Consider the following 223325-nt stretch of genomic DNA (forward strand, 5'->3'; position numbering starts at 1 on the left):
GGCCTGACCGTCGCGCTGAGCCGGTTGCGGCCCGGCGAGGCGCTGGGCCACGCGCTGCACGCGCTGGAGCTGTTCCGTGAGGCCGGCGACGCCGTCGGCGAGGCACGGGCCCTGAACAACACCGGATGGTGGCGGGCCCAGGTCGGCGAGTACGACGAGGCACTGGCCGACTGCCGCAGAGCCCAGCGGATCCTGGCCGACCTCGGGTACGCCCAGGGCGAAGGGCTCGCCTGGGACAGCGTCGGCCACGTGCTGCACCTCAAAGGCGACTTCGCGCAGGCGGTGACGTGCTTCGAGCGGGCGGCGGAGTTGCTGCGCGACTGCGACGACCTGCGCGCCGCCGGCGAGACGCTGGTCCGCCTGGGCGAGACGCACGTGCGGACGGGCGACACCGCGGCCGCGCTCGACGCGTGGAAGCGCGCGGCGGAGCTCTTCGAGGAGCTCGGCGACGCGCAGGCGGCGAAGGTCCGCGACCGCATCGCCTCCTACGACCGGCCGTGAGCTGCGGAGAGCCGGGCCGTTGAGAATTCGTTGAGAATTCGCTCAGAGCCCTGGCGCAGGCTGCGACCGGCGGCGGGACAGCGGCGTGAACCGGCGTGACCGCTGCCGCACGGGCGGGCACACGCCCGCCAGAACAACCGAAAGGAAATGGTTCATGCGCGTCGTGACCAGAATGGCCGACCGGCTCCTCGAGCGGATCGCACCGCACACTGTGGCCCGGGCGGCCGACTGCGGCTACCAGTGCTGCAAATTCCCGGCGTTCACGGCGAAGTACTGCTGCTACTACCCGGACGGCCACTCCTCCTGCGGCGGTTGCAAGTCATACGTCTACTGCTCGTAACCGCTTGTTTATCGGGTGCCCGGCTGGAGAGTCGGCCGGGCCCCTCACATGGAGGTGTCCCATGCCCTATCTGATCGCCGTCGTAGCCCTCGTCGGCGCGCTGTGCCTCGTGGATCTGGTGTTGACGCTCGGCGTGGTCCGGCGGCTACGGGAGCACACCAAGCTGCTGGACGCGCTGTTTGAAGCCGTCGATATGATGGGCGGCCCTCTCGGGGGAGGCAGGCAGCTGTCCCCTGGCGACGTCGCCGGCGATTTCGAGGCGACGACCGTGGACGGGACCCGTCTCACCCGGGACCTCCTGCCGGACGGGACAGTGGTCGCGTTCCTGTCGCCCGATTGCAGCGGCTGCCATGAGAAGTTGCCCGCCTTCGCCTCGTGGTCTGCCGGCCAGGACCGGTCTCGCGTGCTCGCGGTGATCGACAACCGATCGGGTGAGCCCGCCGAGATGGTCACCACGTTGCAGCCCGTGGCACAGGTGATCGTGGACAGTGCTGTGAGCGACGCGTTCGGCGTCCAGTCGTTCCCGACCTTCCTCCAGGTGGCCACGGGCGGCAAGCTGCTCGCGGTGGCACCTGATATCTCCCGGCTGCCGGCCGAGTCGCCCGCGTGAGCGAGCCGGCACCGACACGGCGGGAGCTGGCACGGAACGCGGTACGCGCCGCCGCGATGGTGTGGCGGTCAGCGCCGATCCATGTCCTCGGCTACCTGGCGGTCACCCTGGTGGGCTCCGCCACGCCGGTCGCCGTGGCCTGGCTGACCAAGGCCGTGCTGGACGGGGTGGCGCGCGGGCAGACGAGCGCGCTGCTCAACCTGGCGGTGGCGATCGCCGTCGTCACCGCGGTCGCCACGGCGGTGACGCACGCCGGACATTACCTGCGCGCCGAGGTGGACCGCCGCACCGCGCTGCGCGCCAAGGAGGAGCTGTTCGCGGCGGTGTGCCGCGTCACGGGGCTGGCCCCGTTCGAGAGCCCCGCCTTCCTCGACCGGCTGCGCCTGGCCGAGCAGAGCGCGAGCAACCCGGGCAGGCTGGTGGACACCGCGCTCTCCGTCGCACGCGGCACGGTGACCGTCGCCGGGTTCGTCGGCTCCCTGGCGCTGATCAACCCCGCGTTCACCGTCGTGGTCCTGCTGTCGGCCGTACCTGCTCTGATCATCGAGCTGCGGATGTCGCGGCAGCGGGTGGCGATGCTGTGGCGGATCGGGCCGGCCGAGCGCCGGGAGCTGTTCTACGCGCACCTGATGTCGACCGCGGATGCCGCCAAGGAGATCCGGCTCTTCGACCTCGGCGCCTTCCTGCGTCTTCGCATGCTGGCCGAGCTGCGGACCGCCAACGCCGCCCGCCGCCGGATGGACCAGCGGGAGTTCTCCGTGCAGGCGAGCCTGTCGGGCGCGTCGGCGATCGTGGCCGGCGCGGGACTGGTCTGGACGATCCTCGCGGCCGGCCGCGGGCAGCTCAGCGTCGGCGACGTGTCGATGTTCGTGGCGGCCGTCGCCGGTGTGCAGGCGGCGCTGAACGTCATGGTGTCAGCCGGCGTGATGGTGTACGAGCAGTTGCTGATGTTCCACCACCACGTCACGATCGTGACAGCCGAGCCCGGCCTGCCGGCGTCGTCCCAAGCCCGGTCGCTACCGCCCCTGCGCCGGGGCATCGAGCTACGCGACGTCTGGTTCCGCTACGGGCCGGACCATCCGTGGATCCTGCGCGGCGTCGATCTGTTCGTCCCGAACGGCGAGACGGTCGCGCTGGTCGGCCGCAACGGCGCCGGCAAGAGCACGCTGGTGAAGCTGCTGTGCCGGTTCTACGACCCGACCCGCGGAGCGATCCTGTGGGACGGCGTGGACATCCGCGACGTGCCGCCGGAGACGCTCCGCGCCCGGATCGGCGCCGTCTTCCAGGACTTCGTGTCGTACGAGCTGACGGCGACCGACAACATCGCGGTCGGTGACCTCCCCGCCGCGCAGGACCAGACCCGGATCGAACAGGCAGCGCGGGACGCCGGCGTCCACGACACCGTCGCGGCCCTGCCGTACGGCTATCGCACCCTGCTGAGCCGCGGGTTCCCCGCCGACGAGGAAGAGGAGCAGGAGCAGGGGGTGCTGCTCTCCGGCGGGCAGTGGCAGAGGCTGGCGCTCGCCAGGGCGTTCCTGCGCCGCGACCGCGACCTGATGATCCTCGACGAGCCCAGCGCCGGCCTGGACCCGGAGGCCGAGCACGAGGTGCACAGCCAGCTTGCGAGGCTGCGGTCCGGACGCACCAGCGTGGTCATCTCCCACCGCCTCGGCGCGGTCCGTGACGCCGACCGGATCGTGGTGCTGACCGACGGCGTCGTCGCGGAGGAGGGCACGCATGCCGCGCTGCTGGCCGAGGGCGGCACGTACGCGCAGCTGTTCACCCGGCAGGCGGCCGGCTACCTGGACGACGCGGATACAGCCGCCACTGAAACGGCGGGTGCCCCGCGATGATCGCCGGCCTCGCTCTCATCGCCGTCGCCGGTGTCGTCCTCACCGTCGTCCTGCTGCGCCGCCGGTACCTGGTGGTGACCGTCGAAGGGGAGAGCATGCTGCCGTCGTACCTGCCGGGCGAGCGCGTGCTCGTCCGGCGGACGCCGCCGGACTCACTGCGCGCCGGGCAGGTCGTCGTGCTCAGCGGCTTCGCCCATGCCCCGCCCGGCAAGCGCCCAAAGGACCCGGGCGTATCGGGACGGAGCGCCATCGACCTGAGCCTGAGCCCGCGCTGGATCATCAAGCGCGTCACGGCCGTGCCGGGTGACCCGATCCCGCGCGACACCGTCCCCGCCCTGCGCACCGCGCCGGGCACGCGGGTGCCGGCCGGGCGCCTGGTGGTGCTGGGCGACAATCCGGACCGCTCGCACGACTCCCGCCTCGCCGGGTACATGACGGCGGATCGCCTGTTCGGTGTGGTGCTGCGGAAGCTGGGATAGCCGCCGGCTCACATGCAGTCGTCCTTCAGCAGGCGATCGAGCTTGATGCTCAGGTCGAGCAGCTCGGACCGCACCGACTCGAACTCCTGCCCGATCTCCGAGCGCACGGTCGCGAACTCGTCGGCTATCCGTGTCGGGATGTGGTCGTCCTCGCCGGACGAGGCGACGAAGTGGGCGTTGACCTCCCGCCGGATGGCCGCGACCTCCACGTCGACGGCCGCGAACTGCTCGATCGTCTCGGTGCGCGCCGTCGCCAGCTGCGCCCTCACGGCGGCGATCTCCGCCTCCAGGCGCTTGCCGCGTTCGTTGATCTCGTGAAGGAGGTGCTGCTGACCATCGGCGCCGGTGAGCCGGCCGCACGTCTCGAGACCTTCGACACGGAGCTTCAGATCGAAAATCTCCGCTTGTACGTCCACCCGTGAATACCTTTGCGCTTGCTGGATGGGACGCGGCGAACCTGGCCACCGTCCCCGCTTTCAGTAACCATATGGTTGCAGTCGGTGAGCTACCTTGGGCGCAGCTCGGTGAAATCGGGGTCGATTCTTTGCCTTGGCCGTGCTAGCGGCGGTCCTCGATCTCCCAGAGGTGGTCGATGACGTGCCAGGCCAGGCGGCGCAGCGCGTAGCGCGGCGGCCAGCCGGTGGTCCGGGGCGGCTCCCACGGACGGGACAGGACCTCGGCCAGCTCCGCTCGCATCGCGTCGCGGTCGCCGGGCGACTTGTACGGCTTGTGGCGGACGTCCACTTTCCTGGCGTAGGCGCGCTCGGCGTTCAGCACGTGGTCGACGATGCGCGACAGATCCCGCCCGCCGCCGCGGGGACCCTTGCGGAGGTCCTCCGGCGAGAGGGCGGCGGTCTCGTCGAACAGGGCCCAGGCCGCCCGCAGCAGGGCCACGCCGCGTTCCGCCTCCGCCGCCGGCAGGGGCTCCTCATCCAGGTCGGGGACCGCGTACGGCGCGCCGAAGTCCGTCATGTCGCTGCCGGGGACCCGCGCCACCACCACCGGGTCGCCCGGCGAGAACTCCAGTCCGGCCCGCGCGGCGATCACGCCGTAGCGGGGCTCGTACTCCATGAGCAGGTCCAGAGCGGCCTCCTCGCCCTTGGCGACGCGGCACCAGCCGGGCCAGTCGAGCGAGCAGGCGAACACCTTCTTCGGACCGGTTTCGAGATAAACGCGGGTCATGGCACCCCAGCGTGCCACCCGTACCTGTCAGAACAGGTCAGGTTCAGATGAGGTCGATGAGGTCGGCCACCGAGTCGACCACCAGCGAGGGGCGGTAGGGGAAGCGGTCGATCTCCTCGCGCTGGGTGACGCCGGTGAGGACCAGGATCGTGTACAGGCCCGCCTCCATGCCGGAGACGATGTCGGTGTCCATGCGGTCGCCGATCATGGCGGTCGTCTCGCTGTGGCCCTCGATCTCGTTGAGGGCGCTGCGCATCATGCGGGGGTTGGGCTTGCCGACGAAGTAGGGGGCGACGCCGGTGGCCTTGGTGATGAGGGCGGCCACGGCGCCGCAGGCCGGCAACGAGCCCTCGGTGGAGGGGCCGATGGGGTCGGGGTTGGTGGCGATGAAGCGGGCGCCGCCCTCGATGAGGCGGATGGCCCGGGTGATCTGGGTGAAGCTGTAGGTGCGGGTCTCGCCGAGCACGACGTAGTCGGGGTCGAGGTCGGTGAGCACGTAGCCGACCTGGTGCAGCGCCGTCGTCAGGCCCGCCTCGCCGATCACGTACGCCGAGCCGCCCGAGCGCTGGTCGTCCAGGAACTGGGCGGTGGCCTGCGCGGAGGTCCAGATCGAGTCGGGGGGCACCTCGAGGCCCGCCCCGGCCAGGCGCACCGACAGGTCGCGCGGAGTGTAGATCGAGTTGTTCGTCAGGACCCGGAACCGCTTGCCCGACTCGCTGAGCCGTTTGATGAACTCGTCCGCCCCGGGGACCGGGCGCCCCTCGTGGACGAGGACGCCGTCCATGTCTGACAACCAGGAATCGATCCGCTTGCGCTCAGTCACACGCTCATCGTAGCGAGCGCGCCCTTTCGACTTCCCGGCCCCCACATGAACAATGTTCTTCATGACATTCACTGAAGAAGCGCTTGATATCCGGGACGAGCTCGTCGAGCTCCGTCACTCGTTGCACACCACGCCGGAGCTGGGCCTGCACCTGCCGCGTACGCAGGAGAAGGTCCTGGCCGCGCTGGAGGGCCTGCCGCTGGAGGTCAAGACGGGCACCACGCTCAGCTCCGTCACAGCGGTGCTGAGAGGCGGCAGGCCCGGACCGGCCGTGCTGCTGCGCGGGGACATGGACGCGCTGCCCGTGGCGGAGAAGAACGACCTGTCCTACACCTCGCAGCTCCCCGGCCAGATGCACGCGTGCGGGCACGACCTGCACACCGCGATGCTGGCGGGGGCGGCGCGGCTGCTGAGCGCGCGGCGTGAAGAGCTCGCGGGTGACGTGATCTTCATGTTCCAGCCCGGCGAGGAGGGCTACGAGGGCGCCAAGCACATGATCGGTGAGGGTGTGCTCGATGCGGCGGGCGCGCGGCCCGTGGCGGCGTACGGGATGCACGTCGTGTCCGCGATGCTGCCGCCGGGGCTGTTCGCGTCGCGGCCGGGGCCGATCATGGCGGCGGCGGACACGTTCCTCGTGACGGTCAAGGGGCGCGGCGGGCACGGCTCCAGCCCGCACCGCTCGCTCGACCCGATCCAGGCGGGCTGCGAGATGGTGACGGCGCTGCAGACCATGGTGACCAGGGGGTTCGACGTGTTCGACCCGGTGGTGGTGACGGTGGGCAGCTTCCACGGCGGGTCTGCGGACAACGTGATCCCCGACGAGGCCCGGTTCGAGGCCACCGTGCGCACGTTCAGCAAGGACACCCGGACGAAGGTCAAGCGCCGCCTGGTGGAGGTGGTGCGGGGCATCGCGGCGGCGCATGGGCTGGAGGTCGAGGCGTCGTTCGGGATGGGCTACCCGGTGACGGTGAACAACGAGAGTGAGGCCGCGTTCGTGGGCAGGACGGCCGACGAGCTGTTCGGTCCCGGACGGTATTTCGTGTCGCCGCAGCCGGTCATGGGCTCGGAGGACTTCTCGTACGTGCTGGAGGAGGTGCCCGGCGCGTTCGTGTTCCTGGGCGCGTGCCCGCCTGACCGGGACCCGGCCACCGCCCCCTACAACCACTCCCCCGAGGCGATCTTCGACGACTCCGTGCTGCCCGACGGAGCCGCGCTCTACGCCTCGCTCGCCCACGCCAGGCTGTCGTGACCATGCGGGCGTGGGTGGTGGCCGAGCCGGGCCCGATGGCGACGCGGCCGCTGGAGCTCGTCGAGCGGGACGTGCCCGAGCCGGGACCGGGCGAGGTCCTGGTACGGGTCGAGGCGTGCGGCGTCTGCCGCACGGACCTGCATCTGGCGGAGGGCGACCTCCAGCCGCGGCGGCCGCGGACCACGCCCGGACACCAGGTGGTGGGACGGGTGGAGGGCACCGGCGAACGGGTGGGCGTGGCCTGGCTCCGCTCCACCTGCGGCACGTGCCGCTACTGCCTGCGGGGGACGGAGAACCTCTGCCCGCGCTCCGCTTACACGGGGTGGGACGCCGACGGCGGGTACGCCGGCTACCTCGTCGCGCCCCGCGACTACGTCTATCCCCTGCCCGAGGACGTGCCCGCCGAGCGGCTGGCGCCGCTGCTGTGCGCCGGGATCATCGGCTACCGGGCGCTGCTGCGCTGCGAGCTGCCGCCGGGCGGACGGCTGGGGATCTACGGGTTCGGGGCCTCGGCGCACCTGACCGCGCAGGCCGCCATCGCCCAGGGAGCCGTCGTGCACGCGGTGACCAGATCCGCGGCCTCCAGGGCGCTCGCGCTCGAGCTGGGCGCCGCGTCCGCGGGCGACGTACCGCCCGAACCGCTGGACGCGGCCATCCTGTTTGCACCGGTAGGTACCCTGGTACCACCGGCGCTCGAAGCGCTCGACCGGGGCGGCACGTTGGCCGTCGCAGGAATTCATCTGACCGATGTGCCCGTTCTGAACTACGAGCGGCATCTCTTCCAGGAGCGCACGCTGCGCAGCGTGACGGCCAACACGAGGGCCGACGGGCGGGCCTACCTGGAGCTGGCGCTGGCGCATCCGCCACGCGTGACGACGACGCTCTACCCGTGGGAAGAGGCGGACCGCGCACTCACCGATCTGGCGAACGACCAGGTCAACGGAGCGGCCGTCTTGGTGATGAGCTGACCGATTACTTGACGGAGCTTAGCTCCACTCCGCACACTGATGAAGGAAAGTTACATTAGCCTCACAACCACTGGAGATTATTGACGCGGGTCGGGCGCGATCGTAGTGTCCGGTCAATCCCTACAGATCATCGACAGGTCCCGACATCTCCCCGGAGCGGCAAATGAAACGACTGGCAGCGGTAGTTGCGTTGCTGGGTCTTGCCACCGCGACAGCGGCGTGCAGCGGTGGTTCCACCAACAAATCCAGTGGCTCGGGCGGCGGCGGCGGCGGGCTCTTCACCACGATCGACGTGAACAGGCCCGGCATCGACGCGAGCGGCCCGGCGAACCCGTGGGCGCCGAAGGGCAACTCCTTCATCGGCTACAACGCGATGAAGCTGGGCTGGGTCAAGAACCACCTGACCGACCCGAACCAGTTCTACCCCGGCATCGCCGCCAGTTGGGAGATCGCTCCCGACAACTCCTCGGTCACCATCCACATCCAGCCGAACGCCAAGTGGTCCGACGGCAAGCCGGTGACGGCCGAGGACGTCAAGCTCTCGCTCGGACTGGCCTCGACCACCGGCAGCACCGCGTTCGCGATCACGCCGGGTGCGGCGGGCGTGGCGGCCGACGTCCAGGTAGTGGACGACAAGACGGTCAAGGTCTCCCAGGACATGAAGAACCCGAGCATGAAGTTCGCCCGGGGCGTCATGGACAACTGGGTCGTGCCCGCGCATGTCTGGAGCAGCCTGCTGCCCGCCGACTTCTGGGACAAGCTCAAGGCCTCCAGGAGCACCGGCGCCGAGGCCGACAAGGACCGCGAGGAGATCCTCGCCATCGGCCAGAAGGTGCTCGCCTTCGCCCCGCCGAAGGACGTCTCGGCCGGGCCCTTCACGCTCGAGCGGGTCAACCCCGGCGAGGCGCTGCTGGTCAAGAACAAGAACTTCTACAACGCCGCGCAGGTCGCGCCCGCGCAGGTGAAGTTCCTCAACTACAGCGGCAACGAGCAGATCTGGAACTACCTGAGCGCCGGCAAGCTCGACCACTCCGGCTTCGTCGCCGCTCCGACGGACGTGATGACCCGGATCAAGAACGCTCCCGGCTCCCAGCTGATCAAGGGCTTCTCGCCGGTGGCCGTCGGCCTGGCGTTCAACCAGGCGAAGAAGCCGTACGACAACGTGCACGTGCGGCGCGGCCTGGCCTACCTGATCGACCGCGACCAGGTGACCAAGGTGGCCTCGCCCGAGGGCGGCATCGCCGCCGTGACGACCTCCGGCATCCACCAGAAGCCCGCGCAGGAGTGGCTCGGCTCCGAGCTGTCGACCCTTGAGCCGTACAAGCACGACGTGGCCAAGGCGGAGGCCGAGTTCAAGCAGGCCGGTCTGCAGAAGAAGAACGGCAAGTGGACGCTGGCCGACGGCACGCCGTGGAAGTTCAGCATGCACGCGCCGGCCGGCTTCTCCGACTGGATCTCCGCGCAGGAGAACATCAAGAGCCAGCTCATCGAGAACGGCGTGGACGCCGAGGTCGTGACCGTGGCCGACTACCCGGTCTACCTCGAGGAGATCGCGGCCGGCAAGTACGACGCCGGCTTCTGGCTGATGGCGCTCGGCCCGGCGCCGTACGACATCTTCCAGCGTCTCTACGGCGCCTCCAACGGCTGGACCAACGTCGCCGGCAAGGTCGCGCACAGCGCCCCCGGCAAGGGCGGCAACTGGATGGGCAGCGCCGAGGAGATCGACGTCCAGGGCGTCGGCAAGGTCAACCCCGGTGAGCTCACGGCCAAGCTGAACGCGGCCACCGCCGACCAGGCCAAGCCGATCATGTTGCAGCTTGCCAAGACGGCCAACCAGGACCTGCCGGCCATCCAGCTCTGGGACTACGTGAACACGCAGTTCACCAACACCAGCCGGTTCACCGGCTGGCCGGAGCAGGACAGCGACCTCCTGCGCCTGCCCGCGGGCGTCTGGATCCAACTGGGCCTGATCAAGGCGAAGCAGTAGAGAAAGAACGCATGGTAGCTATCGCACGACGACTCGCGGGCCACCTGGCCCGCGGGATCGTCATGATCCTCGTCGTAGCCACGATCAGCTTCTTCATCGTGAGAAGCATTCCCGGCGACCCCGTCGCCGCGAACGTGCAGAAGCTGATCCAGTCGGGCATGGACCCCCAGGCGGCCGAGCAGGCGACGCGCGTGCTGTACGGGTTCCAGCCGAAGGGCTCGCTCTGGGAGCAGTACACCCAGTACATGGCCGGCCTGCTCCACTTCGACCTGGGCCAGTCGGTCACCCACGCGGGCGCGCCGGTCACCCAGGTCCTGGGTGAGGCGGCCAAGTGGACCGTCATCCCGGTGCTGGCCGGAACGCTGCTGAGCTTCCTGGTGGGCATCGTCATGGGCGTCTACGCGGCCATCAAGCGCTCGGGCAAGCTCGGCGACATCCTGGCCATCTCGGGGTCGCTGCTGCACGGCGTGCCGCAGTACGTGCTGGGCCTGCTGCTCAGCGCGATCTTCGCGACGCTGATCCCGATCCTGCCGGCTGACGGGCCCGTGGACATCCTGTTCGAGCCCGGGTTCAACGCCGGCTACATCGGCTCGCTGGTCGAGCATGCGGTGCTGCCGGTGCTGACGTACGCGCTGGCGGCCTACGGCGGATGGATCCTGGCGATGAAGTCGAGCGTGGTGACCGTGCTCGGCGACGACTTCATCCTGGCGGCGGAGCTGCGCGGGATGAAGCGGTCGATCATCTTCAGGTACATCGCGCGCAACGCGATCCTGCCGCTCTTCACGATCCTGGCGCTCTCGCTCGGCGTGCTGCTCGGCGGTGCGGTGTTCATCGAGCGGATCTTCAACTATCCGGGACTGGGCCTGCTGCTCCTCGACAGCATCACCATGCGTGACTACGCGCTGATGGGCGGGGCGTTCCTGCTGATCACGGTCTCCATCATCGTGGCGAACATCATCGCCGACCTGTTCTACTCCGTGATCGACCCGCGGGTCCGCAGCGGCGAGGAGGTGTCGGGATGAGTGTGCTCCTGGAGAGTTCGTCGACGAGCGCCACGATGCGCCGCAACTTCTGGGCGGGCGTGTGGCGGGTGATGAAGCGCAAGCCCAGCCGCATGGTGGGCGTCGTGCTCATACTCGGGTTCGTGTTCATGGGCGTGTTCGGGCCGATGTTCTACCCCGCCCAGCTGGACCGCGACCCGAACGCGATCACCAGGCCGCCGAGCTGGGAGCACTGGCTCGGCACCGACGACCAGGGCAGGGACGTGATCGCCCTGGTGGTCACCGGGTCGCGGTACGTGCTGCTGGCCGCGCTGGTGACCGCCGTCATCACCGTGGTCGTGGGCGCCGGCATCGGGCTGTTCTCCGGCTTCAAGCGGGGCCGCTGGGACAACGTGCTCATGCGGCTCACCGACATGAAGCTGACCATCCCCGGCCTGCCGCTGCTGCTGGTGCTCTCCACCGTGTGGAAGTTCAGCAGCGCGGTCCAGATGGGCCTGGTGCTGGGACTGCTCAGCTGGGGCGGCGTGGCGCGCGCGGTGCGCTCGCAGACGCTGTCGCTGCGCGAGCGGGGCTTCATCGAGGCGGCGCGCGGGCTCGGCCTGTCCACGACGCACATCGTGAGCAAGGAGCTGCTGCCCAGCATGGCGCCGTACATCGCGATGAACATGCTCATCGCGGTCACCGGCGGCGTCTACGCGCAGGTCGGCCTGTTCTTCCTGGGTGTGCTGCCGTACGAGTCGAACAACTGGGGACAGATGCTCAACACGGCCGTGTTCCGCTCGGGGGCGCTCACGGTACCGAGCGCGCTGGGCTTCCTCATCGGGCCGTTGCTGGCGATCCTGTTGTTGACGCTGGCCATCGTGCTCGTGGTCGACGCCATGGACGAGATCTTCAATCCCCGGCTGCGCGAGGAGTAGGCCGCATGAGCAAGGTTGCGCCGGGAGTGCGCATCGACGGCCTCACGGTCGTCTACAAGACCCCCGCGGGCGAGCTGCCCGCCGTCAGGAACATCAGCCTGGCCCTGGAGCCCGGCTCGATCACCGGCATCGTCGGCGAGTCGGGGTCCGGCAAGTCCACGCTGGCCCTGTCGCTGCTCAACGCCGTCCAGCCCCCGGGCAGGATCGCGGCGGGCAGCGTCGAGATCGACGGGCTCGGCGACGTGGTCGGCCTGCAGGGCGAGGCGCTGCGCAAGGCCAGGGGCAAGCACATCGGGTACGTCTTCCAGGCCGCCCAGAACTCCCTCAACCCGCTCAAGACGGTCGGCAAGCAGCTGCTCGACCTCGGCCGCTCGCACGGCGTGGAGGACCTGCGCGGTCTGGTGCGCGAGGCCAAGGAGCTGCTCGGCCGGATGGGGCTGGACGGGGCCAGGGTGCTCGACTCGCACCAGCATGAGCTGTCCGGCGGCATGCGCCAGCGGGTCGGCATCATGCTGGCGCTGGTGCTCAACGCCCACCTGGTGGTGCTGGACGAGCCCACGACCGCGCTGGACATGATCACCCAGGCGAACATCCTGAAGATCGTCCGCGAGGTCCACGCGGAGCGCGGCCTGACCACGCTCGTCATCACGCACGACATCGGCGTGGTGGCCGAGGTGGCCGACCGGCTGGCCGTCATGTACGGCGGGCGGCTGGTCGAGCAGGGCCCCACCAGGGAGGTGCTCGGCGCGCCCAAGCACCCCTACACCAGGGGCCTGATCAAGGCCATTCCCCGGCTCGTCGGCGATATCGACGAGGCCCGGGCGCTGCCGGGCCGGCCGCCGACGCTGGCGACCGTGCCGAAGGAGGGCTGCGTGTTCAGGGAGCGCTGCCCGCTGCGCATGGACGTGTGCGACACCGTCGATCCCGACGCCGTGGCGGACGGGTCCAGGGTCGTGGCCTGCCACGCCGTGACCGTGAACGTGAAGGAGCACGCATGATCACTGGGACCGGCGTCGTCAAGACGTTCAAGCAGCGCGGCAAGATGCTGGGCGCCCGTGAGGTGCGCGCGCTGCGCGGTGTCGACTTCGCGATCCCGAAGGGCGGCGCGGCCTCGTTCATCGGCGAGTCCGGGTGCGGCAAGACCACGCTGGGCCGGATCATCGCGGGGCTGGAGGACTACGACGAGGGCGAGATCCTGATCGACGGCGTCTCCATGTCGCCGCTCACGCCCAAGCAGCGCCATCCGCACTTCCGCAAGATCCAGATGATCCACCAGGACCCGTACTCGGCCCTGAACCCGACCAGGACCATCCACCAGACGCTGTACGCCCCGCTGAGCCTGCGGGCCAGGCAGACCGGGCGTCCGGGGTCGTGGATCGACGAGCGGGCGGCCGAGGTGCTGTCCCTGGTGGGGCTCGACCCCGGCACGGTGCTGTCGCGCTACCCGCACCAGCTCTCCGGCGGCATGCGGCAGCGCGTGGTCATCGCCCGCGCGCTGACCGTCGACCCGGAGATGCTCGTCGCGGACGAGGCCGTCTCGATGATCGACGTGTCGCTGCGGCTGGGCATCCTGGCGCTGCTGAAGGACCTGCGCGAGCGGCTCGGCGTGAGCGTGCTGTTCATCACGCACGACGTGGCCACGGCCCGCTACGTCGGCGACGACGGCGAGCTGTACGTCATCTACCGCGGCCAGGTCGTCGAGCGCGGACCGGTGGACACGGTCATCGCCGACCCCGTGCACCCGTACACGCAGTCGCTGCTGTCCGCGATCCCGGTGCTGCACGGCCTGGAGGAGCCCGGCGAACAGCCGGTGACGCCGCTGGAGTCGCTGGACGAGAGCCAGTCGGACGAGGGCTGCCTGTTCGCCCGCCGCTGCCCGTTCAGGGGCGAGCGGTGCACGACCGAGCGGCCGCTGCTGCACGTGTTCTCGCCTCGCGAGAACACCAATAGACACAGCACCATTGGTTTGGAGGCCGACGAAGTCGGACTCCGAACCGAGGGGGTGCCGCAGGAGCACGCGTGCTTCTACCCCGCGCGCCGCAACGTGATCGCCCGCCCGATGAGCGAGGTGTGATGTCCCACGCCGTGCGGGCCGCGGATCTCACAGTGGCGGCCGAGGTCGCCACCGCCGCGCTGACGCTGGACGCCGCCGAGGCCGCCGGCCTGGTCGGCTACCTGGCGCGCCCTCCGGCGGAGCGGCGCTGGACGGCGCTGGCCACCGACGGCGGCGTGGTGATGGCGTCGCTGTCGGCCGTGGACCCGGCGGCCGGGCACATCGACCTGCTGGCCGTGCACCCCTCCGTGCAGGGGCAGGGGCGCGGGCGGGCGCTGGTGCGGGCGGCCGAGGAGTGGCTGCGGGACCAGGGCGCGCGGCAGGGGCGCTTCGCCGGCAACCCGCCGTGCTACGCCTGGCCGGGCGTCGACGTACGCTACACCGCCGCCGCCTGCCTCGCCGAGAGCCTCGGCTACGAGCGCTACGACGTGGCCTGGAACATGACGGCCGACCTGAGCGCCGACGCCGACCTGTCCGTCGAGGACGAGGTGCGGCGCCTGGAGGAGTCCGGGGTGCGGGTGCTCGAGGCCGGTGAGGACCGGGAGCGCGTCGCCGCGTTCGTCGGCAAGCACTGGAACGAGCGCTGGGCCTGGGAGGCCACGCACGCGGCCGGGCTGCACTACGCCGAGCGCGACGGGCACGTCCTGGGCTTCGCCGCCTGGGGCGCCCGGCCCGGCTGGTTCGGGCCGATGGGGACCTCGCCGGACGCCCGCGGGCTGGGCGTGGGACGTGTGCTGCTGCGCAGGTGCCTGGCGGACCAGCGGGCCGCCGGGCAGGCCAGCGCGCAGATCGGGTGGGTAGGGCCGCTGCGGTTCTACTCGCACGCCGTCGGCGCGCGAGCGGAACGCGTCTTCTGGCTCTACCGGCGCGACCTGGCGTGATGCCGCTAATAGAGCAGTGGTCCTTCAGGGGTTCCCGGTGGCGGGCAGAGGCCGCGGGGGTCCTCGCCGGTGTCCAGGCCGCGGGTGAGCGTGTCGGAGCCCCACAGGTGGTCCATGAACAGGTCGGGGCCCCACCAGCGCAGGTCGTCCGGATAGAGGGTGCGGGCCACGTACAGCATGGACAGGCCCGTCAGGACGGGCCTGAACGCCTCGCGGTCGTGCACGTGGAGCTGGACGCCGCGCACGGCGACACCCGCGTGCTTGTGGAAGGTGGGCGTGAACCACGTCTCCCTGAACCGCACGCCCGGCAGGTCCAGCCCGGCCAGCGCGGGGGCGAACCTGGCGTCCGCGTACGGGGCGCCGATCAGCTCGAAGGGCCTGGTCGTGCCGCGCCCCTCGGAGAAGTTGGTGCCCTCGAACAGCCCGGTGCCCGGGTAGACCAGCGCGGTGTCCGGGGTCGGCATGTTGACCGACGGCATCACCCACGGCAGCCCCGTCTCGGCGAACGTCATGTCGCGCCGCCAGCCCTCCATCTCGACCACGCGCAGGTCCACGTCGAACCCGAACAGCGTGGCCAGCTCCCCCGCCGTCCTGCCGTGCCGGACCGGCAGCGGGAAGCGGCCCACGAAGCTGGCGAACGCGGGGTCGAGCAGCGGACCCTCCTGAACCGTCCCGCCGAGCGGGTTGGGCCGGTCCAGCACCACGAACCGGAGCCCGAGGCGGGCGGCCGAGGCCAGCAGGTCGTACATCGTCCAGACGTAGGTGTAGAACCGGGTGCCCACGTCGGCGATGTCGAAGACCAGCGTGTCCACGCCGGAGGCCGCGACCACCCGGTCCAGCGCCTCGCCTTCGAGCTTGTGGGTGTCGAACACCGGCAGCCCGGTCTTCTCGTCCACGGTGTCGGCCTCGCTGCCGGCCGCCTGGGCGGTGCCGCGCATGCCGTGCTCGGGCCCGAACAGGGCCGTCAGGTTCAGGCCTGCGGCCAGCAGCGCCTCGGGGGTGGGGGTGAGATCGGGAAGGACTCCGGTGGGGTTGGTGATCAGGCCGAGGCGGGTGCCGCCCGCGAGGGCGGGGTCCGCGGTCAGCCGTTCGGCTCCGGTTCGTACATGTGGCATGAAAGCCATTGTCTGAAAGATATTTACAAGTGTGAAGGAGAGGGTGGAAATTAGCGTCATGACTGATCCGCTACCCGAGCTGTCCACCGAGCAGAGCGATCCTCGCTACAGCCAGATCGACCGGCTGCCGACCGATCAGATCGCCCGGCTCATGAACCAGGCCGACGCCGCCGTGCCCGCCGCCGTCGCGGTGGTCATCCCGGCGATCTCGGCGGCCATCGACGCGATCGCCGCCAGGATGGCCGAGGGCGGCCGGCTGCTGTACGTCGGCGCCGGCACGTCGGGCCGGCTGGCCGTGCTCGACGCCAGCGAGTGCCCACCCACGTTCGGCACCGATCCGTCGCTGGTGCAGGGCGTCATCGCCGGCGGGCCGGATGCGCTCACCCGGTCCGTCGAGGGTGCGGAGGACGACCCCGAGGCGGGCGCCGCCGCGTTGAAGGACCTGGAGGTGGGGCCGCTCGACTCCGTGGTCGGCGTGTCCGCCAGCGGGCGGGCCCCCTTCGTGCTGGGCGCGCTGGCTGAGGCGTCCGCCCGGGGCGCGCTCACCGTGGGCCTTTCGTGCAACGACGGCGCGCCGCTGTCGGCCGCCGCCGAGCACGCGATCGAGGTCGTCGTGGGTCCCGAGGTGGTGACCGGCTCGACCAGGCTCAAGGCGGGCACGGCCCAGAAGCTCGTGCTGAACATGATCTCGACGATCTCGATGGTCAAGCTCGGCCGTACGTACGGGAACAAGATGATCGAGATGTCGGCGATGAACAGCAAGCTGGCCGGGCGCGCGCTGCGCATGGTCAGCGACATCACCGGCGCCGACCGCGCGACGGCCGAGGCGGCGCTGGACGCGTCCGGCGGTCAGGCGAAGATCGCCGTGCTGATGATCCAGCACGGGATCGACGCCGAGGGGGCACGCGCGCTGCTGGAGTCGCACGGGGAGCGCCTCAGCGACGCGCTCAGCGGCTGACCGGTCCGGCGCGGCGAGGGGTCGCGGCGAGGGCGGCCCACCACGCGCCACGGCCGCCCACAGGACGCGCCTCATGCCCGCAGGACGCCTCACTCCCGTAGGAAGCGCCCTGGGACGAGGCGCCCCGCACGACGGACGCTGAGAGCGTCGGGCAGGGGGCCGGATACGAGGGGACGAGGGGGACGGGGATGGGTGATCGGCTGTGTGATCGGCTGGGGGCGATCCTGGCGGACGGGGTGCCACGCGTGTGCTCGGCCGCGGTCGCGCTGATCGCCGTGGACGGCCGCCTGGCCGCCGCGGCCGCGACCGGCGAGCTCGTCCGCTACGCCGACGCCGAGGAGAACCTGGCCCCGGAGCGCCCGCCCGCTCAGCACGACTCGATCTTCGACCTGGCCTCGATCAGCAAGCTGTTCACCACGGCCGTCCTGCTCTCACTGACGGAGGAGGGCAGGCTCGGCCTGGACGAGCCGGTGGCCACGTGGATACCGGGCGCCGACGGCCGGATCACGCCGCGCCGCCTGCTCACCCACACGGCGGGCCTGACCCCGACCCGCCGCATCGACCTGGAGCTGCCCGGCGCCGACGCCTCCGAGCGCATGGCGGCGATGCTGGACACGCCGGTCACCCACCCGTTCGGCGGCCCGTACCTGTACAGCGACGTCGGCATGGTCATGGCGGGCCGGGTCGCGGAGCTGGCGGGCGGAGAAACGCTCGACGCGCTGGTCCGGGCGCGGATCACGGGCGTGCTGGGCCTGGCCGACACGGGCTACCGGCCCGCGGCGCTGCCGCGGATCGCCGCCACCGAGTGGAAGCCGGAACGCCAGGGGCCCGGACCGGGCCCGTCGGGCTGCGTGCGCGGCGAGGTGCACGACGAGACGGCGTACGCGCTGGGCGGCGTGGCGGGGCACGCGGGGGTGTTCGCCACAGCCGGGGACCTGCTGGCCTTCGGCGAGGCGCTCCGGCTCGGCGGCGGCCCCGTGCTGCGCCCGGAGAGCGTGACCGAGATGCGGCGCGACCAGGGCGCCGAGGGCGCGCCCTTCCGCCACGGGCTGGGCGTGCGCATCGGCGACCCGGCCATCGTCGGGCCGCTGACCGGCGCTTTCGGCCACTCCGGCTTCACCGGCACCTCGCTGGTGGTCGATCCCGCGCGCCGCCTCACGGTGGTGCTGCTGACCAACGCCGTCCATCCCGTACGGGGCCGCGACGGCATCCGCGACCTGCGCCACGCGGTGGCCGCCGAAGCACTGCGCCTCCACGACTTCGCGCTTTGACAGGAAGTAATGACAACACCAGGGATTCACGCGCACCATTCGGCTGGCGCTAGCTGTAGCTAGCCCCGCGGCTGAGCCACAGGCGTCGCGGGGCGGATCGGGGTCGAGCGGATCTTCGCGAGCGCCCGGGTGAAGTCCCGGGAGGACAGGTAGAGCTTGAACATGATCGCGGCCTCGAAGATCAGCAGGAGGGCCGCCGTGCCGACGGTCACCGGCACGATCCACCCGGTGAGCGGGCCGACGATGAACACCGCCATCTGGAACTCGATGCCACTGATCAGATGAGCTCGGACGCGGTGGTCGCGCAGCCAATCGCGGATGCGGATGTACCAGGCGAAGTGCGTACGGAAGTTCTGCTGCAGGTCCACCGAGTCGGCGGAGCGGATCTCGCCTGGTTCGAGACCCGGCTCTTCCAGGTTCGGCTTTTCCACGGAAACGGCCGGGACGCCGGTGACCTCCTCGATCGCCTCGTCCAGTTTGCGGCGCATCTGGCGGCGTACCTTCGCGACCTGGAGCGCGTCAACGTACCGGAGCATGTCGAGGAAGACGACGAGCATGCCGAGGACGAGGTAGAACTCCTCACCAGTGCTCTCGAAGCTCCCCCACATGAGCGCCAGGGCGCAGGTGAGGACCCGGATGCGGTCGAAGACGTAGTCGAGCCAGCCGCCCAGTACGGTGCCGGTGCCCTTGAGCCGGGCGATCTTGCCGTCCACGCAGTCCAGCACGAAGCTCAGGTGATACAGGACGGCGCCGGCGACCAGCCACGCCCAACCGTCGGCCATCAGGAAGCAGCCCGCCGAGCCGAGCCCGAGTAAGAAGGCGCCCCAGGTGATCTGGTTCGGCGTGATGGCGGTACGGTTCGCCAGGACGACCACCAGACGGCCGGCGAGCGGATCGACCAGGAACACCGTCCACCAGGCGTCCCGCGCCTTGTAGGTCAGCGTGCGCACGTCGTCCAAAGTGAATGTCGTCACTGTGCGGGCCCTTCGTCCGTCCATCCGATTTGCTGATATGCGATGAAAGAGCCGATTTCGACCTCTCGGCCGTCGGCCATCCGGCTGACGCTCCTCGTCTCCGTGGCCAGCGGCAGCCCGCTCTCCGCGTCGATGACGAGCCGCTCGTCGCTGACCCGGCCGTCCCTCATCACCTGGTAGCTCAGGGCCTGGCCGGCCCGGCCGAGCGGGTCGGTGACCGCGCCCTCCGGCTTCATGCCGGGCATCGACGCCAGGATCTGGTACGCCGAGGCGCGCACCTCGGGCGAGACCGGCAGCCCGGTGATGATCTCCAGGCAGCTCTCGCGCAGTTCGGCCTCCATCTCGCGCCCGACATATGCGCCGTTTTCCCGGGCGATGTGGGTCACGAGGAAGGCGCGGAGCGCCGTGGGGTCACTCGGGATCGTACTCAGGGCCTTCCAGTTGACCAGTTGCTTGGTCAGGATGCCGTCCGCGTTCCGCCAGCCGACGCGGTGCGGTCCGCCCTGCGGCGGACCGGGCGCCGACTCCACCAGCGCCTCCGGGGAGACGCGGCCCAAGCCGGTCACGTCCGCCGGGTACTGCCAGTGGCTCGGCGATCCGGCGGTTCGCCACGCGGCCTCGTCCTGGGGGGGTCGCCGGTTTCGCGCCGAGGTACCGGCCGGTCCAACGATCCCGCTCACCGTTCTTCCTGGTGAGCCACGTCTCACGGGCGGATTGGCGCTTGATGACGTACTGGCGGTCGGGAGAGAGGATCAGCTGCCCGGTCACGACGCCGGTACGCCAGTAGGCGCCGTCGGACGGCGCCGTCGCCATCGCGATCGCCGCGGCGAGCAGGATCTTCCTGGCGGTTGGCGGAGCGGAGGCGGACACGGCGGGTACAGGAGAGAGGTCGATCAGCGAGTTCGAGGGCACGGCCACGGCGAGCGCCACCGCAGCCGCCGACGCCGCCCCGATCAACCCGTTGCGGACCGGCGCCCACCACCACGACCGCGCTCTTCGCGTAACTCGAACCGGTACGCCTTGAGGGGCTTCCGGTGCGCTTTGAGAGGCTTGAGGTGGCGCGGCCAGCGCCGCCAGCAGCCTGGCCCGGCCGGAGTCGACGACCTCGGATGAAGGGCCGGGCATCGAGAGGAGATCGCGTACGGCGGCCAACTCGTCCGGGCGGTCGTTCAGCTCATCCATCGAACCCTCCGATCATTGGATTGACGCCGCCCAGGGCTCTGCGGAGCTTCTTACGCACCCGGTTGAGCCGGGAGCCGACGGTCCCGAACGGAATGTCGAGCGTCTGCGCGACCTCCTCATAGGTGAGGTCGGCGAGCGCGACGAGGAGGAGCACGTCGCGATCGCCGGCGGAGAGACGTCCAAGCGCTGCCGCGAGCCGCCCCTGTGCGTTCGCGGCGGCCACTCTGGCCGTCACTCTGTCCTCGTGCCCGTCATCTGCCACTTCGCCGGCAGGCGCCCGCTGAAAAGCCGCCAGCCTGCGCGTTTCGCTCCTTCCGTACTGAGCGAGCAGGTTGGTGGCGATCCCGTACAGCCAAGGCCGTACGGCACCGCGGGCGGAGTCGAACGTCTGCCGTTTCCTGAACGCCACCAGGAACGTCTCGGCGGCCAGATCATCCGCGATCTGCGTGCCGAGCCGTCCGGAGACGTACCGGTGTATCTCTTCGAAGTAGCGGTCGTAGAGCACGGCGAACGCTTCCGGGTGGTGCCATGACCGCTCGATGAGCGCGGCGTCATCGTCTGTCACGGGCACGTCCGGGGGAGCGGCCATTCGCATGGTGTCCCTTCTGTGGGGTACACCTCTATTCCGCCGAAGGCCCGGCTCCTCTTCGCACTTCTTTCAAAATCAGCACGAAGTTGCCCGAAATATCCCCAATTGTCCCCTTGAATCCCCGTACGACGGACACCCCGCTCCGTTCACCACGTACACGATGGTCTGGTGCATCCAGGGGTTCTCACTGAGCGGGGTCATCGACACGACAGGACAACATCGCGGCCCGAGCTGCGCGCGAGCGTGCGGGCCATCGAGGTGACCGGCCCGGTGACCTGGCTGCCGTCGAACTTCATCAACGGCATCGGCTCACTGCATGTCGCGCTGACATGACGGGAGGGCTGGCATAACGTGAAGGCATGCCCGTTCAGCTGAACCACACCATCGTGCACGCGAGGGACAGGGAGGAGACCGCCGCGTTCCTCGTGGACGTGCTCGGCCTGGAGCCGGCGCCGGTGTTCGGGCCGTTCCGCGTCGTCACGCTCGGCAACGACGTCTCGCTCGACGTCCTCCAGACGGACGGGACCGTGGTGCCGCAGCATTACGCGTTCCTGGTCAGCGAGGAGGAGTTCGACCAGATCTGGGACCGGATCAAGAGCCGCGGCCTGACGTACTGGGCGGATCCGGGCCATGACAAGCCGGGGCGGATCAACACTCATGACGGCGGCCGCGGGCTCTACTGGGACGATCCGAACGGTCACAACCTGGAGATCATCACGGTCCCGTACGGTGGCTGGGGTTAGGGGGCCAGGGCCTCCAGCGCCTCCTCGGCCCGGCGCATCGCCTCCTTGGCGTCGAGCGTGACGAAGTCGGGGTCGAAGCTGGGGTCGTGGAAGACGTCCGTCACACCGGCGGCGGCCAGGTCGTCGACGTCACGCCTGATCTTCTCGTACGAGCCCGACAGCGGCCGGTCGTCGTCCGCCCAGGGCCGCGTGACGCCGCGGACCACATAGCGGAACGCGGCCGCGTCCCGGCCCTTCTCCGCCAGCGTCGCCTTGATCAGCTCCACGCGCCCGGCGATCGCGGCCAGGTCCTCCCTGCTGGAGCTCACCCATCCGTCGGCCAGCCGCCCGGCGCGGCGCAGTGCGACCTCGGCGGTGCCGCCGAGCAGGACCGGCGGCGGGCCGGGCAGCGGCTTGGGGTCGATGTGGGAGGCCGGCACGCGGTAGAACTCACCGCTGTGCTCGACCACGTCGTCGGTCCACGCCTTGCGCAGCACCTCGACGAACTCCTCGGCCCTGGCCCCCCGCCGCTCCATGCCCACGCCCGCGGCCTCGAACTCCTCCGGCAGCCAGCCCAGCCCGAGCCCCGCCGTCAACCGGCCGTCCGAGACCGTCTGCAGGGTCGCCAGCTGCTTGGCCAGCACCACCGGCTGCACGTACGCGTTGATGACCGCCACGCCCAGCCGGATCCGGCTCGTCACGCCCGCGAGGTGGGCCAGCGTGATGAGCGGGTCGTGCACGCTGCGGTACGTCGGCCCCATCGGATGCCCGACCGGGTACATGAGGCGCTGGAACGTCCACAGCTCGTGGTAACCGAGCTCCTCCGCCCGCGTGGCGACGCGGCGCATGTTCTCCGGGGTGGCCCACGGGCCTGACTGGGGCACTGCGAAACCTACTCTCATGCGCCCTAGTCTGACCGACGCGAATTCGTCCCATGAATGCACCTGTCACCTGCGCCTTGTCGATGCGCTGATTGGCAATCTCGCGCCGGCCGTCGATGCACTTGGCGTAGGTCTTCAGGAGTATGGCCACGCTGCGCCCGGCCCGCTCGGCAGCCTCGGGGGCGTGCACGCCTGCGTTGAGTCACAGCGACACCGCCGCGTGCCTCAGGTCGTAGGGACGCCGCGCAAGCGGGGACTCCATCTGCTCAGGAGTGAACGCCAGTTTGCGGGCCTCCCGCCACACGTTGGGATAGCCATCGGTGTGAACGAGCCGCCGCCGCGCGTATAGAAGAGCCTCCCATCGGGAGGAGAGAAAGCCGCCGCAGCCGTTTTAGAGTCGATCGGGCCGCAGTGTAGGTGATGAAAGGGAGAGCGGAATAGACCACGAAACGTGGTTCCCGCGACCGACCGGGGCACAGTCGTATGGGTCCACTTCTCCCTTGCGACGAAGCACCTGTGATGGCAGCAGACCCGAGCCCGTACTCCGGCTGGGCGTATCACGACGATGAGATCGACCAGATGGACATCTGGTTCCGCGAGCATTGACGATGCCGTCGTGGGCGTCCAGGATGTCATTGAAGACGCGCCATCCCTCATACCACCGCACGAGACAACTTCGCATTTCAGTCGGATCCGTAGACCACGAAGGAGTCGATATGGGGCATTCCGTACGAACCATCTCAGAGGCCGTCCGCACGTTCCTGACTTTCGACATGGATGCCTTGACGTTCAAGGCCATACGTCCGGCTCCCGGAGGGCGCGCCAACAGTAGTAGCAGTGGTCAGGAATTCCTGGAAGGGCTGGAATTCCAGCTGGAGGGCGACTGGTACAGCGGCCATATCTCCATTAGCCCAGGTTCCGACGCCAAGGAAGACTTCTACTTCGACAGCGCTCATCTCACCATCCCAACCCACGGGAAATTCCGTGGCAACTGGTTCTTCTCGATCGACGAGACCGAGGCGCAACCGTCAGAACCTCCCGCCAAGTTCAAGGGTAACTATTCACATAACGGCAAGGAACTCCCAGAACAGGTACGAGGAGATATTGTCAAGTTGTTGGAGAAGATCGGCATCTTCCACTGACCTGGTTCTCAGCCACAAGATGCTGCCTGCCGAACGTGTCAAGCTCGAACGGTGTACCCCGATTTGATCTGCCCAAGTGACAGCCGTGAATCACACGGGGTCACTGCTCCGCTCCGGTCGAGGTGGTCGCCTCCGTCGTCGCGCTCTTGGGGCGCTTGTCGCCGCCGCCGTGACGCAGTTCGACGCCGGCCTCCTCGAGGAGCTGGTGGACGAAACCGTACGAGCGGCCGAGGGACAGGGCGAGCGTGCAGCTCGGCTCGCCCGCCTGATAGCGGCTGGCGTTACCCAGGTCTGGTCGGAGGTTTGGCCCGATCCGACGATCGCGTCCGGCGACATGCGCCGCCCATACCGCCAATAGTCTGTACGAGTGGGACTCGAGGACGATCTGGCGGGGGTCGCCGCGGCGTACGGCGGCGCGGGCGAGCCCGTGTTACATCCGACGCGCACGGATGTCGTGGTGGTACGCAGGGGCGAGGTCGTGGTCAAGGCGCACTCCGCGCGTGACGACGTGGAGAGGTTACGGATCCGGCTGCGCGCCGCCGCGTCGGCCGCGGTGAGCGGCGTGATGCTGGCCCCGCTGGAGCCCGAGGTGCTGTCGGTGGCGGGCCGCGCGGTGACGGTGTGGCCGGCGGGCCGCCCGGTCGCGCAGGACGACCCGGACTCAGCGCCGTGGGAGGAGGGGGCCAGGCTGCTGGCCGGACTGCACGCCGTCCCCCTCACGCTGCTGCCCGACCTGCCCGCCGCCGGAGGGCCCGCGCGGGCCGCCAGGGCGGTGGACCGGATGACCGGTGACGGCCCCGTCGAGCAGCTCATCAGGCGGACCTTCAAGGAGCTGCCGGAGCCGGACCCGCTGCCCGCGCTGCTCACGCACGGCGACTGGCACCTGGGCCAGCTCGTCCACCGCGACCGCTGGCTGCTCATCGACGTGGACGACCTCGGCGTCGGCGATCCGGCGTGGGACCTGGCCAGACCGGCCGCCTGGTACGCCGCGGGGCTGCTGGACCCGGCCGTCTGGGAACGGTTCCTGGGGGCGTATCTGGCCTCCGGCGGGCCCGCGCTCGGCGCGGGCGACGACCCGTGGCGGCGGCTCGACCTGCCCGCCCGGGCGCTCACCGTCCAGCTCGCCGCCGTGGCCGTCGTCAACGCCCAGCGCGAGGATCGGGAACTCGACGAGGTGGAGTTCTCGTTGGTCGAATCGTGCAACAGAATCGTCCGAGCGTGACGGGGTTGCGCGCGGTAGGTTTCAACCCTGAGACCTTGAGCCAAGGAGAGCGACCTAGATGCAGTGCCCTAAGTGCCGCGGGAACATGCGGACCTATGAGCGCAACGGCGTCCACATCGAGCAGTGCGACAACTGCCGCGGGATCTTCCTCGACTACGGCGAGCTCGAGACGCTGACCCGGATGGAGTCGCAGTACCACGCGGCTCCCCCGCCTCCCCCGGCCCCCGGTCCCGCCTGGGGCGCCCCGCACGGCGGCCACTACGGCGGCCACCATCACCACCACCAGCGCAGCTGGGTGGGCATGCTGTTCTCGACCTGATCGGAGAAGGCCGCGCACCGGTGGGGTGCGCGGCCTTGCGCCGTCAGGCGGCGTCAGGACGGGAAGTCGTCGGGATCGACGGGCGCGGTGCGGGCGTTGCCGCCCGCGAGCGCGTGCAGCGTGATCCGCCAGTCGTGCCAGCGGATCTGCGTGGCGGTGAACGTCGTCTTGAACTTCGCCGACTTCTCGAACTTCTCGAAGCTGCATTCGCGCGTGAACGCCTTGCGCTTGCCGTCCCAGTCCACGCCGTGCGTGAAGTAGATCTTGTACGTGCCGTCGCGCACACCCTTGACCTTGAACTTCGACTTCTTGCGCACGTACACGCTGAACGTCTTGCTGCCACCCTTCACGAGGGTGACCACGGCGTCGCGGGTGCCGCCGTTGTCGACCTCCAGCGAGCTGCGGCCGTTGAGCGTGCTCCTGCGGACGAACGAGCCGTTGCTCAGCCGCCTGCTCTCCTTCTTCCCGGCCTTCACCTCCACGATGTCGGCCGGGTAGCCGCCGGCGCTCTGCAGGGCCTCGCCCGCCTTGTCGAGCGCGGCCAGCTTGTCGTCGAGGTCGGTGAGCACGGCCGACGACGTGCACAGGTTCCTGGCGCCGACCTTGCCCGCCGTGGAGCCCAGCCCGCTGGCGAAGTCGCGCAGGCTGGTGACGTACGCGTCGTGCTGGGCGCGTACGGCGTCGGGCGGGGCGAGCGCGGCCAGCGCTTCGGCGGCGCCGCTCAGCGCCTCTTCCGCACTGGCCACCCGCTGGTCCAGGGCCTTGACGCTGCGCGCGCCCGCCAGGGCGCCGATCGCGCCCGCCATCGCCTTGTGCCTGCTCTCGAGTGCGCTCTTGTACTGCTCCGCCGTCAGCGCGCTGGGGCTGGGGGTGCCGGCCTCCGTGCCACCGCCGCTGACGGGCCCGCCGCCGTTGCCGCCGGCGACGCCGCTGACCTTCGACTCGCCTTCGGTCGGCGACGGTAAGGACGACGAGCAGGCGCCGAGCGTGAGTGCTGACAAGGCGAGAACGCAGGAGATCAACCGAGGTCCAGCCACCTGTCACACTATCGTCCGGTTGATCCCCAGACGTCAATCACGATTCCGTCAGGCCAGTGTCCCGATCCTGTCGCAGCCGGCGGGTGATCCCGATCGTCTCCAGGAACGGCACGTCGTGGCTGGCCACGATGAGCGCCCCCCGGTACGCGTTCAGCGCCTGGGAGAGCTGGCGGACGCTGGCCATGTCCAGGTTGTTCGTCGGCTCGTCGAGCAGGAGCAGCTGGGGCGGCGGCTCCGCAGACAGGAGCGCGGCGAGGGTCGCACGGAAGCGCTCGCCTCCCGACAGCGTGCCGACGGCCTGGTTGACCCGGTCGCCCCTGAACAGGAAGCGCGCCAGACGGGCTCTGACGTCGTTGACGGAGGCGTTCGGGGCCATGGCCCGTACGTTCTCCACGATGCTCAGGGCGTCGTCCAGGAGGTCGAGGCGCTGCGGCAGGTACCGGACGGGGACGTGGGCGCCGTGCTCGACGATCCGCTTGAGCAACGTGGTCTTGCCGGAGCCGTTGGGACCCAGCAACGCGATCCGCTCAGGACCACGCACCACCAGCGTCTCCAGCACAACACCACGCATGTCACCTTCGTCGAGCGCGCCGTCCACGCCGTCCACGCCGGTGGCCGGATCATGGGCGAGATCGGAAGCGGCGGGTGGGCGAGTGGCGAGGGGTGGCGGGAGCGGCAAGGTGAGGACCGTGCGGCCCACGGGCACCTCCGTGCCGGGCAGCTCGATGCGGATCTCCGCGTCGTCGCGTACCGCCTGCTCGGCCTCCGTCAAGCGCCCACGCGCCTCCTCCAGCTTCTCGATGGCCAGGTTGCGCTGCTTGCCGGCGCTCACCTGGGCCTTCCGCTTCAGCCCGTTGGCGACGATCTTCGGCACCTTCTTGTTCTCGTACGCCTTCCGCCCGTTGCGCAGGTTCCGGTCGATCCGGGTGCGGGCCTCGATGAGCTCCCGCTGCTGCCGCCGTACCTCTCCTTCCGCGGTGCGCACCATCCGCTGGGCGGCGTCCTGCTCGGAGGCGACCTGCTCCTCGTAGGCGCTCAGGTTCCCGCCGTACATGCGTACGACGCCGTCGCGCAGCTCGGCGATCTGGTCCACCAGCTCCAGCAGCGCGCGGTCGTGGCTGACCACCACCAGCACCCCCTGCCAGGCGGCGACCGCGGCGTACAGCCGCTCCCGCGCGTCCAGGTCGAGGTTGTTGGTGGGCTCGTCGAGCAGCAGCACCTCGGGCCGCTTCAGCAGCTGGGCGGCCAGAGCGACCATGATGGTCTCGCCGCCCGACAGCGTGCCGACCGTGCGGTCCAGCCCGATGTGGCCGAGCCCGAGCCGGTCGAGCTCGGCCCCGGCGCGCTCCTCGACGTCCCAGCCGTCGCCGACCGCGGCGAAGTGCTCCTCGGCCACGTCGCCGCTCTCGATGGCGTGCAGCGCCGCCCGCGTCCCGCTGATCTCCAGCAGGTCCGACACGGTACGGCTCGCGCCCAGCGGGACGTTCTGCGGGAGATACCCCACCTCCCCCGCCACGGACACGGCCCCGGACCGAGGGGCGAGCTCCCGCGCGATGATCTTCAGGAGGGTGGACTTGCCCGACCCGTTGACCCCGATGAGTCCGGTACGTCCGGCGGGGAAGGCGGCGTCGAGCCCGTCGAGCACCCCGGTGCCGTCCGGCCAGGCGAAGGACACGTGATCTACAACAATGGAAAAAGACATAAGGCGGTCCCGTCACAAAGGTCGAAATTTCGTGACTTGGCGGGAACACCGCATATGCGCGCAACACAAGGGAAGAGAGAGCGAGGAGATCGCCAGAGGTCCAGGTGTGCGCGCACTGCCCACGACAGGGCGGAACGGCGCGGTGCCCGCGACCTCAGATCCTCACGTCAACGGCCCCCAGGGCTCGGCGATAAGACGCGGGACAGCTTATGCGACGCGAAGATTATCTGGCAAGGCTCCTGGCCCGGTGCGCCGCCACGTTGACCCTGTTGGCGCAGGCCGGCGAGCAGAACCGGCGTCGGCCGTTACGCGAGGTGTCCACGAAGACGATCTCGCACCCTTCGCGGTCGCACCGCCCCAGACGGTGCCTGCCCGCGAAGGACATCGCCATGGCCAGCCCGCCCGCCGTGGTGTCCTTCGCCCTGGCCACGATGTCGGCGTCCGGGGCGAAGAAGTGCAGGTGCGGCTCGCGGCCGTCGTGCGCGCTGACGTACGGCTTGGACGCGGTGATGTCGAGCAGGTCGTTGATCAGCTTGATCTGCGTGTCCTGGTCGGGCTCCCCGAACACGGGGGCGAGCCGCGCCGCCCACCCGCGCAGCTCCTCGGCCTGTTCGGCCGTGACGGCGGCGCGGAGCAGGCGGTGCTCGGTGAGCATCGCCTCGACCGCCTCAGGGCTGAAGTCGGTCGCGTTCACCAGGGCCGCCGCGAGGGCCGCCCCGTTGCCGCCGTAAGCGTTGAAATGCATAAGGGCATTACATCAGATTGGAATCATGCACTCCAGACATCTGCACGATCCCCTGGCCCTGGCCGTCGTCTCCTCCCACCACACCTCCGAGGGCACGGTCTCCTACCTGAGGTGCGCCTGCGGCGCGTGGGAGGTGCGCACCTCGGGGCTCGTCGCCACCGTCCGGCCGCTCGAGCACCGCACGGGCGGGGCGGCATGACACGCCGGCCCGCCTGAGCCCGACCCGGAGGGATCGCACGCCCTGTCCGCCTGTGCTAAATTTTGGCCATGCGGTCAGAAAATGAGCCAGTTGGCCAGAAGCCGCGGTCGTTCATCGAGGAGGCCAGGCGCGCGCAGATCGTGGCGTCGGCCGTGGAGGTCATCGCGGAGGTCGGGTTCGCCCAGGCGTCGCTGGCACGCATCGCCAAGCACGCGGGCATCAGCAAGGGCGTCATCTCCTACCACTTCGCCGGCAAGGACGAGCTGATGGAGGAGGTGGTCACCCGCGTCTACAAACAGGCCGCCGAGCACGTCATCGCCGAGATGCAGCAGGTGGAGGGCGCCCGCGAGCTGTTGCGGACCTATGTCCTCGCCAACGCCGCCCACATGCGCGAGCAGCGCTCACAGATCATGGCGCTCGGCGAGATCTTCAACAACCTGCGCACCGCAGAAGGCAAACCCCGCTACGGCGTCCACACCAGCGAGGAGATCTACCAGGCACTGGAGAACGCCTTCCGCCTCGGGCAGCGCGCCGGCGAGTTCAGGGACTTCGACGTCCGCGTCATGGCCGTCACGCTGTCGGCCGCCATGGACAGCATGTTCGGCTACTGGGCCGCCTATCCGCAGCACGACCTCGAGGCGCACGCACGCGAGCTGGCCGACCTCTTCGAAAGGGCCTGCACCAGATGAAGACCGAGCCGAGAACCAGGCTCCACTCGATCGACAACCTCCGGACCGTGCTCACCGTGCTGGTCGTCGTCCACCACGTGGCGGTCACGTACGGCAACATCCCCCTCTGGTACTACACCGAGCCCGCCAAGGACCCGTCCGGGGTCCTGCTCGACCTGCTGGTGACGTTCAACCAGGCGTTCTTCATGGGGTTCTTCTTCCTCATCTCCGGTTTCTTCACCCCGGGCTCCTACGACCGCAAGGGCGGCCGCGCTTTCGTGCGGGACCGGCTGGTGCGGCTGGGCATCCCGCTGCTGCTCTTCATCCTGCTGCTCCGGCCGCTGGTGAACTTCGGTGATTACGGGCGGGTGGACGGCATGCCGTACTGGGAGTTCTACCTGCGCTCGTGGGACCCGGGGCCGATGTGGTTCGCCGAGGTGCTGATCGTCTTCGCACTGGTGTACGCGGTGTGGCGGTCCCGGCGTGCGCCGCTCGAGTCGCGTCCGGCCCCGCTCCGGCTCCGGTCGGTCGCGCTGTTCGTCGTGGGGCTGGCGGTGGCCACGTTCCTGTGGCGGTTCCCGGTGCCGACCGGCACCTACGTGCCGGTGCTCGGGCTGCCGACGCCCAACTTCCTGCCGCAGTACGCCTCCATGTTCGTCCTCGGGTGCGTGGCCTTCAGGCGCGGCTGGTTCGGGACGCTGCCGGCGCGCGCCGGGCGGCTGGGACTCGTGGCGGCGGGCGTGTCGACCGCCGTGCTGCTGCCTCCCGCGGCCATGACGAGCGGGGCGGTGGCCTCGGCGCTGATGGCGGCCTGGGAGTCGGCCTTCGCGGTGAGCATGGTCATCGGGCTGTCGGTGCTCTTCAGGGAGCGGTTCGCCGGACAGGGGCCGCGCGGCAGGTTCCTGTCCGACCACGCCTTCACCGTCTACATCATCCACCCGCTCGTGCTGGTCGCCGTCGCCTACGCGCTGCGCCCGCTGGAGGCGATCGCGGTCGTCAAGTTCGCGATGGCGCTGGTGGTGGCGCTGCCGCTGTGCTGGGGGCTGGCGTACCTGGTGCGGTCGCTGCCGGGGGCCAAGCGGGTCCTGTGAGCATCGCGGGCAGCGGGCCGGCCCGGCCGTCGCGCACGCACACGTACGTGATCGTGCCGACGGCCACCAGCTCGTCCGCCCGCCGCATCGTGAACGTCATCGTGATCGACGTCGTGCCGACCCTGGCCGGCGAGCTCTCCACGGCCAGCACATCGCCGAGCCGAGCGGGGGCGTGGTGCTCGCACCCGCTCGCCTTGACCACCAGGTCGGCGCCCTCCTCACGAAGCCGGTCGTAGCCGCCCCTGGCGCCGAGCCAGTCGAGGAAGGCGTCCTCGAAGTACTCGTAGTAGCGGGCCGCGTGCATCATGGCCTGCGCGTCGCAGTGCCTCGGGCGCACCGGGAGATGGGAGATCACGCCGGCCACGCTACCCCTCGTAGAAGGCGTCGAGGATCTTGCCGTGGCGCTCCTCGACGGCCTTGCGCTTGATCTTGAGGCTGGCCGTCAGCTCGCCCGTCTCCACCGTGAAGTCCTCGGCCAGGATCGCGAACTTCTTGACCGTGGCGTAGCTCGCCTCGTCCGCGTTGACCTGGTCGATGGCCCTCTGGACCTCCTCGCGCATCCGCGGGTGCTCGCGCAGCCGCTCCGGGTCCTCCGGCAGCGACTCCGCCCGCGCCCACGGCCCGGCAACGTCCATGTCGAGCGTGACCAGCGCGGTGACGTAGTTGCGCCGGTCGCCGTGCACGAACACGTGCGACGCGTACGGGCAGGCCGCCTTGATCCGGCCCTCCAGGTACGTCGGCGCGACGTACTTGCCGCCCGAGGTCTTGATCAGCTCCTTCTTCCGGTCGGTGATGCGCAGCCGGCCGGCCTGGTCGAGCTCGCCGATGTCGCCCGTGTGCAGCCAGCCGTCCTCCAGCGCCTCGGCCGTCTCCTCCGGCAGCCCGTGGTAGCCGCGCATGACGCCGCGACCGCCGATGAGGATCTCGCCGTCGTCGGCGATGCGGACCTCGGCGCCCGGCAGGGGCGGCCCGACCGTCCCGAACTTCACCGACTCCAGCCGGTTGAGGAAGCTGCCAGCCGACGACTCCGTGAGACCGTAGCCCTCGAGGATCGGCAGGCCCGCCGCGTCGAAGAACTCCGCGATGTCCATGGACAGCGGGGCGGCACCGGAGACGAAGAACCGGATCCGGCCGCCGAACCGGTCGCGCAGCTTGGCGAAGACCAGGCGGTCGGCCAGGGCGTACTCGATCCTGGTGGTGAGCGGGATGGGCGCCTCGCGCTGACGGGCGCGGCTGACCCTGATGCCGGTCTCCCGCGCCCAGTTGAAGATGCGCAGCTTGATGCCGCCCTCGCGCCGCACGGTGGCCACGACGGTGTTGTGGATCTTCTCGAAGATGCGCGGCGCGGCGGCCATGAACGTCGGCTTGAGCACGCCGAGGTTCTCGGCGATCTTGTCGAGGCGGCCGTCGATCGCGGTCGGGACGCCGATGTCGATCATGACGATCTCCAGCAGCTTGCCGAACGAGTGCGACAGCGGCAACCACAGGAAGTGCAGGTCGTCCCTGGAGATCAGGTCCATCCGGCGCACGCCGCCCGCCGCGTGGAGCCAGTTGTCGTGGGTCAGCTCCACGCCCTTGGGGCGGCCGGTCGTGCCGGAGGTGTAGATGAGCGTGGCCAGGTCGCCGGCGGCGATGGCATCCACCATGCCCTCGTAGTCGCCGTCTTCCGGGCCCTGGAGGGAGTCGAGCGTGACCACCCAGCCGTCGTCGCTCGCCGTGCCGTCGATGACCACCACGTGGGTGACGCCGGGCAGCTCCTTCTGGACGGACCTGAGCTTGGCGACCTGGTCGTCGTTCTCGGCGATCACGATCGTGCTGCCGGAGTCGGTGATGACGAACGCCGCCTCGGCGGCCGTGTTGGACGGGTAGATCGTGGTCGTGGCCGCGCCCGTGGCCAGCACCGCCAGGTCGGCCAGGATCCATTCGAGCCGGGTCGAGGAGAGGATCGACACACGCTTGCCCGGTCCGCAGCCCAGCCCGGCCAGGCCCAGAGCCAGCCCGCGCACCTGTTCGCCCACCTCGCGCCAGGTCAGCGAGGTCCAGCCGCCGTCCGAGGGAGTTCGGTACGCCTCATCGTCGGGGGTCGCCGCGATCCGGTCGCGCAGCAGGGACGGAATGCTGGACATGCCTGGCCTCCTGGACGGGTGTCGATCCCGACTCTAAAAGCAATCCCATGATTTGGGATAGACCGGCTCGCCCTGCGCCGTCTCAGGAGCGCTTGAAGACCGCCAGGAGGCGGTCGGCCGCGAGGGAGGGGGTCAGCTCGCCCGCGAGGACCTCCCGCTCCACCTCCTCGGTGATCGCCGCCACCTCGGGGTCGTTGCGGAGCTCGGCCAGCAGCCGGTCCCGTACCAGCGTCCACGTCCAGCCCACCTGCTGGCGGCGGCGCTTGGCGGCCAGGTCGAGCGCGTCCTGGTGGGCCAGCACGTGCCGCCAGAGCTGGTCCAGCCCGTCTCCGGTCAGCCCGCTGCACGTGAGCACCGGCGGCGGGACCGAGTCGGAGCGGAGCATGCGCAGCGCGCCCGACAGCTCCCGCGCGGCCTTCCTGGCCGGCAGCTCGTACTCGCCGTCGGCCTTGTTGACCGCGATGACGTCGGCCAGCTCCAGCACGCCCTTCTTGATCCCCTGGAGCTGGTCGCCGGTGCGGGCCAGCGTGAGCAGCAGGAACGTGTCCACCATGTCAGCCACCGCGGTCTCCGACTGGCCGACGCCGACGGTCTCGACCAGGACGACGTCGAAGCCGGCCGCCTCCACCACGACCATGGCCTCCCTGGTCGCCTTGGCGACGCCGCCGAGCGTGCCGGAGGTCGGCGAGGGCCGGATGAAGGCGGCGGGGTCGGCCGACAGCCGGGCCATGCGGGTCTTGTCGCCGAGGATGCTGCCGCCCGTCCTGGTGGACGAGGGGTCCACGGCCAGTACGGCCACCTTGTGGCCGCTCGCGGTCAGCATCGTCCCGAGCGCGTCGATGAACGTGGACTTCCCCACGCCGGGCACGCCGGAGACGCCCACCCTGCGCGCGTGGCCGGAGAGGGGGGTGAGCTCGACGAGCAGCCGCTGCGCCAGCGCGATGTGGTCGGGCCTGGTCGACTCGACCAAAGTGATCGCGCGCGCGATCCACGTACGGGACCCGGCCCGTACACCTTGGGCGTAGTCCTCCAGCGAATGCACCCGACTTACCCCTTTTCTTCCCAGTTGATCAGCCTAAGCTCTGACAAGTCTTGACTTTTGCCAGTAGGGTGCTGGAGTTCTAACCTCAGCCGTCACAGGAGTCACTCCCCTCATGCCCAACGTCGAACCCCTCCGCGAGGGCGACCCGGCAACGGTGGGACCCTACCGGCTGGTCGGTCGTCTCGGAGCGGGCGGCCATGGTGTCGTCTACCTCGGCCAGGCCCGCAACGGCACCCCCGTCGCGGTCAAGGTGCTGCGCGAGGGACTCGCCGGGGACGACCGACTCGCCAGGGAGATCGCCGCCGCGCGCAAGGTCGAGCCGTTCTGCCTCGCGCAGGTGCTCGACGCCTCTACCAGCGGCCGGCCGTACATCGTGTCCGAGTACGTGGACGGGCCCTCGCTCCAGCAGGCAGGCCGGCAGGGCGGGGCGGAGCTGCAGCGGATCGCCGTGTCCACCGCGACCGCGCTGGACGCCATCCACCAGGCCGGCGTCGTCCACGGGGACTTCAAGCCGTCGAACGTCCTGCTCGGGCCCGGCGGGCCGCAGGTCGTGGACTTCGGCATCGCCGGGGCGCTCGCCGGTGGCATGAAGGCGACCGGCACTTTTGTCGGCACGCCCGCGTACATGGCGCCCGAACAGCTCTCCGGGAAGGCGGTCGGAGCGCCGGCCGACGTGTTCGCGTGGGCGTCGGTGATGGTCTTCGCGGCCACGGGGACACCGCCGTTCGGCGACGACTCGCTGCCCACGGTGATCAATCGCATCCTTAACGACGAGCCGCACCTCGGCGAGCTCCGCGGGCTGGTGCGCGAGATCATGCTGGCCTGCCTGGCCAAGGACCCCAGCGCCCGTCCCGTGATGCGTGACGTGCTGCTCCGGCTGACCGCGCCCTCGCGCCAGCCTGCCGCCCCGTCCCAGTCCCCGGCCGGTCAGCAGACCCCGGTCCCGTACCAGACCTCGGACCAGGCTCCGCTGCCGCGGCGGACGCCGGGCGCGTACCAGACGTCCGACCAGAGCGCGGCCGCGCACCAGACGCCGGTCCCGTACCAGACCTCCGACCAGCCCTCGGCTCCGTATCAGGCCGCCGATCCTTCCCCGGCCTCGTACGAGACCGTCGACCAGCCGGCGGCGGCCTGGCAGCAGACCGACCAGCCGGCGGCGGCCTGGCACCAGACGCCTGAGCCGGCTTTCGACCAGGACACGCCGCCGCGCCGGGGCCGCGCCCAGGGTCCCGGCGCCGACGGCGCCGACCACCCGGGGGCCCAGCCGGGAGCCCAGCCAGGAGCTCTGCCGCGGCGCTTCGGTCCGCGCCAGAGCCCGGACCAGCCCGCCGCGCCGCAGCCCGCGCCGGGCGGGCACTTCGGCCAGGAACCGGCCGGACATTATGGTCAGGAGCCGGCCGCGCACTACGGACAGGACCCGGCCGGGCACTACGGCCAGGAGCCGCCCGCGCACTACGGGCAGCAGCCGGCCGGGCACCATGGCCAGGAACCGGCCGCGCACTACGGCCAGGAACCGGCCGCCCATTTCGCCCGAGAACCGGCCGGGCACTACGGCCATGATCCGGGGGCGCACCACGGCCAGGGGCCGGCGGCGTTCCCGCTGGGCGCCCCGGTTGTGACACCGGTTCCTGCGGAGTTCGAGCATCAGGCGGAGTTCGAGCGTGCGGCGGCTCGCGAGCAGCCGGTGCCCGAGCCGGCGATGGCCCAGCACTCGGCGCTGGTCGGCCTCCTCGCGCCGGGAGACACCCCGGCCAGGGCGCCCGCCGGAGCACCAGGTGAGACACCCGCAGGCGCACCCGCGCCGCCGCGACGGTCCGGTCGGCGGCGCATGAAGATCGTGCTCATCGCGGGCGCCTCCGGCGTCTCCGTGCTGGCCCTGGCCGGCGCCATCATGTGGCTCACCCCCACGACCCCCACTGCCAAGAGCGTCTCGGTCGCGAGCAGCACGCCCTCGGCCTCGAAGTCCGCCAAGTCCACGCCGTCGCAGCGGCCGAAGCGGACGCGTACCCCTGGGGCGAGCCCGCAGAGCGAGGGTGATCCGAGCACGGTGCCGACCGACGGCACCACGTCAACCGCGGTGCCCGACGCGAGCGGGCAGCTCAGGCTCGTCTACGTCCGCGCGGGCGGCACCAGGAACGGCGACTGCTGGTCGGGCGGCGAGGTGACCCTCCAGGCGCTGGTGCAGCGCACCGGCGAGCCGCTGAACTTCAGGTACACCTGGTACATCGACCGCACGCCCGTGGGCCGCTCGTCGGCGACCATCTCGGAGAACGGCCAGCGTTACCTCGCCGCGCCGCAGAGCCTCCAGAGCAACGGAGGCGTCCACCGCGTCACGCTCAGGATCACCTCCCCGATCGTGACCCAGCGGACGATCTCCGTCACGATGTGCCAGAGCGGGACCAACTGACGGTCCCGCACCTAGTCACGATGTGCCGGAGCGGGATCTAGTGACGGTCCCGCAGCTGGTCCAGCAGGTCGAGGGCGGCGTCGGCGATCACCGTGCCCGGCGGGAAGATCGCGGCGGCGCCCGCCGCCCGCAGCTCGTCGTGGTCGCCCGGCGGGATGACGCCGCCGACCACGATCATGATGTCGCCGGCGTCGAGGTCGGCCAGCGCCCCGCGCAACGCGGGCACCAGGGTGAGGTGCCCCGCGGCCAGCGACGACACGCCCACGATGTGCACGTCGGCCTCGACCGCCTGCCTGGCGACCTCCTCCGGCGTCTGGAACAGCGGGCCGACGTCCACGTCGAAGCCGAGGTCGGCGAAGGCCGTGGCGATCACCTTCTGGCCGCGGTCGTGGCCGTCCTGGCCCATCTTCGCCACGAGGATGCGCGGGCGGCGCCCCTCGGCCCGTTCGAAGTCGGCGCAGGCCCGGCGGACGCGCTCGATGTTGTCGGAGTGGCCTGACTCGTCGCGGTACACGCCAGAGATGGTACGTACCGGCTCGGCGTGCCTGCCGAACACCCGCTCGAGGGCGTCGGAGATCTCGCCCACCGTGGCCTTGGCCCGGGCGGCGTCCACGGCCAGTTTGAGCAGATTGTGCTCCAGGCCGGGCGCGGGGTTGTCGGCGACCTTCGTGAGCGCGTCGAGCGCCCGCTGCACGGCGTCGGGGTCGCGCTCGGCCCTGAGGCGGGCCAGCTTGTCGAGCTGCTGGGCGCGTACGGCGCTGTTGTCGACCTTGAGCACCTCGATGGTCTCGTCGCCCTCGGCCCGGTACTTGTTGACGCCGATCACGGGCTGGCGCCCGGAGTCGATCCTGGCCTGCGCACGGGCGGCCGCCTCCTCGATGCGGAGCTTGGGCAGGCCCGCTTCGATGGCCCTGGCCATGCCGCCGGCGGCCTCGACCTCCTGGATGTGGGCCCAGGCGCGTTCGGCGAGGTCGTGGGTGAGGCGCTCGACGTAGTAGGAGCCGCCCCCACGGGTCGATCACCTTGGTCGTGCCCGACTCCTGCTGGAGGAGGAGCTGGGTGTTGCGGGCGATGCGGGCGGAGAAGTCGGTGGGCAGCGCGAGGGCCTCGTCCAGCGCGTTGGTGTGCAGCGACTGGGTGTGGCCCTGGGTGGCGGCCATGGCCTCGACGCAGGTGCGGGCGACGTTGTTGAAGACGTCCTGCGCGGTCAGCGACCAGCCGGAGGTCTGGGAGTGGGTACGGAGGCTCAGCGATTTCGGATTTTTCGCATTGAAGCCGGACACCAGCTTGGCCCAGAGCAGCCGGGCGGCCCGCAGCTTGGCGACCTCCATGAAGAAGTTCATGCCGATGCACCAGAAGAACGACAGCCGCGGCGCGAACCGGTCGACGTCCATCCCGGCGGCGACTCCAGCGCGCAGGTATTCGACGCCGTCGGCGAGCGTGTAGGCCAGCTCCAGGTCGCACGTCGCGCCGGCTTCCTGGATGTGGTAGCCCGAAATACTGATGGAGTTGAATTTCGGCATCTTTTCACTCGTATAAGCGAAAATATCCGAAATAATCCGCATAGACGGCGCTGGGGGATAAATGTAGGTGTTGCGGACCATGAACTCTTTGAGGATGTCGTTCTGGATGGTCCCGGCGAGCTCCTCCGGCGCGACGCCCTGCTCCTCGGCCGCCACGATGTACAGCGCGAGAACGGGCAGCACGGCGCCGTTCATGGTCATCGACACCGACATCCTGTCGAGCGGGATGCCGTCGAACAGCTGCCGCATGTCATAGATCGAGTCGATCGCCACCCCGGCCATGCCCACGTCGCCGGCGACCCGGGGGTGGTCGGAGTCGTACCCCCGGTGCGTGGCCAGGTCGAAGGCCACCGACAGGCCCTTCTGCCCGGCGGCGAGGTTGCGCCGGTAGAAGGCGTTGGACTCCTGGGCCGTGGAGAAGCCCGCGTACTGGCGGATGGTCCAGGGTTGGTTGACGTACATGGTGGGGTACGGACCCCGCAGGTAGGGGGCCGCGCCGGGATAGGTGCGCAGGAAGTCGAGCCCCTCGAGGTCGTGGGCGGTGTAGAGCGGCTTGACCCCGATCCCTTCCGGCGTCTCCCACACCTCGCCGCCGTGCTCCGGCTCCCCGGGGACGTCCTCGGGCAGGGCATTGAGCGGGATGCCGGAGAAGTCCGGGATCATCGGGTCACCTCCAGGTGGTCGAAGGTCTCGCGGAGCACGGCCAGCGCGTCGCAGCCCGCGTAGAGGTTTCCGTCCACGCCTTCGTACTCCCCCTTCCCCGCCAGCCACACTTTCCTCGCACCGGCCTTGCGCAGTGCGGCCGCGACGGCGGGGGCGTGCTGGGCGTAGAGCTTGTCGGACGAGCACAGGCACGCGACGGCGGTGCCGCTCATGGCGTACGCGGTGGCGATCTGCCCGGGGTCCGTCCCGGGACCGGCGCTCTCGGTGTCGAGCCCGCCCGCCTGGAAGAGATTGGCGGCGAACGAGGCCCGCGCGGTGTGGGCGGCGACGGGCCCGATGGTGGCGAGGAACACCTTGGGCCGCTCGGGCTGCGCGTCGGCCAGGTCCCGCAGCGCCTCGAACGCCTCGGCATACCGGACCCGCGGCAACCCTCCGCCGGCCTCCGGCGCCCCTGCCCCGGACGCGGGGGACGGCGGGCGGACCGGCTTCTCGTGGACGTTCGGGAACTCGCTCACGCCCGTGATCGGGAAGCGCCGGTGGGCGATGTCGTCGTTGCGGCGGGCACGGGTGGCGGCGATCCGGCCGGACACCAGCTCGTACGCCCGCCCGATACCGCCCGCCGCCTCGATCTCCTGGAACCAGGCCCACGCGCGCTCCGCGAGGTCGGCGGTGCGGCGCTCGACGTACCAGGAGCCCCCTGCTGGGTCGACGACGTGCCCGAGCCCCGACTCCTCCAGCAGGAGCGACTGCGTGTTGCGGGCGATGCGGCGGGAGAAGGCGTCCGGCAGGCCCAGACAGGCGTCGAACGGCTGCACCGTGACCGCGTCGGCCCCGCCGACCCCGGCGGCGAAGCAGGCCAGGGTGGTGCGGAGCATGTTCACCCAGGGGTCGCGGGCGGTCATCATGGCCGAGCTGGTGACCGCGTGCTGCCGCTGCCCGCCGTGCTCCGGGGCTCCGCAGACCTCGGCGACCCGCGCCCACAGCCGGCGGGCCGCGCGCAGCTTGGCGATGGTGGCGAACTGGTCGGCGGTGGCGGCGTACCGGAAGTCGATCTGCCCTAGCGCTTGCTCAACGGAGAGGCCGCCGCCGGTGAGCGCCCGCAGCTCTGTGACGCCCTGGGCGATCGAGCAGCCCAGCTCCTCGGCGTCGCTGCCGCCCGCGTCGTGGTACGGCGTGGCGTCGACGGTCACCGCCCTGAGCCCGGGGAAGCCCTCGACACAGCGCCGGGCCAGCTCCAGCCCCGCGCCCCCGGCACAGGCGGAGGCCCCCAGGTTGCCGCGCACCGCGACGCCGCGCCCGAACAGGACCTCGGCGGCCTCGCCCACGCGCTCCCCCGCCTCCAGCACGACCGGGGCCAGGTCGAGGTAGACGTCCTTGAGCACGGCGCCCAGCGCGTCCACCGGGATCGCGCCGTCACCCACCACCAGCCAGAGCGACGTGACGCCGTTCTCCAGATCCGCCAGCACCGCCTCGGGGTCGGCCAGCGCGTGCCGCTGCCGCACGTCCCAGCCGGCCGCAGCCCGGGTCCCGCGCACGTAAGGCGGCTCGCCGGGCAGCCCGGGATCTCCGGGCAGGTCGTCCTGGTCGTAGAGCGGCGCGACCGTCACCCCGTCATAGGTGAGGCCGGACAGCGCCTCCTCGGGCGAGGCTGCCTCGATCCCGGATTTACGCAGCACCTCGACCGCCAACGCCCGCCAGTCGTCCCGGGAGACGGACGCGAAACCCGCTGCCACTTCCATGGTCGGATACTACGCGTTTGACCCAGGTCGGGCTCAGGCGGCGGGAGCCTCCCACGCCAGCCGCCACGTGACCGGCCCCACGATCCCGTCGTCCGTGACGCCCTGCTGGCGCTGGAATCTGCGGCACACGTCGCGCGACTCCGCGCCGTACGCCCCGTCCACCGTCAGGACCCACCCGCGCCGCTTCATCTGCGCCTGCCAGGCGCGCACGTCGTCGCCCTGCGTCACCGGCGGGTACGTGAGCAGCCGCCCGGGGAACGGCGGCGCGACCGGCCCGGGCTCCGTGCCTCCACCGGGACGGGGCGCGCCCCGGCGGACCCAGGCGTAGAGCGGCTCTCCGGGGCAGTCGGTGGAGTAGCCGTCGCGATGTCCCTTGATCTCCTTGCCGGCGCTGCCCCGGTCGCGCAGGTACTGGATCGCGTCCAGGATCCCGTGGAGCACCCCGTCGGGCGGCAGGACAAGTCCTGAGTTGCCCACAAGCCCTAGCACGGCGTAGTGGCCGGAGTTGAGGCCCGCGCCATTCGCAGCGGGCAGATGGTGCAGGCCGCGCCCCTCGAACACCTTTCTGTGCGGACAAGCGATCATGGTGTTGCCGGTGAAGTACACCGTCCCCTTCCTGCGAGCCAGCCAGCTCTGGTTCTCAGTCCGGGGACACCAGATCTGGCCGTGATACATCTCCTTCTGGATTGTGAAATTGGCATTCCGCCGTTGCGCAGCCGATCGGGGCATGAAGTACTGCTGTCGCCGGATCGTGACCAGCCACATATCCGTCTTGGTAGTGCCCCTTGGCGGTATGCGGCGAAGTGATGCACCCGACCCTGACAGCAGCACGGCGAACATGAACGCCTCCGCAGCCGCCCGGTCTTTCTGCGCGAGCAGATCGAACCCGGCGTTGTCCGCCGCCAGGGAGGTTTCTATGAACAGGGCAAGCTGAGCCTGGGACAGTGACAGGAGGAATTCGAATCCCGGCACCCTGCCGGGCGCCACATCGATCAGCTGCCTGCCCGCGTCAACCGAGAGATGGAACTCAACGAGATCATCGTTGATCGCCTCCCTCCAAAGAGGAGTGCCGTCCGTGGTCCTGCCTCGCCGGGGGAAGCGATCGACGGGAGGGCCGAAGACCTTATGGAGCGCAGTGCGAATGCGCATGAGATATGACTGGTTCCGCAGAGACTGGTAAATCGCGACACCGCTCTGCGCTCCCTGCCGGGTGCGCTTGATGTGCCCCTCAGTCCAGAACCATGCGACCAGTTCCACGAAGGCATCCGACCATTTCAACTCAGTTGGCAGATCGGCACAGGAAGCCGCGATCGGAACACGGTCCCAGTAACCGATCGTCTCGGTGGTCACCCATAGGCGTTCGTAGCTGGTGACCGTACGTTTGGCCTTCCCCGTCGGCAGCCACTTTCCGTTCGGGCCCTTCTGCCGTTCGGTCCCAGTACGCCGACGGTAACGCTCCACGGGCCAGCGGTGATGGGGAGTGGTCAAGGAGGAGTGGCAGACGCCCTCCATCCGGATCATCTCCCGCTCCATGGCGGGGAATACGCATACTTCGAGCACGGGCTGCCACTCGGACATTCCCGTGTCGTGGTTGAGCGTGAGTGCGATGTCCTCAACACGCAGCTCTTGATACGACTTCCACCCTTGCCGAGTGAGGATTTCGGTTTCCTCATCGACGCAGTAGCCGATGTCGATCCAGCCGTTGCCGTCCATGTGGTACGCCTGGATGGAGCGCACCAGCGCGACGCACCCGTTGTGGTCGTGGACGATGCCGGGATCGACGGTGCCGCCCGTGTAGTGGACTTTCACTCCCTTGGTGGAGTCGAGCTGGGTGTAGTCGCCACGCGGCGCGCGGGCGTTCCAGTCGCGCCGTAACACCAGGTCGATTGCCATGGTGAGCTCCGAGGGTCGCGGTCGGGACCACCGAGCGTAACGCGGGGGACGCGGACAGGTCCTGAAGATGTGGGATTTGACCTACGGCCGGATCACCCGCCTGTCCGTCACGATCGCGGTGATGAGGTCGTGCGGCGTCACGTCGAAGGCCGGGTTCAGCGCTCGCGTTCCCTCGGGAGCCACGCGTACACCTCTGACGGTCACGACCTCGTCCGCTCCCCTGTCCTCGATCTCGATGTGCTCGCCGGAGAGGGTGTTCTGGTCGATCGTGGACTCCGGCGCGACCACCACGAACGGCACCCCGGCGCGCTCCGCGCCGAGCGCGAGGGCGTACGAGCCGATCTTGTTGGCGGTGTCGCCGTTGGCGGCGATGCGGTCGGCGCCGATGAGCACCGCGTCCACCTCGCCCCTGGCCAGCAGGTACGGCCCCGCCGAGTCGGCGATGAGCCGGTGCGGCACGCCCATCTTGGCCAGCTCCCAGGTGGTGAGCCTGGCGCCCTGCAGCAGCGGGCGGGTCTCGAGTGCGAGCACCTCGGCCAGCCGGCCGCGTTCGTGGAGCGTCCGCACGACGCCGAGCGCGGTGCCGCGTTCGACGGCGGCCAGCCCGCCGGTGTTGCACACCGTCATGATCCGCAGCCGGTCGCCTTCGAGGAGGTCGGCCCCGCGCTCCCCCATGGCCACGCAGGCGGCGATGTCGTCGTCACGCACGCGCAGCGCGGCCGCGAGCACCGCCTCGCGGCCTGCGTGCAGGTGGGCGACGGCCTGGTCGACGCCCCACGCGAGGTTGACGGCGGTGGGCCTGGCGGCGCGGAGCCTGGCGATCTGCGCGGCGTCGCCGTCGGCCAGCACGACGCCGAGCGCCCCGGCCACACCGAGCGCGGGCGCGCCGCGCACGGCCAGCCGCTGGATGGCGTCCACCAGATCGTCCACAGTGTGGATGCGCAGCATCACGCACTTGTCCGGCAGCAGGGTCTGGTCGACGAGCTCGATGGCGCCGTCCACCCAGTCGATGGTCCTCACAGGGCCAATGTACGGCGGCTCCGCCCGCTTTCCGTGACCTGAACGGCGGGCGAGGTCAGCGTTCCGCCAGGACGATCACCGAGTCCCTCTGGTGGAGCACGATCGGCTCGGACTTGTCCGGGTTGAGGACGATGCCGTAATGCGGCGGGACGTTGCGTGCGTGGGCACTGCGGTAGCCGATGGCGGTCTCGCCCCTGCGCCTGGCGGCCTCCACGACCGTGGAGAACGTCACCCGCGTCCCCGTCGTCACGTACGAGCCGGCGGGGCGGGGGTAGATCTCCGAGCCGCGCGAGTCGAACAGGTAGCCGAACACGTCGGCCAGGTGCCGGTTCTCGGCGAGCTGGGCGAGGAGCAGGCCGATGACGGTGTCACTGATCACGATGTCGTCGGCCTCGGTGACCTCGGCCAGGGCGCGGTTGTTCTCGTCGTGCATCTCGCTGACGATCGAGTAGTGCTCGCCGAGCGCGCTCTGCATGTCGCGGAGCTGGAGCAGCGTCATGAGCGTGCGCGTGTCGGAGTGGTGGGGGTCGAAGCGGTCGTCGGACAGGACGATGACGTGCTGGAAGAGGCCGACGCCGAGCGACTCGAGCGCGTACCTGTCGGTGGTGTCGCAGTCCTTGACGTTCACGGTGAGGTTCCTCAGGCCCGCCAGGCCGGTGCCCGCCTTGGGGTGGTCGGCGGCGACCTCCAGGACGGAGCCGGGGGCGACGTAGCCGTCGAGGTAGCGGACGATCTGCTCGGCCCGGCCGTTCCAGTTGAGCAGCAGCGTGCGCTCGGGCTCGGTGGGCGGCGCCGCCGCCTCGACGATGGCGGCCTCGTCCAGGGACGGCTTGCCGGCGGCCAGGCGGATGTGGGAGTCGTCGTGCGCGATGACGATGACCTGGTCGTCGGCGTTGATGACGGTGTCCGTGGGCGGGTTCAGCACGACGCCGGCCGGTCGGCGCAGGCCGATGACGGAGGCGGTCTGGTACGCGTGCAGCGCCTCGCCGTACGTGACGCCGACGAGCTTCTTGGGGGTGCGCAGGTAGATCTCGCCGCCGTCGAAGTTGAGCAGGTCCATGCAGACGACGGACATGCCGGACTGGCGCGAGGACTGCACGATGAGCCTGGAGGCGGTGTCGTCGGAGTCGACCAGGTGCACGTCCTGGCCGCCGGCCAGGCGGGCGGCGGCGATGTTGCGGCTGGAGGTGAGCCCGGCGACCACCGGCGGATGCATGCCGTCGCGCTTGGCCAGCGCGAGCAGGATCTTGATGACGTGCGCGTCCGGGTCCTTGCGCTCAGGCGAGAGCACGACGACGGAGCGGGCGCTGGCCAGGTTCATCAGCGCGAGGTCGCGCGGCTCGGTGGGCCGCCCCGTGCGGCAGACCAGCCGGGTCCTGCCGAGGTCGCCGACCGCCTCGCGGATGTCCTCCTCCATGGCGAGTTTGTCACGTTCCGCCAGGACGGCGATGACGGAGCCCTTCTCGCTGGCGTGCGCCTTGACCAGCTCGGCCACGATCGTGAACACCTGGTCCGACCAGCCGAGGATCACCGTGTGCCCGGACTCGACGATCCGCGAGCGCCCCCTGCGCAGGCGGTCCACCTTCTGCTTGAGCCCGTTCGACAGCAGGCCCACGAGCATGCTGACGATGAACAGACCGCCGAGCGACCCCGCGAACATCACGGCCATGTACGCCGTAGAACCCTTGTCGCTGGCGACCTTGCTCGGGGTCAGCGCGTGCATGAGCGCGATCCAGAGCACGTGCCCAGGGCCGGCCACGCCGTCCGGCTCGTCGGGGGCGAGCCAGAGCGTGAGCGCCGCCACGATCACGATCAGCGTCAGCGACACCACGGCCAGCCAGCCGATCAGCGAGGCGGTCCCCTTGGACATGGTGTTGTCGAACCAGTAACGCGCCCGCTCACGGAACGTGACCTTCGACACTTTCCCCCATACCTCCGTGCAAGGAGTGATTTATGTGACGACCCAAGGTACCGGTGGATCTTGGGGTAGTACGCCGGAAGACCGGTAACGTATCGCCCATGGCGAGCCCGCTGGCACCAGACGATCCGGCGTCCCTGGGCGGCTACCGCTTGTCCGGCCGGCTCGGCGAGGGCGGGCAGGGCGTGGTCTACCTCGCCCATTCCCCGGAGGGCGAGCCGGTCGCGATCAAGCTGTTGAGCACGGGCGACCGGACGACGCGGGCCAGGCTGGCACGCGAGCTCGAGGCGCTGGAGAGCATCGCCTCCTTCTGCACGGCGCGGGTGCTCGCCGTCTCGGCCGACGGGCCGCGGCCGTTCGTCGTGAGCGAGTACGTGGACGGCCCCTCGCTGGCCGAGCGGGTGCGCGAGCGCGGCCCGCTGCGCGGCGGCGACCTCGAACGCCTGGCGGTCGGCACGGCCACGGCGCTGGCCGCCATCCACGCGGCCGGGATCGTGCACCGCGACTTCAAGCCGGCCAACGTGCTGCTCGGCCCCGACGGGCCCAGGGTGGTGGACTTCGGCATCGCCCGGGCGGAGGGGGCGGCCACGCTGACGTCGGGTCTGATCGGCACTCCCGCTTACCTGGCGCCCGAGCAGATCAGCGGCTCGCCGGCCTCGCCCGCCTCCGACGTGTTCGCCTGGGCCTCGTCGATGCTGTACGCGGCCACGGGCACGAGCCCGTTCGGGGCGGACACCGTGCCCGCCGTGCTGCACCGGGTGCTGCACGCGGAGCCGGACCTGTCCGCGCTGCCGCCACGCCTGCGCGGGCTGATCGCGTCCTGTCTGGCCAAGGACCCCTCCCGCCGCCCCACGGCGCAGCAGCTCATGGTGTCCCTGGTCAACCCCCACGCCCCGGGGCCACGTCCCGGGGCGGCGTACGAGACCGGGCCGCAGCTTGGGGCGGCGCACCAGACCGGGCCGCAGCTTGGGGCGGCGCACCAGACCGGGCCGGGGTCCCGGGCGGCGGACACCCGTGGGACGGGGCGCGCCCGTTCCCGGGGCCTGCTCATCGGCTCCTCGGTGGCGGTGGCAGTGGTCCTGACCGCGACCGTCGCCACGACCCTCTATCTCAACCGCACCCCGACCCGGCCCTCGGGAGACGACGACCGCACCACCTCGGCCACCTCACCTCCATCGGCCTCGACCACCGCGCGCCCCTCAGATCCCCCCTCAGAGCCCTCCTCAGCGTCCCCCTCAGCGTCCGCGTCCGCGTCGGCGTCCGGCCCCCCGACCGCGGCCCCCGGCAAGAACCTCAAGATTCCCGCCGCCTTCGCCGGGACGTGGACGGGCCACACCACCAGCACGAACCCCATGGACGCCGACGGCGCCGAGAACACCGTGGTGCTGAAGCCCGGTGCGTCCACCGCGTCGTGGAGCGAGAAGAACCCGCCGGAGAGCTGCAGCGGGACGATCAAGCTGACCAAGGTGGAGGAGAAGCAGCTGACGTTCTCGCTGGGAGCGAACGAGGGCGGCTGCATCCCGGGCACCATCTGGCTCGTCAAGAACGGCGACGCACTCACCTACACCTGGCGAGACGTCCCCGGCTACGACCTCGTCACTCAGACCGGCGAGCTCCAGAAGGGCCAACCTTAGGGAGTTTTTTCGGCTAAACCCTTCGACATGTGACGGCTCGAGGCTGGATCATTACCGTTATGTCCGTGATCAGGGAGGTGCCGTTCCCCAGCCCGGAGTCCTCTGAACTCCCGATGAACATCTGGATCGACGACGCCGACTCCGCCATCGACGTCATCGACGCCCTGGCCCTGTCGCCGTTCGCGACGGGCGCGCAGCCGTGGTCCCGTCTGGCCAATCTGGAGCGCGTACGCCCCGACGCCCCGCTGAGCCCCGCCGGCGGGCGCGTGCTGCGTACCGCGCGCGTCGAGGACGGGTCGGAGTCGCGGCTCATCTGCGGCGACGGCTGGACCCTGCGCGTCGTACGCCACCGCAACCGCACGGCCACCGTCAGCGTGACGGCCGTGGACGAGGAGCTGGCCAAGAGCGTCCTCGCGGAGAGCATCGAGGGCGCCGAAGAGGCCATGCCGGAGGTCGACCACGTCGAGATGGGCTTCTGGTGGCGCGGCATGCACGGTGGCACCCGCTCCGAGAAGCCGATCACCGCGCAGCCCTGGGACGAGATCAGCAAGAACTACTCGGCCAAGGTCCGCCCGGCACTCGACAGGCTCATGTCGATCACCCCTGCCGACGTGAACGGCCGCCTCATCCTCCTGCACGGCGAGCCGGGCACCGGCAAGACCACGCTGCTGCGGGCGCTGGCCAAGCAGTGGCGCGACTGGTGCCAGGTGGACTGCGTGCTCGACCCCGAGCGCCTGTTCAACGAGCCCGGCTACCTGATGGAGGTGGCCGTCGGCTACGACTCCGACGAGGACACGCAGCGCTGGCGGCTGCTCGTCCTGGAGGACTGCGACGAACTGATCAGCTCGGGCGCCAAGGCCCAGGCAGGTCAGGGGCTCTCGCGGCTGCTCAATCTGACGGACGGCCTGCTCGGCCAGGGCCGCGACGTCCTGGTGGCGATCACCACCAACGAGGACCTCGCCCGCCTCCACCCCGCCGTCGTCCGCCCAGGGCGGTGCCTGGCGCAGGTCGAGGTGGGGGCGCTGACCAAGGAGGAGGCCGTCGCGTGGCTCGGCTCGTCGAAGGGGGTGAGCGCGTCGGGGGCGACGCTGGCGGAGCTGTACGCCCTGCGCGCGGGCCGCGAGATCACCACCCAGCCGGGCGACGAGTCCACCGGCCTGTACCTCTGACCCCGGCCTTTCACGGGGTCAGAGGGTCACGTCCACGGCGACGCGGGCGGCTATCCGGGCGGCCAGCACGTGCTTGCACGGCCCGCGCGACCCCTGGTGGTCGTACCACCATGGGCACGTGCACTCGCCCTCGGCGATGCGCACCCGCCGCACCCCGCCGTCCGTGGTCACCTCGGCGGTCTCCCCCGTCAGCCGCACGGCCCCCGAGTCCACCAGCGCGCGGGCGGCGGTCAGCCGGGGGTTGAGCTGGGCCACCTGCTCCTTGTCGTACGGCAGCTCGCGGTGGAAGTGCGCCGCCTCGTGCAGGTCGTAGCCGACCCGGCCGGCCGTGCCGAGCTGGGTGAGCGCGGCGCGCACACGTTCGACGGAAAGGCCGGAGCGGTCGGCGAGCAGCCCGAGCTCGACCGTGGGCTCGAAGTTGAGCAGCATGCCCACCACGTCGGCGTCGCCGGCGGCCTCGTCGGTGGACAGGTCGGACAGCACGGCGCCCTCGCCGGAGAAGCCGCGCCAGGGCTCCGGTGAGACGGCCAGGGTGTAGCGCATGCCGGGCAGCTCGAGCTCCCACGCGCTCGCGGTGGACGAGCCGCCCTCGATGGTCGCCGGGGGGCCGTACACGCGCAGTGCCTTGGCGAACCTGAGCAGCGGCATCAGCGTGGCCACCCGCCCGGCGCCCGACAGACAGACGCCGCCGCGTGCGGGGCCGCCGGACAGGCGCAGGTCGCGGCCCGAGGGGACGGCCCAGACGGTGGAGCGGGCGCTCTTGGGCAGGGAGCGCAGGAAGCGGACGGCCTGCGGGCCGCCCAGCTCGGCCCGCAGGTCGAACCCGGCGGCGATCACCTGCACCTCCGCGAATCCGCGCAGCCAGCGCGACGGCAGCGGCACCTTCTTCTCCACGACCGCGCCGTCCAGCGTGGTGACCGTCAGCTCGTCGGGGCCGACGCCGAGGTGGAGCGGGTCCCGGCTGCCCACCCTGGCGAGGGACTCGCGCAGCGGGCCGTTGACGTCGACGTTGGTGGTGCCCCGGTCGAGCACGTCGCCGTCGAGCTCCAGCACGTCGAGCCGGGCGTAGACGCCGCCGCACGCCGAGAACGACTCGAACCGCAGCCGCCCGCCGTCGCAGGTCACCACCGGGTCGCGGGTCCAGCCGGGCCTCGGCTGGTGGTAGCGGGCGAGCGCCACGTCGGCGACGGCGAGCAGCCCGGCCGCGGCCGGGGCCGGCTGGGAGAGCAGCCCGCTGAAGAACCGGGGATGCGTGCGCGGCCCGGACAACGCCGTGCCGCCGGAGGTCGAGAGGGCGAGCCTGCCGTCGTCGAGCACGGAGGGGCCCGCGTAGGCGTATGCCTGTATCGCGTGAGTCATGACCCGAACCATAGAGATCATCACCGACACAATCGGGCTGGTACGTAAACCATCCGATGTGCGGCACCGAGCGCGGAAGCAGAATGTCGCTGGTGCTCACCGTCGATCTGGCCCGCGTCGCCTTCGCCCGCTTCGCCGTGTCCGCGGGTGATTCGTGGAGCAGTGATGAGCGCCGGATCGGGTTCTCCGCCACCCAGCTCGTGGCCTCGTGGACCGCGCGCACCCCGCCGGGCTCCTGGATCGAGGTGGCGCTGCGGGCCAGGACCGAGCTGGGCGATCTCACCAAGTGGTACGTCATGGGCCGCTGGTCCGAGCACGGCGAACCGCGGACGTCCGTCCCCGGCCAGGGCGACGAGAACGGCGACGTGGCGGTGGACACGTTCGTGGCCCGGCGGCCGGTGGTGTCGTACCAGGTGCGGGTGACCTCGCACGGCGCGGGCGCGCGCGTGACGGGGCTGGGGGTGATGGCCTCGGCCGTGCCGCAACGTCCTGTGGTGCCCAGCGCGCCCGGCGCGGCGGAGCCGATGGAGCTCGCGGTGCCCCGGCACTCCCAGCACGCGCACGCCGGGCACCACCTGCGGTGGGACGGCGGGGGCGTCAACTGGTGCGGCCCGACCTCGGTGGCCATGGTGCTCGGCTACTGGGGCCGCGGCCCCGGACCCGCCGAGCTGGCCTGGGTGGGGGACGGCGACCCGGCGCCCATGGTGGACCACGCGGCCATGGGCACGTACGACACGAGCTACCTGGGCACCGGCAACTGGCCGTTCAACGTGGCGTACGCGGGGCGGTACGGGCTGGCCGGGTTCGTGACGCGGCTCCGGTCGGCGGTGGAGCTGGCGGCGTTCGTACGCTCCGGGATCCCGGTGATCACCTCGCAGTCGTTCAAGGCGCACGAGCTGCCCGGCTCCTGTTACTCCACCGACGGCCACATCCTGGTCGTCACCGGCTTCACGGCCGCGGGCGACGTCATCGTGAACGACCCCGCCGCGCCCGACGACGCCACGGTTCGGAGGATCTATCCGCGGGCAGCGTTCGAGAACGTGTGGTTGAGGAGCTCGGGCAGCGGGGGCATCGCGTACGTCCTCCACCCGCCAGAGCATCCCCTTCCTCCTTGTACCGACGGCAATTGGTGAGTTGATGAGCATTCGACCGATCGACGTGGCCCGTACCGACGGCGGCCCGCTCTGGGTGGAGGCGGTGGCCACGCCCTCCGGTGTGGAGGTCTGGTGGGACGAGCCGCGCCCGCACGAGGGCGGGCGGCGCTGCGTGGTGCGCCGCCTCCCTGACGGCACCCGCACGGACGCGCTGCCGCAGGGCTGGAACGCGCGCAACCGGGTGATCGAGTACGGCGGCCGCTCCTGGCGCCCGCTGCCCGGCGGCGGCCTGGTCTTCACCAACTGGGCGGACCAGCGCCTCTACCGCCTCGACGCCGCGGCCGCGCAGGAGTCCGGCGTGCCGGTGCCGCTCACCCCGGAGGGGCCGGCACGCTACGCGGACCTGTACCTCCCGCCCGGCCGCGACGAGGTCTGGGCCGTGCGCGAGACGGACGACGTGCGCGACCTGGTGGCGGTGCCCCTCGACGGCGGCCCCGCCAAGGTGATCGTCGAAGCCCAGCACTTCCTCATGAACCCCCGCCTGTCCCCCGACGGCCGCCACGTCGCCTGGATCGGGTGGGACCACCCGAACATGCCCTGGGACGGCACCGAGCTCTGCGTGGCCCCCTTGCGGGAGGACGGCACGGCGGGTGAGTACCGGGTGGTCGCCGGAGGCCCCGAGGAGTCGGTCGCGCAGGCCGAGTGGCGCGACGGCACCAGCCTGTACGCGGTGACCGACCCCACCGGCTGGTGGAACGTCCACCTCGTCCACCTCGACGGCTCCCCCGGCCGGAACCTCACCCCGATGGAGCTGGAGTTCGGCGCGGCGGCGTGGAAGCCCGGCATGACGTACCTGGCCATCGCGGACACGGGTGAACTGGCCGTCGTGTACGGCACCCCGGACCACCGTCGTCTGGGCGTGCTGGACCCGGAGACCGGCGGCCTGCGGGAGATCGGCGGCCCGGCCACCTACTGGTCGTCCACCGTGTCGGTCGCGGGCGGCAAGGTGGCGAGCGTGGGAGCGACCCCGTACACGCCGCTGGAAGTGACCCTCGCCGACCTCGAGGAGGGCGGCGCGTGGGAGGTCGTGTCGGCCCGCAAGCCGCTCCCTGACCGCGACCTGCTCCCCGCTCCCGAGGCCGTGACGATCGAGGGCGTGCACGCGCACCTCTACCCGCCGGCCGGCGCCCAGGGCCCCGGCCCGTACGTGATCTTCGTGCACGGCGGCCCCACCGGCAGCCACCCGGTCGTGCTCGACCTGGAGATCGCGTACTTCACCAGCAGGGGCATCGGCGTGGCCGTGGTCAACTACGGCGGGTCGACGGGGTACGGCCGGGCCTACCGCGAACGGCTGCGCCACCAGTGGGGCGTCGTGGACGTGCAGGACTGCGCCAGGGTGGCCAGGGGCCTGGTCGAGCTGGGCCGCGCCGACGCCGCCAAGCTCGCGATCCGCGGCGGCAGCGCCGGGGGCTGGACCACGGTGGCCGCGCTCGTGCACAGCGACGTGTTCGCGGGCGGGGTCGCGCACTACGCGATCACCGACCCGGAGAGCTGGGCCGCCGAGACGCACGACTTCGAGTCGCGGTACCTGGACGGGCTGGTGGGCCCGCTGCCCGAGACGCGGGACCGCTATACCGAGCGCTCGCCGCTCCTGAACGCCTACCGCACCTCGGGCCCGTGCCTCATGCTGCACGGCTTGGAGGACGCGATCGTGGACGTGAGCCAGGCCGAGCGGTTCACCGCGGAGCTGGACAAACATGGCAAGGAGTGGGCCCTGCTCACCTACCCCGGCGAGCAGCACGGCTGGCGCAGGGAGGAGACTATCGTCGCGGTGCTGGAGGCCGAGCTGGCCTTCTACGGGCTGATCTTCGGGATGGAGACGCCTGAGGTGCCGCCGCTGACACTGAAGGGGAGAGCGTGAAGAGCGTCGCCGAGATCTGCTCGGATCTGATCAGGTTCGACACCACCAACCCGGGCTCGGGCGAGCGCCCGGCCGCCGAGTACGTGGCCACGCTGCTGGCGGACGCCGGCATCGAGCCGGTGGTGTTCGAGTCGGCGCCGGGGCGGACCACCGTCGTGGCCAGGATCGACGGCGACTCCCCCGACGCGCTGCTGGTCCACGGCCACCTGGACGTGGTGCCCGCCGACCCGGCCGAGTGGCGGATGCACCCGTTCTCCGGCGAGATCACCGACGGCTGCGTGTACGGGCGGGGCGCGGTCGACATGAAGGGCTCGTGCGCGATGACGCTCGCGACCGTGCTCGACCTGGCGGCCCGCGGCGTACGTCCGAAGCGCGACCTGGTGCTGGCGTTCCTGGCGGACGAGGAGGCGACGGGCGACTACGGCTCGCGGCACGCGGTCACCGCGCACCGGGGGCTGTTCGACGGCGTCACGGAGGCGATCAGCGAGTCGGGCGGCTTCAGCGTGGCCTCCGGCGGGCACCGGGTCTATCCGATCGCGGTCGGCGAGCGCGGCACCGCCTGGATGAAGCTCACCGCGCACGGCGTGGCGGGCCACGGCTCGCGGCCTCCCGTGGACAACCCGGTCGCCACGCTGGTGCACGCGCTGTCGCGGCTGGCCTCCCACCAGTGGCCGGTACGCCTGACGCCGTCGGTCGCGGCGCTCATCCAGCACCTGTCCGAGATCACCGGCCGGCCGATCGACCTCGACCGCCTGGACGAGGAGGCGGCCCGGCTCGGCCCGCTGGGCAGCCTGTTCAAGAGCCAGATCCGCAACTCGGCGAACCCGACGATGCTGGACGCCGGTTACAAGGTGAACGTGGTGCCCTCGACGGCCGAGGCGCACGTGGACGGGCGCTACATGCCGGGGACGCAGGAGGAGTTCCTGGAGACGATCGACGCGCTGCTCGGCCCGAAGATCACCCGTGAGTTCGTCAACCTGGAGGACGCGCCCGACGCCCCGTACCCCTCGGGGTTCTTCGACACGCTGGCGGGCGCGCTGGTGGCCGAGGACCCGCTCGCCCGGCCGGTGCCGTACGTGATGGCGGGCGGCACCGACGCGAAGTCCTTCGCCAGGATCGGCATCAAGGGGTACGGTTTCGCGCCTCTGATGCTCCGGCCGGACCTCGACTACTTCGGGATGTTCCACGGCAAGGACGAGCGGGTGCCGGTGGAGGGCCTGGAGTTCGGCACGCGCGTCCTCGCCCGTCTCTTCACCTGACCGCCCGCCGCGTCACGCCGCGGGGCCGAACCACGTGGTGGGCGCGTCGCCGAGCCCGTCGCGCCCACCCGCCCAGGCGACGAGCCGTCAGGCCGGACGAGCGGCGCGCCCGCGTTCCCGCCCGCGGCGAGCTCGATGCAGCCCATCGCCGTCCTGAGCTCCCGCCCCCTGGCTCGGGGCTCGGCTCCGCGCCCTCCCTGTTTCCAGCGGGCGCGCGAAATAGTGGAACAAATCATTCCGTTCTGATAGGGTGAGGGCATGACGAAAGGGGGCTCACCGATGAGCGACCACACCACCAGCGGCTGGGACGTACTGGACGCCTCGCACGAGGCGCTGCGCCGGGTCGTCGGCGCCGTTCCCGCCACGGCCTGGCACCTCCCGACGCCCTGCTCGGCCTGGGACGTCACGCAGGTGCTCCAGCACGCGGCAGGCGACCAGATCGGCTTCGCCGCCGCGATCACCGGTGAGCCCGGCCCCGCCTTCAACCCGTTCGAGCCGTCGGGCGAGCTGGAGGGCGACCCCGCGGCGTTCACCGAGGACGCGCTGGCGCGCTCGGCCAGGGCATGGGCCGGCGTCGACCAGGGCGCCGTCGAGGTGCCCACTCCGGTGCCGCCGCACAAGATGTCGCCGTGGTCCGGCTCGGCAGCGTGCGCGCTCGACGCGGCCGTGCACGCCTGGGACATCGCGGTCGCCACGGGTCAGGCGTCGCCGCTGACGCCCGACCTGGCCCGCCCGTTGCTGAAGGTGGCGCAGGAGATCGTCGAGCCGCTCCGCGCCTGGGGCGCGTACGCGGCCGTGCTGGAGCCGGAGCCTGGCGACGACGACGTGGCGGCGCTCCTGCGCTACCTCGGCCGCGACCCCCGCTGGACCCCCTCTGCCTGAGCTCAGGCGAACTTGGACTTCGGGCGCTCCTGGAGCTCGCCGTCCAGGTAGATGTCGAGCTTCTCGTTGTAGAACGCGATCAGCCCGGCGACCTTCTCGCTCTCCGGCAGCGGCGTCCGATAGGACCAGGCGAGGTCCTTTTTGCCGTTGACCGTCCAGTATTCCGCCGTGCCCTTGTACGGGCAGTGCGTCACCGTGTCCGTGTGCTCCAGCAGGTCGAGCCGTACGTCCGTCTTCGGCAGGTAGAAGCGGGCGGGCAGGCCCGTCTCGAAGAGGATGCGCGGGCTGCGGGAGTCGGCCACGGTGACGCCGTCCACCTCTACCCGCACGTGCCGCGAGCTCGCCAGGATGTCGACCCTGGTGTACGGGTCGCGCGGGTGGACGTAGACCTCCTCGTCCTCCTCGAACCAGGCGTCCATGGCGTCCCACTCGAAACGGACGTGGTCGCGGATCTGCTCCAGCGGCGAGTCGCGGTAGACGAGCGCCGCGTCCGCCGCCTCGGCCGTGCCCGAGGTGACGGTGTGCACCAGGCCGTCGCCCCTGCTCGGCGAGTGACTGGTGGCGCCGGTGGCCTTGAGCGCGGACTCGTCCACGTCCGCCAGCGGGAAATAGTAGGTGGGGTAGTACGGGACCTCCCACACCAGGAGAGCGGAGGTGGTGTCGGCCACCACCCGGCCGCCGAGATAAGCCCTCACACGCTTGGCCGTGCGCTCGACGCGCACCCGGCCGCGGTTCGTGACGTCCATGTTCGCGGCAACCCCGGGAATACCACCACTATTCCGGCCCGCCGGGGTGCCTCCGTGTTCCGGCCGGCCGGGGCGCCTCCGGGGCCCGCCGGGGCGCCTCCGGGGTCAGCCCACGCCGAACGCGGCCAGCGTCCCCCCACGTCGTCAGCGTCCCGGCCGCCGCCCCCACGACCACCTGGGGCCAGGTGTGGTGCGTGAGACGTACCCGCGCCCAGCACACCAGCGCCACGACGGCGGCCCCGGCCAGCGCGGTCGGCCAGGAGGGCAGCACGTGGGCGAGCACCACGACCGTGCCCGCGGAGACGGCGGCGTGGAAGGAGATCTTCCAGCGCAGCGTGACGGGAACGGTCACGGCCAGCGCGGCCAGCATCGCCGTCACGGTGGCGACGAGCAGCGTCGGCGCGCCCATCACGACCAGCAGCGCCAGCGCCGCCAGGACGGCAGCCACGGCGGCGAGCAGCGGGCCGGTGCGGCGGGCGCGGTCCACGATGTGGTGCGAGTCGAGGCGGCCCGACCGCACGCCCAGCGCGATCACCGCCGCCGGCACGCCGCCGCAGAACGCCGAGGCCAGCAGGCCCCACGCGGCCCCGCTCCACCCCTGGGCGACGAGGCCGACGACGGGGGGCATGACGATCACCAGCACCTGCGGTGCCAGGAGGTTCGTCACGCGTCTCGCCACCAGATCGGCCGTCATGTCAGGAGAGATTACGCGATCTTGGCCGCCCGTCCGGTCACCGACTCCCGCACAAGGCCCAGGCCGGTCGCTAGCCCTTGCTCACCGCGTTCACGATCCGGGTCGTGGACCGGCCGGGGATGGAGGCCATCTCCCAGCACTCGCTCCCCAGGATGGCCGCCGCGGCGGCGCGGGCGCCCGCGTGCGGGTCGCCCGCCGTGTGGGCGAGCGCCCCCGGACGCATGGGCCCCAGCAGGTCGATGTAGTCCTCCGGCCCGTGCGCCTCGGGCGGCCCCGTCACGATGAACACGCCGCTCACGAACCGGAGCGCGGCCAGCACCTCGGCCCGCTCCTCCGCGGGGTTGAGCGGACGGCTCGGCCCCTTCCACGCCCGCACCCGGGGATCGTCCTCGACGCCGACGACGAGCGGCAGCCCTCGTTCGGCCACAGCCCGCAGGTAGCGCACGTGGCCGACGTGCAGGATGTCGAAGACGCCGGTCACGACCGCGGCCCCCGGCCGGTCGTACGGTTGAACCCACACGGCCTCGAGGCTGCTCACGCGACCTCCCACGCTCTCCCCCACGGTCCGGACGACTCGTCGATCGCAGCGTACTCGGTCGGCATCCCCTGTCGCGCAGGCGGCTGCCAGCAAGGCCTTTCCTACCTTTTCGCGGTAGCCTCCGGCGCGCCGCCGGCGCGTCTCATAACGTCGCTGGATATTGGGGCCGATTTGGGGGAGGTCGCCGTGGCACCGCCGGACTTTCATCGCCTCGACGGGAACGGCTCCGGGGATCTGGTGGCAAGACTGCCGGGCGTTCCGTCACAGGTGTCCAGGGCCAGGGGTCTCGTGACCGCCGCGCTCGGCCGCGACCATCCCCTGTACGACGACGTGGCGCTGCTCACCAGCGAGCTGGCCACCAACGCGATCCTGCACACCAGGTCCGGGTCGGGCGGCTCGTTCACGGTGACCATGACCAGTTCGGAGACGGCGGTGCGGGTGCTCGTGTCGGACGCCGGGTCGGACGGGCCGCCGTGCGTGTGCCGTACGAGCGCGCAGTCCACCAGCGGGCGGGGCCTGCCGCTGATCGAGGCGCTCAGCCACCGCTGGGGCTTCACGCGGGAGGACGGCACGACGACGGTCTGGTTCGAGCTGCTGCACACCCGCGTCCCCGCCGGCGTGGCCGTCTAGCCCGCCATGAGCGCCAGGCGGGTGGGGTGGACCGGCCGCCCAGTGAACGGCCGATCCCTGTGTTCAGTTGGTCAGGGGGTTGCGCGGAAACACCTGCTTGACCTCCCCGTCGACGGTCATCCGGAAGTCGATCCACTCCCATTCGGACGTTCCGGCCTTGACAGATTGCCGGATGTCCATCAGTTCCCACGCGGTTCCAAGGCCGTTGGAGTTGTTCGCCGCCGCCTCCCAATCGTGGAGCAGGTCGTTGTCGTCGGCCCGTTTCAGCAGAATCGACACCGCCTCGTCGGCGTCCGCGGCAGGAATCCCCTTGTTGACGTCACGCATGACGCCGTCCAAGGTCACGGTGACCCGGACCCGTTCATCGCGTATCGCCGACGAGACCCCAGTCATCCAGAGGGGGCGTCCTTGGGGATTGGCGGAGTCCGGGAACTTCAGGGCGGGGTTGTTGAACGTATAAGCCCCGGGGATACTTTTGGCGAGGTTGTCGGAGTGCGGGTTGATGCCCAGAACGACGTGGTCGCCGGGCTTGACGGTGACGAAAGGGGTCACGCAGTCGTTGTGCACCAGGATCGGTGTCGAGCCCGCGTACACGTAGTACGTGTGGTCGGTCTCGACCTCGAAGTTGTACACGTCCACCGGGCCGTCCACCGCCGAGACCGCGACGACTCGCTCGGTCGCGCCGGAGTCCGTCTGGAGCGGGTCGCCCGGGCGGAGGTCCTCCGCGGGGGTCCATCCCCGGCCCCGCACCCAGAAGCGATGACCCTCGGTCGGTGACAGGGTGCCGTCGGCCGTGGTGATCCGTACCAGTGAGCCGGCCGTTCGGTGGAACAGCCGGGTGACCGCGCGCAGACTCCGCTTACCGGTCGCCGGATCGGCCGACCAGACCCGGTCGCCGACCCGGATGTCCTCGATGCGGCGTGGGCCGTGCTCGGTCTCGACGAGCGTTCCGGCGGGGAAGCACTTGCCGGCCGCCAGCGTCTCACCCACCGTGCGCTCCAGGCCGGCCACCGCCTGGGCGGGCAGACCGGACCTGCGGAGCTCGAACAGGGCCTTGGCGATGGAGCCGCCGTCGCGCAGCGCCGCGCGCATGCCCACCGCGTACCTGTATCCAGCCGTGATCATCGGCGGGACGACGATGCCGCCGATGGCCCAGGCGCAGTTGGCGGTCGATCCGCCCGTGCCGGAGACCTTGCGCCAGCAGCCCACGTAGTCGTGGACCAACGCTTTCATGAAGCCCTCGAGGATGGCGCGGCTCAGCTCCTTGCCGTCGATGTGCTCGCGCCTGGTGAAGCGCACGTCGAACGGGGCGCTGCCGAGATAGTCGAGCTCCAGGGCCACCGGGCAGTCGGCGATCTCGTGGCCGGACGAGGGACAGGAGACCAGGAAGTACTCCTGCGTCCCCCACATGTGGTGCTCAAGGTCGATGTCGCAGCCCGAATCGCCCACGCAGTCGCTCTTCGGGTTGGCCTCGTACCAGGGCTCCCACGTGAGGGCGATCACGCCGGGCAGGCCCGTGGGGCCCTGCTCGGAGGCCTGTTCGGACTCGCGTTGCCGATCCGCCTCCTCCTCCGTGCGCCGGGCTGCCTCCTGGGCCTCCTGGGCGGCCTCGCGTGCGCGGGCCGCCGCGGCCTCGGCGGTCGCCGCGTCCTTCTCGGCCTGGGTGGCGACGTCGCGGGCCTTGGCGGCGTCGTTCTCGGCCGCGGTGGCGGCCTCGCGAGCGGAGGCGGCGTCCAGCTCGGCCTCGTCGGCCGAGTTGCGGGCGTCGCCGGCGCACTCCTCCGCCGCGGTGGCGGCGGCGTCGGCGGCGGCCGCGTCCGCGGTGGCCTGGCGGTCGTACTCGACGGTGTTGGCCTCGGCCTTCACCGCCGCCTTGGCCGCCGCTGCCGCCTCGGCCGCCGCGTCCCGCGCCGTGGCGAGGGAGGCCACGGCCCTGGCCGCGGATTCCGCCGCGTCGGCCGCCGCGGTGGCGGCCGCCTTGGCGTCGGCGTCGGCTTGGGCCGCGAGCGCCGCGGCCTCGGCGGCGGCCTTCTTCGCCTGGGCGGCCTTGGCCTGGGCGACGGCAGCCTGCTGGGCGGCCAGTGTCTTGGATGCCTGGGCGGTCAGCACGGCCAGGCCCGCGGAGGCGTCGGTCTCCTTGTACGGTGAGCCGAGCTCGATGGCGTCGTTGGCCGGCTTGATCACCTGAGCGGACGAGTCGCGGGCGGCCAGCGCCGCCTGGGCGGTGGCGTAGGCGAATCCGGCGGTCTTGACCGCGCTGGCGTGCGCGGCGTCGGCCTCCTTGTGCGCGACGGCCGCGTCCACCTTGGCCTGCACCGCCTTGGCCTTGGCAGTCTTCGCGTACTCCTCGGCGTCGCGGACGTTGATGGCCGCGTCCCACGAGGCCTTGATGGCGTCGGCCGCCGCCGCGTGGGCCTTCTTGACCGAGGCCTCGGTGATCGTCACGTCCCGCTGGGCCGCGTCGGAGGCCGCACGCGCGCGGGACGCGGAGGCTTCCGCCTTGGTGGCCGCCTCGCGGGCCGCGGTCGCGGCGGTGGTGGCCTCGTCGGCGGCGCGGCGGGCGTTGACCGCGGCGGTCGTGGCCCGGTCGGCGGCGGAGCGGGCCTGGGTGGCCGCGGCCCTGGCGTCCTCGGCGGCGTCGGTGCCCTCCACGGCCGCGGCGTGCGCCTCCGCGGCCGCGGCCTTGGCCAGCGCGGCGTCCCGCTGGTCCTCGGCCTGCAGGGCGTCGTTGCGTGCCGTGACGGCCTTGCGCTCGGCCTCCAGCGCGGCGTTCTTCTTCCCCGCCGCGACGTTGCCCGCCGCCTGGGCGTCGCCCAGCGCGGTGGCCGCCACCTGCCGCTCGGACTGGGCCCGCTGTTCCGCGGCGGCGGCGTTCTGGCGTTCCCTGGCGGCGATGTCCTTCTGCTGCTCGGCGTTGTCGCGCTCGGCTTCGGCGATCTCCCGCTTGGCGCGGGCGTCGGCGGCGGCGTTCTTGGCCGTCTGCTCGGCGGCCTCCGCCCTGGCCTGGGCGCTCTTGGCCTTGGCCGCGTTCTCCACCGCGAGGGCGGCCTGGACGGCAGCGCCGTCGGCGGCGGCCTTGGCCTGCGCCGCTGCCTCCTCGGCGGCCATCCGCCGGAACTCGGCCTGCGAGGCGTGCGCCTGGGTCTCGGCCAGCGCCATCAGCGTCTTGCTGTCGGCGGCCGAGGCGCGGGTGGCGTTGGAGGCGGTCTCGGTGGCCTTGGCCACGGCCAGCGTGGCGGCGGCCGAGGCCCGGGTGACCTGGACGGCCTGCTGGCCGTAGAGCAGGCCCCGGCCACGCGGAAGATGAGCGGCGTCGGCGATGGCATACGCGGCCTGCTGGGCGGTCACCGCCGCGGCGGCGTGCTGCTGCGCCGACTGCGCGGCACGCGAGGCGACGAACACCCGGCCGAGCGCCATCGCCTGGGCCTTGACGATGTCGTTCTTGACCTTGGCGAACTCCGCCGCGCTCGGGTAGGACAGGTCGTCCGGCGACTGCTTCAGCCAGTACGCCTGCCATTCGGTCAGCCGGCTCCCGATGATCGACTGGCCCAGCGCCTCGCCCAGGGCCTGGGAGGCGATCTGAAGGTCGGCGGCGGCCTGGGCCTCCTCGGAGAGGATGGTGTCACGCTGGGCGCGCTGACCGTCGACCTCCTGCTGCCACTCCGCCGACGCCGTGGCGAACTCGGCACTCAGCACCCCGTGCGGGTCCGCGGGGTTGCCGGTGGTGCAGGAGGCGTAGCGGGCCTTGAGATTCTCGACGTCGACCCGGAACTCCATGCTGTCCGGATCGGGGGCGCCGGTCGGGAAGCCACCGCGCTCCAGGAAGGCCCGCGCGTCGTCGGCGTACATGGGGTGGTCGGCGGTCAGGTCCTTCCACGCCTGCCGCCCCTCCTCGTCGTCGCCACCGGCCGGGTAACGCTCCGCGGCGATCTTGTTGACCGCGTCCACGGACTCCTTGGCGGCCCGCGGGGTCTGGTCGGCGTAGAAGTCGTCCTCTGTCTGCCAGAACTGGTTGGAGATCCAGGAGGACAGACCCACTTTGCTGAACGGGCTGTCCTTGATCGTCTGGAACGCGGCGTCCGTGTACCCCTTCGGGGGCGGGACGGCGAGCGACTCCTCCCACACGTAGTGTCGGTCGTTGAGCTCGTCCAGCTTGGCCCCGGTCCACTCTTCGTCCTGGTCGAAGGCGGTGTGCAGCGGGGTCGGCGGGTCGGCCCAGTAGTCGTCGGCGGCGTTGCGCAGCAGGACGTCGTCGGCGCCGCCCAGCCCGGCGCGGGCGACGGCCTTCATGCCCTGGCCGCCCTTGCGCTGCATGGTGGTGAGCAGGCACTGGGCCGCGCGGACCGACGCGGCGTGCGCGAGGTCGTACTCGGCGGCGTCGGCGAAGGCGGCCGCCGGGCCGATGCCGGGCAGGGGCGCGAGCTGCGCGCCGGAGACGACGACGGCGGCGGAGGTGAGGGCCGCCGCGGTGGCGCGCAGCCGGCCTAACAAAGGGCGCCGGGCACGGCGCGATGAAGAGGCGTGGGTGAGCATGGTCAGCTTTCAGCCGTAGATACAGGGACGGGTGCGCTCAGAAGAAGGCGTTGAAGGCGTTCCAGCCGGCGTTGCCGATCTTCTCCTTGGCGGCAAAAGGAGCCGAGGAGACGCCGGTGCCCTTGAACAGCCACAGCGCCCCGGCAGAGTCGCGGGCGATCAGGTCGGCCTTGCCGTCCCCGTTGTTGTCGCCGGTCGAGACCAGCGCGGTGTAGACGTCCCAGCCGGTGCCCGCGCTGACGCGGGTGCCCAGGATCTGGTTCTCGCTGAGGCCGCCCGTCCCCGGATAGATGTAGAGGGTTCCGGCGGTGGTCCTGGCCAGCAGGTCGTTCTTGCCGTCGCCGGTGTAGTCGCCGTACCCGGCCAGGACGTCCATGCCGTTCCAGCCGGCCTTCCCGGCCTGGACGCGGGCGGCGAGACCTCCGTCGGAGCGTCCCGGGTAGAGCCACAGGGCGCCGGCCGTGTCCCGCGCGATGATCTCGGGCGAGGCGCTGCTGCCCATGTTGCCCGGGGTCATGATCAGGTTGTAGACGTCCATGTTCGAGGCGACCGGCATGGTCGAGGTGCCGCGCTCGGCGGTGTAGTAGAGCTCGCCGCCCAGGCGGAAGAACAGGTCGTTGCGGGTACCGCCCTCCGAGGTGGTGGCGCGCAGGATCGCCGTCGCCGTGGAGAAGCCCCCGCCGAGGTCGACGGGGCTCTGCAGGCCGCCGGCGCCCTTGGGCTCGTAGGCGAGCAGGTGGCCGTCGCTCGCCCGGCGTACGAACAAGGGCAGCATGGGCGCGCCCGCCGTGGCGGCGGACACGGCGGGTGCGGTGAGCAGCGAGCCCAGCACGGTGAGCAGGGCCAGCGCTGCCAGGGTTCTGGTACGGGATAACGCCCGGTGTACGGGTTTGGACATTCGACGAGACCTCGCACGACTAGGAGGAGAAGCGATCTTCCAAGGCGTCCACGATACACAATTATGGAGCACGCGCTCTGTTATTGAGGCAGGCGGGCATCGGGTTCATGATCTGGATCAGCGATCGAAGGGCAAACGCCAGGTCAGACGTCGAGGCGGCACAGGCCCTCGGCGAGGGCCTTGGTGGTGAGGCGGGTACGGCTGTCGCAGCCGAGCTTGGCGAAGATGTGCTCCAGGTGGGTCGTCACCGTGCGGACGCTGAGCACGAGGGCGGCGGCGATCTGCGGGTTGGAGTCGCCAGCGGCCACCCGGGTGAGCACGTCCACCTCTCGCCCCGTGAGGTCGTACGGCAGCAGGCAGGGCCGCTCGGCCACGATGGCGCCCTGCAGCGCCCCCTGGAACCCGACGCCGGCCCTGATCAGCCGTAACTCGTGCCAGCGCCCGCCGCGGTCGGGCCAGAGCCCGTGCCTGTTCAGCTCCCGCGAGTCGATGAACGCCCGCGCGAACGCGGCCATCGCCGGGTCGTCCCACAGCACGGCCGACGTCTCGTGCCCGGGGACCTCGCGCCGGGTCCCCACCCGGTCGAACGCGACCGCCCGGAAGTCGGGCGGCAGCCCCACCGGGTCGATCACACATCTGGTCAGGTCGGTGACGTGCGCGAGCATCGGGCTCACCGCCGCGAGCAGCTCCCCCGTGATCCGCGGGAAGAAGGCGTCCTTCGTGGCCAGGTGCAGCAGCCCCGTGTAGCGGCCCTCGCTCAGGAACAGCGGCGCCGTCAGCCCGGCCTGCCACCCGTAGGGGGCGAGGTGGCGGCGGAAATAGCGTTCGGTGTCCGGCTCGGGCATGCGCACCGGGGCGCGGGTGGCCCGGGCCCTGCGGTACGCGTCGAGACCGGCGTACTCCTCGGCCGCGTCGCGGTCGATGCGCCGGTGGCCGTCGGAGACGACGCTGTGGTGGCGCCCCGTGGCCGGATCGAAGGCGACGAACTCGTACGCGTCGACGGGGACCACCCGGCGCAGCGCCGCCATCGCCGCCTGCGCGCCGCCACCGCCCGCGACCTGGTAGCCCACCTCGGCGAACGCCTGCAGCTGGCAGACGTCCAGGGTGATCTCGGCCACCAGGCTTTTATACCATTTGCCAAACCTTGAGAGCTTCATGAAGCTTTTTTTCATGAGCTCACGGACGTACCCGGATGCTACGGTGAGATCCATGCAGCGCGCCTTCGTCACGACGACGCCGGACACCGTCCCGGCGCGCTGAATCCATGCTTCCCGGGCGGACGCCCGGGAGTCTGGTCGTTCGCCCTTTCCACGAAAAGGACGATCATGAACGACCACCGCAGGCTCGGCCGCGAGCTGGCCATCTTCGACACCGACCCGCTGATCGGCTCCGGCCTCCCCTACTATCTCCCCGCGGGCGCGGCCGTGCGCAAGGCCGTCGAGGACTACGTCCACGAGCTCGAACGCCGCAACGGCTACCGGCACGTCAACTCGCCCGTGCTCGGCAAACGCGAGCTGTACGAGAGATCGGGCCACTGGGCGCACTACGCGGAGGACATGTTCCCGCCCATGAACGTGGGCGGGGAGGAGTTCGTGCTGCGCCCCAGCCTGTGCCCGCACCACGCGCTCATCTACCGCTCACGCGGGCGCAGCCGCCGCGAGCTGCCCCTGCGCCTGGCCGAGCTGGGCGGGCAGTACCGCTCCGAGCTGTCCGGCGTCCTCGGCGGCCTGACCAGGGTGCGGGCCATCCAGCTCAACGACGGCCACGTGTTCTGCGCGCCCGAGCAGGCCGCCGCCGAGGTGGCGAACGCCCTCGACCTGGTCGAGGCCGCGCACGCCCAGCTCGGCATCCGGGCCGCCCGCTACCGGCTGTCGCTGCGCGGCGACGGCGACAAGTACGTGGACGACCCGGGCCTGTGGGCGCGCTCCGAGGCGATCCTGCGCGACGTGCTGAACGAGCGCGGCCGCGACTTCGACGAGGAACGCGGCGAGGGCGCCTTCTACGGCCCCAAGATCGACATCCAGATCGTGGACCCGGCGGGCCGCGAGACCAGCCTGTCGACCGTCCAGGTGGACTTCTTCCAGCCGGAGCGCTTCGACCTGCGCTACGCCGGGGGCGGGCGGCCCGTCATGGTGCACCGCAGTGTCGTCGGCAGCATCGAGCGCCTGCTCGCGCACCTCATCGAGGTCCATGGGGGCGCGTTCCCCGCCTGGCTGGCGCCCGTGCAGGCCGTGGTGCTGCCGCTGTCGGACGCCAAGTTGCCCGCCGCCGAGGACCTGCTGCGCCGCTGCGTGGCCGCCGGGCTGCGGGCTGAGCTGGTGCCCGCCGATCGGGGCAGCCTCGGGGCCAGGATCAGGGCGCACCGGCTGGTGCCGTACCAGCTGGTCGTGGGGGCGCGCGAGGCGGCGAGCGGCGGCGCGTCGGTACGGCTGCGCGACGGCAGCCAGGCGGGTGACGTGCCCGTGGAGCGGCTCGCGGAGGAATCGCGACCTTTGTTCTGAAACTCGGAAATCGAAAAGGTAACGGAGTCTTCCCCCAGCGTCTGAACGACTCGTAAAGTCCGCTGCAACGCCGTGTCGGGGAGGACGATTTGACCGAGCTGAGCGCTCGCGAGGCCGAGCTGGTTTCCGCTCACGAACAGGAACGCCCGGCGCGGGAGCTCAGCGGAGGTCTTCGGCTCGGCGTGTGGATCGTGGGCGGGCTGCTGTCGGTCTATTCGCTGGTGGTGGTGTTCTGGCCGATCGAGGCGATCGAGCACCGGATGACGTTCCTGGCGGCGGCGCTGCCGCTGGTCTTCCTCTGCTACCGGTCGGGCGTGCCGCCGCTGGTGCGGCGCCTGCTCAGGCGCGGCACCGGCGCCGCGGCCGAGCAGCCAGCCGCAGCCGAGCAGCCAGCCGTGGCCGAGCAGCCGACCGCAGCCGAACGGCCGAGCGTGGCCGACTGGGTGCTGGCCGCCGTCGCGCTGGCCGTGCTGGTCTACCCGCTCTTCGACTTCGAGGCGTTCCGCGAGCGGGGCTCCGGCGCGGCGCTCACCAGCGTGGACATCGCGGCCGGCCTCGCGCTGACGGTGCTGCTCCTGGAGGCGGTACGGCGCACCGTCGGCTGGTCCCTGGCCATCATCTGCGTCATTTTTCTGATTTATGCCTATTACGGCTCATATTTGCCAATTAACTGGACGATCGGCCACCGAGGGTTCGACCTCGAGCAGATCGTGTCGCAGCTCTACACCGGCACCGAAGGCTTCTTCGGCGTCCCCATGCAGGTCGCCGCCAGCTACATCATCCTTTTCACGATTTACGGCGCCGTACTCGACTACTCGGGCGCGAGCCGGTTCTTCATCGACCTGAGCTTCGCCGCCTTCCGCAAGTCCCGCGCCGCCCCCGGCCGTACCGTCACCACGGCCGGATTCCTGCTCGGCACCGTGTCGGGATCGGGCGTGGCCACCACGGTCAGCCTGGGCAGCGTCGCCTGGCCGGTGCTGCGCCGGGCGGGCTACCCGAAGGAGCCGGCGGGCGGCATCCTCGCGGCCGGCGGCATCGGCGCCATCCTGTCGCCGCCCACGCTGGGCGCCGCGGCGTTCATCATCGCCGAATACCTCCAGGTCAGCTACCTCGAGGTGCTCCTGTACGCGACGATCCCCACGATCCTGTACTACCTCGGTATCTTCCTGGCCATCGAGATCGACTCGCGCCGCTTCAGCACGCACGCCGTGGAGGTGGACGCCCCCAAGGCGGGCCGCCTGCTGCTGCGCTTCGGCTACCACTTCAGCTCGCTCATCCTCATCATCGTGCTGATGGCGCTGGACAGGTCGGCGTTCCAGGCGGTGGTCATCGCCACCGGCATCGCGTTCGCGCTGTCGTTCCTCGACCCGGAGCACCGGATGGGGCCGAAGCGCGTCGCGCAGGCGCTGGCCAAGGGCGCTCTCGAGGTGCTGCCCGTGACCGCGGTGTGCGCGGCGGCCGGGATCATCGTCGGCATCATCACGCAGACCGGCCTCGGGCTGAACCTCGCCGACATCATCGTGGACCTCGCCGCCGGCAACCTGATCCTGACGACGGTCCTGTCCGGCGTCGCGGTCATGCTGCTGGGCCTGGCCGTGCCGGTGACCGCCAGCTTCATCATCGCCGCGGTGATCATCGGCCCCGCGCTCTTCGCCCTAGGGGTCACGAAGGCCGAGGCGTACATGTTCGTGTTCTATTACGCGGTGCTGTCGGAGGTGAGCCCGCCCACGGCGCTGTCCGCGGTGGCGGCGGCCGCGATCACCGGCGGCAACACGTACCGGACGATGATGATGACCTGGCGGTACACGCTGCCCGCGTTCCTGGTGCCGTTCGCCTTCGTGCTGACGCCGAACGGGCAGGCGCTGCTCGGCCAGGGGCCGATCGGCACCGTGCTGCTGATGACCGCCGTCTCGGCGATCGCGGTGGCGGCCCTCGCCATCGCCACCGGCGGCCTCGCCGGCTGGCCCGAGCGCGTGCTCGCGGCGGTGGCCGCGGTGCTGCTGCTCTTCCTCGAACCCGTCCCCATCATCGCCGGCCTGGCCGTCCTGGCCGTGGCCGCGGCCGTGCACCTCGTCAGAAGAAGGAGAAGGAACCCAGCGTGAAGCGGATCTTCGCGATACTCGCAGCGACCGTGCTGGCCGCGGCGGGCTGCGGCGGCGGTGGCGCGGGCGGCTCGGGCAACCGGCTGTCGATCGCCACGGGCGGCACGACGGGCGTCTACTACGTGTACGGCGGCGGCCTGGCCAAGCAGTTGTCGGCCAACATCGCCAACACCCAGGCCACCGCGTCGGTCACGTCGGCGTCCGTCGAGAACATCAAGCTGCTCGCCTCCGGCAAGGCCGACATCGGCTTCGCCCAGGCCGACACCGCGGCCGACGCGGTCAACGGCAAGGACACGTTCACCTCGAAGCAGCCCGTCAAAGCCATCGCCCGCCTCTACGACAACTACGCGCATCTCGTGGTCGCGCCCGGCGTCAGCGCGAGCAAGGCGGCCGACCTGAAGGGCAAGCGCGTCTCGCTCGGCCCGGCCAACTCCGGGACCCAGGTCGTGGCCAGGCGCATCCTGCAGTCGGCCGGGATCAACCCGGACACCGACATCACCAAGCAGCAGCTGTCGATCACCGAGGCGGTGCAGGCCGTCAAGGACGGCACCATCGACGCGTTCTTCTGGGTCGGCGGCCTGCCCACGGCGGGCATCACCGACCTGGCCACGAGCAAGCCGAACATCAAGATCCTCGACACCGGCGACGTGCTGGCGAAGATGCAGTCCACGTACGGCCAGCAGTACTCCGGGCACGACGTGGACCTGTCGTCCGTCTACAAGCTGTCCGGCACGATCAAGACCGTGGTCATCCCGAACGTGCTGCTGGTGCCCTCCGAGATGAGCGACCAGCTCGCCTACGACATCACCAGGACGCTGTTCGAGAAGAAGGCCGAGCTGTCGGCCGTGCACCCGGAGGCCAAGAAGCTCGACGTCAAGCTGGCCCAGGAGGTCGCGCCGGTCCAGCTGCACCCCGGCGCGGCCCGCTACTACAAGGAAAAGGGCTGACGAAGCTGCTGGCGGCGCTCGCGGCGGTGGCGGCCCTCTGCTCCGGCGCCGGTGCCGGGCGCCTCACCGTGAACGGCCTGCCCGTCGTGTCGGGCGCCTTCTCGATCCTGTACGTGCATTCGATCTACAAGGCGCCCTCCGCGGAGGTGTTCACCGTGGAGGGGCGCCGTTTCACGATGCGGGCGGTCGTGTCGGCCGATGAGAGCGTCCTCGACTACTACGCGCTCGACGGGACGCGCACGCGCACCCCGGACGGCGCGTGGGTGCTGCGGCTGGCCACGCCCGCCACGTATGAGGAGCTGTCGCTGCTCACCACCTCGATCGGCCGTAGGACGCTCGCCTCGGGCGGCCGCTGCCTGCACCTCTATCCCGCTTCCGGCGCGGCGCGGGTGCGGCTGGACGTGGAGACGCGGCTGGACGTCAGGAGCGAGCCCTGCGGGCCTGCCTACAGCCAGTCCTTCTTCTTGAAGACCGTGTAGAGCCAGACGGACGCGGCGGCCGTCAGGATCAGGGACATCCAGAAGCCCCACTGCTGGCCCTCGCCCGGGTAGGGGACGTTCTGCCCGTAGAAGCCGGTGATCGCGGTGGGCACGGCGATGATCGCGGCCCAGCCCGTGAGCCGCTTCATGATCTCGTTCAGCCGGAAGCCCTGCTCGGAGAGGCGGGTCTCGCGGATGTTGGCCAGCATGTCGCGGATGGACTCCACCCATTCGGCCACGCGCAGCACGTGGTCGTAGACGTCCTCGTAGTACGGGACCATCACGGGGTCATGGATGAGGTCCTGGTCGCGGCGGAGCAGGGAGCCGACCACCTCGCGCATCGGCATCGAGACCTTGCGCAGCCTGGCGGTGTCCTTGCGCAGCTCGTACATCTTGCGCTGCAGCGCCCTGGCGTCGCGCACGCCGTCCTCTTCGAACAGCGACTCCTCCAGCGCCTCCGCCTGCGAGTCGAGGTCCTGCACCAGGTCGAACTGGCTGTCCACCACGTAGTCGAGCAGGCCGTGCAGGAGGAACGACACGCCGTGCTCGGCCATGCGGGCGGCGGCGTCCCAGCGTTTGACCACCTCGCCGATGTCGAAGTGCTCGTTCTCGCGCACGGTGACCAGGGCGTTGGCGGTGACGAAGACGTTCACCTCGACCGGGTCGAGCCGGTCGTGGTCGACGTGCACCCCGTAGACCGTGATGAACAAGTGGTTGTCGTAAATATCGACCTTCGGCCGCTGATGGTCGGTAAGCACGTCCTCGAGCGCCAGCTCGTGCAGCCCCAGTTCCTCGCCGATCACGCCGAGATCGGCGGACGACGGGCGGCACAGGTCGAACCAGACCGTGTTGTGGGGGTCGCCCACATAGTCGGAGACCTCCTCGACCGGGAACCCTTCCTTCTCGAGGACGCCGTTCCTGTACAGACGCGTGTGCACCTAGAAGAGTCTGGCAAACCTTCGCGCGTCCCGCACTGCCGCCCCCTCAGGATCGTTGTTGAAATAGACGTACACGTCCTGCCAGTCCGCCTCGTGCAGGCGTCTCGCCCAGGTCTTCAGCGCGGTGTCGCCGTACGACCAGTGGGCCGGTCCCTCGTGCAGGCGCACATAGCCCCACTCGGCGGTGCGCCACAGCGGGTTCTGCGGCCTGCCCAGCCGGTCCGCCCAGCACAGGGCGGCCTCGTGCGCGAGGAGGATCTGCCGGATCTCCTCCGTCCACCAGGACTCGTGCCGCGGCTCCACGGCCACCCGCACGCCCGCGTGAAAGCAGCGCAGGCACCGGTCGAGCCGGTCCGGGTCGGCCTTCAGCGTCGGCGGGAGCTGCAGCAGGATGGGCCCGAGCTTGTCCTTCAGCTCCGACGCGCGGCTCATCAGCCGCTCCACCGGCTCCTCGGGATCGGCCAGCCGCTTGATGTGGGTGAGGAACCTGCTGGCCTTGACCGCCATCACGAACCCGTCGGGCGTGCGGTCCCGCCACGCCGCGAACGTCTCGGGGCTCGGCAGCCGGTAGAACGCGTTGTTGCTCTCGACGGTCGGGAACTCCTCGGCGTACATCTCCAGCCAGAGCCGCTGCGGCACGCTCTCCGGATAGAACATCCCGCGCCAGTGCCTGTACTGCCATCCCGAGGTGCCCACCAGCCACGACATGCCCTACGCCTACCCAGGGGGCGGCCGTGCAGTACAGTCGTCCGCCGAGGAGTCCCCGGAGGAGGACGTTGACTTGGGCGCCGATCACGCGCATCATCCCCCCAGCTCCCGGCGGACAGTGGTGGCCGGCCTCGCCGTGCTGGTGCCGCTGGCGGTCGTCACGCTGGCGGCCCTGCTGTGGCTCTGGCCGGACGGCAGGACGGACACCGGTGCGGCGGCTGACAGCGTGCCGTCCGGCGTGCAGCGCGTCACCGGGACGATCACCGGCGTCCAGCTCGGGCGCTGCCCCGCCGCCACGGAAGGCGCGCCCCAGCCCGACCCCGCCACCTGCGGCAACGCCGTCGTCCGGGCCGACAGCGGCCCAGCAGGGGACGAGGTCGTGACGCTCCGGCTGCCCAGCGGGCCCGGCGCGCAGCGCTTCGCCGCGGGCGACGACGTGATCCTGCTGCGCGACGCGGACGGCAAGTACCAGATCTCCGACCACGACCGGACGGCGCCGCTGTGGGTGTTCGGGGCGGCGTTCGCGCTGGCGGTCATCGCCTTCGGCCGCTGGCGCGGGCTGACGGCGCTGGTCGGGCTGGCGGTCACGTTCGTGCTGCTGCTGACGTTCGTCATCCCCGGCATCCTGGAGGGCGAGCCGCCCCTGCTGGTCGCCATCGTGGGGGCGGCGGCGATCATGCTGACCGTGCTCTACCTCACGCACGGCTTCTCGCCGGCCACGTCCATGGCCGTGCTGGGCACGCTGGCCAGCCTGACGCTCACGGGCCTGCTGTCGTACGGGGCGCTGGGGTTCGCCCGGCTCAACGGCATCACCGACGACAGCGCGCTCATGCTCGACATGAGCCTGAAGATCGACACGCAGGGGCTGCTGCTGGCGAGCATCATCATCGGCGCGCTGGGAGTGCTCGACGACGTCACGGTCACGCAGGCGGTGACGGTGGCCGAGCTGGCCCACGCCAACCCGTCGTACGGCTTCGCCCGCCTCTACCGGGCGGCTGGGCGCATCGGGCGGGCGCACATCGCGTCGGTCATCAACACGATCATCCTGGCGTACGCCGGGGCGTCGCTGCCGCTGCTGCTGCTGTTCAGCATCGGGCAGCAGCCCTTGGGCGAGGTGCTGACGACACCGGTCATCGCCCAGGAGATCGTCCGCAGCATCGTCGGCACGCTGGGCCTCATCGCCGCCGTCCCGATCACCACGGCGCTGGCGGCCCTGACGGCCTCCCGCCACCACCCGGAGAAGCCCGCCGAGGAGACCCACGACGGCTTCTTCCCGCCGCACGAGGACCGGCAGGACCTCTTCACGCCGCGCCAGGGCCCTTCCACTCCCTCGGAGCGTCCTGCCCGGCACCGAAGGCGTGCTCGTTCTTAGGGATCAGTAGGCCTCGATGCTGCCGTCCACCCGCAGCTTGCGGCGGGCCCGCTCGTAGAACGTGGTGCCCAGCCGGACGACCTTCGCCGCCCCCGGCCACGCGGCCACCGTGACCGTGTCACCGGGGCACAGATGCCCCACCACGGCCCCGTCGACCTCCACGGCCAGCCGCCCGCTGGTGGACAGCACCTCCAGCGTCACGTCCTCGTCGGCCGGCAGCACCAGCGCCCGGTTGAACGCCGAATGCGCGGCGGCCGGCACCACCAGCACCGCCTCCACCCGGGGCGAGACGATGGGCCCGCCGGCGGAGAAGCTGTAGGCGGTCGAGCCGGTGGACGTGGCCACGATCACCGCGTCGGCGGCGAAGCGCACGAAGTCGCTGCCTGCCGGGGTAACGGAGATCGCCGCCAGTCCCTCACCCGGGATCCGGACGAGCGCGATGTCGTTGAAGGCGGTCACGTCCTTGCCGTTGATCCGGCTCCTGATCGCCATGCGCGACTCGACCGTGTAGCGGTGGCCGTCGATGGCGGACAGTGTGTCGGCCAGCTCGTCCACGTCGATCTCGGCCAGGAACCCGAGCTTGCCGAGGTTCACCCCGAGGATGGGGGTGGGCCGCCCGGCCAGCAGCCGCATGGTCCGCAGCATCGTCCCGTCGCCCCCGAGCCCGACCAGCAGATCGGCCCGCTCGACGAGGGCCTCGGCGTCGACGGGCACGGCGGTGCAGTCGATGCGCCCGACCTCCTCGGGCAGCCCGAGCACGGTGACCCCTTTCTCACCGGCCCAGCGCAGGATGGTGTCTATCGCCTTCTTGGAGTCGCGCTGAGGATGCAGCACCAGCCCGACCGTCCCGACCATGCCCATGAGGCCAACATTAGGCGAAGTGCCCGAGCGGCCGTCACGGGCGGGACTCGAGGAGCCCCGCCCGGTGCCGGGGTCAGCGGACGAGGCAGGGGCGTTTCGGGTCGAACGTCCAGCCCTCCACCAGGTACTGCATGGCCACGGCGTCGTCGCGGGCGCCGAGGCCGTGGCGGAGGTAGAGCTCGTGGGCCTCGGCCAGCGCCGCCCGGTCGAGCTCGACACCGAGCCCGGGAGTGTCCGGAACGTCGATCGCGCCGTCCGTGATCTGGAACGGCCGGGTCGTGAGCGCCTGACCGTCCTGCCAGATCCAGTGCGTGTCGAGCGCCGTGATCTCCCCAGGGGCGGCCGCTCCGACGTGCGTGAACATGGCCAGCGAGATGTCGAAGTGGTTGTTGGAGTGAGACCCCCACGTCAGCCCGAAGTCGTGGCAGAGCTGGGCGACGCGGACCGAGCCGGCCATGGTCCAGAAGTGCGGGTCCGCGAGCGGGATGTCCACCGCGCCGGCGCGTACGGCATGGGCCATCTCCCGCCAGTCCGTGGCGATCATGTTCGTCGCGGTGGGCAGGCCCGTGGCCCGCCTGAACTCGGCCATGGTCTCCCGGCTCGAGAAGCGGCCCTCGGCGCCGCACGGGTCCTCGGCGTAGGCGAGGACCCCGCCCAGCCCGCGGCAGAGCCGGACGGCGTCGGCGAGCAGCCAGCCGCCGTTGGGGTCGAGGGTGATGCGCGCGTCGGGGAAGCGGCGGGCCAGCGCCTTGACCGCCTCGACCTCCTCCTCGCCGGTCAGCACCCCGCCCTTGAGCTTGAAGTCGCTGAAGCCGTAGCGCTCCTGCGCGGCCTCGGCCAGCGCGACCACCGCGTCAGGGGTGAGCGCCTCCTTGCGCCGCAGCCGGGACCAGGCGTCGTCGCCCGCGTCGTCCACCAGGTAGGGAAGGTCGGTCCTGCCCGGGTCGCCGACGTAGAAGAGGTAGCCCAGCATCGGCACCCGGTCGCGTTGGCGGCCCTCGCCAAGCAGCTCGGCCACGGGCAGCCCGAGGTACTGGCCGTGCAGGTCGAGCAGGGTGGACTCGAGGCCGGTGACCGCGTGGACGGTGGTGCGCAGGTCGAAGGTCTGGGCGCCGCGTCCGCCGGCGTCGCGGTCGGCGAAGCGCGCCGCCACCGACCGCAGCAGGCTGCGGTAGCGCGCCACGGGCTGCCCGGCCAGCAGGTCGGCGGCCTCGGTGATGGTCCGGCGGATCGCCTCGCCGCCGGGCACCTCGCCGAGACCGGTGCGTCCGTCGGAGTCGGTGGTGATGACGACGTTGCGGGTGAAGAACGGGCCGTGGGCGCCGCTGAGGTTGAGCAGCATGCTGTCGTACCCGGCCACCGGGACGACCTCGACGCGCTGGATCGTGGGAGCCATGAGCTAGCTGATCTTGTTGATGAGGGCGGTCAGCTCGGCGAGCTCGCCGTCGGTGAGGTTCTGCAGCGGCGGGCGCACCGGTCCGGCCGGGCGTCCGACGGCGGCCAGGCCGGCCTTGATGATCGACACGGCGTACCCCTTCTGGCGGTCGCGGATGTCCAGGTACGGGATCAGGAACTCCTTGATCCGCCGGTAGACCGCGTCGCGGTCCTGGGCCCGGACGTCGGCGTAGAAGTCGAGCGCGTACTGCGGCACGAAGTTGAAGATCGCCGAGGAGTACGTGCTCATGCCGAGCTGGAGCAGCGGCAGCGCGAACGTCTCGGCCGTGGGCAGGCCGCCGATGTAGGCCAGTCGGTCGCCGACGGAGGCGTAGATGCGCGTGAGGTGCTCGATGTTGCCGACGCCGTCCTTGAACCCGACGAGGTTCGCGTTCCGGTCGGCCAGCGCCGCGACGGCGCGGTCGTTCAGGATCGCGTTGGCCCGGCTGTAGACGATGACGCCGAGGCCGGTGGCGCGGCAGACCGCGGAGACGTGCTCGACCAGACCGTCCTGCCCGGCCTCGGTGAGGTACGGGGGCATGAGCAGCAGCCCGTCGGCGCCGGCGGCCTCGGCGGCCTGGGCCTGCGCCACGGCGCTCGCGGTGCCGCCCGTGGCCGGGGCCACGACCGGGACCCTGCCGTTCACCTCGCCGACCGCCACCCGCACCACCCGGTCGATCTCGGCGGCGGTCAGCGAGAAGCCCTCGCCGGTGCCCCCCGCGGCGAACAGACCGGCCACCGGGTACGTGCTCAGCCAGGACAGGTGCTCACGGTAGGCCGGCTCGTCGAACTGCAGGTCCTCGGTGAAATGGGTGACGGGGAACGAGAGCAGGCCGCTCTTGAGCTGGGCGGCGAGCTCCTGCGGCGCGAAATTCGGCATGAACGTCCTCTGGTTGACACGCGGCCGTGGGATCCCCCCGCGCCGCCGGTAAGGGCTGACGCCGATCAGGCTAAGAAGGAGGGTGGATTCCTGTCCAAGTGCGATTCTGTATCCGACGATACCGGCAGGGCATCATGGCCTGGGATCGGCGAGCAGCTCGAGCACCCGCCACAGGGCCGGGTTGGTCGAGGCACGGTCCCAGATGACGTGCAGCTCGACCGGCTTGCCCGCGACGCCGTCGCCGTCGTCCAGCGGGTCGCCGCCGCCGCGTACCAGATCGCAGAAGGCGATGCCCTCGATGCCGAGCGAACGAGCGCTCGCGGGCACCAGCGCCACACCCCGGCCGGCCGCCACGAGCAGCACGGCGGTGAGGATCTGATGGACCTGCTGCTCGATCCTGGGGTGGGCGTTGGTGAAGAAGCGGACGGTCAGCTCGTGGAAGTAACGCGACTGCACGGGGTTGTAGCTGATGACCGGCAGGCCGTCGAAGTCGTCGGGGGCGAGCGGCCGGTCGAGGCCGGCGAGCCGATGGCCGACGGGGACCACGGCGCACAGCGGCTCGCGGAAGACGACCCGCGAGTGGAGCGTGGCGATGTCGAAGGGCGGCCGCGCGAGGCCCATGTCGAGCTCGCCGCGCAGGATGCCGTCGACCTGCCCGGCGGTCACCCGTTCGTGGAGGATGACGTCGATCTCCGGCAGCTCCTCCGCGAGCCGGCGCAGGAGCACGCCGAGCATGCTGATGGCCGAGACCGCGGTGAAGCCGAGCCGTACGGTGCCCGTGGCGCCCTTCGAGATGCGGCGCGCGCGGTCGCCCGCGGTGTCGACGAGCGTGAGCATGCGCCGGGCGTCCTCCAGGAAGCCGCGGCCCGCGTCGGTGAGCACCACGCGGCGGTTGTCGCGTTCCAGGAGGGTCACGCCGATCGCGCGCTCAAGCTTCTGGATGTGGCGGCTCAGCGGGGGCTGCGTCATACGGAGTCGATCGGCCGCGCGGCCGAAGTGGAGCTCCTCGGCGACAGCCACAAATGCCCGGATTTGATCGAGCGTTAGCATGATGCCCGCAGAGTATCACCTGATACCGAATTAAGCTTGGACAGGCATCGAGGCTGGTACCTAGTCTCCGGAGACTACGAAGCGGAAACAACCACGTAACCTCCATACAGCCGCTCGTCAGAAGGAGTAAGCCTCATGCCGACATCCCGGACGACCTCCCGCCGCCTGCTCACGGGAGTCGTCGGCGCCGCCGCCGCGCTCGCGCTGACCGCGTGCGGCGGTGTCAAGACGACGTCCTCCGGTGGCGGCGACGGCAAATATCCGACGGGCAACATCGAGTTCAGCGTCGGCGCGTCCGCGGGCGGCTCGACCGACCTCATCACCCGGGCGCTGGCCCAGGGCATGAGCAAGGAGCTCGGCGTCTCCGCGCCGGTGCTCAACAAGCCCGGCGCGAACGGCGCGCTCAACGCCAAGGAGTTGCAGGCCGCCAAGCCCGACGGTTACAAGATCGCGCTGCAGAACGCCTCGCTCTTCACCATCACGCCGCTCACGGTGTCGCCCGCCGAAGCCACGAAGATCGACTCGTTCGACGTCATCACCGGCGTCTCCCGCGACGACTACGTCATGGCCACCAACGCCCAGTCCGGCTTCAAGTCCATCGAGGACATGAAGAAGGCGGGCAAGACCATCCGCTACGGCACGACCGGCGTCGGCACGGGCGCGCAGCTCGCCTCCGCGCTGACGTTCAAGACGGCCGGCGTCGAGGCGACGGCCGTGCCCTTCGACGGCGGCGCCCCGGCCCTGACCGCCCTGCTCGGCAACCAGGTCGACGTCTCGACCATGCAGATCGGCGAGGCCGTCGAGAACATCAAGGCCGGCAAGCTCGTCCCGCTCGCGGTCTTCTCCGACAAGCGCATCCCCTACCTGCCGGACGTCAAGACGGCCAAGGAGCAGGGCTTCGACGTGCTGGTCACGCAGTACCGGTTCCTGACCGCGCCCAAGGGCACGCCCGAGGACGTCAAGGCCCGCCTGCTTGAGGCGGCCAAGAAGACGTTCGCCACGCCGGAGTACAAGAAGTTCAACGAGGAGAACTCGCTCACTCCGATGGAGGTCTCCCCGCAGGAGGTGCTCAGCTCCCTGCAGAAGGACACCGCCACGTACAAGGAGCAGCTCAGCAAGTACGGCATCAGCCTGGCCGGATAAGTTCCAAGGAGCGAGCATGTCCATGACCGATCCTCTCGAAGAAGAGGTCGCCGAGGAGACCCGGCCACCGCACGCGGGCCCCCTCTCGCAGGTGGCCGCCGCCCTCGTGGCGCTGGCCGTCGGCGTCGCCGGTGCGATCGGCTCCTTCGCGCTCGGGCTCGGGCGCCTCACCCAGCCGGGCCCCGGCCTGTGGCCGTTCGCCATCAGCGTCGTCATCGTCGTGCTGTCGGCGACGCTCGTCGTGACCGGCCGCGGGCTCGAGGACACCGAGCGGTTCTCCAAGGCGAGCCTGCTCACCGCGGTGGGCGTGGTGACGCTCGTGCTGCTCGCGGTGCTGCTGCCGCTGATCGGCTTCGAGATCCCGTCGCTGCTGCTGGTGTTCGTCTGGCTGCGCTGGCTGGGCAAGGAGTCGTGGCGCTCCTCCATCGTCGTCAGCGTCGTGACCGTGGCCGCGTTCTACCTGCTCTTCGTCGTGCTGCTCCAGGTCCCGCTCCCACGCCTCATCTGAGAAAGCCACATGGACATCTCCCCCATCCTCAACGGCTTCGGCGTCGTCCTGGAGCCGAGCAATCTGCTCTACTGCCTCATCGGCGTCATCATCGGCATGCTCATCGGCGTGCTGCCCGGGCTCGGGCCCGGGGCGACGATCGCCATCCTGCTGCCGATCACGTACGGCATCGGGCCGGTCTCGGCGATCATCATGCTGGCGGGCATCTTCTACGGCGCCCAGTACGGCGGCACCATCACCTCGGTCCTGCTCCGCCTCCCCGGCGAGGCGTCCTCCGTCGTGACCGTCTTCGACGGGTTTGCGCTGGCCAGACAGGGCAAGGCGGGCACCGCGCTGGGCATCGCCGCCATCGGGTCCTTCATCGGCGGGACCGTCTCGATCGTCGGCCTGACGGTCCTGGCCCCGGTCGTGGCCGGTTTCGCGCTCGACTTCGGGCCGCCCGAGTACGCGGCCCTGGGCGTGCTCGGCGTGCTGCTGATCTCCTCGGTGGGCAACGGCAACAAGCTCAAGGCGATCATCGCGGCCTGCGTCGGCCTGCTCATCGCGACCGTGGGCCGCGACACCTTCACCGGCGCCGAGCGCTTCACCTTCGACAGCCTGAACCTGGCCGAGGGCATCGACTTCATCCCGATCGCCATGGGCCTGTTCGGCCTGAGCGAGATCCTCTACAACCTCGAGGAGCGGCACAACCAGGTGCACGCGCCGGCCAAGGTCGGCAACGTGTGGCCGTCGCGCCAGGACCTGCGCCAGTCCGGAGGCGCGATCGGGCGCGGCTCGCTCATCGGCTTCGTCCTGGGCGTCCTGCCCGGCGGCGGCGCCGTGCTGTCGTCCCTGGCGGCGTACGCGTTCGAGAAGCGCCGCGCCAAGCAGCCCGAGCGCTTCGGAAAGGGCGCCGTCGAGGGCGTGGCCGCGCCGGAGACGGCCAACAACGCCGCCGCCACCTCGTCGTTCATCCCGCTGCTGACCCTCGGCATCCCGGCGAACGCGACCATGGCCCTGATGTTCGGGGCGCTGCTCATCCAGGGCATCCAGCCGGGTCCGCAGCTCGTCACCGAGCACCCCGACGTCTTCTGGGGCGTCATCAACTCGATGTACATCGGCAACATCCTGCTGCTCATCATGAGCATCCCGATGGTCGGCGTCTTCGTGAAGATCCTGCGGGTGCGCCCGGCGATCCTGGCCCCGATCACGGTGCTCATCACGCTGCTCGGCGCGTACACCGTGAACAACAACGTCTACGACATCTTCCTGGTCATCGCCTTCGGCCTGCTCGGCTACCTGATGAAGAAGTTCGGCTTCGAGCCGGGGCCGCTGGTGCTGGCCTTCGTGCTGGGCTCGATGATCGAGAACTCCTCACGGCAGGCGCTGCTGATCTTCGGCGGCAACCCGACCGGCTTCTTCACCCGCCCCATCTCGGGAACGGTGCTCGCCCTGGTCGTGATCGTGGCGTTCCTGCCGCTGATCCGGAAAGCCGTGCGCCGCAAGACCCCTGCCCCAGTCGACGTCCCCGTTGACGCTCCAGTTGAGGAGAAGACGTCATGACGATCCTCGTCGGTTACCTGCCCACGCCCGAGGGGGAGGCCGCGGTCGACGCGGGCCTGCGCGAGGGCGCCCTGCGCTCCGAGCGCGTGATCATCGTGAACTCCCCGCGCCGCGGCGCGACCGTCGACGAGCGCAAGATCGACGACGGCGCCTCCACCGCGCTGCTCGACCGCGCGCGGGCCGCCGGCGTGGACGCCGAGGTACGCCAGCCGCTCCACGACGACGACCTGCCCGAGACGTTCGAGGAGCTCGTCAAGGAGACCGGCGGCACGCTCATCGTGATCGGGCTGCGGCACCGGTCGCTGGTGGGCAAGTTCATCCTGGGCAGCGAGGCGCAGCGCATCCTCATGGAGGCCAGCGTCCCGGTCCTGACGGTCAAGGCGGCCCAGTGACCGCACGCGACGCCGGACGCGTCAGCAGGGTGACCGTCACCCCCGTCGCCTTCCGCGACCCTCCCCTGCTGAACGTCGTCGGTGTCCACCAGCCGTTCGTGCTGCGCGCGATCGTCCAGGCGCACACCGACTCCGGGCTGGTGGGGCTCGGCGAGACGTACGCCGACCAGGCCCACCTCGAGCGGCTCGACGCCGTCGCCGCCGCCGTGCCCGGGCTGGACGTGTTCGACGTCCACGGGCTCCGGCGCGTCGTCGTCGAGACGCTCGGCGCGTCCACCGGCGGTGCGGGCGCGAGCTTCGGCGGCATGCTGGAGGTCTCCAGCGCCGTCGACACCGTGGCCGCGCCGTTCGAGGTGGCGCTGCTGGACCTGCAGGGCAAGGTGCTCGGCCGCCCGGTGAGCGACCTGCTCGGCGGGGCCGTACGCGACCGGGTGCCGTTCTCGGCGTACCTCTTCTACAAGTGGGAGGGGCACCCCGGCCAGGACGAGGACTCGTGGGGGCGGGGCATCACGCCCGAGCAGATGGTGGCCCAGGCCCGGCGGATGGTCGACGACTACGGGTTCACCGCCATCAAGCTCAAGGGCGGCGTCTTCGAGCCCACGCACGAGGTCGAGACCGTCGAAGCGCTGGCCGCGACCTTCCCCGGCCACGCCCTGCGCATCGACCCCAACGGCGCCTGGACCGTGGACACCTCCGTCAAGGTGGCCAAGCGGCTGGCCGGCGTCCTGGAGTACCTCGAGGACCCGACGCCCGGCATCGACGGCATGGCGGCGGTCGCCCGGCACACCGAGATCCCGCTGGCCACCAACATGTGCGTCATCGCCTTCGAGCACCTCAAGCCCGCCGTCGCCGCCGACGCCGTACAGGTCGTGCTGTCGGACCATCACCTGTGGGGCGGCCTGCGCCGCTCGGCGCTGCTGGGCGGCATCTGCGAGACGTTCGGCATGGGGCTGTCGATGCACTCGAACTCCCACCTCGGCGTGAGCCTCGCCGCCATGACCCACCTGGCGGCCGCCACCCCCAACCTCACCTACGCCTGCGACACGCACTATCCGTGGAAGACGGAGGAGGTCGTCAAGCCGGGGACACTGGAGTTCCGCGGCGGCAGCGTGGCCGTGCCGACGGGGCCCGGCCTCGGGGTGGAGCTGGACGAGGACGCGCTGGCGGTGCTGCACGAGCAGTACGTACGGTGCGGGCAGCGCGGGCGCGAGGACACGGCCTACATGCGCACGGTGGTGCCGGACTTCACCCCCAACACATCCCGCTGGTAACCCGCCCCACGGGGACGAACGCTACGGCGTCTGGAGGCGGGCCCGGGAGTTGGACAGGTGGAGCCGCATCGCGGCGCGTGCCGCCGCCGCGTCCTGGTCGGCGATGGCCCGGTAGATGTTCTCGTGCTCCAGCGTCACCCGGGTGAGGTGCGTGGCGTTCGACACCGTGTACGGGGGCTCCAGCCGCGTGCGAGGCAGCATGATCACCATCGGCCCGAACGACGCCAGCAGGTCGGAGTAGAACCGGTTGCCCGAGGCGAGCGCGACCTTCAGGTGGAACTGGAAGTCGGCCTCGACGGCGCTGCTGGGTTGCTCGCCGGAGTGCCCGAGATCGACCAGGGCCCGTTGGATGGCCTTGAGCTGCAGGTCGGTACGGCGCTCCGCGGCCAGGCCCGCCGACTCCGACTCGACGCCGATCCGGAAATCGATCATGTCGAGCACGTCGCGGTGTGTGCGGATCTGCGAGGCCTCCACGGAGAAGGCCGTGGAGGCGGGTACGGCCAGCACGAACGAGCCGCGCCCCTGGAAGGTCTCGACGAGGCCCGCCGCCTGGAGCCGCGAGATGGCCTCGCGGACCACCGTACGGCTCACGCCGAACTCCTCGACGAGCGAGGACTCGGTCGGCAGCTTCTGGCCGGGCCCGATCTCGCCGGCGAGGATGCGTCCCTTGAGCCGTTCGACGAGCTCATGCGCGAGCCCGCGCCCGCTGTCGCGATCGAGCCTCTGGTCTGGCGGCACGGCTCACAACCTACCGGGCGCCGGCTCTGAACTCGACGCTGTCGACGGTCCACTTGCGGCACTGCTCGCTGAGCGTGAAGCCGAGCCCCGGCCGGTCGGGGACGATCATGCGGCCGTCGCGGGTCTCGAGCCGCTCGTCGAACAGCGGGTTGAGCCATTCGAAGTGCTCGACCCAGGGCTCGCGCGGGTAGGCCGCGGCCAGGTGGAGGTGGATCTCCATGGCGAAGTGGGGCGCCAGCTGCAGCCCCGCGTGGTCGGCGAGGGCGGCCAGGCGGAGGAAGGGCGTGATGCCGCCGACGCGCGGGGCGTCCGGCTGGATGATGTCGGCCGCGCGCGCCTCGATGAGGCGTACGTGCTCGGCGACGCTGGAGAGCATCTCGCCGGTGGCGATCGGCGTGTCCAGGGCGGCCGCCAGCTGCGCGTGCCCCTCGGCGTCATAGGCGTCCAACGGCTCCTCGATCCACACGAGCCCGAACTCCTCGACCGCCCGCCCGAACCGCAACGCCGTCGCACGATCCCACTGCTGATTGGCATCCACCATCAACGGGACATCGTCCCCGATGTGCTCCCTGACCGCCGCCAGCCGCCGCAGGTCCTCCTTCGTGTCCGGCTGCCCCACCTTGATCTTGATGCCGCCGATGCCGTCCTCGAGCGACTGGCTCGCACGCGCCTTGACCTCCTCGATCGGGGCGTGCAGGAAGCCACCCGAGGTGTTGTACGTCCTGACCGAGTCGCGGTACGACCCCAGCAGCTTCGCCAGCGGCAGCCCGGCGCGCTTGGCCTTCAGGTCCCAGAGCGCGATGTCGATCGCGGCCAGCGCCTGCGTGGCCACCCCGGAACGGCCCACCGACGCGCCCGCCCAGAGCAGCACGTCGTACACCTTGCCGATGTCGGAGGGATCCTGGCCGAGGAGATTCGCCCCGACCTCCTTGGCGTGGGCGTACTGCGCCGGACCGCCTGCCCTCTTGGAGTAGCTGAAACCGGTGCCCTGGCGGCCCTCCTCCGTCGTGATCTCGGCGAAGAGGAAGGCGATCTCGGTCATCGGCTTCTGCCGCCCGGTGAGCACCTTGGCGTCGCTGATGGGGACGTCCAGCGGAAGCGTGACGGAGGAGAGCGAGACGTGACGGATGCGGTCGGCGGCCATGGTCGTCCAAGCGGTCGGCGGTAGGATGTCGTCAGTCATCATACGAAGCTGTAACTCGTATGACAACTTGTCGGAGGTGGATCTCCGATACGGTCGAGCCATGCGGCTTCATGTGGGATGCGCGATGTGGACGCACGCGCGCTGGCCAGGTCGTTTCCTCCCCGACCAACTCCCTCCCGGTGAGCGCCTGCGCTCCTATGCGACCTGGTGCGACGCCGTGGAGGGCAACACGACCTTCTACGCGACCCCGGCGAGGAGCACGGTCGAGTCCTGGGCCCGCCAGACCGCAGCTGACTTCCGGTTCGTCGTCAAGCTCCCCAAGACCATCACGCACGAACGCCGCCTCACCGGCATCGAGGAGGACCTGCACTCCTTCCTGGACGCGATCGAGCCGCTGGGGCCCAGAGCCCACGCCCTCTGGGTGCAGCTTCCCGGCTCGTTCGGGCCGGCCGACGTCGGCGTCCTGGCCGCCTTCCTGCGCCGCCTCCCCCGCTCGCACCGGTACGCCGTCGAGGTGCGCCACCGCGCGTTCTTCGAGGACGAGCGGTCCGAACGGCTCCTCGAGCGCGTCCTGGCGCCCGTGGAGGCCGAGTGGGTCCCGTTCGACACCACGACCCTCTTCCAGAGCCCGCCGACCAGCGACGCCGAACGCGACGCCTGGACCAAGAAACCCCGCGTCCCCCGCCGCACGCGCGCCCTCACGGCCCACCCGATCGTCCGCTACCTGGGGCGGGACGCGGAGTCCCGCACGGTCGAGGGCTGGCAGGCGTGGCTGGACACGGTCGCGGGGTGGCTGAGGGAGGGCCGCTCTCCCACGTTCTTCCTCCACACGCCCGACAACGCCGACGCGCCGAAGCTGGCTCGCGCCTTCCACGAGGCGGTACGCACCCGCCTGCCGGAGCTGGCTCCCCTGCCCGAGCCCCAGCCGATAGACCCGTTGACCCTCTTCTAGCCGCGGAGCCTATGGTGGAGGGAGAGAGCGCCATCAAGCCGAATCGGCGTTGCAGAGGAGGCTGCGATGAGGGAGCACTTCGTCTGGGTGTCGACGCGCCGCATCAAGCCGGGCGCGTTGGACGCATTCGAAAGGGCATGGCGCCCTGACCCGTATCCGGAGGGCCTGCGCCATGCGTACGCGTACTGGTCGGAGGACGGGCTGGAGATCACCGGGGTGTCGTTCTGGGATTCCAGGGAGTCCTGCGACTCCTGGCGGGGCTCCGAGGCCGAGACGCGCCGGCGTGAGGCCATGGCCCCTTATGTCCTGGAGGAACGGGAAGGCTTCTACCGCGGCCGCGAACTCGGCGTTCCCGTACGATAAGCCGCCTCAGGGGGCGTCTCCGACGGGCTTGCGGGCCGCGAAGCGCTCCACCATGCCGATCTTGAATCGGTCGTGCCGCTCGACGGTGAGGCCCTGCTCGCGCGCCTGATCGAGCTGGCGGCGCAGGAAGTGCTCGCCGCCCAGGGGAACGGTGACGAGTTCGAGCAGGCGCTGCACTGCGCGGGCGGGCCATGCCGAGGCGGCGACGTGGTCGGCGAGCAGGAGCAGCCCGCCGGGCCGCAGCACGCGTGCCATCTCGGCGACCGCGCGCCGGTGGTCCGGGATGGCGCACAGGGAGAAGGTGCACACGACGGTGTCGAAGGCGCCGTCAGGGAAGTCGAGCGCCTGGGCGTCGCCCTCGCGCAATTCGGCCTTCAGGCCGAGGCGGGCGGCCCGCTGCCGGGCTTGGTCGAGCATGGCCGAGCTCCACTCGATCCCGGTCAGCCGTACATCCTCTGGGTAGTGCGGGAGGTTGAGCCCGGTGCCGACGGCCACTTCGAGGACGTCGTCGGTGGCCTGGGAGCAGATCCAGGCGCGGGTGTCGCCGAAGAAGTGCCGGTCGAAGAAGCTCATCTGCTGGTCGTACGAGTGCGCGTGCCTGTCCCAGTAGCGGCGCAGGCGGTCGGTGCGCTTGTCGGACGTCATCAGTGACTCCTCCCCAAGGACCGCCCGGACGCCCCGTCCTGACGGGAAAGTCGCATCTACGATCGACGGTAGCATTGCGTCGACCGCAGCAGAGAGGGCGTCAGATGGTGCGTGGCCTGGGAGAGCTCGAGTCCACGATCATGGATCGCATGTGGGCCATCAAGCAGCCCGCCTCGGTCAGGGACGTCCTGGAGCATCTCCAGAAGGAGCGCCCCCTGGCCTACACCACGGTGATGACCGTGATGGACAAGCTCCACACCAAGGGCCTGCTCAAGCGCAAGCCCGTCGGCCGGGCCTACATCTACGAAGCGGTGTCGTCCAAGGAGGCCTACACCGCCGACGTGATGCGCGACTCCCTCGCCAGGAGCGGCAACCGGGCGGCCACCCTGGTGCACTTCCTTGAGCGGCTCACCCCCGAGGAGGCGAGCGCTCTGGAGGCGGCGCTCCAGGTGTACCCGCCGAGCGGGCGCAGATCGTGACGGCGGCGATCCCCGCCCCGGCTGTCCGTCCGCTCACCTCCTACGAACGGGCGTCGTAGCGCTCGGTCCTGCCGGCCGCGCCTCCGCTCCAGAGCAGCTGCCACGAACCGGCTGATGAGCCCGTCGACGTTCTGTACTATGTCGCCTCAAGTTAGAAGATTTACGAGGAGGCATCGTAGTGGCCGTGCCGACGTGGCTCTGGCGGACAGCATCAGCCGCAGCCTTGACACTGGCCGCATCGGTCGCCACCCCGGGCGCCGCCCTCGCCGAGCCGTCGCCCGCCAAGGCCAGGGCCAAGCTGGTGAAGCTCAACGAGCAGGCCGACCAGCTGGTCGAGAAGTACAACCAGGCCGCGGAGACGTACAAGAGCGCCAAGAAGAAGTACGGCGCACTCAACGCCGAGCTCAGCCGCAAGGACGCCCGGGCCGACGCCCTCCGGCGGGACCTCGTCACGGCGGCGGTCAACGACTACCAGTCGGGCCCGTACCCGGCCTGGGGCCGGCTCATCGGCCAGGGCGACCCGGAGGCGCTGCTGGGCAGCATGGCCTCACTCCAGCAGATCGCCGAGGCCAGGGCGGCGAAGATCCGGGCCTACGACGCGGCCACCAAGGAGCTGCGCGATCGCCGCAACGACGCCAAGCTCCTCCTGGCGGAGGCCGACAGCGCGCGCGACCAGGTGGGCGACGAGAAGGCGAAGGTCGACAAGCTGGTCAAGGAGCAGACCAAGCTCCTGCGCCGGCTGGGCGCCTTCAACACCGGCGACCCCAACAGCCCCGGCATCGAGTACACCGGCCCGGCCTCCGGCAACGCCCGCTTAGCGCTGCAGTTCGCCTTCGCCCAGGTGGGCAAGCCGTACCGGTACGGCGGCACCGGGCCGGGCTCGTACGACTGCTCCGGCCTGACCCAGGCCGCCTGGCGCCGGGCGGGCGTCGAGCTGCCCCGCACCACCTGGACGCAGTGGGGCTGGGGAGCCGCCCGCCGCGTCCCGCTCGACCGGCTGCAGCCCGGAGACCTGCTCTTCAGCAAGGGCCTGGGACACATGGGCATGTACGCCGGCAACGGCAAGATGGTCCACGCGCCCCAGACCGGGGACGTCATCAAGGTCGTCGACCTCGACGACTACTGGCGTACCCGCCTCCTCGGCGCGGTCCGCCCCTAGCAGGCCAGGGCGGCCGGGTCCGTCAGGGCTTGTACTGGGGATAGCCGTAGCCCACGACCTGGGACGTGGGCCGGATCCGCACCTCCACCCGGCCGTCGTCCGTGTTGCCCTCGATCGTGGTGATCGTGCCGTTCCTGTTGTCCTGCTTGACCAGGCCCATGTGCTCGATGCCGCTGATGCTCTTCGTCTGCCAGGCGAAGAAGACCACGGCACCGGGCCTGGGGACGGCGCCCCAGCGCCTGTTGGCCTCGAACCACTTGGCCCAGGTGACGGTGTAGGCGTCCCAGCCGACGGTCGGCCGGGCGCCGGCCTTCTCACCGACCCAGGCGACGAACATGGCGCACCACGGCGCGTTGGCGTAGGACTGCGGCGTGCCGCCGTCGCGGGCCACGGTCTCCGCCGCCCGGGGCGATGACATGTACCAGCTCTGGAACGGGGTTCCGCCGCCTGCGGCGTTCTCGGCCACGCCGATCTGGGACTCGGCGATTCTGATCACTTCCTGCGCGGTCACCTGGCCGGGAGACTTCTGAAGGGTGCCCCATTGCGACGTTCGCGTGTCGGGCCGGTGATGGACCGCGAAGGTCGGCGTACCGGCGAGGCCCGCGCCCACGGCGACGCTCATGCACAGGGCGAAGCGGGAAAGGTTTCCGGTCTGCGGGGCACCCGTGAAGATGTTCTTCACCATAGGGCGGATTGCTCCTTGCTTCCATGCCGCCTACCGGGTTAGCTGACGGGTTCGGGCGTGGAAGTGCCCTATGGGCGCCCCGTACGGAAGCGCGCCGATTCACCCCAGAGAAACTGCGGGTCCCCGGTTCCGCGAGCTCGCGGATTCGGCGGCCGCGCCATATCTACGCGACGTCGTTCGCGCAGGTGAAGCGCGGTCTGGGCAATGCGGAAGGCGCCATGCGGCGTCTGGTTCTGCCGCAGATACGCCTAAGTAGCACGAAAGTATTCGAATGGCATGTAAAGGTGCAAGCAGCACCGGCGGATATTCGCGCGAAACCCCCGTAATATGAATGATTGACTACCTGGTCTTTGTCCTTTCTAGACTTTGGGGCCGATCGGGCGTTCCGTGAGCGACTCCGCCAGGCGGTCAGCGAATTCGGCGAGCCAGTCCAGTCGTGGCCCGCTGCGCGCGATGCGGAATCCGTGGCGGCGACCCCAGAACGCAGCCTGGACGGCATGGAACTGGGCCCAGCGCCGGACGCGTTCCCGATCGATCTCCGCCGCCTCGGCGAAGACGTCCAGCATGCGGTGGCAGCGTGCGCGGCAGATCCTCGGCATCCTGGCGTAGCCGCCGCTCCCAGGCGTCCGCCTGCTCCCGCAGCCGGGGCAGGCCGGGTGGCGCGGGGACGGCCAGCCGGAGGTTGATCCGCCCGGCGACCGTCACGCGCCGCCCCGCCGTCGCACCGGGACGACGACCCCGACGCCCCCGTGCATGACCGCACCGTCCGGCACGCATCCCCAGCGCGCCAGCAGCTCCTCCACGATCGCCGGCAACTCGGCGAGCCACGCCGCCCCGGGCTCTCCTTCCCGCTCGACGGTGCTCCGGGCGAACCCCTCCGGTATCTCGATCATTCGGGCACCTTACGCGCCGGAGCCCGTCGGTGGGCGGCCGGCTCGCGGTCAGCCGCTTCTGCCGGCGCGGAGACCCCGCACAGCGGCCATGATCCCGTTCTTGTCGTAGCCGCCGGTGGGCATGGTGGCGCCGTGAGCGTGGCGGATGACGCCCTGGGAATCGATGAGGATGCTGCCCGACTGCTGCAGCGAGCCGAAGACCTTCCTGCTCAGGCCGATCATCTCGTGCGGGGTGCCCCGGCGCCCTGTGAGGACGGGGAGCGGTACCCGGCGCCTGGCCTTCCACGCGGCCGCTTCCTGGCGGTCCTCGGGAACCGCGACGAACACCTGGGCGCCGTCAGCCGCGAGCTCGTCGCGGCACCGGATGAGATCCTGGACGTGCCCGTTGCAGACCGGGCACGACGTCGACCGCATGAAGTAGATGAGCACGGCATGATCGCCGCGATGGTCGGACAGGCGCACAGCCTGGCCGTCGGTGTCCTCCAGCACCACGTCGGGTGCGGGCGATCCGGTTTCGAGCATGGCGGAACTTCCCCTTCAATCTCGGGATCGTGGAAATGCGTCGGCTCAGGTCAGGCGCCGGCGGCTTCGGAGTCATGCGGGCCCCCGGCGGGGCCGGTCATGTCGCCCAGGCTGAGCCGGAGCCGGGTGCGAGCCCGGTGCAGCTGGGATTTCATGGCGGCGTTGCTCAGGCCGAGGACCTCCGCGACCCTCCGGCCCGGGTAGCCGAGCACATCCCGCATGATCAACACTCTGCGCTGAACCTCTGGCAACTCCCTGATCGCCTGCGCGACGAGTTCGGCTTCCAGGCGCCGGATGGCCTCGTCCTCGGCCGAGGTCATCAGACCGGCACCGGCCTCCTCGTCGCGGTCGAACAGCAGCCGCCCGCGGCGCAGGCACTCGTTCCGGACGATTCTGAACATCCACGACGCCAGCGCCCCAGTGGCGCGCAGCGAGCCGATCTTCCGGTAGAGAATGATCAACGCTTCCTGTGCGGCGTCTTCGGCGTCCTGTGGGGACGCGCAGAGATGCTCCGCGAAGCGGCGCACATGCGCATGGGCGCCATGGATGACCGCGGTGATCGACTCGCGATCACCGGCCTGCGCGGCCTCGATGAGCTGCGCGCTCGCCCACGAGCGGTCAGCCACGTCCGCGCCCTTGCCACCGGTGCAAGGTCGTGAAAAGCGCCCGACGCGCAGCCGGGATCACGACGTCACCCATACCCCATCTCCTTGTCAGCGTGGTCATCACTCCATAAGAGGCCCCCACACCGCAAAAGGATTCGCCGGCGAGCCGCCGGGGTGCCGGCTCCTGCCAACCGATCCTCAACAGTTCCTCAATCGTGGCCGCCTACGCTGCGAGCATGAACATCGGTCTCCCCGAAATCATCCAGTACCTGGTCTTCCTGGCGGTGCTCTGGCTCGTCATCTACACCGCCGTACGGGCGGCGATCCGTCCCCGCAAGTGACACCCCGCCCTCAGCCTTGCTGCGCGCGCAGGGCGCGCTGAGCGAGCAGGCCGCGCGGCGATCCGCAGGAGGCGCATCGGGCTCACGCCCCCGCGCCGGAGCCGGGCCGTACGATCATCAGGACCACGACGATCGCCCACGCCAGGTTGTAGAAGCCGGAGACCATGCTCAGCTGGCGCAGCCGTGCGGAGTCGCCGTCGCCGGGGTCGGCGAGCGCCTGACGCTGGCGCGGGTAGATCTGCGTGGCGAGCAGCAGCGCCGCGGCAGCGGTGAGGACCATCGAGACGATGATCCAGATCTCGTCCATCCGCCCCTGGACGCCGGCCATGATCATGCCGACCAGCGGCACGATGAGGCCGAAGACGGCATACCCGCCGGTAATGCGGTGCAGGGCGACGGCGACGTCCCTGCTGCGTCCCTCTCCGTCCAGCGCGGGCGCGTAGCGGGGAAACAGGCTCGTCGCCACGGCCGAGCCCCCGACGAACACGATGCCGCCCAGCACGTGCACGGACAGCAGGACATGTTCGAGCAACATATCTTCCTCCAACCTTCAGGCTACCTGAAGCTTAGAGCATGCTTCAGTCACCCTGAAGGTTGGCTTGCTCGAGAGACCGTCAGCCAGCCGATTCGCCCGTGAAGGCGGCGAGGACCGCCTGGCCGAGCCGGCGCTGGAGGGGATCGGCCGCAGGGCCGAACAGCCGCTCGTCGACCTCGCCCACCACGTCCGTCGCTGCCTGGAGCAGGCGGGAGCCGTCCGGCGTCAGCTCGATCACGGACGCCGAGCCCGCCCGGACGGTGTGGTCGTGCACCAGCCCCGCCGCCACCAGCGCCTTCACTGCCGCGTGCACGCTCTGCACCGTGATGCCCGACATGCGGGCCAGATCGCTGTACGACGCGCCGGGCACACCGGAGATGTGCCCCAGCAGCCCCAGCCGGCTGACCGTCAGGCCCAGCGGCGCGAGAGCGGAGCCGAGCTCGTTCTCGATGCGCCTGGCCATCGTCAGCACCACGATGGAAGGGCTGGTCACTGGCGGGGCGGGGCGACCGTCGTCACTCACCCCACCAGTTTGGCAGCACCCGCTCGGCCTCGAGCCTGGCCCGCACGACGCACCTCAACTGAACCAGGGAACGGCGGGCCGCGTACCCCTCTTCGCGCACGCCGGCCTGATCCGGCAGCGGCGAGAGGTCATCTGATCTCCAGACCTGGGCGACGGTGTGGGAGGATCTGGCCACGATGGGTCCGCTCTCTGTGGTGAGGTGGGTGCGCGCGGCGAGCTTCGCCGTCACGTGCGCCGCTCTCGCCACGCTCGGACACCTGGCCGGCGGAGGCTCCTTCGACCCGGCGGCGGCGTCGGGCGGCTTTCTGCTCCTCCTGCTGCCCGCGCTGGCCCTGACCGGACGCGAACGCACGCTGTCCTCCATCCTCCCCGCGACGGCCGCGTCACAGGTCATCCTGCACACCCTGCTCTCCCAGAGCTCCGCCCGGCAGGCTGCGGCGGCTCATTGTGCGGACATGGCCGGGATGAGCGGGATGGACCACACGGAGGCCACCGGCTTCCCCGGCTTCGGGATGCTGCTCGTGCACGCCACCAGCGTGGTGCTCACCTCCGTCTGGCTGCGGTGGCTGGAGGCGGGCCTGTGCGCCCTGGTCCGGCAGCTGGCCGGATGGGTGCTGCGCCCGCTGCTGGTCCTGTTCTTCATGGCGGCCGGATGGATCTCCACCCGGCCGCGAGCGATCACGCGAGCGCGCGAGCACGAAGGCGCGCGTATCCGGCTCTTCCTGAAGCACGTCCTCGTGCTCCGGGGGCCGCCTGGAGGGCAGGCCGGACCCGCAGTGGTCGTGTGATCCGGAGATCGTGGGCCGGCTGTCCGAGCCGGCTCGTCAGGCTACGCCATCGAGCGTCCCGTAAGAGGCCGCGCCGCTGAGTGCTGCCTGGGCTTCAGCGCGCCGTCGAGCAGTCGTCCGCCCTGCCCGTGCGATCTCGTTCCGCCATCTGTGGGGTCTTCCGGCCACCAGCCCGGCGCCGCCGCGCCGGCCACCTCCGTGGCCTGCTGCGGCGCGCGCCTGTCCAGACTCGACCCCCAGAAAGCGCACACGTGATGAAATCTGGCATCGTCCTGGCCGCACTCGTGGCCCTGACCGCCGCCGCCTGCGGCGCCCCCGGCGGCTCCGACCGCGGATCCATAGAGATCTCCACCACGTCCGCCGGACGTACCGGCTATCCCCTGACCTTCGACAACTGCGGAACGCGGGTCACCTTCGCACGGCCGCCACAGCGCGTCCTGATCCTGAACGGGACCAGCGTGGGTGAGGTGGAGAGCTTCATCCTGCTCGGCCTCGACAAGAGCATCCTCGCCAACGCCCAGAGCTACGGCGTCTCCGACGACCCGTCCATGATCGGCAAGATCAAGGCGCTGCCGACCGGCGGGCTGACGATGAACAAGAACTTCGACGTCCCCGCCGAGCAGGTGCTCAAGCTCAAGCCCGACCTGGTGGTGTCCACCTGGTCCGGCGGGTTCGACGCCAAGAAGGGGTTCGCCACCCGTGAACAGCTCGCCGCCGCCGGGATCACCTCGCTGGTCAACCCGGTCAACTGCGCGATGGGCAAGCCCGAGGCGACCGAGGAGGAGCGGCGCGCCTACCGCAACCAGTCGATCAACTCCTCGCTGGAGTTCATCGCCCTGCTGGGGCGGATCTTCGACGTCCAGGACCGCGCGCTCGACCTGATCGGCAAGCTGCGCGCCCGCGTCGAGGCCGTACGCACCCGCGTCGCGGGCCTGCCGCCCAGGAAGGTGCTCATCACCTATCCCGGCATGTCCATGATGAACGCCAACGGGCTGCCCGCCGTGATGACCGGCGGCATCTACGACGACGTGATCAAGGCCGCCGGCGGCGTCAACGCGTTCGCCGGACAGTCCGCGGACATGACCCGCACCCTCAACAAGGAGCAGCTCGCCACCGCCCAGGTCGACGTGCTCGTGGTCGGACTGTTCACCCCGGACGAGAACGGCGACAAGCAGGCTGCCGAACTGTTCGCCGCCTACCCGCAGTGGGCCGCGTCCAGGTCCAGGACATACGCGGTGGTCTCCGACGGCGTGTACCTCGGCCCGCTCAACGCCTGGGCCGTGGAGAAGATCTCCAAGGTGGTCCACGCCGGTGAGTGACGCCCTGACGTCCCGACGCCCGCATCTCGTCTCCGGGCCGGCGACCGGACTGCTGCTGGCCGCCCTGGCCGCCGGCCTGGTCGCGGCCCTGGTGGCGGGCATCTCCGTCGGCTCGGTCAACCTTCCGCTCGGCCAGGTCTGGGGCGTGGTCTGGGCGCATCTGTCTGGTAGGGGCGCGCAGGCGGACCCGCTGCTCAGCCAGGTCGTCTGGGAGATCCGCACCCCGCGTGCGCTGCTGGCCGCGCTCGCCGGGGCCGGCCTGTCGGTGGCCGGGGTCGCGCTGCAGTCCCTGGTACGCAATCCGCTCGCCGACCCGTACGTGCTGGGCGTCTCCTCGGCGGCCTCCCTCGGGGCCGTGCTGGTCCCCGCGCTCGGCGGCACCGCGCTGGCCGGGGTGCTCGGCGTCACCGGCGCGGCCTTCGCCGCCGCCATGCTGTCGGCCCTGCTGGTGTACGTCCTGGCCCAGCGCGCGGGCCGGCTGCTGGACTCCTGGCTGGTGCTGACCGGCGTCGCCGTCGGCTACCTGTGCACCGCGGCCACCACGTTCGTGCAGCTCCAGCTCAACCCCACCGAGCTGCAGGGCATGATGTTCTGGCTCATGGGCAGCGTCGCGGGCGCCTCGTGGCACGACCTGACCGTGCCCGCCCTGCTCATCGCCGGCTGCCTGCTCTGGCTGGTCGTGCAGGGCCGCGCACTGAACGCGCTGCTGGCCGGCGAGGAAGCGGCCATCGCCATCGGCGTGCCGGTCGCGACGCTCAGGATCGGGCTGCTGGTGGCCGGGTCGCTGCTCACGGCCACCGTGGTCAGCGTCGTCGGCGGCATCGGCTTCATCGGGCTGATGATCCCGCACGCGATCCGGTTCGTCGTCGGCGCCGACCACCGCCGCGTGCTGCCGGTCTCCCTGCTGGCCGGGGCGCTCTTCCTGGTGCTGGTGGACCTGGCCGCCCGCATCGCCGACCGGCCCAACGAGCTGCCGGTCGGCATCTTCACCACCGGGCTCGGCGTGCCGTTCTTCCTCTGGCTGCTGCGCCGCCGATCGACCGGAGGCACCCATGCGACTTGACCTGGCCGGCGTCAGCGCCCACATCGACGCCCGTCCCATCGTCAACGACGTGACCCTGACCGCGGGGCCCGGCGAGTTCGTCGCGCTCGTCGGGCCCAACGGCAGCGGCAAGTCCACGCTGCTGCGTACCGTCTACCGGTCGCTGCGCCCGTCCGGCGGCGTGGTCCGGCTGGACGGGCAGGACCTGTGGCGGATGCGGCCCCGCCAGGCCGCCCGCCATCGCGCCGTGCTCCCTCAGCACAACCAGGTCGCCGACCAGCTGTCCGTCGCCGAGGTCGTCGCCACCGGCCGCCACAGCCACAAACGGCCGCTCGACCGGGACACCGCGGCCGACCGCGCGGTGGTCGTCACCGCGCTGGAACGGGTCGGCATGGACGGGGCCGCCGACCGGCTGATGACCACGCTGTCGGGCGGCGAACGGCAGCGCGTCCTGCTCGCCCGCGCCCTGGCCCAACAGGCGCCGCTGCTGGTCCTCGACGAACCCACCAACCACCTGGACGTCGGCTCCCAGCTCCTCCTGCTGGACCTGATCCGCTCCCTGGGCCTCACGCTGCTGGCCGCCCTGCACGACCTCGACCAGGCCGCCGCCTACGCCGACCAGGTCGTCGTCCTGCGCGACGGCCACGTCGCCGGCCACGGCCCGCCCCTGGAGGTGCTGACGCCGGCCTTCATCGAGGACGTCTTCGGCGTACGCGCCCACGTCGGCCCGCACCCCCTCACCGGACGCCCGCACATCGCCGTCGCCTCACGGGCCCCTGCGAGGACCCCTCAACCGCAACCCACTCACCTATAAGGAGTGACATGAGCACCAGCACGTACGTCGTCCAGGGCATGAACTGCGAGCACTGCGTCAACTCGATCACCACGGCGGTGGGCGAGCTCCCCGGCGTCACGGACGTCCACGTCGATCTGCCCACGGGCAAGGTGGACGTGACAGGTGAGTCGCCGCTGGACGATGACCTGATCCGGCAGGCCGTCGAGGAAGCCGACTTCCAGGTCGCCTGACCGTCGGCGTTCACCTGCGGGCCCGGCCAGCGGCCATGATGTCGTGCCGCTCGCCGGGCCCGTTCTCGTATGACGCCTTTCCTCGATGACACGGGCCTGCGCTTTCCGAGTCCAGCGCTCTGTCGGATCTATCGGATCTGTCGCCGGCGGCTGCCATGATGACGCGCAACTGATCAAGGGGGCGACCATGACACACCGCAGCGGAAATTTCAGCTGGCTCGAGGACACGGAGCCTCTGGGCGACGTCTACTGCGTGTCCTTCGTCCGGCACATCTCGCCGGAGGAGGCGTTACGGCGATTCGGCGTGGACGAGAGCACGATGGAGGAGGTGACGTTCGAGGAGATGGAGGAGCGCTCGGCAGAGAACGCCGAGGACGCGGCCGGTTACATCGGCGCCGCGGAGATCGAGGGCTGGACGCTGGTCATCGAACCGGGAGGATGGCGGATCGCGGCCGACGACGACGTGAGGACACGCGTCTCGCGAGGAGCCGAGGTGGTGTCGGTCTGCCGCCATGACTACGCCGTGGACACCTTCGTCCACGAGATCGACGGCAAGACGATCATCTGCTTCGATCCGATGGCCCCGCAGGACCGGTCGGGCAGCGATCTCGACCGCTTCGCTGACGCCATGCGCGACGTGGGGCTGGACCCTGACCATGCCTTCGACGGCCCGGAGATCGAAAACCCGATCCCCCGTGCGTTCGCCCTGGCAAGCCGGATGACCGGCGTCCCGTTCACGCGCGACATGCTGGCCCTGCGGTTCCTCGGCGCCGAGCCGGCCGACGAATAGTCAGACCACCCCGGCCGCCGACCCACTCATCGCTCACCCTCCATATGACGCTCCTGGACCGGAGTACTGTACTGCTGATCCAGCACGTGGTGGCGATGGCAGGGCGGGGGCGGCGATGAGCGCCGAAGACAGGATCGAACGGGCCAAGACCCTCTATGAACGGGCGGTGTTCAGCGGCGACGCCAGCGGGCTGACCGACGCCGAACGGACCCTGGACGCGGTGGAGGCCGACGCCGCGTTGGCTCGTGGGCGGATCCTGCATGCGCGGTTTCTCAGCGAGCGCGCCGGCGTCGGCTCGTCACCCGTCGAGGACCCGGCTGAACTGCCGTTGTTCGAGCGCGCGATCGAGCTGTACCGGGCGCTGGGCGACGCGCGCGGCGAGGCGGAGGCGTTGTTCTGGATCGGCTGCTTACATCAGGTCATCCGGCGTGACAACGAGACTGCGGTTCCGCAACTGGAGCGGTCCTGCCGGCTCGCGGCTCAGGTCGGCGACAAGCCGACCCAGTCCGAGGCCCTGCGGCACTTGGGCATCGCGGCACACATGGCCGGTCGGCTGGATGAAGCCCGCGAGCGGCTGGAGGAGTCGTCGCGGCTGCGCCGGGAGGTCGGGGCCCTGCCGGGCGTGGCCGCCAACATGGTCGGGCTGGCCTACATCGCCGCCGCCCAGGACCGCCGGGCGGACGCGCTCACGACACTCGACGAGGCGCACGCCATCGCACAGGCGCATGGCGCCCATGCCATCGTGCGGCAAATCGAGCAGGCGAGAACGGAGATCTAGCACAACAGCCGCCAACTCCTAGCTGATGCCGGTAGCAGAGCAGCCATTGCGGTTGGGTGTAGCTCCCCTTGAGGGACCGGTGTGAACCGAATGCCGCATGACCTCATCGCCGGCCTGCCTGACACAATGCTCGCCATGCAGATATCGGATCCGAAAGCGGACCTGCATCACTACTTGAAGGCCGTCCGCACATCCCTCCTGTGGAAGCTCGACGGCCTCTCCGAGTACGACATCCGCCGCCCCCTGACCCCGACCGGCACCAACCTCCTCGGCCTGGTCAAACATCTGGCCAGCGTCGAGCTCGGCTATTTCGGCGACACCTTCGGCCGCCCGTCCGGCGAGCCGTTGCCTTGGTTGGAGGAGGACGCCGAGACGAACGCGGACATGTGGGCGACGCCCGACGAGTCCCGCGAGCACATCATCGCCCTCTACCACCGGGCCTGGGCCCATGCGGACGCCACGATCGAGGAGCTGCCCCTGGACGCGACCGGTCATGTCGCCTGGTGGCCGGCCGAACGCAACACCGTCTCCCTGCACCGCGTCCTCATCCACGTGCTCGCCGAGACCAACCGGCACGCCGGTCACGCCGACATCGTCCGCGAGCTGATCGACGGCGCCGTCGGCCGCCAGGACAACGACATCCTGCCGGGAGACGGCGAGACTTGGTGGACGGACTACCGCGAACGCCTCGAACAGGCCGCCCGGCAGGCCGCTCCCGGGAACTGATGACCGGCTGACACTCCCACAGGAAGCAGCCCTCCTGTTCGTCGAACATCTCGCCGACGAGCCCGATGAACCCCCTCGAACGCTCGTACCGGTGGCAGAGCGGCCACTGCGGCTTCTCGAGCCAGACAGGCTGACCGCCGAGCCGGACCGAACTCCGGTATCTCCAGGATCAGGCGATCAGCGATGTGCTCATACGTCAGCAACCCGGCAATCCCCTCTCAGCTACCCATACAGCCGGTGTCAGTGAGAGCATCCCGCAAGGCGGCGGCCTGGCGAGACGTGTGTTGAGTCAGCAGGGCTGCGACATCGACCAGTTCCTTATGGGCGTGGCGGTTCAGCGTGATGGCGTCGGCGACAATGGGCAGGCTGACTTCGAGTGCCGTCTCCGCGTCTCCCGCCTGGGCGTGGGCCCTGGCCAGGCACGAGCCGTACCACGCGCGATCGCGCTTGTAGGACTCGGGCAGACTCGCAAGTCCTGCCGTCAGCATGTCGATGGCTTTGGGCCAGTTCGACAGGTACAGCTCCGTCATCCCACGCTGGAGGCGGAACCACGTCTCATCGTAGAAGTACATCCACGCGGGCTCGTCGTCGGCGTGCTCGGCGGCTTGGCGGATGAGCGCTTCGGCCTCGTCCAGAAGCGTGCGGGCCGGACGAGCCTCACCCGCGAGCGCGTACCCACGCGCCGCCATCTGGATGGCCATGCCACGCACACCAGGAGTCACCTGTCCGTCGTGCCAGCGCGCAGCTTCAGCCAGCCGGACGGTCCTGCGGGCGTTGCCGGCGCTCCATGCCTGGTGGGCCTTCATGCTGAGCGTGGTGGTAGCCATGTTGACATCGCCGATCTCCAGCGCCCAGTCGTGGGCGCGGTCGTACCAGGCAAGCGCGGCGGCCTGGTCGTCGATGTCGAGGGACATCCACGCGACGAACTGCGCATACTGCGCGGCCAGGTCCACCACGGTATCGGCGATGCTGCCTAGCGCGCTCTGCGCCAGTTCGACCACGATGCCGAGTTGCTGCCGAACGACGCCCAAGAGGGGACGTGAGCCGATGGTGTCTTCAACCTTGCGATGTTCGGCAAGGCACGTGGCAAGCCAGTCCACAGTGCTCTGATCGACACGGCGAGGGTCTTGGATAGTACGGGTGACGCGCTCATAGAGATCCGCGTCAGGGGCGACGCTCTCCAAGGGCAAGGCCGGGACAGGAACGCTGGGCCGCTCGCCCAGGTCGAACAGGTCGGCCTCCGTGCTCTTCAGCGCGCGAGCGTACAGGAGACGGTAGCGCTCGCTGGGATAGTGATCGCCCCGCTCCCACCCTCGGATCATCCGCGTCAAATCCGCCACCGTGGGCAACGGACCCTCCGCCACCGCCTTGAGCCTCCTGGCCATGTCCGCGACGGTACCGACCTCAGTCTTACGCTCGGCCCGAAGCCGTACAGCCCACAGGGGCGGTGTTCCTGGGGTGCCCATCGTTCACCTCCGGATATTCGCGGATACGCCGTGTCCCCGGCTGTCTCCTATTGTCATCGTGCCCGGTGAACGCGGGGTCGCTTTGCTTGACGTGATGAATCCTTCACGAGTTACGACGCACACCGATCCGGCCGAGGAGACCACGCAACGGCTCCACGCCGAACTCCTGCAGCAGGCTCTCGAAGAGCGAGGCATCACCGCAGACGTTCACGACGGCTACGGGCTCGCTTTGGTGTCGGTCTGGGTGGGGCTGATCGTGTGGTGCGACGGCTACCGGTTCTGGTGGCGCACCGGCTGGGACCCCGTTCGCAAGCGCGCTGTCTACGCCTGGCATCCAGCCATCGAACCTGGGCGCGCCGCCCGGCGCGTCGCCTTCCGGTACGCCGATCTACGCGCCAATCACCCGCTCTCCTCGACGGTCAGCGACCTGGCTACCGGCGCCTCGCCAGCGGAAACCCTGCCATGACTATGGCTGAGAGGGCCATCGGCAGTCGAGTCAAGATCGTGGACATGCTCCATAGCCCGGCCACAACGCGAGCCTTCGCATCCTGGCTTATAGGGCAATGCGGCACGGTAGTGAACATCCTGCGTAATAACACGCTGGCGCTCGTGAAACTCGACGATGGGTCGCAGGAACTGCTTGGTGGAGTACGACGCTGGACCATCCACTGGGATGACCTGCTGGTGTTCATGGGGGACGCTGGGCGGGTGACCTTCAAAGACGGCTACCGGCTGGGGCTGTCTCGTCTCGTACGGGACGCCGTGCAGCATGCCGTACAAGACGGCAGCAGAAAGAGTCTCTGCGGGAAGCCAACACAGCCGCTGCCGATCTGCGGCTGGTCAATGCCATTCTCACCCCAGGCGACTCAGGCGTGCCCAGCCTGTGTCCACTTGGCGAAGAGGAAGCCCTCGGTTCCCAGGAGCTGAGGACCGGTTAGCACTGCCACAGGAAGCGGCCCTCCTGCTCGTCGGCGCTGAGGAAGCCGTAGCCCACCCCGCCGTCGCCGAACATCAAGGAGTAGTGCTCCCGCTCGGAGGAGCGGAGCTGGAAGAAGAACGCCCACGGACCGCCGGCCGGATACTCCTCGTACTGCAACCACGTCGGAGTGCCCAGGATGCGAGACCCCCACCAACGAGGGTCCACCTGCTCGGCCTCTTCCAGATCGACGAACGTCTCGCAGACGAGGCGTGGGCCGCACGCGGCATCGGTCGTCTCCACAAAGGACGGCACTCTGCCCGGCTGCACGATGAGCGCGTTCTCGCCGCCCTCAGGCAGGAACGACTCCTCGGATTCCTCGTCCATGAAAAGGTAGGCCATCCGGGTCGACCTGCCAGGCAGCCGGAACTGCCCGATGAACCCCATCGGACGCTCGTGCCGGTGGCAGAGCGGCCATTGCGGTTTCTCGAGCCAGACAGGCTGACCGCCGAGCTTGGTCCAGAATTCGTCGATCGCCTCTTCGGCCTCAGAGAAAATCATCTCGTACGTGTAACCATCGCCGTCGATCACCGAGGCATCCTACGGCGAGGCCGGAACCGGCCATGCCCGCCGCCATCGGCTTCCAGACCGGCCCCGCCGCGTAGTGCGTCAGATGGCCGCGTGGTAGGCGCCGGCGCGCATGCCGGCCGGCAGCCCCGCCGTCCGGCGGGTCCCCTGGCCGGCCTGCCGCTGGTGTGGTGGCGGCACGGCACCTACTGGCCCCTCGCTTCGAAGGGCTCCTGGTGCATCCAGGTCTGCCCGGTCAGGCCATCAGCAGCCAGCGATGATCGTCGTACCCGTCGTTCGCCCAGGACGGGTCGTAACAGCTGAAGACGGTGAGCGGAAGGTTGTCGGCCCGATCGGAACCTGTGCTCGCCCACCCGGCCACGTCCAGGCAGAGTCCGTTCTTGTAGTTGATGACCATCTGGTCGACGTGCGGCTCCACGACGTCACGCAGGTACCACTCCTGATTGTCGTCGGCCGGTGTGGAGGCGCAGTGATAGATGCTCAGCTGGGTCGCCGCCGGGGTGTAGCCGAACCCGGGCAGGTCGAGGCAGAGCGAGCTTTTCACGTTGAGAAACTCGTAGAGTTGCACGCCGTTGACGACCCGGGTCGGCCGCGGGATCCAGAGCTGGTTGTCGCCGTCGGAACTGTTGCACGAGAACTGGGTCACTGGCGTGCCTGCCGGGTTCGCACCCAAGTTCGGGAGGTCGGCGCACTTACCCGTCGATCGGTTGATCATGGCTATCGGGGAACCGGCGGCGTACGAGGCGGGTGTCGAGATGATCGACAGCGCCAGGAGCGTTCCGAGCACGAATCGGCTGAGCACCCTGAACATGGCATCTCCAGGTCGGGGAACGGCGACAGTCGCGCCTGAACCAACGATGTTCGCCACGAATCGTGTCGCCTTCGCGACGTGACCGGCCTGAGTATCCCCCTACTCATTTACCCGGCGTAGGCATCCGGTCCGGAGGCGTGTCGTCCATCAGCTCTGGACGAATCGCCAGGACTCCACTGTCGCCTGGGCAATGATCTCGATACGGCGCCCGTATGCCGGATGCCCATCAGACACGAAGCTGCCATCCCTGACCGGCAACCCGCAGAGCGTAGCGCGGAAGTGCCCGGGAGGTCCGCCCGGTGGAAGCGGCGCGTACTCCGCGAGTGGTGCCATGTCGTAGCTCGACCGCGCCCTGTGCTTGTTCCGCGCCACCTGATGAGCCGCCACGCGAAGCAGCGCGTCAAGGCCCTTGTCCATGAAGAGCTGCAACTGGCGGAACTGGCCGTCAAGGTACTTCTCATGGGCTCTGGAAGGATGCTGCAGGAGATACGCGCAGACCACAGGCGCGTGCCAGCTGTACATCTGAGGATCAGCCTGCTCCTCAGCCAGAATTCCGTGGTAGTAGTCCACGCACAGGCCCAGCGGGCCGGCAGTCGCACCGCAGTCGCACTGAAGCACCGCTCCCCCAAGCTCCCCCACCCGTGCGGTGTGGGTCAGATGGCCGCCTGGTAGGCGCTGGCGCGCATGCCGGCCAGCAGCCCCGCCGTCTGCTCAGGCGTGTAGCGCCGCACCGGGTCGTGGTGGAGCAACCCCTCGATCAGCGGCCGCATCACGCCGGCCCGCCGGGGCGGCGGGTAGGGGCCGCTGCGCGCCATCCCGAGCACCGTCGCCGCGTCCTGTCCGGGGTAGGGCGGCTGGCCCTCGACGGCGCTGTAGAGGGTGGCGCCGAAGGACCACATGTCGGCCTCCTTGCTGGCCGGCCCCCCGTGCAGCCGCTCGGGCGCCATGAAGGCGGGCGTGCCCCGCAGCCGCCGGGACGTCGTCATCCGGATGTCACCCTCGGCGGTCGCTATGCCGAAGTCGGTGAGCACCACCCGGTCGCCGGTCAGCATGACGTTGGCGGGCTTCACGTCGCGATGGAGCACCCCGGCCTTGTGCGCGGTGCGCAGCGCGGCGAGCAGGTGCTGGCCGATCGCGGCCACCGACTGGGCCGGTAATGTGCCCACCTGAGAGAGCAACTGGTGCAACGAGAGCCCGTCGAGGTACTCCATCACGATCCAGAGCTTGCCGCCCTCTTCGATCAGGTCGTGCACCGTGACGATGTTCGGGTGCGTCAGGCCGGCAGCCATCCTCGCCTCACGCAGCACCCGGCGGCGCACCATCTCGGCCTCACCGGCCAAGGTCAGCTCCTTGAGTGCCACCGTACGGTGGAGGAGCTGATCGAACGCACGCCAGACGACGCCCATACCCCCACGACCGGCCTCCTCGTTCAGGAGGTACCGTCCGCCGATCTCCCGCATACCATCCCCTCATGCTCGGGGATAATCATGTCACTTCAGCACCGGCCGTAGGGTGCCTAACGTGATCCGGATATGTCGGAAAGTGCGGGTGCGCTGGTCAACGGCCTAGAAATTCGATCAGACAAAGCGCGCCACACCAGTCCGACACCCACCAAACATACTCCAGTAGCGCCCACGAGGACGGCGCCAAGCCCCGCGAACTCGGCCACAACGCCCCCCAGAGCCGCCCCGAGCGGCATCCCGGCCATGCCGACGAGGCGGTATGCCGAATTGACACGGCCTAGCAGTTCGGCCGGGATCAGCCGCTGCCGGGTCGAGATCACCAGGACGTTGGCCGCCGCGCCCACCACACCCCACAGGACGGCGGTCGGGTAGAGCGTCCACGGCGACGGCACCACCACCGGCACCAGGAGCAGCAGGCTGCTGATCAGCCACGAGCCCACCAGCGTGCGGGCCTCCCCGAAGATCCCCGCGGCCCGCCCCGACAGCAGGGACCCGAGCACCGCCCCGGCGGCGAAGGCGGTCATCATCAGGCCGTACCCGCCGGGCTCCAGCCCGATCTGTGAGCCGTCGCCGACCACCCAGAGCACGAAGACGGCGAAGTAGGCGGCGTTGGCGAGGTTGAGCATCCCGGCTGTGACGGCCAGACTCCGCAGCACCCGGTGCGACCAGAGGTAGCGCAGCGCCTCGCCGATGTCCCGCCGCAGCGGCCTCCGCTCTCCGGCGTCGGGGTTCAGGCGGTACGTGCCGCGCATGCCCAGCAGCAGCAGGCCCGCGGCGCCGTACAGGATGGCCGGGGCGCCGAAGAGCGCGGCGGGGAGCGCCACCACGAGCAGGCCGGCGAGCGGGGCGCCGACGAAGTCGTTGCCGATCATCTGGGCGCTGGAGACGCGGCCGTTCGCCCTGGTGAGGTGGTCATCGGGCACGGTCATGGGCAGGATCGCCTGCGCCGAGGTGTCGGCGAAGACCTCGGCCACCCCGGCCACGAGCACGGCCGCCAGCAGCAGCCACAGGTCGAGCAGGCCCAGGAGCGCCAGCAGGCCCGCGAGCGCCAGGATCGCCGTACGGGCGGCGTTCGCCAGGACCATGATCCGGCGGCGGTCGGCGCGGTCGGCGATCGCCCCCGCGTGCAGCGCGAACAGCAGCCACGGCGCCGTCGCGGCGGCCCCGACCAGTGACACCAGGGTGGGAGAGCGCGTCATGGACACGGCCAGCAGTGGCGCCCCGACCTTCAGCACGCCGTCGGCCAGGTTCGACAGCGCGGTGGATGACCAGAGAAAACCGAACGAACGCCCCACTGCCGCACTCCGATAGTGTGTAAGAGAAAGTGTGCATAGATTCCTTTGCAAAGATAGGCTTGCACAGCATGCAGAGCAAGAGCTTTTCCGCACGGACGCTCGACGCCAACGCCCTGAAGTCCTTCGCCCACCCGCTCAGGCTGCGGATCTACGAGCTGCTGGACGAGCACGGCCCGTCCACGGCCACCGGGCTCGCCGCGCTGCTGGGCCAGAACACCGGCGCGACCAGCTACCACCTCAGAGAGCTGGCCAGGCACGACATGATCGAGGTGGTGCCGGGGATGGGGCGCGGCAAGGAGAAGTACTGGCGCATCGCGCCCGGGGGCTTCTCCTTCGGCGAGCCGGAGGAGGGCGACCCCGAGACGGCGAGCGCGCTGGAGGTCGTACTCGACGACATGGTGCGTCAGCGCGGCGCGGAGCTGGCCCGGTGGCGCGAGGAGGAGGCGACGGCACCCGAGGAGTGGGTGCAGGCGAGCGTCTTCGGGCGGCGGTCACTGCGGCTCACGCCGGAGGAGACGCGCGAGTTGCAGGATGAGGTGTTCGAGGTGCTGGAGAGGTACCGGGCACTGTCGGACCGCAGGGAGCGGGAGCCGGCCGCTCCCCGCGATCCGTCGATCGGGCACGTGGTCATCCACTTCGACGTGCTGCCTGTGGGAGTCGGCCGGGCGACCCCGCCCCCCCGCGAGGAAGCGCCCGGCGAGGCCATTCCCTAGGAGATGAGCTTGAGCGCGAGCTCGGGCAGCCCCTCCGGAGCCGTCTTCGGCGACCCGGAGTTGAACGGCGGGTGCGGGTCGTACTCGATGACCAGCTGCACGGCCTGCGCCGTCGTCGGGTCGGCGGCCTGGGCGAGCAGCGTCAGCGCCATGTCGATCCCCGCCGACACCCCCGCCGCGGTCACGACGTTGCCCTCGGTGACCACGCGCTCGCTCACCGGCTCGGCCCCGTACTGCCGCAGCGCTTCGAGGATGCCCCAGTGACTGGTCGCCTTCAGCCCCTCCAGCAGCCCGGCGGCCGCCAGCACCAAGGAGCCGCTGCACACCGAGGTGGTCCACCGGGCGTGCTCGTGGGCCTGCCGGATCCAGCCCAGCAGCGCCTCGTCGGCCATGGCCTCCATCGTCCCCGGGCCGCCCGGGACGACGATCACGTCAGGGCGGGGCACGTCCTCGTACGAGGCGGTGGCGATGAGGGTGAGCGTCCCCTGGTCGTCGGTCACGGGCCCGGGCTCGGCCGCGACGAACGTGACCGTCCAGCCGGGCGCGAAGGCCAGCACCGTGTACGGCCCGACCGCGTCGAGCGCGGTGAAACGCGGATAGAGCGGGATGGCCACATGCATGTCTATTTCTCCTTCGATCGGAACCTGCGACGGTGGTCGCCGGGTGAGATCCGCCAGTAGCGGCGGAAGACGCGGTAGAGGGTCTCCGGCGTGCCGAGCCCCGACTCTCTGGCCACCCTGTCCAGCGGATGGCCGGTGACCTCCAGGAGCCGCCTGGCGGCCTCGGCCCGGCTGCGCTCGACGTACCGGCCGGGTGACAGGCCCGTCTGCTCGGTGAAGACGCGGGAGAAGTGACGCTCGCTCATCCCGGCCCGCGCGGCGAGCGCGGGCACGCTCAGGTCGGCGGCGGGGTTCGCGTCGATGTACGCCTGGAGCTCCCTCAGCGGCTCGCTGCGCGGCGTCAGCGCCCGCATCGGCGTGCTGAACTGGCTCTGCCCGCCCGGCCTGTGCAGATACACCACGAGGCCCCGGGCGACGTCCCTGGCCAGCGCGTGGCCGTGGTCCCTGGCCACCAGCGCGAGCGCGAGGTCCACGCCGGACAGCACGCCCGCCGAGGTCCAGACGTTGCCGTCCTCGATGTAGAGCGGGTCGGCGTCCACCTCGACGCACTCGTAGCGGGCGTCCAGCTCGCCGGCGGCGAGCCAGTGCGTGGTGACCCGCCGGTGGTCCAGCAGCCCCGCCTCGGCCAGCAGGAAAGCGCCGTTGCAGACGGACGCGACCCGCCGGGCGCCGCCCGCCAGCCCCGCGATGTGCGCGACGAGCTCGCGGTCCGCCAGCCGCTCGGGCACGGACAGCCCGCCCGCCACCAGCAGCGTGTCGATCGGCCCGGCGACGTCGGCGAGCGCCGAGGCCGTGACGGTGACGCCGTTCCCCGCGGGCACGGCGCCGCCGCCCACCGCCGCCACCTCGACCCGGTAGCCGCCCCCGGACACCAGCAGGTCCGCGGTGGCGAACACATCGGCGGGACCGGCCATGTCGAGCAGCTGGAAGCCGGGGAAGACGACGATCAGAACCCGTCGCTGCATGCTTTCATGCTGGTCGCGGACCTTATGTGGCGTCAATGACACGAATATTGCACATTACGCCATCAGTGGTAGGTAGGACGGCTCCGACCGTTAGGCGGCATGATGGGGGCGGTCAAAGAAGATCGTCGAAAGGTGTTACGTGAAGAAGGTCCTGTCGGTCGCCGTCGCGAACTTACTCCTGATCGGCCTCGCCCCTGTCGCTCACGCCGAGTCCGCCCGGTCCGATGTCTACGCCGACTACGCCGACCTGTCCGCCCACGAGGTCGAGGGCAGGGACTACCGCCGCGTCCAGCGCGTCCCCAGCGGCGCGAAGGTGGCGCACATCGCCATCCACGGCGGCGCCATCGAAGCGCCGACGTCGCAGCTCGCCGACGCGGCCGCGGGCAGCAAGTACGCCTTCTACGCGTTTGAAGGCATCAAGGACTCCGGCAACACCGCCCTGCACATCACCGCCACGCACTTCGACGAGCCCAAGGCGCTCAACGTGGTGGCGGGCGTCGACTACACCGTCTCCTGGCACGCCGCGTCGGGCTCCGGGGCCACCACCTACGTCGGCGGACGGGACACGAAGCTGATCAAAAAGGTGAAGTCCGAGCTGCGCGCCGCCGGATTCGCCATCTCGGCGTCCGTGCCCGAGGAGATCGGCGGTGACAGCCCCAGCAACATCGCGAACAAGAACCGCAGGGGCATGGGCGTGCAGTTGGAGATCAGCCGGGGCCAGCGGGAGCGGTTCTTCGACGGAGGGAAGCTGAACCGCGCCTGGATCGAGGACCCGGCCAACCGCACGAAGGCCTTCTACAGGTACGTGGCGGCCGTCAACCGTGCGCTCGGCTGAAAAAGCCGTGAGCCCCCGGGGCAGGACCGGGGGCTCACGGCGCGACATGGGCTGAAATATCAGCCCATGTGCGGGTAACGGTGGTCGGTCGGCGGCACGAACGTCTCCTTGATCGTGCGGGCGTTCACCCAGCGGATCAGGTTGAAGATCGAGCCGGCCTTGTCGTTGGTGCCCGAGGCGCGGGCACCGCCGAACGGCTGCTGGCCCACGACCGCGCCCGTCGGCTTGTCGTTGACGTAGAAGTTGCCCGCCGCGAAGCGCAGCCGGTCGGACGCGGACGCGATGGCGTACCGGTCCTGGGCGATGATCGAGCCGGTCAGCGCGTACGGCGCGATGCCCTCCATCTGGTCGAGCACCGCGTCGAAGTCGCGGTCCTCGTAGACGTGCACGCCCAGGATGGGCCCGAAGTACTCCTTGACGAAGATCTCGTCGGTCGGGTCGGCGCACTCCAGGACGGTCGGCTTCACGAAATATCCGACGCTGTCGTCGTACGAGCCGGTGAGGACGTCGATGTTCGCGGCCGCCCGCGCCCGGTCGATGGCCTCCTTGTGCTTGGCGAACGCCCGGGCGTCGATGACCCCGCCCATGAACGTCGACAGGTCGCCCGACACGTCGCCCACGCTCAGCGACTCGGCCACCGAGACGAAGTCGTCACGCATCCGGCTCCAGACCGAGCGCGGCACGTACGCCCGCGAGGCCGCCGAGCACTTCTGCCCCTGGTACTCGAACGCGCCCCTGATCAGCGCCGTCGAGAGCACGGCGGGGTCGGCGGACGGGTGGGCCAGCACGAAGTCCTTGCCGCCGGTCTCGCCGACGAGGCGCGGGTAGCCGTGGTAGGAGGCGATGTTCCGGCCGACGGTGCTCCACAGGTGCTGGAACGTCGCCGTGGAGCCGGTGAAGTGGATCCCCGCCAGGGCCGGGTGGCCGAGCGCCACCTCGGAGACGGCCTGACCGTTGCCGGTGACCATGTTGATCACGCCGGGCGGCAGCCCGGCCGCCTCCAGCAGCCGCATGGTGAAGTGCGCGGCGAACTGCTGGGTGGGCGACGGCTTCCAGACGACGACATTCCCCATCAAAGCAGCAGAAGTCGGCAAATTTCCGGCGATGGCGGTGAAGTTGAACGGCGTGATGGCCAGCACGAAGCCCTCGAGCGGCCGGTACTCCATCCTGTTCCACACGCCGGGCGACGAGATCGGCTGGTCGGCGTAGAGCTGGCGCGCGTACGCCACGTTGAACCGCAGGAAGTCGATCAGCTCACAGGCCGAGTCGATCTCCGCCTGCTGCGCCGACTTCGACTGCCCCAGGACGGTCGCCGCGTTGAGCGTCGCCCGCCACGGCCCGGCCAGCAGGTCGGCGGCCTTCAGGAAGATCGCCGCCCGCTCGTCGAAGGACAGCGCCCGCCACGCGGGGGCCGCCCGCAGCGCGGCGTCGACGGCGTCCTGCACGTCCTGGGCCGTAGCGTCGTTGGTACGGCCCAGAACGGAGGCATGGTTGTGCGGCTGCACCACATCGATGGGGGTGCCGCCGCCGAGGCGCTGTTCGCCGTCGATGGTCATGGTCAGGTCGAGCGACGACCCGGCCAGTTCCTTGATGCGGTCTTCCAGCGCGGACCGCTCGGCGCTGCCCGGCGCGTACCCGTAGATACGCTCGTTGGCCGGAACGGGGACGTTGCTGATGGCATCCATTACTTACCCCCCAGGGCACGAAGGAAGAAGGCGACGTTGGCGGGCCGCTCGGCCAGGCGGCGCATGAAGTAGCCGTACCAGTCGTCGCCGTAGGGGACGTAGACGCGGACCGTGTGGCCGGCCCCTGCGAGGGACTCCTGCAGGTCGGTCCGGATTCCGTAGAGCATCTGGAACTCGTGGTCGCCGATCGTCCGCCCGAACCGGTCGGCGAGCAGCTCCGTGATCGCGATCATGCGATCGTCGTGCGTCGCCACCATGGGGTACCCCTTCCCCGCCATGAGGATCCGCAGGCATCGCACGTACGCCTTGTCCACGGCGCTCCTGCCCTGGTGGGCCACGGCGGCGGGCTCGCGGTATGCCCCCTTGACCAGGCGCACCCTGGAGCCCTCCGCGGCCAGGTCGCGGCAGTCGTCCTCGCTGCGGAACAGGTACGCCTGGATCGCCACGCCCGTCGACGGGTAGTCCTCGCGCAGCTTGCGCAGGATGCCCAGCGTCGAGTCGACGGTGGTGTGGTCCTCCATGTCGAGCGTGACGGTCGAGCCGTTCATCGCGGCGGCCGCGCAGATCTCGCGGGCGTGCTCCAGCGCCATCGCGTCGTCGAGCCGCTGCCCGACGGCCGACAGCTTCACCGACACCTCGCCCCGGGTCTCGAGCTCGAGCGGCCCCAGGGCCTGGAGCAGCGTGAGGTAGGCGTCCGTGACGGCCTCGGCGGCGCGCGCGTCGCGCGTCTCCTCGCCGAGGTGGTCGACGGTGACGGCCAGCTTCGCATCGCGCAGCCGCTCGATGGCGTCGCGGGCCTCATCGACGGTTTCGCCCGCGACGAACCGGTCGACGACCTTCCTGGTGAGCGGGAAGCCCGACACGGCACGGCGTACGACGCCGCTCCCTGACGCGGCGAGGAGCACTTGACCCAGCATGCTCCAAGTGTAAAAACGCAGCTCAAAGGGGGCCATCGACGTGCGTAACGCCGCGTGTGGGAGGCTGTCATACAAATGCACAACACGGCAGACCTACAAGAGATCGTCGACGAGATCGCCTCCCGGCTGGGGGCCTCCGTGACGCTGGAGGACCGCTCATTCCGGCTGCTGGCCTACGGGGCGCAGCACGGCGACATCGACACCGTCCGCCAGGAGTCGATCCTGCGCAGGCGCGCCACCGGCGAGGTACGCGACTACTTCGAGCGCTACGGCATCGCCAGGGCCACCGGCCCGGTCCGGATCCCCGCGGACGCCGAGCTGGGCGTCCTCGCCAGGGTGTGCTGGCCGCTGCGCCACGGCGACGTCACCTACGGCTACCTGTGGCTGCTCGACTCGGGCTCGCTCACGGCCCTCGACTCGGTCGCGCCGCTGGTGGCCAGGGCCGCCGCCGAGCTCGCCCAGGAGGCCAGGAGCAGGCAGGATCTCGGCCGGGGACTGCTGGCCCTGTTCTCGGCCGACCCGGCGGAGCGCGCGAGCGCGTCCATCGAGGTGCCGGGCCCGGTCGCGGCGGTCGCCGTACGCGAGTCGGCCGAGCGCGTCGCCACCTTGTGGACGCTCCCGCGCGGCGTCCTGGCCCGCACCGGCTCGCCCGTCGCCCTGCTCACCCCGGCCCACCTCGCGGGCGAGGTCGCGCAGACCCTCCAGAGCGCGTACGGCACCGCCGCCGGGATCGGCGCGCCGAGGCCCGACCCGGCCGACGCCTGGCTGAGCTGGCGCGAGGCCCGCCACGCGCTGCGCATCGCCGAGCACTTCCCCCGGTACGCCCCCATCGCCCGCTGGGAGGACCTGGGCGTGCACCGGCTGCTGGCCAGGCTCGCCCGGCAGGACCTGCGCGAGCTGGCGGCCGAGATCGCCGCCCTGGACGCCGAGCTGGCCGAGACCGTGGAGGTCTATCTCGACCACGGCGGCCACGCCCAGAAGGTGGCCGCCGAGCTCGGCATCCACCGCCAGACGCTCTACTACCGGCTGGGCAAGGCCGAGCGCCTCACGCACAGGGACCTGTCGGACGGCGACGACCGGCTGGCCGTGCACCTGGGTCTCAAGGCCGCCCGGCTGCTGTAGGGGCCCCCGTGGGAGCTCGGTAGACCCTGACCCAGTCCACGTACATCGACACGGTCTCCGGCGTGCCGGCGTCGCGGCACCGCGGCTCGCACACGACGTCGTTCTGCAGCGCGAGCCCCATCGCGCGGCCCCGGGGCACCTGCGCGCCCCGGTAGTCCCAGAGCCTCCGGCCGTCCAGCCAGAACGTCAGCCGCCCCGGCAGCCAGTCCATCGCCACCGTGTGCCATCTGGTGAAATCGGCCCGCAGCTGCCGCTGCGCCCGCTCGTGCCCGCCGTGCACGAAGATCCCGCCGCCCTGCCGCTCGGGGTCCACGATCTCGGCGAAGTCCACCTCGGCGTAGTCGTCGCCCGCCCCCTGCTCGGTCGGCCACAGCAGCGCCACGGGGGTGTACCCGGCCCCCGCCTCGGCCCTGAACCTGACCTCCCACCTGCCGTACTGCTGTGCGAGCCGGGTGGCCACCCCGCCCGACAGGTCCTTGCCGCCGTACATGCCGCCCTTGAGGCGCAGCATGCCGTTCGCGACCGTCGCCGCCCTCCCGGTACGGGGGTTCCGCCGGGCCTGCGGGGAGTGGTAGATCATCCACTTGGCGGTGTCGATCGTGACGCCGTCGAAGTTCTCCACGAGGACCGGGGCGCCCCAGCCCGCCGCCTGGGCCCGCGCGGGCTGGGGAAGCACGGCGACACCCAGCAGCGTCACCGTGACCAGGATCTGACTGCGTGTAGTCATGGGGTCAATGGAAGCAAAAATGTCACTCCGGTAACGGGTCTTCGGAGAAAACCTCCACCTGGCCGGACACGCCGAACCAGGTGGCCTCCCCGCGGGCCGCCAGGTAGGCGTCCACGCCGCGCTGGAGGCTGGCGTGCTCCCAGCTCCTGAAGTTCTGGCTGACGCAGACCAGGTCCTTGGTCTCGCGGCCCAGATGCCCGGTCACCCTGGCGACCAGCTCGGGGACGGGTCTGGACTCGTCGATCAAGGAGTGGGCGTCGTTGAGGAGCCGCTGGAGTGCGCGTGACAGTGATCGTGCCTCATCGATCTCCATGGAGCCCAGACCGGCAGACGGAAGAGCGCCCTGGCATGGTGCCGGCAGGCGGCTCCTGCCGCCTGCCGGAAGGGTTGACGTTCTTCAGTCGCGGGTCGGGTGCCGGGCCTCAGGCGCAGGCCGACTCGTAGACCCGGACGAGCTCCTGGCTCACGCGCTCCCAGGAGTAGCGTGAGCGCGCCCGGTCGGCCCCCGCGTAGCCGAGGGCGGTGCGCAGGGTGGGGTCCGTCAGCAGCTCACGGGCCAGCCGGGCGGTGCGGGCCGGGCGGTCCGGCGGCACCAGCAGCCCGGTGACGCCGTCGATGATGGAGTCGAGGTGCGCGCCGACGGCCGAGGCGATCACCGGTACGCCGCAGGCCATCGCCTCCAGCGCGACGATCCCCGTCGCGGCCTCGCGCGGCACCGACACCACGGCGTCCGCGCTGCGCATCAGCTTCGGTACGGAGGTCCGCTTGACCTGGCCGAGCAGCGTCACCTGGCCGGCGACGCCGAGCTGTTCGGCCAGGGCGCGCAGCCGGCGGGCATCCCTGTCGTTCTCGAGATCCTCGGGCTCCGGCCCGCCCGCGATGACCAGCTCGACGTCGCCCAGTCCCTGCAGCGCCCGCACGATGGTGTGCGCGCCGCGGTCCGGCGAGAGGGGGCCGACGTGCAGCAGCCGCTTGCGCGCGCCCCGCGTGGCCACGGCGCCGCGGCGCTGGAAACGCTCGGTGTCGACGCCGTACGGGACGACGGCGATGTTGGAGCGTGGCACGCCGAGCCTGATCAGGGCCGACTCCTCGTCGCCCGAGCCGGCGATGACCGCGTTGGCCCGGCGGCCGAGCGCCCGTTCCAGGTCCATGTGCAAGGGGTCAACGGTGTGGAACGTCTGCGTGACCGGCACTCCCAGGTCCTTGGCGCCCGCCACGGCGGCCAGCCCGCCCGTCCACGAGTGCGCGTGGATCACGTCGGGCCGGTCCTGGCTCCATCGCTTCATCAGGTGTTCGCCGACGTCGTTCAGGAACGGCGCCATCTCGTCGTCCGCCAGCTCCGTCGCGGGGCCCACGTCGATCTGCTCCAGCGTGACCCCCGGGGCCACCCGCGTCTTGGGCTTGCCCTCGGCGTTGTCACGGCGGGAGTAGATGGTGACATGGTGCCCGCGACCCAGCTCGCGTGCGACGGAAAGAATGTGGTGACGCCGGGCGTCTCCGGCAGTGGCGACGATAGCGATATTCATGGCACACCTCAGCGTGAAAAAAGCTTGAAAGGTGTGCCTGCGTCTTAGGCACGTCTATCTACGATTCCGACCATACCCAGGTTTGAGCCGATCGCAAACCCCTGCAGATCAGTAATCGTAACGACGCAGGTCAGACGCCTCGCAGCGCGAGGATCACGATCTCGTCCCACACCTGGCCGCCCGAGAACGCGTGCCGGTCCGCCTCCACGGTCTTGACCACGGTGGCGGGCGACTGCCCCGCGCACCGGCCGAGCACGTCGGCCAGGCGCTCCTCGCCGTACGGCTCGCCGCGCTCGTTCCTGGACGAGATGAGCCCCTCCGAGTACAGCACCAGGGTCTCGCCCGCGGCGAGAATCAGCCGCTCGACGCCGGTCTCCGCCTCGGGCGCGATGCCCAGCGGCACGCCGCCGCCTGCGGCGAAGCGCACGCCGCCGTCGGCCTGCAGCAGCGCGGCGGGGTGGTGCCCGGCCGACGACAGCCTGATCTCGCGCCCCTTCACGAAGCCGGCGACGGCCATCACGAACATGCCGGTGCCCTGCGCGACCAGGGCCTGGTTGACCTTGCGCATGACGAGGTCGGGCTCGGGCTCCCAGACGCTGAGCACCCGCAGCCCGCCGCGCACCATCGCGCTGACCGACGCGGCCTCCTCACCCTTGCCGGCGGCGCCGCCCAGCGCGAACCCCCACCCGGTCGACACGGGGAAGACGTCGTAGAACTCGGCCCCCACGGACGAGCCCGGGTGGTAGACGGCCGCCGCCTCGTAGCCGGGCACGTCGGGCAGCTTGCGCGGCGCCACGCTCGCCGAGAGCGCGTCCGCGGCCCTCGACCGGCTCTGGAAGCTGCTCTGGGCGCGTACCGCCAGGCCGAGCTGCAGCCCGACCTCCTGCATGACGGCCAGATCGGCCAGCGTGAACGGCTGCTTGTCGTGCGCGCGCACCAGCGTGAGCACGCCGTCGGCGGAGCCGATCGGCACGGAGAGCATCGAGCCCGCGCCCATCGCCGTCAGCAGCGGCCCGTCCGCGCAGAACCCGAGCAGCGTCTCGTCGTCCACCATCTCCTGGACCACGCCGGAGCGGCGCTCCAGCACCTGCATCACGGCCTGGCTGCTCGCCGGGTCGGCGGACTCCACCTGTCGTACGAGCTCGCCCAGCGGCTGGTTCTTCGGCGCGACCACGACGGAGCGGTGCGGCATCCCGTCACGGACCATGTCGGCGATCACCCAGTCCGCCCACTGGGCCCCCAGCAGCCGCGTCGCCCTCGGCAGCGCCACCGGGCGCAGCAGCGCCTCCTCGTCGAGGAGCAGGTTGGCCATCTTGACCAGTAGATCCTGCCGCTTGGCCGCCGCCAGCAGCAGCGCGCCGTCGGAATGCTCGACCCGCCGCGCGCCCGCCTCGGGCAGCTGCACCTCGATCGGCAGCGCCACCGCCGCCACCATCTGCTGCGGCTCCCCCGGCATGGTCAGCCGGGTCAGCGCCACCCGTACGACGTGCGTACGCCCCTGGTGCGCCAGCCGGGTCTCGAACGCCGACGGCTGCCCGGTCTGCAGCACCGCCGTCAGATGAGATCTGAACGCCGCCCGACGCGACACGTCCACCAGCAGCGGGAACGACCGGCCCACCAGGTAGCCGTCGGGGCTGCCGAGCACCCGGGAGGTCTCGGGATTGATCCGCCTGACCACGCCGCCGCTGTCGAGCACGATGACGGGCACGGGGAAGGCCCGGAAGACCTGGCGCAGCAGCTTCAGCTCCCGCTGCGTGCCGTCCTTCTTGCCACCCTGCCGTTTGGGCGCCTTCTGCAGTGCCTCCCGGGCCTCCGCCAGCAGTTCGGCGGCAGTGTCGAGCTCGGCGAGGGCAGCGTCGAGCGTGGGCGCGAGGTCGGCGGGGTAGGCCGTCCTCGCCTCACGCAACGACGCCACGCGCCCGGCCAGAGCGTCCAGCGCTTGTTCGAGGTCCGGCATGGTCACCCTCTGACGCTACGTCACATGGGATATCGGTAGCCATATCGGGTAGGGCCTTCTTGCTATGGAATCAATCGCGATGATCACCCCGGGTCTCGCCCGTAACCTTGCCGCGCTGGGCCGGCTGGGCGAGGACAATTCAACAGAAAGCGTGCTGCGCGGCCTCACGGCGGCGCTGGCCGACGGCGTTCCGGGCTGCTCGGGAGCCTCGGCCGAACACTGGCGCGACCACCGGGTGGTGGTTTCCGGCTCGCACAGCGAGCTCATCCTGCTCGTCGAAGGCGAGCGCGTGCTCGGCGAGGGCCCGTCCATCGAGGCCAGGCAGAGCGGCGGGCGCGCCAGCGTCACCGACGTGCTCACCGAGAGCCGCTGGCCCCGCTACGACGCGCTGGCGACCCGGTGCGGCGTACGCTCCGTGCTCGTCGTCCCCATCGACGTGGCGCCCGCACTGCTGCTGGTCGGCCTCTATTCGGTACGCCCCGGGGCGTTCTCCCCGCAGGGCGCCCACTCGCTGGCCGAGATGCTGACCGAACAGGTCGGGGTGGCGATGGCGAACATGTGGGAGTTCGAGGAGGTGCGCACCGACGCCGCCCAGCTCCAGGAGGCCCTCGCCGGGCGGTCGGTGATCGACCAGGCCAAGGGCATCATCATGCAGACCAGCGGATGCACCGCCGAGGCCGCGTTCGAGGAGCTGCGCAGGATCTCCCAGCACCACCAGGTCAAGGTGGCCGACCTGGCCAGGCTCCTGGTCGACGAGCACCAGCGCAAGTCGAAGCGCTCTTAGGCGCTCTGGGCGCTCTTGGGCCTGTTGGGCGGGGTCAGCCGATGGCCGCCAGCGCGTCGTCGAGCGTGTCGTAGAGCGGCAGGCGCTGTGCCAGGCCCGTGATCCACATCACCCTGGACTTGGAGTATTCAACCCCGATGAGCGCGAACCGGGCGCCCGAGGCGAGGCTCGTCTGCCAGTGGTGGACGATGAGCCCGAGCGCCCGCGAGTCCATGAACGTCACGCCGGCCAGGTCAAGAATCAGGTCTGCCCCGGCCATGGACAGGTAATCGGCGAACTGCTCGCGGGTCGTGGCGTCGAGCACGCCGTCGACACGGATCACGGTGATCTCGTCCACCGTCGACGACGTCAGGCTCAGGGCGGCCGTGTGCCCCTCGCCGTTATCCGGCATTGTCACGGGGCAACCCTACTGTCACCGAACATGGGAGGAATACTTCCGGCGATCCGGGGGACACTTGTTGCGGAGTCCAGCAGCGGGCTTTCGTCTCGAGAGTAGAGCGAGGCGTGCCTCTGCATGGGCTTTTTTGCTTGGGGAGGCCGCCTGCGATCCATATGGAGGAGCAGCGATGGCTGTGCAGGAATACGTCCTCGAAGAGATGACAGCCGAAGAACTCCTGGCCGACATGGTCAGGGAAGACACCCCCGACAGCCTCAGGGAGCGCCTGCGCGAGCGCATCGTCGAGATGCACCGGCCACTCGCCATGGAGATCGCCCGGCGATACCGCTACCGCGGCGAGCCGTTGGAGGATCTCCTCCAAGCCGCGTATGTTGGCCTGATGAAAGCCGTCAACGGCTTCGATCCCACCCTCGGGCACGCGTTCAGGGGCTACGCCGTCGTGACGATGACCGGCGAGGTCAAGCGCCACTTCCGGGACCGCACGTGGGCGATCCGGGTGCCACGCCTCTACCAGGAGCGCCGCTCGGAGCTCAACCGGCTGGTCGCCGACCTCAGCCAGGACCTCGGCAGGTCGCCCACCGTGGCCGAGCTGGCCGCCAAGATGAACATCAGCGAAGAGGACGTCCTGCTGACGCTCGACGCCTCCGCCGCGTACAGCACCCTGTCGCTCGACGCGCCGCTCGGCACCGACGACGACGCCGCCTCGCTCGGCGACGTCATCCCCGAGGTCGACGACACGCTGAGCACCATGGTCGACAGGGAGGCCGTCAAGCCGCTCATCGACGCGCTCCCCTCCCGGGAGAAGCACATCCTGCTGCTACGGTTCTTCGGCAACATGACGCAGGCCGAGATCGCGGCCGAGTTCGGGATCTCCCAGATGCACGTCTCACGTATCCTCCGCAAGGTCCTCGACCAGCTGCGCAGCGAGCTGGTCGGCTGAGAAGAGAGTCTGCCGGGTGAACGAGGACACAGAGCCTCAGTCGGGCTACACGAGCCCGCCGCCCGGCGCGCCCGTGAAAGAGCTGCCCTTCGGGCTGCCGGACCTGCCACAGGTCCGGCAGTTCGCCGAGGAGGAGGCCCGCTGCGCCGGCATGCCGGAGGAGGCGGTCGGAGACTTCGTCATCGCGGTCAACGAGGTGGCGACCAACGCCGTCACTCACGGGGCGGACCGGGCTCTGCTGCGTACCTGGCTGGTCAACGGCGACCTGGTCGTGGAGGTGCACGACGACGGCATGTGGAAACCGGGGCCTCTGCCGGGGGCCGTGGGGGGAATGGGGCTCTGGGTGGCCCGTCTGCTGGCGTCCGATCTGACGCTGCGGGTCGGGAACGACGACGGCAGCACCGTCACCATGCGCTTCCCCGGCAAGGAGTGACGCTCAGCCTGCACCTTTTCGCTGCCCGGCCTTTGCCTTTCGGCTTCGCGGGAGACCGCATCACCTGCGACCTCCCGCTCCCGTCCGACCTGTCTGGAGTTATCAGGCTATTGGCTGACTCGTCCGCTTACCGGCGGGCTCGTCCGCGCCAGTTCCCGTATCCGCTGCGGATGCTGGCCGTACCGACGCCTGCCTGATGCAGGGCCAGCAGCGTCAGACCCAGCAGCGCGAACGTCATGCCGGAGAACCCGCCGGGAATCCTCACGTTGACCAGGTCGAGCAGGAATCCCAGTCCGAAGATGATCGCTGCGACTACCGCGAGCATGTCATGTCACCTCCTCCCGGAAAGGGTGAGCAGGCTCTCCAGGACGCTCCTGTACTCGCGCAGCGCCAGGCGTAGCTGCTCGGTGTCGGTGGAGTCGGCGTCCTTCCAGCGGTCACGCAGGGAGTCCGTACGACTGGTGAGGCTGTTGGTGAGGGCCTCCACCACCTCGCCGACCAGGCCGTCGGCACGCCGCACGGCCTCGCCGGGATCGTCGACGAACGCCGTCTGCAGCTCGCGCCAGCGGGCCTGCACCTGGTCGGGGTCCTGGTCGAACAGGACGACCTCCTCGGGGGCGGCGGCGTGCGCGGGGGCTTCCCCGGCCGCCACCGGGTCCGCGTCCGGCATATCGCCGCTGCCGGTTCCCGCGTACGGCTCGCGGTACGGGACGTCGCGCTCGTCCTCGGGGGCGGTCACGGCACCGGGCCCGGCCGCCGCATACTCGTCATCGTCGGCACGCGGATCACGCGCCACCAGCTTGTCATCGTCGGCGCGTGAACCGGCCGCCTCCAACTCGTCGTCGGCCGCGACACGGGGAGTGTCATCGCCGGCGAGAGAGCGCTCGTCGTCCTTCGAACGATCGTGGGGATAATCGTGGCGCGTGTGCTCCTCGCCACCACTGCTGGGAATGGGGGTGCTCATGATCTTCTTCACCGTCCTCGCGCGGTCTCATGCAGCAACTCCTCGAACAGCGCGCGGTAGTGCACCATGGCCTGCCGCAGCTCCTCCGTCGAGGCCTCCTTCCTGGCCGCCCGCCCGCTGACCTCGTGAGCCGTCCTGTAGTGGTCGAGGGTGGCCGCGTGTCCCACCGACAGGGTGGACAGCCGCTCCTCGAAGTCCTGCGTCGGGTAACCCCGTTCCGCCATGACGGACGTGACCAGCTGATCGGCCTCGGTCACCGCGAACCCGGGGGCGTCCACGAAGCGCTCCTGCACCTCGGTCCACCGGTTCGCGTAGGTCTCGCGGGACTCCTCCGTGAGGGGGCGGATGTCGAGCTCGGCATGCCGACGCTCCCTGTCGAGCAGCTCCTCCTCGGCCTCGCGGCGGTTGTCGTGCTCCGCGATCGTGCGCTCGTACTCCGGGCCGAACTGTTCACGGAGGTGGCTGCGCCGCTGCTGCTGCCGCAGCACGAGATATGCGACTGCGGCGAGCGCCACCACCGCGACCACGACGGCCACCCAGATTGAGGTGGTCATGATCTTCGCCTCCGGTCTCTGTGTTGAGACCAGCGACTGCCCTCGAACAGGCATGTCGAAACTTGCCGCCTCAGCGGGTTTCGAGTGCCTTCCTCGCCGCGGCCAGCACCGCCGCAACATGTGAGCCGCCTGGTGGAGCGGGGACCTCACTGAACCCTTCAGTCGCGTCGTACCGCACGTCGAGCCCCGCGTCCACGAGCCGCTGAGCCCACCGCAGAGCCGTGTTCAACCGCTCGTCCGCGGGCGGCTTCCCCTGCGCGGCCGCCGACAGGTTACGCAGATTGGTGGCGGGCCCGGACTGGGCATGCACGCGGGCCAGCTTCCACGGCACGGCGCGGCTGTGGTCGAGCATCGGCTTGGCCAGCCCGGCGGCCCGCTTGGCCTGCAGCACCCCGGACTCGCTCACCCCGAAGTGCGCGGCCAGCTCCTGCACGCTCATCCCCTCGGCAACCAGCCTGGCCAGCTCCCGCCGATCGATGCTCGGCTTCCGCCCCACCCGACCTCCGCTCCCCAGCTCTTCCGTGTACGCGTGTACCTCCGATGTGCGCTAAGGTTATGACGTCCCGCTCCGAAGGGAGCGACGGACACGACCGGGACGTAGCGCAGCTTGGTAGCGCACTTGACTGGGGGTCAAGGGGTCGCAGGTTCAAATCCTGTCGTCCCGACTTGCTAGAAACCGCAGGTTAGAGGCCGTTTCTGAGAAATCAGAAACGGCCTCTTCGCGTACTTCTGGGTTTGCCTGCCGAAGGGCTAATCGCCGAGCGCTACGGCCTGTTCACGATCATTCTGCTCAGTGAGAGCGTCCTGGCTGCGAGCCGAGGCGCTGGAACGGGCGAGATCAGGGCCCCTTCATCGTCGCCGGAGTATCCCCCAGCGCCCGCAGAGCGCCACACGGCCTGGATCCACATCACGGAAACGGAGCCATCGAACAAAGGGCACTCAACTTGGAGGAGTGTGATTCGGGTCAAACTCCCTGGTGTGTATGTCCGCGCCGGTAGCCGCCCGGTGGGACGCCGAACTCGCGCTTGAACGCCTTGCCGAACGCGAACTCGGAGGTGTAGCCGACGCACTCGGCCACGGCCCGGAGTGGGATGTCCGACTCGCGAAGCATGCGGCCCGCGCTGGTCATTCGCCACCAGGTCAGGTAGGCCATCGGCGGTAGTCCCACCAGCGCGGTGAAACGCTGGGCGAACACCGACCGGGACAGGCCGCCGCGCGCCGCCAGTTGCTCGACCGTCCAGGGATGCGCGGGACGGGCATGAATGTCGTGCAGGGCCTGGCCGATCGCCGTGTCGGCGAGCGCCCCCGCCCACCCGGACGGGGCCGCGTCGCTCCGCTCGTCCAGCCAGGCCCGCAGGATGTAGAGAAGCATCGCGTCGACCAGCGGGGGCACGATGCCGTCCCTGCCCGGACGTCGCAGGTCGAGTTCGGTGGCGAGCAGGTCGACCAGATGCCCAAGCTCGGCGCGTCTGGCCGGCCGGGCGGGCAGGTGGACGAGCTCGGGCAGTTCCCGCATCAGCGGATGCGACCGCGTCCGATCGAGCTGGTAGGCGCCGCAGAGAAGGATCGCCTCCGCGCCCGGCCCGTCCACGCGCACATGACCGATGGGCGACGACGGGTCCTCGCGTTCCGGAGCGAAGTCGATCAATGGCGTCTCCGGGGTGTCGGCCAGGCCGTGCTCGCTCCCCTCCCGGAGGAAGACGACGTCCCCCGGCCCCAGTCCGACCGGGTCTCCGCCGTCGGCGGGCAGCAGCCAGCAGGCGCCTTGGAGCACGACGTGAAAGGTCGTCCCGGTCACCGCTGGGAACCGCAGCCCCCACGGTGCCCGCACGCTCGTGCGCACCGAACGGGTCCGCCCAGTGCGCAGCGCGCCCAGCGCGTCCGAAAGCACGTCCATACCCGTACTCTACCTCCGGATATCGCGGATGATGAGACATGAATTCCGGACTTTCGAGCATTCATCATCCGGCCAGTCAGTCGTATCTTCGAGTCATCGGACAAAGGAGAAAGACAATGACCGTTCTGGTGATCGGAGCGACCGGGAAGACCGGCAGACCGGTGGTCGAGGCACTCACGGCGCGCGGCGTCAAGACGCGTGCGGCGAGCCGCAACCCCGGTGCGAACGGGGTCACGTTCGACTGGGCCAACCGCGATACCTGGGCGCCTGCGCTCGAAGGCGTCGAGGGGCTGTACCTGGTCCCGCCATACGCGGTGCCCGACGGGGCCGGGCTCGTTCGCGACCTGCTCGCCGCCGCGCACGACGCCCGCCGGGTGGTGCTGTTGTCGCTGCTGGGCGTTGACCTGCTGCCGGATGTGATCCCGATGGCCGTGTGGGAGGACGAAGTGCGTTCCTCGCGCAAGGAGTGGACCATCCTACGGCCGAACTGGTTCCAGCAGAACTTCGGCGAAGGCTTCGCCCCGGCCCTGCATGAGGGCGGAGTGCTGGAACTCCCCGCCGCCGACGCCGCCGTGGCGTTCGTCGACACCCGCGACATCGCCGACGTCGCCGCTGCCGCGCTCACCGAACAGGGCCATGCCCGAAACGTGTACGTTCTGACCGGTCCCCGCGCCCTGTCTCACGCGGAAGCCCTTCGAGTCCTGGGCGAGGCGGTGGACCGGAAGCTGACCTACACCGCGCTGGAGCCCGGCGCGTTCGCCGACGGCATGCGGAAGGCCGGTGCCGACGACCGTTCGGTGACGTGGCAGCGAGGTCTGTTCGCGCTCATCCGCGATGGTGAGAACGCGGTCGTGACCGACACGGTGGAACGTGTCACGGGCCACCCCGCACGCCCCCTTGAGTCCTACGCCCAGGAGAATGCCTCCATCTGGCGCGATCAATAAGGAGACCACCATGGCCAGCGGCATCTATCCGATCATCGGCTACCAGGACGCTCCCGCCATGATCGAGTGGCTCACCCGTGTCTTCGGATTCCGGCGGCACACCGTGATCGAGGGGGAGAACGGTCTGATCGCGCACGCCGAGCTCACCCTCGGTCCCGACGCGATCGTCATGCTCGGCTCGATCCAGAACGACACGTTCGGCCTGCGCGTTCCACGCGAGATCGGCGCGATGACGGGCGGCGTCTACGTCGCAGTCGGCGACGCGCGGACGCACTACGAGCACGCCAGGTCCGAGGGCGCCGAGATCATTCAGGAGCTCACCGACAACGGCTTCGGCCTCCGCTACACCGCGCTCGACCCCGAAGGCCAGCTTTGGGGGTTCGGCGACTACCGCCCGGCGCCGTAAGTACCTGTGTCACAACCAATGAGTTGTCGTGATCATTCGGTCGGCCAGCCGAAGGTTTTTCGCTGCGCGTTGTCTGGCTGTGCCAAGGATGATGACCCGCGCCCCCGACGGACGCGAATGTCGGGGGCGGAGTCCCTCGTGGGTTCGAAGATGAGGGAGGGCTGGGGCGATCTGCGCGGTGGGTAGCCCGGACCCTCAGCAGTAGCTCAGCGTGCTCGAGCCTCGATCAGATTACGGAGCCGCTGGGTCCCAGGTCGGCCTGGTACGGCGGCAGGCCACCGACTGTACCCTGCGCCCGTCGTCCCCTGCACTGCGCGCCGGAGCGCTGGTGTCGGACGCGCCGGCCCACCGATTACTTCGGCAAACAGCACTCGGCCTCGGCGTGGATGCCTTCTTGGACCTGCAGGCCGATCGCCTTGAAGATGCCGGTCAGGTCGACGTGGTGTTCGACGTGATCGGCGGTGACATCCTGGACCGCTCGGCCGCGCTGGTCCGCGCCGGCGGCACGCTCGTCACCATCGTCTCGCCGCCCACGGTCCGGCCCCGTGACGGGCAGGCGATCTTCTTCGTCGTCGAGTCCGATCGTGCCCGGCTCGCGGACCTGGCACAGCGGGTCCGGGACGGACGGCTCCGCCCGATCGTCGGAGCCGCACGGACGCTCGCCGAGGCGCCCTCCGCGTTCGCGCCCGCCCGGCGCACCCCCGGCAAGACGATCACCCGCGTCGCGGAAGGCTGGTAGCCGGCAGGCCGGCTCAGTCGTCGGCGACGTCGTGTCGGCTCGGCGGCACTTGAGCAGACCATCACCAAGGCTTGAGTTCGCCCGTGGTCAAGCGCGGAAATGCCTTCCTCCTGACCGAGACCCGTCCCCAGGTGAATCACTTCGGCTGTGCGGGGACGTAATCCGGGACCCCTCGCGATCACCCGGTGCGCCTGAAAGGTGCGAGCAGGATAGGAGAGCTGTCATGACCAGCGTACGGTTTGCCAGTGGCCTGCTGGCTGCCGGCATGGTGGCCGCGTCCGTCGCATGCGCGCCCACAGCACAGCGTGCGATCGGCCAGGTGCCGGTGGCCGCCACGGTTTCGCAGCCACCGTCCGAGACGCTGTCGACTCTCTTGGAACAGGCTCTTCCCAATGTCAAGGGCAAGACGTTCACCTCGATGATCGTGAGCTTCCCGCCCGCCGCCCGCGCGGCGCCGCATCGGCATGGCAAGGCTTTCGTCTACGCGTACGTGCTCGAGGGCACTGTGCGCAGCCAACTCAGTGGACAGTCAGTGCGTACGTACCACCAAGGCGAGAACTGGGTCGAGCCGCCGGGCGCCCACCATGTGCTCACGGAGAACACCAGCCGGACGCAACCGGCGAAGCTGCTGGTCATCTTCGTCTCCAACACCGGAGACAAGCTCAAGGTCGATGATCCGCCAAGGTAGGGCTGTCGGCTGGGCGCAACGGCGTGGATTTGATCAGCGCGACCCCCGCATCGGATACCACCGTCGGCATGCGGCCAAGGTCGGACGTCGAGACCTCACGACCAGATGAAAGCCGAAACCATGTTTCCGGAGACTCCCGCCGCCGCGGCGGCGCTGTCGGTGGCCACCCGTTTCTACTCGCCCGCCCTGTTCAACCACTGCGTCCGCTCCTACCTGTGGGGAACGGCGTACGGCACAGCGCACGGGATCGCCTTCGATGACGAGCTTTACTACGTTGCGGCGCTGCTCCACGACATGGGGCTGACGGAGGCTTTCGACAGCCATAGGTTGCCGTTCGAGGCGGCGGGAGGGCAGCTGGCCTGGGTCTTCGGCGTGGCGGCCGGCTGGCCCGCGGAGCGGGCCGCCAGGGTCACTGAGATCATCACGCTGCACATGCGCGACGACGTGTCCCCGGACACCGACCCCGAGTCCCACGTACTGCAGGTCGCCACAAGCTGGGAGGTGGTCGGACGGCGGGCGGAGGAGTTCTCGCCGGACGCCAGGGCGGAGATGCTCGCCCGCTATCCTCGGCTGGGATTCGGCGCGGAGTTCCTGGCGTGCTTCGAGGACCAGGCGAAGCGCAAGCCGGACAGCGCCGCCGCCGCATCGGTCAGGAACGACGTCGCAGGGCGGATCGCCGCCAACCCTCTCGAAGACCGCCCACCCGCGTGACCTCCAAGGCCGCGAACTTCGCCGGTCAGCACTCGGCAGGTCCGCCGAGGCCCGAGGCTGCACACCGCCTTCCTGACCATCGCGAGCTCGGCGCGGCGCGTGGGTGACCCCGTCCGGTCCTGGCTAGGGCTGCTTCTCGGTCAGCAGCAGTACCGCGCCGATCAGCATGACCACGGCGGCGCTGACATGGATGGTGAGGGCCTGCACGAGCGTGCCGCCGTGGGTGACCACCGCGTACGCGTCACCGAGCGGCATCAACGTCGCGATCAAGATGGCGATGCCCAGCGTGCGACGGTGGCCCCGCAGGAGAAGTGTCAGAGCGGTGAGTGCCACCGTCAGGTCACGGACGCCTTTGACGATGAAGTAGCCCTCGGCACCGCCCTCGGGCCACGGGGTGATGCCGAAGCCTGAGGCGGCACCGGGCCCGTTGAACAGGAAGTTGAGTCCGAAGATGAATGGGGCCAGCACGACGAGGAGGGCCATTGCGGTGCCGATGCGCCTTCTGAGCATGAGGGTGCCTCCCAAGAGGGTTAGCATTGCTAGATACACGAGCGACACTATCGCTCTTGCTGGTCATTGTCTAGCGTCGCTAGAATCGCTATCGCGGCTATAACGAGCGGCAGGAACAGGAGCGGGTCGCGCGCCGCCGGCTGATCGTCGACGCCGCTCCTGAGTCGGCCGAGGTGGAGGGCTGAGACCGGCTCGCGTCGGTGGGCATGGAGGGCATCGACAGCTCCAGGTGCGGGCCTGACCGCGCTACCTGCACCCCTAGCAGGCTAAGGTGGTCGAGGCAGTTGGCGACGCCCCGGCTGGACTGCATGGGCAGTTGAGCCGGCCCGGGCGTGCTGTGGGCAGTAGCACTGAGACCGCCGCCCAACTGCTGGTCACCGCTGGGCACAATCCGACCGGCTGCACAACGAGGCGGCCTTCGCCCACATGTACGGCGTCGCACCGATCCCAGCCTCCAGCGGCCAGACCCGCCTCTTCCGCCTGAACCGGGCTGGCGACCGCGACGCCAACCGCGCCCTTACGTGATCGCCCTCAAACGCCTGGCCCATGACGAACGCACTCGCGCTTACGCCGCCCGTCGCACCAGCGACGGCTTGTCGAAGAAAGACATCCTGCGCTGCCTCAAGCGTTACATCGCCCGCGACTTCTATCGCATCCTCACCCGCGGCAACGCACCCGCAACCAAGCCCACCACCGGCTCTTTCAGGACATGAGAGCTTCCTCTTTGCCCCTACGCATGCCATGGCCATCCCGCAACGGGCGCTATCCGTCACGACTGAAGACTCCAGGCATTCAACCTGGGCGACTTCTGTCTATTCGTTACCTCTCAAATATACTTTGACATTGAACCGCAGTTCGTCCCTTGCGGCAGATTGGATGCTCATTGCCGCGATGCGGCCGGTGTTGGTGATCATGCACAAGGTCTTGGCGCGCTGCAACAAGGTGTACTCAAAGCTTGAAGTTCGGTAGCCCTGGAGATGGAAGCAGGTGTTGTAGTCGGCAGCGTCGTTCGACGTCGCCCATCGAGCGCCATAGTTAGGCTCGATCATCCCCTCATTATTATATCCAGGCCTGCCCAGATAGATATCGTATCCACTGCCCTCCCACCGCGGATTGTCAGAGGGGACGTCAAGGTCCGCTGCATTACCCGCAACAAGCAATAACGACCCCTCATGACGGATGCCGGGCTCGGTCGGGCTGGGATTTACCGACCCGCTATCATCGGTGGAGGGCGACGAGCGGGTGGCACCAGACGATCGCTGACTGCCGGGCGAGCTCCCTACGCTATCTCCGCCGGCGCCCTGGCTTGTTGTGGCCAACCTGTCTGGTGGCTTTGGACTGAAGATCTCGCTGCCCACCGCCCCGAGGATGACCGCCAATACCAGGAGAGCAGCACCGCCCGAGATCCAATACGGTCGGGCTGGAGTATCAGGAATCGCTGGTATGGCGACGACCACAGCCGCGATGGCAGCAATGAGCGCTGCCCACTCAGCAAAACTCATTCATACATCGTCTCAGTAAGTCTAGATCGTTCTTGATGCCGTTGCCGAATTGTGCCCATGGTGGTGGAGTCCGGCTTATCCATGGCGCAGGTGTGGCGACTTCCACATCTGACTCGGTCCGCTGGTGCAGCCTCCCCATGACCCTCGTCGCTCAACGCGCCCTCAACCTCAAACGTTCACGATCTTGAGCGGTGGACGACCGATATATCGCCGATCTTCATGGCGGTACTGACGGGGGACCGCAGAGATCACCAATGGTCTGACCTGGTCAGTTGGTTCTTGCCTTGGATCATTCGAGTCGTGCGCCGGCTTCCGATGTCGCCGACCGGCTGGCTGGGGCCTTCGAAGATCATCTCACTCCATCGGTCCGGAAGACGCGCCTCAGGAGAGAGCCCGCTCGATGCGGCAGAACGGCACTCGTGGCCGTCGGGCGTGCAGCCTCACATCCGGGATCTCAGCACGTCGACCTCGCAGCCTGGCGAGAACGCGTCGAAGCCGTGCTCGACCAGCCAGCGGATCGCCAGCAGGCTTCGCAGCGACCACCACGCGCGGATCACGTCGACGTCGACGTCCATGCCGTAGCCGGCGAGGACGTCGCCAAGGCGCTCCTCGTGGCCGAGCGTCAAGATGGCGAGGTCGAACATGGCATCGCCCTGGCTCGCCTCGGACCAGTCGATCACACCGGTGACCTCGTCACCGTCGACGAACACATGGGTGATCTGCAGGTCGCCGTGCGTGAACACCGGTGTCCACGGCCGGAGCGCAGCCTCGGCAACCCGGCGGTTGCGCGTGACCAGGTCGGCGGGAAGGACGCCGTTCGTGACGAGCCACGCGCATTCGCCGTCGAGGCGCGATGCGATCTCGTCGAGGCTCCGACCGGGCCATGGCGGCAGTGGCGCGTTGTGCAGCGTCCGTGCGGCGGCACCCGCCGCGGCCCACGCCGCCGACGACGCGGTCGACGGCTCGCCGAGGCGGCCAAGTGCCGTGCCTGGGAGGGCCGCGAGCGCGAGCACGGGCGGCTTCCGCCACAGGACCTCCGGAGTCGGGATCGGCGCCATAGCCATCGCCTCGACCTCGACGTCGGTGTTCGTCTGATCAGCGTCGATCTTCAGGAACACGTCACCGACGCGCAAGGTGGCGCGCTCGTTATGGGCGACGACGACCTCAACCTCTTCCACGTCGGCCATTGTCGTGGGGTGGTCACCGGCATCGCCACGGGTTTATCGCGTGCGACTGCACGTTCGTCAGGCGCATCCTGGCACTGTCGATACTAGGGAGACCGCTCCGCTCCTCAGCCATCGAAGCCGCAGGCATGGTGGGGGTGTGGCCGTCCAAGGCCCATCCGAACGAGGAAGAGCGGTGATCACGCGATGAAGGCGGTCCGGTTCCACGAGTACGGCGGGATCGATGTCCTACGGGTGGAGGAGGTGGAACGTCCGGCGCCGGGCCCCGGGCAGGTGCTGGTCGAGGTCCGCGCGGCCGGGATCCAGCCCGGCGAGGTGATGATCCGGGAGGGCGCGCGGCATGACCGCTGGCCGGCGACGTTCCCCTCCGGGCAGGGCAGCGATCTGGCCGGCGTCGTGGTGGAGGTCGGTCCGCAGGTGCGCGGCTTCTCGGTGGGCGACGAGGTGCTCGGTTTCACCCACAACAGGGCGAGCCACGCGGAGTTCGTCGTGGTCGACGACGTGAATCTGATCTCGCGTCCGGAGGGGCTGTCCTGGGACGTGGCCGGGTCGTTGTACGTGGCCGGCACGACCGCGTACGCCACCGTGTTCGCGGTCGACCCCGGTCCGGCGGACACTGTCGTCGTATCCGGTGCGGCGGGCGGCGTGGGGTCCCTCGCCGTGCAACTCGCGCGGCGGTGCGGCGCCACGGTGATCGGGCTGGCCAGCGAGCCGAACCACGCCTGGTTGAAGGATCGCGGCGTTGTCCCGGTCGAGTACGGCGAGGGTGTGGCCGAGCGGATCCGGCAGGCCGGCGGCGGGGACGTCGACGCGTTCATCGACACGTTCGGCGACGGCTACGTGGAGCTGGCAGCAGTGGAGCTGGGCGTGCGGCCCGAGCGGATCGACACGATCCGCGACTGGCAGGCCGCGGCCAAGTTCGGTGCGCGGACCTACGGAGAAGGCGCGGCGGCGTGCGCGGTCGTTCTCGGGCAGCTGGCCCGGCTCGCCGCACGCGGGGAGCTCGAGGTGCCGATCGCCCGCACCTACCCGCTGGAGCAGGTGCGGGACGCCTTCCGCGAGCTGGAGCAGGGGCACACCCACGGCAAGATCGTGCTCCGGCCCTAGGCCTGTACGGAGTTGAGCTCGCCTCCGCCGTGTCACTCCTTCTTGGCGCGGGCCTCCGCCTCGGCCGCGTCCATGGCCGCCGCCTCCTCCGGTGTCGGGGCGGTGCCGCCGAGGTGGGCGGGCTGCCACCAGACGCCCGGCGGGATCTCCGGGTAGGTGCGCTGCGCCCGGTCCACCAGCCCCGACAGCCGCGTGTGCAGGTCGGCCGCGTGGTCGTTGACGTTCTCGCCGCGCTTGGGGTGCATGGGCTCCCCCACCAGGATGGTGAGCGGAATGTGCCGTTGCATGAGGTTGCGCGGCCGGCCCTTGGTCCACATGCGCTGGCCGCCCCAGAGCGCGACCGGGATGACGGGCGTGTTCGTGGCCTGGGCCATGCGGATGGCGCCGCTCTTGATCTCCTTGACGGTGAAGGACCGGCTGATGGTGGCCTCCGCGAAGACGCCCACGACCTCCCCCGCCTTGAGCATGCGCAGGGCCGTGGCGTACGAGCCCGCACCCGCGCCGCGGTCGACGGGGATGTGGTGCATGCCGCGCATCAGCGGCCCCGAGATCCGGTGGTCGAACACGTCCTGCTTGGCCATGAACCGCACCAGCCGGCGAGAGGGCAGGGCGGCGAACCCGGCGAAGATGAAGTCGAGGTAGCTGATGTGGTTGCTCACCAGCACCGCTCCCCCGGTCCTCGGCACGTGCTCCGTACCCTCCATGTGGAAGCGGACGTCGAGCACGCGAAACAGGGTCCGCGCAGCGGCGATCACCGGCGGGTACACGATCTCAGCCATGACAGGAAGGTAGCCTACTCAGGCAGGTGTCACGGCCGTCGGGAGCCTGATCACGCCCCTGACGTTGCCGTGCGAGGTGCGCCGGATGCCGTCCTGGTCGATCTCGTACGAAGGGGAGACGGCCTTCGTCAGCTCCTCCAGCGCCACCCTCGCCTCGAGCCTGGCCAGCGGGCCGCCGAGGCAGTAGTGGCGGCCGACGCCGAAGCTGATGGCCTTCGAGGTATCCCTGCGCAGATCGTAGACGTCGGGATCAGGGAAGACCGACTCGTCCCGGTTGGCCGAGCCGATCAGGACCCACACCTTGGCATCGGCGGGGACGAGGACGCCGTACCACTCGGTGGGCTCGGTGAGGCGGCGGGCGAGGCCGTGCGCGGGAGTGTCGTAGCGCAACGACTCCTCCGCCCACTCTCTGATGGCCCCACCGAAGGCGACAGCGCGCTGGTCAGGGTTGCGCCACGCCCAGTACCAGGCAGCGCTGAGCAGGTGGGTGGTGGTCTCCGAGCCCGCCCCGACCAGCAGGAACAGGAACGCCACGATCTCCTCGACGCTCAGCCCGCCGTCGGCGACGAGCGCCGAGACGAGGTCGTCGCGGGGGGTGGCCCGGCGGTCGGCGACGATCGAGGCGTAGTAGTCGCCGAGGGACAGGACGGTCCTGATTCCCTCCTCCGCCATCTTCCCGTCCGGGTCGGAGTGGACCAGCGCGTCGGACCGGTGGCGTACGTCGGCCCGGTGTGACGGCGGCACGCCCAGAAGCTCGGAGATCACGTCGAGGGGCAGCTTGGCCGCGAAGTCGCGGGCGAAGTCGAACGTCCCGCGCTCGAGACCCTCCGCGATGTAGCCGCGGGCGATCTGCCGGATCATGGGCTCGAGCGCGGCCACCCGGCGCGGGGTGAAGGCCCGCGAGACGATGGCCCGCATGCGGGTGTGCTCCGGCGGGTCCATGGCCACGAACGACAGGTACGTACTGGCCTGCGGCCCCCACGCGCCCGGGTCGAGCATCGGGCCGTGGTCGCTGGACAGCAGGGCGCTGTCGCCGAGCGCGGCGGACACGTCAGCGTGCCGCGACAGGGCCCAGAAGCCGAGTTCGGCGTTGTGATAGATCGGCGCCTGCTCGCGCAACCGGGCGTAGACGGGGTACGGGTCGCCGTTGACTGCCGGATCATAGGGGTTGTAGACGACATCCACCCCGACCACGCTACGACGCTTGCGCCCTCGTGAAAATGGGCAGATCTTCTGACCATGAAGAAGCTCATCAACACGGCCGACTCCGTCGTTGACGACGCACTGAACGGCATGGCCGCGGCCCATCCCTCGCTGCGGGTGCGCGACCGGGTGGTCTACCGGGCCGAGGGCCCCCGGGCCGGGAAGGTCGGCCTGGTCTCGGGCGGGGGCTCGGGGCACGAGCCGCTGCACGCCGGTTTCGTCGGGTACGGCATGCTCGACGCCGCCTGCCCGGGTGAGATCTTCACCTCGCCGGTCCCCGACCAGATCATCGACGCGACCCGGGCGGTCGACGGCGGCGCGGGGGTCCTGCACATCGTCAAGAACTACACCGGAGACGTGCTGAACTTCGAGATGGCCGCCGAGCTCGTCGAGGACGTCGAGGTGGTGAGCGTGCTGGTCGACGACGACGTGGCCGTGCAGGACTCCCTCTACACGGCGGGCCGCCGCGGCACCGGGGCGACGGTGTTCGTGGAGAAGATGGCGGGCGCGCTGGCCGAGCAGGGCGCGCCGCTGGCCCAGGTCGCGCTGGTGGCGGGCGAGGTCGACGAGCGCAGCAGGTCGTTCGGCATCGCGCTGACGTCGTGCACGACGCCGCACGCGGGCAAGCCGACGTTCGACCTGCCGGAGACGGACGTGGAGCTGGGCATCGGCATCCACGGCGAGCCGGGCCGGGCCCGGGTGCCGATGGTGTCGGCGCGCGAGCTGGCGGGGATCGCCATGGAGGCGATCCACGGCGACCTGCCGCTCCGCGGCGACCTGCTGGTCATGGTGAACGGCATGGGCTCGACCCCCCTCATGGAGCTGTACGTGGTCTTCGCGGAGGTGGCGGCGTTCGTCAAGGGCAAGGGAGCCCGGGTGACGCGCTCGCTGGTGGGCAACTACGTGACGAGCCTGGACATGCAGGGCTTCTCCGTATCGATCTGCCTGCTCGACGACACCCTGACCCGCCTGTGGGACGCGCCGGTCGAGACGCCGGGGCTGCGCTGGGGGCGCTGATGAACGCCGACGTGTTCGTGGCCTGGTTCGAGGAGGCGGCCAGGCTGGTCCGCAGGGACCGCGAGCGGCTCACGCAGCTGGACGCGGCGATCGGCGACGCCGACCACGGCACGAACCTCGACCGCGGCCTCACCGAGGTCCGCGCCGCGCTGGCCGGGTCGCCGCCCGAGACTCCGGCGCAGGTGCTGGCCCTGGCGGGCGCGACGCTGATCCGCCGTATCGGGGGCGCTTCCGGTCCGCTGTACGGGTCGGTGTTCCGGCAGATGGGCAAGTCGCTGGAGTCGCCGGTGACGCTGGCCGGGTTCGCGGCGGCCTTCGAGTCCGGGGTGGTGGCGCTCGAACGGCTGGGCAAGGCCGCGCTGGGCGACAAGACCATGGTGGACGCGCTGGCTCCGGCCTCGCGGGCGCTCGCCCTGGCCGTACGCGACGGGGTGGGCGTGCGGGAGGCGTTCGAGCAGGCGGCCAAGGCGGCCGAGGAGGGCGCGAAGGCCACGATCCCGATGCAGGCGCGTAAGGGGCGGGCCAGCTACCTGGGCGAGCGCAGCATCGGGCACGAGGATCCGGGGGCGGCGTCGGCGGCCCTGTTCATGGCGGCCCTGGCCGCCGTGGTGACGTGATGGAGGCCCCTCTCGAGGCCCCTGTCGAGGCTGGGCTTGTCGAGGCTGGAGGCGGGTGATGGTGGGCTTGGTGCTCGTGGCGCACAGTGCCGGGCTGGCGGCCGAGGCGGCGGCGCTGGCGCGCGGCATCGCCGGTGCGGACACGCCGGTGGCGGCCGCCGGCGGCACCGAGGACGGCGGGCTCGGCACGAGCGTGGACCTCATCGAGGCGGCGCTGCGCAGCGTCGACCAGGGGGACGGCGTGGTGCTGATCCCCGATCTGGGCAGCTCGGTGCTGACCGCCCGCCTGCTGGAGGAGGACGGGCGGGTGGTGGTGGCGGACGTGCCGTTCGTGGAGGGGGCCATCGCGGCGGCGGTGGCGGCGGGCGCGGGCGTGCCGCTCTCCGACGTGCTGGAGGCGGCCGAGGAGGCCCGCGCCTACCGCAAGCTGTGACCCCACCCCTGGACGGCTCCATGTCCGGCGCGAGCTCCTGAACTGCCCTGGAGCGGCGCCTGAGGTCAGTGGCCCTTGAAGGCCTCCTCGAGCCACCAGGAGCCGTGCTCCCCCGTGACCTTGGCGTGCACCATGAGCGGCCGGTCGCGCGGCCCGTTCAGCCATGCGGCCACGCCCGCCAGGTCGGACGGCTCGGTGACCGTCACGGCGGCGAGGCCGTGGCCCCGGGCGATGGCGGCGAGGTCGGCGGGCGGGAACGTGACCGTGCCGAGCGGGTGCCCGTGCGGCCCGAAATGGTGGACTTCCGCCCCGTACGCCTCGTCGTCGTAGACCACGATCACCATCGGGAGGCCGACCCGGACGACGGTCTCGAGCTCCGCGATGCCCATGAGGGCGCCGCCGTCGCCGAGCGCGGCCACCGGCAGCCGGTCCGGCCGGGCCAGCGCGGCGCCGATCGCCGTCGCCAGCCCCAGCCCGATCGACTGGAACGCCTGGGTGAAGCAGAACCCACCCTCATCCGGGACATCCATCCACATCGACGGATATCCCATGAAATTTCCGGAATCTATGGCGACGATGCGCTCCCGCGGCAGGAGGTCGTCCAGCCCGATGGTGAGTGTCCTGGGGTCGATCCGCCCGCCGCCGCTCTCGTCCTCGTACGGCACGTCCCGCCAGCGCCCCTCGGCCCGGACGCGCCGCGCGATCTCGTCCGACCGGTACCCCCGGCGCGGGGTGAGACGGGCGGCCAGCGCCTCGGCGACGGCGGCCACGTCGCCCTGCACGCCCAGGTCGGCGGGCACATGGGCGTTGAAGGCCGCCGGGTCGAGATCCACCTTGACCACCGTGGCGCCGGGCCCGATCAGCGTGCCGTGGCGGGTGGTCCACATGTTCAGGGCGCATCCCCAGGCGACGACCAGGTCGGCGTCGCGGATCAGCTCGGCGGCGAGAGGCGTCGCGAAGCCGCCGCTCACGTCGAGGTCCCACGGGCTGCCGCGGAACAGGCCCTTCGCGACCGCCGAGGTGGCCAGCAGCGCGCCCGCGCGGCCCGCGAGCTCCTCCAGCTCCCGCCGCGCGTGCCGGGCGCCGCGCCCGGCGATGAACACCGGCCGCCGGGCCTCGCCGAGCAGCCGCGCCAGCTCCGCCGGCCCGCCCTCACCGGCCGACGCCGGAGCGCCTTCGGGCGAGGGCACGGTGCCGGTCGCTCCAGGAAGACGCGACGACGCGTCGAAGGGGGCGGCCTGGACGTCGAGGGGGAGGTTCAGCAGGACCGTACGCCGCTCCTCCACGGCCACCCGGTACGCCTCCGCCGCCCGCGACACCGCCTCCCCCGGCGAGGCGACCCGCATCGGCACCGCCCCCACCGCCGTGGCCAGCGCCGCCTGGTCGATGTGGAAGTTGGACTGCACCTCCGTGGCCTCTCCGGCGAGCACGATCAGCGGCGTGCGGCTCTTGGCGGCCTCGGTGAGCCCGGTCAGGGCATTGGTGAGCCCCGGCCCCTGGTGCACCGACACGACGCCGACCCGGCCGCTCATGCGCGCGTACGCGTCGGCCATCGTGGCGGCCCCGCCCTCGTGGCGGGCGGCGACATAGCGCACGCCGCCGGCCACGAGGGCGTTGGTGACGTGGAAGTTGCCGCTGCCGACCACCCCGAACGCGGTCTCGACGCCGCAGGCGGCCAGGGCCCGGCCCACGGCCTCCGCGACGATCAACGCTCGACCAGGGCCAGCACGCGTACGGGGCTGCCGGAGCCGCCCACGATGGGCAGCGGCGGAGCGACCACGACGGCGCCGGTCGCGGGGAGCAGGTCGAGGTTGCGCAGCTGGGTGAGGCCGTACTTGTCCGCCCCCAGCAGGTAGGAGTGGCACGGGAAGGCCGGGTCGAAGGAGTGGGCGGCGCCCGCGTCGGTGCCGACGGTCTCGACGCCGAGGCCGGCGATGGGCGTGGAGGTAGCCAGCCAGGAGGCGCACTCCACCGAGATGCCGGGCGTGTGGGGGCCGGTGGCGTCGGCGTTCAGGAAGGCGGCCTGGTCGCCGGACCTGGTGTCCCAGCCGGTCCGGTAGAGCAGCCAGCCGCCGTCGGGCAGCGGCCCGTTGGCGCGCTCCCACTCCTTGACGTGGTCGATCTGGAGGAGGAAGTCGGGGTCCTTGGCGGCCTCGGCGGAGAAGTCGAGCACGACGGCGGGCGCGATGAGGCGGCGCGCGGGGACCTGGGAGACGTCCTGGCCGTCGCGGCCGGTGACCCAGTGGATGGGGGCGTCGAAGTGGGTGCCGGTGTGCTCGCCGGTGTGGATGTCGTTCCAGTACCAGGCGGGGCCGCGGTCGTCGTACCGGCTGATCTCCTCCAGTCGGAACGGGATGGTGTTGCCGAACGGCTCGGGCAACTGGAGGACCGGCGTCTCGGACGAGAGGGGCGCGGTGAGGTCGATCACCTCGATCGCTCCGCTGCGCACACTGTCCACGAAACTCTGCAACACCGACATGGCGTCCTCCTTGCTGGGCTGGCTGTGCGCATCCTCCTATCCCGCGGTCAGCCCTTCAAGCCGCTGAAGCTCATCGTGGCCACGAAGTGACGCTGCGCCAGCACGAACGCGGCCACCAGCGGCAGCACGGCGACCACGTTCCCGGCCATCAGCGCCGACCACTCGGTGTGCCGGGCGCCGGCGAACGTGGCGAGCCCGAGCTGGAGCGTGTAGCGCGACTCGGAGGAGATCGCGATGAGCGGCCAGATGAGGTCGTTCCAGGCGCCGAGCAGCGTGAAGACCACCAGCGTGGCCAGCGCGGGCCGGGCCAGCGGGAGCACCACCCGGAAGAACACCCCCAGCCTGGAACAGCCGTCGATGACGGCGGCCTCCTCCAGCTCCTTGGGCAGCGACAGGAAGAACTGCCGCATGAGGAACACCCCGAACGCCGACGCCAGCCACGGCACGATGGCCGCGCCCAGCGTGTCGATCAATTCCATGTTCTTGAACAGCAGGAACGTCGGGATCATCAGCACCTGGGCGGGCACCATGATGGTCGCCATGACGGCGGCGAAGGCGAGCCCGCGGCCGCGGAACTCGATCCGGGCGAAGCCGTAGCCTGCCAGGGAGCAGAGCACCACGTGCCCGAGCACCGCCGATCCGGCCACGACGACCGTGTTGGCCAGCCAGAGCGGGTACTCGTCGTCGGTGAGGATGCGCTCGAACCCCGTCAGCGTGAAGTGCTCGGGCCAGAGCTTGGGCGGGTAGGTGTTGATGTCGGCGTCCGGCATGAAGGCGGTCAGCACCATCCACACCAGCGGCGCCACGAACAGCAGCGCGAGCGGCATCAGGAAGAGATGGGCGAGGCTGCGGCGCTTCATCGCGCACTCCTCCACAGGACGGCGCCCGACACGGCGAGCGTCACGAGGAACAGGACGTAGGCGATGGCCGTGCCGTAGCCGGAGTGGAAGAGCTGGAACGCCTGCCGGTAGAGGTAGAACACGATCGTCGTCGTGGAGTCGAGCGGCTGGCCCTTCGTGGTGGTGTAGACGAGGTCGAACAGCTGCAGCGCGGTGATCGTCTGCCAGATCACCAGGAAGACCGTGGCGGGCCGCAGCTGCGGCAGCACGACGTGGTGCAGGACGTGCCGCCCGGAGCCGCCGTCCACCCTGGCCGCCTCGATCAGCTCGCGCGGGATGTCCTGCAGGGCGGCCAGGTAGACCACGGCGGGCATGCCCACGCCGCCCCAGAGCGAGATCACGACCAGCGTGAGCATCGCCTGGCCGGGGTCCTGCAGGAACGCCATCGGGGGCAGCCCGAGCGCCTTCAGCCCGGCGTTGACGATGCCGGAGTCCGGGTCGAAGACGAAGTTCGCGAGGATGCCCGTGGCCGCGGCCGAGACGACGTACGGGACGAAGAAGCAGGTGCGGTAGAACCCGATGAGGCGGATCTTGAGGTTCAGCGCCAGAGCGAGCGCGAGGCCGAGCACCACCGAGCCGGGCACGAACAGCACGGTGTAGACGAGCGTGTGCCCGGCCGCGGCGGCCAGCGCGGCGTCGCCCAGCATGTCGCGGTAGTTCTGGAGCCCGACGTACTCGCCGCCGGTGAGCAGGTCGCCGTCGCGCAGCGAGAGCAGCAGCGCCCACACCGCGGGGAACAGGCTGAGCCCGACGATCACCAGCGTCGCGGGGAGCACGAATCCCCACCCGGTCAGCTGGGGCACCCACCGGCGCCGCCGCGCCTGATGCGTGCCCACCCGGGCCGCAAGAGCGGTCATCGCGAGCGCCCCAGCACCGTGTCGGCCTCGATGGCCGCCTTGGCGAGGGCATCCCGCGCGGGCGTGCCGCCGACCATGGCCTGGGCGATCGCGTCGCCCACCTTCTCGGAGAACTCCGGGTACGCGGGCAGGTGCGGCCTGGCCTGCTTGGCGTTGTCGAGGTTCGCGGTGAAGACGTCGATGTCGGGGAAGTCCTTGACGAACTTCTGGTACGCCGGCAGCGCGGTCGTAGCCCTGCGGATGGGCAGGTTGCCCAGGCCGAGCGACCACCGGGCGTCCTGCTCCGGCTTGGTGAGCCAGGCGAGGAAGTCGGCGGCGGCCTTGGCCCGGCGCGAACCGTTGTCGAACACGACCCAGTTGTCGGGACCCGCGACCGTCTCGTGGTTGCCGTTGTAGCCGGGCAGCACCTGCACGCCGTAGGGGATCTTGTGGTCGATGAAGTCCAGCAGCGCGTACGGCCCCGCGATGACCATCCCGATCTTGCCGCTCTGGAACAGCGGCAGGAACTTCTCCCCATTCTGATCGAGATATACGGACTTGTCCTGGCGAGCCATGGCGCTCCACAGGTCGAGCGCCTGCACCGCCTGCGGCGTGTTGAACGCCGACTTCTTGCCGTCCGGCGCCGCGATCGAGCCGCCCTGCTGCCAGATCATCGGCCAGAACCGCCACACGGTGTCCTCGGCCCCGGTCACGGGGTACGCGGTGCCGTACACGCCGCCGCCGGTCAGCTTCTTCGCCGCGGCGCGGAAGTCGTCCCAGGTCCAGTCCTTGGCGGGGTACGCCAGCCCGGCCGCGTCGAACAGCTTCTTGTTGTAGATCACGGCCAGGTTGTCGACCAGGGCCGGGACGCCGATGACCTTGCCGTCCACCTCCGACACGGCCCGCTCCGCCGGCCAGAAGTCGTCCCAGCCGAATCCGGGGGCCTTCACGGTGGCGGTCAGGTCGTACACCTTGGGGGTGCGCGCCAGGTGCGGCATCCACGTACCGTACATGTACGCGATGTCGGGCGCCTTGCCGCCGGCCAGGACCGCCTGGACCTTCTGCAGCATCTCGTCCACGTTCGTGGAGCCGACCGCGGGCGTGATCTTCACATCCGGGTGGGCCTTGCCGTATTCGGCGGCCAGCTCCTCGATGACCTTGGCCTGCAGCTCCGTCTGGCCGTGCCACCAGGTGATCTCGACCGGGCCGCCGGCCTCCTCGGACGAGGAGCCGCAGCCCGTCAGCAGCCCGGCGACCAGGACGAGCGCCGCCACGCCCCTCATGACCCACTCCTGAGGGACTCCGGCATCAGGTCGCCGTGGGCCTCGAGGAGCGCGCCGCACAGCGAGTCGATCTGCTCGACGGTGAGCGTGGCGGCCGTGTTCGGGTCCGCCATCATGGCGTGCCGCACGTGCTCGGGCCGCCCCTCGGTGACGGCGCGTACGGTCAGCTCGTTGACGTTGACGTACGCGCGGTTGAGCGCCGCGCACTGCGCGGGCAGGTCGCCGACGGCGACCGGGTGGACGCCGAGCGCGTCGGCCACGCACGGCACCTCCACCACACATCCGCCGGGCAGGTTCCCGACCAGTCCCCTGTTCTGGACGTTCCCGTAGACGACCCGGCTCGTGCCGGTGGCGATGCTGTGGATGATCTGCGGGGCGTACTCCATGGTCCCCTCCGCGGTGATCGGCCGGCCCGCTTTCAGCGCGTCGCGGGTGGCCTCGTACTGGCGCACGTTCTCCTCGCTGATGCCGAGGTACGCGCCCACGGGGATCCGCAGGCGCTCGACCTCGGTCTCGTCGTGCAGGTACCAGGGCACGTACTCGGCCGAGTGCTCGCTGGTCTCGGTCGGGTAGTAGCCGAGCCTGCGGTACATGTCCACGCGGACCCGGCGTAACAGGCCGGGGTCGCGGGCGATGGCCTCGTCCAGCCGCGGGTACAGGTCCTCTCCCCCGCTCTCGAACCGCAGCATCCACGACTGGTGGTTGACGCCCGCCGCCAGGTACGACACCTTCTCGTACGGCACCCCGACGAGCTCCGCCAGGTCGTGGGCGGTCCAGTAGATGGAGTGGCAGAGCCCCACCACGTTGCGCACGGGGGTGGCGGCGGCCAGGTACCACACGTTCATGGCCATCGGGTTGGTGTAGTTGAGCAGCCACGCGTCCGCGCACACCTCGGCCATGGCCCGGCCGATCCTGTCCAGCGCCGGGAAGGTGCGCAGGGCCCGGAAGATGCCGCCCACGCCGATGGTGTCGGCGATGGTCTGGCGCAGCCCGTACCGGGCGGGCAGCTCGAAGTCGACACGGGTGGCGTCGATCATGCCGACCTGGATCATGTTGATCGCGAAGTCGGCCCCTTCGAGCGCCTGCCGCAGGCCGAGGTGCGCGGAGATCTTGACGGGCCGCCCGGCGGCGATGAGGCGCGCGGCGGCCTCCGCGGTCTCGAGCCGCTCGGGGTGGATGTCGTGCAGCGCCACCTCGAACTCCCCCATGTCGGGGAGGGCGACCAGGTCCGCGAGCAGGCCCTGGGTGAACTCGACGCTTCCCGCGCCGAGAAAGACGATCTTCACAGCTCCTCCCAGGTGGGCTGGGCCGCGGTGCCGCCGGCGGCTCGGGTCGAAAGGGAACCGCAGCTCACGGCCGCCTCCAGGCATTTGCGCAGGCTCATCCCGCGCAGCATGGCGGCGATGAACCCGGCGTCGAAGCTGTCACCGGCGCCGACGGTGTCCACCGGCTCGACGGGCACGGCGGCGGCCCGGGCCAGCGCGCCCGACCGCCACACCAGCGCGCCGTCGCCGCCGTCCTTGACGGCCACGGCGGGCCCCAGCGCGCCCAGCCGCGCCGCGGTGGCCTCGAGGCTCTCCTGACCGGTGCCGAACAGCCGGCCGGCGACGGCGCGGGCCTCCGAGGCGTTCGGGAGGAAGACGTCCACCTCGCGCAGCACGTCCTCGAGCCCGTTCCACGTTCCGGCGGGGTCGTCGTTGGTGTCCAGCGAGGTGGTCGCGCCGCCCCGCCGTTCCTCCGCCAGGAAGCCCGGCAACCCGGACGCGAGCCCCGGTTGCAGGAAATATGACGACACGTGGACATGCCTGGCGACGCCGCGCGGCACGTCGTCCACCGTCAGGTACGGCAGGCAGCCCAGCGAGGTGAGGATGGCCCGGTCCGCCCCGTCGGCCAGCACCACGGTCATGGCCGTGGACCGGGAGTCGATCACGCAGTGGGAGACGTCCACCCCGCGGTCGGCCAGGGCGCCCAGCACGAAGCGCCCGGCCGCGTCGTCGCCCACGCGCCCGGCGAACGCGGTCCGCAGGCCCAGCCGGGCCGCCCCGCACGCGGTGATCGCGCCGGACCCGCCGAGCACCAGGTCGCCGCCGGAGACGAGCTGTTCACGCTGGCCGTACGCCAACCCGCGCGGCGCTCCGGAGAGCACCACGTCAGGGTTGGCGTCACCGACGACCAGCAGGTCGAAGTCATACCCCACGACAGGCCACGCGGTAGGCGTCGAGCTCGTACTTCTTCTTCAGCGAGTTGAAGTTCTGGGCGTTGGACTTGGCGCAGAACTTCGAGGTGGCCAGGTTGTACTCGACGTTGAACACGGCCTTGCCCGCCTTGACGAACTGGTCGTAGCCGTAGCCGCCGTTCTGGGCGGTGGTGCACTCGGACTGCTCCCAGCACTCCTCGTTCAGCGCCCAGTCGAAGTACGGCAGCAGCTGCGGGATCTGCTCCACGTCGTTCTTGAGCCCGACCGACATGCCCCGCTTGTGGGCCTCGTTGGCGAACCAGCCGTTGTAGGCGAGCTGGTCGGCCGCCTTGAGCGGGAAGCCGCTGTCGTTGCTGTAGCCGTCGATGTTGTCGGGCTCCACGGCGTCAAACCCGGCCGCCTTGCACATGTCGAGCCGGGCCTTCATGATCTCGCCGAGCTTGCCGGTGTACTTGCGGATGTCGAGCCAGCGCTCGCCCGGCCAGTCCTCCAGCGGCTTGCCGAGCACCTCGGCGGGGAACTGGCCGGCGTCCGGGCGCCAGTCCTCGTACGTGCCCGCGCTGATGTAGCAGACGACGCCGCGGCCCGGCTTGTCGACCTTGAGCGACTTGACGATCGCGCCGTCCTTGGCGGCGAAGCCGTCGATGTCGTACATCTGCACGTTCAGGTACGGCTTCTGCGGCAGGGAGGAGAGCTGCCACTGCCAGGACGTGTTCAGCGCGGGCTTCCAGCAGCCGGCGCAGGACACGGGAGCCGGCAGGGCGGCCGCAGATCGGGCGGCGGCGGACTGGGCGGGGACGAGCACGGTGGCGGCGGCGAGCGCGGCCAGGGAGACGAGCGCGGATGGTCGCATGTCACTCCTCGCGAACGATCATGGTTCGGGATTAGTGGCGATGCGCGCTGTTCCGCACTCTCCGCACCGCGTCCGTGCCAGGGACGCCGGAGTGGCGTGGTCCATAACCGCAGGACTCACGCCAGCACGCCGGAGCGTGTCTCCTTCCTCGTTTGCCGCACAGAATTGCGCATTCCTGCTCTCTTGTCCAGAGTTCAGCGCACAAAAGTGTAAGGGTATGAACCGTTCCTCATATTTGCTAGGAAACCCTCAAGTCCTGACATGATCCCTTGCCGGGCTTGCTGAGGGTTGGCGGCAGTCGAAGGGTGATCCGCAGCGTGGAGTCGCGCGGCCCCGGAGCGGGGCCCCTGTATGTGGTCGGAGTGCAGGTGCGGGCATTCGCCCGCAGTGAGCTGAGGCGAGCGAGCGCTGTCCGGCGGAGTCTTATCGCTCAAACGTTCTATCCCATGGCGCAAACTTTTGGTAGCGTGACGGTCACGCATCGTACGGGAGGCGGGTGGGCGGAGTGCAGCATGTGCGGCGTACGCATCGATGCCGCCTCCTGGCAGGGGGCGGTGCATGAGCACACTGACCGCGACCGCTCCCTGCACCGCGCATGGCGCGATGGTGGAAACGACTGGTGAGATCGTCTCCCAGGAGTTGCTGGCGCGGCGGGTCGGCTGGCTGACTGCTCTGGCGCGGGATCTGACTGCCCGCCTGGTAGCGGCCCGGTGGACTGCGGCGGATCTGGACGCGCTGGCCTGCGGGGCGGGGCTGGACGGGCGGGCGTTGCCGTCCAAGGGCTGGATGGCCCTGCGCAGGCTGGGCTGGGCCATGGCCCCGGAGCCGGGGGTGTACGTGTGTGATCGGGTGCTGCGATGCGCGCAGGAGCAGGCCGCCCGCGCCTTGCGGCTGACGCTGCACCGCCGCACGCTGGTGGCGGCGATCGTGGCCACCTGGCCGCAGAATGCGAGCGCGCGGACCGACGCCGAATGGCAGGCGCTGCGCGCGCTGCTACCGGACGGGGTGAACTCGGCAGAGATCCGTAACCGGACCCGGCAGATCCGCGCCTACAGGGACGAGCATGATGGGTTCCCGGCCGACCTGACCGAACTGGAGGAACCCCCGAACGTTGCGGCGCAGATCGTGCTGGCCGCAGCCGACCGGCAACTGGCCACCCTGGAACGCACCGGCCCCCGCAGCGCCCGCCTGCGGGTACGGCTCCCCCTGGTCGCCTCCCCGGCCTCGCGCAGAGACTGGGCCTGGCACGTGCTGCCGCTCACCCTGCCGCCGACCGTGCCGCCGCAGTCGACACTGTGCACCCCTACCCTGCGCGTGCACCACGGCCGGGTACGCCTCGATCTGCCGTTCCAGACCCTGATCGAGGTCGCGCCCGCCACTGGCCATACGATTGGATGCGGGTTCGACTGGGGCCTCAACACACTCCTGACCGGTGTGGCTGGACGCCTGACCGGCGGGCGGGTCCTGTCGGATGGGCGGCCGCTGACCTACGACGCCAGCGGGGTCTCCGCCAAGCTGCACCGGTTGCGGGCCCAGCGCGAGCGCTTGGCCGCCAAACACCGCCACCAGGAACGGCTCCTGGCCGGGATCACCGCCGCCGATCCCAGATTCGCCAAGCTGAGCACGGCCTATGAGGTCATCGGGGTCGAGCATGAGCGCGTGTGTGCGCGCATCCGCAACCTGAACAAGGCGCTGGCCTGGTCGGCGGCACGCTGGGCGGTCGACCAGGCCATCGCCGCCGGGGCGACGGTGATCTATCTGGAGGACCTGGCCACTCTGGAAGCGCGCGGGCGCCGGGGCAGCGCGAACGCGCGCCTGTCGGGGCAGGTGCGCGGGCAGATCGTCGAGGCGATCCGGCACTTGGCGGCCAAGCACACCATCGCCGTGGTCACCGTCCCCGCCCGCGGCACCTCGAAATACTGTCCCCGCTGCGGGGACGGCACGTCGCTGCTGCGGCACTGCCCGGCCCCCGACCGACTCACCGAGCGGGGCTGGACGTGGGCCTACTGCCCCACCTGCGGTCTTTCCTGTGACCGGGACTGGGCGGCGGCCGAACGGATCGTCGCGCGCGGCCTGCTCGGCCAGAACGCCACCCGCACCCACCGCGCCACCGGCGCCCGCACCATCGCGAAGGTCGTGGAGGGCAACGTCGCCCGCGCCCGCTCGGCCCGCAGACCGACCAGGGCAGCCCGGCGCGCCCGCCGCACCCGAACCGACCTGCACCCCCGCCCGGCAGCACGCGACAGATCCAAGAACCGTCCCACCCCGAAACGACCGGCCCGCACCACAAGGAATGTGACAAATGCGGCGGCCACGTTGATGACCTCCAGCCGTGTGCCCGACCGGCGCACGGTGCCCGCCCCACTCCCCGCAAAGAGTGGACAGCGTCCGGCGGGCCATGCACCCCAGCCGGGACGGCACCAGCCCTCCCGGACAGGGCATGCCAGGAATTCTCACCACCGGACCGGCTTCCACCACGCCCAAGCCACCCCCGTACTCGCACTCACCGAGCACCGAGGCGGCCAAGCTAGGCCACGCCCGTCCGAGTTGCCTGATTCCTTTAGGGAACTACAGCGAATTCAAGACGCTTTGGTCCACTCCGCGCATCCGCCGGACACGAACGCCTTGTCCGTGGCCTCGATGGTGACGCTGGCCGGCCCCTTCGGCATGCCGGTCGCGGCGATGTCGCCGGTCGCGCTCCGCATCCTGGCCCAGTAGCACATGGTGGACCCCGTGATCGGGCCGGTCGTGCGGTAGGTGCCCGGCTGGATGTCCTTGCCCACGATGAGCGTGCGCACAGAGGCGGGGTTGATGGCGGGCCCGCTGCTGGGCCCACTGCTGGGGCCACTGCTGGGGCCGGCGCCGGGCCCGCCCGTCTGCCCCGGCTGAGGCTGACCGGGCTGGCTGTTCTGAGTCGGGCCGGATTGCGTCTGCCCCGGCTGCGGCTGGCCGGACAGTGTCTGGTCGGGCACGGCCTGGCCGGTCTGGGGCGGCGACGACCCGGTGGAGGACGTGGCCCCGGGGTCCACGGGCGGGCTGTCCTCGACGGTGACCGTGACGCGGGCATCGGGCTCCTCGGACGAGGACGACGTCTCAGAAGACGCGCCGAACCCCACGAACACGCCCAGCAGGAACCCGAGCAGCGCGGCGAGCCCGGCGACCAGCACGATGATCGGCGGACTGCTCGTCGCGCGCGGATATTCAGGAGGAGGCCCGTACATCACGGACCAAGCGTGCCATCTCTGTCAACGGTGGAGATAGTCGACGAGCGACGCCTTCTCCGTCTCCAGCTCCTCGATCGCGCTCTTCACCACGTCGCCGATGCTCACGATGCCCACGAGCCGGCCGTTCTCGACCACGGGCATGTGCCTGAACCGGTGCGTGGTCATGGTCTGCCGCAACGAGTCGACGTTCTCGCCGGGCCCCACCGTGCGCACCTCCGCCGTCATGATCGCCGACACCGGGCCGTCCAGGATCGCGGAACCGCGATCGTGGAGGCGACGTACGACGTCGCGCTCGGACACGATGCCCTCGATGGTGGAGCCGTCCGTGGAGACCACCACGGCTCCGATATTGCGCTCCGCAAGCATGGCCAGCAACTCGCGCACCGTGGCACCCGGTGTCACGGTCGCCACGTCACTGCCCTTGGCGCGGAGGATCGTCCCGACCAGCATCTGCACCACCTCTGCCCTCAGTCTTCCAAGCCTGTGTCCAGGCAAACAACCCCGCGGGGGCGGAGTCAAGGGGATACGAGTGTAACGGGTCGGTCACGTTTCGTACTTGGCTGACAAGATGTGACCTGCGTCTCATACCTTTCGCGCAAATTCCCACGAAGTCATCGACTCCCAGATAACCCCTCAGTAGGGTTGCCACTCATCCGTAGGCGGCGGAGGTGGTCATGGCGGTAATGCGCGCGCGGACGGGCGGCCGATGACCCTGTCCGGATACGTCGGACGCCGGGCCGGGTCGGCGCTCGGCCAGATCGGCGAGCTGTTCGTCATCGTCCTGGAGGGGTTACGCAGGACCTGGGACATCAGGCGCTGGTGGTGGGAGTTCGTCGAGCAGTGCTGGTTCCTCGCCCGTGTCACCAGCGTGCCCGTGCTGCTCGTGGCCCTGCCACTGGGCGCCACCGTGGCGCTGCAGGTGGGCGAGCTGGCCAGGCAGCTCGGCGCGAGCTCCGCCACGGGCAGCGCGGTCTTCGTCGGGCTCATCCGTGAGGTGGCGCCGCTGGCCAGCGCGCTGCTGATCTCCGGGGCCGGCGGCAGCGCGATGACCTCCGACATCGGCGCGCGCCACATCCGCGACGAGCTGAGCGCGATGGAGGTCATGTCGGTCAACCCGATCCACCGCCTGGTCACGCCGCGCATGTGGGCGGCCAGCACGATCGCGGTGTGCCTGTGCCCGCTGGTCATCCTGGCCGGCGCGGCCGGCGGCTACTTCTTCAACGTTGTCGTGCAGGGCGTCACCCCGGGCGCGTACTTCGACGGCGCGTTCTCCCTGGTCGTCGCGTCCGACCTGTACGTGACGCTGTTCAAGGCGTGGATCTTCGGGTTCATCGCCGCGGCGGTCGCCTGCTACAAGGGCATGACCTGCGCGACGAGCCCGGTCGGCGTGGGGCGGGCGGTCAACCAGGCAACCGTGGTCACGTTCATGCTGGTGTTCGCGTTCAACTACGTGATCTCGGCCGTCTACTTCCTGGCCTATCCGCCGAGGTCCCTCTGATGGTCACGCGGACGGCCGGTCTCAGGATCGCCCTGCGGGGGCGGGACGTCGCGGAGCGGTTCGCGACGCTGGCCGACTGGCCGCTGTTCGTGTGGAAGGTGCTGTTCTACTGCGTTCGCGACGTCGTCCTGCGGCTCAAGTACGTCAAGGTCGTCCTCAGGCAGGTCAGCGACGTCGTGGTGGGCGTCGGGGCGACCGTCATCGGCGGCGGCATGGTCTTCGTGGTGTTCACGATGGCGTTCGTCGTGGGCGCGACCGTGGGCCTGCAGGGTTACCAGGGGCTGCAGGCGATCGGCGCGGAGTCGTTCATGGGCCTGGTGGGCAGCTTCGCCAACGTCCGGGAGATCACCCCGATCATCGCGGCCACGGCGCTGGCGGCGCAGGTCGGCTCGTCGTTCACGGCGGAGCTGGGCGCGATGCGGATCTCGGAGGAGATCGACGCGCTGGAGGTGATGGGCATCAACGCCTTCACCTACCTGGTCTGCACCCGGGTCGTGGCCGCGCTGCTGGCGCTGGTCCCCATCTACCTGATCGCGCTCTTCGCCAGCTTCTTCGCCACCCGGCTGATGTGCACGGTCCTGTTCGGCCTGGCGCCCGGGGTCTATGACTACTACTTCTACCTGTACCTGCCGGTCACCGACATCGTGTTCAGCGTCTCCAAGGTCGCCGTCTTCGCCTTCGCGGTCATCGTCATCCACTGCTATCACGGCTTCCACGCCACCGGCGGCCCGGTGGGCGTGGGCGTGGCGGCGGGCCGCGCCATCCGCCAGTCGATCGTCACGATCGTGCTGCTCAACCTGCTGCTGTCGTACCTGTTCTGGGGCAGCGGCGGCAACATACCGCTGACGGGGTGAGCCGGTGACCCGATTCCAACTTCCCCTCGCCGCCCGGGTGGGCATCGCTTTCGCCGTGCTCGTGGTCCTGGCCGCGGCCACCCTGTACGTGGTCCGCACCGCCGCCGAGATCAGCGGGACCAGGATCGACGCCGTGTTCGCCCGCGCCGGGCAGGGCATGGACCCCGGCTCCCCCGTCAAGATCCGCGGCATCAGGGTCGGCGAGGTGGCCGGCGTGTCGCTCGACGCCAAGGGCAGGGCCGTGGTCACCATGCACGTCGACCCCGGCGTCAGGGTGCCGCAGTCCACGGTCGCGGCGGTCGAGCCGGCGTCGGTGTTCGGCCCCAAGTTCCTCAACCTGAAGCCCGGCTCCGGCGAGACCACCGGCCCCTACCTGTCCAGCGGCGCCGTCATCACGTCCACCGAGGGCCCGCTGGACCTGTCCGACACCCTCGGCGACGCCTACCGCGGCCTGGACGCCGTCGATCCCAGCGAGGTCACGGTCATCGTGCACACCCTGGCCAAGGGCCTGGACGGCGAGGGCGGGAACCTGCGCGAGCTGATCGGCGACGCCGGCACGCTCGTCGGCGTCGCGCACCGGCAGCGCGGGCGGGCCAGGCAGTTCCTGCACGACGCCGCCCTGCTCGGCACGGCCCTGCAGGACAAGGGCGACGACCTCGTCGCGATCTCCTCCGACGTCAACGTCATCACCCCCGACCTGCTCGCGCGGGCCGACAAGGTACGCGCCCTGCTCCAGGAGGTCACCTCGATCTCCGAGCTCGGCGCGCACGGGCTGGCCAAGCACCGGCAGGACCTGCGGGCCGGCGTCCACTCCGGCGAGCGGGTGGCCGCGCTCATCTACGCCCAGCTCGGCCTGGCCGGCGACGGCGTGCGCGGCCTGAACCGGCTGGTGGGCCTGCTCAACGAGCTGATCGAGGCGCCGGGCCCGGGCAACAGCCGCCAGCTGCAGGTGGAGGCGTTCGTCGCGACCGACCTCTGCGAGCTGGTCGTCGGCGCGTGCGGCCCGACCGACGGGAGGCGCTGATGCGGCGCGCCTGGACGTTCGCCCGGTTCCTGCTCTTCGTCGGCCTGTGCGCGACGCTGATCGTGGTGATCGCCATCCAGATCGCCCGGGTGAACACGGACGGCGGCTACCGCCTGGTCGCCGTGTTCGACGACGTGTCGGGGCTGGTCGAGGGCGACCAGGTGAAGATCGCCGGAGCGCCCGTCGGCCAGGTGGACACGATCAAGGTGGTGGACGGCCGGGCCGAGGTGGCCATGGAGGTGCAGCAGGGGGTCACCGTCCCGGCGGACACCGAGGCCGCCATCCGCTGGCGCAACGCCGTCGGCCAGCGCGTGGTCTACCTGATGCCCGGCACCGCGCCCGCCAAGCTCCTGCCTGGCTCGCGCATCACCCGTACCTCCTCCGTCGTGGACATCGGCCAGCTGGTCAGCGACCTCGGCCCGCTCACCCGCAGCCTCGACCCCGACCAGATCAACCAGCTCCTCACCGCCGCCGCCAAGTCGCTCAAGGGCAACGAGCAGAACATCCCGAGGCTGTTCGACAACGTCAACGCCATCACGACCACGGTCAACGAGCGCAAGAAGACCATCGAGCAGCTGCTGAAGGACTACGCCACCGTCACCGGCGTGGTCGCCCGGCGCGACAAGCAGATCGAGCAGCTCGTCGACAACCTCGTCACGCTCTCCGAGGCGTTCGCCGACAACCGGGAGCTGATCGACCAGGCGCTGGTGGAGCTGTCGACGACCGTCCACACCTCCAACGAGGTGCTCGGCAAGAACGCCGACGAGCTCGGCCGCCTGGTCGACAACCTGTCCGGGCTGACCGGCGGCATCAGGCGGCACGTGGGCGAGATCGACAAGACGGTCAGCACGTTCCAGCCGCTGTTCGCGCGGGCGTACCAGACCGTGGACCGCGGCCACTACTTCGTCACCGCGGTCCCGTGCGTGGCGCTGAACGCCGCGCCCTGCCCGTACGGGATGCAGACGCCGCCGCCGCTGCGCAACACCAGGATCCAGAGCACGAAGGACCTGCAGAAACTCATGGTGGGCGAGTGATGGCGGTCAAATCCTTCCGCGACCGCAACAGGATCGCCGTGGGCCTGGTGTCGCTGGTCACGCTGGCCGCGATCCTCGTCGCCACGTTCCTGGTCGGCAACCTGGGGCTGCTGGAGGGCGGCTACCTCATGTCCGGCGTGTTCGTGGACTCCGGCGGGCTGCGCACGGGCAACGACGTCAGGGTCGCCGGGGTGCGCGTCGGCAAGGTCACCGAGGTGCGCGCCGACTACACGCAGGGGAACGTGATCGTCACCTGGAAGGTGGACGACGGCGTGCGGCTCGGTCGCGGCACCCGGGCCGACATCGCCCTGTCGAACCTGCTGGGCGGCCGGTACGTCAAGCTCACCGGCGCCGTCTCGGCCCCGTACATGGACCAGCTGCCCGAGGGCCAGCGGCGCATCCCCGTGACGCGGACCGGCGTGCCCACCCTCATCAACGACGCCATCAAGGACGCGACCCGGCTGGTCGAGCGCCTGGACACCGACGCCGTGGACGACCTGCTCACCGAGCTCGACAAGGTGGATCTCGGCAAGCGCGGCCGCATCACCCGCCTGCTGCGCAACATCGGCGACCTGTCGGACACGATCAGCAAGAGCCAGCCGCAGCTGCAGCGGCTCGTCGACAACGGCACCCGGATCATGAACGTCCTGGAGAAGAAGGACAGGCAGCTCGGGCGGCTCATCGACGCCATCGAGGTCATGCTGGCCGAGCTGCGCGCGCGCCGCAACGAGCTGCGCACGCTGCTGGGCGACGGCAGCGACCTCGTACGCAGCACGACCCGGCTGATCAACGAGCACGAGAAGACCCTCATCCAGGTGCTCGACGACAACGCGGCCATCACGACGCGGCTGAGCGGCAGCAACAAGCGGCTCAACTCGCTCCTGGCGTGGGCCGGCCCGACGTTCTCCGGGCTGTCCACGATGGGCGGCCAGGGCCCGTGGCTCGAGGCCATAGCCGCGGGCCTCGGCCCCATCAACCCGGAGGTGCTCGGCGTCATCAAGAAGGACAGGAAGAGCGCCAGATGAGACAACCCGTGAGACGACTGATGGCGGTGCTGCTGCTCGGGGCGTTCCTGACGTCGGGGTGCACGGTGCTGGGCGAGGAGCCGTACCGGCTGGTGGCGATCTTCCGCAAGGCGCCCTCCCTGTACGAGCAGGCGCGGGTGAAGGTCATGGGCCTCGACGCCGGATATGTCGACAAAATCAGCATCGATGGGGACAAGGTGCGCGTTGACCTGCTGGTCGATCGGCAGGTGCCGCTTCCGGCCGGCGTGAAGGCCGTGGTCGCGCCCCAGAACACGCTCGGCGAGCGGAACGTCGTCCTCTATCCCCCGTGGAAGCCCGGTGACCAGAAGGTCACCCCCGGGACCACGATCCCGCTGGAGCGCACCGATCTGCCGGTCGAGATCGACGACGCGCTCGACGCGTTCACCAAGCTCACCGACGCGCTCGACGACAAGAAGCTCGGCTCCGTGGCGAGCACCCTGGCCGACGGGGTGAGGGGGCGCGGCAAGACCATCAACAACGCCATCGCCGACACCTCCGAGCTGACCGGCACCCTGGCCAAGCAGGACCAGCAGCTCGTCAATCTGGCCAAGGGGCTGAACCGGCTGGCCACCAGCCTCAACAGGCGGGAGCGCCAGGTGACGGGGGCGATCGACTCCTTCGCCGAGGCCAGCTCGATCCTGGCGGAGGAGCGGCAGCGGCTGCGCACGTTCGTGTCGGGCATGGCGACCTTCGTGCGGCGCGGTGACGTGATCATCGAGCAGTACTCCGAACGGCTCCCGCAGGCCGCGAGCACGCTGGCCGAGCTGGTGCTGACGGTACGGGCCAACAGCGCCTCCATGGCGCGGGCAGTCAAGGGCGCGGCCGACTTCGCCGACGTGCTCATCGACTCCTGGGACAGGAAGCAGCACGTACTGAAGATCCGCGTGGTGCTCAACGCGATGACCCGGGCGTGGCTGACGCCGCTGTTCGACGCGCTGAACCTGGGCGACGTGCCCTGCCTGCCGGCCAAGCTGAGCAACTGCCCCTTCGAGCGGCAGGGGAGGCAGCGATGAGGTCCCGCATCCTGGCCGCCGTCCTGGCCCTCGCGACGTCGCTCTCCGGGACCGCGTCGTGCTCGCTGCAGACGCTCGGCGCGACCACCGGGGACATGACCCTGTACGCGGTCTTCGACGACGTGCAGAGCCTGGTGGCCGGGCACAGCGTGCAGATCTCCGACGTACGGGTGGGCACGGTCACCGGCATCCGCCTGGACGGCTACCGAGCCAGGGTGACGATGTCGGTCCAGTCGGCGCACCGGGTGCCCCAGGGCAGCACCGCCACCGTGGCCAAGACGTCGGTGCTGGGCGAGAACTACGTCCTGCTCACGCCGCCCGCGGGCAAGGACCTGGCCACGGGGCCGTACCTGAAGGACGGCGCCACCATCGCCGAGACGTCGGTCGAGCCGGACATCGAGCAGGTCACCGCTAAGGCGGGGCCGCTCATCGAGGCGCTCGGCGCCCAGGACGTGAACGCGATCCTCGACGCCGCCTCCACCGGGTTCGGCGGGCGGGGCGAGGACGTCAACAAGCTGATCAAGCAGACGGCCGAGGTGACCGACGCCTACGCCGCAGCCCGCAGGGACATCGGCACCAGCATCGACGCGCTGGCCAGGCTGGGCGACGACCTCGCCAAGGGCAGCGGCGAGCTGGACCGGCTGCCGGGGACGCTGGCCTCGGCCACCGCTCGCATCGCGCACGGGCGCAAGCACGTGAAGAAGGCGATCGTCGCGCTGACGAAGCTGGCCAAGGAGGCGAACCTCACCGTCTACCCGCGGCACGCCGCCCGGCTCAGGAAGCTGCTCCTGGAACTGGAGGCCATCTCGTCGGCCATGCAGCGGGGCAAGGAGGACCTGAAGACGCTGGTGGCGAGGCTCCAGAAGTTCATCGACGCGCCGCCGATCACCGTCAACGGGCAGGTGCTGATCTATCTCTGGCTGAAGGGCGTGCTGATGCCCAAGAAATCGTCCGGGAACGACCGGGCGCTGCCGAACCGGGTCGAGGACTTCCGCCTGCTGCTGGAGCCGCTGCGATGAGGAACCGGATTTATCTGAATTTAGGGTTCTTTGTCGCCCTGGGGATCGTCATGACCGTCTGGGCGTTCAGCACGATCATCCGGCTCGACGCCATCGAGCGGCCGTACCGGGTGTCGGCCGAGTTCATCTCGTCGCCCGGCCTCATCCGGGGATTCGACGTCGCGTACCTGGGGGTCCGGGTCGGCAAGATCGGCGACGTGCGGCTGGCGCCCGGCAGGATCGTCGTGGGTCTCGACATCGACAGGGGTGTCCGGCTGCCGAAGGGCGCCACGGCGGAGGTGCGGCGCAAGTCCGCCATCGGGGAGCCGTACGTGGAGCTCTCGCCCCCAGCCACCGGCGTGAACGGGCCCACGCTCGCCGCCGGCGACACGATCCCGCTGGCCAAGACCTCGGTGCCGCTCGACTACAAGAAGCTGTTCGAGGGCGTGGGCAAGCTGCTGAACGCGGTGCCGCCGCGGGACGCCAAGACGATCACCCACGAGCTGGCCGTGGCCCTGGACGGGCGGGCCCCCGCGATCAGGAACATCATCGAGGACGCCCACTCGCTGACCGGCACGCTGGCGGACAACGCCGACACGCTCGACTCCCTGTCGGTGCAGCTCACCCACCTGACCCACACGCTCGCCGGGAAGCGGGGCGAGCTCGCCGCCGGCATCACGGACCTCCGCACGGTCACGGGGACGCTGCGCGACTCCCGAGCCGACCTGAACACCTTCCTCGACCGGGGGCCAGGCGTCTTCGCCCGGCTCGACACGGCGATCAAGAAGTCGCGGCCGGGGTTCTCGTGCCTGCTGACGGCGGCGGGGCTGCCGCACCAGCCGGTGTTCTCGCCGGCGACCGAGCGGAACGTGCACCACCTGCTCAGCATCATGCCCACCGCGCTCAGCCTGGCGAACGACATCAGCGACCAGACCGGCGACACCGTCTACGGGCGGGCGGCGTTCATCTTCAGCGTGCCGGGCGGGCCGACGCCCGCCGAGGAGTACGCCGGCACCGTCGGGCCGCCCTCCGTGCCCGCGCTGCGCTCCTGCCCCGCACCCTCCCGCTCCGGGGACACCGGCGATTCCGAAGACCCGGACGATTCCCGTACGCATGATCGCCAGGATGCCGCCGCACCGGCGGACACTCCCTCTTCCGCCGCCTCCGCCCGCCCGGTGGCGAAGGACACCGAGAAACCGGACAAGAGCCCGGAGGCCACCGCGTCGCCCAGCGGCGTGGCCGCCACCGGCCCCGCATCCCCCGTCCCGCTGAACACCACCCCGCTGATTGCCGGGATATTTCTCGCAGTGGTGGCCATCGGTGGGATTGTGGGCTGGACCGCGACGGGCCGGGCCGCCCGCCGCCGTGAGGAGTCATGATGACCGCCAAGCAGGACCTCGCCGAGGAGACCCGCGCAGAGGAGGCCCAGCCCGAGGAATCCGCCGGCACGGCTCGCGACGAGACCGGCGCCTCCACCACGACGGACGCGCCTTCTGAGGACGAGCGGGCGACCGTGGCGGGTTCGACGTCCGGCGAAGAGGCGTCCGGCGAGCGGGCGTCCGGCGAACGAGCGAGCGGCGAAGGGGCGAGCGGCGTCAAGGGCGGGCGGCGTGTCACGCGGGCCAGGATCCTCGGCATGCTGGCGGCGATGCTGGTGGCCGCGCTCGCCGCCACCGCCGTCCTGCAGTGGATCTCCGCCTCCCAGGCCGAGGACGCGCGGGCTCGGCTCGAGGCCGAGCGGTCGCTGCGGCTGGAGGTGTCCGGAGCGGCGACCGCGTTCAGCAAGGCCCTGCTCAGCTACGACTACCGCAACCTGCAGAGCACCCGGTCCACCCTCGCCGCCCAGGCCACGGGCGACTTCCTGGCCACGTACGACGCGGCGTTCGGCGGCGCGATGGCGCAGGTGATCGTGAAGCTCAAGGCCACCTCGCAGGCCACGGTACGCGAGGTCTACCTGGCCGACGTGGACGAGGCCACCGCGCACGCCATCGTCGTCGTCGACCAGCAGGTGAACACTTCCGAGGCGATCCGCTCCGTCAAGGACTCGCACCTTAAGATCAGCCTTGTGAAGGAGAAGGGGGTCTGGAAGATCCATGACGTGACCGTGCTCGGCGCGGCCTCGGAGGACCAGTACAACCTCACCGGCGACAAGAAGAAGGAATGACCATCGGCCCCTTAGCGATGGGCGGCCGCCCCGACGAGGTGCGCGCCCCGGAGGACTGGCTCACCGAGGTGGAGATGGACCGGGCCGGGCGGTTCCGGTTCGAGGCGGATCGAGCGAGTTACGTCGCCGCCCACCTCCTCGTACGGCTCTGCGCCGCCGCCGCGCTCGGCGCCGAGCCGTACGAGCTGACCCTGCGGCAGCGCTGCGAGCTGCACGGTCCCGGGCACGGCAAGCCGTACATCGAGGAGGCGCCCGAGCTCGGCGTGAGCTTCAGCCACACGCGCGGCTACGTGTGCGCGGGGGCCGGCCCCGGCAAGGTCGGCGTGGACGCCGAGCACGTGCCGCCCGGGCCGCTCGACCTGGCACTCGCCGACCGGGTCTGCACCCCGCGCGAGCGCGCGCTGATCGCCGGCAACGACGAGCTGATCAGGCACTGGACCCGCAAGGAGGCGCTGATCAAGCGCGGCGAGCTGACGCTCGACAACCTCCACGCGGGCGGCGACGACCTGGCGGGCCGCCACCTGCTGGAGTGGAGCGCCGGTCCTGACATCCGGGTGGCCGTGGTCACGGACTCCCCTGCCAGAAGGGTGCCGATCCCCTAGAGGCCCCTAGGTCGTGTTTCATAAGGCATTGAGCCACTGGTTGATCGCAGCGATGATGACGACGGCTTCGTAGCGTACGGCGAGCTTGTCGTAACGGGTCGCCATGCCGCGGTTGCCTTTGAGCAGGTTGATGCCGCACTCCACAGCGTGACGCAGCCGGTAGAACGCGGGGTCGAAGGCGGGCGGGCGACCTCCCTTCGATCCCTTGGCTCGCCGGTGAGCGTCCTGGTCGGCCTTGCTCGGAATGCACGCCTTGATCCCACGCCGGCGCAGATGAGTCCGGTTGGCCTTGCTGGTGTAGGCCTTGTCGGCCAGGACCCGGTCCGGGCGGGTCCTGGGACGGCCACCGCCGAGGCGGGCCACCCGGATCTTGCCGAGCACCGGTATGAACTGCGGGCTGTCGCCCCGCTGCCCGGCGGTCACCACCGCAGCCAGCAGCTTGCGGCCCTGCTCGCAAGCCAGATGGGTCTTGGTGGTCAGCCCGCCGCGCGAGCGCCCCAGGCCATGATCGGCCGGCTCGCTGTGCACCCCGCCGGGTGGTTCCTTTTGCAGGTGACCGTCCCGGCGTGCTCCGGCCGCGTGCTGGTGAGCCCGGGTGATGGTGGAGTCCACGCTCACCGTCCAATCGATCTTCCCGGCGGCGTCCGCACACGCCTGCAAGGCCGCCAGGATCCGCGCCCAGATCCCCTCCCGCTGCCAGCGCCGGAACAAGCCATACACGGTGAACCAGTGGCCGTAGCAGGCAGGAACGTCCCGCCACGGCGCCCCGGTCCGGATCCGCCACCGGATCCCGTCGATCAACTGACGCTTGCTCCACTTCGGCGGACGCCCCTTGCCCGATGCGGCAGGCAGATGCGGCTCCAGCGCCGCCCACTGCGCATCAGTGAGGTCGTGCCGCCTCGTCACCACTACGCTGGTCACGAGGTCTCCGGTATTTCGTTCTTCTTGGTCGTTGAACCACCTACCGGAGACCTCTTCGTTCAACGATCACCGACACGCATGACACGTGATCTTTCGAAACACGGCCTAGAGGCCCCTCGCCCGTGAGCGCCCCGGCCACGAGAACGCCGCCGCCACGAGGTCAGCGGCGGCGGGTCGGGGTGGGGTCGAGGAAGACCTGGCTGACCCCCGGGAAGCGCTCCCGCAGCCGCTGGTCCACCTCGTCGCAGGCGATCTCCACACCCGCCGCACTCGCCTCGTCCCGGAAGTCGATCTTCGCGGCCACCAGGATGGAGCCCGGCCCGATCATCATGGTGAGCAGCTCGACCACGTCCTCCACCTCAGGCTGGGACAGCAGCACGGCCCGGATGCCGTTCTCGATCCTCGCGGGCGCGGCCTGGCCGATGAGCAGCGACAGGTTCGACCTGATCAGGGTGACCGCCACCACCACCAGGAGCAGGCCGATCGCGATCGACGCCGCGCCGTCCCAGAGCGCCGAGCCCGTCATCTGCGACCCGGCCAGCCCCGCGGCCGCGATGATCAGGCCCACCAGGGCGGCCGCGTCCTCGAACAGCACGGCCTTCAACGCGGTGTCCGAGGTCACCCGCACGAGCCGTACCGGATGGACCCGGTAACGCTCGGCCTGACTGCGCAGCTGCGAGTACGCCTTGGCGAACGAGACGGCCTCCATGCCGAACGCGACGGCCAGCACGATGTACGAGGGGAGGAGGTTGGACAGCTCCTCGCCATGGCTGATCTCGTGCAGGCCGTGCGTGATCGAGAACCCGGCCCCGCCCACCAGCGTCGCCACGGCCGCCGTCATCGCCCAGAAGAACCCGGCCTTGCCGTGCCCGAACGGATGCCGCCGGTCGGCGGGCCGCTCGGCGCCGCGCACCGCCACCAGCAGCAGGAGCTCCGTCACGGTGTCGGCGGCCGAGTGGGCCGCCTCCGACAGCATGGCCGCCGAACCGCCGATCAGGCCCGCGACGAGCTTGGCCAGCGCGATCGTCAAGTTGGCCGCGCCCGCGACCAGGACAGTCCTCAGGCTCTCCCCCGACTCCCGCTGTTCCATAGGGGATTACTTTACGTGCGCTACATTGGAGATCATGAGGGCGCCTCGCTGGCTTTCACCCGCCGAACAGCGTGCCTGGCGCACGCATCTGGCGCTGCACAAGCTGCTCATGCACCGGCTCGACCGCGAGCTGCAGGTGCACCACCTCTCGTTGAACGACTACGAGATCCTCGTCAACCTCTCCGAGAGCCAGGACCGGCGCATGCGGATGAGCGACCTGGCGGACGCGACGATCCAGTCGCGCAGCCGGCTGTCGCACCAGATCTCCCGCATGGAGGCCAAGGGCCTGGTGACGAGGGAGGACTGCCGCGACGACCGGCGCGGCACGTTCGCGGTGCTGACCGACGAGGGCTGGGACACGATCCAGAAGGTCGCGCCGGACCACGTGGCGGGCGTGCGCGAGCACTTCGTCGACCGCCTCAGCGACGAGCAGCTCAAAGCGCTCGAGGCGGCCTACGAGCCGATCGTGGAGCATCTGAAGAAGCTGCGCTGACACCCAACCGATATCCGCGACGGCTCACGGACGTTCCCAAGCGCTCGCTACGATCCGCTCATGGTCCGAAAGCTTCTGATCGTGGCGGTTCTCGCGCTGGTCTCGGCATGCTCGTCGGGCGGCGGCGACGCGCTGCCCGCCGGTCCCGACCTGATGAAGAAGGCCGCCGAGGCCATGAAGGGGGTCAAGTCGGCCAGCTTCTCGATCGCGACGGAGGGCAAGCCGAAGGTGCCGGTCAAGAAGGCCGACGGCAGGCTCACGGCCGCCGGTGACGCCGACGGGACGATCACGATCGACGTGCTCGGGTCCCTGCAGGAGATCAGTTTCGCCCTGATCGGGGACACCGTGCACTTCAAGGGGCCGACGGGCGGCTTCCAGAAGATGACGCGGCAGCAGCTCGCGCAGTTCTACGACCCCTCGGTGATCCTCGAGCCGAGCAAGGGCATCGCCCAACTCCTCGCCTCCGCCACGGATCCCAAGGTGGAGGCGTTGGAGGGTGACTCGTACCGGGTGGCCACGACGTTCCCCGGGCAGGTGCTCGGCCAGATCGTCCCCGGCGTCACGCAGGGTGTCAACGGCAAGGTCTGGCTCGACAAGGCCAGCAGCCGGCTCACCAAGGCCAGCCTGCCGTTGCAGGACGGCACGGTGACGGTGTCGTTCAGCGACTACGACGCGCCGGTCACGATCACGCCGCCCGCCGCCGGATGAGAGGCGCCCGCCGGGTCGTGCTCGGCGCCGGGGGCGCGGTGGTGCTGCTGGCCGCGCTCGACGCGTACGTGGTGGTGACGATCCTCGTCGACCTCGCCGAGGACGTGGGCATCCCGCTGAACCACCTGGAGCGGGCCACGCCGATCGTCACGGGGTTCCTGCTCGGGTACGTCGCCGCGATGCCCCTGCTCGGCCAGCTCTCCGACCGGTACGGCCGGCGGCCGCTGATCCACGCCTGCCTGGCCGCCTTCGCGCTCGGCTCGGTGCTGACGGCCCTGGCCGCCGGCGAGGTGATGGTGGTGGCCGGGCGTACCGTCCAGGGGGTGGCCGGCGGGGCGCTGCTGCCGATCACGATGGCCCTCATCGGCGACCTGTGGGACGAGCACGAGCGGCCGGTGGCGCTGGGCGCCGTGGGCGCGGCGCAGGAGCTCGGCAGCGCCCTCGGGCCCCTGTACGGCGGGCTGCTGGCGGGGCTCCCGGCCACCGCGGTGGCGGGGGTGGAGCTGGGCGGCTGGCACGCCATCTTCTGGATCAACGTCCCGCTCGCCGCCCTGGCCGCCGTCGCGGTGCACTTCACGGTCCCGTCCGGTACGGCGGGCCGTACGGACGTCGCGGAGGACCACCCGACCGGCCCCTCGACTGCCACCGCCGCCGCGGAAGGCATCCGCTCCGACGCCGCCACAGGTCAGAGGGCGACCGGCACGGGCGGCGTGGCAGCGCGGACGGCAGGCGCGGTGTCGCCCGTTCCGGCCGACGCCATGAGCGCGTCCAAGCCGCCGGTGGGGCAGGTCGACGTGGTCGGCGGGGCGCTGCTGGCCTTGGCGCTCGGGCTGCTCGTCGTGGGCCTCTACAACCCCGACCCGGCCAGAGCCGTGCTGCCGCCGTGGGGCCTCGCCGCCATCCCGGCCGGGGCGGTGGCGGCCGGGGTGTTCGTGTGGTGGGAGATCCGCTCCCCCGTACGCCTCCTCGATCTCTCCGCCACCCGCAAGCGCCCTCTGCTCGCCACCCTGGCCGTGAGCTTCCTGGCCGGGGCCGCGCTCCTGGTGACCATGGTGTTCGTCCAGCTCACCGCCCAGACCCTGCTCGGGTTGGACGCGCTGGACGCGTCGCTGGTCCTCGCCAGGTTCCTGGCGGCGCTCACCGTCGGAGCCCTGCTGGGCGGCCTCCTGGGCCGCAGGCTGGGCGAGCGGGCCGTGGCCGTGGCGGGCATGGCGCTGGGGGCGGCGGGCTACTGGCTGATGAGCCGGTGGCCGCTCGACCTGGCGAACGCGGGCCTCGTCGTGGACCTCGACCTGGTGGTGGCCGGTCTGGGCCTGGGCCTGGTCATCGCCCCGGTCTCGTCGGCGGTGCTGCGCGTGAGCCCGGCGGCCCAGCACGGCGTGGCGTCGGCGGCGGTCGTGGTGGCCCGGATGATGGGCATGCTGATCGGCATCGCGGCGGTGTCGGCGTGGGGGTTCTACCGGTTCCAGTCGCTCACCGCCCACCTGGACACGCCGCTCCCGTTCGGTGTGGACGCGGTGACGTACCAGCGGCGGCTGGCCGAGTACACCGCGAAGGTGCAGGCGGCGCTGCACACCGAGTACACGGAGATGTTCCTGGTCACGGCGTTCGTCTGCCTGCTCGGCGCGGCCGTCGCGCTGCTGCTGCCCCGCTCCCGGCGCTCCCAGGGTGGTTCTCCCGAACCCGGATAAGCCCGTCTCGATCCGGCCATCAGGCACGCCACCGGCCGAATGGCTGAAGCCAGGGTCCGCGCCCTGAATCTCCGATCGCAGGTGGACGGCGGATTCACGGGCCGGCCGGTCCACCGGCGCGCCGGGTGATCGCCAGGATCGCCATGTCGTCGTCGCGCGGCCCACCGGTCCAGCGCTCGACATCACGTACCAGGGCCTCGACCACCTCGTCCGGCTGCCGGAACGGGCCCCGGCCGCCGAGCCGGCTCGCCGGTTCGTAGAAGGTCCCGGTGCGGTCCCGGGCCTCCGTCACACCGTCGGTGACCAGCAGGAGCGTGCTCCCGGCCGGGAACGGCCAGCTCTCGGGCCCTGCCTGCGGCCCGCCCAGACTGCCCATGCCCAGGGGAAGGCCAGGCTCGCCCGGATCGAGCGGGGACACCGCGTCGCCCTCGAGGAGATACGGCGAGGGATGGCCGCGGTTCAGCAGCCGCACGCGGTCCGCGCCCGGTGTGATCTCACCGAGCACCGCCGTGACGAACCCCTCCATCCGGATGTCCTCCTCGCGCGACGAGGCCGCTTTGACCAGGGCGCGCTCCATCCGGTCGGCCAGCACCGCAAGGTCGGGCGTCTGGTCGGCCGCCTCCCGGAATGCTCCCAGCAGCACCGACACCGTGCCGACCGCGCCCAGGCCCTTGCCCCGCACGTCTGCGATGAGCAGCCTGGTGCCGTACGGCGTGTCCTGCACGGCGTACGCGTCTCCGCCGATCAACGCCTCGATCTGCGCGGTCCTGTAGACGGCGGCGATGGCCAGCGGGCCGACACAGGCCGGCGGTGCGGGCAGCACGGCCTGCTGGGCCGCCTCCGCGACGGAACGCGCCGCTTCCAGCCGGCGCCCATGGCGGGCGACCACGCGGTTCACCCCGAGGCCGACGAGCGCGGTGAACACCGCGTTGATCAGTGAGAACGTGCCGGGAGCATGACCGAAGTACCCGTCCTTGATCAACAGTGCCAGCTCGGCCAGGACGAGGGCCGCGGCGACCGCGATCGTGTGCCGTAGCGAGAGCAGTGCTCCGGCCAGCACGACCGCGGCCCCCAGCTGGTAGTCGCCCCAATAGTCCCGCGGAGACAGGAGGTTCACGAAGATCCCGCTGGCGATCAGGGCGGCCGGGATGAACGAGCCGTACCAGGGCCACCGTGTGGAGAGTCGGTTCATCCGCGCCCCGATTCCACGTCATCCCGTCAGGTCCTGGCTCTGCTCCTTTCTATTGAATGGGGGAATTGCGTGTCGAGGCGACACTCCCAGGGCCTAGGGCGAAAGGCGGTGCAGGTCGCGCGGGAAGGCGGTGGTCTGGCGGATGTTGGCGGCGCCCGTCAGCCGGGCCGTCCACCGTTCCAGCCCCAGCGCGAACCCACCGTGCGGCGGCATCCCGTACCGGAAGGCCTGCAAGTACCCTTCATACGCCTCCGGCCCTTCCCCCCGGGCGGCCAGCGCCGCCAGGTAGTCCGCGTGGAGGTGCAGCCGCTGACCGCCCGTCACCAGCTCCAGCCCCCGGAACAGCAGGTCGAACCCGTTGGAGTAGCCGGGCCGCGCCGGGTCGGGGTGGGTGTAGAAGGGCCGCTTGGACATCGGGTAGCCGGTGACGAACAGGAACTCCGACCCGTGCTCCCGCACCGCCCACTCACACAGCCACCGCTCCTGCGCGGGCGACAGGTCCGGCTCCGCCGAGCCCGTCAGCTCCTGCGCCTCGGTGAAGTGGATGGCCGGGATCTCGGCGGGCACCTCGGGCAGCACGGCCCCGAGGAGCTCGACGGCGGCGGAGGCGCGGAGCCGTACCGACTCCAGCATGCCGGCCACCGCCTCCCGCAGCACCGCCATCACGTCCCGGTGGTCCCGGATGAAGGCCAGTTCGGCGTCGAGGCTGGTGTACTGGGCGAGGTGGCGTACGGTGTCGTGCGGCTCGGCGCGGAAGACGGGGCCGACCTCGTACACCCGCTCGAACACCCCTGCCATCGCCTGCTTGTAGAACTGCGGCGACTGCGCGAGGTAGGCGGGCCTGCCGAAGTAGTCGATGCCGAAGACGTTCGCGCCCGACTCGGTGGCCGAGGCGACGATCTTCGGGGTGTGGACCTCGGTGAACCCGAGCCCGTCGAGCGCCTCCCGGAAGCCTGCCACGCTCGCCGCCGAGATCTCCAGCGGCGCCCTGAGCAGCGGGTGCCGCAGCGCGACGGGCGCGTGGTCGAGGACCGTCGCCAGCCCGGCGGAGACGACGGGCCGGTACAGGTCGAACGGCGGCGCCGCGCACGGCTCCGACACCACCGTGATCTCCGGCTCCACCAGCTCGACGCCGCCGGGCGCCTGCGGGCTGGCCTGGACGGTGCCGGTGACCTCGACGACGCTCTCCTCGCCAGGGAGCTCGCGCGCGGCCACCACCTGGGAGAGGCCGGTACGGTCCCTGACGACGAGGAAGGACACGGATTTCAGCTGCCGGCGGCGATGGACCCAGCCGGCGATCGTCACTCGTTGACCGGCGTGCTCAGCGAGCTCCGCCGACATGACACGAGAGATCATTACAGCTCCTCATGAGGAAGTGCATGACCCCTTGGGAGTGCGGGGGAGAAGGGAGCTCCCGGTGCCACCGCACTTTCGCCGCCTCGAGAGGAGACGGCCTCGACGACCCGATGACGGGGGTCAGACCGGCGGGGCATTTCCTCCCCGCACTCAGGAGTGTCTTCGCCAGCGGGGCACGGGACCGCCTTCGCAGCTACCGGCGGCTCTCTGGACCCCTGCGGGCCCGCTGGTTACTCGTCTCCGTCAACGCGTTGCCGTAGATCCTACGATCCCGCCCGGGCGACCGGCAAAGCCATTACTTCTCCTTCTTGGCCCGCTTTTCCCGAATCTTCATCGTGACCTCGATCGGCGACCCCGCGAACCCGAACTCCTCGCGGATCCGCCGCTCGATGAAGCGCCGATATGTGTCCTCGAGCCACCCGGAGGTGAACAGCACGAACTTCGGCGGCTCGATCGAGGCCTGCGTGGCGAAGAGGATCTTGGGCTGCTTCCCGCCCCGCACCGGCGGCGGCGTCTGCTGCACCAGCTCCGTCAGGAACGCGTTGAGCCGCGCCGTCGGGACCCGGGTGGACCACGAGTCGAGCGCCTTCTCCAGAGCGGGCACCAGCCGGTCGACGTGCCGCCCGGTCTTGGCGGAGATGTTGACCCGCAGCGCCCACGGGGTGCGGACGAGCTGCCGGTCGATCTCCTTCTCCAGGTAGTAGCGGCGGTCCCCGTCGACGAGGTCCCACTTGTTGAACGCCACCACCATCGCCCGCCCCGACTCGATGACCAGGCCGATGATGCGCAGGTCCTGCTCGGTGAGCTGCTCGCTGGCGTCGATCAGCACGATGGCCACCTCGGTGCGCTCCAGCGCCGCCCGGGTGCGCATGGCCGCGTAGTAGTCGGCCCCCTGCAGCTCGCGGTCGCGCCGCCGGATGCCGGCCGTGTCGACGAAGCGCCAGGTGCGCCCGCCCAGCTCGATCAGCTCGTCCACGGGGTCGCGGGTGGTGCCGGCCATGGGGTCGACCAGCACCCGCTCCTCCCCGGCGAGCTTGTTGAGCAGCGAGGACTTGCCGACGTTGGGCTTGCCGAGCAGCGCGACGCGGGCCGGGCCGCGCTCGCCCCCGAAGGTGACGGCGGGCGTCTCGGGCAACGCGTCGAGCACCACGTCGAGCAGGTCGCCGCTGGAGCGCCCGTGCAGGGCCGAGACGGGGTACGGCTCGCCGAGCCCGAGCGACCACAGCGCGGCGGCCTCCAGCTCGAGCTGCTGGTTGTCGACCTTGTTGGCGGTCAGGATGACCGGCTTGCCGGACTGCCGCAGCACCGAGCCCACGATCTCGTCGGCGTCGGTCGCGCCCACGGTGGCGTCCACGACGAACACGATCACGTCGGCCAGCTCGACGGCGACCTGGGCCTGCTCGGCGATGCGCAGGTTCATCCCGGTGGCGTCCGGGTCCCATCCGCCGGTGTCGACGACGGTGAAGCGGCGGCCGCGCCAGTTGGCGTCGTAGGTGACCCGGTCGCGGGTGACGCCGGGCACGTCCTCCACGACGGCCTCGCGGCGGCCGATGATGCGGTTGACGAGCGTGGACTTGCCGACGTTCGGCCGCCCCACGATGGCGACGACCGGCAGCGGCGCTGTGTCACCGTGCTCGGTGATCTCAAGAGCGTCGAGGTCGGCCTCGACCCAGTCCCCCGTTGTCACGATGGAATTCCTTAATGTGAGTACCGCACCTGAAATCCTCAGGTGCGCTCTTTGACCAGCCTCAACACCTCGCCGATCACCTCTTCGAGAGAGAGCGGGGTGGTGTCGAGCTCGACGGCGCCATCCGCCATCGAGAGTGGGTCCGTCTTACGTGTCGAGTCCAGGGTGTCACGCCTGGCCATGGCCTCCTGCTGCGCCTCCACCGTCGAGCCGGCCAGCTCGGCGCTGCGCCGCCTGGCACGGGCCTCGGGGCTGGCCGTCAGGTAGACCTTGACGGCTGCTTCGGGCCAGACGGCCGTGCCGATGTCGCGGCCCTCGACCACGATGTCACCGGCGCCGATGATCTCCCGCTGGAGCGCGACCAGGCGCGCCCGCACCTCGGGAACGGCGGCCACGACGGAGACGGAGCCCGTGACCTCGGCCTCCCTGATCGGCCCCGCCACGTCGAGGCCGTCGACGTGGATCGTGGGACCGTCGGGATCGGTGCCGACGTCGATGCGCGGCCCGCCGCAACGGGCCGCCACGGCGGCGGGGTCGGCGAGGTCGACCTCCTGCTGGAGCATCCACCAGGTCATCGCGCGGTACATCGCCCCGGTGTCGAGATAGCGCAGGCCCAGCGCCCTGGCGACGCCGCGCGACACGCTCGACTTACCCGACCCCGAAGGGCCGTCCATGGCGACGACCAGACCGGTCACGGCCTCTCCCTCTTCACGAGCCTGCCAGCGGACACCAGGTCCTCGCCGTACGGATGGACCAGGCCGGATGCGTCGATCCCGTCAGCGCACCACCAAGAGAGAGTACCGTGTCCCGCTCAATGTCCGGCTCAATCGGCGTCCGGCTCAATCGGCGATCCAGCTGCCGTGGAAGCCGAGCGGCACCCTGGCGGGCAGGTGGACGGTCGCGACCGGCTCGCCGGTGAAGTCCTGCGCCGACAGGATCACCAGGTCGGCCGCTCCCCTGGCCTCGTTGTTGACGTAGGCGAGCACGTATCCGTCGTCCTCGGCCTCCCCCGAGGCCACGAACACCGGCTCGCCCACGTACGCGCCGCGCCCGAACTGGCGCGACTGCGCCGTCCCCCGCTCCAGGTCGTGCTTGATGAGCGTGTTGTCGAACGCCTCGTCGGGCAGGTCCTCCAGCTCGGTGTCGGTCCGCCTGAGCACGTCGTCGAGATCGACGGCGGCCGCGGTGTAGCCGTAGCGGTACGGCCGGCCGGTGCGGCGCTCGTCCATGCGCGGGAACTCCTGCGACCGGTCGTCCAGCCGCGTCTCGCGGACCTTGCCGGCGGCCGGGTCGATCCGCCACCGGTCGAGCGTCGGCAGGCCACCCTGATCGAGCCGGGCGTCCACGAACCGCTTGGGGTAGCGGACCACGTCCACCACCACCTCGTCGCCGTCGTCGTAGGCGTTCAGCGTGTGGAAGACCCAGCACGGATCGATGTCCACCCACCGCACGTCGCCGCTCTCGCGCGACATGAGCCCGAGCCGGGCGCCATGGGCGTCGTTCCAGGCGTACGGCAGCTGCCGGCCCTGCTCCGCGTGGCCCATGCTGAACGTGACCGGCAGGTCGTAGATCACCACGTACCGCTCGGTGAGGGCGAAGTCGTGCAGCATCGGGGCGTCGGCGATCGGGATGTTCCTGACCTGGGTGACCGTGCCCTCGAGGTCGATCACGATGTGCTGGTGGTGGTCCCAGCCGAAGAAGTAGGCCAGCGCGTGCAGCTCGCCGTTGACCGGGTCGAGGTGGGTGTGCGCGGCGTACCCGCCGGGCAGGCCCCCGCCGAAGTCGCACCTGCCGATCGTGTCGAGCTCGTAACTCAGCTCGTACGGCAGGGCGCCCGCCTCGACGAGCGCGAACGTGCGCCCGGCCAGCCCGATGACATGGGTGTTGGCGGCGAAGTCCATCCCCTCGTGCACGGGTCCGGGCCTGGGCGGCTCGCCGAGCCGGGCGGCGACGTCGTTGCTGCGTACCCACCGGTTGCGGTACCACTCGGCGCGGCCGTCGCGCAGCCGCACGCCGTGGACCATGCCCTCGCCGGTGAAGAGATGGCTCGCCCTCGGGTCGTCGAGGTTGAGCGGGTTGGGCCCGTTACGCAGATAGCGGCCGTTGAGCTCGGCCGGGATGCGTCCGGTGACCTCCAGGTCGAAGGCGGTGATCTCCTCGGTCACGGGGGTGAAGCCGCCGGTGTACGGGGTGGTCATGATGCGTTCCTCTCATCGGGCCTGTCATCGGGCCTGTCATCGGGCCTGCCATCGGGCCTGTCATCGGAGGCCAGGAAGGGGGCGAGCACCGAGTCGCAGAGCAGCGGGTAGCGCCGCGACGCCGTGGGTTCGTCGAAATGGCCGAGGATCTCCAGGCTCACGGCGCCGTGGATGGCCATCCACAGCACGTCGGCGATCTCCTCGGCCTCTCCCCCGCGCAGCGCGCCAGCCTCCAGGCACGTCCCCACGGCCTGCACGAGCAGGCCGAACGTGCGCTTCGCCGACCCCACGGCCTCGTCGCCCGGCTGGAACCCGGCCATGGCCCCCAGGAACATGACCCGGTAGTAGTCGGGCTCGGCCAGCGCGTAGGCACGGTAGGCGTCCAAGCCCCTGCGCAGCCTGGCCAGGGGATCGCTCCCGCCGCCGCCCTCCTCCAGCAGCCACCGCTCGAACCTCGCGAACCCCTCCAGCCAGAGCGCCTCGCTGAGCCCGTCCTTGCCGCCGAAGAGGGTGTAGATCACCTTGGTCGAGCAGCCGACCTCGCCGGCGATCCGCCGCACGGTCAGCGCCGCCGGCCCTTCGGTGACGAGCAGGTGGGTGGCGGCGTCGAGGATGGCGGCCCGGACGACGTGCTGCCCTTCCTGCTGGGCCTGCTGGTACGCGCTGGTCACGGTAACGCCGTTTCTTCTCGGTAACGTTGTTACCCACTCTTTGTACGCCCGTCCGGGAGGAGACGTCAAGGACTAAGAGCGGCCCTCGCGGTAAGTGGCCCGATGTGAAAGAAGCGCGTGTCACCGTCGTGGTGGCCAGCAAGGACCGGCTGCGTGCGCTGACCCGTACGCTTCCCATGCACCCGCGCCCCGTGATCCTCGTCGACAACGGCTCGACCGACGGGACCGCGGGGTTCGTACGGCGCCACTTCCCGGACGTCCACCTGGTCGAGGCGGGCACGAACCTGGGGGCGCCCGCCCGCAACATCGGCGTCCGGCTGGCGGAGACGCCCTACGTGGCCTTCGCCGACGACGACTCCTGGTGGGCTCCCAAAGCGCTGGAGCGGGCCGCCGACGTGCTGGACGTCCATCCGCGCCTGGCCGTCCTGGGCGCGCGCGTGCTGGTGGGCCCCGAGGAGCGGCTGGACACGGTGTCGGAGCTGATGCGCGACTCGCCGCTCGGCACGGAGCCGGACCTGCCGGGGCCGAGCGTGCTGGGGTTCCTGGCGTGCGGGGCGGTGGTGCGCAAGGAGGCGTTCCTGGAGGCGGGCGGGTTCGACGACGTGATCTTCTTCTTCGGCGAGGAGGAGCGGCTGGCGGTGGACCTGGCCGCGCGGGGGTGGGGGCTGGCGTACGTGGACGACGTCGTGGCCCACCACCACCCCTCGCCCGCCAGGGACCCGCGCGGGAGGCAGGTGCTGGCCGCCCGCAACGCCGTGCTGACCGCGGTGCTGCGCCGCCCGTGGCGGGTGGTGGCGCGGCGGTCGTTCGACGCCCTGCGGGGCGGGCCCGCGGGCTGGGCGGGGCTGCGCAGCGCCGTACCGAGGCTGCCGCGGGCGCTGGCCGAGCGGCGGGAGCTGCCGCTCGCGGTGGAGACGGCGCGGCGGAGACTGGAGCGCTCCGATGGCTGATCCGCGCGTGGGCGCCGTGGGGCTGGGTAACACGCTCTGGTTCACGTGGCTGCGGCGCCCGCTCGGGGCGGCGCTGCGACGCACCGTGCACCTGGCGACGACCGTGCCGCACGACCGCGTCTCGGCGCTCGCCGCCCTGGACGCACTGCGCGGCCTGCCCTGGGTGCTGGCCGAACGGCGACGTGTCCCGCCGCAGGTCGAGGCGCGACTGGCGAGTCTGGAGGCATCTCAAGAGAACTCTCGCGCCCGACGTTACGTCTCGTGAGCGGAGGGAAGCAGAGAGTCATGAAGACAACAATCAACCCGATCGAGCTGCAGAAGCACCTCGGTGGCGTCGACTACCCGGCCAGCAAGCAGGAGCTCGTCAGAGCGGCCCGCGAGCACAACGCGAGCCAGGAGATCATCAAGGCCCTGGAATCCATGCCCGACCGCGAGTACGACGGCCCTAACGCCGTCAGCGAGGCGGTCACCAAGCGCTGACCGTGGGGAGTGCGCCGGGCGGGGCCTCATCGGCCCCGCCCGGTGTGCTGTTCAGCCGGGCCCGGCGCGCGGACTGTCGTCCGGCCGGCCTAGGGAACCTGCCAGCCGCGCTCGCGCAGGGCGTCGATGAGCGTCGAGACCGCGTCGGGCTGCACCGACAGCTCGGCGATGCCCAGGGGCAGCCCGGGGGCGTGCTCCAGGCGCACGTCCTCGACGTTGACTCCGACCTCGTCGCACACCAGGAAGAGGCGGGCCAGCTGGCCGGGGCGGTCGCCGATGACGACCTGGACGACGGCGTAGGAGGAGGCCGGGCCGCCGTGCTTGCCGGGGATGCGGTCGTGGCCCGCGACGCCGCGCTTGAGCAGCTGGGTGATCTCCCCGGTGGCGGTGCCGTCGCCCTCGGCCAGCGCGCGCAGGGCGCCGGCGGCCTCGGCGAGGTCGGCGGCGACGGCCTCGAGCACCTCGGCGACCGGGGCGGCGTTGCCTGACAGGATGCCGAGCCAGAGGCCGGGGTCGCTGCCCGCGATCCTGGTGACGTCGCGTACGCCCTGGCCGGCCAGCCCGAGCGCGACGTCGGTGGCGTCGGCCAGGCGGGCGGCCACGGCGGAGGCGGCGACGTGGGGCGCGTGGGAGACGACCGCGACCGCGCGGTCGTGGTCGGCCGCGCTCACCTCGACGGCGTTGGCCCCGCACAGCTCGATCAGCCGCAGCACGGCCGCCTTCGCCTCGGCGCCGGACGCCTCGGTGGGGCACAGCGCCCACGGCCGGCCCAGGAACAGATCGGCCCTGGCCGCACCCGGGCCCGACTTCTCGCGCCCCGCGAGGGGGTGGGAGGCCACGTAGGTGGCCAGGTCGCAGCCGAGCTGCGCGGCCCGGTCGAGGGGCTCGACCTTCACGCTGGCGACATCGGTGTAGAACCTGGCCGCGTCGATCCGCTGCAGCTCCAGCAGCTCGGTCGCCACGTGGGCGGGAGGCACGGCGATGACCGCCAGGTCCACCTGTTCGGCAGACCCCTCGCCGGTCTGCCACTCCTCACCGGCACCGAGCTCTCGCGCCAGCCGTACGGCGCCCTGGTCACGGTCGGCGAGCAGCACGCGTACGCCGCGCTTGCGCAGCGCCAGGGCCGCGGAAGTGCCGATGAGACCGGTGCCGACGACGAGCACGGTACGAAGTTCCATGTCGGTGTCCTGATTTATCCGGCTATTGGAGTTTTGAGTCTCGCGTGGTGCGCTTTTTAGCTGCTTACTGCGCGATATCCTGCCGCAACGCCACCGCGCCACGCAGGTAAACGTGCTGGATCTCCGACCGCGGGCGGTCGGTCTCGACGTGGGCCATGAGGCGCACCACGCGGGGCAGCGCCCCCGGCACGGCGATCTCGGTGCAGCAGATCAGCGGCACCTCGTGAAAACCCAGCTTACGCGCCGCGAGCGCCGGGAACTCGGCCGTCAGGTCGGGCGTGGCCGTGAACAGCACACTGATCACGTCGTCCGTGGTCAGCTGGTTACGCTCCATGATCGCAGCGACCAGCTCGGTCGTGCCCACGATGATCGAGTCGCGGTCGTCGGCGTCCACCTGGATCGCCCCACGGATCGCGCGCACCATGTGGTTCGTCCCCTTCCATAGCGGGAGAGCCCGTGCGGAGGTTCGCACGGGCTCCTGCGTCCAGCCAGATTACAGCTTCACGGCAGCGTAAAGTTCGCCGACCTCCGTCAAGGTCAGCGCCCTGACGGTCCCCGGCTTGGTGCGGCCCAGCTTCACCGGGCCGAACTCGATCCTGGCCAGGTCGATCACCCGGTGCCCCGCCTCCTCCAGCATGCGTCGTACGACGTGCTTGCGGCCCTCATGCAGGACGACCTCGACCAGCGCCTGCTGGCCGTGCTCCTGCACGATCGAGAAGTCGTCGGCCCTGGCGATGCCGTCCTCCAGCTCGATGCCCTGCTTGAGCCGGCGCCCCAGGTCCCGCGGGATCGGGCCCGGCACCTTGGCCCAGTACTTCTTCTGCACGCCGTAGCTGGGATGCGTCAGCCTGTTGGCCAGCTCGCCGTCGTTGGTGAGCAGCAGCAGGCCCTCGGTCTCGGTGTCCAGCCTGCCCACGTGGAACAGCCGCGGCGCCAGCTCCTCGACGTAGTCGGCCAGGCACGGACGGCCCTGCGGGTCGTTCATGGTGGAGACGACGCCGATGGGCTTGTTCATGGCGTAGTAGACGAGGTCGGGGGCCGTGGGGATGCGCTTGCCGTCCACGTGGATGACCTGCGTCGCCGGGTCGACCTTGGCGCCGAAGCGCCGCACGACCTGGCCGTTCACGGTGACCCTGCCCTCGCCGATCATCTCCTCGCACGCCCTGCGGCTGGCCACGCCCGCCTGGGCGAGCACCTTCTGCAGCCGCACCCCGTTGGGGACCTCGGTGGTGTCGCGCTCGTCGGTGTAGTCGTCGTCGTAGAAGTCGCGGTCACGGAGAGGCTGGCGCGCGGCCTTCACCCGGTCGTGCTGGGGGCTGCCGCTTCCGACGGGCCGGCGGTCACGCTGAGGGCCGCCGCTTCCGGTGGTCCGGCGGTCACGCTGGGGGCTGCCGCCTCCGATGGTCTGTACGTCGTCGCGCCGGGTCGTACGCGGGGCCCGCTCGGGCCGGGCGTCGGCGTCGCGCTTGCCGTACCTGGAGCGCGTGGCGGCCGGGGCGGCGTCTTCCCTGCGCCCGCTCCGATCGGCCCGGAACCCGCCACGGTCCTCACTGCGCCCGGCACCGTAGCCGCCGCGCTCCTGACTGCGCCCGGCACCGTAGCCGCCGCGTTCCTGGCTCCGCCCAGCGCCGTAGTCGCCGCCACGCTCGTCACGTCGGCCGGCACCGTAGCCGCCGCGTTCCTGGCTCCGCCCAGCGCCGTAGCCACCGCCACGCTCGTCACGTCGGCCGGCACCGTAGCCACCGCGCTCCTCACGACGGCCGGCGCCGTAGCCACCGCCGCGCTCGTCGTCACGGCGCTCGGTGCGGTACCCCGGACGGCCTTCGCGACCACCGGGACGGCCCTCACGACCTCCGGAACGGGTCTCGCGACCGCCAGGACGGGTCTCACGGTCACCGGGGCGGGTCTCGCGGTCACCGTAACGGGCCTCGCGGTCGCCGTAACGGCTGCCACGGTCGTCGCGACGCGGCTCGCGGTCGTCGCGGCGGTAACGGTCGTCGCGCTCGCCGCGCGAGGCGCCCTGCTCACGCGCGCCAGACCCGTACCGGGCACGCGATCCACTGCGGTCGGCGCGAAGGGAGTCACGCGATCCGCCGCGGGAGTCGTCACGCCGGCCCCCACCGCGGGAGTCGCCACGTGCGTCGTTGGAACGGAAACCCGAACCGGAGTCGGAACGGAAGGCGGGACGCCCGCCACGGCCCTGGTCGGAGCCGCCGGTACGTCCACGACCGCGTCCATCACCGGACGGGGTGCTTCGCCTGTTGATCACTTTGTTGTCTCCTCGAGGTTCTCCACGTCGTCGGGGAGGAAGGGCGCGAGCTCGGGGAGCTCGCTGAGGTCCCGAAGTCCCAGACGTTCAAGGAAGTATGAGCTTGTCCGGTAGAGCATTGCCTGGCTCTCCGGGTCGGTGCCGGCCTCCTCGACCAGCCCTCTTGCGACGAGCGTCCGCATGACGCCGTCGCTGTTGACGCCGCGTACCGCGGCTACGCGAGCCCGGCTCACCGGTTGCCGGTAAGCCACGACCGCGAGTGTTTCAAGCGCGGCTTGAGTCAGCCGCGTCTGCTGGCCGTCGCGGACGAACCGCTCGACCAAAGGCGCGCAGTCGGCCCGCGTGTAGAACCGCCAACCGCCCGCGACTTCTCGCAAGTCAAAACCCCGGCCGGCAGCGGTGTATTCCGCCGACAGCCTTCGCAGCGCCGCAGCGACCTCATGGGTGGGCCGCTCCAGCACCTGAGCCAGTGTCACCTCGGCGACGGGCTCGTCAACGACCAGCAGGATAGCCTCCAACGCCGCCTCCAGCGTCGGCCCACCGCCTTCCTGCCCAGAACCTTCCTCGCCGCCTTCCCGGTCCGAGTCCGGCTCACTGCCACCCTGCGCCGTCCCTTCCACGGCCTCCGGGTGGCCCCTCTCGTCGAACGCGCGCGTCGCGGCGGGCTTCGCCACACCGCGGCCCGCCGACCCGGCGTCTGAAGGATCCGCGCCTGGAGCAGCGCCCACGTGACCCGCCACGCCACCTGCATCCGCTTGACCCGCTACCTCGGCGGCACCCGCCTGAGTCGCCACCTCATCGCCGTCCGGAGCACCGGCCACCCGTGCGCCGCCCGGTGCACCATCGTCGGCAGTGGGCGGCGCGGCGTCGGCAAGGGCGGCGGTCGGAGGGGCGGGCGTCTCGTCAGAGGGCAGCAGGACGGCGTCCGACGGCGCATGGACCGACGGCACGTCGTCCTCAGAAGTCTCGTCGGAGGGCGACGGCACGTCGTCCTCAGGCGTCTCATCGGAGGGTGAGGAGTCGTCAGGCGTCTCGTCGGAGGGAGAGGAGTCGTCCTCACCCGCCTCGTCGGAAGGCGGCGAAACGCCGTCCTCCGACACCTCACCGTCCTCCACCGCCGGGGCGGACGGTTGGACGAGGGAGCCTGGGAGGGTCATCCAGGCGGGCAGTGGCGGTTCGGAGTCCGGGGAGCGGCGGGGGGTGGGCAGTGGGTTGTCAGTCATTGCGTGCTTTCTCCGCGGATTCCTCGTAATCGTCACCCACCGCGACGTCGCCGTCGTCAGCGCCCGTCCAGGTGATGTGCAGATCCCCCAGCGGCTCGACCTGCTCGAACGTCACCGCCGACTCCCTGAACAGCTCCAGGGCCGCCAGGAACCGGGCGATGACCTCGAAGGTGCCGTCGCAGTCGGCCACCAGCGCGCGGAAGGTGGCGCGCCGGAGCCGGCGCAGGTGCATGACCAGGATGGCCGCCTGCTCCTTGACGCTCGCGAGGGGCTGGTAGATGTGCCCGACGTTGACGGTGGGCGGCAGCTTGGGGGTGAACGCCTTGGCGGCGATCTTCGCGAGCTGCTCGGGACCGATGCCCAGGATGAGCTCGGGCAGCAGGTTGGCGAACTGCGCCTCCATCGGAGCCGTACGGGGGAAGCGCAGCGCCTCCTCCGCCATCCGCCCCGCGAAGAGCTTCGCCACCTCCTTGTACGCCTTGTACTGCAGCAACCGTGCGAACAGCAGGTCCCTGGCCTCCAGCAGCGCCAGGTCCTCCTCGTCCTCCACCTCGCCTGAAGGCAGCAGCCTGGCCGCCTTCAGGTCCAGCAGGGTAGCCGCGACCAGCAGGAAGTGGCTGGTCTGGTCGAGATCCCACTCGGGCCCGCGCGAGCGGATGTAGGAGATGAACTCGTCCGTGACCTTGGAGAGCGAGACCTCGGTGATGTCCAGCTTGTGCTTGGCGATGAGCCCGAGCAGCAGATCGAAGGGGCCCTCGAAGACGTCCAGGTGGACCTGGAACCCTTGAGGAGTCTGCTCGGAGTCGGTCACCTGGCCATTGTGGCAGGCGCCGGCCAGCGCGACAGCACTTCGCGGGCCAGCTCACGGTAGGCGCTCGCGCCCAGCGAGGAAGGATCGAAGGTGGTGATGGGCTCGCCGGCGACCGTCGCGTCAGGGAAGCGGACCGTACGGTTGATCACCGTGTGGAACACCTTGTCGCCGAACGCCTCGACCACGCGGGCCAGCACCTCGCGCCCGTGCAGGGTGCGGGCGTCGTACATGGTGGCCAGCAGCCCCTCGATCTCGAGGTCCTCGTTGAGCCGCTCCTGGACCTTGGAGATCGTGTCCATGAGCAGCGCCACGCCGCGCAGCGCGAAGAACTCGCACTCCAGGGGCACCATCACACCGTGGGCGCAGGTCAGCGCGTTGATCGTGAGCAGGCCCAGCGAGGGCTGGCAGTCGATGAGACAAACGTCGTAGTGCGGCAGCAGCGGCTTGATCACCCGGCCGAGCACCTGCTCGCGCGCGACCTCGGTGACGAGCTGGACTTCGGCGGCCGACAGGTCGATGTTGCTCGGCAGCAGGTCGAGCCCCTCGACGCCGGTCTCGAGGAGCACGTCCTCGGCGGTGACGCCCCGCTCCATCAGCAGGTTGTAGACGGTCAGGTCGAGCTGGAGCGGGTTGATGCCCAGGCCGACCGAGAGCGCGCCCTGGGGGTCGAAGTCGACCAGCAGCACCTTGAGGCCGTATTCGACGAGCGCGGCCCCCAGGTTGATGGTCGTCGTGGTCTTGCCGACGCCGCCCTTCTGGTTGACCATCGCCACCACGCGCGCCGGGCCGTGCACCGCGGGCGGCACCGGCTCGGGGAACACGGGTCTGGGCCGCTGCGTGGGCCCCAGGTTGACGCCGTTGGAAGGCGCGTTGGTCTTCGTGTCGCCCCAGGGGTTGTCGGGGGTCCCCGGGGTCGAACCCTTGGTCGTCACAGTCACCAGCTCGAACCTCCCTGACGATCCCGAACCGGACCGTCCGGACGGACACTATGGCGTCGGCACTTTATGCGGCAAGGCGGCACGCCGACGGTGCCGCACGTCGGAAACGACTATAGATCACTGCCGGGCACGCGGATGCGCGGCGGCATAGACCTCGCGGAGCTTGTCGACCGTGACCAGCGTGTAGACCTGCGTGGTCGTCACGGAGGCGTGGCCGAGCAGTTCCTGGACCACCCTAACGTCAGCGCCGCCGTCCAAAAGGTGGGTTGCGAATGAATGGCGGAGAACGTGGGGACTTATCCGGGCGAGTCCGGCGCGTTCGGCGGCGGCCTGGAGCACCTCCCACGCTCCCTGCCTGGTCAGACGGCCTCCCCTGGCGTTCAGGAACACGGCGGGGGTGCCGCGCCCGTGCGCGAGCAGCCCAGGACGGGCCCGTACGAGGTACGCGTCGAGCGCGGAGCGGGCATAGCGGCCCAAGGGCACGACGCGGGTGCGGCCGCCTTTTCCGCGCAGGCGTACCTGGTCGTCCTCGAGGTCGTCCACGGCCAGCCCGACGGCCTCGGAGATGCGGGCGCCGGTGCCGTACAGGACCTCCAGCAGCGCGCGGTTGCGCAGCGTGAGAGGCGCGCCGTCGGGGCCGGAGGCGGCGATGAGCCGCTCGACCTCGTCCACGGCGATGGCCTTGGGGAGCCTGCGGAGCTGGCGCGGCGGGCGTACCTCGTGGGCGGGGTCGTGGGCCGTGACGCCTTCGCGCAGAGCGAAACGGTGCAGCCCGCGCACGGCGGAGACGGCGCGGGCGGCCGAGCTGGCGACGAGCGCGGGGTGCTCGCCGTCACCCTCGCGCAAGGAGGCGAGGAAGGCCAGTACGTCGGCCTCCCCCACCTCGTCCAGCTCCGCCCGGCCGCGCGCGTGCAGATGGGCGACGTATCGCCGCAGGTCACGACGGTAGGACGCGAGCGTGTTGGCAGCGAGGCCCCGCTCCACCGCCAGATGGGCGAGGTAGCTGGAGAGCACCGCCTCCACGAGCTGGTCCTTCCGTCACGCCTCAGGGGCGTCGGCGGGGCGCAACAGGGCGAACCCCTCAACCGAAGCCGCGTACGCGGCGAGGATACCGGCCACGGCCGGGGAATTGTGGATCATTCCCATGAGCGCCTTCTCGACCGCGTCCGCCAGCGGTACCCATTCGACCGGCATGTCGATCTCCTCGTGCCGGTGGACGAAGTCGGTCTCGACCTTGGTCAGGTCACGGGCGAGGAACACCCTGATCCGTTCGTCGCTCATGCCGGGCGAGGTGCGCAGGTCGACCAGCGTGTACCAGGTGTCGGCGCGGTAGCCCGCCTCCTCCTCGAGCTCGCGGGCGGCGCCGGCGAGCAGCGACTCGCCCTCGACGTCGCGGATGCCGGCGGGCAGCTCCCACATCAGCATGCGGGTGGGGTGGCGGTACTGCCTGATCAGCAGCACCCGGTCACGGTCGTCGAGCGCGAGCACGGCGACCGCGCCGGGATGCACCACGTAGTCGCGGTCGGCGACCTCGTCGCGGGGCATCTTCACCGTGTCCGTGACCACCTTGACGACGTGGCCCTGGAAGCGCTCCTTGGAGTCGAGGACGTCCCAGCCCTCGGGCGTGTCTTCTATTTTCACTTGCCGACCTTCGCGCCGACCCTGGCGTCCGCGTACTCCAGGGATGCGGTGATGAGGCCCTTGAACATCGGGTTGGCCCGCGTGGGGCGCGAGCGGAACTCGGGGTGCGCCTGCGTGCCGATGAAGAACGGGTGGATGTCGGTGGGCAGCTCGGTGTACTCGACCAGCCGGCCGTCGGGCGACAGGCCGGAGAAGACCAGGCCGACCTTCTCGAGCTGCTCGCGGTAGGCGTTGTTGACCTCGTAGCGGTGGCGGTGGCGCTCGTCGGCCTTGGCCTTGCCGCCGTACAGCTGCCTGGCCAGGGTGCCCTCGCCGAGCTTGGCGGTGTAGCTGCCCAGCCGCATGGTGCCGCCCATGTCGCGCTCGCCGGCGACGACGTCCTCCTGGTCGGCCATGGTGGAGATGACCGGGTGCTTGGTGTCGGGGTCGAACTCGGCGGAGTTGGCGTCCTCGATGCCGGCCATGTTGCGGGCGGCCTCGATGACCATGCCCTGCATGCCGAGGCAGATGCCGAGCAGCGGGATCTTGCCCTCACGGGCGTGGCGGATCGCGCCGATCTTGCCCTCGATGCCGCGTACGCCGAACCCGCCGGGGATCAGCACGCCGTCCACGCCGTCGAGCTCGCGCTCGGCGCCCTCGGGGGTCTCGCAGTCGTCGCTCTTGACCCACCGGATGTTGACGCGCGCGTCGTTGGCGAACCCGCCGGCCCGCAGGGCCTCGGTGACCGAGAGGTACGCGTCCGGCAGGTCGATGTACTTGCCGACCAGCGCGATCGTGACCTCCTTGGCCGGCCGGTGCACCCGGCGCAGGAGCTGCTCCCACTCCTTCCAGTCGACGTCCCTGAACGGCAGGCCGAGCCGGCGCACCACGTACGCGTCGAGCCCTTCGGAGTGGAGCACCTTGGGGATGTCGTAGATCGAGGCCGCGTCCACGGCGGAGACGACGGCGTCCTCGTCCACGTCGCACATCAGGCTGATCTTGCGCTTGATCGCCGTCTGCACGGGCCGGTCGGAGCGCAGGACGATCGCGTCCGGCTGGATGCCGATGCTGCGCAGCGCGGCGACGCTGTGCTGGGTCGGCTTGGTCTTGAGCTCGCCCGAGGGGCCGATGTACGGCAGCAGCGACACGTGCAGGAAGAACACGTTGTCGCGGCCGACCTCGTGCCTGATCTGCCGCACGGCCTCGAGGAACGGCAGCGACTCGATGTCGCCGACCGTGCCCCCGACCTCGGTGATGACCACGTCCACCTCAGGACCGGCCATGCCCCTGATGCGGTCCTTGATCTCGTTGGTGATGTGCGGGATGACCTGGACGGTGTCGCCCAGGTATTCGCCCCGCCGCTCCTTGGCGATGACGTTGGAGTAGATCTGCCCGGTGGTCACGTTGGCCGAGCCGTGCAGATGGGTGTCGAGGAACCGCTCGTAGTGGCCGACGTCGAGGTCGGTCTCCGCACCGTCGTCGGTGACGAACACCTCGCCGTGCTGGAAGGGGTTCATGGTCCCGGGGTCGACGTTCAGGTACGGGTCGAGCTTCTGCATGGTGACCCTGAGACCGCGTGCCTTGAGCAGGCGACCGAGGCTGGAGGCCGTGAGCCCCTTGCCGAGACTGGAGGCGACACCGCCGGTGACGAACAGATGCTTGGTTTGCGATGCGCTGCGCAAAGGGGCTCCCGTGGCTCGAGGTGTGGTCGAACTGTCCACGGGCTCTCAGGATATCAAACAACGCCCCCGACATGCCCGAACGGGTTGACCTAGCGGTAACTTTGGTCCCTATGTCATTAGTACGGCGGGCAGTGGGCACGCTGATTCACCGTGCCTACGGGGCGATCCGCCGCGCCGGCGCCATCTCCCCGTTGAGCCCCGCGGGCTACCGGTTCCGCCGGCTGGGCGACGGAGTCAGCATCGCGTTCCCCCCGGGCGCGATCTTCGGCGAGCAGTGGATCGAGATCGGCGACCACACGCTCATCGGCGAACGCGTGTCGCTCTCGTGCGGCATGATGCCGGGGGTGGACCTCGGGCCCGACTCGATCCTCCGCGTCGGCCACGGCTGCTCGATCGGCCGCGGCTCGCACATCGTGGCCCACCAGTCGGTCGACATCGGAGACGACGTCTTCACCGGCCCGTACGTCTACATCACCGACCAGAACCACGTCTACGACGACCCTGACGTCCCGATCGGGCGCCAGTGGCCCCGCAACAGCCCGGTCTCGATCGGCTCCGGCTCGTGGCTGGGAGCCGGAGCGATCATCCTCCCGGGCACGACGCTGGGCCGCCAGTGCGTGGTGGCGGCCGGGGCGGTGGTCCGCGGCACGTTCCCGGACCACAGCGTGGTCGCCGGCGTCCCGGCCAGGCTGGTACGCGGCTACTCGCCGGAACTCGGCTGGCACGCCCCACCCATCCCTCTCCCCCTGGACCGCCGCGCCACCGCCTCCTGACCCCACACCCGACATGGCCCCTTGCCACCGCCGACCGGCGCCGGGTCGGCGAGACGTGGGGCGGCGCAGCCGAGTGAACAGGGATGGACCGAACAAGCTTCTGCCGGATAGCGTCGAACCATGCGGACCGCCATCTGTGAGCGCCTGGGCATCGAGTTCCCGTTGTTCGCCTTCAGCCACTGCCGCGACGTGGTGGCCGCCGTCACCAACGCGGGCGGGTTCGGCGTGCTGGGCGCCATCGCGTACTCGCCCGAACAGCTCGACACCGAACTGACCTGGATCGACGGGCAGGTGAACGGCCGGCCGTACGGCGTGGACGTGCTCGTGCCCGGCAAGCTGGACGCCTCCGCGCTCGACCGGCAGGCGCACCTCATGGACTTCGTCCCCGACCGCCACCGCGACTTCGTCACCCATTTGCTGTCCAAGTACGGCGTGAGCACCCCCGTACAGCCGCTGACGGCGGTGGCGGACGAGCTCGGCAGGCGGGTGACGGCGACCGGGGCGACGGGGCTGATCGACGTGGCGCTCAAGCACCCGATCGGGCTCATCGCCAGCGCCCTGGGGCCGCCTCCGCCCGAGATGGTCGCCAAGGCCAGGGAGGCGGGCGTGCCGGTGGCGGCGCTGGTCGGCACGGTCGAGCACGCCCGCAGGCAGGTGGCGGCGGGCGCGGACCTCATCGTGGCGCAGGGCACCGAGGCGGGCGGGCACACCGGCGAGGTCTCCACGATGGTGCTGGTGCCGCAGGTCGTGGACGCGGTGGCCCCGACCCCCGTGCTGGCGGCGGGCGGCATCGCGTCAGGCAGGCAGATGGCGGCGGCCATGGCGCTCGGCGCGCAGGGCGTGTGGTGCGGCTCGGTCTGGCTGACCACGGAGGAGGCCGAGACGAGTCCGGCGGTCAAGCGGAAGTTCCTGGCCGCCTCGTCGCTGGACACGGTCCGGTCCAGGTCCCGTACGGGTAAGCCGGCCCGCCAGCTCAAGTCCGCCTGGACGGAGGAGTGGGACTCCGGCCAGGAGAGCCCGGGGCCGCTGGGGATGCCGCTGCAGCTGCTGGTGGCCGAGGGCGCGATGGCCCGCATCGGGGCGGCGGCCGAGAAGGGCGAGCCGGGAGCGCTGGAGCTGGTCAACTACTTCGTGGGCCAGGTGGTGGGCCAGCTCGACCAGATCAGACCGGCCCGCGAGGTGGTCTACGACATGATCAGCGAGTTCGGGGAGGCGGTGGAGCGGCTTCAGCGCCTGTCCGGCTCCGACTAGCCGCGAAGACGTACAGATACGGGTGGTGCGGCCGGACCTCACCACCCGCCGCGGCCCTGGCCAGGGCGAGCGCCCCGTCCGCCGAAGAGCCACGCGGCGGAGCGAACCTGGCCCCGGGCAGCAGGGCCCGTACGGTGCTCTGGAACGGCTCCGTCAGCAGGTCGGCAGCGTCGAACAGGCGCCCGCCCCAGGAGAAGACCGGGTCGAGCCCGGTCGCGGCGGCCACGGCGGTCTGGCCGAGCTGCCGCCCCGCCTCGGCCCAGATGTCCCGTGCGACCGGGTCACCCGCACGGGCCGCGTCGGCCACGGACGGCGCGAACGACGCCAGGTGGTGCGCCGGCGAGGCCGACTCGTAGACGAGCGCCACCAGGTCGAGGGGGTGGCCGAAGCGGGCGGTCAGGCGTTCGAGCAGGGGCGGTGAGCCGCCGGCCCGGCCGTCGTGGGCGCGCAGGGCGGCCTGGAGGCCGTGCATCCCCACCCAGGCGCCGCCGCCGTGGTCGCCGAGGAGGTGGCCCCATCCGTCGGACTGGTTCCATACGCCGTCCAGATCGGTGCCGAGGGTGATGACACCGGTTCCGGCGGCGACGACCACCCCCGGCTGGAACCCGAGCGCGCCCACGTGCGTGGTCACCATGTCGCCCGCCACCACGAGCGCCCCGAGCCCGAACCGCTCCCCCAGCGCGCGCCAGAGCGTCTCAGGGTCCCTGACCAGCCCGGGCAGCCCGGTCACCCCGACGGCCATCCCCGCGAACCGCTCGGGGACCGCCGGGACCGAGGGCCGGACCGCGTCCTCGACGACCGCCGCGATCCGGGCGGCGAGCCGTTCGAGGTCCACGCGGCCCCCGTCCCGGGGCACCGGGGCCGCGTCCTCCCCGTACGCGCTCTCCCCTCCGCTCTCGACCCGGACCCTGATCCCCCCGCCTCCGACGTCCACGCCCGCGAAGCCGCCGCTCATCCGGCCTGCCCGCCGAGCGCGGCGACGGCGGCGCGGACGCCCGGATGCGCGGCGAGCGCGGCCCGCGCCTGGTCGGGCGGGCAGCCGGTGAGGAGGCGCACGAGTGCCTCGGGGATCCGGCCGCCGCACTCCTCCAGGGCGGCGCGGCAGTCCTCCTTGGAGAGGCCGGTCGCCTCCGCGAGCAGGCTCACGGCCCGCTCGCGGAGCTTGGCGTTGGTGGCGACCAGCCCGACCATGAGATTCGAGTACGTCCGCCCGGCCTTGATCATGAGAGCCGTCGAGAACGCGTTCAGCAGCACCTTGGTCGCCGTACCTGCCTTGAGCCGCGTGGACCCGGTGAGCGCCTCGGGCCCGGTGTCCGCGACGACGAGGATGTCGGCCCGCTCCCGCAGGGGCGCCAGCGGGTTGCAGGTGATCAGCACGGTGAGCGCGCCGGCGGCCCGGGCGGCGCGCAGCGCGCCGGCCACGTACGGGGTGGACCCGGACGCCGTGATGCCGACCGCCACGTCGCGCTCGCCGAGGACCTGCGCGTCGGCGGCCCCGAGCTCCTCGGCGTCCTCCTGGTCGACGGACGAGTCCGTGAGCGCGGCGGCCCCGCCCGCGAAGTGCGCGGTGAAGAGCCCGCGCTCCACCCCGAACGTCGGCGTGATCTCCGTGGCGTCCAGCACCGCCAGCCGCCCCGACGCGCCGGCGCCGAAGTAGTGGACGCCTCCGCCCCCGGTCAGCCGGAGGTGCGCCTCGTCCACCGCGCGGGCGAGCGGACCGGTCGCGGCGCGCGCGGCCTCGACCGCCCTGGCGTCCTCGTCCAGCAGCAGCCGGAGGACGTCTCCCGACTCCAGCGTGTCTATGCCGGCGGTGCGCGGGTTGCGGCGTTCGGTCGGTGGTGCCACCTGGGCCATCGTGCTCCTCATCGTTCGTTCGGCTCGAATGCGCTCGCGTGGGCGGTGAACAGCCGGCGTGACTCCGCCGCCAGGTCGCCGAGGTCGCGCGGCGCCGGCGCCGGGCCCTCACGCAGGAACACCTCGGCGCGTTCACGGAGCCGTTCCCGCAGCTCCGCTTCGGAGGCGGTGGAGGCGTCGGGCGCGGCGAGCGCGCGGTCGAGGCCGCTCGCCCACAGCGCCCAGCGGTCGCGGTAGTAGCCGCCGACGAGCCCGCTCCAGTGCCGGCCGGCGTAGTCGTCGAGCAGGGGGCTGTCCGAGGTGCCCCACACCGTGATGATGCGGCGGGCGTTGTCGGCCAGCACGTCGCGGTCCGCGGTGTCGGCGGCCCACGACAGCGCCTTCGACTCCCAGTGCCGGAAGGTGTACTCGGGGCGGCAGGCCAGCACCCGGTCCAGGTCATCGAAGACCCGCAGGAACCGGTCGAGGCCGGGCGCGCTCGCCGCTCCCAGTCGTACCGACTCCTCCACGGCGTCGAGGTGATAGCGGTCGGCGACCCTGGCCATGAAGGCCACGCCCACCTCGACGAGATCGTGCCCCAGCGGACCGGCCTGCAGGGCGGGATCGTGCTCGGCCACCTCGATCATCCGCTCCCACGCCCGCGCCAGCACGGCCGGCTCGTACCAGAGGACGCGGGCGGCCTCGTCGCGGAGCTCGGCCACGCCGTCGGGGATCCGCGCGTACGAGGGGTTGGTGGTGAGCACGCCCTGGAACTGGTCGGGGGCGATCCGCACGCCCCGGGCGGCGTAGACGGTGTCCAGGAGCCCGCGCCAGGCCGCCCGCAGCTCGTCCGTCCACCGGTCCCCAGTGCCGTGACCCGTGCCGTAGCGGCGGGTCACGAAGGCGTCGAGCCAGGCGTCCAGGTCGGGGACCTCGTCCCAGATCTGGTCCGCGACGAGCTCGAAGAAGACGGGGTTGTTGCGGGTGGCCTCCATGGACAGGCCGAGGCCGGCGGGCGGGCCCGCCGCGGCCAGGGCCGCGTCGATCCCGGCCGGGACTCCGCGCAGGTCGGCGCCCGGGTCGGTGCGGCCGCCGAAATTGAGCAGCGCGCACCACAGCCAGGGTTTCCCGGAGAACTCCCGGAAGCGGCCCCACAGCGGATCGTGCTCCGCCCACAGGTCCGCCACGATCATCCGGTCGTCGGGGATCGCGTCGAGGAAGGCGTTGACGCGCTCCTCGGTCCAGAAGTCCCGCTGGTAGGAGAACGGCCAGGCCTGCATGAGCCAGACCGCGTCCGGGTCGGCGGCCCGCAGGCCGGCCAGCGTCGCCGCCGCCACGGCCCCGGGGAAGGCCGGGTCGGCGTCGATGGGGATCATCTCGATGAACGGGTCGGCGGCGTACACGTGGTCGGTGCCGAAGAGCTTGATCTGGGCGCGGGCGATCTCGGCGCCGATCCGCTCGTACAGCGGGTCGGCCGGGTCCAGGACCCAGGTCTCGAACCCCTGCCAGTGCCGGCGGCCGGCCCGCGCCGTCGAGGCGATCTCGTAGGGGACGTGCCCGGTGAAGGCCGGCAGCACAGGGGTCATGCCGAAGGCGCGCTCGCGGTCGAGGACGCGCGCCCCGAGCTCGCGATGGCTCTCGATCCACGAGGAGGGCAGCGGACCGGCGAAGCCGTCCAGGCAGCCCATGAACTGGAACGGCAGATAGCCCGGCCCGCCCAGGAAGCTCCGGATCCGCTGGTCGTCGAGGCCGAGGAGGGAGTAGGCGGCGTGCAGCGCGGCCTCGTGGCCGGTGACCGCGAGCGGCATCGTGATGCCGTGCAGGGCCATCCAGTCGATCTCGCGTTCCCAGTCGGCCCAGTCCCAGTACGGCATCGTGTAGCTGAAGGTGCAGAAGTTGAAGTAGTAGCCCTCGCGCACCCGCGCCGAGCCTTCGCGGAGCGGGGCGTCGGGCAGCGACGTCAGCCCCAGCGGCAGGACCGTGTCCCAGCCCACGGAGGCGCCGCAGCGGTCACGGAGATAGTGGTGGAGCGCGACCGAGGCGCTCACCCCGTCGGTCGCGGCGATGGTGAGCACGCCGCGCGCCGCCTCGTAGGCGTACTCGCGCCCGCCGCCGTCGCGGGCGGCGAACCGTACCGACTCGGCCACGGGCCCCAGCACGCGGTGGGCCAGGCCGCGGACAGTGTCCGCCCAGAGTGGGCCGTCACCGGACGACATCGCAGGTCACACCCCTCGACTAATTAGTTCCGTACGGTCCATAATTAATATGCTAGCGTACCGGCAACCGATGACAGGGAGAGGGCATGGAGCAGGTCGTGGCCGCCGGCACACAGTTCATGCGAGAGGTCAACACCGCCGCCGTCCTGCGGAAGCTGCGGGCCGAGTCCAGCATGAGCGTGTCCGCCCTGGCCAAGGCCGTGGGGCTCTCCCGCCAGGCGGTCACCCGTTCGCTCAACGCGCTGGCCACCGAGGGGCTCGTCGAGTTCGGTCCCCTCGACCGCGACTCCACCCGCGCGGGCCGGCCGGCGCAACTGGTGCGTTTCCGGGCGGAGGCGGGCCACGTGCTGGGCCTGTCGATCAGCCCGCAGGACGCGCGCGTGGCGGTGGCGGACCTGGCCGGGACGGTCACGGTGACCGACATGGTGCAGCTCGGCGCCGGTCGCGGCGGCGAGCAGGTGGTGGAGACGCTCCTGTCCACGGTGGACCGGGCGTTGCGCAGGGCCGGCATCACGACCGGCGACCTCTGGTTCGCCTCGGTGGGCACCCCCGGCATCGTCGACCCCTCCTGCGGGGTCATCAAGCTCATCCCGAGCATGCCCGGCCTGACCGGCGACCTCCTCGCGCGCCGGCTGAAGGAGACGCTCGGCTGCCCGGTCTACCTGGACAACGACGTCAAGCTGGCCACACAGGGCGAGCGGTGGCGGGACGCCGAACAGCGCGAGGACTCGCTGGTGATGATTCACTGGGGTGAGCGGGTCGGCGCCGGGATCGTGCTCAACGGCGAGCTCTACCGCGGCGCCTCCAACGACGCCGGCGACGTCGGCTTCCTCGACCTGTTCACCGAGGAGCCCGCCGGGTCCCGCCATCCGCAGGGCCTCGGCCCGTTCGAGGACCGGGTCGGCGGCACGGAGATCGTGCGGCTGGCCGCGGCTGCGGCCGGACGCGCCGGCGACGGCGCGCTCCTGGCCCGGATCGAGGCCGCGGGAGAGCAGGCGCTCGAGGCCGTGCTGGACGCCGTCGTCGACGGCAGCCCGGCGGCGCTGGAGGCCATCGACGTGGTGGCCCGCCGCTTCGCCAAGGGCATCGCCGTGATCAGGGCGATCCTCGACCCGCGGCTCATGGTCATCGGCGGGCCCCTGGCCAGATGCGGCGAGCCGCTGCTGGCGGCGCTCCGGCGGCATCTGTCCGGCCAGCCGTTGGAGCAGCCGGCCCTGGAGGTCTCCGCGCTCCAGGAGGACGCGGTCGTCCACGGGGCGCTGCTCCACTCGCTGGACGAGATCGAGCGAACCAGGTTCGGCCTGGTGAGAAGCGGTCGCCTTGAGGGCCGTTGAAGACACGACGCCACCCCCCTGATTGAGAAAGGTCATACGCATGACGAGACCAGCCCGGCGCGCGGCGGTCGCGGCGCTCAGCGTCACGACGGCGTTCGCTCTGACGGCCTGCGCCGGCACCAGCGGCTCCGGCGGAAATACGGCGACCAAGGTCGACGTATCGACCACCATTCCCAACGACCCGGTGACGCTCACCCTGGCCTACACGAACGACCCGCCCACCAAGGCGCTCATCGACGGCTTCACCCAGAAGCATCCGAACGTCACCATCAAGCCCCAGATGACGCCGTTCAACGACTACATCAAGTCCATCAAACTGGCGATGTCGGGGGACGCGGCACCCGACATCGCCCAGTACAACCCGGGCGCGATGAACTCCCTGGTCCCGGCCGGCCTCATCCTCGACCTGAGCCCGTGGTCCAAGGCGTACGGCTGGACCACCAAGTTCCCGCCGGCCAGCCTCGAGGTCCTCAGCTCCGACAAGTCGGCCAAGCAGTTCGGGACCGGCAGCCTGTACGCCGTCCCCGGCGGGCTCTCCGTGCTCGGCGTCTTCTACAACAAGAAGATCGTTAAAGAGGCGCCGAAGACGCTGGCCGACTTCGAGGCCGCGATGCAGAAGGCCAAGGACGCCGGCCAGACGCCGCTGAGCAACGGCGCGCTCCAGGTCGGCGGTTTCCACCTCTGGAACGCGCTGCTCAACGTCACCGGCGACGTCAACGACTACCGGTCGTGGGTGTACGGCAAGCCGGGCGCGACGATCGAGAACCCGGCCGCGCTGAAGGCCACCCAGACGCTGACCGACTGGGCGAAGAAGGGCTACATCTCCAGCGGGGCGAGCGCCACGGCGGACCCCGACGCGCTGGCGAGCTTCGCGAAGGGCAAGAGCGCGTTCCTGATCACCGGTAACTGGGGCGCCTCCGCGCTGGAGACGGAGATGAAGGACGACGTGGGCTTCTTCCTCATGCCCACTCCGTCGGGCGAGCCTGCGAAGGTCGCCTCGGGGGCGAGCGTGGCGTACGCCATCTCGTCGAAGTCCAAGAACCCGAACGTCGCCGCGGCCTTCCTCGACTACCTGAGCTCGCCGGAGGCGGCGAAGATCGAGTTCGAGGGCGGGTTCATGCCGGTCGACACCAAGGCCGAGCTGGGCGCCACGGGGCTGCGCGGCGACATCGCGAGCGCCTTCGCTCCGGTGGCGCAGGGCAACGGGATCGTGCCGTTCCCCGACTTCGCCTCCCCCGGCATGATCGACAAGCTGACTCCGGGCATCCAGGGTCTCATCAGCGGCAAGATGGCCCCCGACGCCTTCCTGAAGTCCCTGCAGGAGTCGTGGGACGGACATCATGGCTCGTGATCTGAGCCCGGCTGTCTCCCCGCCGCGGGCCGCTCAGGCCCGCGGCGGGGGGCGGGTGACCGACGGGCCGGCCCCGCCGCCACGACGGCCGGGGCGGCGGGCGCGCGGCTGGCTGTACGTGCTGCCCGCGGTCGCGGTGTACCTGGGCTTCGCCATCTGGCCGGCGCTGAACACGCTCCGCCTGTCCCTCCTGACCTGGGACGGGATCCTGCCGGCGGAGTGGGCGGGCCTGTCCAACTACGTCAAGATTTTCCGTGATTCGCAGCTGTACGAGGCCATCCTGCACAGCCTCGCGCTGATCATCTTCTTCTCGGTCATCCCCATCGGCGTCGGGCTGCTCATGACGGCGCTCCTGATGGGCAAGGTGCGGCGGGGAATGACGTTCTTCCGGATCGTCTTCTTCCTCCCCCAGGTGCTGCCGCTCGTCGCCGTCGGCATCACCTGGCGGTGGCTCTACAGCGAGTCCGGAGTCGTCAACCAGTTCCTCGACCTGGTGGGGCTCGGGTCGATCACCCGCGCCTGGCTGGGCGACTACGGCCTGGCGCTGGTTGCGCTCGGCCTGATCGGGACCTGGGTGATGAGCGGGCTGTGCATGATGCTCTTCCTGGCCGGTGCGCAGAAGATCGACCCGTCCCTGTACGAAGCCGCCAGGCTCGACGGAGCGGGGGCGTTCCGGCAGTTCCGGCACGTCACCGTGCCCGGGGTGCGCAGGGAGATCACGGTCGCCGGCGTCATCACCACCATCTCGGCGCTGGCCAGCTTCGACCTCGTCTTCGTCACCACGAACGGCGGTCCGGCGGGCCAGACCAACGTGCCCGGCCTGCTCGTCTACCGGCTGGCCTTCAACGAGGGCGACATCGGCGGCGCCAGCGCGCTGGCCGTCGTGCTGACCGTGATCGTGGTCGCCGTCGTCAGCGCCGTCCGATACTTCACCAGGGATGATGAGAGTTGAGCATGCGCGGCGGTGTCAGTGTCCGGTACGGAGTCCTCGTCCTGCTGGCGGTCATGGTGCTGGTGCCCTTCGCCGGCATCGTCCTGGCCGCCCTGCATCCCTCGGGCGCGCAGCTCGACGGGCTGAGCATCCCGGACCGGTGGTCGTGGGAGACCTTCGCGCTCGCGTGGGAGCGGGGGAACTTCACGAACCTCATGCGTTCGAGCGTGCTGATCGCGGTCTTCGTGGTGCCGCTCGCGGTGGCGATGGCCACGCTCGCCGGCTACGGGCTGGCGATACTCAAGGTGTGGGGGCACCGGACGCTGTCGTTCGGGTTCGTGATGGGGCTGACGCTGCCGATCGAGGTCATCGTGGTGGCGCTCTACTTCAACCTGCGCGAGGTCGGCCTCACCAACTCCTACCTCGGCGTCATCCTGGCCGAGGCGGCGCTGTTCATGCCGTTCGGGGTGTACTGGATGCAGACGCACTTCTCGAACGTGCCCGACGAACTCGTCGAGGCGGCGCGCATCGACGGCGCCAGGGACCTCGTGGTGCTGGTGCGGGTGCTGCTGCCCATCTCGTGGCCCGCGGTGACCACGCTGTCAGTGCTGTACTTCATGTGGTCGTGGAACCAGTTCATGCTGGTGCTGGTCATGATGCAGGACCCGGACCGGCGCACGGCTCCGAGCGGCCTGGGACTCTTCGTCGGCCAGTACACGACGGACATCCCGTTGCTGGCGGCGGCCTGCCTGATCGTCATCGCCCCGATCGTCGTCGTGTACCTCGTCTTCCAGCGCAGCTTCGTCAGCGGCATCACGCAGGGCGCCATCAAGGGCTGACCCACCGCCCCCCGGTCGGCGGGATGAATCGGATCCGGCCTTACGGACATCATGGACGCGACAGCGCGGGCAGACTAGGGACATGTTCGCCGCATTGACCGGCCTGGGGCTGTCCACGGCCGCCGGGCTGAACGCCTACATCCCACTCCTGGTCGTGGGCGTCCTGGCCAATCTCACGGACGCCGTGAAGCTCCCCGACGGCTACTCCTGGCTGTCCAACTGGGGCGTGCTCGCCGTGATCGCCGTCCTGCTGGTGGCCGAGTTCGTCCTGGACAAGGTGCCCGCCGTGGACAGCGTCAACGACACCATCCAGACCGTGGTCCGCCCGGCGGCTGGCGGCGTGGTCTTCTCCGCCACGAGCGCCGCGGCCGAGCTGGACCACTCCACCTGGATGACCGAGCACCCATGGGCCGGCTGGCTGCTGGGCATCGTGATGGCGCTGGCCGTACACGCGATCAAGGCCACCGCCCGTCCGATGATCAACGTCGGTACGGCGGGCGTGGGCGCCCCGGTGGTGAGCACGATTGAGGACGCGGGCTCGTTCGGCATGAGCGTGGTCGCCGTCTTCGCCCCCGTGCTGGTGATCGTCGCGCTGCTCGCGCTCGCCGTGCTGGCGTGGTGGGCGATCAGACGGGTACGCCGCTTCCGCGCCCGCAGGCAGGCGGCACGCCGTCAGCTCTGAGCGCCCAGCCACTCCTCCACCAGGTCCACGAACTCGCCGGGGCGCTCCTCGTGCAGCCGGTGGCTGGCGCCCTCCCAGCACACGACCTTGGACGCGGGGTCCTTGAGCAGACCCGACTCCCAGCTCGCCTGTTCCTGGTCCGACCAGATCGACAGCACGGGGCAGCGCCTGCGCGCCAGGTAGTCGTCGCTGGCCGGGCGTACGCCGATGGCGTCGGGAGCCGTGAACATGGCCTCGAACGCCTGCGCCAGCACGTGCGGCGGCATGCCGTACAGCCTGCGCTTGTGCCAGCGCCTGATGACCGGGGGCGTGCCGGCGTTCGTGCACCACTTGTCGATCCGCTCGGCAGCGGCGTGGGGGTGCTCGCCGCGCAGGCCCGCGATCGTCTTCGGGAAGCGGGAGGCGACCCTGTCCGTCATGCCGTAGCCGGGATCGACGGCGACGAGGCCGCGCACGAGCTCGGGGTGCTCGACGGCGAGGATGGACACGACCTGGGCGCCCATCGAGTGCCCGACGGCGACCACCTGGGGGACGCCGAGGATGCCCAGGAGAACGCTCAGGTCCTCGGCCATCATGCGCGGGGTGTTGCCGTCATCCGGGACGGACGAGTAGCCGTGCCCGCGCAGGTCGACGGCGACCACCCGGTGGGCGGCGGCCAGCGCGTCGATGTGCCAGGACCACTGGTGGGAGTCGGCGCCCCACCCGTGGACGAGCAGCAACGGCGGCCCTTCCCCGTCATCGGTGTAGAAGAGCCGGATATCTCCACCCACGTCCGCGTACGGCATCTCCCTCGCCCTCCTCCCTGAGCACTGAAGCACAGCCCGACCACTCCAATCAAGTGCTTGCTTGGTACGTCGTCGCGCCATACCCGCCCCGGCGCACTATCCTCAAATCATCAACACCGACGGGGGGTGACGAAGATCAGCGAGTTGGTTGTCGTCGTACTGGTGATCCTGATGTTCCTCCTGCTGCTGGGAGGCGCGGGCATCTATCTCCTGGTCAAGCTCGGCAGGAAGGCGGCGGTCAAGGCCAAGCAGGCCACGACGCGGCTCACCACGCAGGTCAACGCCATGGGCACGGGCGACGCCGCCGAGGTCGAGCGCCTCCGGCTCGACCTGCGCCGCGAGGTGTCCCTCACCCGCCAGGCCGTCGAGCACGCCCAACGCCAGGGCTGGGGCCTCGGCGACCTGCCCCGCCTCATGGCCGACCTGTCGGCGCAGGCGGACGTCCACGACGGCCAGCTCGGCATGTACGCCCAGCAGCGCCGCATGTCGCCGTACGTCGACCACGCCACGCTCGGCCGGCTCAGGGAGCACCAGGCCAAGCTGACGGCCATGTGCGCCCGCATCCGCGCCGACCTCCTGGGCGACCAGGTCCGGCACACGGCCACGGGCATCGCCGACCTCAGCTCACGCACCGATCTGGAGATCGAGGCCCGCCGGCACGCCCCTGACCCGCTGGACCAGATCGACGAGCTCTACCGCCGCTCGATGGAGGAACGCAAAGACTCCCCTTGAAGACTACAGAACGTGGCACAATGGATGCGCCGCGTAAGATCACTGAGGAGGCAGCTCGATGACCACGGCCTTTCCTGAGTGGTTCTACCCCGGCCCACCCGGCGGCTGGACCGCCGACATGCTCGATCACCTTCCCCCCGACGCGCCCCGGCACGTCGAACTGATCGATGGGTCGCTCATCATGATGTCGCCGCAGACCGCCTTCCATATGTATGCGGTTCGCCTGTTCGAGAATCAACTCAATCCTCCGGAGGATCTCGCAGTCGTTCGCGAGATGACGGTGACTCTCGGACTGCGCCAGCGGCCCGAACCGGATGTCCTCCTGGTCAGAAGGTCTGCGATCGGCGATGAGACAACCTCCTATAAACCGGAGGACGTGCATCTGGTGGTCGAAGTGACATCAGCCGAGTCGCTGGAGAGAGACCGGACCACCAAACCAATCAAATACTCGAATGCCGGCATCAGGTACTTCTGGCGCGTGGAAAAGGAAGGCGGCCTGCCAGTGGTGTACACATTCGAGCTCGAGCCGGCAGTCAAGGCCTACGTTCCCACTGGCATCCATCACAAGCGGCTTCGGACCGACATCGGGTTCGAGGTGGACATCGACCTCTATCTGGAATGGCCGCCTCGCAGCGGTCAGTAATCTCCCCACTCGCTGTAGATGAGCGCGGCGAGCTCCGCCTCCGTGGCGCCGCTGTTGGCCAGGGCCTTGGTGGCCTGGGCCTGGGCTATGGTGGGGAGGCGGCCCTCGAGGAGGATGGGCAGCGACAGCCGCCGCAGCAGCACCTCGGACTCCGAGATCCCTTTCCCGTACGGCCTGCGCGTCACGGCCACGTTCACCCGCAGCGCGTGCTCGTTGCCCGGCGGAACGGCGGGGCGGTCGATCTCGATGGCGGAGTAGCGGAAGCCGTTCGCCAGATCGCAGGGGACGCACCCGGCCGGGCCCCGGCTGAGCCGGCCGCCGCATTCGGGGCAGGTCAGCCGGTCGTAGGCGGCGTCCACCACGCGCCACGGGTGCTTGTCGGGCTCGTCGGCGACCATCTCGGCGATGACGCGCTCGTCGGCCGGCCGGGACGTGCCGAACTCACGCTCCAGGAACTCCCGCCAGCCCTCCTCGACGATCTCGTCCACCAGTCCCGCGCACCGCGCGCATCCATGGGCGCCGGCGGGCTCCCAGTGGTCGCATTCAGGGCAACGTCGCATGTCCCGCACCGTACAAGCCAGGCCGGGGCCGCCGCACCGCATTTACGCCGGGCCATAAATGGGTTGCGGGCCCTCGCGCGGCCCCGGCATACTCAGGCGCGTTGATCGCTGAGCCTTGGCGCGAAGGGAGGATGAGACCGTGATGACGACTGTTCGCGTGCCGTTTTCCGCGTCCCCATTCCCTCCCACCGGGCGTCCGCCACTGATCTGATCGGCGCACCGGTGGGCTCACACCTGGAGCAATCCCACCGTGCCGAAGCACTCGCAACACCGCACCCGTGGCAAGAACGCCCTCGACGCCGACGACATCGAGTGGCTGGAGAACACCCCCGAGACCGACGACGGGCCGCCCGAGGGTGACCGCTGGTCCACCTGGGACCAGAGCACACCGACGGAGAAGGGGCCCAGGCCGTACCCCGGCTGGCTGGTCACCGAGCTGGCCGCCGTCGACACCGAGTACGGCGTGCTCAAGACCGGCAAGGAAGCCGACGTCCACCTGATCTCCCGGGGCGTGCCCGGCACGGACCGGGTCTGCCTGCTGGCCGCCAAGCGCTACCGTTCTTCCGACCACCGGCTCTTCCACCGCGACTCCGGCTACCTGGAGGGCCGCAGGACCCGCGAGAGCCGCATGAACCGCGCCATGGCCAACCGCACGGCGTTCGGCAAGCAGGTGATCGCCGCCCAGTGGGCGGTGGCCGAGTTCTCGGCCCTGTGCCGGCTGTGGGAGCTGGGGGTTCCCGTGCCGTACCCGGTGCAGATCGTCGAGACCGAGATCCTGCAGGAGTTCATCGGGACGGACGACGGGTACGCGGCGCCGCGGCTGGCCCAGGTGTCCGAGGGCCTGGACGATCTATGGGAGCAGCTCGTGGCGGCCATGGTCACGCTGGCCAGGGAGGGGCTGGCCCATGGCGACCTGTCGCCGTACAACCTGCTGGTCCATGACGGGAGGCTGGTGATCATCGACCTGCCGCAGATCGTGGACGTGATCGCGCACCCGACCGGCCCGTCCTTCCTCGATCGGGATGCGAACAACGTCGCCACCTGGTTCGCCGCCAAGGGCGTCCCGACCGCGGACCCGGACTCCCTCGCCGCCCTCCTCCGCAAGGAGGCCGGGCTGACCCCGTGATCGCGCCGCGCGACGGCCTTGCCCGGTCGCGGAATTCGGCGAGCAGTCATCCACTCTCCGCCCGACGTCGAAGAGATGATGGAAACCGCCGATCGACAGGGGACTCACATGCGTGCTGCCATCAGGTTCGTCGTCATGCTCGCCGTGGCGCTGGCCGCCGCCGCGGCCATGCAGGCCGCGGCCTCCGCCGCCACAGCCATCGAGTACGGGCTCCTCTAGACCTCTTCAGGCCTGGTCGCGGGACCGGGATCGCCTCGGGGAGTCCGGGCTGCCACGGCCGGGGAGCACGGCTGAAGAACGGACGTCGGAGGAGGTGGGACGGCAAGCTCACGGCTCCTCGGGGTAGGGTCCGCTGTCTTGAAGTGCTCAAGCGAGTCGATGTGGAGGAGACCCCATGCACGATGCCATCGTTCACCCCAACGGCGCCCGCATACGCTGGGTCGAGCTGCCAGGGGCCGATCCGGCGCGGGTCTACGTTCACGGGCTCGGCGCCACCTCGGCCCCCTACTACGCGGAGGTCGCCACCCACCCGCTCCTCCCCCGGAAGCGTTCCCTCCTGATCGACCTGCTCGGCTTCGGCATCAGTGACCGGCCGGGCGACTTCCCCTACACCCTCGAGGCCCACTCCGACACCCTGGCCGAGGCGTTGCGCAAGGCCGGGGTCGCCGGATCGTCGATGATCGCCCACAGCATGGGCGGCGCGGTGGCGATCGTCCTGGCCGCACGCCATCCGGAGCTGGTCGCGAACCTGGTCCTCGTGGACGCCAACCTCGACCCGTATCCGCCCTCCGTCGTCCAGCCGGGCAGCAGCGGGATCGCGAGCTACACCGAGGAGGAGTTCGTGTCGCAGGGGTGGAAGGAGGTACGCGACCGCGTGGGCCCCCACTGGTGGTCGACGATGCGGCTCGCGGACCTGCGCGGACTCCACCGCACGGCGGTCAGCCTGGCCGCCGGCACCACGCCCACCATGCGCGAAATCCTCAAGACGCTCCCCATCCCCCGCGCCTTCCTCCATCCGGAGAGCGACCCGCCCAGGGACGCCGAGGGCCTGCGGGCGAGCGGCGTCCAGGTCGCCGCGATCCCGGAGTCGGGGCACAACATCATGCTCGACAACCCCGAAGCCTTCGTCCGCACCCTGGCCACCCTCCTTCCCTAGCCGAGGCCGGTCGTCCCGCGGCCCGCGTGTTGCCACGCGAATGCCGCGAGGGATATTCTAAAATTCCTTAGAGTTTAAGAGGAGATGGCATGTCCTACCCCGAGCCTCGTTACCTGGGAGAGTCCGGCGAACACAGCGGCGTCCTGCGCACGGTCGACACCCCGCCCGACCTGTCGATGGCCAGCGGCACGCAGGTGCACTACCTCGGCACGGGCGGCTCGACGAACGGCGCGTTCGGCCTGTACCGATGGGAGATGGGCCCGCGCCCGGGCGGCCCTGGCGCGCACTTCCACCGCACGATGACCGAATCGTTCTACGTGCTGTCCGGCACCATCCGGCTCTACAACGGCGAGAAGTGGACCGACGCCAGGCCCGGCGACTTCCTGTACGTGCCCGAGGGCGGCGTGCACGCCTTCCGCAACGAATCGGGCGAACCCGCCTCGATGCTGATCCTCTTTACCCCCGGCGCGCCCCGCGAGGCGTACTTCGAGGAGCTCGCCGACATCGCCGGCACCGGCCGCGAGCTCACCCCCGAGGAGTGGACGGAGCTGTATCTGCGCCACGACCAGTACATGGTCTGATGTCCGAGTTCCCGGAGGAGCCGATCTACCAGCAGCTGGCCCGTGTCGGCAAGGCCCTGGCCAGCCCGGTGCGGTTGCGCCTGCTGGACGTGCTCGACCAGCGTGAGAGCACGGTCGAGGAACTGGCCCACGCGGCGGGAGTCGCGCTCAAGAACACGTCGGCCCAGCTCCAGCACCTGCGTGCCGCCCGCCTGGTGACCAGCAGGAAAGAGGGCACCAGGGTCTACTACCGGCTGGCGGACGAGCGGGTGTCGCGCTTCCTGGGAGAACTGCAGGAGTTCGCGGACGAGCGGCTGGCCGATCTGCGCGAGACCGTACGGGCGCGACTCGGCTCTCTGGATGGCGTGACCGCAGACGAGCTGGCCTCCCGTCTGACCGATCCCGGCACGGTGGTCGTGGACGTGCGCCCCGCCACCGACTACGCGGCGGGGCACCTGCCAGGGGCGATCTCACTGCCCCTGGCAGAGCTGCGCGAACGCCTGGACGAGCTGCCAGGACAGGCGCGGATCGTGGCGTACTGCGGCGGGCCGTACTGCGCGGTGTCCTCAGAGGCCGTACGCATCCTGAGCGAACACGGCTACGACGCCGGCACCCTCGATGGCGGCTATCTCGGCTGGCGACGCCGCGAAAGACCACTGGAACGGTGAGCCGCCACCTGCTTGAGACCCTCTGCTGACCTTCGGCGTCACGCGCCCGGCGTCACTTCACCCCCGCCTCGCGCATGTCGCGCAGCTCGCGCTTGAGCTCCTTGATCTCGTCGCGCAACCGGGCCGCCACCTCGAACTGCAGGTCGGCGGCCGACTGGTGCATCTGCTCGGTCAGCGACTCGATCAGGGACTCCATCTGCGCCCGCGGCATCTCGCCCGCGATCGCCTTGGCGTGCTGGCCGGCCTGCCGGGGACCGAAGCCGGGCACCGGGGCCTTGCCGCGCGACTGCTGCCGGCCGCCGCCGAGCAGGCGGTCGGTGTCGGCGTCCTCGCGCTGCAGCGAGTCGAGGATGTCGGCGATCTTCTTGCGCAGCGGCTGCGGGTCGATGCCGTTGGCCTGGTTGTAGGCGATCTGCTTGGCCCGCCGCCGGTTGGTCTCGTCGATCGCCCGCTCCATGGAGGGCGTGACCTTGTCGGCGTACATGTGGACCTGGCCGGACACGTTACGGGCGGCGCGGCCGATGGTCTGGATCAGCGACGTCTCCGAGCGCAGGAAGCCCTCCTTGTCGGCGTCGAGGATGGCCACCAGCGACACCTCGGGCAGGTCGAGGCCCTCGCGGAGCAGGTTGATGCCGACGAGCACGTCGAACTCGCCCGTGCGCAGCTCCCGCAGCAGCTCGATGCGGCGCAGCGTGTCGACCTCGCTGTGCAGGTAGCGCACCCGGATGCCGAGCTCCAGGAGGTAGTCGGTCAGGTCTTCGGCCATCTTCTTGGTCAGCGTCGTGACCAGCACGCGCTCGTCGCGCTCGGCCCGCTCGCGGATCTCGTGGACCAGGTCGTCGATCTGCCCCTTGGTCGGCTTGACCACGATCTCGGGGTCGACCAGGCCGGTCGGGCGGATGACCTGCTCGACGACCTCGCCCTTGACCCGCCCCAGCTCGTACGGCCCCGGCGTGGCCGACAGGTAGACCGTCTGCCCGATGCGCTCGAGGAACTCCTCCCACTTCAGCGGCCGGTTGTCGAGCGCCGACGGCAACCGGAACCCGTGGTCGACCAGCGTGCGCTTGCGCGAGGCGTCGCCTTCGTACATGGCGCCGATCTGCGGCACGGTCTGGTGGGACTCGTCGAGGACGAGGAGGAAGTCCTCGGGGAAGTAGTCGAGCAGCGTGTTGGGCGCGCTGCCGGGCTCGCGCCCGTCCATGTGGCGCGAGTAGTTCTCGATGCCGGAACAGGTGCCGATCTGCCGCATCATCTCGATGTCGTACGTCGTGCGCATCCGCAGCCGCTGCGCCTCCAGCAGCTTGCCCTGGCGCTCCAGCTCCTCCAGCCGCCCGGCGAGCTCCGCCTCGATGCCCGCCACGGCGGCGGCCATGCGCGCCTCGCCCGCGACGTAGTGGGAGGCGGGGAAGATGTAGAGCTCCTCGTCCTCCGTGATGACCTCGCCGGTCAGCGGATGCATGGTCGAGAGCTTCTCGATCTCGTCGCCGAACATCTCGATGCGCACGGCCAGCTCTTCGTACTTCGGGATGATCTCGATCGTGTCGCCCCGAACCCGGAACGTGCCCCGCGTGAAGGCCAGGTCGTTACGCGTGTACTGCATGTCGACCAGGCGGCGCAGGAGCTGGTCGCGGTCGATGTCCATGCCGACGCGGAGCCTGGCCATGCGGTCGACGTATTCCTGCGGCGTGCCCAGGCCGTAGATGCACGACACGGAGGCGACCACGATGGTGTCACGGCGGGTGAGCAGCGAGTTGGTCGCCGAGTGGCGCAGCCGCTCGACCTCGTCGTTGATCGAGGAGTCCTTCTCGATGTACGTGTCGCTCTGCGGGACGTACGCCTCCGGCTGGTAATAATCGTAATAAGAAACGAAATATTCGACCGCGTTGTTGGGCAGCATCTCCCGCAGCTCGTTGGCGAACTGCGCGGCGAGCGTCTTGTTGGGCTGCATGACCAGGGCGGGCCGCTGCAGCCGCTCGATGAGCCACGCGATGGAGGCCGTCTTGCCGGTGCCGGTGGCGCCCAGCAGCACGCTGTCCTTCTCCCCGGCCTTGACGCGGCGCTCCAGCTCGGCGATGGCCGTCGGCTGGTCGCCGGAGGGAGTCATCTCGGTGACGACTTCGAACGGCGCCACCTTCCGCTGCAAATCTGTGACCGGTCGCATGTTGCCACTGTAGGCCGCCCCACCGACAGAAACGTCACCCGCAGGGGAAGGGGTAAAGGTCAGGCCGAGCGCTCGCCTATGCGCGGGAACGGGGTGGTGGAGAAGACGACCTCCACCGGCACCTCGAAGTACTCCGCTATCCGCAGCGCCAGGTGGAGGCTCGGGCTGTATTCGCCGCGCTCCAGGTAGCCGACGGTCTGGTAGTGCACGCCCAGAGCGTCGGAGAGCTGCCTGCGGGTGACGCCGCGTTCGGCGCGCAGCAGCGCGATGCGGTTGTAGACGGTCTCACTCATCGACGCACATCTTCTCAGCTGACGCAGCATCTCCCGCTGACGGCGTGCCGCTTTGCGCTCATCGCCTCTTCAGATAGTAGGACTACTACACCAATAGCATACCTACTACGAGAAGCAGAAGACATATGACATCCCGTTGCAAGCGAACAGTAAGTCACACCCGATACGGTCGGATTCGCCTGTAGTGGAAAAGGAAGGTTCGATGTCACGACCCAGAGAGGCACTGATCCAGGCAGGGCAGGGCATGGCCCAAGCGGTTGCCCAAGGGGGTGACGTACGGCAGGCGATGGGGCAGGCAGTGGGCCAGTTCGTCGACCAGGCCGGGCAGCTGGCCGGCCAGGCCCGGGGCTTCGCGCTGAACCCGCACGACTTCGCCGCGGCCCGTGACGGCGGCGTGTCCGTCGGCACCGTCATCGAGGCCAGAACGGCGTCGCTGAACGAGGCCGGCGAGATCGTCAACCGCAGCTTCACCGAGAACGGCATGCACGTCATCTCACCCGTGGTGATCCCCAAGGGCACCACCGCGAAGGTGATCGTGCCGCTGGGCATCCTGGTGGTGCTCGGCCTGATCGGCGCGCTCGGCAACGTCATCCCCAACACCGATCTCATCTTCGGGCCGCACTACTGGGTGGTGCTGGTCCTGGCGGCCGCGTTCCTGTGGTGGCGGCGCAGCGTGGTGATGGTGCCCGAGGGCTGCAAGGCGCTGATCACCAAGTTCGGCAAGCTGGTGCACATCGCGGACCCGGGCCGGGTGACGCTGTTCAACCCGTGGAAGCGGGTCAGCTACATCGTCAACACCACCCGCGAGTACCCGTTCAACGCCCCGATCAGCGAGGCCCCGACCCAGCAGGGCGTCAAGGCGAGCGTGGACCTGTTCCTGCAGTTCAGGATCGAGAACCCGGCGGAGTTCATCTTCGTGCTCGGCTCGGTCAGCGGCTTCCAGTCCAAGCTCCAGAACGCCATCAGCGAGGTCACCCGCTCCCTCATCTACGCCCAGCGGGCCGAGGAGATCTACGACCTGGTCGGCGAGAGCACGGTCGGCATGCTGGACAGCCTCAACCAGCAGTTCCTGCCCGCCGTACGGCTCACCGACGTGAACATCACGCACGCCGAGCCGTCCAGCCAGGAGTACCGGATGGACCTGGCCGCCCCCGAGATGGTCCGCGTCGCCAAGGAGGCCTACACCTACGAGTACGAGCTCCAGCTGCGCAAGGAGCAGAACGAGGGCGACCTGGTCAAGGAGCTGGCCGGGCTGCAGGAGACGCTGAGCGCCATCCAGGCGGAGATCGCCGGCTACCAGGCCCGCATGGACACCGCGCTCGAACGCGCCAGCCACCAGGCCACCGCACAGGCCAGGCAGCGCCTGGTCGAGGCCGAGTCCACGGCCAACGCCAACGCCGCGCTCCTGGAGGCGCAGGCGCTGGACATCCGGGCGCTGTCGGCCGCCGAGGCGCCCGAGATCCTCGACTACCGCTTCCAGCAGGACCTGCTGAACAAGCTGGAGTCGGTCGCCACCAGGCTGCCGCAGGTGGTGCAGGTGGGCGAGCAGACCGACATCGACTTCCTGGCCCTGGCACAGCAGCTCGTGGGCGGCAAGGGCGCCGCGCTGTTCTCCGCCGACGACATGGCCGCGATCCGCGCCAGGCTCGACGACATCGGCGAGCGGGTACGCGGCCGCGAGCACGAGATCGCCGCCCTGCTCAAGAAGGCCGCCGCCGACGTGAGCGAGCCCCAGGCCCCGCCGGAGCCGGACGCGGAGCTGGAGCGGACCGTCGAACGCCTGCTGCCCGGGAAGGGGGAGATCTGACATGACACGCGAGTTCTCCAAGATCAAGGAGTCGCTGGCCTCCTGGAGCGACATCCGTCAGCTGCTGCGCGGCGGCGAGCAGGGCCAGCTCGTGCCCGTCGTGATCCCCAAGGACCGGCGCGGCTTCGCGTGGATGGCGCTGGTGTTCCTGGCGGTCTACTTCGCCGGGATGGCGATCCTGACGGACCTCACCGTCATCGCCGCGCTGGCGGCGCTGTTCTTCCTGGCCGTGGCGCTGGTCACGATGTGGCGCAAGGCCATCATCGAGATCGAGGAGGGCACCACCGGCGTACGCAGCCGCTGGGGCGCCATCACCGGCGTCCTCCCGCCGGGCCGCCACTACCTCTGGCTGCCGTGGGACCGGGTGGACGCGGTCGTCGACACCTCCACCGAGATCCCGTACTCGGCGCCGATCGTGGCCTGCCCGACCGCCGAGAACGTGCCGCTGAAGTCGATCGAGTTCTTCCTCAAGTTCCGCATCGTGGACCCGGTCGCGTTCGTCCGCACGATCGGCGCCGGCAACTTCGACCTGGTGCTCTCCAGCGCGGTCCAGGACGCGATCAGGCAACGTAGCCGCAGGGTCAACACCGAGCGCGCGTACGACCTGCGCGGCTCCGACGTCGGCGACATGCAGGACGCGCTCAACCGCCAGCTCGGCCGGTACGGCGTGCGCATCACGGGCGCGAACATCCCCGACGTCCAGCTGCCCGACCAGTACCAGCAGCATCTGGCCACCCGCGAGAAGGTGGCCAAGGAGCTCTCGGCCTACGAGCGCGAGTGGGAGCTGACCCGCAAGCGCCGTATCGACACCCTGCTGATGGAGATCGAGCGCTCCAAGAAGACCCGTGACGCCCGCGTCGTCGAGGTCAAGGCCGCCCACAACAAGGCGCGCAAGGACGTGGCGCGCATGCTGGAGGAGCAGGAGACCGAGGCGCAGCGGGTGACGTGGGAGATCGAGGCGCGCGGCCGGGCCGAGCTGACCGCCGCCGAGAACGAGGCCAAGGCGCTGCGCCGGCTGGCCGAGTCGTACCGGGACAACCGGGCCGTGCTGCAGTACGAGCTGGCCCGCAAGCGCCTCGACGTGGGCGCCAAACTCGCGGAGAACGCCCCCCAGCCGCTGGTCGTACGGACGCAGCAGGGCCAGGCGGACTCCGCGCTGTCGACCCTCCTCCTCGCCCAGTTGCTCCCCCGCATCTCGGGCACGGGTACCGGCCACGTGAACGGCCACACACCTTCCGCATAGGAGAACCCCATGGTGTTCCGCAAGTTAATGGCCGCGTTCGGCGCGGGCGTCGAAGTCGACACGGTGCTGACCAACACCGGCGTGCGCCCCGGCGAGCTCCTGCGCGGCGTCGTCCACTTCCGTGGCGGCAACTCCGACTACAAGGTCGAGGGCATCTACATCGACCTGACCGCCGTGGTGGAGGTCGAGTCGGGCGACAACGAGTACAAGACGACCTACAGCTTCCTGCGCCAGCAGGTCGCGGGGACGTTCCAGCTGGCCGCGGGCGCGCAGCACCAGCAGCCGTTCGAGATCGCGATCCCGTGGGAGACGCCGATCAGCGCCATCGCCGGGCACCCGCTGCACGGCATGAAGCTGGGCGTCCAGACGGAGCTGGCGCTGGCGGGCGCGCTCGACAAGGGCGACCTCGACCCGCTGTTCGTCAGCCCGCTGCCGGCGCAGGACCACGTGATCGGCGCGCTCGACCGGCTGGGCTTCCAGTTCAAGAAGGCCGACCTGGAGCGCGGCACGCTGTACGGCTCGACGATGCCGTTCTTCCAGGAGATCGAGTACTACGCGGGCGGGCAGTGGCGGCGCCACTTCAACGAGCTGGAGCTGACGTTCATCGCCGGGCCGCGGCAGATGGACGTCATCCTGGAGGCCGACAAGCGGGGCGGCTTCCTGACCTCGAGCCACGACGCCTACAACCGCTTCACCGTGCGCTACGACGACCCGCCGCACGCGGCGGACGCGGCGCTGCAGCACGGCCTGGAGGCGATGGCCCGCCACCGCGGCTGGTTCTGACCTTCCCCATGGCCGTCACGGCCGCCCCGCCGCGTGCCGGTGAGGCGGCCGTGACGGCTAGGTGATCGCTCCTTTGCGTGCCCTGGCAGTCGCATGACGCGGTCGTTACGATGATTTCGGGGACTGATCGTCGGACGGCGGGGCGGGGCGGGGCGATGGCACGGTTCATGGCGGCGGTGAAGCGGGTCGTCCCCTGGGCGGCCCAGAACGCCGACGGCGCGATCGCGCTCCTGCTCGCCATCGTGATCGGTGTCGTCGGCATCATGCCCAACGAGATCGTCCCGACCGAGGTGCAGACCCAGCTGGTCAACGCCGCCACGCTGGTCATCATGGCGCTGGTGGCCACCGCGCTGCTGCGCGACCGCGTACGCCAGGCGCCGGTGGAGGAGACGATCACCTCGGGCGCGCTGGCCGAGCTGCCCGTGCGCCTGGCGCGCCTGGAGGAGATCGAGACGCTGGTCGGCAGCACCCGCAAGGCACTCGACTCCCTGCAGCTTGTCCGGGTGCTGGGCAGCAAGGAGGAGATCGCCCAGTCCCACGCCGAGGCGCGCAAGGACACCTCCAGGTGGAGCTTCAAGGGCGGCACCGGCACCTACCTGCGCGCGGTCACCCTGCCCGCGTGCGTCGCGGCGGCCCGCAGGGACAAGCGCCACCTCACGGTCAGGGTCGAGGTGATCGACCCGTCCAACCTCGAGGTGTGCGAGACGTACGCGCACTACCGCCGCTCCCTGTCCGACGCCCCCGACGGCACCGGCGAGATGTGGACGGCCGACCGGGCCAGGAAGGAGTCGTACGCGACGATCCTGGCCGCCTTCTGGCACCGCCAGCGCTACGGCCTGCTCGACATCGCGGTGGGCCTGTCGTCGACGATGACCACGTTCCGCTGGGACGTGTCGGCCACCCGCCTCATCATGACGGTCGAAGACCCCAACAAGGCGATGACCGCGCTGGCCGGCACCTTCTACTACGAGAACTGCGACACCGAGCTGCGGCTCAGCTTCGAGCAGGCGCGGCGGGTGCCGCTGGAGATGTACAAGAAGGTGCCGCTGAGCGACGAGCCCACCATCGAGGAGGTGCAGGAGCTGTTCGAACGCATCGGGGTGCCCCTGCCCAAGTCCTACAACGGCCGCGACGTCGTCGACATCGCCCGCAAAGCGTTACGCGCGGTCGATCCCTATGGCGAGCCGCGTCCAGCGGCTCGCCAACGAGACGGACGTGAGTATGGTGAGCCGCTGCCGGCCGGTCACCCACGAGAGCCATGAGCCATCACGCCGTCCAGCAGCGGGTGCTCGGGGGCGAGGCCAGGTCGTGGGCCCTCGAGGCGCTCTCGGCCGGCCGTCTGACCGCGGTGCGCCACCCGCTCGGATTCGTCTGCCTGCCGCTGGAGCGCGACGGCGGCGAAGGGGTATGCATCCACCTGTGGTCCGACTCGCTCGCGCACGCCGAGAGCACCACCTCGCAGATCCACTGCCACAGCTGGGACCTGGTGAGCCACGTCCTCTACGGCCAGGTCCGCAACGTGCACGTCCTGGTCACCGACACCGTGACGGACGCCACGCACCGGGTGTTCGAGGTGGTCAGCGGCCCCGGCGGCGACCGCATCTCGCCGACCGGGCGCACGGTCCGGCACGCGACGGGCCTGGTGGAGGTGTTCGGGCCCGGCGAGACGTACACGCTGGCCGCCGGCCGCTTCCACAGCAGCGTCGTGCCCGAGGGCGGCGAGGCCGCCACGATCGCGCTCGGTCGCGGCCGCCCCGGCAGCCGCGACCTGTCGCTCGGCCCGCTCGGCGGCGGGCCGCACCACGTGTCCAGGCAGCCGCTGGACGCCCGCGAGACCGAGCTGGCCGTACGCCTGATCACCGCGCACCTGACCTGAGAGGCACCCGATGGACCTGGATCACGCCCGCACGGTCGCCGTCCAAGCCGCCGAGGCCGCGGGAGCGCTCCTCCTGGAGGGCACGCGGGGCACGGTCGGCGTCCAGGCCAAGGGGGATGCCGGCGACGTGGTGACCGATCTCGACCTGGCCTCGGAGAAGCTGCTGCTGGAGCGCATCCTGACGGCGTACCCGTCGCACACGGTGATCGCCGAGGAGTCGGGGCTGGTCGGGGCCGCGGGCGGCGAGTGGACGTGGCTGGTCGACCCGCTCGACGGCACCAACAACGTGGCGATCGGCCTGCCCGCTTATGTGGTGGGCGTGGCGCTGTGCCAGGGCGGGCGTCCCGTGCTCGGAGTGGTGCACGACCCGGTCTCCGCGCACACGTGGTCGGCGATCCGCGGGCGCGGCGCCCTGTCCGCTCCGGCGGGATCGCCCTCAGGGGTACGGCTGGCGCCCCCGTACGCGCCGAGCCCGCACGGGCCGCTGCTGGCCTGGACCCAGGGCTACGACGTGTCGAGGGGCGACGTGGCGGCGCATGCGCTGAAGTCGGCGCTGGAGCTGAACGCGCGCAGGGTGCTGCAGCTGTGGGCGCCGCTGCTGTCGTGGGCGATGCTGGCGCGCGGCGACATCGACGGCATCGTGGGCTACCGGGCCGAGGCGGTGGACCTGCCGGCGGGCGCGCTGCTGGCCAGGGAGGCGGGCATCGAGATCAGGGCGCTGGACGGCGGGCCGTTCGAGGAGTGCTTCGACGGCACGCCCGAGGACCGCAGCTTCGTCGCCGCCCACCCGCGGGCCATGCCCCGGCTGCTCTCCCTCCTCGAATGAGGAGAAATCCACAGAGGATGTGTGTCTTTTGTCGATGAGTTCCGCCGTCGTTCGAGGTCTATTCAGAGGGAACGGCACAAGGGGAGGAGCCCGACATGATGACCACTACCGAGCTGGCGCAGGTGCTCTTCGCGACCGCTCTGCAGCCGTCCGACCGGCTGTCCCCGTACCAGATCCGCGCGGCCGTGGACGAGCGGCTGTGCGCGTGCGGCGGCGACCCGGACTGGTGCGCGGCGTACGTGGCGCAGGAGGCCGGCGACCACCCCGAGAGGTACGTCGTGCGGATGCGCTGGGCGCTCGACGCGGTCGCCGGCGCCTACGCGCCGGCCGCCGCCTGATCGCTGCCTCGGCTCAGCCGAAGTGCACCAGCGCCCACACCGTGGCGAGCAGGCCCACCACGGCCAGGCCCGTGCCGGTGAGCAAGAAGCGGCCCATCGGCACCTTGACCTCGTGCCGGCGGCACGACTCGAACCACAGCAGCGTGGCCAGCGACGCCCACGGCGTGATGACCGGGCCCACGTTGGTGCCCGCCAGCAGGGCCAGCAACTGGTCCTGACTCGTGGGCGGGATGACGGTCTCGACGGCCTTGTACGCGGGCAGGTTGTTGATCGTGTTGGAGAGCCCGGCCCCGACGGCGGCCGTGCGGTACGGGTCGCCCTCCGTGCCGATCATCCACGTCATCAGGTCGGACAGGCCGTGCCTGCTGAGCGTGGGCACCACGAGGAACAGCCCGGTGACGAAGATGACGAGCTGCCACGGGATGAGGCTCAACGTCAGGCGCTTGCGGGCGCGTACCAGGAAGGCCGCCACGACGATCACGGCCGCTGCCGTGGCGGCGACGGCCACGTGCGCCTTGAGCAGCAGCAGGACGATGAAGAGCAGGCAGCCCGCCGACGCGGCCCCGAACAGCACGCGGTCGGCCACCGGCTCCAGCAGCGGCGGCGTGTAGCGCAGGTCGCGCCGCTCGCCGCGGCGCCAGTAGAACGCCCACAGGAACGCCATCGTCACCGCGATCGAGGCGAGCTGCGGCGCCCACATGCGCGCGGCGAACTCCTGGGCGTCCAGGCCGATCTTCTCCATGCCCAGGAGGTTCGTCAGGTTGGAGACGGGGAGCAGCAGGCTCGCGGTGTTGGCCAGCCAGATCGTGGTCATGGCCAGAGGGAGGGCGGCGATGCGGGCCTTGGGGGCCAGGGCGAGCATGACGGGGGTGAGCAGCACCGCCGTCGTGTCCAAGTTCAGAAATATCGTGATAAATGACGCAAAAGCGGTGCAAAGAAAGAAGAGCGCGGCGTAGTTGCCACGCCCGAGCACCGCCATTCTCGCCGCGATGGCGTCGAAGACCTGAGCCTCCTTGGTGAGCTCGGCCAGCACGATGATCGCCACCAGGAAGATCAGCAGCGGCCAGATCTCGTCCAGGCTGTCGGCCGCCGCCTTCCACGGCAGCAGCCCGGTCGGCACGGCCACCACACCGAGACCGAGGAGCCCGATCCTGATCCTGTCGAGCACGCCAAGACGCCGCCACACCCGTCGAATCCTATGGGGTGCACGGTCCGATCGCGGAAAACCCTTGTCCCTGCTTATGGCCTCACTGCGTGAGGCGGCTCGGTCGCTCAGATCCGTCGCCTTCCCTCGTCGCTCTGGTCGCTGCGCTCCCGACGCTCCTCAGTCCAGGCGACGGCGCTCCCTCGCGGGGGGATACTGTCGGCATGGCACGTGACGGCAGGCCGACCGAGATCTTCGTCAGCTACTCCCCGGCCGACACGGCCTGGGCCACCTGGATCGCATGGGAGCTCGAGGCGGCGGGCTACCGGACGATGATCCAGGCGTGGGACTTCGTGCCGGGCACCAACTTCATCGACTTCATGGACCGCGGCGTCAGCGAGGCGCAACTGGTCGTCGCGGTGCTCTCGCGCAACTACCTGACCTCGCGCTACGGCCGGATGGAGTGGCAGGCGGCGCTGCGGGCCGACCCGGACAACCCCTCCAACAAGCTCGTCACGATCAGGCTGGAGGACGTCCGGCTCGAGGGCCTGCTGTCCACGATCACCTGGGTCGATCTGCTCGGCGTCACCGACCCGGGGCAGGCCAGGGCGCTGCTGCTGGGCAGGGTGCGGGAGGCGCTGGCGGGCCGGGCCAAGCCGGAGGCGGCGCCCGCGTTCCCCGACGGCTCCGGCGTGCCGGCGCCCGCGCCGACGCTGCCCGAGCCGGGCGAGCGGGCCAGGGCGCGGCGCACGCCCGTGACGGCGCCGAAGTTCCCTCCGGCGGCCAAGGCCGACCAGGCGCGCGGGTCGATCAGCGTGCTGCACATCGGCGGCCCCAGATTCGGCAGGGCGCTGCCCGATCCCGGCGAGCCGTTCACGCCGGAGGACATGCAGGCGCGGATCTGGGCGGATCTGACCGCCATGTACGACCGGGGCATGCCGCGTCCCGACCTCATGGTGGTCAGCGGCGACCTGACCGAGTCGGGCAGTCTAGGGCAGTTCGGGCAGGCTACGCGGTTCGTGACCGACCTGCGGCTGCTGATCGGGCTGGAGCCGCACCGGCTGGTGCTGCTGCCCGGGCCGCGCGACGTGACCAAGGCCGCGGCCAGCGCGTACTTCATGACCTGCGAGGCCGACGACGTGAGCCCGCAGCCTCCCTACTGGCCCAAGTGGCGGCATTTCGCGGGGCTGTTCGGCGAGGTGTACCAGGGGCTGGACGACCGGGTGTTCGACGGCGGGCAGCCGTGGACGCTGTTCGAGGTGCCCGATCTGAAGGTGGTCGTGGCGGGGCTCAACTCGACGATGGCGATGAGCCATCTGGAGCGCGACGCGTACGCGCAGCTCGGCGAGGCGCAGGCGGCCTGGTTCGCCGAGCGGCTGCGGCCGTACGAGGAGGGCGCGTGGCTGCGGCTGGGCGCGATCGGGCATCCGCCGGGCGAGCTGCGGGACGCGCCGGCGTTCGAGCGGCTGCTGGCACACCGGCTCAACCTGCTCTTCCACGGGGGCGCGGCCGAGGCACCGAGTGATGGGAACGGGGGCCGGATCGCGGCCCCGCGCTCCGGGCGGCACCACGTCGTCGAGATCACCCCTGACGGGCTGCGTACCTGGCTGCCCCACGGGGGCGAGCCCGAGCTGGTCCCGCACCGGTGGAGGGCCGTGCAGGCCACGTTCACCGGGGAGAGCCCGTCGGCCGAGCCGCCCGCGCCCAAGCCGGACGAGCGCGCGCCCAGCCCGGTCGAGCTGCTGCTCGACCGCATCGCGGAGGTCTGTGAGGCCAGGCACGAGCGGGCCAGGATCCGCAGGTTCGACTCGCATCTGGTGGTCACCCACCCCGAGGACGGTTTCGTCCGGCAGACGCTGATCGGCGCGCATGTGGGCGAGCTGACCGAGAGCGCCGCCGACGGGTTCGTCCGGCAGGCGCACGCCACCGGGCTGACCGCCGAGCTGGTCTTCCAGGGCCCGCCCGCCCCCCGGGCGCTCCGCGACGACCTGATGCGCAAGGGGGTGCGGCTGCGCAGCTTCGCCGAGTTCCAGGGCCTGCTCGACCTGACCGGCTACGTCACCGAGCAGACGGCCCGGCTCACCACTGACCGCCGCTACCCGCCCGGCCTGTACGTGCCGCAGCGCTACCGCGAGCTCGACCGCCCGGGAAACCAGATCAAGCAAGGACTGACCGACGAGCTCATGCGGCTGCTGGCCACCGACCACGGCCGTTTCCTGCTGCTGCTCGGCGACTTCGGCCACGGCAAGACGTTCGCGCTGCGCGAGCTGGCCCGGCGCATCCCGGCCGAGCTGCCGCACCTGACGCCGATCCTGATCGAGCTGCGCGCCCTGGACAAGTCACACTCGGTGGACGCGCTGGTGGCGGCCCACCTGGCGAGCCACGGCGAGGAGTTCATCGACCTGAAGGCGTTCCGCTACCTGCTCAGGCAGGGGCGGATCGTGCTGCTGTTCGACGGGTTCGACGAGCTGGTGACCCGGCTGACGTTCGACCGGGCGGCCGATCACCTGGCCACGCTGCTGGCGGCGGCCGATGACAAGGCGAAGATCGTGGTCGCCAGCCGTACGCAGCACTTCAAGTCGCACAGCCAGGTGCTGACCTCGCTCGGCGAGATGGTCGGGGTGCTGCCGCAGCGGCGGGTGCTCAGCGTCGAGGACTTCACGCACGACCAGATCCGCTCCTACCTGGCCAACCGCTTCGACGACGGCGACGAGGCCAGGGCGCGCATGTCGCTGATGAGCGAGATCGCGGACCTGCTCGCGCTGGCGCAGAACCCGCGCATGCTGACCTTCATCGCCGACCTCGACGCCGACCGCCTGCGTACGGTGGCCGGCGCCCGCCACACGATCAGCCCCGCCCTGCTGTACGACGAGATCCTCAGCTCCTGGCTGGCCTTCGAGGAACGGCGGGCCAGGGTCCCCGGTTCGGCCGCCGCGCTGACCGTCGAGGAGCTGTGGCGGGTGGTCACCGTGCTGGCGGTGCGGCTGTGGGGCACCGGCGAGTCGCTACTGGGCGTGGACGAGCTGACCGAGATCGGCGAGACGCTGACCGACCTGTCCGACGGGCAGCTGTCGGCGGCGCACGCGGCGTACCGGATGGGCTCGGGCAGCCTGCTGGTGCGGACCGAGGAGGGGATGTTCGGGTTCATCCACGCGTCGGTGATGGAGTGGCTGATCGCCCGCCACATCGCCCTAGACAACCTCGCCCTGCTGTCACGCAGGCCGCTGTCGGCGCTGACCGTGGAGTTCCTGTGCGACCTGGCCGACGTGCGGGCGCTGCGCGCGTGGGTCGCCGACCCGCCCGGCGACGACGTGTCCAGGGCCAACGCGGTCAAGATCGCGGCCAGGCTGCGCACGCCCGCCCGCGCCGACCTGCGCGGCGCCAACCTGAAGGGCGAGGACCTGTCGGCCAGGGACCTGCGCGAGGTGGATCTCACCGGCGCCGACCTGTCCGAGGCCACCCTGGCGGGCACGAACCTGTCCAGGGCCACCCTGCGCGAGGCCAGGCTGGTCGGTGCGCGGCTCGACGGCGCGACGCTGACCGGCGCCGACCTGACCGGCGCCGACCTGTCGGGGGCGCGACTGGCTCAGGTGGACCTGAGCGACGCGGCGGTCGAGGGCGCCCGCTGGCACCGGGCCTCGCTGATCAACGTGACCGGCACGCTGCCCCACCTGCCCGGCGCGGCGGTGGTGCCGGGACAGCCGGTGGAGGTGGAGTTCGCGCCGGCCGGCATCGGCGTCCCGTACGGCTACCACTTCCGGACCAGCCGCCTGCCCGAGCCCATCGCCTACAGCCCCGACGGCGCCACGATCGCGATCGGCAACGAGGACGGCGGCGTGCTGCTCTGCGTCGGCGGCGCACCCGTGCGCACCCTGCAGGGGCACCACGGCCGCGTCTTCGCGGTCACGTTCGCGGGCGACCTGCTGGCCACGGGCGCGAGCGACGGCACCCTGGTGCTGTGGGACGCGCTCACCGGCGAGCGCCTGCGCCGGCTGACCGGCCACGCCGACGGCGTCTGGCCGGTGCGCCTCAGCCCTTCGGGCCACCTGGTGGCCGCAGGAGGCGGCGACGGCGTCGTACGGGTGTGGGAGACCGCCACCGGCCGGCTCGCGCACGAGCTGGGCGGGCACCGGGCGCCGATCTACACGGCGTCGTTCGGCCGCTCCACGCTGGTGACGGGCGACGCGGCCGGCGTGGTGCGGGTCTGGGACCTGGCCTCGGGGCAGGTGAAGGAGACGCTCGAGGGCCACCGCGGCAGCGTCTACCGCGTCGTGCACAGCCCGGACGGCCGCCTGCTGGCCAGCGGCGACGAGGCGGGCACCGTACGCCTCTGGGACACCGCCACGTGGACGCCGCTCCACGTGCTGAGCGGGCACGCGGGCAGCGTCTACTGCGTGACGTTCTCCCCCGACGGCTCGCGGCTGGCCACGGGGGACACGGCGGGCGGCGTACGCGTGTGGGAGGCGTCGGGCGAGTCCCTGGGCGTGCACACCACGCACGCGGCGGCCGTCTATCAGGTGACGTTCAGCCCTGACGGGCAGACGGTGGCCAGCGGCGACTCCGGCGGCGTGGTCCGGCTCCAGCGGGTCGGCGGCGGGCAGCGGGTCGAGCTGACGGGGCACCGCAGCTCGGTCTGGCCGTTCGCGTTCCGGCCCGACGGGCAGCAGCTCGCCACCAGCAGCAACGACGGCACCGTACGCCTGTGGGACCCCGAGTCGGGCAAGTGCCAGCGGGTGCTGCGCGGGCACGGGCGGCGCATCTCGTCCGTCAGGTTCAGCGCCGACGGGTCGATGCTGGCGACCAGCGGCAACGACGGCGTCGTACGCGTGTGGGAGCCGCGCACCGCGCGGCGGCTGCGGGAGTTCACCGGCACGGCCGACCGGCTCATCTCGGCCCTGTTCTCCCCCGCCGGGCCGGTGCTGGCCACCTCCAGCAACGACGGCGGCGTGCACTTCTGGAACGCCACCACCGGCGACTACGAGCGCGAGCTCCACGCCGAGACCGACCACGTCTGGGCCGAGGCGTTCAGCCCCGACGGCAACCTGCTGGCCACGGCCAACGACGACGACAGCGTCAGGATCTGGTACCGCCCGACCGGGCGGCTGTCGGTCAACCTGGCCGACCACCGCGGGCGGGTCCGCTCGATCGCGTTCAGCCCCGACGGCGAGTACGTGGCCACCGGCTGCGACGACAAGCTCGTACGCCTGTGGCACGTGGCCTCCGGCGGCCGGGTGGCCACCCTCGAGGGGCACACCGACCGGGTCTACTCGGTGGCCTTCTCCCCCGACGGCCGCCATCTGGCCAGCGCCGGCAACGACGGCCGGGCCATGCTGTGGGAGCTGCGCCCCGGCCAGGCCTGGCAGCCCCGGCTGCTGCGCGAGCTGCGGCACGAGGGGCGGCTGTGGAGCCTGGCGTTCGACGCCTCGGGCGACCGGCTGGCCACCGGCGGCGACGACCTGGTGGTGCGGGTCTGGGAGACCGCGACCGGGCGGACGCTGCACGAGCTGGCCGGGCACGCCCGCCGGGTGTGGTCGGTCGCCTTCAGCCCCGTCTCCGACCTGCTGGCCAGCGCGGGCGACGACGGCGTGGTGATCCTCTGGGAGGGCGGCGAACGGCGGGCGACCCTGCTCGGGCTGGCCGAGGGGTGGGCGGCGCTGGCTCCCGACGGGCGATACAAGGTGCAAGGGGAGCCCGCGGGGCAGTTCTGGCACGTCATCGGGATGTCGCGGTTCGAGCTGGGCGAGCTCGACCCGTACCTGCCGGGGGTGCGGCAGGTGCCCCTCGACTCACCCTTCTGAGGCCGGAAGCAGCGGGCTCAGCCGCGGGCGGCGCGCCTGGTCAGCTCCTCCCAGACCTCGTCCACCCGGGCGTCCAGCTCGTCGAGCGTGCCCTCGTTGGAGATCACGATGTCGGCCACGGCCAGCCGGTCCTCGCGGCTCGCCTGGGCGGCGATGCGGGCCTCGGCGTCGGCCGCCGGCATGCCGCGGTGCTCGGCCAGGCGCCTGATGCGGGTCTCGTCGGACGCGTCGACGACGATGACCACGTCGTACATGGGGGCCAGGTTGTTCTCGGCGAGCAGCGGCACGTCGTACACGGTGATCGCGTCGTCGGCCGCCCCGCTCTGCAGCTCCGCCACCCGCTCGCCCACCAGCGGGTGGACGATCGCGTTGAGCGCGGCGAGCCGCTCGGAGTCGGCGAAGACGATGGAGCCGAGCTTCTCCCTGTTGAGCGACCCGTCCGGGCGGAGCACCTCGTCACCGAACACGCCCACCACCCTGGCCAGCCCCGGCGTGCCCGGCTCGACCACCTCGCGCGCGATCCTGTCGGCGTCGATCACGACGGCGCCCCTGGCGGCGAGCCGTTTCGACACCTCGCTTTTGCCGGATCCGATCCCGCCCGTGAGCCCTGTTTTCAACACGGGAAAAGCCTACGGGGTCATCATCGAAGGTATGACGTCCACGATCGTACGGGCCGCGCATGAGCAGGCCGCGGCCGTGGGAGACGACTGGGTGGGGCCGCCGCACGTCGTCCTCGCCCTGCTGTCGGGCGACTCCGTGGCCGCGCGGGTGCTGGCCGGGGCGGGGCTGGACCGCGACCGCGCGCTCGAGTGCCTCCCGCAGCACGCCAAGCCCGCGCACCGGGCGGGCGGCTTCGCCAACCCGCACTTCTACAAGCTGTACGGCATCGCGACCGGCCTGGCCCTCGAGGCGGGCCACCGGACGCCGTCGCCGGAACACTGGCTCCTCGCCCTGGCCTACGACGCCGAGGTGGACCGGGACCCGACCACGCTGCACCTGTTCGGGCTGGATCCGGCGGCGGTGGTCGAGGCGCTGCGCGAGCACGGGGTGCAGGCGCCGCCGATCGCGCCGTCCGTGTACGTGCCGTGGCGGGGCCGCCACCAGATCGTCGTGCCCGTCTCCGCGCTCCAGCCCGTCCTCGACCGGCTGAACACCGAGCACCCCGCGGGCTCGGAGTGGCGGTGGGGGTGGAACTGGGTGGACGACGACATGGGCCGCGCCGTGATCACCGCTGAGGAGGGGATCGATCTGGCTCTCTACGCAGGTGGACCAGCGTCAGGTGATCATCCATCCGCTCCCGGTGGGTCTCCCGGTAGCCGAGACGGCGGTAGAGCTTGAGGTTGGTCTCGGACAGGTGCCCCGTGTACAGGTCGAACGCCTCCGCCTGCGGCACCGCCTCGTGCAGGGCCGTCAGCAGGGCCGTGCCGAGGCCCTGACCCTGGCGGTCGGGCGCGACGACCAGGCGGCCGACCAGGCAGGTCGTGCCGGACACCTGCCCGCGCACGGCCCCGACGACCCGGCCGGTGTCGAGCGCCTTGAGCACGACGGCGCTCTCGATGACCTTGCGGACCTGCTCGAGCGACTCGACGAGCGGCGGGATGTACGGGTCGCCGTACAGCTGGGCCTCGCTCACGTAGGCCGCTCGCTGCACGGTGAGGATCTCGCCCGCGTCCGCCGCCACCGCCCGTTCGATCAGCACGCGCAGCACACTACCGCCACTGGTCACGAATACATGCCCGCACTCAGCTCTTTGGGGCAGAAGGTGTCCTTCTCCGGCAGAACGCCGTTGACGAGGTAGTCGTGCACATGGGTCCGCAGGCAGGTCGCGCGGAGCTTGTCCACCCCCTGGAGCAGGTACGCGCCGGGCCCGTCGCCGTGCCACAGCACCCGCGCCCCGGGGATCTCCCCGGGGGGCTGGGCGGAGGGGTCCAGCCGCCCGGCGCCGACCAGCACCGGCCGGCCGTTGCGCACGTCCGGCACGTGCGGAGGCCAGCTCGGGGCGCCCTGCCGCGGTATGCCCAGGCAGCGCGCGACCTCGTACCGGCCGGCCATCCACCCGACCCGCGGCGCCACCTCGCGCAGCCGTGACTCCATGGCGAGGAAGCGCCGGTAGCTCGGCACGGCGGGCATGAAGTCGTGGCAGAACATGGAGCCCGTCACCGTCCCCGGCGGCGTCGGCGCGGTCACGGTGGCCATCGCGGCCAGTGTGCTCGCGTCGCCCTCCCTGGCCGCGGACAGGGCCCGGGCCAGCTCCGGCCAGTGCTGCGGGGCGAGCCCGGCGTTGACGGCGGCCAGCAGCCGCCTGATCTTCACCGTGTGCCCGGGTCCGGCGCTGAGCGGCGTGCTGCGGCGCAGTGCGTCGAGGACCGACACGGCGTCGTCGTCGTGGAGCGAGCAGACCAGGCTGCTCCTGCACCAGTCGCGGAAGGCGATGAGCCGCCGCTCGTCCGCCCGCGCCTCGGCGGTCAGCCGACGCTCCAGGCCGGGCTCGGTGTGGTCGAACCCGCCCTCGAGGTACATCCGGCCGGCCCGGTGCGGGAACAGCTCCAGGTACGCCTGCCCGTACACGGCCCCGTAGGAGGAGCCGAAGTAGCGCAGCCGCGGCTCGCCGAGCGCTTCGCGCAGGGCGTCGAGGTCGTGGGCCACCTGCCAGGACGTGAGGCCCACGTAGCCGGGCCCGGCGGCGTCCCTGCAGCTTCTGTCATAGGCGGCGTTGTCGCGGGCGTAGGAGCGCCATGCGGCCTTCCCAGGGGCGAGGAGCAGGCGCAGCGGGTCGGGCTGGGCCACGGAGCAGCGCACCATGGCCGCGCTCCCCCGGTCCCCGAGCCCGCGCGGCTCGACGAGCACCACGTCGAACCACCTGGTCAGCTCGCTGACCGTGTCGGGCTGGGCGCGGACCGCCTCGATGGTGGGGCCGTAGCCGGTGTTCACCACCAGGGCGCCGAAGCTGTGCGCCGGGTCCTGCGCGGGCATCAGGGCGAGGTCGATCTCGGTACGGGCCGCGTGCGGCCTGGCCCAGTCGACCGGCACGGACAGCTTCGCGCACCGCAACCCGTCGCCGCAGTCCTGCCACTGGGGAAGGGCCGCGGCGGCCCCGCCCGTCGCCGCCTGCGAGACGGCGGCCGCGGCCGCCAGAACGGCCGTCACCAGGATGGTCACCCGCTGAGCCTTGCCCACCGCATTGCCCCTGAGCGTCGTAGGTGTCGACAGCGCAGGTCAGTCTGGCAGCGCCGGGCCCGGAGGGCGGCGGGCTCGCCGGGACCTCCAGGTAAAATCTGCGACCCGCTCAGCGGATCGCCCGGAAAAAGGCTCGTATGCCCGCCACCAGGCTGTCCGGCGCCGCCATGGCGACCATGTGGCTGGGGCTGCGGGCGTCGCCCCAGTAGACGATGTCGTTGTCCCGCTCGGCGATCCGCCGCATCAGCGCGGACCCGCCGTGCGTCACGCCGGTCGGCACCACGCTCTGGTGGATCGGCAGCCCGGCGGCGCCCTCGTAGTACGTCCACGACGACGACGCGCCCGTGTTCGTCAGCCAGTAGAGGGTCGCGTTGGTGAGCACCAGGTCCCGCGCGATCGGCTCGGCGCCCGAACCCCACCCGTCGAACTCCTTGAACCTCTCCACCAGGTACGCGAGCTGCGCCACGGGCGAGTCCGCGAACCCGTGCGCGAGCGTCTGCGGCCTGGCGGCCAGGTAGGGCCCGTACCCGCTGCCTCCGGTCATCCAGGCGGACATCTCCTGGAGCTCGTCCAGCTCCTCTTTGCCCAGCCCTTCGAGCTCCGCGGGATCCCCGGTGGGGATGCCGAGCCCGGCCGTGATGAGCGAGCCGACGACGTGCTCGCTGTCCAGCGCGGCCAGCTGCGGCGTGACCAGCGCCCCCGCGTCGTTGCCGTGGGCGCCGTACCGCTCGTACCCGAGTCTGCGCATGAGCTCGGCCCACGTGCGGGCCACCCGCTCGATGCTCCACGGCCGCTCATCGGCCGGCTCGGGGAACTGTGAGAAGCCGAAGCCCGGGAGGGAGGGCGCGACGACGTGGAAGGCGACGTCGGGGTCGAGCCCGTGCCCTCGGGGGTCGGTGAGCGGGCCGATGACGTCGAGGAACTCGGCGACGGAGTTCGGCCAGCTGTGCGTGATGATCAGTGGCAGCGCCCCGGGCTCGGGCGAGCGGACGTGCAGGAAATGGCTGGTCTGCCCATCGATGTCGGTGGTGAACTGCGGGAACGCGTTCAGCCTGGCCTCCTGCGCCCGCCAGTCGAACCCGTCGGCCCAGTACTCGGTCAGCTCCCGCAGGTACGCCACGGGCACGCCTCGGCTCCACCCGCCGGGCAACTGGCGCGCCCACCTGGTACGCCGCAGCCGCGCCCTCAGGTCGTCGAGGTCTTGCTGGGGAACGGCGATGCGGAACGGCTTGATCTCTTCCATGCCGACCACCATAGGAACCAATGCGGCAAGGTAGATTCCGCGTTCCCCGAGGCACTTGGAGAGAACGCGGAAGGCCCCGCACCACAGTCGGTGCGGGGCCTTCCGGAAACGGGTCAGTCAGACCAGATCGTCAGCTCTGGCCGCCGGCGAGCTTCTCACGCAGAGCCGCGAGGGCCTCGTCGGAGGCGAGGGCGCCACCGGCCGGGGCCGACGAGGAACCGCCCGAGGGAGCCTGCGTCTCGCCGCTGTAGGAGGAGGGAGCAGCCTCGCCCGCCTCCGCCTCGGCCTTGCGGGCCTCCTCGATCTGCTTCCTGTGCGCCTCGAAACGCGTCTGGGCCTCGGCGTACTGCCGCTCCCACTCCTCGCGCTGCTTGTCGAAGCCCTCGAGCCACTCACCGGTCTCGGGGTCGAAGCCCTCGGGATAGATGTAGTTGCCCTGGTCGTCATAGGTGGCGGCCATGCCGTACAGGGTCGGGTCGAACTCGACCTCGGTGCCGACACCCTCGTTCGCCTGCTTCAGCGAGAGGCTGATGCGGCGACGGTCGAGGTCGATGTCGATGATCTTGACGAAGATCTCGTCGCCGACCTGGACGACCTGCTCCGGGATCTCCACGTGACGCTCGGCCAGCTCGGAGATGTGGACCAGGCCCTCGATGCCCTCCTCGACCCGGACGAACGCACCGAACGGCACCAGCTTGGTGACGCGGCCCGGCACGACCTGGCCGATCTGGTGGGTGCGGGCGAACTGCTGCCACGGGTCTTCCTGGGTGGCCTTGAGCGACAGGGAGACGCGCTCGCGCTCCATGTCGACGTCGAGGACCTCGACCGTGACCTCCTGGCCGACCTCGACAACCTCGGACGGGTGGTCGATGTGCTTCCAGGACAGCTCGGACACGTGGACCAGGCCGTCGACCCCACCGAGGTCGACGAAGGCGCCGAAGTTGACGATCGAGGAGACGACGCCCTTGCGGACCTGACCCTTCTGGAGGGTGTTGAGGAACGTCTGGCGGACCTCGGACTGCGTCTGCTCGAGCCAGGCGCGGCGCGACAGAACCACGTTGTTGCGGTTCTTGTCGAGCTCAATGATCTTGGCCTCGAGCTCACGGCCGACGTACGGCTGCAGGTCGCGGACACGGCGCATCTCGACCAGGGAGGCCGGGAGGAAGCCACGGAGGCCGATGTCGAGGATGAGACCACCCTTGACGACCTCGATGACGGTGCCGGTGACGATGCCGTCCTCGTCCTTGATCTTCTCGATCGTGCCCCAGGCGCGCTCGTACTGGGCGCGCTTCTTGGACAGGATCAGGCGGCCCTCTTTGTCCTCCTTCTGGAGAACCAGGGCTTCGACGTGCTCTCCGACTTCCACGACGTCAGCTGGGTCGACATCGTGCTTGATCGAAAGCTCGCGCGAGGGGATGACACCCTCGGTCTTGTAGCCGATATCGAGAAGAACCTCGTCTCGATCGACCTTGACGACGGTGCCCTCGACGATGTCGCCGTCGTTGAAGTACTTGATGGTCTCGTCGATCGCCGCGAGGAAGGCTTCCTCGGACCCGATGTCGTTGACCGCTACCTGCGGGGTGCTCGAGGTGGCCTCAGTGCTGGACGTCATGTGTGGAATTGCTCCGAACGCGGACAGGATGTCGATGTGGCGGATGCGCGGCAGGCCCTCTTCCGCATCAAGCCGAGGAATTACGACATCGACGTGACCGAGCGCGAGCCCGCTCCGTCTGAGGCGCGCGCGAGCCCACAGCGCAGCGATCAGCATATGAGACCATCGCCATGCGGTCAATCCGGGGAGCCATCAGTAGGCGATGACCTGGAGCCCTCGCTTGGCGACGATATTACCTCGTAGTTTCTCCGGTATGGAGATTCGCTCCGGGTCGCCGTCGGAGACGTAGCGCTCGCCAGGGTGCTTGTTCAGCCATTCCAGCCAGTACTGCGAGCACCACTTGCGGCACTCGCCCTTCTTGCCGTTGCTCTGGATCCGCTGGATCGCTCCCCGGTCGAATTTTTTCGCGTAGGGCGAAAGCGACGGCTCGGCTCCGGCGAGGAACACGCCGGCGAAATCATAGCGGGTGCCGTCCCATGACCCGGTGCGGGCGAGCTTCTTCGGCCGCGGGATCGAGCCGTACGGTAATGCCATGGTCGTGGACGGCGGCGCGCCGAGCTTCTTCAGCAGGCGCTCGATCCGCACGATCTGCTCGCGGACCTTCTTCTTCCCGAGCGCGCGCAGGTTGGGGTGACGCCAGGTGTGGTTGGCCACCTCGTAGCCGTGGTCGACCAGCCACTTCACCGCGGCCGCCTGGGCGTCCTGGTCGACCAGCCCGAACGGCTCCCGGTTGATCCAGAACGTGGCGACCGGCCGGAACGACGGGTATTTCCTGGCCACCTCCTGGATGATGCCCACCGCCGTGTCGGGCTTGGGGTTGCCGCTCGCGTCGAGCGCGAAGTGGCTGGGGTGCCCGTCGTCGAAGGTGAGCACGACGGGGAACTTCCCCGCCGGCACCCTGATGTCGCCGGCGGCGAACTCCCTGGCCGTGATCGGCACGTAGCCCTGCTTGGCGAGCGCCTCCAGCTCCTTCCTGAGCTGGTCGGGCGTCCGGTCGATCGAGGCCAGCCGCTTGGCGAGGATCCGGTGGTACATGAGCACCGGCACCAGCCCGGCCTCGTTGGCGTGCACCTGGCGGGCGAAGTCGGGGGTGGCCACCACCCCCGGCGGCTCGCCCGCCGGGGAGGGGCTCGGCGGCTCGACGCTGCCCTGGACCTTGACCATGGCCCTGGCCTCGGCGTGCGGACGTTTCTCGCCCGGTAACAGGCTCAGGCCGATGACGGCCACCGTGACCACCACGATGTTCGCGATGCCGATGATCCGCGTGAGGGGCGCTGAGATCTGCACAGAACTCCCGACCAATCGGTGAAATTACGTTCAGGTTAGTGCAGCCCTACCCCAAAAAATCAGTGTCCTGCATCCTCCCAGGTCCGCCCCACGCCCACGGAGACCTCCAGCGGGACGCGCAGGTGGTAGGCGGCGTTCATCTGGTCGCAGACGAGCTGCCTGAGCTGCTCCAGCTCCCCTGAGGCCACCTCGAACACGAGCTCGTCGTGGACCTGCAGGAGCATCCTGGAGGTCAGCCCCTCCTCGCGGATGGCCTGGTGGACGTGGAGCATGGCGACCTTGATGATGTCGGCGGCCGAGCCCTGGATGGGGGCGTTGAGCGCCATCCGCTCGGCCATCTCGCGCCGCTGGCGGTTGTCGCTGGTGAGGTCGGGCAGGTAGCGGCGGCGGCCCATGATCGTCTCGGTGTAGCCGTCGGAGCGCGCCTGCTGGACGATGGCCTGCAGGAAGTCGCGTACGCCGCCGAACTCCTCGAAGTACTCCTCCTTCAGCGCCCGCGCCTCCGCCACCGGGATGTTGAGCTGCCCGGCCAGCCCGAAGTCGGACAGGCCGTAGGCCAGGCCGTAGTTCATGGCCTTGATGCGGGCCCGCAGCTCGCCGTCGATCTGCTCGGGCGGCAGGTCGAACACGCGCGCGGCGGTGGCCTGGTGGAAGTCGTGGCCCGACTCGAAGGCCGCGATCAGCGACTCGTCGCCCGACAGGTGGGCCATGATGCGCAGCTCGATCTGGCTGTAGTCGGCCGTCAGCAGCGTCTCGTAACCTTCGCCGACCACGAAGCCCTGGCGGATCCGACGGCCCTCGGCGGTGCGGATCGGGATGTTCTGGAGGTTGGGCTTCTCCGACGACAGCCGGCCCGTGGCGGCGATGATCTGGTTGTAGGTGGTGTGGATGCGCCCGTCGTCGGCGATCTCCTTGATCAGACCCTCGACGGTGGTGCGTAGCTTCTGCTGGTCGCGGTGGCGCAGCATGATCGTCGGCAGCTCGTGGTCGGTCTGCGTGGCCAGCCACGCGAGCTGGTCGGCGTCGGTGCTCCAGCCGGTCTTGATCTTCTTCGTCTTGGGGAGGTTGAGCCTGACGAAGAGGATCTCCTGCAGCTGCTTGGGCGAGCCCAGGTTGAACTGCTCGCCGACGGAGCGGTGCGCCTCCTCCACGGCGTGCTTGACCGCGGCCCCGAACTCGGCCTCCAGCCCGGCGAAGTATTCGCCGTCGACCGCGATGCCCGCCCGCTCCAGCTCGGCCAGCACGGCCAGCAGCGGCAGCTCGACGTCGGTCATCAACTGGGTGCCGCCGCGCCCGGCCAGGAAGCGCTCCAGCGCCTCGGCCAGCTCGCGCACGGCGTGGGCGCGCAGCGCGAGGTCCTTGGCCGGGGCGTCCTCGTCGTCGCCGAACAGCGCGGCCTGCCCCGTGGACTCCTCCTCGGCCCGCAGGTCGCGGTTGAGGTAGCGCCTGGCCAGGTCCTCGAGCGCGAACGTGCGCTGGCCCGGCATCGCCAGGTAGGCGGCGAGCGCGGTGTCGCAGCTCAGGCCGCGCAGCTCCATGCCCTGCGCCCAGAGCGCCAGGATGGGCCCCTTGGCGTCGTGCACGGCCTTGGGCTTGGCGTCGTCGGCCAGCCAGGCCCGCAGGGCCGCCTCGTCGGCCTCGGTGAGCTTGACGGGGTCGATGTGGGCGGCGGTGCCGTCGGGCGAGGCGATGGCGATGCCGTCGACGCGGCCGGTGCCGCTGCCGTAGGCGCCCTTGAAGGCCAGCCCGGCCCGGCCCTCGGGCAGCGCGGCCAGCCAGCCCGCCACCCGGTCGGGGCCGAGCAGCACGGTCTCGACCTCGAAGCCCTGGTCGGGCTCCTGCTCTCCGGAGCCGAACACCTTGAACACCCGCTCGCGCAGCTCGCCGCGGAACTGCAGGCTGTCGAAGAGCTTGTTGATCTCCTCGCGCTCCCAGGTGCCCTGCGTGAGGTCGCCCAGCTCGACGTCGAGCGAGACGTCGCGGAGCAGCTCGGTCAGCCGCCGGTTCATCAGCACCTGGGCGACGTGCTCGCGCAGCTTGTCGCCGACCTTGCCCTTGACCTCGTCGACCCGGTCGACCAATGCGGTCAGGGAGCCGAACTCGCGCACCCACTTGGCGGCGGTCTTCTCCCCCACGCTCGGGATGCTCAGCAGGTTGTCGCTGGGGTCGCCGCGCAGGGCGGCGAAGTCGGGGTACTGCGCCGGGGTCAGGCCGTACTTCTCCATGACCGCCTCGGGCGTGAACCTCGTCATGTCGCTGATGCCGCGCCGCGTCATCAGGACGGTGATGTGCTCGTTGACCAGCTGCAGCGCGTCGCGGTCGCCGGTCACGATCAGGACGTTCATGCCCTGCTCGGCGGCGCGGGTGGCGAGGGTGGCGATGAGGTCGTCGGCCTCGAAGCCGGCCTTGGACAGCCGCGGGATGCGGAACGTGTCGAGCAACTCGAAGATGAGCTGCATCTGACCGCGGAAGTCCTCGGGTGTCTCGCTCCGGTTGGCCTTGTAGTCGGAGTACGCCTCATGGCGGAAGGTCGGCTCCGACCGGTCGAAGGCCACCGCCACATGGGTGGGCTGCTCGTCGCGCAGGACGTTGGTCAGCATCGAGGTGAACCCGTAGACCGCCTCGGTGTGCTGACCGTCGGTGGTCATCAGGTTGGCGTCCTTCAGCGCGAAGAACGCGCGGTAGGCCAGGGAATGCCCGTCAAGCAGCAGCAGGCACGGGCGGCTGGGGGTCACTTCACTCTTCGGCACACACGCAGCCTAGTCTGCGTGTGCGACAGAAAACCCGAGCTCGGAAGAGTGGAGACGTCCCTTTGACGCAGACCAACCCCATGGACTTCTCGGCGTACGGCGCCGCGCACGAGGGCACGCTCCCCGACCGCATGGGCATCGAGTTCATCGAGGCAGGTCCCGAGCGGGTCGTGGGCCGGATGCCGGTCGAGGGCAACACCCAGCCCTACGGCCTGCTGCACGGCGGGGCCTCGGCGGTGCTGGCCGAGACGCTCGGCTCGGTGGCGGCCGCCATCCACGCGGGTCCCGAACGCATCGCGGTGGGCATCGAGATCAACGCCACCCACCACCGCGCGGCGAGCTCGGGATACGTCACGGGGGTCGCGACCAGGCTGCACGGCGGCCGGACGCTGGCGACGTACGGGATCGAGGTCACCGACGAGCGGGGAAAGCTCATCTGCACCTCCCGCCTCACCTGCATGCTTCGCGACAGGTGAAACCCCCGTCTCTTTGCGCACCACACCCGCGGGTCGCTACGGTGGTCCGAACGCGAGCCCGCGGGAAGGCCCAGTAGATAACGTGTACGGCCGGGGAAGCCTTACACGGCCCCAAAAGCCGACCCGCGGGCTCGTCCAGCTTTCCCGCCGATCGTTATCCGTTCGTATCCGCCGAGCGCCAGGCGTCTACCCCGATTTAGCCCCTGACCTGGCTCGTTGTTTCCTCACATGAGTGACACACACATGTCACTAATTGGTGACGAACGATAGTGAACCGGGCGGCACCAGAATAAGCTCCCGCCACAGCATCCCAGTTGTGCCTGCGATGCGCGCGTGTCGAGACGGAGGGGTCACAACCCCTTCTTGACCTACTTGAGGGAGCACCATTGCGCAGAGCCGTGATCGCGTTCACGGCCTTTCTGGGTGGACTCATCTTCCTGCTGGCAGGACCCGCCCATGCGGGGACGGCCGACTGCCAGGGGCTGAAGGGGACACTCAAACTCCAAGGCCAGCCAGTGAACGGCGCCAAAATCGCCGTGACCACCGAGAGCGGACAACCCGTCAAGGAGGTCACAAGCAACGCACAGGGCACGTGGGACGTTCAGGTCGACAAGCCAGGTAAATACAAGGTCACCCTGGATGTCAGCAGCCTTCCGAAGAATGCCGATGTGCGGGGCGGGAACAACGTCCGCACGCCGACCGTCTACGAGGGCAACTGCTCGACGGTCCTGTTCGCTCTCCAGCCCAAGGGCGCCCCCGGGCAGCAGCCGGCGGACACCGACGGGGAGATCACGTTCTGGGAGCAGGCCGCCCAGCTGACCTTCGAAGGGCTCAACCTCGGGTTGATCATCGCTCTGGCGGCGCTCGGCCTCTCGCTCATCTACGGCACGACCGGCCTGACCAACTTCGCCCACGGTGAGCTGGTCACGCTGGGCGCGATCCTCGCCTACGCGTTCAACGTGGGCTTCGGGCTGCATCTCATCCCCGCCGCGGTGATCGCCGTCGCGGTCGCCGGCGTACTGGGGTACCTGCAGGACCGCTTCTTCTGGGGCGTGCTGCGCAAGCGCGGCACCGGCACCATCGCCATGATGATCATCTCGATCGGCGTGGCGCTCCTGCTCCGCTACGTGTTCCTGATCTTCTTCGGCGGCCAGAACGAGGCCTACGCGCAGTACACCGCGCAGCCGGGCGTCGAGATCGGCCCCATCACGGCGGCCCCGAAGAACTTCGTCGCCATGGGCATCGAGCTCACGGTCCTCATCATCGTCGGCATCGCGCTGCTGCGCACCCGCACCGGCAAGGCGGCCCGCGCCGTGGCCGACAACCCCGCGCTCGCGGCCTCGTCCGGCATCAACGTCGACCGGGTCATCCGGATCATCTGGGCATCGGGCGGCGCCATCGCCGCGCTGGCGGGCATCATGCTCGGCCTGTCGCAGAGCCTCAAGTACACGATGGGCCAGGACGTCCTGCTGCTCATCTTCGCCGGCGTGACGCTCGGCGGGCTCGGCACCGCGTTCGGCGCGCTGGTGGGCTCGCTCGTGGTCGGCCTGTTCGTCCAGGTCTCCACCCTGTGGGTGCCGCCGGAGCTCAAGTCCGTCGGCGCGCTCGTCGTACTCATCATCGTGCTCCTCGTCCGGCCGCAGGGCATCCTCGGCCGCCGCGAGCGGATCGGCTGATCGGGGGAGGATCAGAATGGACTGGATCACGATCATCAGCACGACGCTCAAGGCCGCGGTCGGCGTCGAGACTGTGCTGTACGGAATCGCCGCCATCGGCGTCAACATCCACTTCGGCTACACGGGCCTGCTCAACTTCGGCCAGGCCGCCTTCATGGGCGTGGCCGGCTACGGCCTGGCGGTCACCGTCACCGTCCTGGGCCTGCCGTTCTGGGTCGGCATCGCCGTCGGCCTGGTCGCCGCCGTGCTCCTGGCGATCCTGCTGGGCATACCGACCCTGCAGCTGCG

Annotated in this window: 219 protein-coding genes, 1 tRNA gene, 3 pseudogenes and 1 riboswitch (2 of these 224 only partly in view); of the genes and pseudogenes, 112 read left to right on the top strand and 111 right to left on the bottom strand. The window is 70.5% G+C overall.

Annotated features, from left to right (window positions below):
- The 5 genes from ABD830_RS03515 to ABD830_RS03535 form a co-directional block, all read left to right on the top strand.
- Positions 1–501, top strand: partial view of an AfsR/SARP family transcriptional regulator gene (locus ABD830_RS03515; protein WP_344984828.1) — the 3' end only. It extends 2238 nt beyond the left edge of the window; only the last 501 of its 2739 coding nucleotides appear in the window; its start codon lies beyond the left edge, outside the window; it ends in the stop codon at positions 499–501.
- A gap of 154 nt (positions 502–655) precedes the next feature.
- Positions 656–841 (top strand): hypothetical protein, encoded by a 186-nt coding sequence (locus ABD830_RS03520; protein WP_344984829.1) that lies wholly within the window; start codon positions 656–658, stop codon positions 839–841.
- Between the two features lie 61 nt (positions 842–902).
- Positions 903–1451, top strand: a complete 549-nt coding sequence (locus ABD830_RS03525; RefSeq protein ID WP_344984830.1) for a thioredoxin domain-containing protein — start codon at positions 903–905, stop codon at positions 1449–1451.
- Positions 1448–3304, top strand: coding sequence for an ABC transporter ATP-binding protein (locus ABD830_RS03530; protein ID WP_344984831.1), 1857 nt, complete (start codon positions 1448–1450; stop codon positions 3302–3304). Before ABD830_RS03525 ends, ABD830_RS03530 begins: the two co-directional genes overlap by 4 nt.
- Positions 3301–3783, top strand: coding sequence for a S26 family signal peptidase (locus tag ABD830_RS03535; protein WP_344984833.1), 483 nt, complete (start codon positions 3301–3303; stop codon positions 3781–3783). The genes ABD830_RS03530 and ABD830_RS03535 overlap by 4 nt, the downstream gene beginning before the upstream one ends.
- A gap of 8 nt (positions 3784–3791) precedes the next feature.
- Here the strand turns inward: ABD830_RS03535 and ABD830_RS03540 are convergent, their stop codons facing one another.
- The 3 genes from ABD830_RS03540 to ABD830_RS03550 all read right to left on the bottom strand — a co-directional run bounded on the left by ABD830_RS03540 (position 3792) and on the right by ABD830_RS03550 (position 5788).
- Positions 3792–4199: a hypothetical protein gene (locus tag ABD830_RS03540; protein ID WP_344984835.1), complete on the bottom strand. Its 408-nt coding sequence runs from the start codon at positions 4197–4199 to the stop codon at positions 3792–3794.
- Between the two features lie 142 nt (positions 4200–4341).
- The gene (locus ABD830_RS03545) at positions 4342–4965 is read right to left on the bottom strand and encodes a hypothetical protein (protein WP_344984838.1); all 624 of its coding nucleotides are present in this window, start codon (positions 4963–4965) and stop codon (positions 4342–4344) included.
- Positions 4966–5008: 43 nt separating this feature from the next.
- On the bottom strand, positions 5009–5788 hold the full coding sequence (locus ABD830_RS03550) for an HAD-IIA family hydrolase (RefSeq protein WP_378520880.1): 780 nt from the start codon (positions 5786–5788) through the stop codon (positions 5009–5011).
- 61 nt (positions 5789–5849) lie between these two features.
- Between ABD830_RS03550 and ABD830_RS03555 the strand changes: the two genes are divergently transcribed.
- From ABD830_RS03555 to ABD830_RS03590, 8 genes are all read left to right on the top strand, one after another.
- Positions 5850–7037 carry a M20 metallopeptidase family protein gene (locus ABD830_RS03555; protein ID WP_344984839.1) on the top strand — a complete coding sequence of 396 codons (1188 nt, stop codon included), beginning with the start codon at positions 5850–5852 and terminating at the stop codon, positions 7035–7037.
- Between the two features lie 2 nt (positions 7038–7039).
- Positions 7040–8005, top strand: coding sequence for a zinc-dependent alcohol dehydrogenase family protein (locus ABD830_RS03560; protein ID WP_344987615.1), 966 nt, complete (start codon positions 7040–7042; stop codon positions 8003–8005).
- 163 nt (positions 8006–8168) lie between these two features.
- Positions 8169–9992 (top strand): ABC transporter substrate-binding protein, encoded by a 1824-nt coding sequence (locus ABD830_RS03565; RefSeq protein ID WP_344984840.1) that lies wholly within the window; start codon positions 8169–8171, stop codon positions 9990–9992.
- An 11-nt stretch (positions 9993–10003) separates the two neighbouring features.
- Positions 10004–11014, top strand: coding sequence for an ABC transporter permease (locus ABD830_RS03570; protein WP_344984841.1), 1011 nt, complete (start codon positions 10004–10006; stop codon positions 11012–11014).
- A complete protein-coding gene (locus ABD830_RS03575; RefSeq protein WP_344984842.1) occupies positions 11011–11910 on the top strand; it encodes an ABC transporter permease in 900 nt (299 codons plus the stop codon). The genes ABD830_RS03570 and ABD830_RS03575 overlap by 4 nt, the downstream gene beginning before the upstream one ends.
- 5 nt (positions 11911–11915) lie before the next feature.
- Positions 11916–12908, top strand: a complete 993-nt coding sequence (locus tag ABD830_RS03580) for an ABC transporter ATP-binding protein (protein WP_344984843.1) — start codon at positions 11916–11918, stop codon at positions 12906–12908.
- Complete coding sequence (locus ABD830_RS03585; RefSeq protein ID WP_344984844.1) at positions 12905–13984, top strand: ABC transporter ATP-binding protein; 1080 nt, start codon at positions 12905–12907, stop codon at positions 13982–13984. Before ABD830_RS03580 ends, ABD830_RS03585 begins: the two co-directional genes overlap by 4 nt.
- On the top strand, positions 13984–14844 hold the full coding sequence (locus ABD830_RS03590; RefSeq protein ID WP_344984845.1) for a GNAT family N-acetyltransferase: 861 nt from the start codon (positions 13984–13986) through the stop codon (positions 14842–14844). The genes ABD830_RS03585 and ABD830_RS03590 overlap by 1 nt, the downstream gene beginning before the upstream one ends.
- Positions 14845–14849: 5 nt before the next feature.
- Here the strand turns inward: ABD830_RS03590 and ABD830_RS03595 are convergent, their stop codons facing one another.
- Entirely contained in the window at positions 14850–15959 is a 1110-nt protein-coding gene (locus tag ABD830_RS03595; protein ID WP_344984846.1) for an exo-beta-N-acetylmuramidase NamZ family protein, read from the bottom strand.
- A gap of 58 nt (positions 15960–16017) precedes the next feature.
- Between ABD830_RS03595 and murQ the strand changes: the two genes are divergently transcribed.
- Positions 16018–16917 (top strand): N-acetylmuramic acid 6-phosphate etherase, encoded by a 900-nt coding sequence (gene murQ / locus ABD830_RS03600; RefSeq protein ID WP_344984847.1) that lies wholly within the window; start codon positions 16018–16020, stop codon positions 16915–16917.
- A 188-nt stretch (positions 16918–17105) separates the two neighbouring features.
- Entirely contained in the window at positions 17106–18188 is a 1083-nt protein-coding gene (locus tag ABD830_RS03605) for a serine hydrolase domain-containing protein (protein ID WP_344984849.1), read from the top strand.
- Between the two features lie 59 nt (positions 18189–18247).
- On the opposite strand, the gene ABD830_RS03610 is transcribed toward ABD830_RS03605, so the two are convergent.
- The 3 genes from ABD830_RS03610 to ABD830_RS03620 all read right to left on the bottom strand — a co-directional run bounded on the left by ABD830_RS03610 (position 18248) and on the right by ABD830_RS03620 (position 20909).
- Positions 18248–19162, bottom strand: coding sequence for a CDP-alcohol phosphatidyltransferase family protein (locus ABD830_RS03610; RefSeq protein WP_344984850.1), 915 nt, complete (start codon positions 19160–19162; stop codon positions 18248–18250).
- Positions 19159–19728: a hypothetical protein gene (locus ABD830_RS03615; protein WP_344984851.1), complete on the bottom strand. Its 570-nt coding sequence runs from the start codon at positions 19726–19728 to the stop codon at positions 19159–19161. Before ABD830_RS03615 ends, ABD830_RS03610 begins: the two co-directional genes overlap by 4 nt.
- Positions 19729–20336: 608 nt before the next feature.
- Complete coding sequence (locus tag ABD830_RS03620; RefSeq protein WP_344984852.1) at positions 20337–20909, bottom strand: RNA polymerase sigma factor; 573 nt, start codon at positions 20907–20909, stop codon at positions 20337–20339.
- A gap of 383 nt (positions 20910–21292) precedes the next feature.
- Between ABD830_RS03620 and ABD830_RS03625 the strand changes: the two genes are divergently transcribed.
- Positions 21293–21676, top strand: a complete 384-nt coding sequence (locus ABD830_RS03625) for a VOC family protein (protein WP_344984853.1) — start codon at positions 21293–21295, stop codon at positions 21674–21676.
- Here ABD830_RS03625 and ABD830_RS03630 read toward each other — a convergent pair.
- Entirely contained in the window at positions 21673–22557 is an 885-nt protein-coding gene (locus ABD830_RS03630; RefSeq protein WP_344984854.1) for a TIGR03619 family F420-dependent LLM class oxidoreductase, read from the bottom strand. The two genes, ABD830_RS03625 and ABD830_RS03630, sit on opposite strands and share 4 nt — an antisense overlap.
- Positions 22558–23252: 695 nt before the next feature.
- On the opposite strand from ABD830_RS03630, the gene ABD830_RS03635 reads away from it, so the two are divergent.
- Positions 23253–23678: a hypothetical protein gene (locus ABD830_RS03635; RefSeq protein ID WP_344984855.1), complete on the top strand. Its 426-nt coding sequence runs from the start codon at positions 23253–23255 to the stop codon at positions 23676–23678.
- A 100-nt stretch (positions 23679–23778) separates the two neighbouring features.
- Here ABD830_RS03635 and ABD830_RS03640 read toward each other — a convergent pair whose 3' ends face one another.
- On the bottom strand, positions 23779–24033 hold the full coding sequence (locus ABD830_RS03640) for a helix-turn-helix domain-containing protein (protein ID WP_344984856.1): 255 nt from the start codon (positions 24031–24033) through the stop codon (positions 23779–23781).
- A gap of 12 nt (positions 24034–24045) precedes the next feature.
- Between ABD830_RS03640 and ABD830_RS03645 the strand changes: the two genes are divergently transcribed.
- Entirely contained in the window at positions 24046–24900 is an 855-nt protein-coding gene (locus tag ABD830_RS03645; protein WP_344984857.1) for a phosphotransferase, read from the top strand.
- 58 nt (positions 24901–24958) lie between these two features.
- Positions 24959–25219: a TFIIB-type zinc ribbon-containing protein gene (locus ABD830_RS03650; RefSeq protein WP_344984858.1), complete on the top strand. Its 261-nt coding sequence runs from the start codon at positions 24959–24961 to the stop codon at positions 25217–25219.
- Between the two features lie 53 nt (positions 25220–25272).
- On the opposite strand, the gene ABD830_RS03655 is transcribed toward ABD830_RS03650, so the two are convergent.
- The 3 genes from ABD830_RS03655 to ABD830_RS03665 form a co-directional block, all read right to left on the bottom strand.
- A complete protein-coding gene (locus ABD830_RS03655; protein ID WP_344984859.1) occupies positions 25273–26220 on the bottom strand; it encodes a hypothetical protein in 948 nt (315 codons plus the stop codon).
- Positions 26221–26293: 73 nt separating this feature from the next.
- Complete coding sequence (locus ABD830_RS03660) at positions 26294–27958, bottom strand: ABC-F family ATP-binding cassette domain-containing protein (RefSeq protein ID WP_344984860.1); 1665 nt, start codon at positions 27956–27958, stop codon at positions 26294–26296.
- 223 nt (positions 27959–28181) lie between these two features.
- Positions 28182–28703 (bottom strand): CGNR zinc finger domain-containing protein, encoded by a 522-nt coding sequence (locus ABD830_RS03665; RefSeq protein ID WP_344984861.1) that lies wholly within the window; start codon positions 28701–28703, stop codon positions 28182–28184.
- A gap of 25 nt (positions 28704–28728) precedes the next feature.
- Here ABD830_RS03665 and ABD830_RS03670 point away from each other — a divergent pair, with 25 nt between their 5' ends.
- From ABD830_RS03670 to ABD830_RS03680, 3 genes are all read left to right on the top strand, one after another.
- The gene (locus ABD830_RS03670; RefSeq protein WP_344984862.1) at positions 28729–28902 is read left to right on the top strand and encodes a hypothetical protein; all 174 of its coding nucleotides are present in this window, start codon (positions 28729–28731) and stop codon (positions 28900–28902) included.
- Between the two features lie 68 nt (positions 28903–28970).
- Complete coding sequence (locus ABD830_RS03675) at positions 28971–29591, top strand: TetR/AcrR family transcriptional regulator (protein ID WP_344984863.1); 621 nt, start codon at positions 28971–28973, stop codon at positions 29589–29591.
- Positions 29588–30661: an acyltransferase family protein gene (locus tag ABD830_RS03680; RefSeq protein ID WP_344984864.1), complete on the top strand. Its 1074-nt coding sequence runs from the start codon at positions 29588–29590 to the stop codon at positions 30659–30661. Before ABD830_RS03675 ends, ABD830_RS03680 begins: the two co-directional genes overlap by 4 nt.
- Here the strand turns inward: ABD830_RS03680 and ABD830_RS03685 are convergent.
- The 3 genes from ABD830_RS03685 to meaB all read right to left on the bottom strand — a co-directional run bounded on the left by ABD830_RS03685 (position 30567) and on the right by meaB (position 33829).
- On the bottom strand, positions 30567–31016 hold the full coding sequence (locus ABD830_RS03685) for an acyl-CoA thioesterase (protein WP_344984865.1): 450 nt from the start codon (positions 31014–31016) through the stop codon (positions 30567–30569). The genes ABD830_RS03680 and ABD830_RS03685 overlap by 95 nt on opposite strands.
- A gap of 10 nt (positions 31017–31026) precedes the next feature.
- Positions 31027–32787: an AMP-dependent synthetase/ligase gene (locus tag ABD830_RS03690; RefSeq protein WP_344984866.1), complete on the bottom strand. Its 1761-nt coding sequence runs from the start codon at positions 32785–32787 to the stop codon at positions 31027–31029.
- A gap of 82 nt (positions 32788–32869) precedes the next feature.
- Entirely contained in the window at positions 32870–33829 is a 960-nt protein-coding gene (gene meaB, locus ABD830_RS03695) for a methylmalonyl Co-A mutase-associated GTPase MeaB (RefSeq protein ID WP_344984867.1), read from the bottom strand.
- A 112-nt stretch (positions 33830–33941) separates the two neighbouring features.
- On the opposite strand from meaB, the gene ABD830_RS03700 reads away from it, so the two are divergent.
- The gene (locus tag ABD830_RS03700; protein ID WP_344984868.1) at positions 33942–36236 is read left to right on the top strand and encodes a protein kinase domain-containing protein; all 2295 of its coding nucleotides are present in this window, start codon (positions 33942–33944) and stop codon (positions 36234–36236) included.
- Positions 36237–36273: 37 nt separating this feature from the next.
- Here ABD830_RS03700 and scpA read toward each other — a convergent pair.
- From scpA to ABD830_RS03725, 5 genes and pseudogenes are all read right to left on the bottom strand, one after another.
- A pseudogene (gene scpA / locus ABD830_RS03705) lies at positions 36274–38422 on the bottom strand (methylmalonyl-CoA mutase).
- Positions 38419–40161, bottom strand: coding sequence for a methylmalonyl-CoA mutase family protein (locus ABD830_RS03710; RefSeq protein ID WP_344984870.1), 1743 nt, complete (start codon positions 40159–40161; stop codon positions 38419–38421). The pseudogene scpA and the gene ABD830_RS03710 overlap by 4 nt, the downstream one beginning before the upstream one ends.
- A gap of 33 nt (positions 40162–40194) precedes the next feature.
- A complete protein-coding gene (locus ABD830_RS03715) occupies positions 40195–42054 on the bottom strand; it encodes a peptidoglycan-binding protein (protein WP_344984872.1) in 1860 nt (619 codons plus the stop codon).
- A gap of 81 nt (positions 42055–42135) precedes the next feature.
- Positions 42136–43074 carry an S-methyl-5-thioribose-1-phosphate isomerase gene (gene mtnA, locus ABD830_RS03720; RefSeq protein WP_344984873.1) on the bottom strand — a complete coding sequence of 313 codons (939 nt, stop codon included), beginning with the start codon at positions 43072–43074 and terminating at the stop codon, positions 42136–42138.
- A 55-nt stretch (positions 43075–43129) separates the two neighbouring features.
- On the bottom strand, positions 43130–44995 hold the full coding sequence (locus ABD830_RS03725; RefSeq protein WP_344984874.1) for a CASTOR/POLLUX-related putative ion channel: 1866 nt from the start codon (positions 44993–44995) through the stop codon (positions 43130–43132).
- Between the two features lie 98 nt (positions 44996–45093).
- Between ABD830_RS03725 and ABD830_RS03730 the strand changes: the two genes are divergently transcribed.
- Both ABD830_RS03730 and ABD830_RS03735 read left to right on the top strand, forming a co-directional pair.
- Positions 45094–46626: a serine/threonine-protein kinase gene (locus ABD830_RS03730; protein WP_344984877.1), complete on the top strand. Its 1533-nt coding sequence runs from the start codon at positions 45094–45096 to the stop codon at positions 46624–46626.
- Positions 46627–46685: 59 nt separating this feature from the next.
- Positions 46686–47795, top strand: coding sequence for a DUF5925 domain-containing protein (locus tag ABD830_RS03735; protein WP_344984878.1), 1110 nt, complete (start codon positions 46686–46688; stop codon positions 47793–47795).
- An 18-nt stretch (positions 47796–47813) separates the two neighbouring features.
- On the opposite strand, the gene ABD830_RS03740 is transcribed toward ABD830_RS03735, so the two are convergent.
- Positions 47814–49154 (bottom strand): SWIM zinc finger family protein, encoded by a 1341-nt coding sequence (locus ABD830_RS03740; protein ID WP_344984879.1) that lies wholly within the window; start codon positions 49152–49154, stop codon positions 47814–47816.
- An 83-nt stretch (positions 49155–49237) separates the two neighbouring features.
- On the opposite strand from ABD830_RS03740, the gene ABD830_RS03745 reads away from it, so the two are divergent.
- The 4 genes from ABD830_RS03745 to ABD830_RS03760 all read left to right on the top strand — a co-directional run bounded on the left by ABD830_RS03745 (position 49238) and on the right by ABD830_RS03760 (position 54310).
- Positions 49238–50287, top strand: a complete 1050-nt coding sequence (locus tag ABD830_RS03745) for a C39 family peptidase (protein ID WP_344984880.1) — start codon at positions 49238–49240, stop codon at positions 50285–50287.
- 4 nt (positions 50288–50291) lie between these two features.
- Positions 50292–52169 (top strand): S9 family peptidase, encoded by a 1878-nt coding sequence (locus tag ABD830_RS03750; RefSeq protein WP_344984882.1) that lies wholly within the window; start codon positions 50292–50294, stop codon positions 52167–52169.
- Positions 52166–53428, top strand: coding sequence for a M20/M25/M40 family metallo-hydrolase (locus ABD830_RS03755; RefSeq protein ID WP_344984883.1), 1263 nt, complete (start codon positions 52166–52168; stop codon positions 53426–53428). Before ABD830_RS03750 ends, ABD830_RS03755 begins: the two co-directional genes overlap by 4 nt.
- 279 nt (positions 53429–53707) lie before the next feature.
- Positions 53708–54310, top strand: a complete 603-nt coding sequence (locus tag ABD830_RS03760; protein ID WP_344984884.1) for a TIGR03086 family metal-binding protein — start codon at positions 53708–53710, stop codon at positions 54308–54310.
- Positions 54311–54312: 2 nt separating this feature from the next.
- Here the strand turns inward: ABD830_RS03760 and ABD830_RS03765 are convergent, their stop codons facing one another.
- The 3 genes from ABD830_RS03765 to ABD830_RS03775 all read right to left on the bottom strand — a co-directional run bounded on the left by ABD830_RS03765 (position 54313) and on the right by ABD830_RS03775 (position 56288).
- The gene (locus ABD830_RS03765; protein ID WP_344984885.1) at positions 54313–55056 is read right to left on the bottom strand and encodes a DUF427 domain-containing protein; all 744 of its coding nucleotides are present in this window, start codon (positions 55054–55056) and stop codon (positions 54313–54315) included.
- A 28-nt stretch (positions 55057–55084) separates the two neighbouring features.
- Positions 55085–55750 (bottom strand): hypothetical protein, encoded by a 666-nt coding sequence (locus tag ABD830_RS03770; protein WP_344984886.1) that lies wholly within the window; start codon positions 55748–55750, stop codon positions 55085–55087.
- Positions 55751–55820: 70 nt separating this feature from the next.
- Positions 55821–56288 carry an adenylyltransferase/cytidyltransferase family protein gene (locus tag ABD830_RS03775; protein ID WP_344984887.1) on the bottom strand — a complete coding sequence of 156 codons (468 nt, stop codon included), beginning with the start codon at positions 56286–56288 and terminating at the stop codon, positions 55821–55823.
- Between the two features lie 186 nt (positions 56289–56474).
- Between ABD830_RS03775 and ABD830_RS03780 the strand changes: the two genes are divergently transcribed.
- The gene (locus ABD830_RS03780) at positions 56475–56918 is read left to right on the top strand and encodes an ATP-binding protein (RefSeq protein ID WP_344984888.1); all 444 of its coding nucleotides are present in this window, start codon (positions 56475–56477) and stop codon (positions 56916–56918) included.
- A 63-nt stretch (positions 56919–56981) separates the two neighbouring features.
- On the opposite strand, the gene ABD830_RS03785 is transcribed toward ABD830_RS03780, so the two are convergent.
- From ABD830_RS03785 to ABD830_RS03795, 3 genes are all read right to left on the bottom strand, one after another.
- Positions 56982–61409, bottom strand: coding sequence for a polymorphic toxin type 27 domain-containing protein (locus ABD830_RS03785; RefSeq protein ID WP_344984889.1), 4428 nt, complete (start codon positions 61407–61409; stop codon positions 56982–56984).
- A gap of 79 nt (positions 61410–61488) precedes the next feature.
- Positions 61489–62349 carry an FG-GAP-like repeat-containing protein gene (locus tag ABD830_RS03790; RefSeq protein WP_344984890.1) on the bottom strand — a complete coding sequence of 287 codons (861 nt, stop codon included), beginning with the start codon at positions 62347–62349 and terminating at the stop codon, positions 61489–61491.
- A 143-nt stretch (positions 62350–62492) separates the two neighbouring features.
- On the bottom strand, positions 62493–63467 hold the full coding sequence (locus tag ABD830_RS03795) for a helix-turn-helix transcriptional regulator (RefSeq protein WP_344984891.1): 975 nt from the start codon (positions 63465–63467) through the stop codon (positions 62493–62495).
- Between the two features lie 138 nt (positions 63468–63605).
- Here ABD830_RS03795 and thrS point away from each other — a divergent pair, with 138 nt between their 5' ends.
- The 4 genes from thrS to ABD830_RS03815 all read left to right on the top strand — a co-directional run bounded on the left by thrS (position 63606) and on the right by ABD830_RS03815 (position 68378).
- Positions 63606–64850, top strand: a complete 1245-nt coding sequence (gene thrS, locus ABD830_RS03800; protein ID WP_344987616.1) for a threonine--tRNA ligase — start codon at positions 63606–63608, stop codon at positions 64848–64850.
- 89 nt (positions 64851–64939) lie between these two features.
- Positions 64940–66952 carry a TRAP transporter permease gene (locus tag ABD830_RS03805; protein ID WP_344984893.1) on the top strand — a complete coding sequence of 671 codons (2013 nt, stop codon included), beginning with the start codon at positions 64940–64942 and terminating at the stop codon, positions 66950–66952.
- Positions 66949–67899, top strand: a complete 951-nt coding sequence (locus ABD830_RS03810) for a TAXI family TRAP transporter solute-binding subunit (protein ID WP_344984894.1) — start codon at positions 66949–66951, stop codon at positions 67897–67899. Before ABD830_RS03805 ends, ABD830_RS03810 begins: the two co-directional genes overlap by 4 nt.
- Positions 67900–67925: 26 nt before the next feature.
- Positions 67926–68378, top strand: a complete 453-nt coding sequence (locus ABD830_RS03815) for a DUF1850 domain-containing protein (protein ID WP_344984896.1) — start codon at positions 67926–67928, stop codon at positions 68376–68378.
- Here the strand turns inward: ABD830_RS03815 and ABD830_RS03820 are convergent.
- Together ABD830_RS03820 and ABD830_RS03825 are read right to left on the bottom strand one after the other, a co-directional pair.
- Positions 68345–69316, bottom strand: coding sequence for a magnesium transporter CorA family protein (locus tag ABD830_RS03820; protein WP_344984898.1), 972 nt, complete (start codon positions 69314–69316; stop codon positions 68345–68347). The two genes, ABD830_RS03815 and ABD830_RS03820, sit on opposite strands and share 34 nt — an antisense overlap.
- Positions 69317–70024, bottom strand: a complete 708-nt coding sequence (locus ABD830_RS03825) for a DUF72 domain-containing protein (protein WP_344984900.1) — start codon at positions 70022–70024, stop codon at positions 69317–69319.
- Between the two features lie 73 nt (positions 70025–70097).
- Here ABD830_RS03825 and ABD830_RS03830 point away from each other — a divergent pair, with 73 nt between their 5' ends.
- A complete protein-coding gene (locus tag ABD830_RS03830) occupies positions 70098–71396 on the top strand; it encodes a YibE/F family protein (RefSeq protein WP_344984901.1) in 1299 nt (432 codons plus the stop codon).
- Positions 71397–71399: 3 nt separating this feature from the next.
- Here ABD830_RS03830 and ABD830_RS03835 read toward each other — a convergent pair whose 3' ends face one another.
- The 4 genes from ABD830_RS03835 to ABD830_RS03850 all read right to left on the bottom strand — a co-directional run bounded on the left by ABD830_RS03835 (position 71400) and on the right by ABD830_RS03850 (position 75621).
- Positions 71400–72257: an NAD(+)/NADH kinase gene (locus tag ABD830_RS03835; RefSeq protein WP_344984902.1), complete on the bottom strand. Its 858-nt coding sequence runs from the start codon at positions 72255–72257 to the stop codon at positions 71400–71402.
- Positions 72258–72330: 73 nt separating this feature from the next.
- Positions 72331–73653: an enolase C-terminal domain-like protein gene (locus ABD830_RS03840; protein ID WP_344984903.1), complete on the bottom strand. Its 1323-nt coding sequence runs from the start codon at positions 73651–73653 to the stop codon at positions 72331–72333.
- A 3-nt stretch (positions 73654–73656) separates the two neighbouring features.
- Positions 73657–74571 carry a 5-dehydro-4-deoxyglucarate dehydratase gene (gene kdgD, locus ABD830_RS03845; protein WP_344984904.1) on the bottom strand — a complete coding sequence of 305 codons (915 nt, stop codon included), beginning with the start codon at positions 74569–74571 and terminating at the stop codon, positions 73657–73659.
- Positions 74572–74703: 132 nt separating this feature from the next.
- Positions 74704–75621: a LysR substrate-binding domain-containing protein gene (locus tag ABD830_RS03850; protein ID WP_344984905.1), complete on the bottom strand. Its 918-nt coding sequence runs from the start codon at positions 75619–75621 to the stop codon at positions 74704–74706.
- A 135-nt stretch (positions 75622–75756) separates the two neighbouring features.
- Here ABD830_RS03850 and ABD830_RS03855 point away from each other — a divergent pair, with 135 nt between their 5' ends.
- Genes ABD830_RS03855 through ABD830_RS03875 form a run of 5 tightly spaced genes read left to right on the top strand, consistent with a single transcriptional unit; the run spans position 75757 to position 80477 of the window.
- The gene (locus ABD830_RS03855; protein WP_344984906.1) at positions 75757–76764 is read left to right on the top strand and encodes a tripartite tricarboxylate transporter substrate binding protein; all 1008 of its coding nucleotides are present in this window, start codon (positions 75757–75759) and stop codon (positions 76762–76764) included.
- A gap of 16 nt (positions 76765–76780) precedes the next feature.
- Positions 76781–77272 (top strand): tripartite tricarboxylate transporter TctB family protein, encoded by a 492-nt coding sequence (locus ABD830_RS03860; protein ID WP_344984908.1) that lies wholly within the window; start codon positions 76781–76783, stop codon positions 77270–77272.
- 9 nt (positions 77273–77281) lie between these two features.
- A complete protein-coding gene (locus ABD830_RS03865) occupies positions 77282–78814 on the top strand; it encodes a tripartite tricarboxylate transporter permease (protein ID WP_344984909.1) in 1533 nt (510 codons plus the stop codon).
- The gene (locus ABD830_RS03870) at positions 78811–79206 is read left to right on the top strand and encodes a universal stress protein (RefSeq protein ID WP_344984910.1); all 396 of its coding nucleotides are present in this window, start codon (positions 78811–78813) and stop codon (positions 79204–79206) included. Before ABD830_RS03865 ends, ABD830_RS03870 begins: the two co-directional genes overlap by 4 nt.
- Complete coding sequence (locus ABD830_RS03875; RefSeq protein WP_344984912.1) at positions 79203–80477, top strand: glucarate dehydratase family protein; 1275 nt, start codon at positions 79203–79205, stop codon at positions 80475–80477. Before ABD830_RS03870 ends, ABD830_RS03875 begins: the two co-directional genes overlap by 4 nt.
- Positions 80478–80498: 21 nt before the next feature.
- On the opposite strand, the gene ABD830_RS03880 is transcribed toward ABD830_RS03875, so the two are convergent.
- Positions 80499–81215: a FadR/GntR family transcriptional regulator gene (locus tag ABD830_RS03880; RefSeq protein ID WP_344984913.1), complete on the bottom strand. Its 717-nt coding sequence runs from the start codon at positions 81213–81215 to the stop codon at positions 80499–80501.
- 10 nt (positions 81216–81225) lie between these two features.
- On the bottom strand, positions 81226–82359 hold the full coding sequence (locus ABD830_RS03885) for an L-talarate/galactarate dehydratase (protein WP_344987617.1): 1134 nt from the start codon (positions 82357–82359) through the stop codon (positions 81226–81228).
- A 100-nt stretch (positions 82360–82459) separates the two neighbouring features.
- Between ABD830_RS03885 and ABD830_RS03890 the strand changes: the two genes are divergently transcribed.
- Together ABD830_RS03890 and ABD830_RS03895 are read left to right on the top strand one after the other, a co-directional pair.
- Complete coding sequence (locus tag ABD830_RS03890) at positions 82460–83311, top strand: DUF72 domain-containing protein (RefSeq protein WP_344984914.1); 852 nt, start codon at positions 82460–82462, stop codon at positions 83309–83311.
- Positions 83312–83377: 66 nt separating this feature from the next.
- The gene (locus ABD830_RS03895; protein ID WP_344984916.1) at positions 83378–83674 is read left to right on the top strand and encodes a hypothetical protein; all 297 of its coding nucleotides are present in this window, start codon (positions 83378–83380) and stop codon (positions 83672–83674) included.
- Between the two features lie 6 nt (positions 83675–83680).
- Here the strand turns inward: ABD830_RS03895 and ABD830_RS03900 are convergent, their stop codons facing one another.
- Entirely contained in the window at positions 83681–84319 is a 639-nt protein-coding gene (locus tag ABD830_RS03900; protein WP_344984918.1) for a class I SAM-dependent methyltransferase, read from the bottom strand.
- 104 nt (positions 84320–84423) lie between these two features.
- On the opposite strand from ABD830_RS03900, the gene ABD830_RS03905 reads away from it, so the two are divergent.
- A complete protein-coding gene (locus tag ABD830_RS03905) occupies positions 84424–84798 on the top strand; it encodes a BlaI/MecI/CopY family transcriptional regulator (RefSeq protein WP_344984920.1) in 375 nt (124 codons plus the stop codon).
- A 223-nt stretch (positions 84799–85021) separates the two neighbouring features.
- Entirely contained in the window at positions 85022–85957 is a 936-nt protein-coding gene (locus ABD830_RS03910; protein ID WP_344984922.1) for a C40 family peptidase, read from the top strand.
- Positions 85958–85979: 22 nt separating this feature from the next.
- Here ABD830_RS03910 and ABD830_RS03915 read toward each other — a convergent pair whose 3' ends face one another.
- The 8 genes from ABD830_RS03915 to ABD830_RS03950 form a co-directional block, all read right to left on the bottom strand.
- Entirely contained in the window at positions 85980–86642 is a 663-nt protein-coding gene (locus ABD830_RS03915; protein WP_344984923.1) for a CHAP domain-containing protein, read from the bottom strand.
- Between the two features lie 12 nt (positions 86643–86654).
- Positions 86655–86803, bottom strand: a riboswitch (cyclic di-AMP (ydaO/yuaA leader).
- A 198-nt stretch (positions 86804–87001) separates the two neighbouring features.
- Positions 87002–87208, bottom strand: coding sequence for a hypothetical protein (locus tag ABD830_RS03920; RefSeq protein WP_344984925.1), 207 nt, complete (start codon positions 87206–87208; stop codon positions 87002–87004).
- A gap of 135 nt (positions 87209–87343) precedes the next feature.
- Positions 87344–87535, bottom strand: coding sequence for a hypothetical protein (locus tag ABD830_RS03925; RefSeq protein ID WP_344984926.1), 192 nt, complete (start codon positions 87533–87535; stop codon positions 87344–87346).
- Between the two features lie 48 nt (positions 87536–87583).
- Entirely contained in the window at positions 87584–88057 is a 474-nt protein-coding gene (locus ABD830_RS03930) for a peroxiredoxin family protein (RefSeq protein ID WP_344984928.1), read from the bottom strand.
- A gap of 50 nt (positions 88058–88107) precedes the next feature.
- Entirely contained in the window at positions 88108–88683 is a 576-nt protein-coding gene (locus ABD830_RS03935; RefSeq protein ID WP_344984929.1) for an RNA polymerase sigma factor, read from the bottom strand.
- Between the two features lie 402 nt (positions 88684–89085).
- Positions 89086–89538, bottom strand: coding sequence for a hypothetical protein (locus tag ABD830_RS03940; protein WP_344984930.1), 453 nt, complete (start codon positions 89536–89538; stop codon positions 89086–89088).
- 79 nt (positions 89539–89617) lie between these two features.
- Positions 89618–90061, bottom strand: coding sequence for a MarR family winged helix-turn-helix transcriptional regulator (locus ABD830_RS03945; protein WP_344984931.1), 444 nt, complete (start codon positions 90059–90061; stop codon positions 89618–89620).
- Positions 90054–90236: a hypothetical protein gene (locus tag ABD830_RS03950; protein ID WP_344984932.1), complete on the bottom strand. Its 183-nt coding sequence runs from the start codon at positions 90234–90236 to the stop codon at positions 90054–90056. The genes ABD830_RS03945 and ABD830_RS03950 overlap by 8 nt, the downstream gene beginning before the upstream one ends.
- Before the next feature lies 1 nt (position 90237).
- Here ABD830_RS03950 and ABD830_RS03955 point away from each other — a divergent pair, with 1 nt between their 5' ends.
- The 8 genes from ABD830_RS03955 to ABD830_RS03990 all read left to right on the top strand — a co-directional run bounded on the left by ABD830_RS03955 (position 90238) and on the right by ABD830_RS03990 (position 96530).
- Positions 90238–90849 (top strand): hypothetical protein, encoded by a 612-nt coding sequence (locus ABD830_RS03955; RefSeq protein WP_344984933.1) that lies wholly within the window; start codon positions 90238–90240, stop codon positions 90847–90849.
- A gap of 254 nt (positions 90850–91103) precedes the next feature.
- A complete protein-coding gene (locus tag ABD830_RS03960; RefSeq protein WP_344984934.1) occupies positions 91104–92168 on the top strand; it encodes an ABC transporter substrate-binding protein in 1065 nt (354 codons plus the stop codon).
- Complete coding sequence (locus ABD830_RS03965) at positions 92161–93231, top strand: FecCD family ABC transporter permease (protein WP_344984935.1); 1071 nt, start codon at positions 92161–92163, stop codon at positions 93229–93231. The genes ABD830_RS03960 and ABD830_RS03965 overlap by 8 nt, the downstream gene beginning before the upstream one ends.
- Positions 93221–94024, top strand: a complete 804-nt coding sequence (locus ABD830_RS03970; protein WP_344984936.1) for an ABC transporter ATP-binding protein — start codon at positions 93221–93223, stop codon at positions 94022–94024. The genes ABD830_RS03965 and ABD830_RS03970 overlap by 11 nt, the downstream gene beginning before the upstream one ends.
- Positions 94025–94032: 8 nt before the next feature.
- Positions 94033–94236, top strand: coding sequence for a heavy-metal-associated domain-containing protein (locus ABD830_RS03975; protein ID WP_344984938.1), 204 nt, complete (start codon positions 94033–94035; stop codon positions 94234–94236).
- 187 nt (positions 94237–94423) lie between these two features.
- Positions 94424–95026, top strand: a complete 603-nt coding sequence (locus ABD830_RS03980; RefSeq protein WP_344984939.1) for a DUF6461 domain-containing protein — start codon at positions 94424–94426, stop codon at positions 95024–95026.
- Between the two features lie 115 nt (positions 95027–95141).
- Complete coding sequence (locus ABD830_RS03985; protein ID WP_344984940.1) at positions 95142–95804, top strand: tetratricopeptide repeat protein; 663 nt, start codon at positions 95142–95144, stop codon at positions 95802–95804.
- A 135-nt stretch (positions 95805–95939) separates the two neighbouring features.
- Positions 95940–96530, top strand: coding sequence for a DinB family protein (locus tag ABD830_RS03990; protein WP_344984941.1), 591 nt, complete (start codon positions 95940–95942; stop codon positions 96528–96530).
- A 218-nt stretch (positions 96531–96748) separates the two neighbouring features.
- On the opposite strand, the gene ABD830_RS03995 is transcribed toward ABD830_RS03990, so the two are convergent.
- A complete protein-coding gene (locus tag ABD830_RS03995; RefSeq protein ID WP_344984942.1) occupies positions 96749–97915 on the bottom strand; it encodes an NsdA family TPR-like regulatory protein in 1167 nt (388 codons plus the stop codon).
- A 139-nt stretch (positions 97916–98054) separates the two neighbouring features.
- Here ABD830_RS03995 and ABD830_RS04000 point away from each other — a divergent pair, with 139 nt between their 5' ends.
- A complete protein-coding gene (locus ABD830_RS04000; RefSeq protein ID WP_344984943.1) occupies positions 98055–98462 on the top strand; it encodes a hypothetical protein in 408 nt (135 codons plus the stop codon).
- 468 nt (positions 98463–98930) lie between these two features.
- On the opposite strand, the gene ABD830_RS04005 is transcribed toward ABD830_RS04000, so the two are convergent.
- The 5 genes from ABD830_RS04005 to ABD830_RS04025 form a co-directional block, all read right to left on the bottom strand.
- Positions 98931–99503, bottom strand: a complete 573-nt coding sequence (locus tag ABD830_RS04005; RefSeq protein WP_344984945.1) for a YwqG family protein — start codon at positions 99501–99503, stop codon at positions 98931–98933.
- Between the two features lie 232 nt (positions 99504–99735).
- Entirely contained in the window at positions 99736–100311 is a 576-nt protein-coding gene (locus tag ABD830_RS04010; RefSeq protein ID WP_344984948.1) for an RICIN domain-containing protein, read from the bottom strand.
- A gap of 147 nt (positions 100312–100458) precedes the next feature.
- On the bottom strand, positions 100459–100950 hold the full coding sequence (locus tag ABD830_RS04015; protein WP_344984950.1) for a DUF5946 family protein: 492 nt from the start codon (positions 100948–100950) through the stop codon (positions 100459–100461).
- Positions 100951–100964: 14 nt separating this feature from the next.
- The gene (locus tag ABD830_RS04020; RefSeq protein ID WP_344984951.1) at positions 100965–101771 is read right to left on the bottom strand and encodes a serine/threonine-protein kinase; all 807 of its coding nucleotides are present in this window, start codon (positions 101769–101771) and stop codon (positions 100965–100967) included.
- 56 nt (positions 101772–101827) lie between these two features.
- Entirely contained in the window at positions 101828–103069 is a 1242-nt protein-coding gene (locus ABD830_RS04025; RefSeq protein WP_344984952.1) for an MFS transporter, read from the bottom strand.
- Between the two features lie 68 nt (positions 103070–103137).
- Here ABD830_RS04025 and ABD830_RS04030 point away from each other — a divergent pair, with 68 nt between their 5' ends.
- Positions 103138–103782 carry an ArsR/SmtB family transcription factor gene (locus ABD830_RS04030; RefSeq protein ID WP_344984954.1) on the top strand — a complete coding sequence of 215 codons (645 nt, stop codon included), beginning with the start codon at positions 103138–103140 and terminating at the stop codon, positions 103780–103782.
- Here the strand turns inward: ABD830_RS04030 and ABD830_RS04035 are convergent.
- Together ABD830_RS04035 and ABD830_RS04040 are read right to left on the bottom strand one after the other, a co-directional pair.
- A complete protein-coding gene (locus tag ABD830_RS04035) occupies positions 103779–104402 on the bottom strand; it encodes a DJ-1/PfpI family protein (RefSeq protein ID WP_344984956.1) in 624 nt (207 codons plus the stop codon). The two genes, ABD830_RS04030 and ABD830_RS04035, sit on opposite strands and share 4 nt — an antisense overlap.
- Before the next feature lie 2 nt (positions 104403–104404).
- Positions 104405–105367: a GlxA family transcriptional regulator gene (locus ABD830_RS04040; RefSeq protein ID WP_344984957.1), complete on the bottom strand. Its 963-nt coding sequence runs from the start codon at positions 105365–105367 to the stop codon at positions 104405–104407.
- Positions 105368–105506: 139 nt separating this feature from the next.
- Here ABD830_RS04040 and ABD830_RS04045 point away from each other — a divergent pair, with 139 nt between their 5' ends.
- Entirely contained in the window at positions 105507–106202 is a 696-nt protein-coding gene (locus ABD830_RS04045) for a poly-gamma-glutamate hydrolase family protein (RefSeq protein ID WP_344984958.1), read from the top strand.
- Between the two features lie 59 nt (positions 106203–106261).
- On the opposite strand, the gene pruA is transcribed toward ABD830_RS04045, so the two are convergent.
- Both pruA and ABD830_RS04055 read right to left on the bottom strand, forming a co-directional pair.
- Positions 106262–107887, bottom strand: coding sequence for an L-glutamate gamma-semialdehyde dehydrogenase (pruA, locus tag ABD830_RS04050; RefSeq protein ID WP_344984960.1), 1626 nt, complete (start codon positions 107885–107887; stop codon positions 106262–106264).
- Complete coding sequence (locus ABD830_RS04055; RefSeq protein WP_344984961.1) at positions 107887–108804, bottom strand: proline dehydrogenase family protein; 918 nt, start codon at positions 108802–108804, stop codon at positions 107887–107889. The genes pruA and ABD830_RS04055 overlap by 1 nt, the downstream gene beginning before the upstream one ends.
- A 75-nt stretch (positions 108805–108879) precedes the next feature.
- Between ABD830_RS04055 and ABD830_RS04060 the strand changes: the two genes are divergently transcribed.
- Complete coding sequence (locus tag ABD830_RS04060; RefSeq protein ID WP_344984963.1) at positions 108880–109926, top strand: PucR family transcriptional regulator; 1047 nt, start codon at positions 108880–108882, stop codon at positions 109924–109926.
- On the opposite strand, the gene ABD830_RS04065 is transcribed toward ABD830_RS04060, so the two are convergent.
- From ABD830_RS04065 to ABD830_RS04080, 4 genes are all read right to left on the bottom strand, one after another.
- Positions 109904–110653: a glycoside hydrolase family 16 protein gene (locus tag ABD830_RS04065; RefSeq protein ID WP_344984964.1), complete on the bottom strand. Its 750-nt coding sequence runs from the start codon at positions 110651–110653 to the stop codon at positions 109904–109906. The genes ABD830_RS04060 and ABD830_RS04065 overlap by 23 nt on opposite strands.
- 22 nt (positions 110654–110675) lie before the next feature.
- Positions 110676–110966 (bottom strand): hypothetical protein, encoded by a 291-nt coding sequence (locus ABD830_RS04070; protein WP_344984965.1) that lies wholly within the window; start codon positions 110964–110966, stop codon positions 110676–110678.
- 109 nt (positions 110967–111075) lie between these two features.
- On the bottom strand, positions 111076–112179 hold the full coding sequence (locus ABD830_RS04075; RefSeq protein ID WP_344984966.1) for a glycosyltransferase: 1104 nt from the start codon (positions 112177–112179) through the stop codon (positions 111076–111078).
- A gap of 130 nt (positions 112180–112309) precedes the next feature.
- Positions 112310–114136, bottom strand: coding sequence for a SpoIIE family protein phosphatase (locus tag ABD830_RS04080; protein WP_344987618.1), 1827 nt, complete (start codon positions 114134–114136; stop codon positions 112310–112312).
- 64 nt (positions 114137–114200) lie between these two features.
- Between ABD830_RS04080 and ABD830_RS04085 the strand changes: the two genes are divergently transcribed.
- Positions 114201–114920 carry an ANTAR domain-containing response regulator gene (locus ABD830_RS04085; RefSeq protein WP_344984967.1) on the top strand — a complete coding sequence of 240 codons (720 nt, stop codon included), beginning with the start codon at positions 114201–114203 and terminating at the stop codon, positions 114918–114920.
- A 34-nt stretch (positions 114921–114954) separates the two neighbouring features.
- Here ABD830_RS04085 and ABD830_RS04090 read toward each other — a convergent pair whose 3' ends face one another.
- Positions 114955–115311: an STAS domain-containing protein gene (locus tag ABD830_RS04090; protein WP_344987619.1), complete on the bottom strand. Its 357-nt coding sequence runs from the start codon at positions 115309–115311 to the stop codon at positions 114955–114957.
- 175 nt (positions 115312–115486) lie between these two features.
- Between ABD830_RS04090 and ABD830_RS04095 the strand changes: the two genes are divergently transcribed.
- Positions 115487–116257, top strand: coding sequence for a SigB/SigF/SigG family RNA polymerase sigma factor (locus ABD830_RS04095; protein ID WP_344984968.1), 771 nt, complete (start codon positions 115487–115489; stop codon positions 116255–116257).
- A 16-nt stretch (positions 116258–116273) separates the two neighbouring features.
- The gene (locus ABD830_RS04100; protein WP_344984969.1) at positions 116274–116690 is read left to right on the top strand and encodes an ATP-binding protein; all 417 of its coding nucleotides are present in this window, start codon (positions 116274–116276) and stop codon (positions 116688–116690) included.
- Positions 116691–116817: 127 nt separating this feature from the next.
- On the opposite strand, the gene ABD830_RS04105 is transcribed toward ABD830_RS04100, so the two are convergent.
- The 4 genes from ABD830_RS04105 to ABD830_RS04120 all read right to left on the bottom strand — a co-directional run bounded on the left by ABD830_RS04105 (position 116818) and on the right by ABD830_RS04120 (position 118704).
- On the bottom strand, positions 116818–117015 hold the full coding sequence (locus tag ABD830_RS04105; protein ID WP_344984970.1) for a hypothetical protein: 198 nt from the start codon (positions 117013–117015) through the stop codon (positions 116818–116820).
- A 6-nt stretch (positions 117016–117021) separates the two neighbouring features.
- A complete protein-coding gene (locus tag ABD830_RS04110; RefSeq protein ID WP_344984971.1) occupies positions 117022–117654 on the bottom strand; it encodes a hypothetical protein in 633 nt (210 codons plus the stop codon).
- An 8-nt stretch (positions 117655–117662) separates the two neighbouring features.
- On the bottom strand, positions 117663–118208 hold the full coding sequence (locus ABD830_RS04115) for a hypothetical protein (protein ID WP_344984972.1): 546 nt from the start codon (positions 118206–118208) through the stop codon (positions 117663–117665).
- Positions 118209–118278: 70 nt separating this feature from the next.
- A complete protein-coding gene (locus ABD830_RS04120) occupies positions 118279–118704 on the bottom strand; it encodes a helix-turn-helix domain-containing protein (protein ID WP_344984974.1) in 426 nt (141 codons plus the stop codon).
- 95 nt (positions 118705–118799) lie between these two features.
- On the opposite strand from ABD830_RS04120, the gene ABD830_RS04125 reads away from it, so the two are divergent.
- Positions 118800–118873, top strand: a tRNA-Pro gene (locus ABD830_RS04125).
- A 299-nt stretch (positions 118874–119172) separates the two neighbouring features.
- Here ABD830_RS04125 and ABD830_RS04130 read toward each other — a convergent pair.
- Positions 119173–120105 (bottom strand): AraC family transcriptional regulator, encoded by a 933-nt coding sequence (locus ABD830_RS04130; RefSeq protein ID WP_344984975.1) that lies wholly within the window; start codon positions 120103–120105, stop codon positions 119173–119175.
- A 116-nt stretch (positions 120106–120221) separates the two neighbouring features.
- Here ABD830_RS04130 and ABD830_RS04135 point away from each other — a divergent pair, with 116 nt between their 5' ends.
- From ABD830_RS04135 to ABD830_RS04155, 5 genes are all read left to right on the top strand, one after another.
- A complete protein-coding gene (locus tag ABD830_RS04135; RefSeq protein WP_344984976.1) occupies positions 120222–121049 on the top strand; it encodes an NmrA family NAD(P)-binding protein in 828 nt (275 codons plus the stop codon).
- Positions 121050–121059: 10 nt separating this feature from the next.
- Positions 121060–121455 (top strand): VOC family protein, encoded by a 396-nt coding sequence (locus ABD830_RS04140; RefSeq protein WP_344984977.1) that lies wholly within the window; start codon positions 121060–121062, stop codon positions 121453–121455.
- 382 nt (positions 121456–121837) lie between these two features.
- Complete coding sequence (locus ABD830_RS04145) at positions 121838–122194, top strand: zinc-binding dehydrogenase (protein WP_344984978.1); 357 nt, start codon at positions 121838–121840, stop codon at positions 122192–122194.
- 223 nt (positions 122195–122417) lie between these two features.
- Positions 122418–122882 carry a cupin domain-containing protein gene (locus ABD830_RS04150; RefSeq protein WP_344984979.1) on the top strand — a complete coding sequence of 155 codons (465 nt, stop codon included), beginning with the start codon at positions 122418–122420 and terminating at the stop codon, positions 122880–122882.
- Between the two features lie 120 nt (positions 122883–123002).
- Complete coding sequence (locus ABD830_RS04155; protein ID WP_344984980.1) at positions 123003–123593, top strand: HD domain-containing protein; 591 nt, start codon at positions 123003–123005, stop codon at positions 123591–123593.
- A gap of 123 nt (positions 123594–123716) precedes the next feature.
- Here ABD830_RS04155 and ABD830_RS04160 read toward each other — a convergent pair whose 3' ends face one another.
- A complete protein-coding gene (locus tag ABD830_RS04160; protein WP_344984981.1) occupies positions 123717–124103 on the bottom strand; it encodes a DUF4267 domain-containing protein in 387 nt (128 codons plus the stop codon).
- 358 nt (positions 124104–124461) lie between these two features.
- On the opposite strand from ABD830_RS04160, the pseudogene ABD830_RS04165 reads away from it, so the two are divergent.
- A pseudogene (locus tag ABD830_RS04165) lies at positions 124462–124816 on the top strand (transposase); the annotation flags it as partial.
- A 99-nt stretch (positions 124817–124915) separates the two neighbouring features.
- On the opposite strand, the gene ABD830_RS04170 reads toward ABD830_RS04165, so the two are convergent.
- Together ABD830_RS04170 and ABD830_RS04175 are read right to left on the bottom strand one after the other, a co-directional pair.
- Positions 124916–125605 (bottom strand): hypothetical protein, encoded by a 690-nt coding sequence (locus tag ABD830_RS04170; RefSeq protein ID WP_344984982.1) that lies wholly within the window; start codon positions 125603–125605, stop codon positions 124916–124918.
- 440 nt (positions 125606–126045) lie between these two features.
- Entirely contained in the window at positions 126046–126783 is a 738-nt protein-coding gene (locus tag ABD830_RS04175) for a phosphotransferase family protein (RefSeq protein ID WP_344984983.1), read from the bottom strand.
- 192 nt (positions 126784–126975) lie between these two features.
- Between ABD830_RS04175 and ABD830_RS04180 the strand changes: the two genes are divergently transcribed.
- Positions 126976–127896: an NADP-dependent oxidoreductase gene (locus tag ABD830_RS04180; RefSeq protein WP_344984984.1), complete on the top strand. Its 921-nt coding sequence runs from the start codon at positions 126976–126978 to the stop codon at positions 127894–127896.
- Positions 127897–127928: 32 nt separating this feature from the next.
- Here ABD830_RS04180 and ABD830_RS04185 read toward each other — a convergent pair whose 3' ends face one another.
- Together ABD830_RS04185 and ABD830_RS04190 are read right to left on the bottom strand one after the other, a co-directional pair.
- Positions 127929–128675: a lysophospholipid acyltransferase family protein gene (locus ABD830_RS04185; protein ID WP_344984985.1), complete on the bottom strand. Its 747-nt coding sequence runs from the start codon at positions 128673–128675 to the stop codon at positions 127929–127931.
- Between the two features lie 18 nt (positions 128676–128693).
- Positions 128694–129860, bottom strand: coding sequence for a cytochrome P450 (locus ABD830_RS04190; protein ID WP_344984986.1), 1167 nt, complete (start codon positions 129858–129860; stop codon positions 128694–128696).
- A gap of 54 nt (positions 129861–129914) precedes the next feature.
- Between ABD830_RS04190 and dhaK the strand changes: the two genes are divergently transcribed.
- The 3 genes from dhaK to ABD830_RS04205 are packed head-to-tail and all read left to right on the top strand — an operon-like array spanning position 129915 to position 131945.
- Positions 129915–130895: a dihydroxyacetone kinase subunit DhaK gene (gene dhaK / locus ABD830_RS04195; RefSeq protein ID WP_344984987.1), complete on the top strand. Its 981-nt coding sequence runs from the start codon at positions 129915–129917 to the stop codon at positions 130893–130895.
- Positions 130895–131512 (top strand): dihydroxyacetone kinase subunit DhaL, encoded by a 618-nt coding sequence (dhaL, locus tag ABD830_RS04200; RefSeq protein ID WP_344984988.1) that lies wholly within the window; start codon positions 130895–130897, stop codon positions 131510–131512. Before dhaK ends, dhaL begins: the two co-directional genes overlap by 1 nt.
- Positions 131513–131570: 58 nt before the next feature.
- On the top strand, positions 131571–131945 hold the full coding sequence (locus ABD830_RS04205) for a PTS-dependent dihydroxyacetone kinase phosphotransferase subunit DhaM (protein WP_344984989.1): 375 nt from the start codon (positions 131571–131573) through the stop codon (positions 131943–131945).
- A 65-nt stretch (positions 131946–132010) separates the two neighbouring features.
- On the opposite strand, the gene ABD830_RS04210 is transcribed toward ABD830_RS04205, so the two are convergent.
- The 8 genes from ABD830_RS04210 to ABD830_RS04245 are packed head-to-tail and all read right to left on the bottom strand — an operon-like array spanning position 132011 to position 140492.
- Positions 132011–133654 (bottom strand): thiamine pyrophosphate-binding protein, encoded by a 1644-nt coding sequence (locus ABD830_RS04210; RefSeq protein ID WP_344984990.1) that lies wholly within the window; start codon positions 133652–133654, stop codon positions 132011–132013.
- Positions 133651–134424, bottom strand: coding sequence for a cyclase family protein (locus ABD830_RS04215; protein ID WP_344984991.1), 774 nt, complete (start codon positions 134422–134424; stop codon positions 133651–133653). The genes ABD830_RS04210 and ABD830_RS04215 overlap by 4 nt, the downstream gene beginning before the upstream one ends.
- A 47-nt stretch (positions 134425–134471) precedes the next feature.
- Positions 134472–135284 carry a carbohydrate ABC transporter permease gene (locus tag ABD830_RS04220; protein ID WP_344984992.1) on the bottom strand — a complete coding sequence of 271 codons (813 nt, stop codon included), beginning with the start codon at positions 135282–135284 and terminating at the stop codon, positions 134472–134474.
- Positions 135281–136180 carry a carbohydrate ABC transporter permease gene (locus ABD830_RS04225; protein WP_344984993.1) on the bottom strand — a complete coding sequence of 300 codons (900 nt, stop codon included), beginning with the start codon at positions 136178–136180 and terminating at the stop codon, positions 135281–135283. The genes ABD830_RS04220 and ABD830_RS04225 overlap by 4 nt, the downstream gene beginning before the upstream one ends.
- Positions 136177–137442, bottom strand: coding sequence for an ABC transporter substrate-binding protein (locus tag ABD830_RS04230; RefSeq protein ID WP_344984995.1), 1266 nt, complete (start codon positions 137440–137442; stop codon positions 136177–136179). The genes ABD830_RS04225 and ABD830_RS04230 overlap by 4 nt, the downstream gene beginning before the upstream one ends.
- Positions 137439–138728 carry an alpha-glucosidase/alpha-galactosidase gene (gene melA / locus ABD830_RS04235; protein WP_344984996.1) on the bottom strand — a complete coding sequence of 430 codons (1290 nt, stop codon included), beginning with the start codon at positions 138726–138728 and terminating at the stop codon, positions 137439–137441. The genes ABD830_RS04230 and melA overlap by 4 nt, the downstream gene beginning before the upstream one ends.
- Positions 138725–139639 (bottom strand): carbohydrate kinase family protein, encoded by a 915-nt coding sequence (locus ABD830_RS04240; RefSeq protein WP_344984997.1) that lies wholly within the window; start codon positions 139637–139639, stop codon positions 138725–138727. The genes melA and ABD830_RS04240 overlap by 4 nt, the downstream gene beginning before the upstream one ends.
- Positions 139629–140492 (bottom strand): endo alpha-1,4 polygalactosaminidase, encoded by an 864-nt coding sequence (locus ABD830_RS04245; protein WP_344984998.1) that lies wholly within the window; start codon positions 140490–140492, stop codon positions 139629–139631. Before ABD830_RS04245 ends, ABD830_RS04240 begins: the two co-directional genes overlap by 11 nt.
- An 813-nt stretch (positions 140493–141305) precedes the next feature.
- Between ABD830_RS04245 and ABD830_RS54635 the strand changes: the two are divergent.
- Positions 141306–142538 (top strand): annotated as a pseudogene (locus ABD830_RS54635) (zinc ribbon domain-containing protein); the annotation flags it as partial.
- A gap of 533 nt (positions 142539–143071) precedes the next feature.
- Here ABD830_RS54635 and ABD830_RS54640 read toward each other — a convergent pair.
- Positions 143072–143713 (bottom strand): Rv1352/Rv1906c domain-containing protein, encoded by a 642-nt coding sequence (locus ABD830_RS54640; RefSeq protein ID WP_486348592.1) that lies wholly within the window; start codon positions 143711–143713, stop codon positions 143072–143074.
- Positions 143714–143737: 24 nt separating this feature from the next.
- On the bottom strand, positions 143738–144166 hold the full coding sequence (locus tag ABD830_RS04255; RefSeq protein WP_344985000.1) for a CBS domain-containing protein: 429 nt from the start codon (positions 144164–144166) through the stop codon (positions 143738–143740).
- A 256-nt stretch (positions 144167–144422) separates the two neighbouring features.
- On the opposite strand from ABD830_RS04255, the gene ABD830_RS04260 reads away from it, so the two are divergent.
- The 10 genes from ABD830_RS04260 to ABD830_RS04305 are packed head-to-tail and all read left to right on the top strand — an operon-like array spanning position 144423 to position 153949.
- The gene (locus ABD830_RS04260; protein ID WP_344985001.1) at positions 144423–145214 is read left to right on the top strand and encodes an MlaE family ABC transporter permease; all 792 of its coding nucleotides are present in this window, start codon (positions 144423–144425) and stop codon (positions 145212–145214) included.
- Complete coding sequence (locus tag ABD830_RS04265) at positions 145214–146068, top strand: ABC transporter permease (protein WP_344985002.1); 855 nt, start codon at positions 145214–145216, stop codon at positions 146066–146068. The genes ABD830_RS04260 and ABD830_RS04265 overlap by 1 nt, the downstream gene beginning before the upstream one ends.
- Positions 146069–146072: 4 nt before the next feature.
- Positions 146073–147092, top strand: coding sequence for an MlaD family protein (locus tag ABD830_RS04270; RefSeq protein ID WP_344985003.1), 1020 nt, complete (start codon positions 146073–146075; stop codon positions 147090–147092).
- Entirely contained in the window at positions 147092–148126 is a 1035-nt protein-coding gene (locus ABD830_RS04275) for an MCE family protein (protein ID WP_344985004.1), read from the top strand. The genes ABD830_RS04270 and ABD830_RS04275 overlap by 1 nt, the downstream gene beginning before the upstream one ends.
- Entirely contained in the window at positions 148126–149151 is a 1026-nt protein-coding gene (locus ABD830_RS04280; RefSeq protein WP_344985005.1) for an MlaD family protein, read from the top strand. Before ABD830_RS04275 ends, ABD830_RS04280 begins: the two co-directional genes overlap by 1 nt.
- An 8-nt stretch (positions 149152–149159) precedes the next feature.
- On the top strand, positions 149160–150185 hold the full coding sequence (locus ABD830_RS04285) for an MCE family protein (RefSeq protein WP_344985006.1): 1026 nt from the start codon (positions 149160–149162) through the stop codon (positions 150183–150185).
- A complete protein-coding gene (locus tag ABD830_RS04290; protein WP_344985007.1) occupies positions 150182–151204 on the top strand; it encodes an MCE family protein in 1023 nt (340 codons plus the stop codon). Before ABD830_RS04285 ends, ABD830_RS04290 begins: the two co-directional genes overlap by 4 nt.
- 50 nt (positions 151205–151254) lie before the next feature.
- On the top strand, positions 151255–152562 hold the full coding sequence (locus tag ABD830_RS04295; protein ID WP_378520886.1) for an MCE family protein: 1308 nt from the start codon (positions 151255–151257) through the stop codon (positions 152560–152562).
- A complete protein-coding gene (locus ABD830_RS04300) occupies positions 152562–153347 on the top strand; it encodes a hypothetical protein (protein WP_344985009.1) in 786 nt (261 codons plus the stop codon). The genes ABD830_RS04295 and ABD830_RS04300 overlap by 1 nt, the downstream gene beginning before the upstream one ends.
- Positions 153344–153949 carry a 4'-phosphopantetheinyl transferase family protein gene (locus ABD830_RS04305; protein WP_344985010.1) on the top strand — a complete coding sequence of 202 codons (606 nt, stop codon included), beginning with the start codon at positions 153344–153346 and terminating at the stop codon, positions 153947–153949. The genes ABD830_RS04300 and ABD830_RS04305 overlap by 4 nt, the downstream gene beginning before the upstream one ends.
- A gap of 18 nt (positions 153950–153967) precedes the next feature.
- On the opposite strand, the gene ABD830_RS04310 is transcribed toward ABD830_RS04305, so the two are convergent.
- Both ABD830_RS04310 and ABD830_RS04315 read right to left on the bottom strand, forming a co-directional pair.
- On the bottom strand, positions 153968–154855 hold the full coding sequence (locus ABD830_RS04310) for an IS5 family transposase (protein WP_378521066.1): 888 nt from the start codon (positions 154853–154855) through the stop codon (positions 153968–153970).
- A 175-nt stretch (positions 154856–155030) separates the two neighbouring features.
- Positions 155031–155960: a cation diffusion facilitator family transporter gene (locus tag ABD830_RS04315; protein ID WP_344985012.1), complete on the bottom strand. Its 930-nt coding sequence runs from the start codon at positions 155958–155960 to the stop codon at positions 155031–155033.
- Between the two features lie 34 nt (positions 155961–155994).
- On the opposite strand from ABD830_RS04315, the gene ABD830_RS04320 reads away from it, so the two are divergent.
- Genes ABD830_RS04320 through ABD830_RS04330 form a run of 3 tightly spaced genes read left to right on the top strand, consistent with a single transcriptional unit; the run spans position 155995 to position 158852 of the window.
- Positions 155995–156453, top strand: coding sequence for a MarR family winged helix-turn-helix transcriptional regulator (locus ABD830_RS04320; protein WP_344985013.1), 459 nt, complete (start codon positions 155995–155997; stop codon positions 156451–156453).
- A 60-nt stretch (positions 156454–156513) separates the two neighbouring features.
- Positions 156514–157161, top strand: a complete 648-nt coding sequence (locus tag ABD830_RS04325) for an LppX_LprAFG lipoprotein (RefSeq protein ID WP_344985014.1) — start codon at positions 156514–156516, stop codon at positions 157159–157161.
- A complete protein-coding gene (locus ABD830_RS04330; RefSeq protein ID WP_344985015.1) occupies positions 157158–158852 on the top strand; it encodes an MFS transporter in 1695 nt (564 codons plus the stop codon). Before ABD830_RS04325 ends, ABD830_RS04330 begins: the two co-directional genes overlap by 4 nt.
- A gap of 94 nt (positions 158853–158946) precedes the next feature.
- On the opposite strand, the gene ABD830_RS04335 is transcribed toward ABD830_RS04330, so the two are convergent.
- The 6 genes from ABD830_RS04335 to ABD830_RS04360 form a co-directional block, all read right to left on the bottom strand.
- Complete coding sequence (locus ABD830_RS04335) at positions 158947–160044, bottom strand: PP2C family protein-serine/threonine phosphatase (RefSeq protein WP_344985016.1); 1098 nt, start codon at positions 160042–160044, stop codon at positions 158947–158949.
- Between the two features lie 93 nt (positions 160045–160137).
- Positions 160138–161400, bottom strand: a complete 1263-nt coding sequence (aspS, locus tag ABD830_RS04340) for an aspartate--tRNA(Asn) ligase (protein WP_344985017.1) — start codon at positions 161398–161400, stop codon at positions 160138–160140.
- Positions 161401–161695: 295 nt separating this feature from the next.
- Complete coding sequence (gene der, locus ABD830_RS04345) at positions 161696–163087, bottom strand: ribosome biogenesis GTPase Der (RefSeq protein ID WP_344985018.1); 1392 nt, start codon at positions 163085–163087, stop codon at positions 161696–161698.
- 38 nt (positions 163088–163125) lie between these two features.
- Positions 163126–163761 (bottom strand): (d)CMP kinase, encoded by a 636-nt coding sequence (cmk, locus tag ABD830_RS04350; RefSeq protein ID WP_344987620.1) that lies wholly within the window; start codon positions 163759–163761, stop codon positions 163126–163128.
- A 165-nt stretch (positions 163762–163926) separates the two neighbouring features.
- Positions 163927–165285, bottom strand: coding sequence for a carotenoid oxygenase family protein (locus tag ABD830_RS04355; RefSeq protein ID WP_344985019.1), 1359 nt, complete (start codon positions 165283–165285; stop codon positions 163927–163929).
- A complete protein-coding gene (locus ABD830_RS04360; protein ID WP_344985020.1) occupies positions 165282–165956 on the bottom strand; it encodes a TetR/AcrR family transcriptional regulator in 675 nt (224 codons plus the stop codon). The genes ABD830_RS04355 and ABD830_RS04360 overlap by 4 nt, the downstream gene beginning before the upstream one ends.
- A gap of 104 nt (positions 165957–166060) precedes the next feature.
- On the opposite strand from ABD830_RS04360, the gene ABD830_RS04365 reads away from it, so the two are divergent.
- From ABD830_RS04365 to ABD830_RS04375, 3 genes are read left to right on the top strand one after another with little or no spacing between them, the layout of a single operon-like run.
- Positions 166061–166906 (top strand): glycosyltransferase family 2 protein, encoded by an 846-nt coding sequence (locus ABD830_RS04365; protein ID WP_344985021.1) that lies wholly within the window; start codon positions 166061–166063, stop codon positions 166904–166906.
- Entirely contained in the window at positions 166899–167171 is a 273-nt protein-coding gene (locus ABD830_RS04370) for a hypothetical protein (protein WP_344985022.1), read from the top strand. The genes ABD830_RS04365 and ABD830_RS04370 overlap by 8 nt, the downstream gene beginning before the upstream one ends.
- 20 nt (positions 167172–167191) lie before the next feature.
- On the top strand, positions 167192–167386 hold the full coding sequence (locus ABD830_RS04375) for a DUF2795 domain-containing protein (RefSeq protein WP_344985023.1): 195 nt from the start codon (positions 167192–167194) through the stop codon (positions 167384–167386).
- A gap of 89 nt (positions 167387–167475) precedes the next feature.
- Here ABD830_RS04375 and ABD830_RS04380 read toward each other — a convergent pair whose 3' ends face one another.
- From ABD830_RS04380 to pyrG, 9 genes are all read right to left on the bottom strand, one after another.
- Entirely contained in the window at positions 167476–168564 is a 1089-nt protein-coding gene (locus ABD830_RS04380) for a prephenate dehydrogenase (RefSeq protein WP_344985024.1), read from the bottom strand.
- Positions 168565–168628: 64 nt separating this feature from the next.
- Positions 168629–168988 carry a chorismate mutase gene (aroH, locus tag ABD830_RS04385; protein WP_344985025.1) on the bottom strand — a complete coding sequence of 120 codons (360 nt, stop codon included), beginning with the start codon at positions 168986–168988 and terminating at the stop codon, positions 168629–168631.
- A 69-nt stretch (positions 168989–169057) separates the two neighbouring features.
- Positions 169058–170833 (bottom strand): pseudouridine synthase, encoded by a 1776-nt coding sequence (locus tag ABD830_RS04390; RefSeq protein ID WP_344985026.1) that lies wholly within the window; start codon positions 170831–170833, stop codon positions 169058–169060.
- Positions 170830–171363: an SMC-Scp complex subunit ScpB gene (scpB, locus tag ABD830_RS04395; RefSeq protein WP_344987621.1), complete on the bottom strand. Its 534-nt coding sequence runs from the start codon at positions 171361–171363 to the stop codon at positions 170830–170832. Before scpB ends, ABD830_RS04390 begins: the two co-directional genes overlap by 4 nt.
- Positions 171364–172048: 685 nt before the next feature.
- Positions 172049–172867, bottom strand: a complete 819-nt coding sequence (locus tag ABD830_RS04400) for a segregation and condensation protein A (protein ID WP_344985027.1) — start codon at positions 172865–172867, stop codon at positions 172049–172051.
- Positions 172864–173799 (bottom strand): ParA family protein, encoded by a 936-nt coding sequence (locus ABD830_RS04405; protein ID WP_378520959.1) that lies wholly within the window; start codon positions 173797–173799, stop codon positions 172864–172866. Before ABD830_RS04405 ends, ABD830_RS04400 begins: the two co-directional genes overlap by 4 nt.
- Positions 173800–173922: 123 nt before the next feature.
- Positions 173923–174828, bottom strand: coding sequence for a site-specific tyrosine recombinase XerD (locus ABD830_RS04410; protein WP_344985029.1), 906 nt, complete (start codon positions 174826–174828; stop codon positions 173923–173925).
- A gap of 15 nt (positions 174829–174843) precedes the next feature.
- Positions 174844–175446, bottom strand: a complete 603-nt coding sequence (locus ABD830_RS04415; protein ID WP_344985030.1) for an NUDIX domain-containing protein — start codon at positions 175444–175446, stop codon at positions 174844–174846.
- Positions 175443–177107 (bottom strand): CTP synthase, encoded by a 1665-nt coding sequence (pyrG, locus tag ABD830_RS04420; protein ID WP_344985031.1) that lies wholly within the window; start codon positions 177105–177107, stop codon positions 175443–175445. The genes ABD830_RS04415 and pyrG overlap by 4 nt, the downstream gene beginning before the upstream one ends.
- Before the next feature lie 110 nt (positions 177108–177217).
- Here pyrG and ABD830_RS04425 point away from each other — a divergent pair, with 110 nt between their 5' ends.
- Positions 177218–177880, top strand: coding sequence for an acyltransferase (locus ABD830_RS04425; protein ID WP_344985032.1), 663 nt, complete (start codon positions 177218–177220; stop codon positions 177878–177880).
- A 120-nt stretch (positions 177881–178000) separates the two neighbouring features.
- Positions 178001–179131 carry an NAD(P)H-dependent flavin oxidoreductase gene (locus ABD830_RS04430; protein WP_344985033.1) on the top strand — a complete coding sequence of 377 codons (1131 nt, stop codon included), beginning with the start codon at positions 178001–178003 and terminating at the stop codon, positions 179129–179131.
- Here ABD830_RS04430 and ABD830_RS04435 read toward each other — a convergent pair.
- The 3 genes from ABD830_RS04435 to ABD830_RS04445 are packed head-to-tail and all read right to left on the bottom strand — an operon-like array spanning position 179076 to position 183180.
- On the bottom strand, positions 179076–180086 hold the full coding sequence (locus ABD830_RS04435; protein WP_344985034.1) for an N-acetylglucosamine kinase: 1011 nt from the start codon (positions 180084–180086) through the stop codon (positions 179076–179078). The two genes, ABD830_RS04430 and ABD830_RS04435, sit on opposite strands and share 56 nt — an antisense overlap.
- Entirely contained in the window at positions 180083–180985 is a 903-nt protein-coding gene (locus ABD830_RS04440) for an N-acetylmuramic acid 6-phosphate etherase (protein WP_344985035.1), read from the bottom strand. Before ABD830_RS04440 ends, ABD830_RS04435 begins: the two co-directional genes overlap by 4 nt.
- Before the next feature lie 8 nt (positions 180986–180993).
- Positions 180994–183180 (bottom strand): alpha-N-acetylglucosaminidase, encoded by a 2187-nt coding sequence (locus ABD830_RS04445; RefSeq protein WP_344985036.1) that lies wholly within the window; start codon positions 183178–183180, stop codon positions 180994–180996.
- 86 nt (positions 183181–183266) lie between these two features.
- Here ABD830_RS04445 and ABD830_RS04450 point away from each other — a divergent pair, with 86 nt between their 5' ends.
- The 5 genes from ABD830_RS04450 to ABD830_RS04470 all read left to right on the top strand — a co-directional run bounded on the left by ABD830_RS04450 (position 183267) and on the right by ABD830_RS04470 (position 188317).
- The gene (locus tag ABD830_RS04450; protein ID WP_344985037.1) at positions 183267–184514 is read left to right on the top strand and encodes an ROK family transcriptional regulator; all 1248 of its coding nucleotides are present in this window, start codon (positions 183267–183269) and stop codon (positions 184512–184514) included.
- Between the two features lie 40 nt (positions 184515–184554).
- Positions 184555–185865, top strand: coding sequence for an ABC transporter substrate-binding protein (locus ABD830_RS04455; protein WP_344985038.1), 1311 nt, complete (start codon positions 184555–184557; stop codon positions 185863–185865).
- Positions 185855–186817 (top strand): carbohydrate ABC transporter permease, encoded by a 963-nt coding sequence (locus ABD830_RS04460; RefSeq protein ID WP_344985040.1) that lies wholly within the window; start codon positions 185855–185857, stop codon positions 186815–186817. The genes ABD830_RS04455 and ABD830_RS04460 overlap by 11 nt, the downstream gene beginning before the upstream one ends.
- Positions 186818–186819: 2 nt before the next feature.
- Positions 186820–187635, top strand: coding sequence for a carbohydrate ABC transporter permease (locus ABD830_RS04465; protein ID WP_344985042.1), 816 nt, complete (start codon positions 186820–186822; stop codon positions 187633–187635).
- A gap of 82 nt (positions 187636–187717) precedes the next feature.
- On the top strand, positions 187718–188317 hold the full coding sequence (locus ABD830_RS04470; protein WP_344985043.1) for a DUF4126 domain-containing protein: 600 nt from the start codon (positions 187718–187720) through the stop codon (positions 188315–188317).
- Here the strand turns inward: ABD830_RS04470 and ABD830_RS04475 are convergent.
- Positions 188308–189102: an alpha/beta fold hydrolase gene (locus ABD830_RS04475; RefSeq protein WP_344985044.1), complete on the bottom strand. Its 795-nt coding sequence runs from the start codon at positions 189100–189102 to the stop codon at positions 188308–188310. The two genes, ABD830_RS04470 and ABD830_RS04475, sit on opposite strands and share 10 nt — an antisense overlap.
- A 126-nt stretch (positions 189103–189228) precedes the next feature.
- Here ABD830_RS04475 and ABD830_RS04480 point away from each other — a divergent pair, with 126 nt between their 5' ends.
- Both ABD830_RS04480 and ABD830_RS04485 read left to right on the top strand, forming a co-directional pair.
- Complete coding sequence (locus ABD830_RS04480; RefSeq protein WP_344985045.1) at positions 189229–189834, top strand: hypothetical protein; 606 nt, start codon at positions 189229–189231, stop codon at positions 189832–189834.
- A 58-nt stretch (positions 189835–189892) separates the two neighbouring features.
- Positions 189893–190477 carry a Uma2 family endonuclease gene (locus tag ABD830_RS04485; RefSeq protein ID WP_344985046.1) on the top strand — a complete coding sequence of 195 codons (585 nt, stop codon included), beginning with the start codon at positions 189893–189895 and terminating at the stop codon, positions 190475–190477.
- Here ABD830_RS04485 and ABD830_RS04490 read toward each other — a convergent pair.
- Complete coding sequence (locus tag ABD830_RS04490; protein ID WP_344985047.1) at positions 190471–191037, bottom strand: hypothetical protein; 567 nt, start codon at positions 191035–191037, stop codon at positions 190471–190473. The two genes, ABD830_RS04485 and ABD830_RS04490, sit on opposite strands and share 7 nt — an antisense overlap.
- A gap of 250 nt (positions 191038–191287) precedes the next feature.
- Between ABD830_RS04490 and ABD830_RS04495 the strand changes: the two genes are divergently transcribed.
- The 4 genes from ABD830_RS04495 (at position 191288) to ABD830_RS04510 (ending at position 194547) form a co-directional block, all read left to right on the top strand.
- Entirely contained in the window at positions 191288–192163 is an 876-nt protein-coding gene (locus ABD830_RS04495; RefSeq protein ID WP_344985048.1) for a serine protein kinase RIO, read from the top strand.
- A gap of 394 nt (positions 192164–192557) precedes the next feature.
- Complete coding sequence (locus ABD830_RS04500; RefSeq protein ID WP_344985050.1) at positions 192558–193319, top strand: alpha/beta fold hydrolase; 762 nt, start codon at positions 192558–192560, stop codon at positions 193317–193319.
- 89 nt (positions 193320–193408) lie between these two features.
- The gene (locus ABD830_RS04505; protein ID WP_344985051.1) at positions 193409–193900 is read left to right on the top strand and encodes a cupin domain-containing protein; all 492 of its coding nucleotides are present in this window, start codon (positions 193409–193411) and stop codon (positions 193898–193900) included.
- Positions 193900–194547: an ArsR/SmtB family transcription factor gene (locus tag ABD830_RS04510; protein WP_344985052.1), complete on the top strand. Its 648-nt coding sequence runs from the start codon at positions 193900–193902 to the stop codon at positions 194545–194547. The genes ABD830_RS04505 and ABD830_RS04510 overlap by 1 nt, the downstream gene beginning before the upstream one ends.
- Before the next feature lie 52 nt (positions 194548–194599).
- Here the strand turns inward: ABD830_RS04510 and uvrB are convergent, their stop codons facing one another.
- On the bottom strand, positions 194600–196708 hold the full coding sequence (gene uvrB / locus ABD830_RS04515; RefSeq protein ID WP_344985053.1) for an excinuclease ABC subunit UvrB: 2109 nt from the start codon (positions 196706–196708) through the stop codon (positions 194600–194602).
- 59 nt (positions 196709–196767) lie between these two features.
- Positions 196768–197001 (bottom strand): helix-turn-helix transcriptional regulator, encoded by a 234-nt coding sequence (locus ABD830_RS04520; protein ID WP_344985054.1) that lies wholly within the window; start codon positions 196999–197001, stop codon positions 196768–196770.
- Positions 197002–197203: 202 nt separating this feature from the next.
- On the opposite strand from ABD830_RS04520, the gene ABD830_RS04525 reads away from it, so the two are divergent.
- The 7 genes from ABD830_RS04525 to ABD830_RS04555 all read left to right on the top strand — a co-directional run bounded on the left by ABD830_RS04525 (position 197204) and on the right by ABD830_RS04555 (position 203874).
- Positions 197204–198808, top strand: a complete 1605-nt coding sequence (locus ABD830_RS04525) for an SPFH domain-containing protein (protein WP_344985055.1) — start codon at positions 197204–197206, stop codon at positions 198806–198808.
- 1 nt (position 198809) lies between these two features.
- Entirely contained in the window at positions 198810–200051 is a 1242-nt protein-coding gene (locus ABD830_RS04530; RefSeq protein WP_344985056.1) for an SPFH domain-containing protein, read from the top strand.
- A 9-nt stretch (positions 200052–200060) separates the two neighbouring features.
- Positions 200061–200834, top strand: a complete 774-nt coding sequence (locus ABD830_RS04535) for a sporulation protein (RefSeq protein WP_344985057.1) — start codon at positions 200061–200063, stop codon at positions 200832–200834.
- 155 nt (positions 200835–200989) lie between these two features.
- A complete protein-coding gene (locus ABD830_RS04540) occupies positions 200990–202096 on the top strand; it encodes a hypothetical protein (RefSeq protein WP_344985060.1) in 1107 nt (368 codons plus the stop codon).
- Positions 202093–202710, top strand: coding sequence for a hypothetical protein (locus tag ABD830_RS04545; protein ID WP_344985062.1), 618 nt, complete (start codon positions 202093–202095; stop codon positions 202708–202710). The genes ABD830_RS04540 and ABD830_RS04545 overlap by 4 nt, the downstream gene beginning before the upstream one ends.
- 10 nt (positions 202711–202720) lie before the next feature.
- Entirely contained in the window at positions 202721–203536 is an 816-nt protein-coding gene (locus tag ABD830_RS04550; protein WP_344985064.1) for an inositol monophosphatase family protein, read from the top strand.
- 95 nt (positions 203537–203631) lie between these two features.
- Positions 203632–203874 (top strand): hypothetical protein, encoded by a 243-nt coding sequence (locus ABD830_RS04555; RefSeq protein WP_344985065.1) that lies wholly within the window; start codon positions 203632–203634, stop codon positions 203872–203874.
- A 13-nt stretch (positions 203875–203887) separates the two neighbouring features.
- Here the strand turns inward: ABD830_RS04555 and ABD830_RS04560 are convergent, their stop codons facing one another.
- Positions 203888–205060 carry an ArsB/NhaD family transporter gene (locus ABD830_RS04560; RefSeq protein WP_344985067.1) on the bottom strand — a complete coding sequence of 391 codons (1173 nt, stop codon included), beginning with the start codon at positions 205058–205060 and terminating at the stop codon, positions 203888–203890.
- A 182-nt stretch (positions 205061–205242) separates the two neighbouring features.
- Between ABD830_RS04560 and ABD830_RS04565 the strand changes: the two genes are divergently transcribed.
- The gene (locus ABD830_RS04565) at positions 205243–210816 is read left to right on the top strand and encodes a WD40 domain-containing protein (RefSeq protein WP_344985068.1); all 5574 of its coding nucleotides are present in this window, start codon (positions 205243–205245) and stop codon (positions 210814–210816) included.
- A 17-nt stretch (positions 210817–210833) separates the two neighbouring features.
- Here the strand turns inward: ABD830_RS04565 and coaE are convergent, their stop codons facing one another.
- The gene (gene coaE, locus ABD830_RS04570) at positions 210834–211436 is read right to left on the bottom strand and encodes a dephospho-CoA kinase (RefSeq protein WP_344985069.1); all 603 of its coding nucleotides are present in this window, start codon (positions 211434–211436) and stop codon (positions 210834–210836) included.
- Positions 211437–211467: 31 nt separating this feature from the next.
- Here coaE and ABD830_RS04575 point away from each other — a divergent pair, with 31 nt between their 5' ends.
- The gene (locus ABD830_RS04575; RefSeq protein WP_344985070.1) at positions 211468–212154 is read left to right on the top strand and encodes a Clp protease N-terminal domain-containing protein; all 687 of its coding nucleotides are present in this window, start codon (positions 211468–211470) and stop codon (positions 212152–212154) included.
- On the opposite strand, the gene ABD830_RS04580 is transcribed toward ABD830_RS04575, so the two are convergent.
- From ABD830_RS04580 to polA, 6 genes are all read right to left on the bottom strand, one after another.
- Positions 212042–212512 carry a GNAT family N-acetyltransferase gene (locus tag ABD830_RS04580; protein WP_344987622.1) on the bottom strand — a complete coding sequence of 157 codons (471 nt, stop codon included), beginning with the start codon at positions 212510–212512 and terminating at the stop codon, positions 212042–212044. The genes ABD830_RS04575 and ABD830_RS04580 overlap by 113 nt on opposite strands.
- A gap of 26 nt (positions 212513–212538) precedes the next feature.
- On the bottom strand, positions 212539–213993 hold the full coding sequence (locus ABD830_RS04585) for a hypothetical protein (protein ID WP_344985071.1): 1455 nt from the start codon (positions 213991–213993) through the stop codon (positions 212539–212541).
- Between the two features lie 109 nt (positions 213994–214102).
- Complete coding sequence (locus ABD830_RS04590) at positions 214103–215236, bottom strand: epoxide hydrolase family protein (RefSeq protein ID WP_344985072.1); 1134 nt, start codon at positions 215234–215236, stop codon at positions 214103–214105.
- 130 nt (positions 215237–215366) lie between these two features.
- Positions 215367–216848, bottom strand: a complete 1482-nt coding sequence (gene rpsA, locus ABD830_RS04595) for a 30S ribosomal protein S1 (RefSeq protein ID WP_344985073.1) — start codon at positions 216846–216848, stop codon at positions 215367–215369.
- Positions 216849–217040: 192 nt separating this feature from the next.
- On the bottom strand, positions 217041–218135 hold the full coding sequence (locus tag ABD830_RS04600) for a polysaccharide deacetylase family protein (protein WP_344985074.1): 1095 nt from the start codon (positions 218133–218135) through the stop codon (positions 217041–217043).
- A gap of 59 nt (positions 218136–218194) precedes the next feature.
- The gene (polA, locus tag ABD830_RS04605) at positions 218195–220885 is read right to left on the bottom strand and encodes a DNA polymerase I (RefSeq protein WP_344985075.1); all 2691 of its coding nucleotides are present in this window, start codon (positions 220883–220885) and stop codon (positions 218195–218197) included.
- Positions 220886–220965: 80 nt separating this feature from the next.
- Here polA and ABD830_RS04610 point away from each other — a divergent pair, with 80 nt between their 5' ends.
- From ABD830_RS04610 to ABD830_RS04620, 3 genes are all read left to right on the top strand, one after another.
- Positions 220966–221361, top strand: a complete 396-nt coding sequence (locus ABD830_RS04610) for a PaaI family thioesterase (RefSeq protein WP_344987623.1) — start codon at positions 220966–220968, stop codon at positions 221359–221361.
- Positions 221362–221747: 386 nt separating this feature from the next.
- Entirely contained in the window at positions 221748–223037 is a 1290-nt protein-coding gene (locus ABD830_RS04615) for a branched-chain amino acid ABC transporter permease (protein WP_344985076.1), read from the top strand.
- A 16-nt stretch (positions 223038–223053) separates the two neighbouring features.
- On the top strand, positions 223054–223325 hold the beginning of the coding sequence (locus ABD830_RS04620) for a branched-chain amino acid ABC transporter permease (RefSeq protein WP_344985077.1). 727 nt of this gene lie beyond the right edge of the window; 272 of the gene's 999 nt are visible here — the first part of the coding sequence; the start codon lies at positions 223054–223056; its stop codon lies beyond the right edge, outside the window.

Source organism: Nonomuraea helvata (genome assembly GCF_039535785.1).
GTDB classification, from domain to species: Bacteria; Actinomycetota; Actinomycetes; order Streptosporangiales; family Streptosporangiaceae; genus Nonomuraea; species Nonomuraea helvata.

What these genes read in the sequence shown, in the direction of transcription:
- ABD830_RS03520 (WP_344984829.1), top strand. Translation starts at nt 656, where the DNA reads ATGCGCGTCGTGACCAGAATGGCCGACCGGCTCCTCGAGCGGATCGCA.
- ABD830_RS03525 (WP_344984830.1), top strand. Translation starts at nt 903, where the DNA reads ATGCCCTATCTGATCGCCGTCGTAGCCCTCGTCGGCGCGCTGTGCCTC.
- ABD830_RS03535 (WP_344984833.1), top strand. Translation starts at nt 3,301, where the DNA reads ATGATCGCCGGCCTCGCTCTCATCGCCGTCGCCGGTGTCGTCCTCACC.
- ABD830_RS03545 (WP_344984838.1), bottom strand. Translation starts at nt 4,965, where the DNA reads ATGACCCGCGTTTATCTCGAAACCGGTCCGAAGAAGGTGTTCGCCTGC.
- ABD830_RS03555 (WP_344984839.1), top strand. Translation starts at nt 5,850, where the DNA reads ATGACATTCACTGAAGAAGCGCTTGATATCCGGGACGAGCTCGTCGAG.
- ABD830_RS03560 (WP_344987615.1), top strand. Translation starts at nt 7,040, where the DNA reads ATGCGGGCGTGGGTGGTGGCCGAGCCGGGCCCGATGGCGACGCGGCCG.
- ABD830_RS03565 (WP_344984840.1), top strand. Translation starts at nt 8,169, where the DNA reads ATGAAACGACTGGCAGCGGTAGTTGCGTTGCTGGGTCTTGCCACCGCG.
- ABD830_RS03570 (WP_344984841.1), top strand. Translation starts at nt 10,004, where the DNA reads ATGGTAGCTATCGCACGACGACTCGCGGGCCACCTGGCCCGCGGGATC.
- ABD830_RS03575 (WP_344984842.1), top strand. Translation starts at nt 11,011, where the DNA reads ATGAGTGTGCTCCTGGAGAGTTCGTCGACGAGCGCCACGATGCGCCGC.
- ABD830_RS03580 (WP_344984843.1), top strand. Translation starts at nt 11,916, where the DNA reads ATGAGCAAGGTTGCGCCGGGAGTGCGCATCGACGGCCTCACGGTCGTC.
- ABD830_RS03585 (WP_344984844.1), top strand. Translation starts at nt 12,905, where the DNA reads ATGATCACTGGGACCGGCGTCGTCAAGACGTTCAAGCAGCGCGGCAAG.
- ABD830_RS03590 (WP_344984845.1), top strand. Translation starts at nt 13,984, where the DNA reads ATGTCCCACGCCGTGCGGGCCGCGGATCTCACAGTGGCGGCCGAGGTC.
- ABD830_RS03595 (WP_344984846.1), bottom strand. Translation starts at nt 15,959, where the DNA reads ATGCCACATGTACGAACCGGAGCCGAACGGCTGACCGCGGACCCCGCC.
- murQ (WP_344984847.1), top strand. Translation starts at nt 16,018, where the DNA reads ATGACTGATCCGCTACCCGAGCTGTCCACCGAGCAGAGCGATCCTCGC.
- ABD830_RS03605 (WP_344984849.1), top strand. Translation starts at nt 17,106, where the DNA reads ATGGGTGATCGGCTGTGTGATCGGCTGGGGGCGATCCTGGCGGACGGG.
- ABD830_RS03625 (WP_344984853.1), top strand. Translation starts at nt 21,293, where the DNA reads ATGCCCGTTCAGCTGAACCACACCATCGTGCACGCGAGGGACAGGGAG.
- ABD830_RS03630 (WP_344984854.1), bottom strand. Translation starts at nt 22,557, where the DNA reads ATGAGAGTAGGTTTCGCAGTGCCCCAGTCAGGCCCGTGGGCCACCCCG.
- ABD830_RS03635 (WP_344984855.1), top strand. Translation starts at nt 23,253, where the DNA reads ATGGGGCATTCCGTACGAACCATCTCAGAGGCCGTCCGCACGTTCCTG.
- ABD830_RS03650 (WP_344984858.1), top strand. Translation starts at nt 24,959, where the DNA reads ATGCAGTGCCCTAAGTGCCGCGGGAACATGCGGACCTATGAGCGCAAC.
- ABD830_RS03660 (WP_344984860.1), bottom strand. Translation starts at nt 27,958, where the DNA reads ATGTCTTTTTCCATTGTTGTAGATCACGTGTCCTTCGCCTGGCCGGAC.
- ABD830_RS03665 (WP_344984861.1), bottom strand. Translation starts at nt 28,703, where the DNA reads ATGCATTTCAACGCTTACGGCGGCAACGGGGCGGCCCTCGCGGCGGCC.
- ABD830_RS03670 (WP_344984862.1), top strand. Translation starts at nt 28,729, where the DNA reads ATGCACTCCAGACATCTGCACGATCCCCTGGCCCTGGCCGTCGTCTCC.
- ABD830_RS03675 (WP_344984863.1), top strand. Translation starts at nt 28,971, where the DNA reads ATGCGGTCAGAAAATGAGCCAGTTGGCCAGAAGCCGCGGTCGTTCATC.
- ABD830_RS03680 (WP_344984864.1), top strand. Translation starts at nt 29,588, where the DNA reads ATGAAGACCGAGCCGAGAACCAGGCTCCACTCGATCGACAACCTCCGG.
- ABD830_RS03690 (WP_344984866.1), bottom strand. Translation starts at nt 32,787, where the DNA reads ATGTCCAGCATTCCGTCCCTGCTGCGCGACCGGATCGCGGCGACCCCC.
- ABD830_RS03700 (WP_344984868.1), top strand. Translation starts at nt 33,942, where the DNA reads ATGCCCAACGTCGAACCCCTCCGCGAGGGCGACCCGGCAACGGTGGGA.
- ABD830_RS03710 (WP_344984870.1), bottom strand. Translation starts at nt 40,161, where the DNA reads ATGGAAGTGGCAGCGGGTTTCGCGTCCGTCTCCCGGGACGACTGGCGG.
- ABD830_RS03715 (WP_344984872.1), bottom strand. Translation starts at nt 42,054, where the DNA reads ATGGCAATCGACCTGGTGTTACGGCGCGACTGGAACGCCCGCGCGCCG.
- ABD830_RS03730 (WP_344984877.1), top strand. Translation starts at nt 45,094, where the DNA reads ATGGCGAGCCCGCTGGCACCAGACGATCCGGCGTCCCTGGGCGGCTAC.
- ABD830_RS03735 (WP_344984878.1), top strand. Translation starts at nt 46,686, where the DNA reads ATGTCCGTGATCAGGGAGGTGCCGTTCCCCAGCCCGGAGTCCTCTGAA.
- ABD830_RS03740 (WP_344984879.1), bottom strand. Translation starts at nt 49,154, where the DNA reads ATGACTCACGCGATACAGGCATACGCCTACGCGGGCCCCTCCGTGCTC.
- ABD830_RS03745 (WP_344984880.1), top strand. Translation starts at nt 49,238, where the DNA reads ATGTCGCTGGTGCTCACCGTCGATCTGGCCCGCGTCGCCTTCGCCCGC.
- ABD830_RS03750 (WP_344984882.1), top strand. Translation starts at nt 50,292, where the DNA reads ATGAGCATTCGACCGATCGACGTGGCCCGTACCGACGGCGGCCCGCTC.
- ABD830_RS03760 (WP_344984884.1), top strand. Translation starts at nt 53,708, where the DNA reads ATGAGCGACCACACCACCAGCGGCTGGGACGTACTGGACGCCTCGCAC.
- ABD830_RS03765 (WP_344984885.1), bottom strand. Translation starts at nt 55,056, where the DNA reads ATGGACGTCACGAACCGCGGCCGGGTGCGCGTCGAGCGCACGGCCAAG.
- ABD830_RS03770 (WP_344984886.1), bottom strand. Translation starts at nt 55,750, where the DNA reads ATGACGGCCGATCTGGTGGCGAGACGCGTGACGAACCTCCTGGCACCG.
- ABD830_RS03790 (WP_344984890.1), bottom strand. Translation starts at nt 62,349, where the DNA reads ATGTCCAAACCCGTACACCGGGCGTTATCCCGTACCAGAACCCTGGCA.
- ABD830_RS03825 (WP_344984900.1), bottom strand. Translation starts at nt 70,024, where the DNA reads ATGTCGTGGCTGGTGGGCACCTCGGGATGGCAGTACAGGCACTGGCGC.
- ABD830_RS03835 (WP_344984902.1), bottom strand. Translation starts at nt 72,257, where the DNA reads ATGGGCATGGTCGGGACGGTCGGGCTGGTGCTGCATCCTCAGCGCGAC.
- ABD830_RS03840 (WP_344984903.1), bottom strand. Translation starts at nt 73,653, where the DNA reads ATGGCTCCCACGATCCAGCGCGTCGAGGTCGTCCCGGTGGCCGGGTAC.
- kdgD (WP_344984904.1), bottom strand. Translation starts at nt 74,571, where the DNA reads ATGCCGAATTTCGCGCCGCAGGAGCTCGCCGCCCAGCTCAAGAGCGGC.
- ABD830_RS03850 (WP_344984905.1), bottom strand. Translation starts at nt 75,621, where the DNA reads ATGCTAACGCTCGATCAAATCCGGGCATTTGTGGCTGTCGCCGAGGAG.
- ABD830_RS03855 (WP_344984906.1), top strand. Translation starts at nt 75,757, where the DNA reads ATGCCGACATCCCGGACGACCTCCCGCCGCCTGCTCACGGGAGTCGTC.
- ABD830_RS03860 (WP_344984908.1), top strand. Translation starts at nt 76,781, where the DNA reads ATGTCCATGACCGATCCTCTCGAAGAAGAGGTCGCCGAGGAGACCCGG.
- ABD830_RS03865 (WP_344984909.1), top strand. Translation starts at nt 77,282, where the DNA reads ATGGACATCTCCCCCATCCTCAACGGCTTCGGCGTCGTCCTGGAGCCG.
- ABD830_RS03870 (WP_344984910.1), top strand. Translation starts at nt 78,811, where the DNA reads ATGACGATCCTCGTCGGTTACCTGCCCACGCCCGAGGGGGAGGCCGCG.
- ABD830_RS03885 (WP_344987617.1), bottom strand. Translation starts at nt 82,359, where the DNA reads ATGGCCGCCGACCGCATCCGTCACGTCTCGCTCTCCTCCGTCACGCTT.
- ABD830_RS03890 (WP_344984914.1), top strand. Translation starts at nt 82,460, where the DNA reads ATGCGGCTTCATGTGGGATGCGCGATGTGGACGCACGCGCGCTGGCCA.
- ABD830_RS03895 (WP_344984916.1), top strand. Translation starts at nt 83,378, where the DNA reads ATGAGGGAGCACTTCGTCTGGGTGTCGACGCGCCGCATCAAGCCGGGC.
- ABD830_RS03900 (WP_344984918.1), bottom strand. Translation starts at nt 84,319, where the DNA reads ATGACGTCCGACAAGCGCACCGACCGCCTGCGCCGCTACTGGGACAGG.
- ABD830_RS03905 (WP_344984920.1), top strand. Translation starts at nt 84,424, where the DNA reads ATGGTGCGTGGCCTGGGAGAGCTCGAGTCCACGATCATGGATCGCATG.
- ABD830_RS03915 (WP_344984923.1), bottom strand. Translation starts at nt 86,642, where the DNA reads ATGGTGAAGAACATCTTCACGGGTGCCCCGCAGACCGGAAACCTTTCC.
- ABD830_RS03920 (WP_344984925.1), bottom strand. Translation starts at nt 87,208, where the DNA reads ATGCTGGACGTCTTCGCCGAGGCGGCGGAGATCGATCGGGAACGCGTC.
- ABD830_RS03925 (WP_344984926.1), bottom strand. Translation starts at nt 87,535, where the DNA reads ATGATCGAGATACCGGAGGGGTTCGCCCGGAGCACCGTCGAGCGGGAA.
- ABD830_RS03930 (WP_344984928.1), bottom strand. Translation starts at nt 88,057, where the DNA reads ATGCTCGAAACCGGATCGCCCGCACCCGACGTGGTGCTGGAGGACACC.
- ABD830_RS03940 (WP_344984930.1), bottom strand. Translation starts at nt 89,538, where the DNA reads ATGTTGCTCGAACATGTCCTGCTGTCCGTGCACGTGCTGGGCGGCATC.
- ABD830_RS03955 (WP_344984933.1), top strand. Translation starts at nt 90,238, where the DNA reads ATGGGTCCGCTCTCTGTGGTGAGGTGGGTGCGCGCGGCGAGCTTCGCC.
- ABD830_RS03960 (WP_344984934.1), top strand. Translation starts at nt 91,104, where the DNA reads ATGAAATCTGGCATCGTCCTGGCCGCACTCGTGGCCCTGACCGCCGCC.
- ABD830_RS03970 (WP_344984936.1), top strand. Translation starts at nt 93,221, where the DNA reads ATGCGACTTGACCTGGCCGGCGTCAGCGCCCACATCGACGCCCGTCCC.
- ABD830_RS03975 (WP_344984938.1), top strand. Translation starts at nt 94,033, where the DNA reads ATGAGCACCAGCACGTACGTCGTCCAGGGCATGAACTGCGAGCACTGC.
- ABD830_RS03980 (WP_344984939.1), top strand. Translation starts at nt 94,424, where the DNA reads ATGACACACCGCAGCGGAAATTTCAGCTGGCTCGAGGACACGGAGCCT.
- ABD830_RS03985 (WP_344984940.1), top strand. Translation starts at nt 95,142, where the DNA reads ATGAGCGCCGAAGACAGGATCGAACGGGCCAAGACCCTCTATGAACGG.
- ABD830_RS03990 (WP_344984941.1), top strand. Translation starts at nt 95,940, where the DNA reads ATGCAGATATCGGATCCGAAAGCGGACCTGCATCACTACTTGAAGGCC.
- ABD830_RS03995 (WP_344984942.1), bottom strand. Translation starts at nt 97,915, where the DNA reads ATGGCCAGGAGGCTCAAGGCGGTGGCGGAGGGTCCGTTGCCCACGGTG.
- ABD830_RS04010 (WP_344984948.1), bottom strand. Translation starts at nt 100,311, where the DNA reads ATGTTCAGGGTGCTCAGCCGATTCGTGCTCGGAACGCTCCTGGCGCTG.
- ABD830_RS04020 (WP_344984951.1), bottom strand. Translation starts at nt 101,771, where the DNA reads ATGCGGGAGATCGGCGGACGGTACCTCCTGAACGAGGAGGCCGGTCGT.
- ABD830_RS04030 (WP_344984954.1), top strand. Translation starts at nt 103,138, where the DNA reads ATGCAGAGCAAGAGCTTTTCCGCACGGACGCTCGACGCCAACGCCCTG.
- ABD830_RS04035 (WP_344984956.1), bottom strand. Translation starts at nt 104,402, where the DNA reads ATGCATGTGGCCATCCCGCTCTATCCGCGTTTCACCGCGCTCGACGCG.
- ABD830_RS04040 (WP_344984957.1), bottom strand. Translation starts at nt 105,367, where the DNA reads ATGCAGCGACGGGTTCTGATCGTCGTCTTCCCCGGCTTCCAGCTGCTC.
- pruA (WP_344984960.1), bottom strand. Translation starts at nt 107,887, where the DNA reads ATGGATGCCATCAGCAACGTCCCCGTTCCGGCCAACGAGCGTATCTAC.
- ABD830_RS04055 (WP_344984961.1), bottom strand. Translation starts at nt 108,804, where the DNA reads ATGCTGGGTCAAGTGCTCCTCGCCGCGTCAGGGAGCGGCGTCGTACGC.
- ABD830_RS04060 (WP_344984963.1), top strand. Translation starts at nt 108,880, where the DNA reads ATGCACAACACGGCAGACCTACAAGAGATCGTCGACGAGATCGCCTCC.
- ABD830_RS04065 (WP_344984964.1), bottom strand. Translation starts at nt 110,653, where the DNA reads ATGACTACACGCAGTCAGATCCTGGTCACGGTGACGCTGCTGGGTGTC.
- ABD830_RS04070 (WP_344984965.1), bottom strand. Translation starts at nt 110,966, where the DNA reads ATGGAGATCGATGAGGCACGATCACTGTCACGCGCACTCCAGCGGCTC.
- ABD830_RS04075 (WP_344984966.1), bottom strand. Translation starts at nt 112,179, where the DNA reads ATGAATATCGCTATCGTCGCCACTGCCGGAGACGCCCGGCGTCACCAC.
- ABD830_RS04080 (WP_344987618.1), bottom strand. Translation starts at nt 114,136, where the DNA reads ATGCCGGACCTCGAACAAGCGCTGGACGCTCTGGCCGGGCGCGTGGCG.
- ABD830_RS04085 (WP_344984967.1), top strand. Translation starts at nt 114,201, where the DNA reads ATGGAATCAATCGCGATGATCACCCCGGGTCTCGCCCGTAACCTTGCC.
- ABD830_RS04090 (WP_344987619.1), bottom strand. Translation starts at nt 115,311, where the DNA reads ATGCCGGATAACGGCGAGGGGCACACGGCCGCCCTGAGCCTGACGTCG.
- ABD830_RS04095 (WP_344984968.1), top strand. Translation starts at nt 115,487, where the DNA reads ATGGCTGTGCAGGAATACGTCCTCGAAGAGATGACAGCCGAAGAACTC.
- ABD830_RS04105 (WP_344984970.1), bottom strand. Translation starts at nt 117,015, where the DNA reads ATGCTCGCGGTAGTCGCAGCGATCATCTTCGGACTGGGATTCCTGCTC.
- ABD830_RS04110 (WP_344984971.1), bottom strand. Translation starts at nt 117,654, where the DNA reads ATGAGCACCCCCATTCCCAGCAGTGGTGGCGAGGAGCACACGCGCCAC.
- ABD830_RS04115 (WP_344984972.1), bottom strand. Translation starts at nt 118,208, where the DNA reads ATGACCACCTCAATCTGGGTGGCCGTCGTGGTCGCGGTGGTGGCGCTC.
- ABD830_RS04130 (WP_344984975.1), bottom strand. Translation starts at nt 120,105, where the DNA reads ATGGACGTGCTTTCGGACGCGCTGGGCGCGCTGCGCACTGGGCGGACC.
- ABD830_RS04135 (WP_344984976.1), top strand. Translation starts at nt 120,222, where the DNA reads ATGACCGTTCTGGTGATCGGAGCGACCGGGAAGACCGGCAGACCGGTG.
- ABD830_RS04140 (WP_344984977.1), top strand. Translation starts at nt 121,060, where the DNA reads ATGGCCAGCGGCATCTATCCGATCATCGGCTACCAGGACGCTCCCGCC.
- ABD830_RS04150 (WP_344984979.1), top strand. Translation starts at nt 122,418, where the DNA reads ATGACCAGCGTACGGTTTGCCAGTGGCCTGCTGGCTGCCGGCATGGTG.
- ABD830_RS04155 (WP_344984980.1), top strand. Translation starts at nt 123,003, where the DNA reads ATGTTTCCGGAGACTCCCGCCGCCGCGGCGGCGCTGTCGGTGGCCACC.
- ABD830_RS04160 (WP_344984981.1), bottom strand. Translation starts at nt 124,103, where the DNA reads ATGCTCAGAAGGCGCATCGGCACCGCAATGGCCCTCCTCGTCGTGCTG.
- ABD830_RS04170 (WP_344984982.1), bottom strand. Translation starts at nt 125,605, where the DNA reads ATGAGTTTTGCTGAGTGGGCAGCGCTCATTGCTGCCATCGCGGCTGTG.
- ABD830_RS04180 (WP_344984984.1), top strand. Translation starts at nt 126,976, where the DNA reads ATGAAGGCGGTCCGGTTCCACGAGTACGGCGGGATCGATGTCCTACGG.
- ABD830_RS04185 (WP_344984985.1), bottom strand. Translation starts at nt 128,675, where the DNA reads ATGGCTGAGATCGTGTACCCGCCGGTGATCGCCGCTGCGCGGACCCTG.
- dhaK (WP_344984987.1), top strand. Translation starts at nt 129,915, where the DNA reads ATGAAGAAGCTCATCAACACGGCCGACTCCGTCGTTGACGACGCACTG.
- dhaL (WP_344984988.1), top strand. Translation starts at nt 130,895, where the DNA reads ATGAACGCCGACGTGTTCGTGGCCTGGTTCGAGGAGGCGGCCAGGCTG.
- ABD830_RS04205 (WP_344984989.1), top strand. Translation starts at nt 131,571, where the DNA reads ATGGTGGGCTTGGTGCTCGTGGCGCACAGTGCCGGGCTGGCGGCCGAG.
- ABD830_RS04215 (WP_344984991.1), bottom strand. Translation starts at nt 134,424, where the DNA reads ATGTCGGTGTTGCAGAGTTTCGTGGACAGTGTGCGCAGCGGAGCGATC.
- ABD830_RS04220 (WP_344984992.1), bottom strand. Translation starts at nt 135,284, where the DNA reads ATGAAGCGCCGCAGCCTCGCCCATCTCTTCCTGATGCCGCTCGCGCTG.
- ABD830_RS04225 (WP_344984993.1), bottom strand. Translation starts at nt 136,180, where the DNA reads ATGACCGCTCTTGCGGCCCGGGTGGGCACGCATCAGGCGCGGCGGCGC.
- ABD830_RS04230 (WP_344984995.1), bottom strand. Translation starts at nt 137,442, where the DNA reads ATGAGGGGCGTGGCGGCGCTCGTCCTGGTCGCCGGGCTGCTGACGGGC.
- ABD830_RS04245 (WP_344984998.1), bottom strand. Translation starts at nt 140,492, where the DNA reads ATGCGACCATCCGCGCTCGTCTCCCTGGCCGCGCTCGCCGCCGCCACC.
- ABD830_RS54640 (WP_486348592.1), bottom strand. Translation starts at nt 143,713, where the DNA reads ATGTACGGGCCTCCTCCTGAATATCCGCGCGCGACGAGCAGTCCGCCG.
- ABD830_RS04255 (WP_344985000.1), bottom strand. Translation starts at nt 144,166, where the DNA reads ATGCTGGTCGGGACGATCCTCCGCGCCAAGGGCAGTGACGTGGCGACC.
- ABD830_RS04260 (WP_344985001.1), top strand. Translation starts at nt 144,423, where the DNA reads ATGACCCTGTCCGGATACGTCGGACGCCGGGCCGGGTCGGCGCTCGGC.
- ABD830_RS04265 (WP_344985002.1), top strand. Translation starts at nt 145,214, where the DNA reads ATGGTCACGCGGACGGCCGGTCTCAGGATCGCCCTGCGGGGGCGGGAC.
- ABD830_RS04275 (WP_344985004.1), top strand. Translation starts at nt 147,092, where the DNA reads ATGCGGCGCGCCTGGACGTTCGCCCGGTTCCTGCTCTTCGTCGGCCTG.
- ABD830_RS04280 (WP_344985005.1), top strand. Translation starts at nt 148,126, where the DNA reads ATGGCGGTCAAATCCTTCCGCGACCGCAACAGGATCGCCGTGGGCCTG.
- ABD830_RS04290 (WP_344985007.1), top strand. Translation starts at nt 150,182, where the DNA reads ATGAGGTCCCGCATCCTGGCCGCCGTCCTGGCCCTCGCGACGTCGCTC.
- ABD830_RS04295 (WP_378520886.1), top strand. Translation starts at nt 151,255, where the DNA reads ATGACCGTCTGGGCGTTCAGCACGATCATCCGGCTCGACGCCATCGAG.
- ABD830_RS04300 (WP_344985009.1), top strand. Translation starts at nt 152,562, where the DNA reads ATGACCGCCAAGCAGGACCTCGCCGAGGAGACCCGCGCAGAGGAGGCC.
- ABD830_RS04305 (WP_344985010.1), top strand. Translation starts at nt 153,344, where the DNA reads ATGACCATCGGCCCCTTAGCGATGGGCGGCCGCCCCGACGAGGTGCGC.
- ABD830_RS04315 (WP_344985012.1), bottom strand. Translation starts at nt 155,960, where the DNA reads ATGGAACAGCGGGAGTCGGGGGAGAGCCTGAGGACTGTCCTGGTCGCG.
- ABD830_RS04320 (WP_344985013.1), top strand. Translation starts at nt 155,995, where the DNA reads ATGAGGGCGCCTCGCTGGCTTTCACCCGCCGAACAGCGTGCCTGGCGC.
- ABD830_RS04325 (WP_344985014.1), top strand. Translation starts at nt 156,514, where the DNA reads ATGGTCCGAAAGCTTCTGATCGTGGCGGTTCTCGCGCTGGTCTCGGCA.
- ABD830_RS04330 (WP_344985015.1), top strand. Translation starts at nt 157,158, where the DNA reads ATGAGAGGCGCCCGCCGGGTCGTGCTCGGCGCCGGGGGCGCGGTGGTG.
- ABD830_RS04335 (WP_344985016.1), bottom strand. Translation starts at nt 160,044, where the DNA reads ATGAACCGACTCTCCACACGGTGGCCCTGGTACGGCTCGTTCATCCCG.
- aspS (WP_344985017.1), bottom strand. Translation starts at nt 161,400, where the DNA reads ATGATCTCTCGTGTCATGTCGGCGGAGCTCGCTGAGCACGCCGGTCAA.
- cmk (WP_344987620.1), bottom strand. Translation starts at nt 163,761, where the DNA reads ATGGACGGCCCTTCGGGGTCGGGTAAGTCGAGCGTGTCGCGCGGCGTC.
- ABD830_RS04355 (WP_344985019.1), bottom strand. Translation starts at nt 165,285, where the DNA reads ATGACCACCCCGTACACCGGCGGCTTCACCCCCGTGACCGAGGAGATC.
- ABD830_RS04370 (WP_344985022.1), top strand. Translation starts at nt 166,899, where the DNA reads ATGGCTGATCCGCGCGTGGGCGCCGTGGGGCTGGGTAACACGCTCTGG.
- ABD830_RS04375 (WP_344985023.1), top strand. Translation starts at nt 167,192, where the DNA reads ATGAAGACAACAATCAACCCGATCGAGCTGCAGAAGCACCTCGGTGGC.
- ABD830_RS04380 (WP_344985024.1), bottom strand. Translation starts at nt 168,564, where the DNA reads ATGGAACTTCGTACCGTGCTCGTCGTCGGCACCGGTCTCATCGGCACT.
- aroH (WP_344985025.1), bottom strand. Translation starts at nt 168,988, where the DNA reads ATGGTGCGCGCGATCCGTGGGGCGATCCAGGTGGACGCCGACGACCGC.
- ABD830_RS04425 (WP_344985032.1), top strand. Translation starts at nt 177,218, where the DNA reads ATGTCATTAGTACGGCGGGCAGTGGGCACGCTGATTCACCGTGCCTAC.
- ABD830_RS04430 (WP_344985033.1), top strand. Translation starts at nt 178,001, where the DNA reads ATGCGGACCGCCATCTGTGAGCGCCTGGGCATCGAGTTCCCGTTGTTC.
- ABD830_RS04435 (WP_344985034.1), bottom strand. Translation starts at nt 180,086, where the DNA reads ATGAGCGGCGGCTTCGCGGGCGTGGACGTCGGAGGCGGGGGGATCAGG.
- ABD830_RS04440 (WP_344985035.1), bottom strand. Translation starts at nt 180,985, where the DNA reads ATGGCCCAGGTGGCACCACCGACCGAACGCCGCAACCCGCGCACCGCC.
- ABD830_RS04445 (WP_344985036.1), bottom strand. Translation starts at nt 183,180, where the DNA reads ATGTCGTCCGGTGACGGCCCACTCTGGGCGGACACTGTCCGCGGCCTG.
- ABD830_RS04450 (WP_344985037.1), top strand. Translation starts at nt 183,267, where the DNA reads ATGGAGCAGGTCGTGGCCGCCGGCACACAGTTCATGCGAGAGGTCAAC.
- ABD830_RS04455 (WP_344985038.1), top strand. Translation starts at nt 184,555, where the DNA reads ATGACGAGACCAGCCCGGCGCGCGGCGGTCGCGGCGCTCAGCGTCACG.
- ABD830_RS04460 (WP_344985040.1), top strand. Translation starts at nt 185,855, where the DNA reads ATGGCTCGTGATCTGAGCCCGGCTGTCTCCCCGCCGCGGGCCGCTCAG.
- ABD830_RS04465 (WP_344985042.1), top strand. Translation starts at nt 186,820, where the DNA reads ATGCGCGGCGGTGTCAGTGTCCGGTACGGAGTCCTCGTCCTGCTGGCG.
- ABD830_RS04470 (WP_344985043.1), top strand. Translation starts at nt 187,718, where the DNA reads ATGTTCGCCGCATTGACCGGCCTGGGGCTGTCCACGGCCGCCGGGCTG.
- ABD830_RS04475 (WP_344985044.1), bottom strand. Translation starts at nt 189,102, where the DNA reads ATGCCGTACGCGGACGTGGGTGGAGATATCCGGCTCTTCTACACCGAT.
- ABD830_RS04485 (WP_344985046.1), top strand. Translation starts at nt 189,893, where the DNA reads ATGACCACGGCCTTTCCTGAGTGGTTCTACCCCGGCCCACCCGGCGGC.
- ABD830_RS04490 (WP_344985047.1), bottom strand. Translation starts at nt 191,037, where the DNA reads ATGCGACGTTGCCCTGAATGCGACCACTGGGAGCCCGCCGGCGCCCAT.
- ABD830_RS04500 (WP_344985050.1), top strand. Translation starts at nt 192,558, where the DNA reads ATGCACGATGCCATCGTTCACCCCAACGGCGCCCGCATACGCTGGGTC.
- ABD830_RS04505 (WP_344985051.1), top strand. Translation starts at nt 193,409, where the DNA reads ATGTCCTACCCCGAGCCTCGTTACCTGGGAGAGTCCGGCGAACACAGC.
- ABD830_RS04510 (WP_344985052.1), top strand. Translation starts at nt 193,900, where the DNA reads ATGTCCGAGTTCCCGGAGGAGCCGATCTACCAGCAGCTGGCCCGTGTC.
- uvrB (WP_344985053.1), bottom strand. Translation starts at nt 196,708, where the DNA reads ATGCGACCGGTCACAGATTTGCAGCGGAAGGTGGCGCCGTTCGAAGTC.
- ABD830_RS04520 (WP_344985054.1), bottom strand. Translation starts at nt 197,001, where the DNA reads ATGAGTGAGACCGTCTACAACCGCATCGCGCTGCTGCGCGCCGAACGC.
- ABD830_RS04525 (WP_344985055.1), top strand. Translation starts at nt 197,204, where the DNA reads ATGTCACGACCCAGAGAGGCACTGATCCAGGCAGGGCAGGGCATGGCC.
- ABD830_RS04530 (WP_344985056.1), top strand. Translation starts at nt 198,810, where the DNA reads ATGACACGCGAGTTCTCCAAGATCAAGGAGTCGCTGGCCTCCTGGAGC.
- ABD830_RS04535 (WP_344985057.1), top strand. Translation starts at nt 200,061, where the DNA reads ATGGTGTTCCGCAAGTTAATGGCCGCGTTCGGCGCGGGCGTCGAAGTC.
- ABD830_RS04540 (WP_344985060.1), top strand. Translation starts at nt 200,990, where the DNA reads ATGGCACGGTTCATGGCGGCGGTGAAGCGGGTCGTCCCCTGGGCGGCC.
- ABD830_RS04545 (WP_344985062.1), top strand. Translation starts at nt 202,093, where the DNA reads ATGAGCCATCACGCCGTCCAGCAGCGGGTGCTCGGGGGCGAGGCCAGG.
- ABD830_RS04550 (WP_344985064.1), top strand. Translation starts at nt 202,721, where the DNA reads ATGGACCTGGATCACGCCCGCACGGTCGCCGTCCAAGCCGCCGAGGCC.
- ABD830_RS04555 (WP_344985065.1), top strand. Translation starts at nt 203,632, where the DNA reads ATGATGACCACTACCGAGCTGGCGCAGGTGCTCTTCGCGACCGCTCTG.
- ABD830_RS04565 (WP_344985068.1), top strand. Translation starts at nt 205,243, where the DNA reads ATGGCACGTGACGGCAGGCCGACCGAGATCTTCGTCAGCTACTCCCCG.
- ABD830_RS04575 (WP_344985070.1), top strand. Translation starts at nt 211,468, where the DNA reads ATGACGTCCACGATCGTACGGGCCGCGCATGAGCAGGCCGCGGCCGTG.
- ABD830_RS04590 (WP_344985072.1), bottom strand. Translation starts at nt 215,236, where the DNA reads ATGGAAGAGATCAAGCCGTTCCGCATCGCCGTTCCCCAGCAAGACCTC.
- rpsA (WP_344985073.1), bottom strand. Translation starts at nt 216,848, where the DNA reads ATGACGTCCAGCACTGAGGCCACCTCGAGCACCCCGCAGGTAGCGGTC.
- ABD830_RS04610 (WP_344987623.1), top strand. Translation starts at nt 220,966, where the DNA reads ATGGACTTCTCGGCGTACGGCGCCGCGCACGAGGGCACGCTCCCCGAC.